At 39.2% G+C, this 230,686-nt stretch carries 220 protein-coding genes and 2 pseudogenes (1 of these 222 running past the window's edge); 130 read left to right on the forward strand and 92 right to left on the reverse strand.

Annotated features, from left to right (window positions below):
- Nucleotides 1-533 precede the first annotated feature (533 nt).
- The 4 genes from ACS125_RS06025 (at nt 534) to ACS125_RS06040 (ending at nt 3,555) form a co-directional block, all read left to right on the forward strand.
- Nucleotides 534-1,466, forward strand: coding sequence for an RluA family pseudouridine synthase (locus ACS125_RS06025; protein WP_004794885.1), 933 nt, complete (start codon nt 534-536; stop codon nt 1,464-1,466).
- Nucleotides 1,463-2,137, forward strand: a complete 675-nt coding sequence (locus ACS125_RS06030; RefSeq protein ID WP_151964043.1) for an HAD-IA family hydrolase — start codon at nt 1,463-1,465, stop codon at nt 2,135-2,137. Before ACS125_RS06025 ends, ACS125_RS06030 begins: the two co-directional genes overlap by 4 nt.
- 70 nt (nt 2,138-2,207) lie before the next feature.
- Nucleotides 2,208-2,900 (forward strand): helix-turn-helix transcriptional regulator, encoded by a 693-nt coding sequence (locus ACS125_RS06035; protein ID WP_443271056.1) that lies wholly within the window; start codon nt 2,208-2,210, stop codon nt 2,898-2,900.
- A gap of 49 nt (nt 2,901-2,949) precedes the next feature.
- Nucleotides 2,950-3,555, forward strand: a complete 606-nt coding sequence (locus ACS125_RS06040) for a glutathione S-transferase family protein (protein ID WP_443271058.1) — start codon at nt 2,950-2,952, stop codon at nt 3,553-3,555.
- Between the two features lie 58 nt (nt 3,556-3,613).
- Here ACS125_RS06040 and ACS125_RS06045 read toward each other — a convergent pair whose 3' ends face one another.
- Nucleotides 3,614-4,291, reverse strand: a complete 678-nt coding sequence (locus ACS125_RS06045; RefSeq protein ID WP_004794875.1) for a DUF1345 domain-containing protein — start codon at nt 4,289-4,291, stop codon at nt 3,614-3,616.
- A gap of 266 nt (nt 4,292-4,557) precedes the next feature.
- Nucleotides 4,558-5,463, reverse strand: coding sequence for a DNA-binding transcriptional regulator HcaR (hcaR, locus tag ACS125_RS06050; RefSeq protein ID WP_004794873.1), 906 nt, complete (start codon nt 5,461-5,463; stop codon nt 4,558-4,560).
- A 657-nt stretch (nt 5,464-6,120) separates the two neighbouring features.
- Here hcaR and ACS125_RS06055 point away from each other — a divergent pair.
- Nucleotides 6,121-7,173 (forward strand): MBL fold metallo-hydrolase, encoded by a 1,053-nt coding sequence (locus tag ACS125_RS06055; RefSeq protein WP_174732474.1) that lies wholly within the window; start codon nt 6,121-6,123, stop codon nt 7,171-7,173.
- Nucleotides 7,174-7,238: 65 nt separating this feature from the next.
- Here ACS125_RS06055 and katG read toward each other — a convergent pair whose 3' ends face one another.
- From katG to ACS125_RS06070, 3 genes are all read right to left on the reverse strand, one after another.
- Nucleotides 7,239-9,395: a catalase/peroxidase HPI gene (gene katG / locus ACS125_RS06060; protein WP_443271061.1), complete on the reverse strand. Its 2,157-nt coding sequence runs from the start codon at nt 9,393-9,395 to the stop codon at nt 7,239-7,241.
- A 521-nt stretch (nt 9,396-9,916) separates the two neighbouring features.
- The gene (ptsP, locus tag ACS125_RS06065) at nt 9,917-12,211 is read right to left on the reverse strand and encodes a phosphoenolpyruvate--protein phosphotransferase (protein WP_004794867.1); all 2,295 of its coding nucleotides are present in this window, start codon (nt 12,209-12,211) and stop codon (nt 9,917-9,919) included.
- An 85-nt stretch (nt 12,212-12,296) separates the two neighbouring features.
- A complete protein-coding gene (locus tag ACS125_RS06070; RefSeq protein ID WP_004794866.1) occupies nt 12,297-12,782 on the reverse strand; it encodes an RNA pyrophosphohydrolase in 486 nt (161 codons plus the stop codon).
- A gap of 182 nt (nt 12,783-12,964) precedes the next feature.
- Between ACS125_RS06070 and ACS125_RS06075 the strand changes: the two genes are divergently transcribed.
- On the forward strand, nt 12,965-13,615 hold the full coding sequence (locus ACS125_RS06075; protein WP_443271063.1) for an HAD family hydrolase: 651 nt from the start codon (nt 12,965-12,967) through the stop codon (nt 13,613-13,615).
- A gap of 4 nt (nt 13,616-13,619) precedes the next feature.
- Here ACS125_RS06075 and ACS125_RS06080 read toward each other — a convergent pair whose 3' ends face one another.
- Nucleotides 13,620-14,480: a LysR family transcriptional regulator gene (locus tag ACS125_RS06080; RefSeq protein WP_005302044.1), complete on the reverse strand. Its 861-nt coding sequence runs from the start codon at nt 14,478-14,480 to the stop codon at nt 13,620-13,622.
- A 115-nt stretch (nt 14,481-14,595) separates the two neighbouring features.
- Nucleotides 14,596-14,850 (reverse strand): DUF2061 domain-containing protein, encoded by a 255-nt coding sequence (locus tag ACS125_RS06085; protein WP_171500743.1) that lies wholly within the window; start codon nt 14,848-14,850, stop codon nt 14,596-14,598.
- Between the two features lie 236 nt (nt 14,851-15,086).
- On the opposite strand from ACS125_RS06085, the gene leuC reads away from it, so the two are divergent.
- The 4 genes from leuC (at nt 15,087) to leuB (ending at nt 18,985) form a co-directional block, all read left to right on the forward strand.
- Nucleotides 15,087-16,505: a 3-isopropylmalate dehydratase large subunit gene (gene leuC, locus ACS125_RS06090; protein ID WP_004794861.1), complete on the forward strand. Its 1,419-nt coding sequence runs from the start codon at nt 15,087-15,089 to the stop codon at nt 16,503-16,505.
- Between the two features lie 18 nt (nt 16,506-16,523).
- Nucleotides 16,524-17,171: a 3-isopropylmalate dehydratase small subunit gene (gene leuD, locus ACS125_RS06095; RefSeq protein WP_151964033.1), complete on the forward strand. Its 648-nt coding sequence runs from the start codon at nt 16,524-16,526 to the stop codon at nt 17,169-17,171.
- A 112-nt stretch (nt 17,172-17,283) separates the two neighbouring features.
- Nucleotides 17,284-17,868, forward strand: coding sequence for a hypothetical protein (locus ACS125_RS06100; protein ID WP_004794858.1), 585 nt, complete (start codon nt 17,284-17,286; stop codon nt 17,866-17,868).
- Nucleotides 17,869-17,905: 37 nt separating this feature from the next.
- Nucleotides 17,906-18,985 carry a 3-isopropylmalate dehydrogenase gene (leuB, locus tag ACS125_RS06105; RefSeq protein WP_004640985.1) on the forward strand — a complete coding sequence of 360 codons (1,080 nt, stop codon included), beginning with the start codon at nt 17,906-17,908 and terminating at the stop codon, nt 18,983-18,985.
- Nucleotides 18,986-19,037: 52 nt separating this feature from the next.
- Here leuB and ACS125_RS06110 read toward each other — a convergent pair whose 3' ends face one another.
- Nucleotides 19,038-19,445, reverse strand: coding sequence for a hypothetical protein (locus ACS125_RS06110; protein WP_443271067.1), 408 nt, complete (start codon nt 19,443-19,445; stop codon nt 19,038-19,040).
- 175 nt (nt 19,446-19,620) lie between these two features.
- Between ACS125_RS06110 and ACS125_RS06115 the strand changes: the two genes are divergently transcribed.
- Nucleotides 19,621-19,992, forward strand: a complete 372-nt coding sequence (locus ACS125_RS06115) for a lysozyme inhibitor LprI family protein (protein ID WP_004794852.1) — start codon at nt 19,621-19,623, stop codon at nt 19,990-19,992.
- Between the two features lie 51 nt (nt 19,993-20,043).
- On the opposite strand, the gene infA is transcribed toward ACS125_RS06115, so the two are convergent.
- Nucleotides 20,044-20,265, reverse strand: a complete 222-nt coding sequence (infA, locus tag ACS125_RS06120; protein WP_001284370.1) for a translation initiation factor IF-1 — start codon at nt 20,263-20,265, stop codon at nt 20,044-20,046.
- A gap of 263 nt (nt 20,266-20,528) precedes the next feature.
- Between infA and ACS125_RS06125 the strand changes: the two genes are divergently transcribed.
- Nucleotides 20,529-21,539, forward strand: a complete 1,011-nt coding sequence (locus tag ACS125_RS06125; protein WP_174728988.1) for an AraC family transcriptional regulator — start codon at nt 20,529-20,531, stop codon at nt 21,537-21,539.
- Between the two features lie 292 nt (nt 21,540-21,831).
- On the opposite strand, the gene truA is transcribed toward ACS125_RS06125, so the two are convergent.
- The 5 genes from truA to asd form a co-directional block, all read right to left on the reverse strand.
- Nucleotides 21,832-22,629: a tRNA pseudouridine(38-40) synthase TruA gene (gene truA, locus ACS125_RS06130; RefSeq protein WP_004794850.1), complete on the reverse strand. Its 798-nt coding sequence runs from the start codon at nt 22,627-22,629 to the stop codon at nt 21,832-21,834.
- 14 nt (nt 22,630-22,643) lie between these two features.
- Complete coding sequence (locus ACS125_RS06135) at nt 22,644-23,615, reverse strand: asparaginase (protein WP_004794846.1); 972 nt, start codon at nt 23,613-23,615, stop codon at nt 22,644-22,646.
- A 55-nt stretch (nt 23,616-23,670) separates the two neighbouring features.
- Nucleotides 23,671-24,963: a hypothetical protein gene (locus tag ACS125_RS06140; protein WP_443271072.1), complete on the reverse strand. Its 1,293-nt coding sequence runs from the start codon at nt 24,961-24,963 to the stop codon at nt 23,671-23,673.
- Nucleotides 24,964-25,022: 59 nt separating this feature from the next.
- Nucleotides 25,023-26,372 (reverse strand): type IV pilus assembly protein FimV, encoded by a 1,350-nt coding sequence (locus ACS125_RS06145; RefSeq protein ID WP_443271074.1) that lies wholly within the window; start codon nt 26,370-26,372, stop codon nt 25,023-25,025.
- Nucleotides 26,373-26,520: 148 nt separating this feature from the next.
- Nucleotides 26,521-27,639 carry an aspartate-semialdehyde dehydrogenase gene (asd, locus tag ACS125_RS06150; RefSeq protein ID WP_004794839.1) on the reverse strand — a complete coding sequence of 373 codons (1,119 nt, stop codon included), beginning with the start codon at nt 27,637-27,639 and terminating at the stop codon, nt 26,521-26,523.
- Nucleotides 27,640-27,825: 186 nt separating this feature from the next.
- Between asd and ACS125_RS06155 the strand changes: the two genes are divergently transcribed.
- Together ACS125_RS06155 and gltP are read left to right on the forward strand one after the other, a co-directional pair.
- Nucleotides 27,826-28,935 carry an endonuclease/exonuclease/phosphatase family protein gene (locus ACS125_RS06155; protein ID WP_443271076.1) on the forward strand — a complete coding sequence of 370 codons (1,110 nt, stop codon included), beginning with the start codon at nt 27,826-27,828 and terminating at the stop codon, nt 28,933-28,935.
- A 698-nt stretch (nt 28,936-29,633) separates the two neighbouring features.
- Nucleotides 29,634-30,920 carry a glutamate/aspartate:proton symporter GltP gene (gene gltP / locus ACS125_RS06160; protein ID WP_004794835.1) on the forward strand — a complete coding sequence of 429 codons (1,287 nt, stop codon included), beginning with the start codon at nt 29,634-29,636 and terminating at the stop codon, nt 30,918-30,920.
- Nucleotides 30,921-30,977: 57 nt separating this feature from the next.
- Here gltP and ACS125_RS06165 read toward each other — a convergent pair whose 3' ends face one another.
- From ACS125_RS06165 to ACS125_RS06180, 4 genes are all read right to left on the reverse strand, one after another.
- On the reverse strand, nt 30,978-32,078 hold the full coding sequence (locus ACS125_RS06165; RefSeq protein ID WP_443271078.1) for a glycosyltransferase family 4 protein: 1,101 nt from the start codon (nt 32,076-32,078) through the stop codon (nt 30,978-30,980).
- Nucleotides 32,079-32,307: 229 nt separating this feature from the next.
- On the reverse strand, nt 32,308-33,243 hold the full coding sequence (locus ACS125_RS06170; protein ID WP_174758233.1) for an LpxL/LpxP family acyltransferase: 936 nt from the start codon (nt 33,241-33,243) through the stop codon (nt 32,308-32,310).
- 116 nt (nt 33,244-33,359) lie between these two features.
- Nucleotides 33,360-33,992: a LysE family translocator gene (locus ACS125_RS06175; RefSeq protein WP_174758232.1), complete on the reverse strand. Its 633-nt coding sequence runs from the start codon at nt 33,990-33,992 to the stop codon at nt 33,360-33,362.
- A gap of 222 nt (nt 33,993-34,214) precedes the next feature.
- On the reverse strand, nt 34,215-36,125 hold the full coding sequence (locus ACS125_RS06180) for an ATP-binding cassette domain-containing protein (RefSeq protein ID WP_174758231.1): 1,911 nt from the start codon (nt 36,123-36,125) through the stop codon (nt 34,215-34,217).
- Between the two features lie 32 nt (nt 36,126-36,157).
- On the opposite strand from ACS125_RS06180, the gene ACS125_RS06185 reads away from it, so the two are divergent.
- Nucleotides 36,158-36,403 (forward strand): SlyX family protein, encoded by a 246-nt coding sequence (locus ACS125_RS06185; RefSeq protein ID WP_004794826.1) that lies wholly within the window; start codon nt 36,158-36,160, stop codon nt 36,401-36,403.
- A gap of 54 nt (nt 36,404-36,457) precedes the next feature.
- Here the strand turns inward: ACS125_RS06185 and ACS125_RS06190 are convergent, their stop codons facing one another.
- Entirely contained in the window at nt 36,458-37,468 is a 1,011-nt protein-coding gene (locus ACS125_RS06190) for a zinc-binding alcohol dehydrogenase family protein (RefSeq protein ID WP_443271081.1), read from the reverse strand.
- Between the two features lie 99 nt (nt 37,469-37,567).
- On the opposite strand from ACS125_RS06190, the gene ACS125_RS06195 reads away from it, so the two are divergent.
- From ACS125_RS06195 to ACS125_RS06240, 10 genes are all read left to right on the forward strand, one after another.
- Nucleotides 37,568-37,945 carry a winged helix-turn-helix transcriptional regulator gene (locus ACS125_RS06195; RefSeq protein WP_005302097.1) on the forward strand — a complete coding sequence of 126 codons (378 nt, stop codon included), beginning with the start codon at nt 37,568-37,570 and terminating at the stop codon, nt 37,943-37,945.
- A 148-nt stretch (nt 37,946-38,093) separates the two neighbouring features.
- Complete coding sequence (locus ACS125_RS06200; protein ID WP_004794821.1) at nt 38,094-38,543, forward strand: hypothetical protein; 450 nt, start codon at nt 38,094-38,096, stop codon at nt 38,541-38,543.
- A gap of 35 nt (nt 38,544-38,578) precedes the next feature.
- Nucleotides 38,579-41,215 (forward strand): type I DNA topoisomerase, encoded by a 2,637-nt coding sequence (gene topA, locus ACS125_RS06205; RefSeq protein ID WP_312820890.1) that lies wholly within the window; start codon nt 38,579-38,581, stop codon nt 41,213-41,215.
- An 88-nt stretch (nt 41,216-41,303) separates the two neighbouring features.
- Nucleotides 41,304-42,062 carry a hypothetical protein gene (locus ACS125_RS06210; RefSeq protein ID WP_443271084.1) on the forward strand — a complete coding sequence of 253 codons (759 nt, stop codon included), beginning with the start codon at nt 41,304-41,306 and terminating at the stop codon, nt 42,060-42,062.
- Between the two features lie 135 nt (nt 42,063-42,197).
- Nucleotides 42,198-42,770 (forward strand): HdeD family acid-resistance protein, encoded by a 573-nt coding sequence (locus ACS125_RS06215; RefSeq protein WP_034596457.1) that lies wholly within the window; start codon nt 42,198-42,200, stop codon nt 42,768-42,770.
- Nucleotides 42,771-42,885: 115 nt separating this feature from the next.
- Nucleotides 42,886-44,865 (forward strand): ATP-dependent helicase, encoded by a 1,980-nt coding sequence (locus ACS125_RS06220; protein WP_443271086.1) that lies wholly within the window; start codon nt 42,886-42,888, stop codon nt 44,863-44,865.
- A 72-nt stretch (nt 44,866-44,937) separates the two neighbouring features.
- Entirely contained in the window at nt 44,938-45,177 is a 240-nt protein-coding gene (locus tag ACS125_RS06225) for an RNA recognition motif domain-containing protein (RefSeq protein ID WP_003654760.1), read from the forward strand.
- A gap of 9 nt (nt 45,178-45,186) precedes the next feature.
- Nucleotides 45,187-45,549, forward strand: coding sequence for an ASCH domain-containing protein (locus tag ACS125_RS06230; RefSeq protein ID WP_443271089.1), 363 nt, complete (start codon nt 45,187-45,189; stop codon nt 45,547-45,549).
- An 81-nt stretch (nt 45,550-45,630) separates the two neighbouring features.
- Nucleotides 45,631-46,134, forward strand: a complete 504-nt coding sequence (locus tag ACS125_RS06235; protein ID WP_004794811.1) for a DUF6586 family protein — start codon at nt 45,631-45,633, stop codon at nt 46,132-46,134.
- Between the two features lie 112 nt (nt 46,135-46,246).
- On the forward strand, nt 46,247-46,525 hold the full coding sequence (locus tag ACS125_RS06240) for a hypothetical protein (protein WP_002114792.1): 279 nt from the start codon (nt 46,247-46,249) through the stop codon (nt 46,523-46,525).
- Nucleotides 46,526-46,561: 36 nt separating this feature from the next.
- Here the strand turns inward: ACS125_RS06240 and ACS125_RS06245 are convergent, their stop codons facing one another.
- The 4 genes from ACS125_RS06245 to ACS125_RS06260 all read right to left on the reverse strand — a co-directional run bounded on the left by ACS125_RS06245 (nt 46,562) and on the right by ACS125_RS06260 (nt 50,442).
- Nucleotides 46,562-48,271, reverse strand: a complete 1,710-nt coding sequence (locus ACS125_RS06245) for a cation:proton antiporter (protein ID WP_443271092.1) — start codon at nt 48,269-48,271, stop codon at nt 46,562-46,564.
- A 150-nt stretch (nt 48,272-48,421) separates the two neighbouring features.
- Nucleotides 48,422-48,577, reverse strand: a complete 156-nt coding sequence (gene rpmG, locus ACS125_RS06250; RefSeq protein ID WP_003654787.1) for a 50S ribosomal protein L33 — start codon at nt 48,575-48,577, stop codon at nt 48,422-48,424.
- Nucleotides 48,578-48,589: 12 nt separating this feature from the next.
- Nucleotides 48,590-48,826, reverse strand: coding sequence for a 50S ribosomal protein L28 (gene rpmB / locus ACS125_RS06255; protein ID WP_000048256.1), 237 nt, complete (start codon nt 48,824-48,826; stop codon nt 48,590-48,592).
- 167 nt (nt 48,827-48,993) lie between these two features.
- Nucleotides 48,994-50,442 (reverse strand): coniferyl aldehyde dehydrogenase, encoded by a 1,449-nt coding sequence (locus ACS125_RS06260; RefSeq protein WP_174740220.1) that lies wholly within the window; start codon nt 50,440-50,442, stop codon nt 48,994-48,996.
- A 112-nt stretch (nt 50,443-50,554) separates the two neighbouring features.
- Here ACS125_RS06260 and ACS125_RS06265 point away from each other — a divergent pair, with 112 nt between their 5' ends.
- The 5 genes from ACS125_RS06265 (at nt 50,555) to ACS125_RS06285 (ending at nt 54,383) form a co-directional block, all read left to right on the forward strand.
- Nucleotides 50,555-51,247: a TetR/AcrR family transcriptional regulator gene (locus ACS125_RS06265; RefSeq protein ID WP_004794805.1), complete on the forward strand. Its 693-nt coding sequence runs from the start codon at nt 50,555-50,557 to the stop codon at nt 51,245-51,247.
- Nucleotides 51,248-51,322: 75 nt separating this feature from the next.
- The gene (purU, locus tag ACS125_RS06270; RefSeq protein ID WP_004794803.1) at nt 51,323-52,186 is read left to right on the forward strand and encodes a formyltetrahydrofolate deformylase; all 864 of its coding nucleotides are present in this window, start codon (nt 51,323-51,325) and stop codon (nt 52,184-52,186) included.
- Between the two features lie 380 nt (nt 52,187-52,566).
- Nucleotides 52,567-53,316: an energy transducer TonB gene (locus tag ACS125_RS06275; protein WP_013199006.1), complete on the forward strand. Its 750-nt coding sequence runs from the start codon at nt 52,567-52,569 to the stop codon at nt 53,314-53,316.
- 42 nt (nt 53,317-53,358) lie between these two features.
- The gene (locus ACS125_RS06280; RefSeq protein WP_004641039.1) at nt 53,359-53,979 is read left to right on the forward strand and encodes a MotA/TolQ/ExbB proton channel family protein; all 621 of its coding nucleotides are present in this window, start codon (nt 53,359-53,361) and stop codon (nt 53,977-53,979) included.
- Nucleotides 53,979-54,383, forward strand: a complete 405-nt coding sequence (locus tag ACS125_RS06285) for an ExbD/TolR family protein (protein WP_003654800.1) — start codon at nt 53,979-53,981, stop codon at nt 54,381-54,383. The genes ACS125_RS06280 and ACS125_RS06285 overlap by 1 nt, the downstream gene beginning before the upstream one ends.
- A gap of 57 nt (nt 54,384-54,440) precedes the next feature.
- On the opposite strand, the gene msrA is transcribed toward ACS125_RS06285, so the two are convergent.
- From msrA to lgt, 7 genes are all read right to left on the reverse strand, one after another.
- Entirely contained in the window at nt 54,441-54,965 is a 525-nt protein-coding gene (msrA, locus tag ACS125_RS06290; RefSeq protein ID WP_004794799.1) for a peptide-methionine (S)-S-oxide reductase MsrA, read from the reverse strand.
- Nucleotides 54,966-55,065: 100 nt separating this feature from the next.
- The gene (locus tag ACS125_RS06295) at nt 55,066-56,121 is read right to left on the reverse strand and encodes an Lnb N-terminal periplasmic domain-containing protein (protein ID WP_004794796.1); all 1,056 of its coding nucleotides are present in this window, start codon (nt 56,119-56,121) and stop codon (nt 55,066-55,068) included.
- Between the two features lie 14 nt (nt 56,122-56,135).
- Nucleotides 56,136-56,645: a dihydrofolate reductase gene (locus tag ACS125_RS06300; protein ID WP_231761974.1), complete on the reverse strand. Its 510-nt coding sequence runs from the start codon at nt 56,643-56,645 to the stop codon at nt 56,136-56,138.
- Between the two features lie 44 nt (nt 56,646-56,689).
- Nucleotides 56,690-57,532: a thymidylate synthase gene (thyA, locus tag ACS125_RS06305; protein ID WP_353155564.1), complete on the reverse strand. Its 843-nt coding sequence runs from the start codon at nt 57,530-57,532 to the stop codon at nt 56,690-56,692.
- A 166-nt stretch (nt 57,533-57,698) separates the two neighbouring features.
- A complete protein-coding gene (locus ACS125_RS06310) occupies nt 57,699-58,064 on the reverse strand; it encodes a hypothetical protein (RefSeq protein ID WP_443271101.1) in 366 nt (121 codons plus the stop codon).
- An 11-nt stretch (nt 58,065-58,075) separates the two neighbouring features.
- Nucleotides 58,076-58,435, reverse strand: a complete 360-nt coding sequence (locus ACS125_RS06315; RefSeq protein WP_443271103.1) for a hypothetical protein — start codon at nt 58,433-58,435, stop codon at nt 58,076-58,078.
- Nucleotides 58,436-58,509: 74 nt separating this feature from the next.
- Nucleotides 58,510-59,328: a prolipoprotein diacylglyceryl transferase gene (gene lgt, locus ACS125_RS06320; protein ID WP_312820880.1), complete on the reverse strand. Its 819-nt coding sequence runs from the start codon at nt 59,326-59,328 to the stop codon at nt 58,510-58,512.
- Between the two features lie 93 nt (nt 59,329-59,421).
- Between lgt and ACS125_RS06325 the strand changes: the two genes are divergently transcribed.
- Nucleotides 59,422-60,201, forward strand: a complete 780-nt coding sequence (locus ACS125_RS06325) for an NRDE family protein (RefSeq protein ID WP_443271105.1) — start codon at nt 59,422-59,424, stop codon at nt 60,199-60,201.
- 47 nt (nt 60,202-60,248) lie between these two features.
- Here the strand turns inward: ACS125_RS06325 and ACS125_RS06330 are convergent, their stop codons facing one another.
- The 5 genes from ACS125_RS06330 to ACS125_RS06350 all read right to left on the reverse strand — a co-directional run bounded on the left by ACS125_RS06330 (nt 60,249) and on the right by ACS125_RS06350 (nt 66,409).
- The gene (locus ACS125_RS06330; RefSeq protein ID WP_443271107.1) at nt 60,249-62,441 is read right to left on the reverse strand and encodes a PhoX family protein; all 2,193 of its coding nucleotides are present in this window, start codon (nt 62,439-62,441) and stop codon (nt 60,249-60,251) included.
- 179 nt (nt 62,442-62,620) lie between these two features.
- Nucleotides 62,621-64,801 (reverse strand): PhoX family protein, encoded by a 2,181-nt coding sequence (locus tag ACS125_RS06335; RefSeq protein WP_443271109.1) that lies wholly within the window; start codon nt 64,799-64,801, stop codon nt 62,621-62,623.
- A 175-nt stretch (nt 64,802-64,976) separates the two neighbouring features.
- A complete protein-coding gene (gene tatC, locus ACS125_RS06340; protein WP_004794778.1) occupies nt 64,977-65,747 on the reverse strand; it encodes a twin-arginine translocase subunit TatC in 771 nt (256 codons plus the stop codon).
- The gene (gene tatB / locus ACS125_RS06345; RefSeq protein WP_004794777.1) at nt 65,744-66,178 is read right to left on the reverse strand and encodes a Sec-independent protein translocase protein TatB; all 435 of its coding nucleotides are present in this window, start codon (nt 66,176-66,178) and stop codon (nt 65,744-65,746) included. The genes tatC and tatB overlap by 4 nt, the downstream gene beginning before the upstream one ends.
- A 12-nt stretch (nt 66,179-66,190) precedes the next feature.
- The gene (locus ACS125_RS06350) at nt 66,191-66,409 is read right to left on the reverse strand and encodes a Sec-independent protein translocase subunit TatA (RefSeq protein WP_004794775.1); all 219 of its coding nucleotides are present in this window, start codon (nt 66,407-66,409) and stop codon (nt 66,191-66,193) included.
- Nucleotides 66,410-66,661: 252 nt separating this feature from the next.
- On the opposite strand from ACS125_RS06350, the gene ACS125_RS06355 reads away from it, so the two are divergent.
- Nucleotides 66,662-67,537 carry an AEC family transporter gene (locus ACS125_RS06355; protein ID WP_443271112.1) on the forward strand — a complete coding sequence of 292 codons (876 nt, stop codon included), beginning with the start codon at nt 66,662-66,664 and terminating at the stop codon, nt 67,535-67,537.
- Nucleotides 67,538-67,731: 194 nt separating this feature from the next.
- Here the strand turns inward: ACS125_RS06355 and rdgB are convergent, their stop codons facing one another.
- From rdgB to ACS125_RS06390, 7 genes are all read right to left on the reverse strand, one after another.
- Nucleotides 67,732-68,355 carry an RdgB/HAM1 family non-canonical purine NTP pyrophosphatase gene (gene rdgB / locus ACS125_RS06360; RefSeq protein WP_443271114.1) on the reverse strand — a complete coding sequence of 208 codons (624 nt, stop codon included), beginning with the start codon at nt 68,353-68,355 and terminating at the stop codon, nt 67,732-67,734.
- Nucleotides 68,356-68,529: 174 nt separating this feature from the next.
- Nucleotides 68,530-69,117, reverse strand: coding sequence for a tetratricopeptide repeat protein (locus tag ACS125_RS06365; RefSeq protein WP_034596446.1), 588 nt, complete (start codon nt 69,115-69,117; stop codon nt 68,530-68,532).
- Nucleotides 69,114-69,707 carry a methionine biosynthesis protein MetW gene (metW, locus tag ACS125_RS06370; RefSeq protein WP_001217230.1) on the reverse strand — a complete coding sequence of 198 codons (594 nt, stop codon included), beginning with the start codon at nt 69,705-69,707 and terminating at the stop codon, nt 69,114-69,116. Before metW ends, ACS125_RS06365 begins: the two co-directional genes overlap by 4 nt.
- Nucleotides 69,707-70,867 (reverse strand): homoserine O-succinyltransferase MetX, encoded by a 1,161-nt coding sequence (metX, locus tag ACS125_RS06375; RefSeq protein ID WP_443271118.1) that lies wholly within the window; start codon nt 70,865-70,867, stop codon nt 69,707-69,709. The genes metW and metX overlap by 1 nt, the downstream gene beginning before the upstream one ends.
- Nucleotides 70,868-70,950: 83 nt before the next feature.
- Nucleotides 70,951-72,648: a 2-isopropylmalate synthase gene (gene leuA, locus ACS125_RS06380; RefSeq protein WP_005302180.1), complete on the reverse strand. Its 1,698-nt coding sequence runs from the start codon at nt 72,646-72,648 to the stop codon at nt 70,951-70,953.
- A 458-nt stretch (nt 72,649-73,106) separates the two neighbouring features.
- A complete protein-coding gene (locus ACS125_RS06385; protein ID WP_312820873.1) occupies nt 73,107-73,790 on the reverse strand; it encodes a Fe2+-dependent dioxygenase in 684 nt (227 codons plus the stop codon).
- Nucleotides 73,791-73,896: 106 nt separating this feature from the next.
- Nucleotides 73,897-76,185 carry a TonB-dependent receptor gene (locus ACS125_RS06390; RefSeq protein ID WP_443271121.1) on the reverse strand — a complete coding sequence of 763 codons (2,289 nt, stop codon included), beginning with the start codon at nt 76,183-76,185 and terminating at the stop codon, nt 73,897-73,899.
- Between the two features lie 414 nt (nt 76,186-76,599).
- Between ACS125_RS06390 and tig the strand changes: the two genes are divergently transcribed.
- The 4 genes from tig (at nt 76,600) to ACS125_RS06410 (ending at nt 81,021) form a co-directional block, all read left to right on the forward strand.
- Nucleotides 76,600-77,934, forward strand: a complete 1,335-nt coding sequence (gene tig, locus ACS125_RS06395; protein WP_004794757.1) for a trigger factor — start codon at nt 76,600-76,602, stop codon at nt 77,932-77,934.
- Nucleotides 77,935-78,127: 193 nt separating this feature from the next.
- Complete coding sequence (gene clpP, locus ACS125_RS06400; RefSeq protein ID WP_003654845.1) at nt 78,128-78,733, forward strand: ATP-dependent Clp endopeptidase proteolytic subunit ClpP; 606 nt, start codon at nt 78,128-78,130, stop codon at nt 78,731-78,733.
- A 105-nt stretch (nt 78,734-78,838) separates the two neighbouring features.
- Nucleotides 78,839-80,152: an ATP-dependent Clp protease ATP-binding subunit ClpX gene (clpX, locus tag ACS125_RS06405; protein WP_005302193.1), complete on the forward strand. Its 1,314-nt coding sequence runs from the start codon at nt 78,839-78,841 to the stop codon at nt 80,150-80,152.
- Nucleotides 80,153-80,304: 152 nt separating this feature from the next.
- Complete coding sequence (locus ACS125_RS06410) at nt 80,305-81,021, forward strand: DUF2846 domain-containing protein (RefSeq protein WP_443271124.1); 717 nt, start codon at nt 80,305-80,307, stop codon at nt 81,019-81,021.
- A gap of 24 nt (nt 81,022-81,045) precedes the next feature.
- Here the strand turns inward: ACS125_RS06410 and ACS125_RS06415 are convergent, their stop codons facing one another.
- From ACS125_RS06415 to ACS125_RS06435, 5 genes are all read right to left on the reverse strand, one after another.
- Complete coding sequence (locus ACS125_RS06415; RefSeq protein ID WP_238612102.1) at nt 81,046-81,600, reverse strand: DUF2059 domain-containing protein; 555 nt, start codon at nt 81,598-81,600, stop codon at nt 81,046-81,048.
- 141 nt (nt 81,601-81,741) lie between these two features.
- Entirely contained in the window at nt 81,742-83,268 is a 1,527-nt protein-coding gene (locus ACS125_RS06420; protein ID WP_004794749.1) for a fumarate hydratase, read from the reverse strand.
- Between the two features lie 228 nt (nt 83,269-83,496).
- Entirely contained in the window at nt 83,497-85,641 is a 2,145-nt protein-coding gene (gene pta, locus ACS125_RS06425) for a phosphate acetyltransferase (RefSeq protein WP_174731046.1), read from the reverse strand.
- Nucleotides 85,642-85,686: 45 nt separating this feature from the next.
- A complete protein-coding gene (locus tag ACS125_RS06430) occupies nt 85,687-86,889 on the reverse strand; it encodes an acetate/propionate family kinase (protein ID WP_004794745.1) in 1,203 nt (400 codons plus the stop codon).
- Nucleotides 86,871-86,990 carry a hypothetical protein gene (locus tag ACS125_RS06435; RefSeq protein ID WP_081399573.1) on the reverse strand — a complete coding sequence of 40 codons (120 nt, stop codon included), beginning with the start codon at nt 86,988-86,990 and terminating at the stop codon, nt 86,871-86,873. The genes ACS125_RS06430 and ACS125_RS06435 overlap by 19 nt, the downstream gene beginning before the upstream one ends.
- Before the next feature lie 659 nt (nt 86,991-87,649).
- Here ACS125_RS06435 and edd point away from each other — a divergent pair.
- The 5 genes from edd (at nt 87,650) to ACS125_RS06460 (ending at nt 94,023) form a co-directional block, all read left to right on the forward strand.
- Nucleotides 87,650-89,503 carry a phosphogluconate dehydratase gene (edd, locus tag ACS125_RS06440; protein ID WP_443271128.1) on the forward strand — a complete coding sequence of 618 codons (1,854 nt, stop codon included), beginning with the start codon at nt 87,650-87,652 and terminating at the stop codon, nt 89,501-89,503.
- 20 nt (nt 89,504-89,523) lie between these two features.
- Nucleotides 89,524-90,153 carry a bifunctional 4-hydroxy-2-oxoglutarate aldolase/2-dehydro-3-deoxy-phosphogluconate aldolase gene (gene eda, locus ACS125_RS06445; RefSeq protein ID WP_238612106.1) on the forward strand — a complete coding sequence of 210 codons (630 nt, stop codon included), beginning with the start codon at nt 89,524-89,526 and terminating at the stop codon, nt 90,151-90,153.
- A 185-nt stretch (nt 90,154-90,338) separates the two neighbouring features.
- Complete coding sequence (locus ACS125_RS06450; RefSeq protein WP_004794740.1) at nt 90,339-91,697, forward strand: GntT/GntP/DsdX family permease; 1,359 nt, start codon at nt 90,339-90,341, stop codon at nt 91,695-91,697.
- Nucleotides 91,698-91,714: 17 nt separating this feature from the next.
- Complete coding sequence (locus ACS125_RS06455; RefSeq protein WP_004794739.1) at nt 91,715-92,227, forward strand: gluconokinase; 513 nt, start codon at nt 91,715-91,717, stop codon at nt 92,225-92,227.
- 167 nt (nt 92,228-92,394) lie between these two features.
- Nucleotides 92,395-94,023 carry an NADP-dependent glyceraldehyde-3-phosphate dehydrogenase gene (locus ACS125_RS06460; protein WP_443271131.1) on the forward strand — a complete coding sequence of 543 codons (1,629 nt, stop codon included), beginning with the start codon at nt 92,395-92,397 and terminating at the stop codon, nt 94,021-94,023.
- 118 nt (nt 94,024-94,141) lie between these two features.
- Here the strand turns inward: ACS125_RS06460 and ACS125_RS06465 are convergent, their stop codons facing one another.
- Complete coding sequence (locus ACS125_RS06465; protein ID WP_443271133.1) at nt 94,142-95,407, reverse strand: glutamate-5-semialdehyde dehydrogenase; 1,266 nt, start codon at nt 95,405-95,407, stop codon at nt 94,142-94,144.
- Nucleotides 95,408-95,706: 299 nt separating this feature from the next.
- On the opposite strand from ACS125_RS06465, the gene ACS125_RS06470 reads away from it, so the two are divergent.
- On the forward strand, nt 95,707-97,020 hold the full coding sequence (locus ACS125_RS06470; RefSeq protein ID WP_443271135.1) for an alpha/beta fold hydrolase: 1,314 nt from the start codon (nt 95,707-95,709) through the stop codon (nt 97,018-97,020).
- 55 nt (nt 97,021-97,075) lie between these two features.
- Here ACS125_RS06470 and ACS125_RS06475 read toward each other — a convergent pair whose 3' ends face one another.
- Both ACS125_RS06475 and nagZ read right to left on the reverse strand, forming a co-directional pair.
- Nucleotides 97,076-97,918, reverse strand: coding sequence for a class I SAM-dependent methyltransferase (locus tag ACS125_RS06475; protein WP_443271137.1), 843 nt, complete (start codon nt 97,916-97,918; stop codon nt 97,076-97,078).
- 80 nt (nt 97,919-97,998) lie between these two features.
- Nucleotides 97,999-99,018, reverse strand: a complete 1,020-nt coding sequence (nagZ, locus tag ACS125_RS06480) for a beta-N-acetylhexosaminidase (RefSeq protein WP_049837907.1) — start codon at nt 99,016-99,018, stop codon at nt 97,999-98,001.
- Nucleotides 99,019-99,210: 192 nt separating this feature from the next.
- Between nagZ and ACS125_RS06485 the strand changes: the two genes are divergently transcribed.
- The 33 genes from ACS125_RS06485 to ACS125_RS06645 all read left to right on the forward strand — a co-directional run bounded on the left by ACS125_RS06485 (nt 99,211) and on the right by ACS125_RS06645 (nt 130,600).
- The gene (locus ACS125_RS06485) at nt 99,211-101,394 is read left to right on the forward strand and encodes a carboxy terminal-processing peptidase (RefSeq protein ID WP_312820856.1); all 2,184 of its coding nucleotides are present in this window, start codon (nt 99,211-99,213) and stop codon (nt 101,392-101,394) included.
- Nucleotides 101,395-101,532: 138 nt separating this feature from the next.
- A complete protein-coding gene (locus ACS125_RS06490; RefSeq protein WP_081038253.1) occupies nt 101,533-102,822 on the forward strand; it encodes a glycosyltransferase family 4 protein in 1,290 nt (429 codons plus the stop codon).
- A gap of 24 nt (nt 102,823-102,846) precedes the next feature.
- Nucleotides 102,847-103,398, forward strand: a complete 552-nt coding sequence (locus ACS125_RS06495; RefSeq protein ID WP_289781517.1) for a phosphatase PAP2 family protein — start codon at nt 102,847-102,849, stop codon at nt 103,396-103,398.
- A 99-nt stretch (nt 103,399-103,497) separates the two neighbouring features.
- A complete protein-coding gene (gene iscX, locus ACS125_RS06500; RefSeq protein WP_003654869.1) occupies nt 103,498-103,698 on the forward strand; it encodes a Fe-S cluster assembly protein IscX in 201 nt (66 codons plus the stop codon).
- Nucleotides 103,699-103,811: 113 nt separating this feature from the next.
- Entirely contained in the window at nt 103,812-104,243 is a 432-nt protein-coding gene (ndk, locus tag ACS125_RS06505; protein ID WP_003654870.1) for a nucleoside-diphosphate kinase, read from the forward strand.
- Between the two features lie 123 nt (nt 104,244-104,366).
- Entirely contained in the window at nt 104,367-105,602 is a 1,236-nt protein-coding gene (gene rlmN / locus ACS125_RS06510) for a 23S rRNA (adenine(2503)-C(2))-methyltransferase RlmN (protein WP_004794719.1), read from the forward strand.
- 15 nt (nt 105,603-105,617) lie between these two features.
- Nucleotides 105,618-106,418: a type IV pilus biogenesis/stability protein PilW gene (gene pilW, locus ACS125_RS06515; RefSeq protein WP_312820853.1), complete on the forward strand. Its 801-nt coding sequence runs from the start codon at nt 105,618-105,620 to the stop codon at nt 106,416-106,418.
- Nucleotides 106,409-107,200, forward strand: coding sequence for a helix-turn-helix domain-containing protein (locus ACS125_RS06520; protein WP_005302244.1), 792 nt, complete (start codon nt 106,409-106,411; stop codon nt 107,198-107,200). Before pilW ends, ACS125_RS06520 begins: the two co-directional genes overlap by 10 nt.
- Before the next feature lie 21 nt (nt 107,201-107,221).
- The gene (ispG, locus tag ACS125_RS06525; protein WP_004698760.1) at nt 107,222-108,337 is read left to right on the forward strand and encodes a flavodoxin-dependent (E)-4-hydroxy-3-methylbut-2-enyl-diphosphate synthase; all 1,116 of its coding nucleotides are present in this window, start codon (nt 107,222-107,224) and stop codon (nt 108,335-108,337) included.
- A complete protein-coding gene (hisS, locus tag ACS125_RS06530) occupies nt 108,334-109,626 on the forward strand; it encodes a histidine--tRNA ligase (protein ID WP_004794714.1) in 1,293 nt (430 codons plus the stop codon). The genes ispG and hisS overlap by 4 nt, the downstream gene beginning before the upstream one ends.
- Nucleotides 109,627-109,653: 27 nt before the next feature.
- Complete coding sequence (locus ACS125_RS06535; RefSeq protein WP_004794712.1) at nt 109,654-110,352, forward strand: YfgM family protein; 699 nt, start codon at nt 109,654-109,656, stop codon at nt 110,350-110,352.
- Entirely contained in the window at nt 110,352-111,497 is a 1,146-nt protein-coding gene (gene bamB, locus ACS125_RS06540) for an outer membrane protein assembly factor BamB (protein WP_443271143.1), read from the forward strand. The genes ACS125_RS06535 and bamB overlap by 1 nt, the downstream gene beginning before the upstream one ends.
- Nucleotides 111,498-111,684: 187 nt before the next feature.
- Nucleotides 111,685-113,094, forward strand: coding sequence for a ribosome biogenesis GTPase Der (der, locus tag ACS125_RS06545; RefSeq protein WP_004794708.1), 1,410 nt, complete (start codon nt 111,685-111,687; stop codon nt 113,092-113,094).
- Between the two features lie 197 nt (nt 113,095-113,291).
- On the forward strand, nt 113,292-113,906 hold the full coding sequence (locus tag ACS125_RS06550; protein WP_443271145.1) for a beta-ketoacyl synthase chain length factor: 615 nt from the start codon (nt 113,292-113,294) through the stop codon (nt 113,904-113,906).
- Nucleotides 113,891-114,694 carry a lysophospholipid acyltransferase family protein gene (locus ACS125_RS06555; RefSeq protein ID WP_104075002.1) on the forward strand — a complete coding sequence of 268 codons (804 nt, stop codon included), beginning with the start codon at nt 113,891-113,893 and terminating at the stop codon, nt 114,692-114,694. The genes ACS125_RS06550 and ACS125_RS06555 overlap by 16 nt, the downstream gene beginning before the upstream one ends.
- Before the next feature lies 1 nt (nt 114,695).
- Complete coding sequence (locus ACS125_RS06560) at nt 114,696-114,956, forward strand: phosphopantetheine-binding protein (RefSeq protein ID WP_000067033.1); 261 nt, start codon at nt 114,696-114,698, stop codon at nt 114,954-114,956.
- 5 nt (nt 114,957-114,961) lie between these two features.
- Nucleotides 114,962-115,216, forward strand: coding sequence for an acyl carrier protein (locus ACS125_RS06565; RefSeq protein WP_080649511.1), 255 nt, complete (start codon nt 114,962-114,964; stop codon nt 115,214-115,216).
- Nucleotides 115,213-115,767 (forward strand): septation protein IspZ, encoded by a 555-nt coding sequence (locus ACS125_RS06570; RefSeq protein ID WP_111855481.1) that lies wholly within the window; start codon nt 115,213-115,215, stop codon nt 115,765-115,767. The genes ACS125_RS06565 and ACS125_RS06570 overlap by 4 nt, the downstream gene beginning before the upstream one ends.
- 9 nt (nt 115,768-115,776) lie before the next feature.
- The gene (locus tag ACS125_RS06575; protein WP_443271149.1) at nt 115,777-117,435 is read left to right on the forward strand and encodes an AMP-binding protein; all 1,659 of its coding nucleotides are present in this window, start codon (nt 115,777-115,779) and stop codon (nt 117,433-117,435) included.
- 2 nt (nt 117,436-117,437) lie between these two features.
- A complete protein-coding gene (locus tag ACS125_RS06580; RefSeq protein WP_443271151.1) occupies nt 117,438-118,178 on the forward strand; it encodes a glycosyltransferase family 2 protein in 741 nt (246 codons plus the stop codon).
- A 2-nt stretch (nt 118,179-118,180) separates the two neighbouring features.
- On the forward strand, nt 118,181-119,107 hold the full coding sequence (locus ACS125_RS06585; protein ID WP_443271153.1) for an LpxL/LpxP family acyltransferase: 927 nt from the start codon (nt 118,181-118,183) through the stop codon (nt 119,105-119,107).
- Between the two features lies 1 nt (nt 119,108).
- Complete coding sequence (locus tag ACS125_RS06590) at nt 119,109-120,644, forward strand: HAL/PAL/TAL family ammonia-lyase (RefSeq protein ID WP_443271155.1); 1,536 nt, start codon at nt 119,109-119,111, stop codon at nt 120,642-120,644.
- Nucleotides 120,645-120,653: 9 nt separating this feature from the next.
- Nucleotides 120,654-121,082 (forward strand): acyl-CoA thioesterase, encoded by a 429-nt coding sequence (locus ACS125_RS06595; protein ID WP_101664115.1) that lies wholly within the window; start codon nt 120,654-120,656, stop codon nt 121,080-121,082.
- Entirely contained in the window at nt 121,082-121,711 is a 630-nt protein-coding gene (locus ACS125_RS06600; protein WP_004794688.1) for a LolA family protein, read from the forward strand. The genes ACS125_RS06595 and ACS125_RS06600 overlap by 1 nt, the downstream gene beginning before the upstream one ends.
- Nucleotides 121,686-124,001, forward strand: a complete 2,316-nt coding sequence (locus ACS125_RS06605; RefSeq protein WP_443271158.1) for an MMPL family transporter — start codon at nt 121,686-121,688, stop codon at nt 123,999-124,001. The genes ACS125_RS06600 and ACS125_RS06605 overlap by 26 nt, the downstream gene beginning before the upstream one ends.
- Nucleotides 124,002-124,030: 29 nt before the next feature.
- A complete protein-coding gene (locus ACS125_RS06610) occupies nt 124,031-125,326 on the forward strand; it encodes an NAD(P)/FAD-dependent oxidoreductase (protein WP_443271160.1) in 1,296 nt (431 codons plus the stop codon).
- A gap of 2 nt (nt 125,327-125,328) precedes the next feature.
- Nucleotides 125,329-125,874: a DUF3261 domain-containing protein gene (locus tag ACS125_RS06615; RefSeq protein ID WP_443271162.1), complete on the forward strand. Its 546-nt coding sequence runs from the start codon at nt 125,329-125,331 to the stop codon at nt 125,872-125,874.
- Nucleotides 125,871-127,073 (forward strand): beta-ketoacyl-[acyl-carrier-protein] synthase family protein, encoded by a 1,203-nt coding sequence (locus tag ACS125_RS06620; RefSeq protein ID WP_443271163.1) that lies wholly within the window; start codon nt 125,871-125,873, stop codon nt 127,071-127,073. The genes ACS125_RS06615 and ACS125_RS06620 overlap by 4 nt, the downstream gene beginning before the upstream one ends.
- Complete coding sequence (locus ACS125_RS06625; protein ID WP_004794678.1) at nt 127,073-127,498, forward strand: ApeP family dehydratase; 426 nt, start codon at nt 127,073-127,075, stop codon at nt 127,496-127,498. The genes ACS125_RS06620 and ACS125_RS06625 overlap by 1 nt, the downstream gene beginning before the upstream one ends.
- 23 nt (nt 127,499-127,521) lie before the next feature.
- Nucleotides 127,522-128,247 carry a 3-ketoacyl-ACP reductase FabG2 gene (locus ACS125_RS06630; RefSeq protein ID WP_000198397.1) on the forward strand — a complete coding sequence of 242 codons (726 nt, stop codon included), beginning with the start codon at nt 127,522-127,524 and terminating at the stop codon, nt 128,245-128,247.
- The gene (locus ACS125_RS06635; RefSeq protein WP_049837894.1) at nt 128,247-129,473 is read left to right on the forward strand and encodes a beta-ketoacyl-ACP synthase; all 1,227 of its coding nucleotides are present in this window, start codon (nt 128,247-128,249) and stop codon (nt 129,471-129,473) included. The genes ACS125_RS06630 and ACS125_RS06635 overlap by 1 nt, the downstream gene beginning before the upstream one ends.
- A gap of 11 nt (nt 129,474-129,484) precedes the next feature.
- Nucleotides 129,485-129,919, forward strand: a complete 435-nt coding sequence (locus ACS125_RS06640) for a hypothetical protein (RefSeq protein ID WP_004794675.1) — start codon at nt 129,485-129,487, stop codon at nt 129,917-129,919.
- 24 nt (nt 129,920-129,943) lie between these two features.
- Nucleotides 129,944-130,600, forward strand: coding sequence for a 4'-phosphopantetheinyl transferase family protein (locus ACS125_RS06645; RefSeq protein ID WP_443271166.1), 657 nt, complete (start codon nt 129,944-129,946; stop codon nt 130,598-130,600).
- Nucleotides 130,601-130,668: 68 nt separating this feature from the next.
- Here the strand turns inward: ACS125_RS06645 and secB are convergent, their stop codons facing one another.
- From secB to rsgA, 4 genes are all read right to left on the reverse strand, one after another.
- Nucleotides 130,669-131,121, reverse strand: a complete 453-nt coding sequence (gene secB / locus ACS125_RS06650) for a protein-export chaperone SecB (protein ID WP_003654925.1) — start codon at nt 131,119-131,121, stop codon at nt 130,669-130,671.
- A gap of 27 nt (nt 131,122-131,148) precedes the next feature.
- On the reverse strand, nt 131,149-131,406 hold the full coding sequence (gene grxC, locus ACS125_RS06655; RefSeq protein WP_002114715.1) for a glutaredoxin 3: 258 nt from the start codon (nt 131,404-131,406) through the stop codon (nt 131,149-131,151).
- Between the two features lie 11 nt (nt 131,407-131,417).
- Complete coding sequence (locus ACS125_RS06660) at nt 131,418-131,834, reverse strand: rhodanese-like domain-containing protein (RefSeq protein ID WP_004794673.1); 417 nt, start codon at nt 131,832-131,834, stop codon at nt 131,418-131,420.
- A 97-nt stretch (nt 131,835-131,931) separates the two neighbouring features.
- A complete protein-coding gene (gene rsgA / locus ACS125_RS06665) occupies nt 131,932-132,993 on the reverse strand; it encodes a small ribosomal subunit biogenesis GTPase RsgA (protein WP_440203043.1) in 1,062 nt (353 codons plus the stop codon).
- Between the two features lie 125 nt (nt 132,994-133,118).
- Here rsgA and orn point away from each other — a divergent pair, with 125 nt between their 5' ends.
- The 3 genes from orn (at nt 133,119) to ACS125_RS06680 (ending at nt 135,512) form a co-directional block, all read left to right on the forward strand.
- Complete coding sequence (gene orn / locus ACS125_RS06670; protein WP_004794671.1) at nt 133,119-133,685, forward strand: oligoribonuclease; 567 nt, start codon at nt 133,119-133,121, stop codon at nt 133,683-133,685.
- A gap of 154 nt (nt 133,686-133,839) precedes the next feature.
- Nucleotides 133,840-134,571: a Bax inhibitor-1/YccA family protein gene (locus tag ACS125_RS06675; protein WP_004794670.1), complete on the forward strand. Its 732-nt coding sequence runs from the start codon at nt 133,840-133,842 to the stop codon at nt 134,569-134,571.
- Between the two features lie 137 nt (nt 134,572-134,708).
- A complete protein-coding gene (locus ACS125_RS06680) occupies nt 134,709-135,512 on the forward strand; it encodes an enoyl-ACP reductase FabI (protein ID WP_216069908.1) in 804 nt (267 codons plus the stop codon).
- A 149-nt stretch (nt 135,513-135,661) separates the two neighbouring features.
- On the opposite strand, the gene ACS125_RS06685 is transcribed toward ACS125_RS06680, so the two are convergent.
- The 8 genes from ACS125_RS06685 to ACS125_RS06720 all read right to left on the reverse strand — a co-directional run bounded on the left by ACS125_RS06685 (nt 135,662) and on the right by ACS125_RS06720 (nt 148,322).
- Nucleotides 135,662-138,412 (reverse strand): TrlF family AAA-like ATPase, encoded by a 2,751-nt coding sequence (locus tag ACS125_RS06685; protein WP_443271172.1) that lies wholly within the window; start codon nt 138,410-138,412, stop codon nt 135,662-135,664.
- A gap of 340 nt (nt 138,413-138,752) precedes the next feature.
- Nucleotides 138,753-140,150: an efflux transporter outer membrane subunit gene (locus ACS125_RS06690; protein ID WP_443273925.1), complete on the reverse strand. Its 1,398-nt coding sequence runs from the start codon at nt 140,148-140,150 to the stop codon at nt 138,753-138,755.
- A gap of 22 nt (nt 140,151-140,172) precedes the next feature.
- Nucleotides 140,173-142,167 carry a MacB family efflux pump subunit gene (locus tag ACS125_RS06695; RefSeq protein ID WP_238517086.1) on the reverse strand — a complete coding sequence of 665 codons (1,995 nt, stop codon included), beginning with the start codon at nt 142,165-142,167 and terminating at the stop codon, nt 140,173-140,175.
- A gap of 2 nt (nt 142,168-142,169) precedes the next feature.
- Nucleotides 142,170-143,510: a MacA family efflux pump subunit gene (locus ACS125_RS06700; RefSeq protein WP_004794665.1), complete on the reverse strand. Its 1,341-nt coding sequence runs from the start codon at nt 143,508-143,510 to the stop codon at nt 142,170-142,172.
- Nucleotides 143,511-143,617: 107 nt separating this feature from the next.
- Entirely contained in the window at nt 143,618-144,607 is a 990-nt protein-coding gene (gene holA / locus ACS125_RS06705) for a DNA polymerase III subunit delta (RefSeq protein WP_004794664.1), read from the reverse strand.
- Between the two features lie 18 nt (nt 144,608-144,625).
- Nucleotides 144,626-145,135 (reverse strand): LPS-assembly lipoprotein LptE, encoded by a 510-nt coding sequence (locus ACS125_RS06710; protein WP_004794663.1) that lies wholly within the window; start codon nt 145,133-145,135, stop codon nt 144,626-144,628.
- A 27-nt stretch (nt 145,136-145,162) separates the two neighbouring features.
- The gene (gene leuS / locus ACS125_RS06715) at nt 145,163-147,787 is read right to left on the reverse strand and encodes a leucine--tRNA ligase (protein ID WP_151963988.1); all 2,625 of its coding nucleotides are present in this window, start codon (nt 147,785-147,787) and stop codon (nt 145,163-145,165) included.
- A gap of 187 nt (nt 147,788-147,974) precedes the next feature.
- Nucleotides 147,975-148,322, reverse strand: coding sequence for a DUF4124 domain-containing protein (locus ACS125_RS06720; RefSeq protein ID WP_443271176.1), 348 nt, complete (start codon nt 148,320-148,322; stop codon nt 147,975-147,977).
- A gap of 504 nt (nt 148,323-148,826) precedes the next feature.
- Between ACS125_RS06720 and ACS125_RS06725 the strand changes: the two genes are divergently transcribed.
- The 4 genes from ACS125_RS06725 (at nt 148,827) to ACS125_RS06740 (ending at nt 154,481) form a co-directional block, all read left to right on the forward strand.
- The gene (locus tag ACS125_RS06725) at nt 148,827-150,551 is read left to right on the forward strand and encodes an acetolactate synthase 3 large subunit (RefSeq protein WP_004794658.1); all 1,725 of its coding nucleotides are present in this window, start codon (nt 148,827-148,829) and stop codon (nt 150,549-150,551) included.
- Entirely contained in the window at nt 150,551-151,042 is a 492-nt protein-coding gene (gene ilvN / locus ACS125_RS06730; RefSeq protein ID WP_001215920.1) for an acetolactate synthase small subunit, read from the forward strand. The genes ACS125_RS06725 and ilvN overlap by 1 nt, the downstream gene beginning before the upstream one ends.
- A gap of 32 nt (nt 151,043-151,074) precedes the next feature.
- Nucleotides 151,075-152,091: a ketol-acid reductoisomerase gene (gene ilvC, locus ACS125_RS06735; protein ID WP_004794656.1), complete on the forward strand. Its 1,017-nt coding sequence runs from the start codon at nt 151,075-151,077 to the stop codon at nt 152,089-152,091.
- 335 nt (nt 152,092-152,426) lie between these two features.
- Nucleotides 152,427-154,481: an EAL domain-containing protein gene (locus ACS125_RS06740; protein WP_443271180.1), complete on the forward strand. Its 2,055-nt coding sequence runs from the start codon at nt 152,427-152,429 to the stop codon at nt 154,479-154,481.
- 602 nt (nt 154,482-155,083) lie between these two features.
- On the opposite strand, the gene ACS125_RS06745 is transcribed toward ACS125_RS06740, so the two are convergent.
- On the reverse strand, nt 155,084-155,656 hold the full coding sequence (locus ACS125_RS06745; protein ID WP_004794653.1) for a TetR/AcrR family transcriptional regulator: 573 nt from the start codon (nt 155,654-155,656) through the stop codon (nt 155,084-155,086).
- A 329-nt stretch (nt 155,657-155,985) separates the two neighbouring features.
- Between ACS125_RS06745 and ACS125_RS06750 the strand changes: the two genes are divergently transcribed.
- The 6 genes from ACS125_RS06750 to acnA all read left to right on the forward strand — a co-directional run bounded on the left by ACS125_RS06750 (nt 155,986) and on the right by acnA (nt 164,312).
- On the forward strand, nt 155,986-156,849 hold the full coding sequence (locus ACS125_RS06750; protein WP_004794651.1) for a hypothetical protein: 864 nt from the start codon (nt 155,986-155,988) through the stop codon (nt 156,847-156,849).
- A 232-nt stretch (nt 156,850-157,081) separates the two neighbouring features.
- A complete protein-coding gene (locus ACS125_RS06755; protein ID WP_004794650.1) occupies nt 157,082-158,674 on the forward strand; it encodes a peptide chain release factor 3 in 1,593 nt (530 codons plus the stop codon).
- Between the two features lie 69 nt (nt 158,675-158,743).
- Nucleotides 158,744-159,586, forward strand: coding sequence for a hypothetical protein (locus tag ACS125_RS06760; RefSeq protein WP_004794647.1), 843 nt, complete (start codon nt 158,744-158,746; stop codon nt 159,584-159,586).
- A 91-nt stretch (nt 159,587-159,677) separates the two neighbouring features.
- Nucleotides 159,678-160,619, forward strand: coding sequence for an RsiV family protein (locus tag ACS125_RS06765; protein ID WP_443273927.1), 942 nt, complete (start codon nt 159,678-159,680; stop codon nt 160,617-160,619).
- Nucleotides 160,619-161,431, forward strand: a complete 813-nt coding sequence (locus ACS125_RS06770; RefSeq protein WP_004794642.1) for a TatD family hydrolase — start codon at nt 160,619-160,621, stop codon at nt 161,429-161,431. The genes ACS125_RS06765 and ACS125_RS06770 overlap by 1 nt, the downstream gene beginning before the upstream one ends.
- 124 nt (nt 161,432-161,555) lie before the next feature.
- Nucleotides 161,556-164,312, forward strand: coding sequence for an aconitate hydratase AcnA (gene acnA, locus ACS125_RS06775; RefSeq protein WP_443271184.1), 2,757 nt, complete (start codon nt 161,556-161,558; stop codon nt 164,310-164,312).
- A gap of 46 nt (nt 164,313-164,358) precedes the next feature.
- Here the strand turns inward: acnA and ACS125_RS06780 are convergent, their stop codons facing one another.
- The gene (locus ACS125_RS06780; protein WP_443271186.1) at nt 164,359-165,114 is read right to left on the reverse strand and encodes a hypothetical protein; all 756 of its coding nucleotides are present in this window, start codon (nt 165,112-165,114) and stop codon (nt 164,359-164,361) included.
- Between the two features lie 111 nt (nt 165,115-165,225).
- Here ACS125_RS06780 and ACS125_RS06785 point away from each other — a divergent pair, with 111 nt between their 5' ends.
- Nucleotides 165,226-165,987 (forward strand): tRNA threonylcarbamoyladenosine dehydratase, encoded by a 762-nt coding sequence (locus ACS125_RS06785; RefSeq protein WP_443271188.1) that lies wholly within the window; start codon nt 165,226-165,228, stop codon nt 165,985-165,987.
- A gap of 61 nt (nt 165,988-166,048) precedes the next feature.
- Here the strand turns inward: ACS125_RS06785 and ACS125_RS06790 are convergent, their stop codons facing one another.
- Nucleotides 166,049-166,171 carry a hypothetical protein gene (locus ACS125_RS06790; protein WP_174728921.1) on the reverse strand — a complete coding sequence of 41 codons (123 nt, stop codon included), beginning with the start codon at nt 166,169-166,171 and terminating at the stop codon, nt 166,049-166,051.
- A gap of 96 nt (nt 166,172-166,267) precedes the next feature.
- On the opposite strand from ACS125_RS06790, the gene ACS125_RS06795 reads away from it, so the two are divergent.
- Nucleotides 166,268-167,167 (forward strand): LysR family transcriptional regulator, encoded by a 900-nt coding sequence (locus ACS125_RS06795; RefSeq protein WP_443273929.1) that lies wholly within the window; start codon nt 166,268-166,270, stop codon nt 167,165-167,167.
- An 8-nt stretch (nt 167,168-167,175) separates the two neighbouring features.
- Here the strand turns inward: ACS125_RS06795 and ACS125_RS06800 are convergent, their stop codons facing one another.
- Nucleotides 167,176-167,688 carry a hypothetical protein gene (locus ACS125_RS06800; RefSeq protein WP_004794631.1) on the reverse strand — a complete coding sequence of 171 codons (513 nt, stop codon included), beginning with the start codon at nt 167,686-167,688 and terminating at the stop codon, nt 167,176-167,178.
- Nucleotides 167,689-168,022: 334 nt separating this feature from the next.
- On the reverse strand, nt 168,023-169,039 hold the full coding sequence (dusA, locus tag ACS125_RS06805; RefSeq protein WP_443271191.1) for a tRNA dihydrouridine(20/20a) synthase DusA: 1,017 nt from the start codon (nt 169,037-169,039) through the stop codon (nt 168,023-168,025).
- Nucleotides 169,040-169,173: 134 nt separating this feature from the next.
- Between dusA and ACS125_RS06810 the strand changes: the two genes are divergently transcribed.
- Nucleotides 169,174-170,322, forward strand: coding sequence for a tyrosine-type recombinase/integrase (locus ACS125_RS06810; protein WP_443271193.1), 1,149 nt, complete (start codon nt 169,174-169,176; stop codon nt 170,320-170,322).
- On the opposite strand, the gene ACS125_RS06815 is transcribed toward ACS125_RS06810, so the two are convergent.
- The 5 genes from ACS125_RS06815 to ACS125_RS06835 all read right to left on the reverse strand — a co-directional run bounded on the left by ACS125_RS06815 (nt 170,306) and on the right by ACS125_RS06835 (nt 175,164).
- Nucleotides 170,306-170,578, reverse strand: coding sequence for a pyocin activator PrtN family protein (locus tag ACS125_RS06815; RefSeq protein ID WP_000538009.1), 273 nt, complete (start codon nt 170,576-170,578; stop codon nt 170,306-170,308). The genes ACS125_RS06810 and ACS125_RS06815 overlap by 17 nt on opposite strands.
- Nucleotides 170,579-170,596: 18 nt before the next feature.
- Complete coding sequence (locus ACS125_RS06820; RefSeq protein ID WP_443271195.1) at nt 170,597-171,577, reverse strand: hypothetical protein; 981 nt, start codon at nt 171,575-171,577, stop codon at nt 170,597-170,599.
- Nucleotide 171,578: 1 nt separating this feature from the next.
- A complete protein-coding gene (locus tag ACS125_RS06825) occupies nt 171,579-172,814 on the reverse strand; it encodes a hypothetical protein (protein ID WP_443273931.1) in 1,236 nt (411 codons plus the stop codon).
- Between the two features lie 640 nt (nt 172,815-173,454).
- Entirely contained in the window at nt 173,455-174,606 is a 1,152-nt protein-coding gene (locus ACS125_RS06830) for a hypothetical protein (protein WP_443271197.1), read from the reverse strand.
- Nucleotides 174,607-174,948: 342 nt separating this feature from the next.
- A complete protein-coding gene (locus ACS125_RS06835; protein WP_000489164.1) occupies nt 174,949-175,164 on the reverse strand; it encodes a hypothetical protein in 216 nt (71 codons plus the stop codon).
- 538 nt (nt 175,165-175,702) lie between these two features.
- On the opposite strand from ACS125_RS06835, the gene ACS125_RS06840 reads away from it, so the two are divergent.
- From ACS125_RS06840 to ACS125_RS06870, 7 genes are all read left to right on the forward strand, one after another.
- Nucleotides 175,703-175,963, forward strand: coding sequence for a hypothetical protein (locus tag ACS125_RS06840; RefSeq protein WP_443271199.1), 261 nt, complete (start codon nt 175,703-175,705; stop codon nt 175,961-175,963).
- Between the two features lie 103 nt (nt 175,964-176,066).
- A complete protein-coding gene (locus ACS125_RS06845; RefSeq protein ID WP_443271201.1) occupies nt 176,067-176,216 on the forward strand; it encodes a hypothetical protein in 150 nt (49 codons plus the stop codon).
- 8 nt (nt 176,217-176,224) lie between these two features.
- The gene (locus ACS125_RS06850; protein ID WP_443271203.1) at nt 176,225-177,289 is read left to right on the forward strand and encodes a molecular chaperone DnaJ; all 1,065 of its coding nucleotides are present in this window, start codon (nt 176,225-176,227) and stop codon (nt 177,287-177,289) included.
- 3 nt (nt 177,290-177,292) lie between these two features.
- Nucleotides 177,293-177,538 (forward strand): hypothetical protein, encoded by a 246-nt coding sequence (locus tag ACS125_RS06855; protein ID WP_443271206.1) that lies wholly within the window; start codon nt 177,293-177,295, stop codon nt 177,536-177,538.
- 101 nt (nt 177,539-177,639) lie between these two features.
- On the forward strand, nt 177,640-178,755 hold the full coding sequence (locus ACS125_RS06860) for a hypothetical protein (RefSeq protein ID WP_443271208.1): 1,116 nt from the start codon (nt 177,640-177,642) through the stop codon (nt 178,753-178,755).
- 83 nt (nt 178,756-178,838) lie between these two features.
- Nucleotides 178,839-179,132: a hypothetical protein gene (locus ACS125_RS06865; protein WP_347758705.1), complete on the forward strand. Its 294-nt coding sequence runs from the start codon at nt 178,839-178,841 to the stop codon at nt 179,130-179,132.
- A 44-nt stretch (nt 179,133-179,176) separates the two neighbouring features.
- Entirely contained in the window at nt 179,177-180,226 is a 1,050-nt protein-coding gene (locus tag ACS125_RS06870) for a DUF932 domain-containing protein (protein ID WP_443271210.1), read from the forward strand.
- A gap of 191 nt (nt 180,227-180,417) precedes the next feature.
- Here the strand turns inward: ACS125_RS06870 and ACS125_RS06875 are convergent, their stop codons facing one another.
- Entirely contained in the window at nt 180,418-181,236 is an 819-nt protein-coding gene (locus tag ACS125_RS06875) for an MAE_28990/MAE_18760 family HEPN-like nuclease (protein ID WP_347758707.1), read from the reverse strand.
- Nucleotides 181,233-182,303: a DUF262 domain-containing protein gene (locus tag ACS125_RS06880; RefSeq protein WP_347758708.1), complete on the reverse strand. Its 1,071-nt coding sequence runs from the start codon at nt 182,301-182,303 to the stop codon at nt 181,233-181,235. The genes ACS125_RS06875 and ACS125_RS06880 overlap by 4 nt, the downstream gene beginning before the upstream one ends.
- A gap of 379 nt (nt 182,304-182,682) precedes the next feature.
- Between ACS125_RS06880 and ACS125_RS06885 the strand changes: the two genes are divergently transcribed.
- From ACS125_RS06885 to ACS125_RS06900, 4 genes are all read left to right on the forward strand, one after another.
- A complete protein-coding gene (locus ACS125_RS06885; protein WP_347758709.1) occupies nt 182,683-183,330 on the forward strand; it encodes a hypothetical protein in 648 nt (215 codons plus the stop codon).
- Between the two features lie 351 nt (nt 183,331-183,681).
- On the forward strand, nt 183,682-184,308 hold the full coding sequence (locus ACS125_RS06890) for a hypothetical protein (RefSeq protein WP_443271213.1): 627 nt from the start codon (nt 183,682-183,684) through the stop codon (nt 184,306-184,308).
- On the forward strand, nt 184,305-184,664 hold the full coding sequence (locus tag ACS125_RS06895) for a hypothetical protein (protein ID WP_192837247.1): 360 nt from the start codon (nt 184,305-184,307) through the stop codon (nt 184,662-184,664). Before ACS125_RS06890 ends, ACS125_RS06895 begins: the two co-directional genes overlap by 4 nt.
- Nucleotides 184,665-184,673: 9 nt before the next feature.
- Nucleotides 184,674-185,060, forward strand: coding sequence for a protein-export chaperone SecB (locus ACS125_RS06900; RefSeq protein ID WP_443271216.1), 387 nt, complete (start codon nt 184,674-184,676; stop codon nt 185,058-185,060).
- Nucleotides 185,061-185,215: 155 nt separating this feature from the next.
- Here ACS125_RS06900 and ACS125_RS06905 read toward each other — a convergent pair whose 3' ends face one another.
- Nucleotides 185,216-186,655, reverse strand: coding sequence for a hypothetical protein (locus ACS125_RS06905; protein WP_443271218.1), 1,440 nt, complete (start codon nt 186,653-186,655; stop codon nt 185,216-185,218).
- Nucleotides 186,656-187,063: 408 nt separating this feature from the next.
- Here ACS125_RS06905 and ACS125_RS06910 point away from each other — a divergent pair, with 408 nt between their 5' ends.
- The 3 genes and pseudogenes from ACS125_RS06910 to ACS125_RS06920 form a co-directional block, all read left to right on the forward strand.
- Nucleotides 187,064-187,285, forward strand: a complete 222-nt coding sequence (locus ACS125_RS06910; RefSeq protein ID WP_347758713.1) for a YodC family protein — start codon at nt 187,064-187,066, stop codon at nt 187,283-187,285.
- 3 nt (nt 187,286-187,288) lie between these two features.
- Nucleotides 187,289-187,555 carry a DUF6953 family protein gene (locus tag ACS125_RS06915; protein ID WP_347758714.1) on the forward strand — a complete coding sequence of 89 codons (267 nt, stop codon included), beginning with the start codon at nt 187,289-187,291 and terminating at the stop codon, nt 187,553-187,555.
- Nucleotides 187,556-187,633: 78 nt separating this feature from the next.
- Nucleotides 187,634-187,714: pseudogene (locus ACS125_RS06920) on the forward strand (Fic family protein); the annotation flags it as partial.
- A gap of 378 nt (nt 187,715-188,092) precedes the next feature.
- On the opposite strand, the gene ACS125_RS06925 reads toward ACS125_RS06920, so the two are convergent.
- The 3 genes from ACS125_RS06925 to ACS125_RS06935 all read right to left on the reverse strand — a co-directional run bounded on the left by ACS125_RS06925 (nt 188,093) and on the right by ACS125_RS06935 (nt 190,703).
- Nucleotides 188,093-189,283, reverse strand: coding sequence for an MFS transporter (locus ACS125_RS06925; protein ID WP_004794602.1), 1,191 nt, complete (start codon nt 189,281-189,283; stop codon nt 188,093-188,095).
- An 18-nt stretch (nt 189,284-189,301) separates the two neighbouring features.
- Nucleotides 189,302-189,709 carry a RidA family protein gene (locus ACS125_RS06930; RefSeq protein ID WP_004794599.1) on the reverse strand — a complete coding sequence of 136 codons (408 nt, stop codon included), beginning with the start codon at nt 189,707-189,709 and terminating at the stop codon, nt 189,302-189,304.
- Between the two features lie 67 nt (nt 189,710-189,776).
- On the reverse strand, nt 189,777-190,703 hold the full coding sequence (locus tag ACS125_RS06935) for a DMT family transporter (RefSeq protein WP_004794596.1): 927 nt from the start codon (nt 190,701-190,703) through the stop codon (nt 189,777-189,779).
- Between the two features lie 239 nt (nt 190,704-190,942).
- Between ACS125_RS06935 and ACS125_RS06940 the strand changes: the two genes are divergently transcribed.
- From ACS125_RS06940 to ACS125_RS06950, 3 genes are read left to right on the forward strand one after another with little or no spacing between them, the layout of a single operon-like run.
- Nucleotides 190,943-192,070 (forward strand): Re/Si-specific NAD(P)(+) transhydrogenase subunit alpha, encoded by a 1,128-nt coding sequence (locus ACS125_RS06940; RefSeq protein ID WP_443271222.1) that lies wholly within the window; start codon nt 190,943-190,945, stop codon nt 192,068-192,070.
- Nucleotides 192,071-192,081: 11 nt separating this feature from the next.
- Entirely contained in the window at nt 192,082-192,396 is a 315-nt protein-coding gene (locus tag ACS125_RS06945; protein ID WP_003654992.1) for a proton-translocating transhydrogenase family protein, read from the forward strand.
- A gap of 12 nt (nt 192,397-192,408) precedes the next feature.
- Nucleotides 192,409-193,863 carry an NAD(P)(+) transhydrogenase (Re/Si-specific) subunit beta gene (locus ACS125_RS06950; protein WP_004794591.1) on the forward strand — a complete coding sequence of 485 codons (1,455 nt, stop codon included), beginning with the start codon at nt 192,409-192,411 and terminating at the stop codon, nt 193,861-193,863.
- A gap of 63 nt (nt 193,864-193,926) precedes the next feature.
- Here the strand turns inward: ACS125_RS06950 and ACS125_RS06955 are convergent, their stop codons facing one another.
- Nucleotides 193,927-194,748 (reverse strand): SDR family NAD(P)-dependent oxidoreductase, encoded by an 822-nt coding sequence (locus tag ACS125_RS06955; RefSeq protein ID WP_443271225.1) that lies wholly within the window; start codon nt 194,746-194,748, stop codon nt 193,927-193,929.
- 263 nt (nt 194,749-195,011) lie between these two features.
- Here ACS125_RS06955 and ACS125_RS06960 point away from each other — a divergent pair, with 263 nt between their 5' ends.
- Nucleotides 195,012-195,389: a hypothetical protein gene (locus ACS125_RS06960; RefSeq protein ID WP_443271227.1), complete on the forward strand. Its 378-nt coding sequence runs from the start codon at nt 195,012-195,014 to the stop codon at nt 195,387-195,389.
- Between the two features lie 85 nt (nt 195,390-195,474).
- Here the strand turns inward: ACS125_RS06960 and rsfS are convergent, their stop codons facing one another.
- From rsfS to ACS125_RS06985, 5 genes are all read right to left on the reverse strand, one after another.
- On the reverse strand, nt 195,475-195,876 hold the full coding sequence (gene rsfS, locus ACS125_RS06965; protein ID WP_004794586.1) for a ribosome silencing factor: 402 nt from the start codon (nt 195,874-195,876) through the stop codon (nt 195,475-195,477).
- A gap of 81 nt (nt 195,877-195,957) precedes the next feature.
- On the reverse strand, nt 195,958-196,752 hold the full coding sequence (locus ACS125_RS06970) for a hydroxypyruvate isomerase family protein (protein ID WP_004794584.1): 795 nt from the start codon (nt 196,750-196,752) through the stop codon (nt 195,958-195,960).
- Between the two features lie 13 nt (nt 196,753-196,765).
- Entirely contained in the window at nt 196,766-197,635 is an 870-nt protein-coding gene (locus tag ACS125_RS06975; protein WP_443271230.1) for an NAD(P)-dependent oxidoreductase, read from the reverse strand.
- Between the two features lie 10 nt (nt 197,636-197,645).
- Nucleotides 197,646-198,434, reverse strand: coding sequence for a crotonase/enoyl-CoA hydratase family protein (locus tag ACS125_RS06980; protein ID WP_005302380.1), 789 nt, complete (start codon nt 198,432-198,434; stop codon nt 197,646-197,648).
- Between the two features lie 95 nt (nt 198,435-198,529).
- The gene (locus ACS125_RS06985; protein ID WP_443271232.1) at nt 198,530-201,337 is read right to left on the reverse strand and encodes a GacS-like sensor histidine kinase; all 2,808 of its coding nucleotides are present in this window, start codon (nt 201,335-201,337) and stop codon (nt 198,530-198,532) included.
- Nucleotides 201,338-201,509: 172 nt separating this feature from the next.
- On the opposite strand from ACS125_RS06985, the gene cysM reads away from it, so the two are divergent.
- The 4 genes from cysM to ACS125_RS07005 are packed head-to-tail and all read left to right on the forward strand — an operon-like array spanning nt 201,510 to nt 207,002.
- Entirely contained in the window at nt 201,510-202,433 is a 924-nt protein-coding gene (gene cysM, locus ACS125_RS06990; protein ID WP_443271234.1) for a cysteine synthase CysM, read from the forward strand.
- A 12-nt stretch (nt 202,434-202,445) separates the two neighbouring features.
- A complete protein-coding gene (locus ACS125_RS06995) occupies nt 202,446-203,264 on the forward strand; it encodes a 3'-5' exonuclease (RefSeq protein ID WP_005302389.1) in 819 nt (272 codons plus the stop codon).
- 9 nt (nt 203,265-203,273) lie between these two features.
- Entirely contained in the window at nt 203,274-204,665 is a 1,392-nt protein-coding gene (gene rlmD / locus ACS125_RS07000; RefSeq protein WP_443271237.1) for a 23S rRNA (uracil(1939)-C(5))-methyltransferase RlmD, read from the forward strand.
- Between the two features lie 30 nt (nt 204,666-204,695).
- The gene (locus tag ACS125_RS07005; protein WP_005302395.1) at nt 204,696-207,002 is read left to right on the forward strand and encodes a RelA/SpoT family protein; all 2,307 of its coding nucleotides are present in this window, start codon (nt 204,696-204,698) and stop codon (nt 207,000-207,002) included.
- Between the two features lie 41 nt (nt 207,003-207,043).
- Here ACS125_RS07005 and ACS125_RS07010 read toward each other — a convergent pair whose 3' ends face one another.
- The 5 genes from ACS125_RS07010 to ACS125_RS07030 form a co-directional block, all read right to left on the reverse strand.
- On the reverse strand, nt 207,044-208,048 hold the full coding sequence (locus ACS125_RS07010) for a CsgG/HfaB family protein (RefSeq protein WP_443271239.1): 1,005 nt from the start codon (nt 208,046-208,048) through the stop codon (nt 207,044-207,046).
- 70 nt (nt 208,049-208,118) lie between these two features.
- Nucleotides 208,119-208,721 carry a penicillin-binding protein activator LpoB gene (gene lpoB, locus ACS125_RS07015; protein WP_443271242.1) on the reverse strand — a complete coding sequence of 201 codons (603 nt, stop codon included), beginning with the start codon at nt 208,719-208,721 and terminating at the stop codon, nt 208,119-208,121.
- 53 nt (nt 208,722-208,774) lie between these two features.
- The gene (locus tag ACS125_RS07020) at nt 208,775-209,185 is read right to left on the reverse strand and encodes a YcfL family protein (RefSeq protein WP_443271244.1); all 411 of its coding nucleotides are present in this window, start codon (nt 209,183-209,185) and stop codon (nt 208,775-208,777) included.
- 19 nt (nt 209,186-209,204) lie between these two features.
- Nucleotides 209,205-210,497: a COG3014 family protein gene (locus tag ACS125_RS07025; RefSeq protein ID WP_443271246.1), complete on the reverse strand. Its 1,293-nt coding sequence runs from the start codon at nt 210,495-210,497 to the stop codon at nt 209,205-209,207.
- Nucleotides 210,498-211,044: 547 nt separating this feature from the next.
- Complete coding sequence (locus ACS125_RS07030; protein ID WP_353155672.1) at nt 211,045-211,818, reverse strand: SDR family oxidoreductase; 774 nt, start codon at nt 211,816-211,818, stop codon at nt 211,045-211,047.
- Between the two features lie 112 nt (nt 211,819-211,930).
- Here ACS125_RS07030 and ACS125_RS07035 point away from each other — a divergent pair.
- From ACS125_RS07035 to yjgA, 9 genes and pseudogenes are all read left to right on the forward strand, one after another.
- Nucleotides 211,931-212,597: pseudogene (locus ACS125_RS07035) on the forward strand (MazG nucleotide pyrophosphohydrolase domain-containing protein).
- Nucleotides 212,566-212,970 carry a ComEA family DNA-binding protein gene (locus ACS125_RS07040; RefSeq protein ID WP_353155676.1) on the forward strand — a complete coding sequence of 135 codons (405 nt, stop codon included), beginning with the start codon at nt 212,566-212,568 and terminating at the stop codon, nt 212,968-212,970. Before ACS125_RS07035 ends, ACS125_RS07040 begins: the two are co-directional and overlap by 32 nt.
- A gap of 125 nt (nt 212,971-213,095) precedes the next feature.
- Nucleotides 213,096-214,559 (forward strand): polynucleotide adenylyltransferase PcnB, encoded by a 1,464-nt coding sequence (pcnB, locus tag ACS125_RS07045; protein WP_443271249.1) that lies wholly within the window; start codon nt 213,096-213,098, stop codon nt 214,557-214,559.
- On the forward strand, nt 214,556-215,038 hold the full coding sequence (gene folK / locus ACS125_RS07050; protein WP_174743120.1) for a 2-amino-4-hydroxy-6-hydroxymethyldihydropteridine diphosphokinase: 483 nt from the start codon (nt 214,556-214,558) through the stop codon (nt 215,036-215,038). The genes pcnB and folK overlap by 4 nt, the downstream gene beginning before the upstream one ends.
- 46 nt (nt 215,039-215,084) lie before the next feature.
- On the forward strand, nt 215,085-215,894 hold the full coding sequence (panB, locus tag ACS125_RS07055) for a 3-methyl-2-oxobutanoate hydroxymethyltransferase (RefSeq protein WP_004794557.1): 810 nt from the start codon (nt 215,085-215,087) through the stop codon (nt 215,892-215,894).
- 3 nt (nt 215,895-215,897) lie between these two features.
- On the forward strand, nt 215,898-216,746 hold the full coding sequence (gene panC, locus ACS125_RS07060; protein ID WP_111855404.1) for a pantoate--beta-alanine ligase: 849 nt from the start codon (nt 215,898-215,900) through the stop codon (nt 216,744-216,746).
- Between the two features lie 24 nt (nt 216,747-216,770).
- Nucleotides 216,771-217,622: an RNase adapter RapZ gene (gene rapZ / locus ACS125_RS07065; RefSeq protein ID WP_004794551.1), complete on the forward strand. Its 852-nt coding sequence runs from the start codon at nt 216,771-216,773 to the stop codon at nt 217,620-217,622.
- Nucleotides 217,619-217,888, forward strand: coding sequence for an HPr family phosphocarrier protein (locus ACS125_RS07070; RefSeq protein ID WP_013198928.1), 270 nt, complete (start codon nt 217,619-217,621; stop codon nt 217,886-217,888). Before rapZ ends, ACS125_RS07070 begins: the two co-directional genes overlap by 4 nt.
- 2 nt (nt 217,889-217,890) lie before the next feature.
- Nucleotides 217,891-218,427 carry a ribosome biogenesis factor YjgA gene (yjgA, locus tag ACS125_RS07075; protein ID WP_004794549.1) on the forward strand — a complete coding sequence of 179 codons (537 nt, stop codon included), beginning with the start codon at nt 217,891-217,893 and terminating at the stop codon, nt 218,425-218,427.
- A 45-nt stretch (nt 218,428-218,472) separates the two neighbouring features.
- Here the strand turns inward: yjgA and ACS125_RS07080 are convergent, their stop codons facing one another.
- Nucleotides 218,473-220,110: an acyl-CoA synthetase gene (locus ACS125_RS07080; protein WP_443271253.1), complete on the reverse strand. Its 1,638-nt coding sequence runs from the start codon at nt 220,108-220,110 to the stop codon at nt 218,473-218,475.
- Between the two features lie 391 nt (nt 220,111-220,501).
- Between ACS125_RS07080 and thrS the strand changes: the two genes are divergently transcribed.
- From thrS to ACS125_RS07100, 4 genes are all read left to right on the forward strand, one after another.
- Entirely contained in the window at nt 220,502-222,424 is a 1,923-nt protein-coding gene (thrS, locus tag ACS125_RS07085; RefSeq protein WP_440203321.1) for a threonine--tRNA ligase, read from the forward strand.
- A 5-nt stretch (nt 222,425-222,429) separates the two neighbouring features.
- On the forward strand, nt 222,430-222,981 hold the full coding sequence (infC, locus tag ACS125_RS07090) for a translation initiation factor IF-3 (RefSeq protein ID WP_081399203.1): 552 nt from the start codon (nt 222,430-222,432) through the stop codon (nt 222,979-222,981).
- Nucleotides 222,982-223,209: 228 nt separating this feature from the next.
- Nucleotides 223,210-223,830, forward strand: a complete 621-nt coding sequence (locus ACS125_RS07095) for a glutathione S-transferase N-terminal domain-containing protein (RefSeq protein WP_005302422.1) — start codon at nt 223,210-223,212, stop codon at nt 223,828-223,830.
- Between the two features lie 57 nt (nt 223,831-223,887).
- The gene (locus ACS125_RS07100; protein WP_004794540.1) at nt 223,888-224,316 is read left to right on the forward strand and encodes a YqaA family protein; all 429 of its coding nucleotides are present in this window, start codon (nt 223,888-223,890) and stop codon (nt 224,314-224,316) included.
- Between the two features lie 44 nt (nt 224,317-224,360).
- Here the strand turns inward: ACS125_RS07100 and nreB are convergent, their stop codons facing one another.
- A complete protein-coding gene (nreB, locus tag ACS125_RS07105; protein ID WP_174738799.1) occupies nt 224,361-225,614 on the reverse strand; it encodes a nickel resistance MFS transporter NreB in 1,254 nt (417 codons plus the stop codon).
- A 236-nt stretch (nt 225,615-225,850) separates the two neighbouring features.
- Here nreB and rpmI point away from each other — a divergent pair, with 236 nt between their 5' ends.
- Together rpmI and rplT are read left to right on the forward strand one after the other, a co-directional pair.
- Nucleotides 225,851-226,045, forward strand: a complete 195-nt coding sequence (rpmI, locus tag ACS125_RS07110; RefSeq protein WP_003655048.1) for a 50S ribosomal protein L35 — start codon at nt 225,851-225,853, stop codon at nt 226,043-226,045.
- An 11-nt stretch (nt 226,046-226,056) separates the two neighbouring features.
- Nucleotides 226,057-226,416 (forward strand): 50S ribosomal protein L20, encoded by a 360-nt coding sequence (gene rplT, locus ACS125_RS07115; protein ID WP_000124858.1) that lies wholly within the window; start codon nt 226,057-226,059, stop codon nt 226,414-226,416.
- 52 nt (nt 226,417-226,468) lie between these two features.
- Here rplT and ACS125_RS07120 read toward each other — a convergent pair whose 3' ends face one another.
- Complete coding sequence (locus tag ACS125_RS07120; protein WP_443271259.1) at nt 226,469-227,461, reverse strand: hypothetical protein; 993 nt, start codon at nt 227,459-227,461, stop codon at nt 226,469-226,471.
- A gap of 159 nt (nt 227,462-227,620) precedes the next feature.
- On the opposite strand from ACS125_RS07120, the gene pheS reads away from it, so the two are divergent.
- Together pheS and pheT are read left to right on the forward strand one after the other, a co-directional pair.
- Entirely contained in the window at nt 227,621-228,601 is a 981-nt protein-coding gene (gene pheS / locus ACS125_RS07125) for a phenylalanine--tRNA ligase subunit alpha (protein ID WP_004794529.1), read from the forward strand.
- A 32-nt stretch (nt 228,602-228,633) separates the two neighbouring features.
- A protein-coding gene (gene pheT / locus ACS125_RS07130; RefSeq protein WP_443271261.1) for a phenylalanine--tRNA ligase subunit beta crosses the window boundary here: on the forward strand, nt 228,634-230,686 show its 5' portion. Its footprint extends 329 nt past the window's final position; the window shows 2,053 of its 2,382 coding nt (coding positions 1-2,053); its start codon is at nt 228,634-228,636; the stop codon falls past the right edge of the window.

Raw genomic sequence — 230,686 nt, forward strand, 5'->3', positions numbered from 1 at the left:
AAATCGGACTTCCTTAGTGCTTCACTGGCGGGTGAGCGGTACATTGGTTAATGACTTTCACTGTCATTGAGCGCGAAGTGACTTCTTTTTGGAAGTTTGATACGGAATGTTCATCGTATCGGTGCTTTCGGCAGTTCCAATGCATCAACGCTTTAGCCTGAAGGCAACATTAAGGAGCGATTTGTCTGATGTGTATCAGTTTACGTTCCATAACCAACTAGAGTTGGTAACATATTTTTTTGAACAAACTGAATTAAACGCAACAGTTTGTCATTTTGCCGATATAATAAGCCTTCGGCGTCGGCATAATTCTTTAGGACCTATCCGAGCTGATGGTGAAAGCATCATTTTGATTGAGGTTTCAATCAGGGAAATTCCCTATTAGATGTTCACTTACGGCGGTATCCGTGCGCTGACTATATCAAACCTTGCAGCATCTGCCTATGGGCTAAGCTTAGATTTCTTGTGAAAAAACTAAGCTAAACGGTCATTTATTAATCAAATTTAGCAAAATTTCAGGTTTAAATATTAGTATGAATTCTACACAGCAATGGCAAAGTGTCACTTGGTTTGAGGTGGATGAACATCAAGCAGGACAGCGAATTGATAATTTCCTGTTCTCGCGTTTAAAAGGTGTACCTAAAAGTCGTATTTATCGTTTGATTCGTGAAAGTCAGGTTCGAGTAAATAAAAAACGTGTTAAAGCTGAGACTAAACTTGAGATTGGCGATCAGATTCGTGTTGCTCCAATTCGTTACGAACAAAAAGATGAAACAGCCGCTCCTGTCAGTGATAGTGTGGCACAAGGCCTATTAAGCCGTGTGGTCTATGAAGATGAAGGTTTGTTAGTTGTCAATAAACCTTCAGGTATTGCTGTCCATGGTGGTAGTGGTATGGCGTATGGTTTGATTGAAGCACTACGTGCAGCGACAGGCAAAAAATATTTAGAACTTATTCATCGTATTGACCGTGATACTTCTGGTCTGGTCATGATTAGTAAAAAACGTAGCACATTAAAACAACTACAAGATATGTTGCGTGAGCACAAAATTCGTAAAACCTATGCCGCGATTGTTAAAGGTCAAGTGAGCTTAGATAAACAGCTGATTGATGCACCTTTATTGAGATATGAGCTGGCAAATGGTGAGCGTCGTGTACGTGTGACTAAAGATGGTAAACCAAGTAAAACCGAATGGGTTGTAGCAGAGCGCTTTAAAAATGCGACTCTGGTTCATGCATCACCTTTATCTGGCCGTACTCATCAGATCCGTGTACATGGTTTAAGCATTGGACACCCATTGATTGGTGATGATAAATATGGACACACGACTGAGTACACTGGCCCTGAAGCACGTCGTCTATGTTTACATGCGATGCGTTTAGATATTCCAGGTTATCCGCCGATTGAAGCACCTTTACCAGAAGACATGACCCAGTTATTAAAGGCTTTGAGAGTGGCAAAATGAGTCTAAAAACCGAATTAGTTATTTTCGACTGGGATGGGACTTTATATAACTCTGTTGGGCAGATTGTTGCTAGTTTGCAACATGCCGCAGAGCAGCATGAATTGCCTTTAACCGATGAAGCAGCAAAAAGCATTATTGGTTTGGGCTTGCCCGAAGTTATGCAAACCCTATTTCCAGAAGCACCTGAGTTACATGATTCAATTTTAAAAGCATATGGCGATCACTATATTGCAAACTCTACAAATGATGCATGGTTCGATGGTATTGCTGAGCTACTACATGACTTAAAAGCGCAAGGTTTAAAACTTGCAGTCGCAACGGGTAAAAATCGTCGTGGCTTAGATCGTGTAATTGCAAAAACACAGAGTACTCATCTTTTTGATGTGACTCGAGCAGCCAATGAAACCAGATCGAAACCAGATCCACTCATGTTGCAAGAAATCTTAACAGTCACTGGAGTGAGTGTTGAGCGTGCGGTAATGATTGGTGATAGTAGCTATGACCTTGAGATGGCTCAGCGGTTAAACATGCCACGAATTGGTGTGGGCTATGGTGTGCATTCGAGCGAAGTTCTACAACAGTTCCAGCCTTTAACGATTGCTAAAGATGTACCTGAGCTGCACAACTTTTTAAGAGAGTATGCAAAGTTATCTACGGTAGATGTTGCATAATTTAGAATAATATAAGAAGGGGGAATTTATTCCCTCTTATTGTATGTCTAATAACAATAAGAAGAGAAAAATGAGTCGTTCTATTCGTCTATTAAATCTTTTACAACAACTTCGTGAAGCCCGTTATCCAATCACTGCACAAGTTCTCGCTGATCGTATGGGAATTAGTGTCCGAAGTGTCTATCGCGATATCGATAGCTTACGTGAGCAGGGTGTGGCAATTGAGGCATCGGCAGGTATAGGTTTTCAGCTTAAAGAAGATATTGTACTGCCACCAATGACACTCAATGAAAATGAAGTCGAAGCTATTTTTTTGGCATTGCATTGGTTGAAGAGTGTGCCAGATCAATCGTTACAATCGGCATCTACATCTGTATTAGCTAAATTGAATTCTGTTTTGCCTGAGCATCGGCAATATTTATTACAGCAAACGACTTTAAGAGCCTTTAATGCGTGGCTGCCTGTAGATGAAAATCGAGTCGAACAGGTGCGTTTAGCCATTCGGCAGCAAGTCAAAATTTTGCTGCATTATCATGATGAGCAGCAACGAAGTAGTGTTCGAACCTTGTGGCCTTTTGCTTTGGGATATTTTAACGACAAAATTGTGTTGGCTGCATGGTGTGAACTTCGGCAGGATTTTAGGCATTTTAGACTTGATCGTATTCAACATCTGAGTTTAAGCCAAGAATTATATCCATCATTTAAGCAAAAACTATTTGAGCAGTGGTGGGCACAAGAGTCGAAGACTACTGACAAAAACTGACAAAGAGGTTTTGTAGACTAGGTTCCAAGATAAACAAGGAGCCATAAAAATGAGCCTTAAACTTTATACTAACAAAGAATCACGTGGTGTTGTGGTCGACTGGCTTTTAGTCGAATTAGGTGTTGAGTGTGAACGTATTGAAGTCGAATACAAGACTGAAATGAAAACACCGGAATATCTAAAAATTAATCCTTTTGGAAAAGTGCCAGTATTGGTAGATGGTGATGTCGTGATTTATGAGCTAGGTGCAATCTGTGCTTATCTTGCTGATAAATTTTTCGTTAAAGGTTTAGCTCCTGCACTAGATGATCCTAAACGTGGTTTGTACTATCGCTGGTTATTTTTGATGGCAGGCCCATGGGAAGCTGCGGGTGTTGATAAAGCTCTCGGAATAGATGTATCTCCTGAGCAAAAAATGTTTGTGGGTTATGGTGATTATAACGATGCCTACCAAGCTTTAGTACAAGGGCTTAGTGAAGCAAATCCGTATGTGTGTGGCGAACAATTTACCGCCGCAGATGTAAGCGTGGGAGCAATGCTGTTATGGCAATTGAAAATGGGAGTGATTGAATCTCATCCTGCTATTACGCGTTATGTTGAAACCATCAAGCAACGTGAAGGCTTAAAACAAAGCACGATGGGCTCATTGTTGTAAACCTCTGCTGTTTAGAGTCACCCATTTGGGTGACTTTTTTATTTCCTAAATGCAAGTTTTAGTTGGTAAGAAAACCAGCAGCAACGTTAATACAGATCGCTAAAATGGTGGTATTAAACCCAAAAGACAACACCGCGTGAAATAAGTTTAAAAGACGCATGTGTTTGGTGGTAATCGAAACATCGGCCGTTTGGGCAGAAGTCCCAATAATATAACTAAAATATAAAAAATCAGGATAAGTGGGCTGTTTTGTTCCCGGAAAATCTAGACCACCATTTTCTTCATTTCTAGATAAAGCCATATAAAAATCATGGGCATAATGTAGAGCAAAAACGGTATGCATAAAAAGCCATGCAGAAACAATAGTGAGTAAAGCTAAAGCCACATGGCCTAACTTTGCAGAATGATCAGAAGGAAGCTGTGAGAGCTGTATTAAAATAGCAACTAGACACATGGTTAAAGCCAATAGAACAATCAGCATAATGACCCATTTGCTTTCGTCTTGTTTTTTAGCTTGCTGCTGCATTTGAGAATGATCAGCACTTTTCATGAGCTGCCAAACATGTAGTAAATATATACTAATCGAAGTATTCCAGCTGACTAATAAAATAGTTGACCATTTCCATGAGGTGAACCATGTGAGAATACTCGCTGTGATAAATCCTATAAATAAAGCAATAAAGAAATGAGGGCGGTTTAGTACACTACGTCCAAGATGTTGAAATACTGAAACCATTTTCCTAATCTCCTTTTACCAAATGGTAAATATATTATTTTTTATTAAATGGTAAAAATAATATCTAGTTTTATGTGGATTTTATTCCAAGATTTTAAATTGTATTTAAGAGATATTTACTTTTACCGAGTAGGTAAAATAGAACCAAAGCGCAGGATAAACTGTTTATAAAAAGTATAAAATAAATAAAAAATATTATTTACTTATACCTTTTATAAAGGTGTCCTTATTAATCATAGGCTTAAAATAAAATATAGCTTTTCTGATTAGGTGTGAGTTAAGTTCTTATCCAGATGAAATACTTTAGTGAGTTGATCAATAAATTTTTGAACCCCTAAAGACTGTGAATTTCTACGGTAATTTACGAATAAATCCAATGTCGGTAACTCGACATCAAGAGGGCGGACTACTGTATTTTTGATGCCTAAAGGTGCAACGTAAGCAGGTAAAATTGTACAACCTAATCCAGAGCCAAGAGAGTTAATATTAAACAACATGCTATCTGCTTTTTGAACAATATTGAGGTCAATATTGTGAGTTTTGGCAAAGTCTAAAATCGTGTTATGTAATGTTTGTGACTGCTCGGCAGCAGGAATAATAAAGTCAACGCCCTGTAAAGCATGGACGGGAATTCGTTCATATTGAGTAAGTGGATGATTTTTAGGAAGTAAAAAAATCAAGGGTTCAGTCAAAACAAATTGGCTTTGGATCTCGTCACTATCTGTATTTTCTCGAGTAAAGGTAATGTCTAACTCACCTTTTTTTAAGGATTTAAGTTGTTCAGTATTGTTTAGATTAGATAGTTCAATGATGAGATCGGGGTGTTGTAATCGCAGATTAGGAAGAACGTAAGGAAAAATTTTCATTTCTGCAATCGGGACAAAACCGATACGGAGCAGCTGCTGTTTAGCCTTAGAAACCTGTCGTGCCAGAGCAACTGCTTTTTCAGCTTGAGCAAGGGTCAGGCGAGCATGTTCTAAAAAGACTTCACCTTCTTCGGTTAATTCAACTTTACGTTTAGTGCGATTTAAAAGTCGTACACCAACATCTTCTTCTAAATCTTTAATCTGTTGGCTAAGGGAGGGTTGTGCGGTAAAAAGTTTAAGGGCGGCTTTACTAAAATTTAATTCTTCAGCAACGGTAATGAAATATCGGAGGTGGCGTAGTTCCATAAGACTAATCCAAAAAATGTCTTACTATGATTTATGTGAAGTATAAAGCATAAAGGGATATAGCGTGAAGGTACTTTAGGTATTTATAAAATAAATGGAATTTTCATTTTCATTAAACATTTAATATATAAATATAAGTTCAAGTAATTCATAAAATATATTAATTAGGATAGTTTAAATACATTATTTTTACTTAATCAAAGAAATATTTAAATGTTTTAAATATTAGTATAGGTGATTCTCATAATATGCAAAAATGAAGAAATATAAAATAATATTATAAAATATAAATTCTTTAAGAATGAATTGACTTTAAGTGTTACTAAATATTTTGTTCTATAAGCTTGCAAAACGTTTGAAGTTGGAAAAGTAGGGCTTACCAAGGTAAAACCAAGTAGCTCACCCCCAATTTCACGTGACTAATTATTGTTATGTTATACAAGCAGTCTTAATAAGAATGGTAATTATCGACGCATAAACCCAACACATCTATGTATTTTTTATGGCAATCTAATTCAACTTATGTTGGCTGTGACCACAATAAAAGGGATATTTATATGATAAATAAATGTAAGTGCCATAGCTTAATTTGTTTTAATTGTTAAGATAGAAACCTGAACACATCCATTCTGCCGATGCTAAAACATAGAAAAGCCCATGAAAGACAAGCCGACATTAACATATCAATTGCCGACTCAGTCCTGTTGGACGCATACATGGATAAAACCTCCTTTTTATCATCCCGAGTCAGGGCATGAATCTGATACACGTTTTTATAACCAACAGCCTAAATCGCCGGCTAGAGGCTCAAAAGAGCTATTACGTTGGTTAGTTACACGTGAGTCTTTTACATGGAAAGTTGATATTCAAAATGAATACGATACGCGTGTAAATACGGCTGTTACATTGCCTCAAAATCGTCCTCAGGCAGATTTAGATGATTGGCAAGTTTGGTTTGTTGGGCATGCAACCGTATTGATTCAGATCGGGCCTTATAACTTTATTACTGATCCAGTATGGTGTGATTATGCAAGCCCTTCACAGGGTCGTGGTCCTCGCCGTGTGTGTCCAGCAGGTTTTGCATTAGAACAATTGCCGACGATTCATGGTGTTCTACTCAGCCATAATCATTATGATCATATGGATTTGGCGACGCTTGAGTGGCTACATAAAAAATTTGCAATGCCGATTTATACTGGACTCGGGAATGGCTTTTATCTACCCAAAGAGTTTCATGTGATTGAGATGGATTGGTGGCAAGAAATTCCCTATCACGAACTAAGAATAATCTATACACCTGCACAGCATGGCTCTGGTCGCGGTCTACGTGACCAAAATAAAGCACTCTGGGGTGGCTTTTCGGTGGTGGCTAAAACAGGTCATTGTTTCTTTGCAGGTGATACGGGTTATGCTGGGCATTTTAAGCAAATTCATGCACGTTATGGTGCACCGCGAGTGGCATTACTTCCCATAGGTGCGTATGAACCTCGTGAATTGATGAGTTATGTTCATATGAATCCACAAGATGCGCTACATGCACACTTTGATTTACAAGCCCATCGTTCTCTCGCGATTCATTATCGGACTTTCCAGTTGACTGATGAGGACCGAGAAGATCCAGAGCATGCTCTAGGTCAAGCCATTAAAGGCTCATCAAAGCTTGCAAATCCTTTTTATTGCATTCGAGAAGGGCATAAATTAACTGTTTAAAACTAGATTCTTGATATTAAAAAAGCCAGTTCAATTTGAACTGGCTTTTTATTATTTTGACAAAATTATGCTAAGTCAAAACGGTCAAGATTCATGACTTTAGTCCATGCCGCTACAAAGTCTTGAACAAATTTTTCTTTACCATCTGCTTGAGCATAAACTTCTACCAGTGCACGCAAGATTGAGTTTGAACCGAATACTAAATCATTACGTGTTGCAGTAAATTTTACTGCGCCTGTTTTACGGTCTTTGCCTTCAAATACTTCGCTTGTTGAATCAACAGGTGCCCATACAGTGGACATGTCGAGTAAGTTCGTAAAGAAGTCTGTGCTGAGTACCCCAACCTGCTGAGTGAATACGCCGTGTTGCGAACCATCCCAGTTAGTGCCTAGTACACGTAAACCACCAATCAATGCTGTTAACTCTGGTGCAGTCAAAGTCAGTTTTTGTGCTTTATCAATTAATAATGCTTCAGTTGCTGCATTGACGCCCTCTTTTTTCCAGTTTCTAAAACCATCGGCAAGGCCGCGGAGTAATTGGAAAGATTCGACATCAGTTTGGCTTTGTAATGCATCAACACGACCAGAGGCAAATGGAACGCTAATGTTGAAACCGGCCGCTTGAGCAGCTTGCTCTACACCAATGTTACCTGCTAGCACAATTAGATCAGCCAATGACAATTGAGTTGAGGCTTTGATTTCTTCAATTTTAGTTAAAGTTTCAACAGCTTTTTGGTTGACTTCCCAATCACGTTGCGGAGATAAAGCAATACGTGCGCCGTTTGCTCCACCACGCTTGTCTCCACCACGGAAAGTTGACGCTGAAGCCCAACCAAGAGAAACCAACTCACCAGCAGATAGTCCTAGTGCAACAATTTTTGCTTTTGCATCAGCAATGCTGGCAGCCGATGGTGCAACGCTAGCAGTAGGTAATGGATCTTGCCAAATTAAATCTTCAGCTGGAACTTCAGGGCCTAAATAACGTGCTTTTGGTCCCATATCGCGGTGAGTTAATTTGAACCATGCGCGGGCAAAAGCATTAGCGAAAGCTTGTGGATCGTTATGAAAGCGACGAGAGATTTTTTCAAACTCAGGATCAAAACGTAAGGTCAAATCTGTAGTCAACATTGTTGGCTTACGTTTAATTGATGGGTCGAATGGATCAGGAATGATCGCTTCAGCATCTGCTGCTACCCATTGAATTGCGCCAGCAGGTGAGCGTTCTTGTACCCACTCGTATTTGAATAGGTTTTCAAAGAAGTAATTGCTCCATTGTGTTGGTGTTTGTGACCAAATGACTTCTAAGCCAGAAGTGATCGCGTCTTTACCAACGCCTGTACCAAAGCTATTTGACCAGCCAAAGCCCATTTGTTCAATTGGTGCACCTTCAGGATCAGCCTGAACATGGTCAGCAGAGCCAGCCCCGTGGGTTTTGCCTAAAGTATGGCCACCTGCAATTAATGCAACAATTTCTTCGTCATCCATTGCCATGTTGCCAAAAGTCGCACGAATAAACGGTGCAGCCGATTTTGGATCACCACTGGCTTGTGGACCTTCAGGGTTTACATAAATTAGACCCATTTCGGTTGCAGCGAGATTGCTGCCTTCCAATGCTTCAGAGTTTCGATGAGCTAACCATTCTTTTTCATCGCCCCAGTTTACATCGTTGTCTGGTTCCCAAACGTCTTCACGACCCGCACCAAAACCAAATGTACGGAAGCCAGAAGACTCAAGCGCGATGTTACCGGCAAGAATAAATAAATCTGCCCACGATATTTTTTGACCGTATTTTTGTTTAACTGGCCATAGCAAACGGCGTGCTTTATCTAAGCTCGCATTGTCAGGCCAGCTGTTTAAAGGAGCAAAACGTTGCTGACCGCGACCAGCACCACCACGACCATCACCCATACGATAGGTGCCGGCAGCATGCCATGCTAGTCGAATAAATAAGCCTGTATAATTTCCCCAATCGGCTGGCCACCAATCTTGAGAATCGGTTAATACATTTTTGATATCAGCTTTGAGGGTGTAGTAGTCGAGTTTTTTAAATTCTTGACGATAATTAAAATCTTTACCGAGTGGATTAGAACGTTCTGAATGTTGGTTGAGTAGGTCGACGCGTAGTTGTTTTGGCCACCAGTGTAAACTAGGCGTGCCACCACCGACCGTTACCTCTGGTTTTGATTTATGGCCTGAAAAAGGACATTTTGATTCGTCTGACATGGTTATATTCTCTCTGGGTAATAATTATTGAGCTCTTAGTAAAAATGTTAGGGCTCATTTTCCTGGACTTCTGGTTTAAAAACTCATGTTTACTAAATAAAGAAATGAGAGAACACATGGTGAGAGAAACCGTTTAAAAATTCTTTTCACTAAGATGTTGGCTCATTATTTTTTATTTAATAATGCATCAGATTCCTTTAGTTGTTATTCCTCCAATTTACTGTATGGAGGTTAAAAAACAAAAGGAAAAATAAGATGAAACCTGTAAATAACGATGCATAGAATTACCTCTTCAATTGCTGAACAACTTAAGATCTTTTAATAACGCTCTTTAAATATAGTAGAAGTAGAGGACTTATTTTTCAAATGGATTAAATTGTCAATATTAATTTAAAAAACCGATTGAAATTTGGTTTAAAAAGCAGGGTATGAGTGAGAGTGAAAAGAAATTTTTATATTTAGTTTTATTAAGTTATTTGAAAGAATAAAGGAGAGCATTGCTCTCCTTTATTCTTTATATATTAAACATTTACGATTCGATTCGATTTCACCATATCAGCTAAACCGTGAGTTTTAAAATAGTACTCAAGCCAACTTTTCACAATGAGCGGATTATTCATTTTCATAACATCATCAAGTAATTTTTGTGCATCTGTCATAGGTACATGACAAATTGCTTTTCGTACACGCAAAATGTTACTCGAACTCATTGAAAGGGTATTAAAGCCCATCGCCATAAGTAAAATTGCCGATAATGGATCACCTGCCATTTCACCACAAATACTGATTGGTTTTTTGTGGTCATGGCATTCTTTAACCAGGCGAGATAAAGCACGTAGAATAGATGGGTGGAAATGCGAGTAAACGTTTGCCACATGTGGATTATTACGATCAACCGCGAGTAAATATTGGGTTAAGTCGTTTGAACCGACCGAGAAGAAATCGACGAGTTCGGCAAACTCATCAATTTGTAGCAATACGCTTGGCACCTCAACCATAATTCCAATTTTAGGTTTGGTAATTTTAACTTGCTCTTCTTCTTGCACCGCAATCCAGTCACGCTCAAGTAAATAAAGCACTTCTTCGACTTCACTTACTGTGGTCACCATTGGCAATAAAATATGCAAATTATTTAGACCAATACTAGCTTTGAGCATGGCGCGAATTTGAGACGAGAAAATCTCAGGATGGTCAAGCGTGAAACGAATACCACGCCAGCCTAATGCCGAGTTTTCTTCTTCGATACTGAAATACGGTAAGTCTTTATCGGCACCAATATCGAGAGTTCGCATCACCACAGGTTTATTGGCGAAGTGGCTTAATTGTTGACGATAAATTGCACGTTGTTCTTCTTCACCAGGGAAACGTTCCCGTAACATGAATGGAATTTCGCTTCGGTAGAGGCCCACACCTTGCGCGCCACGTTGTACTCCGCGGACGACATCAATCATGAGACCCGTATTCACATAAAGCTGAACAGATACACCATCTGGCGTAATCGCTTCTTTGGTCTCGTATTGTTTGAGATCTTTTGCGATCTGTTCATCTTCTTTTTGAATTTCTTTATAACGTTGGCGTAAACGACGTGGCGGGTTAACAAAAACACGGCCCTGATAGGCATCCACAATCATTTCTGCATCATCAAGTGTATTAACAGGCAGTTCGGTTACACCAACTACGGTTGGAATACCTAATGCACGAGCTACAATCACCATATGTGAGTTGGCTGCACCTTCTGATGTCACAATTGCTGCAATATTGTCTACAGGCAGCTCTACGAGTGCCGCAGTACTAATTTCTTCACCAATTAAAATACTGTCTGGGCTAAGTTCACGGTGGCTAGAATCTTCTTCTTGCAACGAGGCTAAAATACGTCGGCCTAAATCTTTAAGATCAGAAACTCGCTCACGTAGATAATCGTCTTCCATTTGTGCAAATAGGGCAGTATGTTTTTCAATCACACGGCGTACTGCACCTTGTGCCCAATGCCCGTCACGAATAAGTTCTTTAATTTCGGCTGGCAATGCATTTTCATCGAGCATTCTTAAGAAAACACTAAATAAAGCGCGTTCTTCTGCCATTAATGAATCATGCATTTTTTCATCTAAAGAACGAATCTCTGAACGAACTGATGAAATGGCTTGATCTAGAAGTCGAAGTTCATGACTAATATCTTCTGCTTCACGGTCAGGTACTGAGGCTAAATCGGCAGGTGGATATAAAATAATAGCGCGGCCTAAAGCAACACCGCCTGCACCTGAAGCACCTTGAAAGGTTTTATAGGCAGGGCCATTACTTGGTTTACGAAATACGTCAATATTTCCAACTGCGTGAGCATGAGCAATAACGCCAGAAAGCTGAGCACACAGCGTGACTAAAAAGGACTCGGCTGCTTCGCTAAAATCTTGAGGAAGTTTGTTTTGTACAACCAAAACGCCCATAACCTTACGGCGATACATGACAGGTACGCCGAGGAATGAGTTATAAATTTCTTCGCCTGTTTCCGGCAAATACAAGAAACGCTCATGTTTTGGTGCGTTGTCAAGGTTAACAATTTCTTCACGTTGTCCGACCAGACCGACCAAACCTTCACCGAGTTGCAGTGAAACATGGCCCACAGATTCTGGGTTTAAGCCTTTAGAGGCCATCAAAACATAGCGCTGGTTGCGTTCATCGAGTAAATAAATAGAGCAAACATCCACTTTCATGGCTTCAGCAACCTGATTGACCATGATGTCTAACGATTCATGCAAACTGACGGACGCATTAACCTCTTGGACAATGCGCCGTAAAGTGTCGAGTTGCATGTTTGACATGGATGTATACTCCAGTATTTTTTTAGACTATGAATGTATTTATAACAGCACTTTTAATAAAAATCATTTGCTAGATAAATGATTTTTAGGGTAATTGTTGCATCGGCAACTGTGTACACAACTCCACCATGGCTTTGCGATAAACATCACGCTTGAAGTTCACCACTTGTCCAAGAGGATACCAATAGCTAACCCACTGCCATTCATCGAATTCGGGTGGGTCGGAGAGGTTTAACTGAATATTTTTTGCATGCGCAGTTAATTTCAGTAAAAACCATTTTTGTTTCTGTCCGATACATACGGGGTCAGAGTCTGACCGAATGTACCGATGTGGCAAACGATAACGCAGCCATCCTTTGGTTTGCGCAATAATCTGGACATGTTCGGGCAATAAGCCGATTTCTTCTCTCAGTTCTCGAAAAAGTGCCTGTTCAGGAGTTTCTCCAAACTGAATGCCTCCTTGTGGAAATTGCCAAGCATTGTGACCAATGCGCTTTGCCCATAAAACCTGTCCATCATCGTTTGCCAAAATGATCCCGACATTCGGTCGGAAACCTTCTGAATCGATCATTTGGCTACCTAAATATTGTCTATATCGTTGACTTTAATCGCGGGGACAAACACTTTTTTATGTCCAGCTCGAAAAGATCAAAGTAAAATGTTTAAATTGCTACGATCTTAACGAATTTCTATCGACTAGCGGAGATAGATTTACATTTTTTTTCTTAAATTTCAGTTTAAACGAGAATTTTCATGAAACTGGCGTTGTTTGATTTAGACCATACCTTGTTAAATACCGATTCAGACCATTCTTGGGGTGAATTTTTAGTCAATGAAGGTTTTGTTGATCCGGTTCATCATCGTCAGATGAATGATAAATTTTATGAAGATTACAAAGCAGGACAACTTGACCCATATGCTTATAACGAATTTGTCTTTGGATTTTTAACAAAGCACGACAATAATTATTTAACCGAACTTCATCAGTTGTTCATGCAAAAAGTGATTCGCCCACAAATGCGTCCTAAAGGTTTTGATGCAATCAAAAAACATCAGGACTTAGGACATACGATTGTGGGTATTACTGCAACAAGTGATTTTATTACTGCGCCGATTTTCCGTGAATTTGGAATTACAGAAATTTTGGCAACCAATGCTGAAGTTGCTGAGGGTAAATATACAGGTAAAGTTGCTGGTTTGGCATGTTACCAAAAGGGCAAACTTGCACGTCTAGATGCTTGGTTGGAAGGTCGTAGCGTGTCTGAGTCTTGGGCTTATTCAGATTCAATCAACGATCGTTTTTTACTTGAATATGCAACGCATGCGATTGCAGTAAATCCTGATGATCGCCTTGAAAAATTGGCTCAAGAAAATAATTGGGATATTCAGGACTGGTCGATTTAATTGACTACTCCTGCATCATTTTAATCAGTTCCTGCATAGCTCTAGATTGAGTACGTGCAGGATGCCACACCATGCCTAATTGGCGATTCATTTCTACATCTAAATCAAGTTGTTGCATATCTTGATTCAGCAAAGTTTTTGGTAGTACTGACCAACCTAAACCAATCGACACCAACATGCGAATAGACTCAAGAGGGTTATTACTCATGGTGATTTTGGGTTTAAGCCCTTGTTTCTCAAATTCGGCTAAAGTGATTTGGGCAGTGTAAGTTTGTGCAGCGGGTAATAAGCTTGGATATTCAATTAAATCTTGTAAGGTGAGATTCTTCTTTTGTGCTAATGGATGAAAAGGGGCAGCAACAAAAACTAAAGGATCATTCCAGATTGTAATGTAGTTAAGACGCTCATCACCTGAAGGAGGAAGTGTTAAAAATGCTAACTCTAAATCACCAGCAAGTACTTGTTCATGAGCTTGCTCTGAATCAACAAAATGCACATCTAAGGTGACTTGAGGAAATTGCTGAACAAAGTGTTTAAGTGGAGAGGGTAAATGATGCAAGCCAATATGGTGACTCGTACCGACTTTTAAGCGGCCTTGCACCTGCGTTTGTTCATGGCTAAGCGTGTGGTGGATATCACCCAGCTCATTTAACCAGTTTTTAACTTTTGGTAATAATGAATGTGCAGCATGAGTTGCCTGTACACCTCGGCCTGCGGACTCAAATAGTTTTACACCAAAATATTCTTCTAAACTGTGAATTCGTTTGGTAACAGCAGGTTGAGTAATAAATAATTGATCTGCTGCCACAGAGATAGACCCTGTTTCCATAACTTTTACAAAAGCTTCAAAGGCTGCAAGATTCATAATACAACTCAACTTGGAATAGAAAAATCGAGGGGCTAAAGTTGCCGAGCCAAAATCGTATCATGCTTGCAGCAAAACGAGTGAGAAAGTTGTGAATTACCGCACTAATCTTAGCCTAAGCCGTTGTTTCTTTTTCGACTAAGGCTGATACGCGGCGATCTTTAGCTGCCCAAACTTTTTCATGAAAGAAAAAAGCAAATGCTTGTACAGTTGGTTCAAGCATACTTAAGGTTAAAGCCATCCAGATATTACCTGTTACAAAGTATGCAACTATCATTGCTACACTAATATGCATAATGTAATAGCTGAAGGTCTTCTTTAAGGTACGTTGATTATTTATAACGAATTTTTGGATATTAGCCATGATCATTCTCTTTAGCCACTTTGATATTTTTAGTATAGAGATGAGAGTATAAGATTAAAAATTGATTATGCAAATGATAATCATTAACAAAAACGATTTATTAAATTTGCGATACCTTAAAGGAATTATAATTTATTCCAAAAAGTTTTCTAATTTATAAAAATGATAAATTAGATTTATGTGAAACTCTGGCTATAATCGAAGAAAGATTAGAATTACCCAGTCCAATGGAGCAAGACGACATGGCAGGCAAAACTTTATATGACAAATTGTGGGATGACCACGTTGTTTCACAGCGTGATGATGGCTCATGTTTACTTTATATTGACCGTCATTTATTGCATGAAGTGACTAGTCCACAAGCATTTGAAGGTTTGCAACTTGCAGGTCGTCAACCATGGCGTTTAAGTGCAAACGTTGCTACACCGGATCATAATGTTCCAACTTCTAAAAAAGAACGTGACCAAGGTATCGCAGGTATTGAAGATGATACGTCTCGTATTCAAGTTCAAACCTTAGATGACAACTGTAAAGCTTTTAATATTGTTGAATTCAGCATTAATGATATTCGTCAAGGTATTGTGCATGTGGTTGGACCTGAACAAGGCTTAACTTTGCCGGGCATGACAGTCGTATGTGGTGATTCACATACAGCTACTCACGGTGCTTTCGGTTGCTTGGCGCATGGTATTGGAACATCTGAAGTTGAACATGTGTTAGCAACACAATGTTTGATCCAGAAAAAATCTAAAAACATGTTAGTGCGTGTAGATGGCGTATTAGGCAAAGGCGTAACACCAAAAGATGTTGTGTTGGCAATCATTGCTAAAATTGGTACTGCTGGTGGTACAGGCTATGCAATTGAGTTTGGTGGTCAAGTTTTCCGTGATATGTCGATCGAAGGACGTATGACGGTATGTAACATGGCGATTGAAGCTGGTGCTCGTGTTGGTATGGTTGCAGTTGATGACAAAACTGTTGAATACGTGAAAGGCCGTAGCTACGCACCAAAAGGCGAGCAATGGGAACAAGCAGTTGCTTACTGGGACACTTTGCATTCAGACGAAGATGCTGTCTTTGATGCTGTAGTTGAGTTAAATGGCGCAGAGATCGAGCCACAAGTATCTTGGGGAACTTCACCTGAGATGGTGATTCCGGTCACTGAAGCTGTACCAACTTTAGAACAAGCGAAAGATGATGTTCAACGTAATGACTGGACACGTGCTTATCAATATATGGGTTTAAATGCAGGACAAGCATTAGCTGATATTCAACTTGATCGTGTCTTTATCGGTTCTTGTACGAATTCTCGTATTGAAGATATTCGTGCTGCAGCTGAGGTGGTTAAGGGCCGTAAAGTAGCCTCTAGCATTAAGCAAGCTATGATTGTTCCTGGTTCAGGTTTAGTTAAACAACAGGCAGAAAAAGAAGGCTTGGATAAAATCTTCTTGGAAGCTGGTTTTGAATGGCGTGAACCGGGTTGTTCAATGTGTTTAGCAATGAATGCTGATAAGTTACAACCGGGTGAACACTGTGCATCGACGTCTAACCGTAACTTTGAAGGTCGTCAAGGTAATGGTGGTCGCACTCACTTGGTGAGCCCGGCAATGGCGGCAGCGGCTGCAATCGCAGGTCACTTTGTTGATGTTCGTTCATTTTAATTCGGTCTGGAGCAAACCATGAAAGCTTATACAGTTGAACAAGGTATCGTTGCACCATTAGATCGTGCCAATGTTGATACAGATTTAATTATTCCAAAACAGTTTTTGAAATCAATCAAACGTACTGGTTTTGGCGATAACTTATTTGATGAACTTCGTTATTTAGATGAAGGTTATCCGGGACAAGACAATTCAGTACGTCCAAAAAATCCGGATTTCGTTTTGAACCAACCACGTTATCAAGGCGCAAATGTTTTAATTGCTCGTACTAACTTTGGTTGTGGTTCAAGCCGTGAGCATGCACCTTGGGCATTAAATGAATACGGTTTCCGTACTGTTATTGCGCCAAGCTTTGCTGATATTTTCTTTAATAACTGTTTTAAAAATGGCATGTTACCTGTCATTTTGTCAGAAGAAATTGTTGATCAGTTATTTAAAGAATGTGCAGCAAATGAAGGATATCAATTAACAATTGATTTAGCTGCTCAGGAAGTACGTACGCCAACAGGTGAAGCTTTTAAATTTGAAGTTGACCCATTTCGTAAGCATTGCTTGTTAAATGGCTTGGATGATATTGGTTTAACTCTTCAAAATTCCGACGCAATTCGCGCTTATGAAGAAAAAACTAAACAAGTTCGTCCTTGGGTATTCCAAGAGTTAAATTAACCTTTTGGTGCATTTTAAACATAGCCATGGCGTAGCGTTCAAACTCTTGCTAACATGCTAAAGCATAAAAACACCTTAAAATTATGCACTAGATGAGGATTGGGCTTGAACAATGAAGAGGAACGTTACTCATAGCTTTTTGTTGAGCCTGTGCGCAATAACACTCAGTGCTTGTCAGAGCACGTACAATGTAGTGGATACTGTCCGTATTAAGCAGGCTGAACAAGAAAATTTGGGGCAGAATGCAGCAATATATTGTTCGGGTGCGAAGAGTTGTGAATTTGAACGACTAAATGATATTACTGTAGTGGATGCGCAAACACGACGAATTAGTAATCAGGCAATTCATCAAGGAATTGTAAGATTGCACGGTTCAGTGCTTGGTCAAACCAACAGTTTATATTTATCTGTACCCGCTAAACAATATGAAGTGGTGATCCGTTTCTATCCGATTTCTCCAGATCGGGCCGAAACAATCCATGTTATTCACCAGTTTAATGCCAACCATCGCTATACATTTAAAATGTACCGAGACAAAACCAACCGTTCGGGTAGTTTGCTGAATGTTTCTGTACCAGATCCTTTATGTGTTGACTTGGAACAAGATGAGCGTGTTATTCGCCGTTTCTGTCGACCATTTAATGTGACAACAGGGCTAGGTGAATTTGTCGAACAGAAAAAACTAACCCCGCGGTAGTTATAACGCTGCTCGTCTTTGAAAATGGAAAAAGTTCATGTCTAAACAGATTTTAATTTTAGCTGGTGATGGTATTGGTCCTGAAATTGTTGGGGCGGCAGAAAAAGTATTAAATACAGTAAATGAAAAATTTAATTTATCGTTAACTTGGGAACATGGTTTACTAGGCGGTGCAGCAATTGATGCACATGGTGAACCGTATCCAGCTGTAACGAGTGAACAAGCAAAAAAAGCTGATGCAATCTTATTAGGTGCGGTAGGCGGACCAAAATGGGATGCAATCGAGCGTTCTATTCGTCCTGAACGTGGCCTTTTAAAAATTCGTAGTGAACTCAACTTGTTTGCTAACTTGCGTCCAGCCATTCTTTATCCGCAACTAGCAGATGCTTCTAGTTTAAAACCTGAAATTGTTGCTGGCTTAGATATTCTGATTGTTCGTGAGCTTACTGGCGGTATCTATTTTGGTCAGCCACGTGGTATTCGTGAACTCGAAAACGGCGAAAAACAAGGCTATAACACAGACGTTTATTCTGAAAGTGAAATTAAGCGCATTGCAAAAGTTGCTTTTGAGCTTGCAGGTTTACGTGGTGGTAAAGTTTGTTCGGTCGATAAAGCCAACGTTTTAGAAGTTACAGAACTTTGGAAGCAAACAGTTACTGATTTGCAGCAAGCAAGTTATTCAAACATTCAGCTTTCACATATGTATGTCGACAATGCTGCAATGCAACTTGTACGTGCGCCTAAACAGTTTGACGTGATCGTAACGGGTAACTTATTTGGCGATATCTTATCTGACGAAGCGGCAATGCTTACAGGTTCAATCGGTATGTTGCCATCTGCATCGTTAGATGAAAATGGCAAAGGTATGTATGAACCTTGTCATGGTTCGGCGCCTGACATCGCAGGTCAAAATGTGGCAAACCCATTAGCAACGATTCTTTCTGTTGCAATGATGCTTCGTTATACCTTCCGTGAAGAAGCTGCTGCAAAAGCAATTGAAGATGCGGTAGGACAAGTACTTGATCAAGGCTTGCGTACAGCAGATATTATGTCTGAAGGCATGACAAAAGTTGGTACAGCTGAAATGGGTGAGGCAGTTGTCGCTGCTCTTGCTTAAAAGCTTCTTATAAAAAACGCAGCTCAACGCTGCGTTTTTTTGTGCCTATGTTTTAGCAGGCTTTACCTTCATATTGAATAGACTCGGCAATATCATTCTTCAGCTGAAAAATAACTTTGCAGTTGAAATTTAAATCGTAAGAATTGCCACCCAGATTACCTGATTGTATAGCGACAGAATTACCTCTCATGTCGACATTAGTCACCATCGGGATTGGAATGTTTAATGGACGTAAAATCGTATAGATGAGTTGATTGGATGTTTTCTGTGGAGTATTTGCGACTTGAAAACCAAGACTTCTTAGATTTATATCTTGCTGAATGGTGTTCGATGATTTGCCTAGAAAGCCCTTTAAATATTCTTGTAAATCTATAGATTGGCGTGGATGGCTAGTACAACCGCTTACATTCATTATGATTAAACAAAGTAGGCCAATTTGGCATCGGGTAGCTGTATTCATTTTTATCTCAATAAAAAATTATATTTATTATTAAAGAACAATAGGTTGGATTTGAATACTTGTAAAGTAAAAAAGGAAGATTATGATAAATAGAAGGTGAATTTGTCTTGCGATTTATCATTACATACAAATCGTTATTAATAAGAATTTCATAGAAAACTTAAGGAAGAAAAGTATGAGAAAAATAGTTTTTGCTTTTTTATGCAGCTTTGGAATGACTGCGGTCTATGCAGATAACTGCGATAGTGCCCGAAATACTTACGATGATATTTACTGTACAAATAAAATTTATGCGAGTGCTGATGCAGATCTGAATAAGAACTATCAAGCATTGCGCGTAAAATTAAATACGGCCCAGAAAAATATTCTTAAAAAATCTCAGCTCGCGTGGATACGTCAACGTGATGCAGATTGTACAGATTCAAATAGGAATAGCGTAGACGTGCAATGTCGTTTGCAGACAACGCAAGAAAGAAACCATTGGCTGCAAGAAAGACTGCGTGAATGCCAAACGGTAGGATGTAAAACCAGTCGCTTAAGTGAATAAACAACGCAATAAAAAAGCCACATCATAAAGTGGCTTTTTTGCATTCACTAATTAGCGAGCACGGTACGTAATACGACCTTTAGTGAGGTCATATGGAGTCATTTCGACTTTTACACTGTCGCCAGTAAGAATACGAATATAGTGTTTACGCATTTTACCAGAAATGTGTGCAATAACTTCGTGACCGTTTTCAAGACGTACACGGAACATCGTATTAGGAAGCGTTTCGGTGACAACGCCTTCGAACTCAATGAGTTCCTCTTTATTGGCCATAGCCTACCTGATGATCAAATTGGAAAGGCGCAAATTATAGTCAATTTATTTAAAAAAAACAAGATAGACATCCTTTTGCTAAAGCATCTGGTTAAAGTATGACTAATAAAAAAAGATGTAATTTTTTTCACAAAAGAAGAGTAATTCTGTTGTCAGTTTGGTCAATCAACGCTAATCTAAAATCATAGTTATTAGGGACTGTTAATTGCGTAAAGGTCAACAGCCCTAAATATCAATGAAGTATCTACATGGAAGGGCACTGCGTGGGTCAGCTAACAGATGCATCAGTTGTATTACGCTTTGGCTATCAAGCGATTCGTCGTGCGGGTTTGCCAACAGAAGAAATATTAACCAAAGCGGGAGTTGCTTTAAATCAGGTTGATACAAATGCACGTACACCGTTAAGTGCACAGTACGCCTTTTGGACTGCCGCTCAGGACGTCAGTAAAGATCCAGACATCGGTCTGCATTTAGGCGAACATTTGCCTTTGTACCGTGGTCAGGTCATTGAACATCTATTTATTAGTAGTGAAACTTTTGGTGAAGGTCTAAAACGGGCCTTGGCTTATCAGCGACTTATTAGTGATGCTTTTGATGCAAAACTAGTCGTTGAGGAAGGGCGTTGTTATTTAACCAATGGTGAGCAAATTGGTGCTGATAATCTTGTCAATCGTCACTTCTCTGAATGTGCAATTTCGGGCATCCTTAGATTTTTTAAGTTTATTACCGAAGGGCAATTTCATCCTATCTTCATCGATTTTAATTTTAGCGAAGGTGCCTCGGAGGATGAATATTTCCGAGTGTATGGCTGCCCAGTCAGTTTAGGTCAGAAAGAGACACGTTTATATTTTGATCCAGCTATTCTAGATTTTCAGCTTTGGCAAGCAGAGCCTGAGTTATTGCAGTTGCATGAGCAGCTCGCAATTGAAAAATTACAGGAATTGGCTCGTTATGATTTAGTGGGTGAAGTTCGTCGCGCAATTGGTTCAACGTTGGAAAGTGGAGAAACAACCTTAGAAACGGTTGCAGCTCAGTTGAATATTACTCCACGTCGCTTACGTACTCAGCTAAGCGAAGCCAATACTAGTTTTCAGCAAATCTTGTCAGATTATCGTTGTCGATTAGCTAAAAAACTTTTAGCAAATACCAGCGAGAGTGTTGAGCGTATTGTGTATTTAACTGGTTTCTCTGAACCGAGTACGTTCTACCGCGCATTTAAGCGTTGGACAAATGAGACACCAGTTGAATATCGGAAACGTAAACAGCATCGTTAATTTATTCTATGTCATGACGGAGTCGTGCCATTGAGGCTTTCATAGCTGGATTGGTCTTCAGCTAGAGTTACTTTTCTTTCGGGATGAAGAGCGTAAGCTCTGCAAGAGCAAAAGCTTGTGACACGGTAAAGAGTAATAATTCTTACCATGTCACAAGATTAAAAATTTATCGAACTACGCACTTCGTTTGTCTTGCACTGCGGTTAAAGTACACTTTAACCTTGTTCAGGTTGCGCATGACTTTGTCGAGTATCTTATTTAGTGCTTAATTTGGATGCTGAGATTCACTGTCTTACTCTGGTAAGTTGAGCCAATGTGGTCCAAGCGGTGGCTGTGGCAGATCAAACTGCTCAGGATAATTACACTGAATAAAATAAAGACCGTCGGGTGGGGCTGTTACACCTGCCGCCTTACGATCCTGTGCAGCAAACATTGTATCGATATGATCAATTTCATACATACCTTGACCAATTTCGAGTAAGCATCCAACAATGTTGCGAACCATATGGTGTAAAAAACCATCTGCTTCAATATCTAAAACCAAATAGCGTCCATGTTCAAACAAACGGCAATGTTTTACATGTCGAACAGGCTGATTTGATTGGCACGCTGCTGCACGGAAGCTTTCAAAGTTATGAGTGCCTTCAAATTTACTTGCCGCTTCAATCATCTTTTTCACATCTAACTTTTGGTAAACGTGAGTAACCTGTTTATGCAGGAGTGCAGGGCGATGAGGTGTGTTATATATAATGTAGCGGTAACGTCGAGCAGTTGCTTTAAAACGGGCATGAAAACTTTCATCCATCAGCTTAATCCACTGAATGGAAATATCTTTAGGCAGCTGGCTGTTTGCCCCTCTTAACCACCCCGTCTCTGGACGAATGGCATGAGTGTCGAAGTGTGCCACCATATTTGTCGCATGTACTCCTGCATCGGTACGACCAGCACCATGGAGTGCTATAGGTTCATTTGCGACTTTGCTAAGCACACGTTCAATAGTTTCTTGTACGCTGGCAACGCCTGGCTGTTGTGTTTGCCAACCTCGATATTGAACTCCGCTAAATTCAATACCGACTGCATAACGTTGCATGGCTTTACCTCTATTTAATGCAAATTTTCGTTCCAATGGCTGAACCATTGTTCTGGGGTTGGGTATTTTAAATAGATTTGAAGTGCTTTTGCATAGAGATCTGCGTGACTATGTGCATCACTAATGACAATTTTTGCTGTTTTGGCCCAAGCACTAATCGCATAACGTTGATCAATACCACCAAACGTCACCTGAGTTGTAAGAATTGGAACACAACCATGAGCATACAGTTCATCTAAGGTTGCTAGTAACTCTTGATTAACTGCTATGTTTCCCGTACCAAAACCTTGTAATACTAAAAATTGAGGTGGGGCTGGTAGTAAGTTTTTTAACTGCTGCACTAAGTGCTGTGTTGCAATCGGTTGCATCATCCAGTTTAAAATTTGGAATGAAGCCGCTTTTTCAATTTGAGCATCTTGTACGATCAATTCATTTTGCTGAGGTGTAAACTCAACTTCACTACTTAAACCTGAAAATGCATCGAGTTCAGTCGTATGCGTTTTTAATGCAGTTTGTGCATGGAATACTTGATGATGGAATGCAAGATACGCACCTACAGGTAGGGCAATCACTTGTTCTAATGCAAGATATAAGTTCTCAATTGCATCAGTAAATTCACGAGTATTATCACCTTGAACATTGAGTAACGGGTATTGGCTACCAGTAATCACAATATGACAGCTTTGGCCTAAAAAGCGAGCTAGGGTTGCAGCAGCATAACTAAGAGTATCTGTACCATGAATAACGACGAAGTGTTGATAACCTTCGAGTTGGAGCTGTTGTATACGTTGAATAAGACGTAGCCAATCAGGCGCTGTACAAGCGCTGCTATCTACAATATTTGGGGCAGCAAAACAGTCAACTGTTAAGTGGGGTGGTATAACTTTTTCAAGTTGAGGCAAGAATTGGTCATATGGCATAGGCGCTAAAGGTTCACCTACACAGCCAAAAGTACCACCCATATAAAATAAGGCAATTTTTTTCATCTTTTTCAGGCACAAAAGCAGTCATCTTTGACTGCTTATGGTAAAACGATCGGCTTTAAGAAGCTATGCGATTTAGTAGATTTTTCGCGCGTTGTTGTTGCTCTGTGTTGAATTTTTGCTCATTACTTGCCAACAAGGCGTGTGCTGCTGGGTAAGCACCTAACTTGATGTACTGTTCTGCAAGTTGTAAGTCGAGCTCATTTTCATCTAACTGTTTTAATTCTGGAAATGCGTCTAGAAGTGGATCCTCTATTTGAGTTTGAGTCGCCTCTTCATTGACTACATCTATATGGTTTTGATTTTCAATCTCTGGTGTTGTAACTAACGCTGGCTCATCTAACGAAAACTCAAGAGGCGCGATTGAAGTTGCTTCTAATGGCGCTTGTTCTACGAGTGTAAGTTCATCTAGTGATGGAGCTTGTTCAACACATTTTGTCTCTGAACTTGAAGGATTTAAGTCAAGGTTAAAATCTAAAGCATTGACGCTATTCTCTTGATCTGCTTTTACCTCTAGTGCTTGAGTTTTTTCCTCAGTTTCATGCAGAGGTGCCAAGTCAAAAGAAAATTCTAAATCAGTTAGCTCATTTGTTTCTTGAGATGACGATACTTCCGGTACTTGCTGAGATGTTGATACTTCTGGTTCATGTTCTGGTTGGCTGGTATTTTCTGTAGCAGCAGTTTTTTCGAATGAAAAGTTAAATTCTAAAGGTGCAACTTCAACAGCAGGTTCTTGTTTTAAATGTGTATAGTCTTTCTGCAAATCATCAAAAGAAGCTTCAGAAGAACTTGTTGTTAACTGGTCAAACTGAGCTGTAGTGTCTGGTGTATTTTTTGGTTCTTGGTATGTTTGAGCTTGAGGAAAATCGATAGCATCAGGTTGTCTTGATGACTCATATTCTTTTTGTCTAGTTTCTGCTTGAGTCGCTATTTCATTCAGTGCCAAACTACGAATATGGCTAATTAGTTGTGTTATAGCAAACTCATCTTTTTGTGCAATATGAACTTCAAGTAACAATAAATAAAGCGCATGCTGAGTATTGTCTTTTTTTAACGCCTGGTTGACTTGAGCTTCAGCAGCTGAATATTGCTTTTCTTGAATGAGCTGCTGAATTGTTTGACGTACAGCTTCTGGAACAGGAGTACTTTGTGGAATAGGTGGAAGAGTGTCTTCTACTACATTTACTTTGCTTTTTTCACGCGAGCTTTTACTCGATTTAGAGCTCACTTTTTTATTGGTTTTTTTGTTTACCGTTTTAGGGGAAGTGGCCTCTTGTTTCTGGCTATTCTCGCGCTTTTTTAAAATAACAGCGACCACGAGTAATATGATGAACGGAATCACATATAACATTACTTTCCCCTTAAAAAATAAATATCTGCAATATAAAGCGAGCTAACTCTGGTTTTAACTTAATGTTTTTGCTTGTGAGTTTGTTGCTGTACTTTTAACTGCTGTTGTAACTCTGCCAAACGTGCATTTAAAAGTTGAATACGTTGGTCTTTTAAACGTAAAGTTTGATTTAGTTTGGTTACATTTCTTTGTAATGTAACGGTTTTTTCTCTTTTTGTCATAACTTTTACTGCTAACTCAGTATTGTTTTGACTTTGTTGTGTGCTCTTTTTAGCACTTCCATGTGTAGAATTTTGACTGTTTTCAGCCACGATGCTCATTTCTGCTTGTTGCAATCGGTATTTAGCTTGGCCAGAAGATGATTTTGCAGTATGCGTTATTTCCGTTTTTGATTTATTTTGCTGAGTTTTAGTGACAGGCGTGTGGGTAAGTTTTAGAGAAATTCCCTGACGTAAACGGTTTACATCACCTTGAATAAAAGCATGCTGGTTTTGTTGTTGGATATCACGCATGACTTTTGCAACAGGCTGTTTGGTTTTCGCTGCAATACGATTAGCAATGCTCCATAAAGACTCATTCTGTTGTACTACATATTTACCTGAAGTTACTGGTGCTTTAGGTGGGCTTAAGGTTTGTTTCTTCGCAGTATCTTGACTGAGCTTTTTTGATGGAATCGATTTCTTTTGTCCTGCTAAACTTTTAACTATTGCTTTTGGCGAAGTATGGGTATTTGACTTAGTGATAGTAGGTTGGGTTTGTGCCTGATCGTGCGCAGTGCTTGTGACAACTTGTTGAGCTGTCTGAGCCGAAGAGTTTTCACTAATTGGCGCAGATGAATTTGTATTTACCGTAGGGGCAGTGCCAGAGCTGATATTAAGATTTTGTTCACTATTAGAGTTTGTCGTCGTTGGGATGGAAGTTGATGAAGCATATTGGGTGCTTTCTGGCAGATTTAAAGCAATATCCTTCTCATTAACAACAAATTGAGGAGATAAAGTACTTTCGTTATTTTCAGACTTTCTTATCAGAGAAGGTTTAATTACAGTTTTAATATGCTGTAAACGCGTTGCAGAACCTTCACTGATTTTTACAACAATATTGAGCTCAGGATCATTAACAGGTCGGGATGAGGTAATCACAATAACCCCAGAACCTTGACCATTTTGGCGTGTATAAAAATTAAGATTTCCCGGAGGCTGATGAGTTACACCCAAAGCGCTTAAATCTTCAGGAGTCGCTAAACTCACTTGTAAGGTAGAGTTGGGGTCAGCTTGTTGGAAATTCATTTCTGCATATAACAAATCCCCGGGCGCAGACTGAATTTGTATAGGGTCTAATGTAATCGCATAAAGAGAAGGCGAAGACATAATGGTGAAAATGGCAATTTTTAATTTGTTATAAACAGTCATCTCAATCCATGACCTAATAAGTCGTAAAGTCGTTCAAAATTATACAATAATGAAATGTAAATAAATTGTAAAATTTTTACAAACCAGTTACGAAAAAGCCGATCTAATGTGATCGGCTTTTCGTTTTGACTGAATAATTCAGACCAAATTATGAGCTCTTGTATTCTACTAAGATACGTAACATGCGACGTAAAGGTTCAGCAGCACCCCAAAGTAACTGATCACCTACTGTGAATGCGCCTAAATATTCTTTACCCATATTAAGTTTGCGCAAACGGCCAACAGGTACAGTTAGTGTACCAGTTACAGCAACAGGTGTAAGGTCAGTCATAGACGCTTCACGAGTGTTTGGTACAACTTTCGCCCATTGGTTTGAAGTACGAATCATGTCTTCAATTTCATCAAGCGGTACATCTTTTTTCAACTTGATTGTCAATGCTTGAGAGTGACAACGCATTGCGCCAATACGCACACAGTGGCCATCGATCGGAACAATTTGTGAATTACCCAAGATCTTGTTGGTTTCAACCTGACCTTTCCACTCTTCTTTTGACTGACCGCTTTCGAGCTGTTTATCAATGTAAGGAATCAACGATCCAGCTAGTGGCACGCCAAAGTTAGCAGATGGGAAACCTTCACCACGTTGTAACTCAGCAACTTGACGATCAATATCCAAAATTGCAGATTTAGGATCATCTAACAATGTTTTGGTATTGTTATATAAGTAGCCCATACCAGTAATGAGCTCACGCATGTTTTGTGCGCCAGCGCCTGATGCTGCTTGATAAGTCATAGCAGTCATCCACTCCACCAAATTGTTTTGGAAAAGTGAACCTACACCCATCAACATAAGCGATACTGTACAGTTACCACCTACGAAAGTTTTGGTGCCGTTAACCAAGCCGTCTTTAATAACGTTAAGGTTTACTGGGTCAAGAACGATGATTGCATCATCTGACATACGTAAAGTAGAGGCTGCATCAATCCAGTAGCCATCCCAACCAGTCGCTTTTAACTGTGGGAAAACTTCAGACGTATAGTCACCACCTTGACAGGTAATAATGACATCCATTTGCTTCAGACTATTAATGTCTGTAGCTTCCATAAGTGCTGGGGCAGTCTTACCACCAAATGAAGGAGCTTCACCACCTGCATTACTGGTAGAGAAATAAAATGGCTCAATATGAGCAAAATCATTCTCTTCAACCATACGTTGCATAAGGACGGAACCGACCATCCCGCGCCAACCGACCAGACCTACTTTCATGTCATTTTGCCTCGGTGCGTTAAAATTAATAGGGGGAGTTGAGTGTATCAAAAGTGTCCACAACTGCAAGCGTTACAGAAACAAAACACCATGTTTATTGAGTAGAATATCTTGTTTATGTTACATACAAAATTGATAAAGATGACAAAATATTAAAAACCAAATCATCTTAAAAGAGAAAATTCAATGATTTATATCGAAGTTTTAGCTGGTCTGGTGATTTGGTTAAGTTTCTGGTCACTTATTCCTCGTGATGAGTGGTGGTTTCGTGGCGCCGATTTTCCTCGTTTGCAGATTCTATTTGTTGGTCTATTAGCCTTTGTTGGTATGCTGTTTTGGCCGACTGAATGGACTCTATGGCGTGAAATAGTGCTTGCTGTGCTTATGGCGGCCATCGCCTACCAACTAAAAATGGTTTTGCCTTATACCTTGCTCTGGAAAAAGCAGGTTAAACAGGTCAAATCATCCCAGTTAGATCAGCAAAAGCAAATTTCCTTAATTGTATCGAATGTTCTAACCCCAAATGATAAATATCATTTATTGCTTGAACAGATCAGAACATTAAAACCAGATTTGTTACTTACATTGGAAAGTGATAAGACTTGGGAAAATGCTTTAAAAGAAATTGAAGAAGATTATCCTTATCGTGTTCCCGTGCCTTTAGATAATTTATACGGCATGCATTTATATAGTCGATTACCTCTATCAAATACTGAGGTTAAATTTATTTTAAGTGATGAAATTCCTTCTATTCATACTACAGTGACTTTACGATCTGGTATGCCAGTTCAACTCTATTGTTTGCATCCGAAGCCACCGAGTCCAACTGAGGCGAAAGATTCGACTTTACGTGATGCGGAGCTCTTAATTGTTGGAGACCAGATTAAAGACTTAGATGAAAGCTGTATTGTGATGGGCGATTTAAACGATGTAGCATGGTCACGTACTACACGGTTGTTCCAGCGGATTAGTGGGTTACTTGACCCTCGAGTTGGGCGACATTTCATTAATACGTTTCATGCAGATTACCCATTGCTGCGTTGGTCTTTAGATCATATTTTTCATAGTACCGATTTTGGTTTAGTCAAAATGCAGCGTTTACCACATATTGGATCTGATCATTTTCCTGTATATGTGGTTTTGCAGACTGGTCGAATATTTGAATATATTCAAGAGGAATTAGAACAAACTCAAACTGATGAAGAAGAGGCTCAAAGCGCCATACAAGAAGGGATTGCCAAGGCTGAAAAAGAAGAAAAAATGGTGACTGATAAAATTGCACAGCCTTATAAATAAAAAGAATATAAAAATTGATGTAAGCAATATCGTACAAAGATTTGAGTCTAGGGCGAATAGGCAGGGGATGATAAAAACCTTATTCTACATTCATCGGCACATGGAAACGGGAATGGACGATCCCACGTAAGGATACACAAAGCTGATATGGAATAGCATCACGGATTAGATGTTGGAACGGAAACGATAAAAATAACGATTAACCTGAAAGCACAACCTCATTTACCCGAGTTTTGCAGGACGCAGAACTCGGGTTAATATTTTATACATACCTTATTTAATTTATCGTAAAAAAAGAAATATTTTTAAGCTAGTTTTAATTTTAAAACCTATCTAATTATAGCTAAGCGCCCATACGTTCTCATCTATATTTGAGCAATTTTTAGTGAAAAGAGATACAAATTTTTTTTTCATTAAGTTTTTGTTTTTATAGGTTATTGAGGAGCAAATATGAGCGTTAATCCATTTAGATATAAATTGGACTTGTTTAATTAACAAATCTCAATAGAATGTGCCGATCGTTGACATGTTGGATCGTCAACAGGCATTGTTGTTTATCTCGTCAGATCGGCGAGTTGTGATTTGTTTGTGCATTTAAATTTCTGTTTGGAAATTACTGTACATATTGAGGTTTCACTCTTAGTTAGTGGTCTTCTCCCTCTCATATTTGATACTTTGCGGTGCATAAGGATTGTCTTATGAAGAATTTTAAATTTAGCCTTGCTTGGCAAATTTTAATTGCTTTAATCCTAGGGATAGTTGTCGGGGCTGTTTTACATAATCAGCCTGAAATCAAAGACAGTATTGTAACTAATGTTCTTACGCCACTTGGTAAGATCTTCATTAGCCTGATTAAAATGATTGTTATTCCAATCGTTTTCTCTACCTTAATTTTAGGTATTGCAGGTGTTGGCAGTACGAAAAGTTTAGGTCGACTTGGTTTTAAAACCATTCTCTATTTTGAAATTATTACCACTATTGCTATTTTGGTGGGTTTAGTTGCAGCGAATATCTTCCATCCAGGTTCAGGCATTGATATGTCTCAACTGGTTCAAACTGATATCTCTCAATATAAGCATACAACTGAAGAAGTTCAGTCACAGTCTCATGGCATCATGCAGACAATATTATCGCTTATCCCAACGAACATTATTAGTTCGATGGCGCATGGCGAAATGTTACCTGTGATTTTCTTTGCTGTGTTATTTGGTATTGGTTTGTCTTCATTACCAGCAACAACTAAAGATCCATTATTAAACGTATTTCATGCTGTATCGGAAACAATGTTCCGTGTAACACACATCATCATGAAATATGCGCCAGTGGGTGTATTTGGTTTGATTGCAGTAACTGTCGCAAACTTCGGTTTCGCTTCGCTTATTCCTTTAGGCAAGTTAGTTGTGTTGGTATATGGCGCGATCTTATTCTTTGCTTTGGTGGTACTTGGTTTAACTGCAAAAATGTTCAGCATCAACATCTTTACTTTGTTTAAGATTTTGAAAGACGAATTAATTTTGGCATATTCAACTGCAAGCTCTGAAACAGTTTTACCGCGTATTATGCAAAAGATGGAAGCTTATGGCGCGCCTAAAGCAATTTCTAGTTTTGTAATCCCAACTGGTTATTCATTTAACCTTGATGGTTCTACGCTTTACCAGAGTATCGCGGCAATCTTTATTGCGCAGCTTTACGGTATTGAAATGTCAATTAGCCAACAGGTCATTTTAGTTGTAACTTTAATGATTACTTCTAAAGGTATTGCGGGTGTTCCTGGCGTATCGTTTGTTGTGCTATTAGCAACATTAGGTAGTGTTGGTATACCTGTAGAAGGCTTGGCATTTATTGCTGGTGTTGACCGTATCATGGATATGGCACGTACCGCGTTGAACGTTGTAGGTAATGCACTTGCAGTACTTGTGATTAGTAAATGGGAAAAACAATACGACTATGAAAAAGCAGCAGCTTATGAAGCATCGCTTAAATAAAGCTGAATTTTTATTGTTGTAATAAAAACCCGCGTTGATCGCGGGTTTTTTATGGAATTATTTCAGTACAGATTCATATAGAGCCAGTGTCTGATCACACATGTCTTTCAAGCTAAACATGGTAACAGGGGCAACGATTTGAGGCTGTTCAATATGCTGTCTAACTGTTTCCAGTAAAGCCTTTTCATTTCCTACTTCAACAAGTCCTTGTGTATATACATTCGATAAAATCTCGGCTACGCCTCCACGGTTCCAGCCAATGACTGGCGTACCGACTGAAAGCGCTTCTAATGCTGTTCTACCAAATGTTTCTGCTTGATTGGATAGAGAGAGTACAATATCGCTAAAAGCGAGCCATTCGCGAATATCTGAGCGATGTCCTACGAAGGTAATTTTATCTGCGAGACCTTTGCTTTGAATGCTGTTTTGCAACTCACTTAAATAAGCTTGTTTTTTTGCATCTGCACCACCCACAACCACAGCATGTAGCTGAGGATATTGTTCACCTAGTTTTTGCATCAATTCAATTAAGCTTTCATGACCTTTTAAACGTGTAATACGGCCAGGTAAGCAAAGTAAAAACTTATTTTCGAGTTCAGGAAAGTCATTAAAAACTTGATTAAACCATTGTGCTGATGGCTGATAATTATGTGGAAACGCGGTTGGGTCAATTCCTCGATAAATCCGAACAATATCTTGGGGAGGGCAGTTTTGATAATGGTCAGTGATGTATTTAACCACGCTGTCAGAAACCGCTATAACTTTTTCAGCTTGCGTCATAATCGCACTATAACGATTGACTGAATAAAAGCCATGCACTGTGCTAATGAGATGAGGGCGTTTATTCGCAGGTATTTTTCTTAAAGCAAAATGAGTCAGCCAAGCAGGTACACGTGAACGTACATGAACAATATCGGGTTGATGTTGTTCAATCAGCTGACGTAATGGGCGGATTTGCCACAAGCTTGACAGTGACTTTTTATGAATTGGCAGTGTTAAATGAGTAGAACCTTCAGCTTCGAGCTGTGAGACCAAACGCCCGCCGTTAGATACAACTAAAGACTGATGGCCTTGGGCAATAAGTGCACGTGCAATTTCGAGTGTGCCGCGTTCTACGCCACCGCTATTGAGTTCTGGGAGAAGTTGCATCACTTTCATTGTTTTTTGCCTTTAGGTTGTAGCAAAGCAGGGTCTTGCAGTTCATTTATTTAATATTTGGAGTTTACTCCTTACTTTTGTTTTGGCAAAAGTAACAAAACCATTTGTTGGACTAACGACACATCCATGATGTCGTAGCCCAACGGGCGACATCCTTGTCGCCTTTGCACGATAGTACATACTAGTGTTTATTTAGATGTTTATAACTACAGTGCAGTCATTAGATTATTTAATAGATCTCTTCATATCCCTCAGGACGTGTCTTAAATCGACGGTGGAACCACATATATTGAGTCGGTGCGATGCGAAGTTGATTTTCAATAATTTTATTGATGCGTGTTGCATCATCAACTTCATCTTCACTTGGCATATTGTCAACCGCAGGTTCAATCAGAACATGATATTTCGGGTTCTTAATATCCCCATGGCGATAAAAATATAAAGGCACGGCGACTGCTTTTGAGATTTTTAATAAGCGGCGGTGTGCAGTTACTGTGGCAGCAGGTACGCCGAAAAACGGTGCCATAACACCTTGTTTAAGTCCAAAGTCTTGGTCGGGGCTATACCAAATTGCATCACCATCTTTAAGGTGACGAATTAAACCACGCATATCATCATGGTCGATTTGTGCTTTATAAATCGTGCCACGGCAACGATAAATGAGCATATCGAGCAATGGGTTATTTTGAGGTCGATAGACAACATCTGGTTCAAAATATTGAGCACACACATAACCACCTGCATCAAGAAGCGTGCTGTGAGTCCCCAGTAATAAAACACCTTTTCCCTGAGCTTGGGCATTGGTAATGTGTTCTAAACCTTCAATCGTGACTCGGTTTTTAAACCAGCGTGGGCTGTACCATGCATTTAAGGTTTCAAATACCCCAAGCATCATATCGACGAAAACTTGTTGAGCTTGTTGTTGAACCTTATCGGCAGACCATTCAGGAAAGCAGACTTCTAAATTACGAATAGTGGTTTTACGGCGTGATTTTAGATATTTCCAAGCTAGATGGGCTACACCATGCGCCAGACGCCATTGTATGGCCCAAGGTAAAATAGCCAAAAGCATTAAAAAGACAATAGCAATCCAAACACCCCAATATTTAGGCAATAAAAAGGACCATTGAAATTCACCGGGCGTATAAGGCTGCTTTTGGCTCATAACGATATAAAGAGTTCAAAAAGTTAAAACAGGCAAAAGTGTATCACGAACTGAATTTATCGTCGTAATACACTGTTCAATTGAGTGTTAAGAAGAGAGGAAATAAGAAGCTTAAGTTATCGGCGATTTTCTAAAAGAATTTTAACAGCGAGTCCTGCCAGTACAGTTCCCATCAGCCAACGTTGTACATTTGCCCAAAGAGGTTTTTGTTGTAGAAAAAGAGCAATGCTACCCGCAGAAAGTACAATAAGCGCATTTACTGAAACGCTGACAAAAATTTGAATCGTACCGAGTTGAATTGATTGCCACAAAATACTGCCTTGTTGGGGGTGAATAAACTGTGGCAGTAAAGATAAATACATAATCGCAATTTTAGGATTAAGCAGATTGGTCGCGAAACCCATTAAAAAGAGTTTAGCAGGGGAATCTACTGATAAATCTTTTACATTAAAAATCGGAGCGGCATTTGGACGTAGGGCTTTCCATGCAAGCCAGAGTAAATAAATTGCACCAGCAATACGAATAGTGTCGTAAGCGTAAGGAACGGCTACAATTAATGCTGTAATCCCGAAAGAAGCGCAAAGCATATAAAAGATAAAGCCTACCGCTACACCACCTAAAGAAATAAATCCAGCGGTTTTCCCTTGGCAAATTGAACGGGAAATAAGGTAAATCATATTCGGACCAGGAGTGAGGACCATCGCTAAACAAATTAGTCCAAATGCCAAAATTTGAGAAAGCTCCAGCATGCTAAAACACTCCAATATTATTATGCTGTTAGATATAACATAATTCTTATATTCAAACCCAAGACTATTTAAAAATACTAAAAATAGCGAAGATATAATCCATTATAGGAATGTGATTTATAAGCTTTAAGTTTTTAAAAGCTTATATTCACAATATAAAAAAGAGCCTGCTTAATTTAAGAAGGCTCTTTTTTAAAGTTCTTTTTAGGAAAGTAAAACGAATTAGTTTCCTTTGCTCATTTGTTCAAGCACGTCCCAACGTTCCAATTTTTCAAGTAATAACTCGTCAATTTCTGCAAGACGCTGGCTTGCTTTTGTTGCTGCATCAGCATCTTTAACAAACCATGAACCATCTGCAAGTTTCTCAGAAAGTTCCGCTTGTTCCTTTTCTAAGTTTTCAATTTCAGCGGGTAATTGTTCAAGTTCACGCTGATCTTTATAACTTAGTTTGACCTTTTTAACGGTACTTTGGGCAGCAGCTTTTTCCGCTTCAGCTTTTGCCTGAGCTTTTTTAACATCAGATTTCTGATCGACTACTTTGTCATCTGGACGTTGCTGCAAATAGTCTTGGTAGCCACCGATGTATTCTGCAATATTGCCTTTACCATCAAATACCCACGTAGATGTTACGACGTTATCCATAAATGCACGGTCATGGCTAATGAGTAGCAATGTGCCTTTGTAATCAGACAGCATTTCTTCTAGAAGCTCAAGAGTCACCATATCCAAGTCATTGGTTGGCTCATCCATTACAATCAGATTCGATGGTTTGAGTAGCAATTTAGCGAGTAAGATTCGATTTCGTTCACCACCAGAAAGTGCTTTTACCGGAGTACGAGCACGTTCAGGTGAAAATAAGAAGTCTTGAAGGTAGCTGTAAATATGGCGACGGTTGCCATTCACATCAACAAAGTCAGAGCCTTCTGAAACGTTTGCCATGACTGTTTTTTCAAGGTCTAAGGCATTACGTAATTGGTCAAAATAGGCAACTTCTAACTGCGTACCTGTTTTAACTGAACCGCCATGTTCGATTTCACCTAAAATGGCTTTAATCAACGTCGTTTTACCAACGCCGTTATCACCTACCAAACCAATACGATCGCCACGCATAACAAGGGTAGAGAAATCTTTGATCAGTAAATTATCGTCGTAAGCAACGCTTAAATGTTCAATATCAAATACTAATTTACCTGAACGATTTGCGTCTTGAGTTGCCATACTCACTTTGCCTTGTTGTGAGCGGCGTGCTTTTGATTCTTCACGTAAAGCTTTTAAGGCACGCACACGACCTTCATTACGCGTACGACGTGCTTTAATCCCTTGGCGAATCCAAGCTTCTTCTTCAGCTAACTTTTTATCAAATAAAGCATTCTGTTTTTCTTCTGCTTCCATTTGCTGAGCTTTTAGCTCTAAATAGCGAGAATAATTGCCTTCATAACCTCGCAGAATACCGCGGTCGAGTTCCACAATTCGAGTTGCAATACTATCTACAAAAGAACGGTCATGCGAAATAAATAGAAGCGTTAAATTATTTTGATCCAGTAAAAACTTTTCTAACCATTCAATACTTTCAACATCTAAATGGTTCGTTGGTTCGTCTAGAAGTAATACATCTGGTTGTGTCAAAAGAGCTCGAGCCAATAAAACACGGCGTTTACGTCCACCTGACAGGTCCGCTAAGTCTGCATTTGGATCAAGCCCCATTTTACTTAAAAGAGCATTTACCTTATTTTCTAATGCCCAACCATCTAGTTGGTCTAGCTTATGCTGAAGGTTACCCATGCGATCACAGGCTTCCATATCTCCTAACATACAAGCGTCGGTCGCTTCATGATAAGCTCTGAGTACTTCAGAAGCTTCACCTGCACCATCTGCCACAATGTCCGCTACTTTGCCAGAGTCCATTGGAACGTCTTGGGCTAACATTGAAACAGTTAGACCATTTTGAATGGAAACTTCACCAGAATCTGGTAATAGGCTTCCCTCGATCAGTTTAAGTAAAGTAGACTTACCTTCACCATTACGCCCAATTAAACAGACTCGTTCGCCACGTTCTAGATTAAAGTTCGCGCCATCGAGTAGGGCAGGTCCGCCAAAAGCAAGTTGGACATCCCTTAGGGTAATATAGGCCATAATGTTTTCCAGAATCTCAAATGAGGATTTAAATGACTAAACCACCATATCATGATGATCAAGCGTCATTGTCCGCACCCATTGAAGATTTGCAAGTGCGAATTACATTTTTGGATGATTTAGTTGAAGAATTAAATCAACAACTCGCTATTCAGACTCTAGAAATAGCTGATTTAAAAAAACAAATGCAATTTCTCTATCAACGTGTGGAATCATCGGATTTATCAGAAGGCATTGCCGCTTTTGATCCATTAACTAATAAACCTCCTCACTATTAATAAAATGGCAAGTTCAATACTTGCCATTTTATTAGGGAATATCTTCAATTTTATTTAAAAACCATGTAATACGATTTTCCCTTTTGTTGTGCCGCTTTCAATTTGCTGATGAACTCGTTTTAAATTTTCAGCATTAATTGGACTTATAACCTCGGTTACGGTCGTTTTGATTTTTCCTTCGTCAACTAGTTTGCTGACCTCATTTAATAGTTCACTTTGTTTTTGCATATCTTCAGTCTGGAACATTGAACGTGTAAACATAAACTCCCAATGCACCGATACTGACTTCGATTTAAAAGGTTTAATATCTAACTGGGCCGGATCATCAATTAAGCCAAAATGGCCTTGTGGCGCAATCAACTCTACGATATCTGAGAGATGCTGATCTGTTTGAGTGGTTGAGAATACATATAAAGGTGCATCTAAACCTAAGTGCTTGATTTGGGCTGCTAAAGACTCTCGATGATCTAATACATAGTCAGCACCAAGTTGCTTAACCCATTCTTTAGTTTCTGCTCGTGAAGCTGTCGCAATAATTGTTAGGTTAGTCAACTGCTTGAGTAGCTGAATTGTGATTGAACCTACTCCACCAGCTCCGCCAATGACTAATATTGATGTATTTTCTGGGGTAACTTTAGGTACTTGTAATCGATCAAATAGCATTTCCCATGCCGTGATAGCAGTTAAAGGAAGAGCAGCTGCTTCAGTTTCTTCTAAAGTTTTTGGTTTATGACCCACAATACGTTCATCAACCAACTGCAATTCACTATTACTACCTTGGCGATTGAGTGCGCCTGCATACCAGACTGCATCTCCGACTTTAAATTGGGAGACTTGATCTCCAATCGCTTCAACGACACCTACTGCATCCCAACCTAGAGTTTTCCACTGATTATTTTCTGGGCTTACATTGTTGCGAATTTTTGTATCTACCGGATTAACTGAAACTGCTTGGACACGAACAAGTAAATCACGACCTTCTGCAACGGGAGTGTCGAGTTCAATATCAACGAGTGCTTCTGATGAAGTAATGGGACCTGCTTTTTGATATGCCACAGCTTTCATAATAATAATTCCTCTTGTTGAGAGTTTGATCATAACGTAAGCTTAAATTTAGTGACTACAGACAAATAACGCTCATAGTGTCAAAAAGGATACTGTAAAATGGCAAAACTACGACATTCAAGTTTTGATTGCTCCCCGGGTTGTTCAGTGGAGGCGGCCATTAGTTTGATTGACGGAAAGTGGAAATGCGTCATTCTTTGGCATTTATTTAATGAGGGTACCTTACGGTTTAATGAAATTCGAAAGCGTGTTCCGAGCATTACCCAAAGAATGCTGACAAATCAGTTACGTGAGTTAGAGCAAGACGGAATTATTCATCGGGAAGTTTACCCTCAGGTTCCACCTAAAGTGGAATATTGCCTGACCGAATTAGGACAAAGTCTTGAGCAAATTTTATTTGCTTTAAAACTGTGGGGTGATGCTCATCTTGACCGATTTGGAAAGTTGACACTTGTTAATGATGGTCAGAACTCTTAAATATATTTGAGTTACAACGTGGCAATTTGCACCGTGAAATACCGATATTTTGGGCCTTGCGATCTTATCGGGTATTATTTTTCTGATGTAACTTGCGTTTTCTGGTCAGCTTATGCAACTCTAATAAAAGAGATTAATAGGTTTTGCTATGGACAATATGGGAATTTGGGTTACCGTTATCATTGTTCTTTTCGTACTAGGCTCCATTTTTGGTTTAAGAGTGAGCCCACGTGAAAAGGCACTTGGTATTATGCGTGATAAAGCCCGAAAAATAGGGTTACATCCACGTGTAATTGTTGCACCTGAATGGACACATGTCCCAATGGCTACTGAAAAGCGTGCCAGCATGGTTGCTTATTATAGTGTATTGATTCCTGATGCCCGTTTATCCTTAATGCGTGCTCGTGTTATAGACGGCAAGTTAAAAGTGGTTCAGGGCGATGAGAAATTTAATGATTCTCCCATTGCATTAAAAGGGATTTATGCTATTGATATGCAGGCAAACTGTGTAGGGCTTTATTGGGATGAGGAATCAGACCTGAGAGCAACACAATTAGATGAGATGAAGGCTTATCTGTTGACCTTGGCTAAAGCCTGATTTTTAAATTTATTGGTATAGGAATAACATTTTATATGGCGAATACCTCGCGCTCTGCATCTCAAAGCACAGCATCTACTGCACCTGCTGCACCTAAACGTGCCTTAGTGATTGTGGAGTCGCCTGCCAAAGCGAAAACCATCAATAAATATTTGGGTTCGCAATTCATTGTAAAGTCTTCTGTAGGTCACGTACGTGACTTGCCAACAGGTGGCAGTAAATCAACAGAGAAAAAGCCGGCTGCCCGGACTAAACTCACCGAAGCCGAAAAAGAACAAAAAGCGAGTCAGGCTTTAGTTAATCGTATGGGCGTTGATCCTGAGCATGGTTGGGAAGCACATTACGAAGTTCTGCCTGGTAAAGAAAATGTTGTAGCTGAACTCAAAAAACTCGCTAAAGATGCCGATGCAATCTATCTCGCAACGGATTTGGATAGAGAAGGGGAAGCTATCGCTTGGCACCTAAGAGAAGTGATTGGTGGTGATGACAGCCGTTATCACCGTGTGGTATTTAACGAAATTACTAAAAATGCCATTCAAGAAGCATTTAAACAGCCAACACGTCTAGATTTAAACCGTGTAAATGCTCAGCAAGCACGCCGTTTCTTAGACCGTGTCGTGGGCTTTATGGTTTCGCCATTACTTTGGGAAAAAATTGCCCGTGGTTTATCTGCTGGACGTGTGCAGTCAGTAGCAGTGAAACTGGTTGTAGAACGTGAGCGAGAAATTCGTGCTTTTATTCCAGAAGAATATTGGCAAGTTTTTGCAGATACCCAAGCGAAAAAAGATGACATTCGTCTTGAGGCATTTAGACAGGCTGGTAAAACCCTTAAACTGAAAAATAAAGCTGAAACTGATGCTTTATTAGATGTTTTAAAAGGTGCTGAATATAAAGTTGCACAGCGTGAAGATAAACCAACTAAGGTCAATCCAAGTGCACCTTACATTACTTCAACTCTGCAACAGGCTGCGAGTACACGGTTAGGCTTTTCTGTGAAGAAAACCATGATGTTAGCTCAGCGTTTATATGAAGCTGGTTTTATTACCTATATGCGTACTGACTCAACTTTCTTGAGTGATGATGCAGTAAGCATGGTACGTGCGCATATTGAAAGCCAATATGGTGAAAAATATTTACCGGCAAAGCCAAACCGCTATGGGAACAAAGCCGGTGCTCAAGAAGCCCATGAAGCGATTCGTCCGTCAAATGTTGCACTTACAGGTGATCAGCTTGCGGGTGTAGAGCGTGATGCTCAACGTCTATATGATTTGATCTGGCGTCAGTTTGTTGCGTGTCAAATGACACCAGCAGAATATTTGTCTTCTACTTTGATTGTTGAAGCAGCGAATGTTGAGCTAAAGGCAAAAGGCCGTACGCTTGTATTTGAAGGCTTTACTAAAGTACGTGGTGCGAATAAGTCAGATGACGATATTATTTTACCTGCTATTAAAGTAGGCGAAATTTTAAAGTTAGAAAAGTTAGATCCAAGTCAGCACTTTACTAAACCACCTGCACGTTTTACTGAAGCATCTTTAGTTAAAGAGCTTGAAAAACGTAGTATTGGTCGCCCTTCGACTTATGCAGCGATTATTTCTACTATTCAGGAACGTGGTTACGTTAAGTTAGAAAACCGTCGTCTTTTCGCCGAAAAAATGGGTGAGATTGTGACGGATCGTCTGGATGAAAGTTTTAATAACTTGATGAACTATGCGTTTACGGCAGACCTTGAAGGACAGCTCGATAAAGTTGCAACAGGCGAGCGTAACTGGAAAGAGTTACTCGATACTTTCTACGGTGACTTTAAGAAACGTCTGACCAATGCTCAAGGCGAGCATGGAATGCGCCGTAACCAACCAGTTGAAGTCCCAGCTGTACATTGCCCTGAATGCTCACGTCCAATGCAAATTCGTACGGGTACAACAGGTGTATTCTTAGGATGTTCCGGCTATAACTTGCCGCCTAAAGAGCGTTGTAAGGGTACATTGAACTTAACACCTGTTGAGTCTTTAGCTGCGTTATCTGATGATGATGGTGCTGAAACTGCTGACTTGATGTCAAAGCATCGCTGTGCAAAATGTGGCACTGCCATGGACAGCTATGTGATTGATGGTGGCCGTAAACTGCACGTATGTGGTAATAACCCTGATTGCGATGGTTTTGAGCTTGAAGAAGGTGAGTTCAAGATTAAGGGTTATGATGGGCCAACGATCCCATGTGATAAATGTGATGGTGAAATGCAGCTGAAGACGGGTCGTTTTGGTCCGTATTTCGCTTGTACCAGTTGTGACAATACCCGTAAAGTCTTGAAGAGTGGTCAACCTGCACCTCCACGTGTAGAACCTATCAAGATGGAACATTTACGTTCAACGAAACATGATGACTTCTTTGTGTTGCGTGATGGTGCGGCGGGCTTATTCTTGGCAGCGAGTAAATTCCCGAAAATTCGTGAAACACGTGCGCCAAAAGTTGCAGAGTTACGTAGTGTGGCAGCTCAGCTTGATCCAAAATATCAATTTATTTTACAAGCGCCAGATGTAGACCCTGAAGGTAATCCAACAATTGTGAAATTCAGTCGTAAGAATCAATCACAATATGTCGGTTCAGAAACCCCAGAAGGTAAACAAACTAAATGGAGCCTAGTTTACCAAGATGGTAAATGGGTTGAGGGCTAATCAAGTCCAACATAAAAAATGCTAGCTCAGCTAGCATTTTTTATGTCTAAAACAATAAAAGAAAATTTTAATTTTATGGGGAATAAGAATGTGGAAAAACATTCGGGTCTTATGTTTATTAATTATTTTATTGATTGTTGCTGTTCAAGCATGGCGAGATCAAAATCAAGATTGGAATCGACCAGTTGTAGTCGTTTTACATCCTATTAATGCAGATGGTTTAGAGATAACACAGAGCTATATTCATCAGTTGAAAAATGAAGATTTTTGGGCAATTAACAGCTATTTAAGTGAGTGGTCACAGCATTATCGTGGGCAATCAGGAAACTTTACAATTCGATTAGGGCAACAGTTGCAGCAACGACCACCCGAGGTTCCTCAAAATGCCAATATTTTGCATGTTATGTGGTGGAGCTTAAAATTTCGTTTCTATGCATGGCGACAAAAACAACCCGAAGACATTGGCGCATCACTTAAACTTTATTTAAATTATTATGATCCCAACTATCAAAAAGTTTTGATCCATTCGACTGCTTTAGAAAAAGGTCGTATTGGTAGTGTGAATTTATTTGCGACCAAGACACAAGCTTTACAAAATCAGGTCGTGATTGTTCATGAGCTATTACATGGCTTTGGGGCACAAGACAAATATGATTTAAAAACAGGACAACCTATTTATCCTTTAGGTTATGCCCAACCTGAAAAAGTACCTCTATATCCACAAACCGATGCCGAAATCATGGGTGGTCAAACGCCTTTGTCTGAGCAGAGCAGTAAAATGCCGAATGGCTTACATGAAACAGTAATAGGTTTAATTACAGCTCAAGAAATTGGCTGGATGAAATAAAACTGTGGATAAATACTGCTTTATCCACATCAATTGTTAAGAAACGATGCAGATTTTATACAGACAAAAAATGTGAAGTGCATCACTATTATTAGGTAGATGAAATTCTAATACCTGATAATAAGAGTAGCCATGATGAAAACTGTAGGTAATGATTTAGTACGTAATCAGTTACATGCTGACCGTAAATGGTATTTGATATTGGGCTTTGTGCTTATTGGTTTTGGCCTGATTTTATTTAGTTCATTACCATTTGCGACTTTTTCTGTTGTTTTTTTATTTGGAATACTCATGATGGTCGGCGGTGTTTTGCATCTCGTCGCGGCTATGAGTGTTTTTAAAGGCGCAAGCCGATGGTTGTGGGCACTGTTTGGTGTGCTTTATTTAATGGCTGGTTATTATGCGTTTTCTACTCCAGTCACTACAGCAGTGGTTCTGACAAGCCTATTATCTATAGCGCTGATCATTGCTGGTGCTATACGTACCATAAATGCAATTTTACTTAAGCCAATTACTGGATGGGGCTGGACCCTTTTTTCAGGGTTATTGACGCTCGCTACAGGTATTTTAATTTTAGTTTCTAAAGATTCACCTTTTTGGGTATTAGGAATGTTCCTTGCTATTGATATTTTATTTCAGGGAATTAACTTTCTAGGTTTGGCTTCAGCCATTAAACATCTTCCTTCTAGTTCAAAAACAGTATCTTAAAAAATAATATTCAACCAAAGAGCACTTTAAGTGCTCTTTTTGTTTTTAGGATAGGCAGACCCATCTGTTGCCTCGGTCTGTTAAACTATGTCTTGGTGTTTTAGCGATATGTGTTATGAGTCTTGCAAAATTAATTAATGAACTAAATGCTCAGCAAAAAAAAGCAGCTACTACGTCTGCACAAAACTGTTTAGTTTTGGCGGGCGCTGGTTGTGGCAAGACTAAAACCATTGTTGCTCGTGCAGCTTATTTAATTGATCAAGGCTTACCAGCGAACCAAATCCAGATTTTAACGTTCACGCGCCGTGCTGCGAGTGAAATTGTTGCGAGAGTAGAACAACATGTGGGAGCACAGGCAAAGGGTCTGAGAGCTTCAACTTTTCATACGTTTTGTATGTATTTGCTACGCCGTAACCCGCAAGCTTTTGGGTTAAATCAATTTAGTATTATTGATCGTGATGATCAGTTGCTTATGTTTCGCTTATTAAGAGGCAAAGATAAAGATAACGTCTTGCCCAAAGCCGCAGAGCTGTGCGATTTATATTCCTATGCAAGAAATACTCAAACCAAACTTTCTGAAGCACTCCTTAAGCAACTTCCAGAAGCCTATGAGCATAAGGCACAAATTGCTGAGTTGATGAAAACTTATGAGCAACGTAAGAAAGAGCGTAATTTTTTAGATTACGACGATATCTTGTCGATTGTGGCGGTGCATTTACAAAACTCAGAAGCGCTCACCAATTGGGTGGCAGGCTTCTGTCAGGCATTGCTAGTTGATGAAATGCAAGATACCAATCCTTTGCAATGGGCTTTATTGCAGCCCTTGATTGGTAAAGTGAAGCTGTTTTGTGTTGGCGATGATGCCCAGTCGATTTATGGTTTTCGCGGTGCAGACTTTGAAAATATCCATTCTTTTAAAGAGCGGATACCCGATGCAGTTATTCATACACTGGATTTAAATTACCGTTCGACTCAAGAGATTTTGGATTTATCAAACTGGTTGTTGGCACACAGTCCAATTGATTATCAAAAACAGCTGCAAGCTCATCGTGGTCAAGGGCAAAAACCACAGCTACATTTGTTTGGTAATGAGTTTGAAGAAGCAAACTGGATTGCACAAGATTTAATAACGCGCCATCAACAAGGTGCGGGCTGGTATGACCATATGGTCTTGGTACGTTCTGGTTATAGCGCTCGTTATATAGAAGGGGCTTTTATTGCCGCTGAAATTCCTTATCGTTTTATTGGTGGGGTAAAACTTCTTGAATCTGCACACGTGAAAGACGTGCTTAGCTTGCTACGCATTGTGAGCAATCCTCACGATGATTTGGCGTGGATGCGTTTTTTAACCTTATGGGATGGTATTGGTGATGTTGGTGCAAGTAAGCTAGCGCAAGAGTTGATGGGAATTGTTGACGTTGAAGAGCGCTGCAATCGTCTAGAACGTCATGGGAAAGTCCCTTTACAAGCGATTTTAATTTTAAAACAGCTAGATGTATTACAGCAGCATGTTGAAGCAAGTATTGGCTTGGCACTCGATGCTTTAGGTGAACAACTAGAGCAAAATTATAAAACTAAAGATTGGTCTCGCCGATTAAAAGACTTTGATTTAGTCAAACAACTTGCACGTAAACATGCGTCTTTAGGTGAATTCCTTGAAGAATATGTTCTTGAACCTATTTCAGTTTCTGAAATTGAGAAAGCAGCTGATCAGGATTTAGTGACGTTAATTACGATTCATTCAGCTAAAGGTGCCGAACAGAAAGTTTGCTATGTACCTCATGTATCGCCAAATCAATATCCTTATGCAAGGGCACAGGGCGATTTTGATGATGTCGAGGAAGAGCGCCGCGTATTGTATGTTGCATTAACACGTGCAGAGAATGAATTAATTTTGACCAAGCAAAATCTCAATACATGGTCGCAAGACACGTATGACGAGCAAGGTCGTAAAATCGAAAGTTATTTCCTAAATGATCTTCCTGCACATTTAGTTCAGGCAAAGATTCATAGGCAAGTACCTCAGCCATTTGCTAAAAAACAATGGAACCGTTCACCTACAGTAAATTTAGGTTTTGGTATCGATCTGGATTAAACTACTGTATAAGACACTGTGATTACTTAAATATATTGGCTACTCCCTTTAATTGCCAATTAAGGTTAGAAAATGAAGATATTAGTTCGTAATTTAGATCGTGCTGTGAGTGAAACTGAAATTTTAGAGTTATTCAAAGCATTTGGTAAAGTTGAAACGTGTGTTCTTGTTACTGATAAAGACACTGGCAAATCAAAAGGTTTTGGTTTTGTTGAAATGCCTAACCCACGTGAAGCAATTAAGGCAATTAAAGGCTTAAACCTGCTTAAAGTTAAAGGTAATGGAATTCGCGTTAAAGCAGCTGAAGAGTAAGTCTTTAGTGTGAAAAGACAGTTTTTAGCTCTTTCGATTGTAACGCCAAATGGCACTCGTATCGCTGAAGGTATCAAAACACTTGAAGTACGTTCATGGGTACCTACAAAACTGCCAATCAAAGATCTATTAATTGTCGAGAACCAAAAATTTTTGGTTAAAGATACAGATGAAGAAGAGGGAGTTGCTGTCGCTTTAGTTGATGTCGACTCTATTCATGCTTGGCGAAACGATGAAATTGAGTCAGCATGTGCAACTGCTTGGGACGAAGGGTATTTTGCTTGGGTTTTAAGTAATGTTCGTCCTATAAAGCAGCCACTAAAAGTTTTAGCGAAACGTAAAATTTATCAAGTTGAGCTGGATTTACCATAAATAACGTTGATTTTATTAATGGAGTCGTTAAGCTAAAGGATAGCTGTTGCAATAGCGATTTTAGAACAGGAAAGTTTAGTTATGTCACGTGTTGCTCGTTATCATGCCGATCGTACCAATCAGAAGCTCTATTTTGCGCGCTTAGCGTGTCAACAGGCAGAACAGACCGATCATGTGCAGCAGATACAAGCCTACCGTGAAGCAGCTGTATTTCATTTACATGGCGCAATGTTAGCTTTCTTACAAGAACTCGTACGTTATTACCGTTTAAATGAATTGCAACCCACTTTAAAATCTATTGAAGAACATATGGCGGCGAAAGGACAAGTTTCTCCAGAAGTGTCCGTTTTGCAACAATTGGCGAAAGATGGTTTTGTTGCAGAGCTCAAACGAGCTTACCGTATGTGTCAATATGCACCAGAACCTAAAGAGCCGACCCCAGAAGAAGAAACCTCTTCTAATCTCATTATCAAAGTGACTCAAGGTCCTCAATCTTGGTTGCCAGATGTTAAGATTTTGCGTGAATGGCATCGTGAGTTAAGCCATTTAATTGATGGTTTTCGTAATGAAATGGTCGAGTTCTAAAATTAAACTGCCTAGATGCTTGAAATTTAGACTAGGTGTGCCTATATAAATAAGACAAGAGAAGCAAAGTGCAAGGGTGCTTTGCCACCATGTTGAAACATGGAGGAAGTATATGTCTATACAGCAATTGAAAGAGTTATTTGGAAATCAAGAAGCCGTTTTGGAATTGGTCCAACTCGAAGGTGGTGAACTCGCCTTGCGTAATGCAGGTTCTGAGAATGAACCCTTGGTTAAAATTCAATTTAGCGATGAAGTCAAAGCAATCTTGGGTGAGCAAACTCCAGTTGTTGCTCAGCATATGATTCAGGCTGCACTATTTGGACTGCTCGAAAAGCAGGTAAATGAATGGCAGGCTGAGGTACTAGACGAACAGCCTAAATTCTTGAGTTAAAAAAAGCGTACTTTTAAGTACGCTTTTTATATAGGGTTAATGAATAGTTGACTGATGGGCAAGCTCGATCTGATTTAATATATGATGGCTCATATTCTTTGCCATTTCCTCTTTAGCATAGAACACTTCACCAATATTCTCGTCTCGAATAATAGCCGCTTCTTCTTTACTCTCTGCGCAAATTAATACCTGAATCTGAGGATTTAATTGCTTGGCAATGCTTACAATACGGTGGATATCTAAAATATCCATAGGGGAGATCACCAAGAGTCGTGCATGCATGATATGTGCTTGAATTAAAACACTCGGTTCGGTAGCAACACCACTTACAGCAGCAATATTTGCCTGACGCAGTTTTTCTACGATTTCACGATTCTCTTCTGCAATAACGACCTTAATATTCTCATTAATTAGATTTTCAGTGATGCGTCGTCCCACACCGCCATATCCAACAATCACGACCTGATCACGTAAGTAAGCTTGATCCACTTCATCGGGTAACATGGCTAGTGGGTCACCACTGCGTTCAAGAAGTCGGGCTAGATGAGAGCGCTCACGAATCCAGCGTTGTACTGGCTCAATGGCAGAGAATATAAAAGAGTTCAGCGTTATCGAAAATAAAGCGCCTGCTAGAATCAGGTTTTGGGCTTCTAATGTTAATAAGCCTAAAGATACACCTAATGTTGCCAAGATAAACGAGAATTCGCCAATTTGGGCCAAACTCGCACCAACTGTAAGGGCTGTATTAATTGGATAGCGAAAGAATAAAACTAAAGCCATTGCGGCAAGAGTTTTACCTATCATGATAATTGCAATCACTGCCAGAATTTGGAGTGGACGTTCAACAAGAATATGGGGATCAAACAGCATTCCCACAGAAACAAAAAACAGAATTGAGAAAATTTCACGTAGTGGAAGTGTTTCTTCTTCTGCGCGGTGGCTAAAGTCTGATTCTTTAACAACCATTCCTGCAAAGAAAGCCCCTAATGCCATTGAAACCCCAAAAATGGCATAAGAACCATAAGCAATCGAAACAGCAGCAGCAACAACAGTAAGGGTGAATAGCTCTCTTGACCCTAAACGAGCAACGAATTGCATAATAATAGGCACAACGCGCTTGCCTACAATCAGCATAAAGGCAATAAAGCCAATCACCTTTAATAAGGTTATCCCAAGAGTTAACCAGATATTACTGTCTGCACCTGCTGGTGCTTTTCCACCGAGTAAAACAGCTGTAGCTGGAAGAAGTACTAAAACCAGTACCATCACTAAATCTTCGACTAACAGCCAACCTACAGCAATTTTGCCGTTAACTGAGTCTAGAAGACCTCGGTCTCCTAATGCTTTTAATAATACAACTGTACTTGCACACGATAGACTTAAGCCAAAAACGAGTGCAGACCCGAAATTCCATCCCCATAGCATTGAAACGCCAATACCAAGTAAGGTTGCAACAGCGATTTGTAAAATTGCGCCAGGCAAGGCAATACGACGAACTAGCAGCAAGTCATTTAATGAAAAGTGCATCCCTACACCGAACATTAGGAACATGACCCCGAGTTCTGCAAGTTGGTTGGCAAGATGAATGTCTGCAACGATACCTGGGGTATTTGGACTAATAATAATTCCGGCAATTAAATAACCGATAAGAGGAGGGAGTCGTAATCGGGCTGCAAAATAGCCAAAAATGAGGGCAACGCCGAAACCAACAGCAAGTAAAATAATTAAATCTACGTCATGCGGCACTAAAAACTCCTTTTACGTGAGTTAGGCTAAAGACAAGCATAAAAAATGCCAAGGCGAAATATGTGGAAAGTTTATCAAAAAAAAGCTAGCTATAAAAAAAATGCAAAAAAAACGACTTCATTGTGAAGTCGTTTTTTTTCGAGGCTAAAATTATTTGATTTTAGCTTCTTTGAAAATCACGTGTTGACGGATTTTTGGATCAAATTTTTTGATTTCCATTTTTTCCGGCATAGTACGTTTGTTTTTAGTCGTGGTATAGAAATAACCTGTACCAGCTGTAGAAACGAGACGAATCTTATCACGCATTGTTCAGACTCCTTAGATCTTTTGACCTTGAGCACGAAGGTCTGCAACAACCTTTTCGATACCCAATTTGTCAATAATACGCATACCTTTAGTGGTTAAACGAAGACGTACAAAACGTTTTTCGCTTTCTAACCAGAAACGGTGGTGGTGCAGGTTCGGCTCGAACCGGCGCTTGGTTTTGTTGTTGGCGTGTGAGACGTTGTTACCAACGACTGGACGCTTGCCGGTAACTTGGCAAACCTTAGACATGGTGTAACTCCATTGATTCAGCCAACAGCAAATCTGTGGCCAGTCATACTAAATGTAAACGGATGAATTCATTCAAGGGGCGTTTTATACCAAAAATACGATTAAAAGACAAGCGGAATTGGTAAAAACGAGGCATGATTTAGTATAACAGATCATGCCTTGATCAGTTAGCGCAACAAGGTTTTCGAAATGAAACGATGAATGGGCTTATTGAACGGTGGAAGAATGTATTTCAGGCTATAAAGTTTTGGATTGGACATTACCGAACGTTCATGAGAAAGGCTAAAAAAGCCCTCTGGTCCGTGATATTTACCCATACCTGATGCACCAATTCCGCCAAACGGTAAATCATCTTGAGCCACATGGGTAATCACCATGTTGATTCCGAAATGTCCTGAGTGGGTATGCTGTGCAATATAGTCAGCACGCGCCTGATCATAGTCAAAATAATACATCGCTAAAGGACGTGGTCGACTATTAATGAATTCGATAACTTCTTCTATTTGGTCATATTCTAAAATTGGTAGGATCGGACCAAAAATTTCATTTTGCATAATATCCATGGCAGTCGTTACACCTGTAACTAAAGTCGGCGCAATTTTGCGGATATCATCTAAAATTTCATTTTGAGGATTAATTTCAACAATACGAGCACCTTGATCGCGGGCATTTTCAAGATAGCCCTGAATGCGGTTGTATTGCTTGTCATTAATAATAGACGTGTAATCTTGATTGTTACGGAAATGTGGATACATGCCAGCCACAATCAATTTAAAGTTTTCGATGAACTCGGCAGTTTTTCCACGTGGCAAGAAAATATGGTCAGGTGCAACACACGTTTGACCCGCATTCCATAATTTACCTACAGCAATGCGTTGAGCCACATCTTTCATATCCATAGATGCATGTACAAGAGCAGGAGATTTTCCGCCTAACTCAAGAATAACAGGAACCAGATTTTGAGCTGCGGCTGCCATGACTGTTTTACCAACAGAGGTTGAGCCTGTGAAAATCATTTTGTCAAAAGGCAAATGACTAAAAGCATCTGAAATAACGCCGCCACCATTTACTACAGCAACTAATTCCTGTGGGAAAGCTTCTGCTAATGCACTTTCAAGAACTCGCCCAAAATTTGGAGAGGCACTCGAAATCTTGATCATGGCATGGTTGCCTGCTGCCAGTGCGCAAATTAATGGCCCAACTGAAAGAAGCAATGGGTAATTCCATGGTGTAATAATACCAATTACACCCATAGGTTGATATTGTACCCAACCTTTTGCTGGCTGATGTAATACACTGATATGGCGTTTTGAAGGTTTCATCCACGCTGTCAGATGTTTACTGTAATATTTGATTTGTTCCAAACTGGTGAGTAACTCACCAATTTTTGTTTCCATAATTGCACGATTGCCATAATCGAGGTTAATTGCGTCAGCAATCTGATCTTGATATTTTACCAAGACTCTTTTAAGACGAGCTAAACGATCAATACGCTCTTTAGCAGTGGGTACCGGATGACGTAAATAAGCAAGCTTTTGTTGTTCAAGCAAATCATGTAAATGCTTAACATCATAAGGTAGCTGAGTCTCTGGATTTGTTTTTGTTTGACTGTTCATCGGTACTTACCAAATACATTGATATGTTTATTTTTTAGAGTAAATACTCTAAATAGTCAAGACAGTTTATGTGTTCAAGTCTTAACCATGTGAATTATTAAAGGTTATTAAAATGTCTCAACCTAAAGCTCTGAAGACAAAAGACCGGATTTTACAAATCAGTTTGCAGCTTTTTAACGAGCGAGGTGAACGGTCAGTTACAACCAATCATATTGCTGCGGAGTTAGGTATTAGTCCTGGAAACTTGTATTACCACTTTCGGAATAAGCATGAAATCATTAAGGAATTAATGTATCAATATCAGGCCGAGACTTTAGAATTGCTTTCTTTACCTGAAGATAGACCATTAACGACCAATGATAAAATCAACTATTTTCAGGTGCTCAGTGGTCAATTATGGAGTTACCGTTTTATTCATCGTGATGTGTATCATTTAGTTGAAAGTAACGAAGACTTTAAAAAGATTTATCCGCGTTTTGCAGGGCAGGTGATGCAGCAGGGGCAAAAGATTTATCAAGCTTTTGTAGATGCAGGTCTTATGAAAATGACAGCTTCGGAAATTGAAGCCCTCATTATTAACCTCTGGATTGTATTAACAAACTGGACAAACTTTTTGTATATGTCTGGTCATATTAGTGACAATAACCATTTAGAAGAAAAATGGGTTTGGCAAGCATTACGCCAAATGGTTTTCCTTGAAGGTCCTTATCTTATGGGTGAAAGCCGAGCAACTTATGAGCAGTTGCTTGAATCTCTTGGCCCTTCAGATCTATTTGCTAGCTTATCGTCCTTAAAAGACGAATAGTTGTGCTTGTTTATTTAGGGCGCTAGAATACTCGGCCTATTAAAAAATTTATCTCAATTAAGTGATATTAACCAAATGAATATGACCACTGCCAATACAGCCCGTTTACTGATTACTTGTGAAGACAAGCCAGGGATCGTACAAGCGGTATCGAGCTTTTTGTATCACCAAGGTGCAAACATTACCGCGCTTGATCAGTATGCGACGGAAGCTCAGGGCGGACGTTATTTCATGCGTGTTGAATTTGAACTTGATCATTTACAGTCGCGTAAAGATGCATTAATTCAAACTTTTGCTGCGAACGTTGCTGAACGTTACGGCATGCAATGGCGTCTTGCTTTCGTTAACGATGTTAAAAAAGTTGGTATTTTAGTTTCTAAAGTTGACCATGCCTTGCTTGAGTTGTTATGGCGTCATGCACGTGGTTCGTTACCTTGTGAAATTACTCATGTCATTTCTAATCATGAAGATTTACGTGAGTCTGTTGAAAACTTCGGTATTCCATTTACTGTAATTAAAGTCACTAAAGACAATAAAGCTGAAGCTTATGCGCAAATTGATGAAATGATGCAAGGCAATGATTTATTAGTTCTTGCACGTTATATGCAGATTTTAAGCGAAGATTTTGTTGCAAAATGGGAAATGAAAATCATCAATATTCACCATTCTTTCTTGCCAGCTTTTGTGGGTGCCAATCCATATAAGCAAGCTTATGAAAAAGGTGTGAAGTTGATTGGTGCGACAGCTCACTATGTAACTGCTGACCTTGACCAAGGTCCAATTATTGAGCAAGACGTTGAGCGCGTGAGTCATGACTATAATGTTGAGCAATTACGTGAGCTAGGTGAAGATGTAGAGCGTAATGTATTGGCTCGTGCAGTGAAATGGCATTTAGAAGATCGTATTATTGTTGATGGTAATAAGACCGTTGTTTTTTAAGTAACGGTTATTCTAAAAAAGCACGCTTCTTGCGTGTTTTTTTATATTTAAAATAAAATTGAAATAATATAACATATCAATAATAAGTGGGATTATCATAAAAATAGATCTGATCATGGTGTAAATAGCTCAACTATTTAAGTTTGGCTAAACAAATTGTGAACATGGCATATCTATTGATGTAACTATGAGAAAACTAAAGTAAACATACTGAACAGGCATGAAGCTATGACAGAGAGTAAATGTTTTTCTCAAAAAATAGTTGCAAATGAAAACACTTCTCATTTATTATTGTGGCACTTTATTGTTCTATCCGATGTTTGAAATCGTTTCTATAAATAGAAATCTGAAATCATCATCCATTAGGTAATTAGATTCTTATGAGTCAATCTTCCGCAGCCTTAAACGCTCCCAATCCGATGAAAAAGAAAGTCATCACAGCACTAATTGCAGTTGCAATTGGTCATATCGGGGTCTTATGGGCAGTTAGCCATATTAAGCCTGCTGAATTAAAGCCAATCGATAAGAAACCTTTACAGGTACGTTTCGTAAAAATTCAAGAGCAACCTAAACCACTACCTCCTAAGCCAAAGGAACCGCCTAAAAAGCCAGAACCTAAGAAAGAGGTAAAAGAAGTTAAAGTTGTTGAAAAGCCTGTGACACCACCGAAAAAAGTGGAAAAAATTCAACAGGTGAAAAAGGCTGAAACACCAAAAGAAACAGTAAAGACAGAACCTAAAGTTGAAACCAAAGTGGTAACAACGACTGTTTCTGAAAAAGTCGTTGAAAAACCAAAGCCAGTAGTACAAGAAGCACCTAAAGCTCAACCCGCTCCAGATCCATCACCAAAACGAGTTTCAATTGGTGGTTCGGGTGTACAGTGGAGTCGTTCACCACGTTTAACAGTTTCTTCAAAAGATTTACAAGGCGAAGCACGCTCTGTCATGGTACTGATTGAAGCCGATGAAAAAGGCAAGATTATTAATGTACGAGTGACGAGAAGTAGTGGTATTCCAAGTCTAGATGACAAAGTTGTCCGTGCTGTTCGCGGTGCGAAATTTAAACCTTATATGGAAAATGGTGTTGCTTATCCAATTAAAGCAGAGCAACCCTTTGATTTAACCCCTTAAATGAATTTGAGTCCCAACGGCTAACCTTAATCAGGAGTTCATATGAACTTTTCAATCTATTGGCAACATGCAGATGCAGTGAGTAAAACCCTGTATTTCATCTTATTGGCAATGTCGATTGCTACTTGGACAGTTTTCATCTTACGTTTGATGGGGACTCGCCAATTAAAGCAACAAGCTTATGCTCAACTTTCTCAGGCTATCACTTCGCTAAAAGCAAAGTTACAACCTTTAAGTTTTGAGCAGCGTAAAGCGGTTGCGGAGCAAGCTCTACTTCGTCAAATTTCTGCTGAAAAAGTCAATGCTGAAAAAGGTATTTCTGTTTTAGGAACAATTGCTTCAATTGCACCATTCGTTGGTTTGTTTGGTACGGTATGGGGTATTTTCCATGCACTTGTTGCAGTAGGTAAAAGTGGACAAGCAGGTTTGGCTCAAGTGGCTACACCAGTAGGTGAGGCGCTTATTATGACGGGCCTTGGTCTTGCAGTTGCGATTCCTGCGGTATTGGCATATAACATTTGTGTACGCGCTAACCGTGGTCTTGCTCATGATTTACAAGATCAAGCGCACAGCTTATTAATTGATACGATGTTGCAGCAAGACTCAACTGTAAAGTCTGATGTTAAAACTGCACAGCAAAGTTATGTTGGAGGTCAAGCTTAATGGCTTTTCAATTGGGTGAAGACCACGATAGTGGCATAAATGAGATGAACCTCATTCCGCTAATCGACATTATGTTGGTGTTAATGATCATCTTTTTGGTCACAGCAACAGTTGCCAACCCATCGATTCCATTAACGCTTCCTAAAACAACTGCTGAAATTATTGATCCACCACCAAAAGCAATTACGATTAGTATTAATGCAAATGGTGAAGTGGCTTGGGATACTCAAGTAATTAGCCTTGATGAGCTTCAAAAACGTTTTCAAGAAGCAGGTCAAGGTGATGTTAAACCGACAGTTCAGCTTCGTGCAGATAAAGAGTCGAAGTACGATACTGTTGCTCAGGTAATGTCTCGCGCCAGTGAAGCCGGACTGAGCGATATTGCCTTTGTAAGTGAAAACTAAAATTTAGTTTACTTAATAAAAAAGCAACCAATTTGGTTGCTTTTTTATTGTTCTGATTTATTGATCTTTCATCAGATGCTGGAATTTACTATATAGCTTAAGCAGCTTAGGTGGAATCGCAAAGTTGCAATAACCTTGTGAAGGATTCTTTGCATAGTAGTTCTGATGATATTCTTCTGCCGGATAGAAGGTCGGGACAGGAGACAGCTCAGTCACAATATCAAGATCATCATTTTTTAGAGTCTGAATCGTGTGTTCCGCTGCCTGCTTTTGCTCTTCATTATAATAGTAAATAACAGAGCGGTATTGTGTGCCGATATCATTACCTTGGCGATTTAAAGTCGTTGGATCATGAGTCGCAAAGAACACGTCAAGTAACTGGGAGTAAGTTACTTGTTCTTCATCAAAGTCGACTAAGATCACCTCAGCGTGCTGGGTATCTCCTTGACATACTTGCTCGTAGGTAGGGTTAGTCGTGTGCCCACCTGCGTAACCACTAGTTACTTTTTCTACACCGCGTATTTGTAAAAATACAGCTTCGACGCACCAAAAACAGCCGCCGCCAAATAATGCCTGTTGCATTGTTTTTCCCTCTATTTCCTGCCTATTACAATAGGGTTTATGTATTTAAAATACAAAGTAAAGCATGTATAAAAAAGTAAAGAAAAGTGCATTACTTATTTCATTTAGCTTTAGGTAAACCTTGTCGAACGATTTGAGAGAAGTGTTCACTACTCTGATCTGAAAGCTGTTCAAAATTTTCAGTACGTGGATTGATATGTGCAATTTGATACCACTGTTTTAAACTGACATTTTGATTAAGAGCTTTAAGATCATATAAATAATTAGGTAAGTAACCTGAAGCGATTAGACGATAATCTTTAGGAAGTTGGTATGGGTTAATCGCTTGAACCATATCAAAAATTAGAGTTGTACAGTTACTCGTGAGCGTATTGTACCACTCTGGTTTTGTACGCAACTCATCTGATTTTTTTAGATATTCTAAAAATAAAGCTTTTTGCTCAGATCGTGGCATATTGATAGGAAAATTATAAACTTGCTCTTTGCGGATGTTGCTACGCGTATAGACAATATCTTTCTCATCAGAAGCAATTAAGCTCAGTTCATATTTTCTAAAAAAACCACCGATTGCCGAAAACTCTTCAGTTTTTTCTTTGCGAATCTCGATTGAGAAGACTAAAGGTTGTTGATGTGCAAATTCGAAGCTGACCAGTGTATGGGCAATTTGTGGTCCCATCCAGTAAGAGGCAATGATGTTTATTCCATTTAACTGGTTGAGGTCAAAAGTTCGGGTTTCCCAGCGAACATCATAGGTTCCATCAGGATGCCAATTAAAGTTACGGACATTATGCAAAGTGACTACATCGCCGTGCTTTTCATAGCTCAGCATATTGGCAACTTCAGGGTTCCAGTCACGATCTTGGCGTGCAGTAATTGAAAAATACCAAACGAGAGAGCAGGCAAATGCTAAAAGGTAAATCAGGATATCTGTACGGCGGCTAACAAGATGGCCTTCAACATATAAGCCAGCCATACTCAGCGCAAAAGCAATCCAGATGCCAATGAGTATGCGGCTGCCTAGCCAGCCAAAAGGCTGTTGAACCCAGAGTGCTACGCATACCCAAATACTAGAGAACACAATAAACAGCGTGAATAGACTATGTAACACCCCAAAAAGTAGAGCAATAATAAATTCACGTGTTCCGATATTGTGCATAGGCATCCATTGAATTATTTTTTATAAGTCGCAAACTCGAATGAAGTCCCTGATTTTTCATCAACTTGCTGTTCACTTGCAGTTTTATGAAATTCACTCGGTATTGTTGGATAATGTGCATCACCTTGCACATCTAAGTCAACATGAGTAAGTTCAAGACGGTCTGCAATTGACAGAGTTTGCTTGAATATCTCACCGCCGCCAATGATGAATAACGCTTGTTTTTCAGTATTTTTTACATCTTCTAAAGCTGCATTTAAAGCATCTTCAATTGAATAGGCAATTTTAACACCGTCAAATTGCCAGTTAATATCACGGGTAATGACCCAGTTCACACGGTTTGGTAGCGCACGGCCCATAGACTCAAGGGTTTTACGACCCATTACGACCACACCACCTTGTGTGATTTCTTTAAAATGTTTTAAGTCGGCAGAAATATGCCATGGCAACGCATTGCCTTTACCAATACAGTGGTTTTTGTCCATTGCCACAACGTGAACAACTTCTACATTTTGCCATGCCATAATCTTATTCTCTAAACCGTAACCTAATGAAATTTGAGTCGTCGTTATACTGCAACTGGTGCTTTAATTGCAGGATGCGACTCATAACCTACAATTTCAATATCTTCAAATTTGAAATCAAATAAGTCTTTTATTTCTGGATTTAGTTTCAATTGGCAGAGTGGTAAAGGCTCACGTGTCAATTGAAGTTGTGCTTGCTCAAAATGGTTGGCATACAGATGTGTATCACCACCAGTCCATACAAAATCACCGACTCCTAAACCGCACACTTGAGCAATCATATGGGTGAGTAGAGCATAGCTCGCAATGTTAAAAGGCACACCTAAGAACACGTCTGCGCTACGTTGATAAAGTTGGCATGACAATTTGTTATCTTGTACAAAAAATTGAAAAAGCGTGTGGCAAGGTGGTAAGGCTACTTGTCCCGCTTCATTTGGGTTCCAACCAGAGATAATTAAACGGCGTGAATTTGGGTTGGTTTTAATTTCATTAATTAACCATTTAATCTGGTCAAAACCATCTTGGTTATAAGTACCATCCGCCTTTTTTGTTGCACCGAAATTACGCCATTGATGACCATAAACAGGCCCAAGCTCATGTTCTGGGCGGCCAAAACGAGCAGTTTGTTCTGCCGTTGCCCATTCGTCCCAAATTGAAACTTTATTGTCTTTTAGATATTGGACGTTGGTGTCGCCTTTTAAAAACCAAAGTAACTCAATCACGATAGAACGGAAGTGAACTTTTTTTGTGGTGAGTAAAGGAAAACCTTTAGAGAGATCAAAACGCATTTGATGACCAAATACAGAACGGGTTCCTGTGCCTGTACGGTCGCCTTTGTCACCGCCATTATCAAGGATATGTTGTAGTAGGTCTAAATATGCACGCATAACACTCTCGAGTTCGGATTAATTCCATAAAATAAAAGGGGGGAGATAGCTCAATGATAAATAATTACGCAATAGAGCTGCTTCATCATGAACCATTGAAGATGATACCTGTTGTAGCTCAAGATGAAAATCTAAAAATAGTTCTATGACATTTCAATGAACGTAATTATTCAAATCGCTTGGCACGATTTTGATAAATTGAAACCAGAAAAAAACCAACCAGTACAAAGCCTAAAGCTTGTATCATTACGATCCAATTGTGCTGAGGTGGTAGCATCCACATCACAATAGCAATAATAATGAGAGGATAAATTCTAAGCAGAAACTGAAAGTTAGATTTATATGAGCTGCGATCTGGAATTTTTGTTTGTAAATATTGCCCGAAATGAAGCCCACAACCTAACACAAGGCTAAGAACAGTATAAGTCGGCGATAATGGCTGGACTTGATTGGCTGCATAAATTGCAATACAAACAACAATAATGAAAATGAGTTTGATATGGCGCGGAGCGTTGTACCAATAAGCCAACATGAAAACCAAACCTATTTTTTAAAAAGCGATTGAGGTGAAAAAATAAAAGCAGCAAGTGCCATAAAAGCAATTCCTTGCACACCCCAGACCAGCAAGTTCGGCATTGTTTTAACAAAGATAAGTGCGAATAACAGTGCGATAGGGATCCAAGTCAGCAGGCGGTAAAGCAAGCCAGTCGGATTTTTTTGAGCAAAATGTAATTTAAAATAGCGGCATATTAAAAAGATAACGCCAGTTCCAGTAAACATTAAAATTGTTTCTAAGGGCAAAGGCTGGTACTGATATAGCGCAATACAAATGGCCAAAGTAATAATTAAAATAACTAATTTTTTAAATGTCGGGACTTGTGTATCAAACCAGAATTCCAGCATGGCATATCTTCATTTTTGGGAGAGTAAAAACTGTAGCATAAAAAAGAGGAGCCGAAACTCCTCTGATTTAGATGTTAACTGTTCTTTTGAGGGCCCCAGTCATAAATTTTCTTTTGGTAGGCATACCACATCATCCAAAGACCAATAAGCAACATTGGAACTGTGAGAATTTGTCCCTTGGTCATCCAGCCAAACAGAATAAAGCCTTGGTCGGCATCAGGTTGACGGAAGAATTCCATAACAAAGCGGGCAACACCATATCCCATTAAGAATAGAGCTGAAACGGCCATGCGCGGACGCGGTTTTGAACTAAACCACCACAAGATAATAAATAAGAGTAAACCTTCACAAATAGCTTGATAGATTTGTGATGGATGGCGAACTAGGTGTAATGGATCTGTTGGGAAGATCATACCGAATGGATAATTGGGGTCGGTTACCGCACGACCATATAACTCTCCACCGATAAAGTTACCAAAGCGTCCGAACATTAAGCCAGTCGGTACACAAGGGGCAATAAAGTCGAGCGTTTGAAACCATGTTTTTTGGTATTTTTTACACCAAAATAGCATAGCAACCATAACACCGAGAAAGCCGCCGTGGAAACTCATACCACCTGTCCAGACTTGAAATAGCCAAATCGGATTTTCAAGGAATTTATCAAATTCATAGAAAAAGACATAGCCGACACGACCGCCCAGAACAACACCTAGGGCACCATAAAACACTAGGTCGGAAACCATTTCTGATGTCCAGCCATCACGTTGTTTGGCACGGTAGGAAGCAAGCCCCCAAGCACATAAAAATGCCAATAAATACATGAGTCCATACCAATGAACTTGAAGAGGTCCTAGATGTATTGCGACCGGATCGATATTAGGATAGGTCAGCATTGCTGCTCCTTGATCTTACGTTTTGACAGATTGTAGCGGAATGATGTGAAAAATGTTGTACATTCAATGTGTAAAGATAGGGAATAAGAAAAGATGTGTATTGTCGCTTTAGCATGGCATGTTCTGGATGATATGCCCTTGTGTCTTATGTCAAATCGGGATGAGTTTTATCATCGGCCAACAGCTTTGCTGCATCAGTGGGAACATACTCCGATTGTTGCGGGGCAAGATTTACAGTCGGGTGGCACGTGGATGGGCATTACGCCTCAAGGTCGATGGGCTGTTTTGACTAACTTCCGTGATGGGCGGGATCAAAAGTCTTATGAGACTTCTCGGGGGCATTTGGTTCAGGCTTTTTTAGAATCTGATTTAATGCCGATTCGATTTGCTCAACAATTAGAACAGCAGCAACAGAATTTTGCTGGCTTTAACTTGTTTATGGGAAATGCTGATCAAGCGGTGTATATGAGTAACCGTGGTGAAGCTCCGCAAGTCTTGGCTAACGGTGTTTACGTGGTTTCAAATGGTTTGATGTCTGAACATTGGGAAAAAACTAAACATTTACGAACACGTTTTACGCAAGAGTTTTTGCCTATGCTTCAGCATCAGACAGAAGAGTTAACTTTGCAACATGCGGCGTGGGATATTCTGGAAGATGAGCGTAAAGTTACAACTGCTTTATTACCCAATACTGGCATTCAAGCAGAGATGGAAGAGTTGTTGTCATCTACCTTTATTCAAAGTCCTGTGTATGGCACACGTTGTTCAAACTTTCTAAGAATGACCAATAATGAATGGCTTTGGTTGGAAAAGACCCAACAAGGCGAGCATAGTGGACAAATCGTTCAGCAGCAGATTCTTTTAAATCGATAGCAATAAAAATGCCGATCAATTGACCGGCATTTTTAATCATCTAAGAATTAACCCGCGATCACACCGCCATCTTTACGGGTAATCACCACAGTTGCTGAGCGTGGGCGTGCAGTTTTATTGTTTGGATCTTTTTGAGTTGCAGGCCAGTTACTATCTGGTGTTGCGTAACTTGCGGAATCTTCGCCAGGGTGTTGAACATTAATAAAAATAGCTTTGTGATCAGGTGTCATGGCAATGCCTGTAATTTCACATTGCTTTGGTCCAACCAAGAAACGGCGTAGTGTTGAGTCTGTAACTTTAGCACCGACTAGCGTTTGTTGGCCATTTGATGTAGTGGCAGTAGTACCATCACCAATTTGGCCCGGTAGTGCTGCGAGCATCATACAGTTAGTGACATCGGTGTAAGCACCATCATCTGTCTGAATCCAAAGTACGCCACGTGGGTCAAACCACATCCCGTCTGGAGAGGACAAATCATTATTGTCGGTTAGGCTAGACAAGTTGATGTTTGAAGCCATCGATGCTTCTGCACCAAACAGATAAATATCCCATTTGAAGGTTTCGGCAGTGGTTTTGTCATCAGTTTCTTTAAAACGGATGATATGACCGTTAACGTTACCTTTTTGAGTGGTTTTTCCATCTTTAAGGTCAGTATAGTTACGCGGGTTCGCAGCATCGGTCGCGTAATCTTTACCACGGTTCGAGTTATTAGTTAGGGTCACATAGACTTCACCGTTTACTGGGTTAACCGTACACCATTCGGGGCGGTCCATTTTTGTAGCGCCGACTGCATCACCTGCCAAACGTGCAAATGTGACAACGTCTGCTTGAGATTTAAATGGGTAAGTCGAATTACTTTCATTTAAGCCATTTTTGCCATATGCAAGCTCAATCCATTGACCTGTACCATCGTTATTAAATTTGGCAACATACAATTTGCCCGCGTTCATATATTTGTCGCCAGCACCATAGCCGCCGTTTACATCTTTGACATCCCACACTGCACTTGAGACAAATTTATAGATGTATTCACCTTTAGAGTCATCACCCATATAAAATGCTAATGGCTGACCTGCAACTGCACGGCAAGCACTATCTTCATGTGCAAAACGGCCTAAAGATGTTCTTTTAACAGGATTCAGGCGGTTATCAAAAGGATCAATCTCGACCATCCAGCCGAATGTATTTGGACCGTTACGATAATCTTGGGTAGCTTGTGCAGTTTTTACATCGGCATTCCAGCGGTCATATAAGTCTTGTGATTCAACTTGACCAATTGCTGTTTCCCAACCGTAGCGTGAACCAGATCCTGCTTTTAAGCCATAGCGTTTCAGTGCAATAATTTCTTCTGGAGTACGTAACGCATCATCAGTCGTACTACGAGCAAAGTAACCAATAAAGTTTTCTTCGGTAGTTAAATATGTGCCCCAAGGCGTATAACCGTTACCGCAGTTATTATGAGTGCCCCGTGTTTGACGACCAGCAGGTGAGAAACGAGTTGCAAGTAAACTAGACCCAGCAGCAACACCTGCAAAATTCATCTCTGTTGAAGCTGTAATGCGTCGGTTAAAAATTGATTTTTTATCAATTATTACTTTTTGAGTTGCTGCATCTTTTTTGATGTGAACAATAGAAACGCCATGTGCATTAGTTTCACGAATGACTTCATCTTCAGGGCGGCGTCCATTAACTTTTGTTGGGCCTTTGGGGTGAAGGAATGTCTGGTTAATATATTCGTGATTCATGACTAACAAACCTTCAGCCGAAACACTTTCATCAAAGTTATTTTTTGACGTATTTAAACCAAAGAAATGCATACCGTCATGGCAGTCGCCTGAACGGAACTGGAAGCTTGGACCAGATGGAATATTATTGTCATCCCAGTCGCCAAAAGCAGGATTGATTGAATCACCTAAAGCGTAAATGACATTTGCTTCATAGCCTTCGGGTACAGTCACGATATCGTTGTGGTTTTTTGCAACTGCTGTAAAAGTTAATTTTTCTGGTTTTTTATTTGGATCTACAGGTGGGATTCCACCGTTGTTAGAACCTGAGTCATCATTACTATCATTACAGCCTGTTAAAGTAGAGGCTAAAGTTAAAGCTACAGCACCGCTTGCTGCTTTAGTAATTAAACTACGGCGACTTACATGTTGTTCTAAAATGTCGCGGAAGTGGATATTGTCAGAAGTATTATTGTCCAGTTCTTGATCTTCATGATATGGCGTCAGCTCTGTCATGGGAAATTCCTAAGTAAGTAAAGAAAGAAATAAAGAGATTGTTCTAAAAATCTTCATTAGCTTAGTTGGGCAATGTGACGAGGCTTTGACGTTTTGATGATAGGTTTATGAAATAATTGATCGTTTAGTCAAAAAAGAAACCTGCACAAGGCAGGTTTCTTCTATTTTGGTGAAAGAGATTACTTTTTCACAACAGATGGAGCAATTGGGTCGGCAGTGATATAGCCAACCGCCGCTGCAAATTTATTGCTGTAGTTTGTATTAATGGCTGTATCAATTTGCGAAAGTAAATCTGCACTGATACCAGTACGAACACCATTAGTTTCTTTATAGAAACGGTTCCATTCATCACCTGGATGTTGGAAGTTACTCATGATGTAAGTCCAGCCGTTTACTTCATCGACTGCGTGTAGACCAGTTGATTCTGCACCTGCTGGTGTAGACAAGATACGGATGAGCTGTTTAGTGTCGACATTGTAAGCCCATAAGAAGTTATTTAAATGGTTACCAGAGTCTTCACCGATAAATAACGTACGTAGCTTTTCAGAGAACTTCAAGTTGTCAGGGCTAGCAATTTGTTCTGGGTCAGCAGTGTTACCTAAGCTGTCAAAGCTAATGTCTTTACCTTTAATGAGAAGACTAGATTGGCTAGGTACCCATTCACTATTGATTGCGGCATTTGAGCTGTCTTTTTGGCCGCCTGTCAGTTTATGCTCCAAAATACCACCAGCCGTTATTTTCGGGAATTTAACGTTGTGCTCAGCAAGGTAACCGCTACCACCTTCAACCATTGAATCAACAATGTTAGCTAAAGCTGAATATGCGCGTTTATCTGCAATATTTACAGTTGTACCTTCGTTCTTGGTCAATGCCATTGAAGCACCAACGTAAGCTGCATAGCGGTGTGTCTCAAGGAAAGCCGCTGCAAGTTTAGTTTTGTCGCTGTTATCTTTAAGCTTGAGATAAACACCAGTTTTGCTCAAATAAGTAAATTTAAAACCTTGAGCTTCTAATTCTGCTTTTTGAGTAGCTTGTTGTAGTTTTATACGATCTTTCGCAGCTTTCGCTAAAGCTTGTTGTTCAGGCGTACCTTTATCTCCAGCATCAATGGCTTCGACTTCTGCTGTCGTTGCATCGCTTGGATATTTGGCAATTTGTAGAACCGATTCGAAAATATCAGTTCCTTTGATACCGCTCTTGATGAGGTTTTCAATCTCTACACTTGTTGCATGACCAAGCTTGATCCATGAGATTTGACCAGTCGTTGTATCTGTAAGTACTGTTGTATATTTTGCAACGTAAAGTGTGCCGGCAGATAGGTCTTTCTCTTTATCTGCAACGAACATGAAGAGACCACCATTGGTATAGTCATCACCCATCAAAACTGTACGGTTGTCTGGGAAAACTTGTACAAGCTCATGTGAAATACGGCCTAAACAGTAGTGCTTTGTCACACGACCCGTACCATCTGCATTTACGGTAATTTCTGGTAAATGACCGTAGTTATATGGGTTAGCCGCATTTTCATCACCATACACATTTTTACTAAATGCTTTAAGTGTTGAAAGTGATTGACCTAACTTTTGGTTGAAAGCATCTGGCTCATATTCTTCACTCGATAAATGAGTTCCCCAGGGTGACAAGCTTGCACCACAAGTAATCCATAAACCATGCGCACTTGAAGTGTCTACATTGTGATATTTAATTAAAGTCAAATGACCAGTTTTCGGGTCTTGATCTAAAGTAAGCACTGCAATCGGAGATGATAATTTACCGTAAGTATCACCACCATTTTGGTCTTTTGATAAATATTCAAACTGAACCACATGGAACACTGGGTTACCAGTTACACCTAATGCTTTCTTGTCTGCATCTGTGAAATCTTTGCCAGTCGCTTGTTTAAAGCTAATCAGAGAACTACCATCTGGACAGTCAGAGAAGAATTGACGTTCTTTACCTGCAACTGATTTATCAATAATGGGCTGATTATTAATATCAACATAACCGCCCGCAATAATCTTTCCGCCTTTACCATCAGGAACTTCTGTACCTGTTAAAAAGAATGGTTTGTAAGCAAGTTGATATTCAGTTTTGCTGCCATCTTCCCATGAAATAGCAAGCTTTGATGCACATGCAGTTGTTGCCATCTCTGCTACAGTAGAAGGCGCAGGCATTGACGTGAACGTTGCATTTTTAAAGTTAATTAGTTTTGATGGAATGGTAACGTCTGAATCATCATTACTATCGTTACATCCTGCTAACGTTGCTGCCGTAGCCATCGCACCTAATGGAAGAAAAGGGATCCCCGTAAACCATTTTAAAATGTCGCGACGTGTTGGGTGGTTAGAAGCAGTTGTCATAATAAATCCGTAACTTTTGTGAGTATATTTGTTGAGTTGATTCTATGGACTGGAAATGACACTTTTCTTACATTTTTAAGTCACTTTGAAGACAGTTTATTGCTTTGTAAATTAAAAAGTGGTCTATAAAAAAAAGCCTGAACTTAGAGGTTCAGACTTTTTCTTAAATATTATTTCATTCAGCGGATTGAGCTTTTCTTTTCTCAAGAATTTTACCGAACAATAATCCAAGTTCGAAAAGCAACCACATCGGGATTGCCAACATCACCATAGAAATTGCATCAGGTGGTGTAATAAACATTGCAACGAAAAAGCATCCTACAATAATAAAACGTCTTTTTTCAGCAAGACTTTTTGTATTTACCACACCTATTAAAATGAGTAGGAGCGTCGCAATTGGAATTTCAAAAGTGACACCAAAAACTAAAAACAGCTTTAAGCAAAAGCTTAGATAGCTATTAATATCCGTCATAGGTGCAACAGTTTCAGGCGATACACTAATAAAGAAATGTAAAATTGCAGGAAGTGTAATGTAGTATGCAAAGGCAACTCCGGCATAGAACAAAACAATACTACCGATGAGTAAAGGCAGCGCTAAATGACGTTCTTTTTGATATAACGCAGGGCGAACAAAAGTCCAGATTTCATAAAGAATAAATGGCATTGCCAGCACAAGCGCAACAAATAAATTGAGCTTAAAAGGCGCCATAAAGGTTGCAGTTACATCTGTTGCAATCATTGACGATGATGCAGGAAGTTGCAGTCTTAAAGGTTCAGATAATAATTGGTAAGTGTTGTTTCGAAAGGGTAATAAGCAAAAGAATAAAAATAATGTTACCCCGACAATCCTAAATAAATGACGTCTTAAAACGACCAAATGGTTCATGATGGGCATTTGGTCTAAATTTTCTTGCGTATTTACAGTCGTTGAAGGCAGTTGGTTCATACGGCAATCTTCAATTTAACGGGAGGTGTTTCTAAAGTGTCGCTTTGAGGTGCCAAAGGTGTAAATCTGGCAAGAAAGGGCACTTCATAATGACCCGATACAGGGGAGTACATCGTAGACTGAGATATAGTTTCAGCTACCTCAGTTTTTTCTGAATTGTCTGAGGTAGTCTGTTTTTGTATTTCTTCAAGTTGTTGTTGTACTTTGCGTTCTAGTGCTTCAATGCGGTTGAGTTCTTCTTGCATTTCTTTTCGAAATTCAGAAAGACGCAACTCTTGATCAATCTCATTTTGCAAATTGGTAATATAACGTTTTAGGCGAACATACCAGCGACCAGCAAAGCGTGCGGCTTCTGGTAATTTATCTGGGCCTAAAACTAAAATTGCAATAATTGCAAAACAGAGTAGCTCTGTCATTCCTACATCAAGCATGGTGGAAAACCTTTAGCTTTTCACTGATGTGCTGTCGGGGGTTTTGACTTGGGCATCAATTGTACGTGGAGTATTAAGAGCAGCAGTTTCGTCTTCTTCACGAACTGATTTTTTAAAGTCTTTTACTGCACCGCCTACGTCTTTACCGATATTTTTTAATTTAGATGTACCGAATAATAAAATAACGACAATTGCAAAAATAACGACGTGCCAAATAGATAAACCGGCCATGATCTTATACCTCTTTTCAGTTTGCTTTATATCAACAGGTTGCCATGACAGGAATGTGACACTTATATGTCACTTTTAAGACAGTGAATGGGGGTAAAGCCTAAGAAGATAATTTTCATAGAGAAGTTATTTAATTATTTAATTTATAGGCAGGCCGATATCGGGCGCTTAAATTACTTGAAATGGAAAGTACATTTCACTTTGAAAAGGTGTAGCATAACAAACTGATTTTGATGGGGGAGAGGAGAAAACGTGGCGTTGTTATTGCCAATATTGGCGTTTATCACTGGACTTTTACTTGCTCAGACTTCTCTTTCAGAAACGATAAAACCTGTTCTTTCAGCTTGGCTTGCCCGCTTACTGATTCCAGTTGTGATTATTTACAACATGGTATTTTATCAGCCGGGTAGTTTGAGTTTGATGCTCTTTAGCTTCGGTTCAGCATTTCTTATTTTCTTTGCTTATTTGGCTTTATTTAAAGACAGATTATTAGCGCTTTGCGTAAGTTATACCAACATGGGCTGGCTCGGTTTTCCTTTTGCCATGGCTTTATTTGGTCCTGATGCTACGGCTCCAATTGTTGCGCTATATATTGGTATGTCTCTTTTTGGAAATGCATGGGCTGTTACGGCAGTTACTACAGCACCACAAAGTAAGCTCATCATATTAAAAAAGGTTTTAACTTCTCCTCCGTGTATTTCAATCTTTTGTGCACTTGTGCTCAGGTTGTTAGGTGCTCAGCATATCGAGCATCCTGCCATACATTGGGTATATGAGGTTGCCAAGTTCGCAATGACATTTGCTGGAATGTGTGTATTAGGAATGTGGTTACGTCGTACTCGAGTGCATTTAAAAGACTTAATCTACAGCACCAAAGCTCAAGCATTTAAGGTGGTGTGTGGACTTATTCTTTGTGGCTTAATTTATAGATTTCTACCGATTCCAAATATAAGTCAGCAAATTGGAGTCATGTTTTTAATGTTCTGTTTGCCACCAGCAGCCAATATTGTAGCGCTAGAAACACATTATCAAGGAACAGGAAGATCTGCGGCTTATATCGCTTCTGGGACGATTGTGAGTTGTGTGTGTATTGCGATTTATGCAGTGTTTTTGCACATGTTCGTCTAATTAATTATTTAATTCTAACCCTACGCTTGCTTGTGTGAAGGCGGCATGGATGCCGCTAGTTAGACTGTGGCACAAGGACGTGCCATCAGTCTAACAAAAGATTTTTGCTTACTTTTCATCTTTGAAAAGTAAGGTTTGCCTATACAAAGCTGAATACTCTCTAACGTGGTATTCAAAGGCTATATGGAAAAAAATTATACTAAACTTTCTCTAAATAACTGCATCGCTTGTCCACGATGACTAATCTTATTCTTGTCTTCTTTAGAAAGTTCAGCGCTAGAAACTTGTAGCTCAGGTAACCAGAACAGTGGGTCATAACCAAAGCCATTTTCGCCACGTGCAGCTTCTAAAATTTCGCCGTGCCAGATGCCTTGGAAAATTTGTGGTAAAGGGTCTTCGGCATGCGTCACTAAAGCAAGTACACATACAAACATACCTTCAATCACTTCACCATTTTTACGGTAGGGTAAAAGGTCATTTAATAATTTTGCATTATTCGCTGCATCGTCACCATGTTCTCCAGCATAGCGTGCTGAATAAATACCAGGTGCGCCGCCTAAGACTGGTACACAAATACCAGAGTCGTCAGCCATAGCAGGTTTACCTGAAATTTTAGAAGCATGACGCGCTTTAATAATAGCATTTTCAATAAAGCTTAAGCCGTCTTCGACTGCATCGGGAATATTAAGGCGACCTTGAGGAATAATTTCTACAGGTAACTTAAGCTGTTCAAAAAGTTTTTCAAACTCAGCGACTTTACCTTTGTTATTGCTGGCAAGAACTAAACTGCCCTGATCAAACCAATGTGGGGTAGACATAATAAAACCAAACTTTATAGCTAATATCGAACGTGAGTTATGTTACGTGTTTTTTAAGAGGGGATATAGAGGGAAATAAATAGAATATAAAATGGGACAACCTAAACTAAAGCCACCTTATAGAGTATACAAGGTGGCTTTAGTCGAGTAAGGTTTTTTACGGATGAACCGTTATTATTGTGCTTGAATCCATTTGTCTGCACGGTCACGCGCTGTACGGATTTGTTCTTGAGTTAAGTTCGCCGCTAGAGCAGTTTTCTTACCTTCAGATAGGCTAATCACTTTATTATCGAGCATGCCATCACGAGTTGAAAGTTCATACCACTGGTAAGCACCCATGTAGTTTTTCTTTTGCTCTTCCATCATCGCTAGGTTGTAGCTTGCACGGTTATCGCCATTGCTTGCTGCTTTTTCAAAGTATTTACGAGCCATAGACTCATCTTTTTTAACACCAATACCGTCGGCATACATACGGCCCACGTTGAGTTGTGCTGGTGATAAACCTTGGTCGGCTGCTGCTTTAAACCATGCGAAAGCTTGTTTCTCGTCTTTTGCTACATCTTTACCATATTGGTAGTGTGTACCAAGGTAAAACTGCGCGCCTGCTTGACCAGCTTTTGCAGCTTTTTGAAGGTCATTAACCCCCATTGTTGAAAAGCGTGCAGCCTGACTCGCAACCGATTGTGGCTGGGCGATATAATCTGCATGAGCCTGCATACTTAGCAGTCCTGCAAATAGTGTGCTAAATAATGTCTTTTTCATAGTGCACTCACTCGATAAATAGCGACTTCACCAAACAAATTAGGAACATGTTTGCTTAACAGGCTTCCCTGCTGATTTCCATTGACGGCGAGTCGATTAATAATTTGTATCTGATTTTCCGCACAGAGTGCTTCGAAATCTTTAAATGTACATAAATGAATATTGGGGGTGTTATACCACATATATGGTAGAGCATCCGATACAGGCATCATTCCTTTTAATGCAAGAAAAGAGCGAGTCTTCCAATGCGCAAAGTTTGGAAAAGTAATAATTGCCTGTTTACCCACACGCACCATGTCTCTTAATAAAACATCTGGTGCATCTACGGCTTGCAAAGCCTGTGCCATAACCACATAGTCAAAAGACTGGTCGGCAAAACGGCTCAAACCGAGATTCAAATCTTGTTGAATAATATTTAACCCGCGACTGACGGCAATTGCAATCTTTTCTTGATCAATTTCTAAACCATAAGCACGAATTTGATGCTTTTGGCTCATATGAGCGAGTAATTCACCATCACCACACCCTAAATCGAGTACACTTGAGCCGGGTTTAATCCACTTTTCTGCCAGTTGTTGATCAATACGCATTAACTTGCCTCCAGTGATGTCGATTTTAAGTGTTCTTCACCGCCTAAGAAAGCGCGCATGGTTTTGACATACAGTGGAATCGGGAATAAGAACGAGTCATGGCCTTGCTCAGCATCAATATCGAGATAACTTACTGGCTTATGATTGGTAATAAGTGCATCTACAATTTCTTGAGAGCGACTAGGGGCAAAACGCCAGTCTGTTGTAAAAGAGACAATCAGGAACTGACATTTGGTTTTACCCATCGCTTCTGTTAACGAATGATTGTATTCACGTGATGGGTCAAAATAATCCAAAGCTTTGGTCATGATGAGATAAGTATTGGCATCAAAGTTACGGCTAAACTGTTCGCCCTGATAACGGAGATAGCTTTCGACTTGAAACTCAACATCAAAACCATACATAAATTTGCCAGATTTTAAATCACGGCCAAATTTTTGTTTCATAGCTTCTTCTGAAAGATAGGTGATATGACCGACCATGCGAGCCAAAATCAGGCCACGTTTCGGGTAGCTATCATTTTCTAAATAACGACCATGATGGAAGTCTGGATCAGATAAGATCGACTGACGCGCAACCTCATTAAATGCAATATTTTGTGCTGAAAGCTTTGGCGCACTGGCAATGATGACACATTTTTGTAAGCGGTCAGGATAGTCAACCGACCATTGTAGTGCCTGCATGCCCCCTAAAGAGCCACCAATAACGGCATACCATGTATGTACCCCTAGACGATCAGAAAGCATGGCCTGAGTTTTTACCCAGTCACGTACCGTTACTAATGGGAAATCTGGTCCATAAGGGCGATTATCATTTTCAGGATTTGGTGACGTTGGGCCAGTTGAGCCATTACACCCACCAATATTATTTAGCGAAACTACAAAAAACTTATTTGTGTCGATTGCTTTACCCGGGCCAATACAACTATCCCACCAGCCAGCTTTTTTATCATCTTCATGGTGATAGCCCGCTGCATGATGATGTCCAGATAAGGCATGACAGATTAAAATAGCATTTGATTTATCTGCATTTAAAGTGCCGTAAGTTTCGACCATTAATTCAAAACGTGGCAAAACACGGTCACATTCAAGATGTAATGGTTCTTCAAATTGGAACTTTTGCGGAGTGACTAACCCCACTGAATCAGCTGGAAAAGACACGGGAACATTTCGCCTTTTAAATCTTTCAGGAATAAAAAGAAAGGATACCAAGCTAGGTATCCTTTCCAAAGTCTTTTTTTTAATTAAACAGCGGCGGCAACAACCTGATCTGTACTTAAAACGCCTTGATCAATCAAACGGTTAGTACATGCAATAATTGCTTCAATTGATGAGGTGACTGTATTGTCATGAACACCAGCACCAAATGAACCTCTGCCTGTACCTTTGACTTGAAGTTCAATTAAGGTTAACGCTTTGGCATTTGCACCTGAACTAATACTGCGTTCTTCATAGTTCAATACGTCAATTGGTAACTGAAGTGCATTTAAGAATGCAGAAATCGGTCCGTTACCTTCACCACGAAGTTGTTGTGTTTCACCTTCGACATCAACATCAAGTTCGATGATTTGAGTGCCATTAATGTCAGATAATCTGTAGTTTTTGACTGTGTAATGATGGTTTTTCACATCAACATACGTGTCTTTAAATAAGGTCCAGATTTCTTTTGCGTTAATTTCTGTACCATTATCATCAGCATATTGTTGAACAACCTGACTGAATTCGATTTGTAAACGACGAGGCAACACAACGTTGTAGTTCGCTTCTAATAAGTAAGCGATACCGCCTTTACCAGACTGGCTGTTTACACGAATAACTGCATCGTAGTCGCGGCCCAAATCTTTCGGGTCGATTGGCAAGTAAGGCATGTCCCAGATTTCTTCATTTTTCTGGTACTCGAAGCCTTTTTTGATTGCATCCTGATGTGAACCAGAGAATGCAGTAAATACCAAGTCGCCTGCATATGGGTGACGAGGGTGTACAGGTAAACCAGTACATTCTTCAACCGTTGCAATCACTTCATTAATGTTAGAGAAATCTAACTCTGGCGCTACACCTTGGGTATACATGTTCAATGCAATCGCTGCAACGTCAACGTTACCTGTACGTTCACCGTTACCGAACACACATCCTTCAACACGGTCAGCACCTGCCATAATTGCAAGTTCTGATGCAGCAATACCACAGCCGCGGTCATTGTGGCAGTGAACAGAAATGATCACGCCATCACGACGTGCCAAATTACGATGCATCCATTCAATTTGGTCTGCATAAACATTTGGCGTAGAAACTTCTACAGTCGCAGGTAAGTTTAAAATCACTTTATGATCTGGACGTGCATCCCAGATTTCTGTGACGGCATCACAGACATCTTTAGCGACTTCTAATTCGGTTGCAGAGAAACATTCTGGACTGTACTGGAAAATCCAGTCAGTTTGAGGATACTGTGCAGCATACTCTTTAACTTTTTGAGCAGCATTAATTGCTAATTGTTTTGCACCATTAACGTCTACATTCAACACCTTTTGACGGAAGGTTGGAGAGTTAGAGTTATAAATATGCACAATTGCGCGTTTAGCACCTGCCAAAGATTCAAAAGTACGTTCAATTAAATGGTCACGTGCTTGAACCAAAACTTCAATGTATACGTCATCAGGAATATGATTTTCTTCGATCAACATACGAGTAAAATCGAAGTCAATTTGTGATGCAGAAGGGAAACCGATTTCAATATGTTTAAAACCGATTTTCACAAGCATTTTGAACATTTTGAATTTTTGTTCCATATTCATCGGTTCAAAAATTGCTTGGTTACCGTCACGTAAATCGGTACTCATCCAGATTGGCGCTTTTGTAATTTCTTTATTCGGCCATTGGCGATCTGGTAAATCCACACGTTGGTACATACGGCGGTATTTTTTGCTAGGGTCAGCCAACATCATGAGAAAACTCCTTGTCTCGTAGCGCGGTTGCTCTGGATATATTTAAAAGGCAACGTCTCTACTTAATATATGGTATCTAATTCAGAAAAATTAAAGGTAATTTTGAAGTGCTGCTTTAAAAAGCAGACAAAATTTTTATACGCGCGCGTGGCGCAGCATCAGGAGTTGCAGATGATGTCTTGCTTGAGTAGGCTGGGCAAACAAGTAATTCGTTTTCATCTCTAGACCGTAGAATAATAAGTTTGATGGTTTGCGGGTAATCTTGATATTTAGATATATCACATCTAAACAATGATTACACCTTGTGCAAAATTCTTATCATAATTTTAGTTAAGTTGTTTAGAAAATAATTTTCTAATTTTGCGCTGTTTTATTTTTTATGGAAAATTATTTTCATATTTTTGCCATTTTAAGGTAAAAAATATTATTAAGTCTTAAAAATGCAAAAATAAATAGTGTTACAGTTCTGACCACATACGAATTAAATTATGATAAATGTTGGTGAGCTTCATGACCTCTGGGTAGTTATCGCCGTGTGATTTACGTAATTCTCGAATGCTCTCATCAAGATTAAATAAAAGATGGCGTTTACTATCGTCGCGTACCAAACTTTGTACCCAGAAAAAAGAAGCAAAACGAGTACCTGAAGTAATGCTACTGACTTCATGCAGGCTAGTAGACGGGTAGAGCACCACATCACCTGCCGGTAATTTGACTTCGTGATAACCATAAGTGTCTTCAATAACGAGGTCACCACCTTCATATTCTTCTGGTTCACTTAAAAATAGCGTACAAGATAAATCGGTGCGGAGCTGCTCAGAAGTGCCACGGATAAGACGAATTGAATTGTCCACGTGAAAACCGAAGCTTTCATGTTCATCATAACGATTAAAAAGCGGTGGAATAATTTTGTGGGGTAGGGCCGCAGCCTGAAACACTGTATTTTGCCAAATTGCTTTGATGACAATATCACTCAAATGATGAGTAAGCGGGTCTTGTTCCGAGAGTTGCTGATTTCTTTTAACAGAAGCAGATAAGGTGCCAGCAGTCACTTTTCCACCTACCCAATTGGCTTCTTCCATGAGTTTACGAAACTCGGCAACTTGCTCTTTGTTTAAAACATTGGGGATATGATGAATCACAGCAAACACCTTTTAAATAGATACTTCATTTGTAAAAATAGCCTCGTGACGAGGCTATTTTATATGAACTTTAATTAATTCCATAAATAAATTATGGAATTTAAACTTAGTACTTAAAGTTAATCGCTAAGACAGCATTACGGCCCATACCTTCAAACGCATAGTGAGCAGGGTGAGCACTTGTGAAATAACGTTTGTCAGAGATATTGTTAACATTAAGTTGTAAGTTTACGTTCTTGTTAACGTCGTATTTAGCCATAGCATTGTAAAGGGTATAGGTTGGTAAATACTTGTCTTCAAGCATAGTTGTGCCCGTATTTGTATTCGTAAATACTTTGTCACGGTACTCCGCACCTGCACCAACAGTTAATTTAGGCAAGATTCTATAAGTAGACCACAATGTTGCGCTATTTTTAGCTACGAAAGGAAGAGGCTTACCTTCTTGAGCAACTGCGTTATAAGCTGCTTTGGTAAGTTCACTGTCTAAGTAACTATAACCAGCTGAAACTTCCCATTTATCAGTTACCTTGCCGTTGAAACCAACTTCAAAGCCGTCAACTTTGCTTTCGCCCGCATTAGTTGAAGTGTTGGCGTCTATAGCGATACGAGTATTTTGCTTCTCTGTGCGGAAGATTGCAGCAGTTAAGTTTGCACGGTTATTAAATAGGTCCCATTTTGTGCCTATTTCGAAAGTACGTGCTTTTTCTGGGTCTAAATCATTTGCTTGTTGCGAAGATGTAGAGAGTGCATCTGCGCCGTCACCTTGGTCTACGCCAACTGGGTTAGCAGAAGTTGCAAAGCTTGCATAGATACTGCCATTTTCAGTTGGTTTATAGACTAGACCAGCTTGATAAGAGAAATAATCACTGTCATTTTCAAATTTCTGACCAGCAGCGATATTTACATCTGTTGTGTAGTTGCCACTCGTACTTGTTTTATCGATATCTTTAACAGTTTTATAAATATTTTTATTATATTTACGTTCAGTTTCGAATTTATCCCAACGTACGCCCAAATTTAAAAGCCATTGAGGGGTAAATTCAATGCTATCTAAAGCATATAAAGAAACAGTACGACTGCGTGTTGTATATTGATTGGTAATGCTACCTAAAGTATCGGTAAATGCTCCATTCATTGGATTATTTACTGATGTACACCAGCCATTCGAAAGGGCACTGCTCACAGGGCAACTTGTGTTATGTACAGTTGAGGTTGTACCAGAGTTATCTGTAAAAGTGTAAACACCTTGGCTTGATTCTTGATAGCTCCACTCGGCACCTGTATTAAAAGAGTGCTTAAGTGAGCCAGTATTAAATTTCCCTTTTAACGCAAGCTGATCACTATATGCATCAGTATCTACAATACGACTTAAAGCACGTCGAGAAATTGTACCGTTTTTCGTTACATTACCTTTTGAGTCATCTGCATTTGTATAGATGTAATCTGATTTAGATTTTGTATATGACATCGTATTTGACAAAGTTAAATCATCAGCAAGATCTTGCTCTAATTTAAATGTACCAATGTGGTTTTCACGTTTATCAAAATCACGCTCTTTCCAGCCATAATATGTGCCTTGTTTTACGTCAATTGGCTTTCCACCAACAGGAAGAAATGGAATACCTGCATCTGGTTCATCATTACTACGTAAATAGTAGTAGCTCAGTGTTCCACGAGTTGCAGTATCTAGGCCAAATGCAAGACTTGATGCAATACCGGCACGAGCATATTCAGCACCATTATTTGCACCAGCTTTTTCGTTTTCATGGCCCATAACCACAACACGACCAGCAACTCCGTTACCAAAATCTTTGTTAGCATCGAGTTGGATATGACGATAGTTGTCAGTACCACCTTGAACGCTACCTTGGTAAACGTCACCTTCATGAGCAACTTTAGGGATTAAATTAATACTTCCGCCTACACCACCGCCACCGCCAAGAGCAGAAGAAGAGCCTTTAATGACTTCAACTTGTTCAATGGCAAACATATCGCGATTTTGAGAAGTAGAATTACGAACACCATCAACATAAACAGATGATTGAGCACTATAACCACGGATGTAGGGCATATCTGTAAACGGGGTACCGCCTTCACCTGCACCTAACGTAATACCAGGTTCATAGCGTAAAGCTTCGAGTAGAGTATTAGAGTTTGTATCTTTAATTAATTTTTGAGAAAGAATAGAAACGGATTTTGGAGTATCTAAAAGGGGAGCAACTAATTTTGAATTTGCCGACTCATCTACTTTTAAAGATTCTTCGTGAGTTGCTTGAGTGTGAATGGTTGGTAATTGTGAAATTGCTTCTTGTGCCATGACTGTTGTTGCAATCATAGAAAGAGATGATGCGATTGCAGATGAAACAATTTTTTTACGTGTTCTAATCAATGACATGACTTTCAGGACTTAAATATAAAACGTTATGCGAATAATAATAATTCTTATTTATATGTACAGTTTGTGTTAATTGGATTTGCCAATTGAATTATGAAGACAAAGTGAATGATTAAATAGTAAAGTGTACTTTTATTTAGCTAATCTACTGATTCTTAGTAATTGTTTGTAAAAACGATTAAATTTAGATTTTGATTGTAATTTTAGATTTATGAAGAATAACTAAAAAATTAGTTTTACTTAAGGTCTTTTGAAAAATATTTAAAGAATCATAAAATTACTGTGAAATTTACGAGAATAATGACGCTAACTTAAATGAAGTGATCGGTTAATTTTGTATATCTTGAAAGTTGTCATATAATACAGCACTTTTAAAAAAACTGTTCCTACTCACTAATTTTTATCGAGGAAGCCATGCAAGTAACGACTGAAGCGGTTTCGGGCGTTGCCCGTCGTTTAAATGTGTCTGTACCGACGAGCCGTATTAACGAGCAATTTGAAGCTCGTTTGAAACGCACTGCCAAAACTGTGAAGATCAACGGCTTCCGTCCAGGTAAAGTACCTGAAAACGTTGTTCGCCGCGAATATGGTGCAGGCATTTATCAAGAAGTTGTAAATGACATCATTCGTGATAGCGTTTTTGAAGCAATTCAACAAGAAAAAATCAATGCGGTAGGTATGCCGAACATTGATAAAGTTGAACATAAAGAAGATGCTTTAGTTTTTGAAGCGACTGTAGAAGTTTATCCAGAAGTTGCAGTACAAGCATTCGACGGTTTAGAAGTTGAACGTAAAACAGCTGAAATTAAAGATGCTGACGTTGATGCTATGATCGAAAACTTGCAAAAACAACGTCAAACTTGGGCTGTTACCAAGGGTATGGCGAAAAAAGACATGCAAGTGACTTTTGATTTTGAAGGCACTATCGACGGTGAAAAGTTTGAAGGCGGTTCTGCTGAAGACTTTAAACTCGTATTAGGTTCAGGTCGTATGATTCCTGGGTTTGAAGACGGCATCGTTGGTATGAAAGCTGGTGAAGAGAAAGTAATTGATGTTACTTTCCCAGAAGACTACCAAGCTGAAAACTTGGCTGGTAAAGCAGCTCAGTTCAAAATCACTGTGAAGCAAGTTGAAAAATCAAAACTTCCAGAAATTGATGCTGAATTCTTGAAAATCTTCGGTGTAACTGAAGAGGAAGGCGTTGAGAAATTAAAAGCTGACGTTCGCAAGAATATGGAACGTGAAGTTCGCAATGGTTTACGTAACCAAGTTAAACAAGCTGCTTTTGATGCACTTGTTGCTGCGAACGAAGTTGAAGTTCCAACTGCAATGGTTGCTCAAGAAATTGACCGTCAACGTCAACAAATGGTTCAACAGTTCACTCAACAGTTCGGTGGTGCAGGCGCGCAATCTTTTGACAAGAGCATGCTTCCTGACGAATTGTTCAAAGAACAAGCAGAGCGTTCTGTTAAGCTTGGCGTATTGGTAAGCAAAGTTTTAGCTGACGCTAAACTTGAAGTTGACCAAGCTCGCGTTGATGCTTACATCGACGACATGGCTTCTTCTTACGAAGATCCAACTGAAGTGATTGAATACTTCAAAAATGATGCTCAACAACGTGCTCAAATCGAAGCAGTTGTATTAGAAGATCAAGTTGTTGATCACATCTTAGCTGGTGCTAAAGTGACTGACAAAGCTGTATCTTATGATGACTTATTGAAAGAACAACAAGCTCGCCGTATGGGCTAATCTTTTAAGAAGTCAGAAAAAGGCGCTTTAGGCGCCTTTTTTGTTTTTCTTTATGTGGTCAATTTGAGTGCGACATTAAGTACTTAGGTATAAATAATATAATATTTCAGTGCGAACCTTTTGCAATTTGAGAAATTATCCCGCATATTGTTGCCATAGGTTAAGTCACAAAAAATTTAGGAATAAATAACGTATGTATGTTCCAACAATTGAAAATGCTTTAGTTCCTGTTGTGGTTGAACAATCTTCTCGCGGCGAACGTTCTTTTGATATTTATTCACGACTTTTACGTGAGCGCGTCATTTTTTTAACAGGTGAAGTTGAAGACAACATGGCAAATCTAATTGTTGCCCAAATGTTGTTTTTAGAAGCTGAAAATCCTGATAAAGATATCCACCTTTATATCAACTCTCCAGGTGGATCTGTGACAGCGGGCATGGCTATTTATGACACGATGCAGTTTATTAAACCTGATGTCGTAACATATTGTATGGGCCAAGCTGCTTCAATGGGTGCATTCTTATTAAATGCTGGTGCTAAAGGCAAACGCTATTGCCTAGAAAATGCCCGTGTCATGATTCACCAACCATTAGGTGGTTTCCGCGGTCAAGCATCGGATATTGAAATTCATGCGCGTGAAATTCTATTTATTAAAGAACGTTTAAACCGCTTAATGGCAGAGCATAGTGGTCAAGACTACGAAACTGTTGCTCGTGATACTGACCGTGATAACTTTATGACAGCACAGTCTGCTAAAGAATATGGTTTGGTTGATCAGGTGTTAAGTAAGCGTCCATAAGGACCTTCTTATATAAATAACTTGAGATGTTGAAAAAGATCTCCATTTAGTTATTTATGCAGTGCATCTTGCCCTAATATTTAAGATTCTATTTGTGGAGTGAATATGTCCGAACATCCTCAAGGACAAAAACATTGTTCATTTTGCGGTAAAACGCAGTCTGAAGTCGGGAAACTGATTGCAGGTGAGGACGCATATATTTGTAATGAGTGTGTGGATGTCTGCTTAGACCTTGTACAAACCAGCCAACAGGTTGAAGCAGGGGACTGGGCGAGTAAGGCATTGCCAAAACCACATGAAATACGTGCTGCGCTTGATCAATATGTAATTGGTCAAGATCTTGCCAAAAAGACATTATCTGTTGCGGTTTATAACCATTATAAACGCCTAAAAGTTGGTCATAATGGACATGTGTCTAAAGAAGTAGAAATTGCTAAAAGTAACATTCTATTAATTGGACCTACAGGTTCGGGTAAAACTTTACTTGCGCAAACATTGGCTCGCCTATTAGACGTTCCATTTGCAATGGCAGATGCAACGACATTAACCGAAGCTGGTTATGTCGGCGAAGATGTTGAAAATATTGTACAAAAGCTTTTGCAAAAAGCAGACTACGATGTAGAAAAAGCTCAGAAGGGCATTATCTATATTGACGAGATTGACAAGATTACTCGTAAATCTGAAAACCCGTCAATTACGCGTGATGTTTCTGGTGAAGGTGTACAACAAGCATTATTAAAAATGATTGAAGGTACAGTGGCTTCTATTCCTCCGCAAGGTGGACGTAAGCATCCGCAGCAAGAGTTTATCCAAATTGACACTTCGAATATCTTGTTTATTTGTGGTGGTGCATTTTCCGGTTTGGAAAAAATTGTACAGCAGCGTCAAGAGAAAGGCGGTATTGGTTTTACAGCTGATGTTAAAAACAAAGATGAAACCAAAAAACTTGCTGAATTGTTCCGTCAGGTTGAGCCAACCGACTTAGTGAAATTTGGTTTAATTCCAGAATTCATTGGTCGTTTACCAGTGATTGCGACACTTGAAGAGTTGGATGAAGAAGCATTAATGCAAATTTTGACTGAGCCAAAAAATGCATTAACTCGCCAGTATCAATATCTTTTCACTATGGAAAATGTTGATCTGATCTTTGAAGATTCTGCATTGCGTGCTATTGCGAAGAAAGCACTTGAACGCAATACGGGTGCGCGTGGTTTACGTTCTATTATGGAGAACGTGCTGCTTGAAACTATGTACGATTTACCAAGTCGTACTGACGTTGGGACAGTCATTATTAATGAAGCAGTCATTAATGGTGAAGCAGAACCTGTTTATAAAGCAGAGCGTCAGCCTAAAGAAGCTGCAACGCATGAAAGTGTTGCTAAGGCAGATTTAAAGGTTATTGATTCGAAGTCTGCATAGATTTCATTCATCTAAAAAGCATGAATCGCGCGAGTGATTCATGCTTTTTTTGTTTTCAATTTATGTGCGCGGTGTTAATCTTAAAAATACAAAATACGCATAGTTTTGCGTTGTAAAAAATAAATCAAAAACAAAACGCTTTGAGGGATGCCATGCGTTATTTAATCGTATCTTTGTGCTGTGCCGGACTATTTGTGGGCTGTCAAAGTTCATCTCATTTGGAAAAAAATACGGGTGAATTGACTGCAACCCTACCTAAAGTTGATGTTGAAAAAGAACCTAGTTTGTTTGATCAATATCATGTGGGTGGTTTTGCTGTAGGTGGTTGGGTTAACCAAAAGTTGGGTCAGACTTTTGCTCCAGTCAAACCACAAAATCAGCAAGCTGCTGTAGTTTATCTTTATCGACCAGACACGAAATGGAATCGTCAGGAAATTGCGGCGATAAATCTTTTTGTGAATGGCAAGCGTATTCCGAGTCTATTACATAATCATTATTACTGGATTGAATTACCAGCAGGCACTTATCGTCTTTCTGCAAGCCGCCCTTTACTTGGTATTCATTTTCAAGAACCGAAATATATTGATATCACTGTTGAGGCGGGAACGTCTTATTATTTGAAATATGATGAAGAGAACAAAATGGACCGTGGTGAACACACTGGCCCATTTATGTTAATGCAAGATAATATTGGACGTAGAGAGATAGCATTTACCGAGCTTAAATCTTCTAGCTACAACTTTGTGGCTGAAGACGCTTCAGGAAAGATTCGACATAAACCACAAGAATTAAAACCTGCCAAATATGATGAAAAATCAGATGTACATCTGATTAAGCCATTTAAATTATGGAATCCTTTAACTTGGTAATGGACTGCAAAAGATAAAGAAAAATTAAGACTTTTCTTTATCTTTCATGAGTGGGGCAATAATTTTAAGCATCTCTTCTTGCATATGATCTCGTGCTTTAGGGTCATTAAATGTTTGCTGTCCCAACTCCATCATATATTCTGAAATTTGCCCCATAATCTGTACATTCTTACGCGTAATTGATTGGCCTTCTGGGGTTTTTAAAAATTTCAGATTAGCCTGAATTTCCTCTTCAGTATAAGTCCTAAGGTAAATATCCTGTAAGGCTTGAGTAGTTTTAGGATTGCTAATGAGCTGATTGCTCGAATCTTTCAAAAGTAAACCTAACTTTTTCGCGGCCTCTTTTTCTTTTGGGCCTAAAGTTTTAATACCCGTGATATTACTAACGATCTGTTCTGCCTGTTGATCATAGTAAGGTGTTAATTCATTAATTGATTCTTTAAGTAGGTAATCAATTTGGCTCATTTGCATGAGCTCTTTGACTGAACTTAACTTAGCAGGAGACGCAAATAAGCTTGTTGTAATACAGCTTAAGCAGAGGCTGATTGAAAGGTTTTTAAGAATAGGGCGAATAGTCATGAAATGACCTATATTCAATATATGGCGAGAGAGTGCATTTATTAATAGCACAGATTGAAGAAGTAATTGTTACAATTCTTTTCAGATTTTAAAATAAAAAAAGAATGCAAAAAAAAGCACCGAATTCGGTGCTTTTCTTGATTAGCCTGCCGCAGCGTCGACTACTGGGATTTTTCCAATTTTCGCTTGCCAGATTTTTGGAGCTACTGCGTGAATTGAAGTACCGTTTACATCAACTGCAACAGAAACAGGCATATCTTCAACGACGAATTTGTAGATAGCTTCCATACCTAAGTCTGCAAACGCAACAACTTCAGCTTCGCGAACAGCTTTAGATACGAGGTAAGCCGCACCACCAACTGCCATTAAGTAAGTTGCTTTGTTGTCTTTGATTGCTTCAATTGCTGTAGGACCACGTTCAGCTTTACCGATCATGCCGAACATGCCAGTGTGCTCAAGTACTTTACGTGTGAATTTGTCCATACGGGTTGCAGTTGTTGGACCTGCTGAACCCACCACTTCATCACGAACTGGATCGACTGGACCTACGTAGTAAATGAACTTACCTTTAAGATCAACTGGTAATTCTTCACCATTGTCGATCATTTCAACCATACGTTTGTGTGCAGCATCACGACCTGTGTACATTGTTCCGCTAAGAAGTAATGTATCACCCGGTTTCCAAGAATCCATTTCTTCTTGAGTAATGGTATCAAGGTTTACGCGTTTAGACTGTGAAGCATCCCAAGTTACTGAAGGGTAGTCTTCAAGTTTTGGTGCTTGAATATGAGCTACACCTGTACCATCAAGCTGGAAGTGAGCATGACGAGTAGCAGCACAGTTAGGAATCATACCAACTGGTTTACCAGCAGCGTGACATGGGTAATCTTTAATTTTAATATCAAGAACAGTCGTTAAACCGCCTAAGCCTTGAGCACCAATACCAAGTGCGTTTACTTTTTCAAAGATTTCGATACGAAGTTCTTCGATTTTGTTCTCTGGTCCACGGCGAAGTAATTCGTCCATGTTGATTTCTTCCATGAGTGCTTCTTTAGCAAGCATCATGGCTTTTTCAGCAGTACCACCAATACCAATACCGAGCATACCTGGAGGACACCAGCCTGCACCCATAGTTGGAACAGTTTTAAGTACCCAGTCAACAATCGAGTCAGATGGGTTAAGCATTGCAAGTTTAGATTTGTTTTCTGAACCGCCACCTTTAGCAGCAACAGTAATATCTACTTTATTACCCGGAACGAGTTTATAGTGAATTACAGCAGGGGTATTATCTTTTGTATTTTTACGACCAAATGCAGGATCAGCAAGTACAGATGCACGAAGAACATTGCTGTTTTCAAGGTAACCTTGGCGAACACCTTCGTTTACCGCATCGTCTAAGCTCATTGTTAAATCAAATTTAACATCTAAGCCCACTTCAAGGAAAACGTTAACAATACCAGTGTCTTGGCAAATTGGACGATGACCTTCCGCACACATGCGAGAGTTAATTAGAATCTGTGCAATTGCATCCTTTGCGGCTTTGTTTTCTTCGCGATCATAAGCACGGCTCATCGCTTGGATAAAGTCTTGCGGGTGATAGTACGAAATAAACTGTAGGGCGTCCTTGATCGATGTAATCAAGTCATCTTGTTTGATAATCGTTGTCATACCAGAAAATCTCTTGAGCGGGCTGTTAGCTAGCGGGCTAAATTATATGACAAAAAGACAGTGTTGTGGGAGATTGGTTGATCTTTTGACCGAAAGTCGCATAAGAAGATATTGAAGTGATTTAGATGCCAGAAATCGGAAAATTATTTATTTTTGAATGACTAAAATAAAAAAAGCCATTTGAGCGGATATCAAATGGCGAGAGGTAGTAAAGGTGAATTATATTAATTATTTGGCAGTGGCTTGTTGTTCTGCCTGAATTGCTGTTAAGGCAATGGTAAAGACGATATCATCTACCAATGCTCCACGAGACAAGTCATTAACAGGCTTGTTTAGGCCTTGCAGCATTGGTCCAACGCTCACAACATTTGCAGCACGCTGTACTGCTTTGTAAGTGGTATTACCCGTATTTAAATCTGGGAAAATAAATACATTTGCACGGCCAGCAACGCGTGAGTCTGGTGCCTTTTGACGTCCCACACTTTCAACTGAAGCTGCATCGTATTGAAGTGGACCATCAATCAGTAAATCAGGACGACGCTGCTGAGCAATTTGAGTTGCTTGCTGTACTTTTTCAACATCTGCACCTGTTCCAGAAGTACCGGTTGAGTAGCTGATCATGGCAATACGCGGATCAATTCCAAATGCTTTCGCTGAGTCAGCAGACTGAATCGCAATTTCAGCCAATTGTTCTGCTGTAGGGTCTGGGTTAATCGCACAGTCACCATAGACATAGACTTCATCTGGCAAAAGCATAAAGAATATAGATGAAACCAGTGAATATTCAGGTGCTGTCTTGATGAGCTGGAATGCTGGGCGGACTGTATTTGCTGTGGTATGTACCGCACCTGAAACTAAACCATCCACATGGTCTAGGGCCAGCATCATAGTGCCAAGCACTACAGTGTCTTGTAATTGATCTTTAGCTTGTAATTCGTTGAGTTTACCTTTACGTAGCTCAACCATTGGTGCAACGTATTGGTTGCGAATACTATCAGGATCGACAATTGCCAATTCGGCAGGTAATTCAATCCCGCGTGCTTTTGCAACATCGTGCACAGCATCTGGTTTAGCTAACAAAATACAGTCAGCAATACCTCGTGCCTGACAAATTGCTGCAGCTTGAATAGTGCGAGGTTCATCACCTTCAGGTAGTACAATTCGTTTTTTCGCGGCAATCGATTTTTGTACCAGTTCGTGACGGAAAGCCGATGGCGACAGGCGAGGGGTGGCAGCATTGTTGCTGTGCTGTTTAAGCCATTCAACATCAATATGACTTGAAACAAAACGAGTCACTTGCTCAGCACGTTCGGTATCATCAGTTGGAATTTCATTGCCAAAATTAGACAGGCGCTGTGCAGTTTCCAATGTATTTAAACGGGTATGTAAAATTGGCAACCCTTGTTTAATTGCACTTTGGCAAAACTCTAAAAGCTCTGGTGCTGGCGCTTCTCTTTCAGTAAGAACTAGACCAGCCAGAGGAATACCATTACTGGTTGCCAAACTACTTGCAAGTAAAACATCTGTACGTTCAGATGCGCTAATGATTAATTCGCCTGCAATAAACTTATTCAGTTCATATTCAATGCTTGAAGCAATTAGACTCGAATGCAAAATACGACGTGTTTTGGCTTCCCCTTGATGTACCCATTGCCCATCAATGACATTTGCAATATCGAGAGTCCTTGGTACGCTCAGTGTATTACTAAAAGGAACAAGTCCAATAATTGGTAAGTCACTAGAGCCGAAATAACGATTATATTTTTGCAGTTCGCTCGTAAATTTTGTGATTTCTTCAGTCGGTCGTAATGATGGATCAAATGCAACAGGAATTTGTGCTGTTTCTTCAGTTAATCCACGGGTACGCATAAAGAGTACACCAGCAGTACGATTTGACGCTGCACCGCCAAATTGACGTAAATGAGCATCTACTTTTTCTGCTGTTTTTTTCGGATTTTGAATATCTGCTGTACTGACCAAGACAACTTCTGCATCAAGTGCTTGTGCAAGACTTGCATTGAGTTCACTGGCAAAGTGGTCTTGTCCGTTAGGTAATAAGCCTTCCACAATAATGACATCATGGTCTGCTGCAACGCTACGGTGGAGGCTAACCGCTTCTTCAAGTAATTCATCTACTTCTCCAGCGGCAATAAGCTGGGTTAATTTTTCATGCGAAATAGATTGAACAGTTTTACTTTGAAATAAATGACCAAATAATGAAGTGGTTCGGTCAAGAGGTTCTTGGTCTTCTTGAGAAAATGGTTTTAAAAAGCCTGCTTTAATCCCGTTACAATCAAGTGCGTAAATCATGCCTAGGCAGGCAGAGGTTAAACCAACCCCTTCGCCTGTAGGAATCAATAAAATTGTATTCATATAAACCTATAAATAAACGAATATCGAGTTTTCGCTAAGCTTTAATTAAGCCAGGCTTGCTACAGATGCTGTATTTTCTGCCGCTTCTACAACTTGACGAGTTTCTTTGGCAATACGGCCTTCTTCATCTGTAGGAATGACCCAAATTTGAGGACCAGTTCCATTATCGATTCGGCCTTCAGTACCTCGTTTTAGGTTATTATTTTGGTCTTTATTTAGCTGTAAACCAAAATGAGGTAAATAAGCTAAGGTTTTTTCACGAATATAAGCTGAGTTCTCACCAATACCACCTGTGAAAATTAAACCGTCTAAAGTTGGTAAACCACAGCTTAATGCAGCAAGTGATTTTGCTAGGCGATAGCTAAAGACTTCAATTGCAAGACAAGCATCTTCGTTGCCATTTTCAGCCGCTTCAATCACTGTACGCATGTCATTAGACAGTTGAGATAAGCCTAGTAAGCCACTTTCGTTATTTAAAACTTTATCAATTTTTGCTAAGTCCCAACCGAGGTTTTTCGCAAGGAAGCTATGTAAGCTTGGATCAACGTCACCACTACGCGTTCCCATCACTACACCTTCAAGTGGAGTGAGGCCCATAGATGTGTCAACACTTTGTCCATTCCATACTGCGCAAGTTGAACTGCCATTTCCTAGATGCGCTGTTAACCATCCACCTTTTTTCAGATTGCCGGCAAGCTCACTTGCTTTATCAGACACATAGGCGTGGCTTGTCCCATGGAAACCATAACGGCGGACGTTGTGGTCAGTATATAAAAATTTAGGAATTGCATAACGATATGCATGCGGTGGCATGGTTTGATGGAATGCAGTGTCGAATACGGCAACTTGAGGTAATTCAGGGAATAGGCGTACGGTTGCATCAATACCAATTAAATGTGCTGGGTTATGAAGTGGAGCTAAAGGCGTCGCAGCACGAATACGTTCAATAATTTCAGGAGTGAGTAATTCTGCTTTGGTAAGGCTTCCACCATGTACAACACGGTGACCGATCGCTTGCGGTTTGTAGTTGGCAAGACGTGCAAGTAAAGTTTCTAAAGCTTTGGCGTGGTCAGCATAAGGAATTGAAAGTTCAAGTGGTTCGCCACCTACTGTAACTCCCTTAATACGAGCGTCAGCTGCCCCCAAGTTTTCTGCTAAACCGTAAATACGGTCTTCACGACGCTCTGAAACCAGTGCGTATTTAATAGATGAAGAGCCGCAATTGATAACTAATACTGATGTAGCCACGTTGAAATACCCAAGTCCTGATTTAAAGTAGTTTTCCTAACTTCCTGTTCAAGATGTATTATTTTCCGATACAGATTGAACGGGTTGTCATGTTTTATCATGTGTTGTTTTTCTGTCCAAGATAGACTTTAGCCCATTAGACTTAAGCACTATCGACCATCAAATTATTTCTAACTAATATCTATCCAGTATAAAGCTTAACCACTGTATTCCTTGTTTTTTTATATGCCTAGAAAAGAGTTTTTTGTATATATTTATGAAAAAATAAAACTGAACGAAAAACGTATTTTAAATCTTAAAGATTGATTCTTTATTGAATAGGTATCTCATGTCTTTAAATTAAATTTTAAGCATATATTACAAATAATATACGTAAGTTAAATTAAGTTTTAATAGCGTTCGAGAAAATTAAAAAGAACCAAATATAGTTTTATTAATACTAAAAATTAGAATGAAAAGAACATCATTTATATATTGTTAATTATATTTCATTACATTGATATTGCGATAATTTTACCGTATTTTTTAAGGTTTATTTTAGGTTTAAATATACCTCATTATTAATAAGAATTTTGTCTAAAATATAAACTTACTATGCCTTTAAAGCTTGTGCTGAGGCCATTACAGCAGCATTGACTGGGGTTGCATGTCGCTTTTTGCCTGAATAATATTGTTCATCCTTTTTCAAATGATTATAAGAAATATATCATTTGGTCTATTTTTATATTCCGGCTTATCCGGTTGTACAGGAGCGTCCAGCATGGACTTGCCGAACCCTATATTGGCAAAAGTTACCGAGCGTGTAATCGCACGTAGTCAAAAAACTCGTTCTGCATATTTACAACGTATTGAACATGCACAAGGCAAATTTCCTGCTCGTGGAGCACTTTCATGTGCCAATCTGGCTCATGGTTTCGCCAGCATGGAAGATAATGAAAAGTTAATTATTAAAGTAGGTCGTGAGCCAAATATTGGCATCGTATCTTCATATAACGAAATGCTTTCGGCCCATGCACCTTATAAAACATTTCCAGATTTAATTAAAACAGCCGCTCGTGAGAATGGTGGCGTAGCACAGTTTGCAGGTGGTGTTCCTGCGATGTGTGACGGTATTACCCAAGGTAATGCTGGCATGGAACTATCTTTGTTCTCTCGCGAAACCATTGCGATGAGCACAGCGATTGCATTGTCTCATAACATGTTTGACGCAGCTTTATGTCTGGGTGTTTGCGACAAGATTGTGCCAGGCTTACTGATTGGTGCTTTGCAGTTTGGTTATTTGCCTACTATTTTTGTGCCAGCTGGCCCAATGACCAGTGGGTTATCTAACGATGAGAAAGCTAAAATTCGTCAGCAATTTGCAACGGGTCAGGTTGGCCGAGATGCTTTGCTAGAAGCTGAGTCAGCCGCTTATCACGGACAAGGGACTTGTACTTTTTACGGTACAGCCAACAGTAACCAGATGCTAATGGAAGTCATGGGCTTGCATTTGCCAAGTGCGGCTTTTGTTCATCCTCACACACCATTACGTGATGCGCTCACTGCCGAAGCGGCTAAACGTGTACTTGACTTAACTGCTGAGCGTGGCAACTACACACCAATCGGTCATGTTGTCGATGAAAAAGCCATTATAAACGGCATTGTGGCTTTACTGGCTACAGGCGGTTCAACCAATCATACTTTGCACCTTATTGCGATTGCTCGTGCCGCAGGCATCTTAATTGACTGGGATGACTTTGATGAGTTGTCTGCTGTCGTTCCATTGCTCGCAAAAATCTATCCAAATGGTAAAGCCGATGTAAACCATTTCCAAGCTGCGGGTGGGGTTGCTTTCCTCATTCGTAACTTACTTGAGGCTGGTTTATTGCATAACGATGTAACCACAGTGGCTGGTAAAGGCTTACAGCATTACACCAAAGAACCAAAACTGATTGATGGCAAGCTCACTTGGGTTGATGGTGTGGTTCAAAGCCTTGATGACAAAGTACTCCGTAGCATTGATGCGCCGTTTCAACCAGATGGTGGCTTGCGTTTAATGCAGGGTCGTCTTGGCCGTGGCGTCATCAAGATTTCTGCTGTTGCGCCAGAACATCGTAAAGTTAAAGCACCAGCAATTGTGTTTGATTCTCAAGAAGCGGTTCAAGCTGCGTTTGATCGTGGCGAATTGCACCGAGACTTTATTGCGGTTGTTCGTTTCCAAGGTGCTCGTGCTAACGGTATGCCTGAATTGCATCGTTTAACGCCTGTGTTGGGTGTTTTACAAGATCAAGGTTTCCACGTTGCTTTAGTGACTGATGGCCGTATGTCTGGTGCTTCAGGCAAAGTTCCTGCGGTGATTCATTTATCTCCAGAAGCCTTACTAAATGGGCCGATTGCTAAAGTGCAAACAGGCGATATGTTGATTATTGATGCTGAGGCAGGCGTACTCGATGTTGAAATAGATGAACAGACTTGGCAGTCGCGTCCTGTTGCACAGCCAGAACATCAGGCAGAAAACGAAGTTGGCTTTGGCCGTGAATTATTTGGTGTTTTTCGTGCTGCTGCTGCGCCAGCTGAACATGGAGCATCTGTATTTGGTGCATTAGTTGGTGAAAATTCACCAGAGCAGATTTGAGTCAAAGGAACTGAAAAATAATGATTAAAATTGAAGATATCGTCAAATTAGGTCCAGTCATTCCAGTATTGGCATTTGATTCTGCCGAGCAAGGTGAAGATGTATCACGTGCTTTACATGCTGGCGGTGTAAAAGTCCTTGAAATTACGTTGCGTACTGCTGCGGGTCTTGCTGCTATTGAGCGTGCAAGCCAGTTGGCAGATGACATTGTGGTCGGTGTAGGTACGATTACCAAACCAGAACATTGTGCTCAAGCTAAAAAAGCAGGTGCTCAATTTGGTGTATCTCCCGGTTTGACTAAAGATCTGCATTTGGCTGCACAAGATGCCGGCTTGCCTTTATTGCCTGGTGTGATGACACCAAGTGACCTGATTCAGGCGATTGAGTTAGGTTATGAGATTGTGAAGTTCTTCCCAGCTCAACAGGCAGGTGGAGTTGAGATGCTAAAAGCATTTTATGGTCCATTTCCAAACTTACGTTTTTGCCCGACTGGCGGAATTACGGCAGAGTCAGCGCCAGATTTCTTAAAGCAACCAAACGTAGTGTGTGTAGGTGGTTCATGGTTAACGCCTAAAGCTACTGTAGCTGCACAAGATTGGGCTGAAATTACTCGCTTGGCACAAATTGCGAGTCAGTTGAGAGCACCGTAGATGTAGTCGATATTTATAAAAAATGAAGTGCATTTTATGTGCTTTAAAGGCTGTATTGATGTGACCAGTTTGTGCTGGTCACACCTAAATATAAAAATTTAATGTCTTAACAGTAGGAATTACTGTGGTTGAAGACCTTTGTTTAGGCAGTGTGCCTAAATAATTATTCCAAGGAGAAGTGTCCCATGGAGACGGTTCAGGGTGGCATGTTACTGATCTACACTGTAATCGCGATTATTGCTTTAGTGGTCATGATCGCGAAGTTTAGAATTTATCCATTTCTGGTTCTCATTATTGTTTCACTTGGTTTAGCTTTAGCTGTTGGCATGCCAATGGGCGATATTGTTAAGTCATATGAAGCTGGTACTGGTAAAACCCTAGGCCACCTTGCGATTGTAATCGCATTAGGAACAATGCTCGGCAAAATGATGGCCGAGTCTGGTGGCGCAGAGCGAATAGCAATTACTTTAATTAAGTGGTTTGGTGAGAAAAATATTCACTGGGCCATGATGTTTATTGCCCTTATTGTTGGGCTTCCCGTATTTTTCGAAGTAGGTTTCGTTCTACTCATTCCAATTGCGTTCAACATTGCGAAGCGAACAGGCAAATCCTTACTGGTTGTGGGCTTGCCAATGGTTGCAGGTTTGTCGGTTGTGCATGGCTTAATTCCACCACATCCAGCAGCGTTGTTAGCAGTACAGGCTTATCATGCTGATATTGGTAAAACAATTGCTTATAGTCTGATAGTGGGTGTGCCAACAGCTATTGTTGCTGGACCATTGTATGCACTTTGGATCAATAAATACGTCAAATTGCCTGAAAATAACCCGTTAGCGAAGCAGTTTATTGAAGCAGATACGAATAGAACTCGCGAGCTACCAAGCTTTGGGATTACCTTATTTACGATCATGCTGCCAGTTGTATTGATGTTAATCGGCAGTTGGGCAGATCTTTTCTTTGCACCACAAACTTTTGCAAACGACTTACTACGTTTTATTGGTACTTCTGATATCGCATTGCTCATCGCAGTATTGGTCAGCTTTATTACTTTCGGTACGATGCAGGGCTTTAACCGTGAACAAATTGAAAAATTCTGTGGCGGATGTTTAGCTTCTATTGCTGGGATTATGTTGATTGTAGGTGCTGGCGGTGGTTTTGGTGGCATTTTGCGTGACACCGGTATTTCTAATGAGATTGTTTCTACAGCTTTAAAGGCAAATTTATCGCCGTTATTGTTGGGCTGGTTTGTTGCAGCATTAATTCGTTTGGCAACAGGATCGGCAACGGTTGCCATGGCTACAGCTTGTAGCATTGTGGCTCCAATTGCAGCAACAGCGGGAGTTGCGGTTAGACCAGAACTTTTGGTACTTGCCACAGGTTCAGGTTCATTAGTTTTCTCACATGTAAATGACGCAGGATTCTGGTTAATCAAAGAATATTTTGGTATGACAGTAGGACAGACACTCAAGACTTGGTCAGTATTAGAAACGATCATTTCGGTGTTGGGTTTATCTTTCACGCTACTGCTTAGCACTATTTTATAATTAAAGGTGAGTAATCCATGATTGTGATTGCAATGGGTGTCTGTGGAACAGGTAAAACCCTAATTGGTGAATTGTTATCAGAGCGTTTGGCTTGTGAGTTTCTTGATGGCGATACGCTTCATTCAGCTGCAAATAAAAGTAAGATGAGTCAGGGCATTCCCTTAACAGATGAAGACCGCTTGCCATGGTTGCAAGCAATTCGTCAGGTCATTGAAACCAAACAGAGAGATGGTGAAACGGCTGTATTTACATGCTCATCTTTAAAGCGCATGTATCGCGATATTTTAAGAGGGCAGGACCAGAATATTAAGTTTGTCTACTTAAAAGGTTCTTATGAATTATTACAGCAACGACTTGCAGAAAGATCAGGTCATTTTTTTGACCCAGCGTTGCTACAAACACAGCTAGACACATTAGAGGAACCTGATGTGAATGAAGCAATTGCTATTGATATTGCTCTCACACCAGAACAGATCATTGAACAAGTCATCCAGAAGCTAGGGGTGACTGATAGTGTGTGTCGGGGGTAAATTCAACTAGAAAGGTTATCAACGCTTTAAGATATTCACCTTGTGGTTAACGGTTCAAGCAAGGTGAGTACGGATAATAATAGTGATATTGACCCGAATAAATCCTAATTAGAATGGAAAGTTCGGGAATATATAAAAGACATACGAATAATAAGGTATTAAGAAGAATGAATCAGTTAAATAATCTACAACATAAATTCCCAGTAGTGGACAGTATTCCTGAAAGTGTGCGTTTACCCTCCCAAATTCATCAGCGTGTCTCACTGGTAGATGGTGAATTGAAGTTATGGGCTGGTGCAACCAAGAAAACATTATCTCCAATCTGGATTCAGCAGCCTGACGGTAGCCTACAGCAAGTTGAACTTGGTAGTTATCCAGTCATGGGTGAAAAAGAAAGCGATGAAGCACTAGAGGCAGCGGTACGGGCTTACAATAATGGTCGTGGCGAATGGCCAATGATGAAGGTGAGTGAGCGCATTGCCTGCATGCAAAAATTTATTCAGCGCATGGTGGAACAGCGAGATCTGATTATTAAGTTGATCATGTGGGAAATTGGCAAAAGCTTGGCGGATTCAGAAAAAGAGTTTGACCGTACAATTACCTACATGCGTCAAACGATTGATGCTCTGAAAGATTTAGATAATGCCAATTCCCGTTTTGTAATTGCCGAAGGTACGATTGGTCAAATCCGTCGTACTCCACTAGGTGTCGTGTTGTGTATGGGACCATATAACTACCCGCTGAACGAAACCTTTGCGACTCTGATCCCAGCCATGCTGATGGGTAATACCATTATTTTTAAACCACCTCAATTTGGGACCTTGTTGTTTGAACCGTTACTAGAAGCGTTCCGTGATTCATTTCCAAAAGGTGTGATCAATACCATTTATGCACCAGGCTCTCTTGTGGTACCCCATCTACTGGCATCTGGGCAAATTAATGTATTGGCACTGATTGGTTCTAGTAAAGTAGCTGATCACTTGAAGAAGCAACATCCTAAATCTCACCGTCTGCGTGCGATTTTGGGGCTAGATGCGAAGAATGCAGCCATTATTCTGCCGGATGCCGACCTAGATCTAACAGTGAAAGAGTGCCTGCTGGGTGCATTGTCGTTTAATGGTCAGCGTTGTACAGCACTCAAAATGTTGATGGTACATCGCTCAATAGCCGATGAGTTTGTTAACCGTTTAACGGCTGAACTGGCCAAACTTAAAGTGGGGATGCCTTGGGAAAAAGGTGTGTTTATTACTCCCTTACCAGGTATGCATCGTACGACCTACATGACTGAAGTCATTGAGGATGCCATGGCTAAAGGGGCAAAAGTGGTTAATCTGGAAGGCGGTGAATTCTGCAAAACGATGTTCTATCCAGCTGTAGTTTATCCAGTGACTGAGGGGATGAGGCTGTATCGCGAAGAACAGTTTGGTCCAGTGATACCAGTCTCTGTTTATGATGACATTGAAACTGTGCTGGACTATGTCACTACTTCTGATCATGGTCAGCAGGTGAGTATTTTTGGTAGTGACCCTGAGCAAATTGGCCACTTGGTTGATCCGCTGGTTCATCAGGTCTGTCGTGTGAACATCAACTGTCAATGTCAGCGCGGCCCTGATGTGTTCCCATTTGGTGGACGTAAAGATTCTGCGGAAGGTACATTGTCTGTGCATGATGCGCTTCGTGCATTCTCGATCCGTTCTATGATTGCTGCTAAACAGACAGATGACAGCAAAGGCATGTTGGCCTCTATGGTGTCTGAACACTACTCTAAATTTGTGAATACCGACTTTATTTTCTAATAAATATACGATTAAGAAAAACCAGCCTTCGGGTTGGTTTTTTATAGTGACTCATAACTTGAGTAATAAAAAACGCCTGAAATTGATCAGGCGTTTTTATTTGAACTAATAATTTTAATTATTGGCGAATTTGTCCGTCACCTAACACAATCCATTTTTGTGAAGTTAAGCCTTCTAAACCAACTGGGCCGCGGGCATGGATTTTATCAGTGGAGATACCAATTTCAGCGCCTAAACCATATTCGAAACCATCAGCAAAACGAGTTGATGCATTGATTACAACTGAGCTTGAATCTACACGAGCCAAGAACTGACGAGCTAAAGTGTAGTTTTCAGTCACAATTGCATCGGTATGATGTGAACCATATTTGTTGATATGGTCAATTGCTTCATCAATGCCACTCACTACTTTAACTGCAAGAATTGGCCCTAAATATTCGGTGTACCAATCTTCTTCTGTCGCTGGTTTTACAGAAGCACCCAAAATGCGACGTGTTTCTGGACAACCACGGAGCTCAACTTTTTTCTCAGCATAGAGTTCAGCAATGTGCGGTAAGAAAACATCTGCAATTTTTTCATCAACGAGCAGAGTTTCCATCGCATTACAAACGCCATAACGATGTGTTTTTGCATTTAATGTAATTGGTAAAGCTTTTTGCAAGTCGGCTTGTGCTTCAACAAATACATGGCAGTTACCATCAAGATGCTTAATGACAGGAATGCGCGCTTCGTTAGTTACACGCTCAATTAAGCTTTTGCCACCACGTGGAACAATTACATCTACATATTCAGCCATGGTAATAAGATGACCAACAGCTGCACGGTCAGAAGTGTTAATCACTTGAACTGAATCTTCAGGTAGGCCAGCAACTTTTAAGCCATGCTTAATCGCTTCAGCGATCGCTTTATTTGACTCGAGTGCTTCTGAACCACCACGTAAAATAATGGCGTTGCCCGATTTAATGGCTAAAGATGCAGCTTCAAGGGTTACGTTTGGACGTGATTCGTAAATCATCCCAACAACACCTAAAGGCACACGCATTTTACCAATTTGAATGCCTGTGGGGCGATATGCAAGATCAGTAATTTCCCCAATTGGATCGACAAGTGCAATCACATCTTTTAGACCTTGCAACATTCCTTTAAAGCGTGTGGGCGTAAGTTCAAGACGATCAAGCAATGCGCTGTCGAGCTGATTGCTACGACCTTTATCCATGTCGATTTGATTCGCTGCCAAGATTTCTGCCTGATTATTTTCTAAAGCAGTATAAATAGCAGAGAGTGCATGATTTTTTAGTGAGGTAGAAGCACTTGTTAGGACACGAGATGCCTGACGTGCTTGTTGCCCGACTTTTTGCATATATTGTTCAATTGAGTCTTGCATAGCATTTTTTAATCATTTACCAATGAGTAAGATAGTAGCAGTCAAATGCGGAACAATGAATGGCTTTTTTTGAAAAATGTGACTGCCATAAAAAAACATTTAAATATTTTGCAAACTATTAGCGACTTAAACAAGATGAGCGGTCATTTGAGCGATTGCGTATATTTCACACAATTGTTTAGAATGTTATTGTGCAATACAAACTAATACAAATTTAAAAGTTTTGTGCATAAAAGATTACGTGTTCAAGAAGGAACTCTTGCAGCATAAAAAAATTACAGCAAGGAGGAAGCAGGGATATGAATTCCATTATTCAAATGGATTCGGAGATCAACCAAGCTTATGCCGGTTTTGGCTTTTTCGATATCTACCATAGAGATAGTTTTAAACAACCTGCTCGTACAACATGGATTGACGGCTGGAAAATTGAATATATGGCAATTGCCGATCCAAAATCGATTCACAATACGCCAATTGTGATTGTGGGCGGTGCTTTCCAGAATTTTAATTCTTATAAATATTGTGTTGAACAATTGTTTGAAAGCGGTCCGGTCATATTAATCGATTTGCCTTCTATGGGTGCAAATCAGCAAATTACTAATCGGGATACTGGCGTATCTGCAGGTACTTTAGAGTTACCTGATTTGTCTAAAATGTTGGGACGCTGGTTAGATATTGTGGGTCTACAAAAAGTTTCTGTGATGGGAATGTCTTTAGGGTCAGTGATTGCTTCTTGTTTTGCCTATCATCGTCCTGAATTAATGGATCGCATGATTTTAATGGGGGTTATGCAAAAGACCCGAAAAAGTTGGCGAATGATTTTGGAAGAGTCGCTCAAGCTCATGCAAGAAAACCGCATGGAAGAGTTTGGGCAAGCTGTAATTTTATATTTAGTTAATCATGCAAAATTAGATAAAACCCGCATGTCACCAACAGCCAAGAAATTATTTTTTAGACAAATGGCTGAGTTTACGGGTACTGAGCGAGAACGTTATGAAATTAACTGTAATCGTCTTTTGCGGTTAACGGATGTACCTATTCCAGAGTGCAAAACGTTGGTTGCAGCAGGGCAGTACGATAGTTTTACTCTGCCTCATGAAAATGCGAACTTTGCGTTGCAATGCCCAGACATGGAATTTGCATTGATCGCAAACGCAGATCATGTACCGCAGCTCCAGCGTCGTAAAGAAACCATGAGTTTGTTCACATCATTCTTAAAAGGTGAATCTATCCAAAATTTGGATGGCATTATTCCTATGACACGTGAACAAATGCAAAACATGGAACGCCGTGGTGAAGAGCGAGTTCGAGTTTTGCAACCAAATACTCAACTTACTCACCGAGAGTTTGATGTACAGGTGTCCGTAACGATTGTTGATGTCACTTTCTTCGGTATGTATTTAAAAATGGATGATGTTTCGCAGCTTGATTTTGTGAATGACCATCCACGTGATTTAGCGCTGCATTTAGAAGATGAAGAAGGTAGCTTTGCAATTGAGTGCTTAATTTTTGAAAGTACAGAGCAAGGTATTCGCGCTTTATTTAAACATGGTAGTTTCGAACTTGCTGATCGTTTAAGCCGTTTTATTGCTCGTCAAAAACAAGCAGCTTAATAATATAGTTATAGATGGAAGCTCGTTTATTTCGAGCTTCCATTTTTTATATTGGTTATTTTATTTGTGCGTGAATAGTCCAGACCAAGTCACCTAAATGTTGCTCATGACTGTCTTGAGAAGCTTGTCCAAAGAAAATTTGTGGTTGTTCCACGCGAACTTGACTGAACTCGGTATCTTTAAAAAAGTCTTCAACTTCTTTGGGACTTTTGAAGTGAAAACTAAACGAGCTTCGAGACATTAATTTCAATAATTTACTGCTATTCCAGATGATGCTGGCAAGTTTGTTTTTAACTGGTTCAGGGTAGAGGTCAGTTAAATAATGAAAATTTTTAAAAGAAGCGCCATAGTGAGCAATCGATTGAATCAGCTGTTTTAATAAATTTTTATCAAAATAATTAATTAAACCTTCACTAATTACAACCAATGGGCGGTTCGGGTCAAATACTTCAAATGCTTGTGCAAAAGCTTCGGTAAATAAATCAACTGATAAGACTTCAGGTGCATTTTTTTCAATTTGCTGTAACGCATTTTGTTTGGTTTGTGCCATATCGGGTAAATCAAGCTCCCGATAGGTAATCGAAGGGTAATGCTGTCTAAACCACCAGCCACGTGGAGACAGGCCACATGCTATTTCTAGAACTTGTAAATCAGGACTTTCTTGAATGAGTTGTTCTAAGTGATGATCAAGCATGGTGTGACGTTGTTTGAGCGTTGTGCGCATGCTACCGCCCACATATTTCTCAGCCCAAGATTCTATCGGATGAACCAAATACGCCAGTGATTTGCCTTTGGCTGTAGCAAATGCTTCATGAGAGATCCCCATTTGATACCAGATATAACCCGTATAGTGGGCTGTAAAAGAGATGTGGCGGTGTTTTGAAAGTTGTTGTGTCATTCGTCCTGAGCTCGATTTATTGTTTTTGTGTGGTTTGACTGATGATCGAGACCATCAGTCAAATATACGTTTAACTCAATTTAGATCGAATTTTTAAACTCTTCAATGGCTGTTTTGACAGCTTGCCACTCGTCGCCAAGCGATAAGGTTTCACCAATCTGAATTTGTGGAATTTGACCACGCATGCGTTCAAGGCGTTCTTGATTTGGTAGCTCTAGGTTTGCAATACCTTCAAGTGCTGTACATGCCGCACTACGGTCATTACACACGAGTCCCATATCACAACCAGCAGTTAAAGCAGCTTGAATACGTGCATCTGCGCCACCTGCTACACATGCAGCTTGCATGCTTAAGTCATCAGAGAAAAGTACACCATCAAACTTCAAACGGTTGCGTAGAACTTCTTGAATCCAGAAAGGTGAAAAACCGGCTGGATTTGGATCGATCTGATCATAAATCACATGTGCAGGCATGAGCGCATCAAGCTGAGGCATAAGCTTAATGAAGCTTTGCATGTCATGGTTGTAAATTTCGTCATAGCTACGGCTATCGATTGCAGCTGCGACATGAGAGTCGGCTTTCACTGAGCCGTGACCCGGGAAATGTTTGCCCGTGTTTGCCATTCCAGCTTTTTTCATGCCTTGCATAAACGCGCCAGCAAGTGGTGCGATATCCTCAATATTTTTAGAGAAGCCACGATCACCGATCACATCACTAATTGCATTAAGGTCTAAAACGGGTGCAAAACTAAAATCGATACCGACAGCAAGGACTTCGGTTGCCATTAACCAACCGCACTGTTCAGCTAGTTCAAGTGCTTTTTGAGGTTGAGTAATATAGAGTTCACCGAAACGACCCATGGCTGGTAATAAGGTAAAGCCTGATCTTAGGCGCTGAACTCGACCACCTTCTTGGTCGACAGCAATTAAAATATCTGGACGAATTTGACGCATATGGTCCGTTAATGCACGCACTTGTTGTGGAGATTCAATATTTCGTGCAAATAAAATCATGCCACCGACTTGCGGAGCGCGTAATAGTTCAATATCTTCTTGAGTAAGTTCTGTGCCGGCGATGTCCAGCATCAATGCGCCAATCATATTGGTTCCATTTGAATTTTGATTGAAAAACAATAAGCGAATTTTGCAATGTTTTGCTACATTTTGTCAGTACAGAATATGATAAAACTACACGGTATAAACAATTTAGTTGGTTAAGATTTTGAATCTGCTTAGTTCATATCGAAAACAGAGCGTGTAAGATAGGAACACCCAAGGAAGTATTAAAAATTTATGAAACTTCAAACTATAGCTTGTGCAGTAGCGATCGCGACTGGCGGTTTATTCTTCACTCATACGATGAATGAAGCGAGAGCAGCAACCAATACTGCTGTGGTTTCTCAATCGATCCAGCCAACGCAAGAACAGGCTTTGGTGGCTCGCCAACTGGCAACTTTAGTTGATCGCCAACATTATTTGAATATGCGTCTGGATGCGACGACATCAAATCGTATTCTCGATATGTATTTAGATAGTCTTGATCCGGATCACTCACTATTTTTAGACGCTGAAGTTCAAAATTATAAAAAACTATATGGTCCAAATTTTGGTGCTTCTTTAAAAGCGGGGAATTTGACTGGACCATTTGCAATTCATCAGCAATATCGTGAACGCTTAAAACAATTTTATGAGTTCATGTTAGCCGAGCTGAAACAGCAGCAAAATTTAAAACAGCCAAATAGTTATATTGAAGTTGATCGTGAAAAAGCGCCGTATTTTAAAACATCGGCTGAGCAACAAAATCACTGGCGTAAAATGTTGGTTTCGCAGTTAATCAACTTAACGATTAGCCGTGAAGAAGAGCAGGCGAAACAAAAAGCGCTTAAAGAAAATCCATCACTTGCTGATGGTCAAGATTTAACTGGTCCAGAAGATTTAACACCAGCTCAGACCTTAACTAAACGTTATACGCGTCAGCTTGAAAGAATTAGTCGTGTGAAAAGCGATGATGTGTTGGATAAAACATTGAACGCCATGTTGGCGACTTATGATCCACACAGTAACTATTACCCGCCAATCGATGCGATAGAATTGAATCGCCAAACCACCTTGCAGCTTGAAGGTATTGGTGTATCGATTCGTCCAGAGCGTGGCAATGAAGATTACACCAAGATTGAAACCATTGTAGAAGGTGGTCCTGCAAGTAAGTCTGGTCAAGTGAAATCAGGAGATCGAATCGTTGGTGTCGCCCAAGAAGGCGAGAAAATGATTGATGTGGTTGGTTGGACAAGTTCTGAAATTGTTGGACTCATTCGTGGTAAGCGCGGAACTAAAGTTACGTTAAAACTTCTTGGTGCTGGCGCATCAATGAGTCAAGCACGTAATGTGACCTTAGTGCGTGATGTGATTCAAGAAGAAGATGCTGGTGTTCGTTCACGTACAGTTGAAGTTAACCGCGATGGTAAAAAGCATCTGTTAGGCGTGATTGAAATTCCATCATTCTATTTTGACTATCGTTCACGTCGTGCGGGTCAACAATACCGTTCAGTTTCTGAAGATACGGCCAATGCTTTTGAAGCGTTAAAAGCGAAGAAAGTAGAAGGTATTATTATCGACTTGCGTAATGATCCAGGTGGTTCATTAGAAGAAGTTGCACGTATGCTGGGTCAAGTGATTAAGTCAGGTCCAGTGGTTCAAATTCGTGATGGCAATGGCAACGTAAGTGTTTTTGAAGACAACGACGGTGGTCAACAAATTTACACTGGCCCCCTTGCTGTAATGGTGAACTTGGCATCTGCATCTGCAAGTGAAATTTACTCTGCTGCAATTCAAGACTATGAGCGCGGTATTATTATCGGTAGTACAACGACTGGTAAGGGTACAGCTCAGGTGCAACTTGATACTCTGGCATACGGTCAAGCGACTTTAACTCAGCGTAAGTTCTACCGTATTACAGGTGGTAGTACACAAAATAAAGGTGTAGTGCCAGACATTAAACTCGTCGATATCTATAATGAAGAGTTTGGTGAACGTAAATCGAAGAATGCGTTGAAGTGGGACACAATTCCTACTGCACCATTTAAGCGCGAAGGCTCTGTTCAACCTTATGTGGCAAAGTTGTCTCAATTCTCTGAACAACGTGTTGCTAATGATGCCCAGTTTAAATATCTAAATAAACGTACCGCGATTGCCAAAGTTACGAGTGATCAGAAACAAGTGGTACTTGATATTGATAAACGCCGTGCAGAATTACTTGGTTTAGAGAAACAAACTTTAGATGCAGAAAATGAACGCCGTGCTGCAACTGGTCAAAAGCCTTTTGCAAACTGGGAAAGCTATCAAGCTTCATTAGATGCTCTAGCTGAATCTCGCGCTAAAATGAAAGCATCTCAACGCCCTGCATTGCCAGAAGAAGAAACTTTTGTGACTGAAGCTGCAAATGTACTCATGGACTATGCAAAATTGCAAAACCGCTAAGTATTACTAGGTCTTAAGAGAAAAGCATGCTGTTATCAGTGTGCTTTTTTTATTTTTCATGTCAGTAAACTGTCACGCATTTATCATCAAAATGTCAAAAAAACTGCTTAATCTTTAAGCATGAAAATAAATACATTGATGGATGGCGCTATGCAAAGCTCATACGCGACAGCACTATTAAAACAACAGCAACTTCCTGAAAGCTTCCAATTCTTTTTTAAACAAAAGCAGCAGCTATCTAATACGCATTCATTGCATGATTTGGTGCGCCCACGTTTAAAAATTGCGATTGTGACGGAAACTTGGCCACCTGAAATTAATGGTGTGGCACTTTCATTATTACAACTATGCCAAGGTTTACAGAAACAGGGGCATAAGATTTTACTGATTCGTCCAGAGCAAAAGGCAAAATGCCATGACTTTACGCCAGAGCAAGAATGTCTGGTGATGTCGCAGGCGATTCCCAAATATCCGACTTTGCAGTTTGGTTGGCCACAATATTTAAAAGTATCGAAAGCTTTTGAAAAGTTTGTGCCCGATGTGGTCCATATTGTGACTGAAGGACCATTAGGTTTAACCGCCATGCAGGCTGCTAAGGCAAAAGCTATTCCTGTTTCGAGTGGCTTTCATTCACCATTTCAAGATTTTAGTCGATTCTTCGATTTGGCTTTTTTGGTTAAACCGATTCAAAAATACCTATGCTGGTTTCACAACAATACTCAAGTGACTTGTGTGCCAAGTAAAGATACACAAGAAGCATTACGCGGTTTTGGTATTACTTGCCCGCTGGTTGTTGTTGGACGCGGCGTAGACACAACGAGATTTTCACCAAAGCATCGCTCTGAAAATTTGCGAAAACAATGGGATGCCGATGAGAATACTCGCGTTATGCTTTATGTAGGGCGTTTGTCTCCCGAAAAAGAAGTGCAAGTGCTCATTGATAGTTATGCGAGCCTACAAAGCATTCAGCCACATAAAACGAAATTGGTTATTGTGGGAGATGGCCCAGATTTTGCTCGTTTAAAGTCACTACCTGAAGCGAAGGGTGTTATCTTTACCGGAAGTCTGAGAGGTCAAGATTTGGCTGCTGCATATGCGAGTGCAGACGTATTCGTATTTGCGAGTCAAGTTGAAACGTTTGGTAACGTAGTTTTAGAGGCAATGGCAAGCGGTTTGCCAGTTATCGCGTATGATTATGCATGTGCACATCAATACTTAACCCATGGTGTGAATGGCTGGTTAAGCCCACTTGGACAAAAAAGCCACTTTATACAACAAATTTATCAGCTTCCTTCAGTACAACAACTTAGAGAAATGGGCGTGCAAGCCTGTCATAAAGTACAGCAAAGCGGTTGGCAACTTCCGGTTCAGCAATTGGAGCAGGCATTTTATCAGGTAGTGAAGGAGCCCTCGGTGGACTTCACCTAAGTATCCTAAAATAGGAGAATGACCATGAAATTTAAGAATGCAAAAATAAAAATACTCGATTTAGATTTAAGAGGCTGTTTATATCTTAACAATTTCTCTCACTCACAGCGTGTTGCCCTTTTCTTCAAAATCATCAGTCGTGTGGGTGACGGCCCATTTTGGTATCTAATGCTGGCAATCGTGTGGGGGATGCAAGGCATCACCTATAGCCTGCAAATCATCTACTTGTTATTAGGTGGTTCTATTGGAACCGCGATCTATAAATTTTTAAAACACAAGACAACACGACCCCGTCCTTATCAAGTGCATCAAGTGATTGTGCTCGGTGAAAGACCACTTGATCATTTTAGTTTTCCATCGGGTCATACACTTCATGCAGTGATGGTGACAATTGTGTTGGGTTATATCCAGCCAGCTTTACTTGCGGCGATGTTTCCTTTCATGGTGCTTGTAGCATTGTCTCGTATGGTACTTGGTCTTCATTACCCAAGTGATGTGATTGTCGGTGCACTCATTGGTGCAGCAGTCGCGAGTATGATTATTTTTATGGCTCCGCTCTTGAACATCGCTTTATAGGCATCGGTAATTTTTATCAGCTTAAGCTATCGATTAGGTTTGTGGATTTGCTAAAGTACACAGTTCGTGATTTAGCAGATTAAACAGATAGGAGCCGCTATGGGCTTACGTTGGACAGATACGATTGATATTGCCATTGAATTGTCAGAAGCACATCCAGAAGTTGATCCGCAATGGATTCGTTTTACCGATTTACATGCATGGGTGTGCGCATTGCCAGACTTCAATGATGACCCAAATAAATCGACAGAAGGATTGCTAGAAGGGATTCAAATGGCCTGGATAGACGAAGTTCGCTAAAAACAGTAGAAAAAATCGCAACTTTTACACATTCAAAGCTGATTATTGCCTATGACATCGGTATAATGCGGCAAATTTTTTAATGTTTAAATTTTAAAATAAAGGAGCCACTCATGGCTATTGAACGTACTTTGTCTATCGTAAAACCTGATGCAGTTTCTAAAAACCACATCGGTGATATTTTTGCTCGTTTTGAAAAAGCGGGTTTAAAAATTGTTGCGACTAAAATGAAACACCTTTCTCAAGCTGATGCTGAAGGTTTCTATGCTGAGCATAAAGAACGTGGTTTCTTTGGTGACTTAGTTGCATTCATGACTTCTGGTCCAGTTGTAGTATCTGTTCTTGAAGGCGAAAATGCAGTTCTTGCACACCGTGAAATCTTAGGCGCTACAAACCCTAAAGAAGCTGCTCCTGGCACTATCCGTGCTGACTTTGCTGTAAGCATCGACGAAAACGCTGCTCACGGTTCTGACTCAGTTGCTTCTGCAGAGCGTGAAATTGCTTACTTCTTTGCTGACAACGAGATCTGCCCACGCACTCGTTAATCGAAAGCATTCAAACCAGATAAGTGGTATACTACTTATCTGGTTTTTTTATTCTCTCAAGAGAATATTGTTTGATTCTTGAACAATATCTTCAGTTTTTTGACATGGTTTAGGTAAATACACATGAGTTCTGCAGAGGTCGTTTCATCTGAAAATCTTGATGGACAGCAGCAATCTTCGTCCACGCTGGTCATTCCTGCTGCCGAAAATAAAGTGAATTTACTCGGCATGTCTCGTACTGAATTAGAAAAATTCTTTGAAGATATTGGTGAGAAAAAGTTTCGTGCCGGTCAGGTGATGAAATGGATACATCAATACTTCATTACTGATTTTGCTGAAATGACCAATATTTCAGGGAAATTGCGTGCGAAGCTTGAACAGATTTGTGAAATCAAAGCTCCTGAAGTAGTTCACCGTCATTATTCAAAAGATGGTACACGTAAGTGGGTTTTTCGTGTGGGCGATGGTGCAGGTTCTTTAGTTGAAACTGTATTAATTCCTGCCGAAGATAAAACAGGCTTGCGTAAGACTTTGTGTATTTCGTCACAAGTCGGTTGTGCATTAGATTGCTCATTTTGTTCAACAGGAAAACAAGGTTTCCAACGTGATTTAACGCCAGATGAAATCATTGGACAACTTTGGATGGCAAACTATTCCTATATGGAAGAAGTGCCGGTTGCCGAGCGCGAGCGTTCAGTGACCAATGTCGTGATGATGGGTATGGGTGAACCATTGCTCAACTATGATGCCGTATTAAGCTCAATGCAGATTATGCTTGATGACTTTGCTTATGGCATGTCTAAGCGTCGTGTGACTTTATCAACATCAGGTGTTGTACCTAAAATTGATCAACTTGCAAAAGACATTGATGTTGCTTTAGCAATTTCTTTACATGCACCAAATGATGAATTACGTAATGAACTAGTGCCAATTAATAAAAAATATCCATTGGCTCAGTTGATTGCAGCATGTCAGCGTTATATTGCCAAAGATGGTAATGAAAGTACGCGTAAACATGTGACTATTGAATATGTGATGTTAGAGGGTGTAAATGATCAGCCTGAACATGCACAGCAAATGATTAAATTATTAAAAAACTTACCAAGTAAAATTAATTTAATTCCATTTAACCCGTTCCCACATGCACCATATGGCCGCTCAAGCCGAAATCGAATTATCTCGTTCCAAAAAACTTTGTCTGATGCTGGATTTGTGTGTACGATTCGTCAAACACGTGGTGATGATATTGATGCTGCATGTGGACAGTTAGTCGGTCAAGTGGCCGATAGAACTCGTCGTGCTGAACAGTGGCAGAAGAAAGTCACACAGCGTCAAGAGATTTTGCGTACACAGGGATAAAATTGAGGGCAGGCTTTGAGTACTCCAAAGTTAAAAACGGTATTATGGATGGGGGTTGCAGTTGCATTTCTGGTAAGTGGTTGCCAGACAACGCATATGCAAAAGAAAGACCCAGAAAAAGCGGTAAAAGTGCGTACACAACTTGCTGCTGAACATATCCGTTCTGGTGACTTGGATTCGGCAAAGCGAGTTCTTGATCAAGCTTTAAGTGTAGATAACCGCGATGCAATGGCAAATATGATGATGGGCATTTTGCTACAGCAAGAAGGTAGCAAGCCGAACTTAGAAAAAGCAGAACATTACTTTAAACGAGCAATTTCATCTGAACCAGATAATGCTCAAGCACATAATAACTATGGTACTTATTTATACCAAATGGAACGCTATAATGATGCGATCGAGCAATTTCGTATTGCTGGTACAACATTAGGTTATGACCAACGCTATCAGGCGTTAGAAAATCTAGGGCGTATTTATTTAAAATTGGGTGATGTTGCGAATGCTGAAAAAACATTCAAACAAGCACTCCTTGCTAACCGCGACTCTTATATTTCAATGTTAGAGTTAGCGGAAATTTTTTATTTGCAGCAGCAGATTCCGGCTGCTACACAAATGTATGAACAATACGTTCATACAGTGGGGCAGAAAAATCAGGGTGCAAGAGCACTTTGGATTGGTGTAAGAGTGGCTCGAGCCAATGCGGATAAAATGGGAATGCAAGTCTTAGTAAACCAGTTACGTGCTTTGTTCCCGGAAAGTCCAGAATATCAACGTTATTTGCAATTACAGTATAGTACTGAGGCCGTATGGAAATAAATCCTAATTCACAGCAGCCAACTGGCTCAAGCTTACCGACTTCTGCTTTAGGAAATATTCAACGTCCTGGTGAGTATTTACGTCAAATTCGAGTTGCTCAGAATAAAGAGTTAGGGCAAGTTTCTTCAGATTTAAACATGCCGGTTAAGACTCTAACTGCTTTAGAGCAAGATGATTACAAGTCATTGCCAGAAGCGACTTTTATCAAGGGTTATTACCGTTCATATGCAAAATATTTAAATACAGATGCGACGGCAATTATTCAGCGCTTTGATGAAATTTATGCAAATGATACCGGGCTTTTACCGAACCATGCCTTAAATAATTCACCGATTAAAATCATGGGTAAACTCCCTGGTTCTAATAGTGACCGTAATAAGAAATGGTTGAAGCGTGCACTTCTTGCAATCGTGGTTATTGCTGTTGTGTCATTGATTGTCATGGGTATTCAAAAATGGACTTCTAAGAAAGAAGATGCTGATTTACCTAAAGTAAATCAATCTAGTGTTGAAGTTTTACCTATGAAAGGAAATGCCACCTCAACAGTGGGTGATCAATTGGTGCTAAACTTTAACCGTCCAACGTCTGTTCATATTGTTGATGCAACAGGTAAAGTTTTGGCGACAGGCCGTCAGTCATCAACTTTAAACTTAAATGGCGAGTCTCCATTTCAGATTCGTCTTGATGATGCAACTGCCGTGTCATTAAGTTTAAACCAAGAACAGATTTCATTGTCTCCATATACGGTAAACGGTAAAGCTGAATTCCGTTTATCCCGCTAATACCATGAGTTGAGCGATACAATGATAGAGAACCCAATTAAACGTCGACCAACACGCAAAATTCGTGTTGGGTCGGTGTATGTCGGTGGCGATGCACCTATTAGTGTGCAAAGTATGACAAATACCGAAACTTGCGATGTGGATGCAACCGTTGCTCAGATTGAGCGTTGCGTTGATGCAGGTGCTGATATTATGCGTGTTTCGGTCCCATCTATGGAGGCTGCTGAGGCATTTGGCGCAATTCGTAAGCGCGTTTCAGTACCATTAGTTGCCGATATTCATTTTGACCATAGAATTGCCTTAGCAGTTGCAGATTATGGTGCAGACTGTTTGCGTATTAATCCAGGTAATATCGGGTCAGACCAGAAAGTTCGCGAGGTCGTTGCTGCGGCACGTCATCACGGTATTTCAATGCGTATTGGTGTGAATGCGGGTTCTCTAGAAAAAGATTTACAGAAAAAATATGGCGAGCCTACTGGGCAAGCACTTCTTGAATCAGCTTTACGTCACATTGATATTTTAGACCGCCTCGATTTCCATGAGTTTAAAGTTAGTGTAAAAGCCTCAAATGTGTTTTTAACCATGGATGCTTACCGCTTGCTTTCTCAGCAAATTGATAATCCATTACACCTTGGTGTTACCGAAGCGGGTATTTACCGTACGGGTACTGTGAAATCAGCGATTGCCCTTGGCGGATTATTGATGGAAGGTATTGGCGATACAATGCGTATTTCGCTTGCTGCCGAACCAGAAGATGAAATCAAGATTGGTTTTGATATCTTAAAATCGCTTGGTCTGCGCTCTAACGGGATTAACTTTATTGCTTGTCCGAGTTGTTCGCGCCAAGAATTTAACGTTATTCAAGTGATGCAAGCTTTGGAAGAACGTTTAGAAGATATTCGTACTCCAATGGATGTGTCAGTGATTGGTTGTAAGGTAAATGGCCCGGGTGAAGCAAAAGAAGCTGATATCGGGGTTGTTGGGGCTGCGCCTCGCTCACTGGTTTATCGTAATGGTGAGAAAAGCCATTTAATCGATACCGATCAATTGGTTGATGAAATCGAAACAATGGTTCGTCAACGTGTCCAAGAGCTTGAAGAAGCTAAATCTAAAGAAATTATTCGTAGTTCATCATGAGTTCAATTGTCGCAATCAAAGGTTTTAATGACGTCTTGCCAACGCAAACAGTAGCGTGGAGACGTCTTGAGCAACATTTAGCATCTTTAATGGATGCTTATGGGTATCAGCAAATTCGTTTACCAATCGTTGAGCAAACGGGCTTGTTTAAACGTGCTATTGGTGATGCCACTGATATTGTTGAAAAAGAAATGTACACCTTTTTCGACAAAGGTAACCCACCAGAGTCATTAACCTTACGTCCGGAAGGTACAGCTGGCTGTGTTCGTGCGTTGGTTGAACATAATTTGTTGCGCGGCGCTACGCCACGCGTGTGGTATATGGGACCTATGTTCCGTTATGAAAAACCACAAAAAGGGCGTTACCGTCAGTTCCATCAGTTTGGTGTGGAAACTTTTGGTGTTGCGACTCCTGACATTGATGCTGAATTGATTATGTTGACAGCTCGCTTATGGAAACGTATGGGCGTTGCTGATAAGGTTCAGCTTGAGTTGAATACTTTAGGCGAAACTGATGAGCGTACAGAGTATCGCAATGCATTAGTTGCTTTTTTAAATGAGCATAAAGATGCGTTGGATGAAGATTCGCAGCGTCGCTTAACAACAAATCCATTACGCATTTTAGATTCTAAAATTGAATCTACTCAGAAAATTCTGGAAAATGCGCCGAAATTGCATGATTTCTTAAAAGAAGATAGTTTGGATCATTTTAAGCAGTTACAAGATTATTTGACTGCTGCTGGTATCCAGTTTGTAATTAACCAGAAGTTGGTGCGTGGTCTAGACTATTACAACAAGACTGTTTTTGAATGGACGACTACAGCACTTGGTTCGCAAGGCACAGTATGTGCTGGTGGGCGCTACGACGGTTTAGTTGGCCAATTAAAAGGTAAGCCAGATCAATCTGTACCAGCTGTTGGTTTTGCAATGGGTATGGAGCGTTTATTGCTTCTGCTTGAGCAAGTTGAACAAGCTGAAGTTATTCGTGATTGTGAAGTTTTCTTGGTTGCAGAACCTGCTTATCAAACGAATGCTTTGATTTTAGCGGAACAATTACGTGACCAGTTAGAAGCTGCAAATAGCAGTATTCGCATCAAAACAGGTTCACAAGGCAGCATGAAAAGCCAGATGAAAAAAGCTGATCAGGCTGGAGCAATCTTTGCTTTGATTTTAGGGGAACGAGAGTGGGAAGCACAGCAGCTTGCTATTAAAGAGTTAGCAACAGCTGAACAGTCACAAGTCGCAATTGCTGACCTCGTACCATTTTTAATCCAAAAATTTACAAAATAAACTGAACATCTGGAAAAGGACAATCACATGAGCTTAAGTGATGAAGAACAATTCGACAGCTTAAAGTCGTTCGCCAAAAAATATGGTTCTGCCATGATTAGCGGAATTCTCATTGCGTTGATTGCCTTTTTTGGGTGGACATACTGGCAAAAAAAGAATCTGGCAACTAGTCAGGTAGAAACTGCAAAAGTACAGCAGTTAATGGATGAGGCAAATGCGAGTGCCGATAATCCGAATGCTTTAAGTTCAGTAACTGCATCAGCAGATAAAATTGTAAAAGATGATATCGACTCTGTTCAGGCCATACAGACTCAATTTGTATTAGCAAAATTAGCCTATGAAAAACAGGATTATGCTGCTGCTGAAAAAGCCTTAAAGAAAGTTGAAAACTCAAAAGTTAAAGATGAAGGTTTGATTCAGGTTGTAAAATTGCGTTTAGCAGATGCACAATTGGCGCAAAACAAATATGATGAAGCATTAAAAACTTTGTCTGGTAACGTCGATCCTGCGTTTAAAGCAACGGTAGAAGAGTTACGTGGTGATATCTTTGTTGCTAAGAAAGATGTTGATTCTGCTAAAAAAGCGTATCAGGCAGCTTGGAATTCGTTACTAGAACGTAAACAAGAGCGACAAATTTTACAAATTAAACTCGAAAGTGTTGGCGTTTTAGTTGAAGATCCACAGATTGAGCGCCCAATTTTGGAAACACAGGTGGAAGAGTCTTAATGAATCAGAAATTCAAACTGCCTTTGGCAATTGCAATCGCATCGGCTGTACTGGTGGGATGTTCTAGTAATAAAGTAAAAGAAGTTAAACCTAATCCTCTACCGAAATTGACCGAGTCGAAAAAGACCTTAACGCCAGTGTTTTCGCGTAGTGTTTCTTCTACTGATAAAGCTGATCCATTACGTTTGCAACTTGATGCAAACGATGGTGTGGTTTTCACTCTTGATCCAAAAGGTGAAGTCGCTGCATATCGTGGTAAACAACGCATTTGGGAAAAGAAAGTCAGCAAATTAGGCTTGAGTTCTGGTGTTGAAGCTGCTGAAGGAATTGTTGTTGTTGGTAACAGTAAAGGTCAACTCTTTGCACTAGATCAGGCAACAGGCGAACAGAAGTGGACTGCACAGTTATCTGGCGCATTGTTAAGCCCGTCATTGGTTCAATCTGGACGTGTTATTACCATTGCGAATGATGGTACTGTATTTGCGCATGATGCTACTTCAGGCCAACAAGTTTGGGCTTATAAGTTACCGAATATCCAATTTAGTTTGCGTGGTCAGGCATCACCAGTGAGCCTTGATCCTCGTACTGTATTAATTGCTTCTGCGAATGCATATGTTTATGCAATTGATACCATTAGTGGTATTCCGCGTTTCCAACGTCGTGTTGCAGTAAGTGAAGGTCGTTCTGATATTCAACGTTTAATTGATATCGATGGTGATCCTACTGTAGCTGGACAGTTTATGGTAACGACCAGTTTCCAAGGTCAAGTGACTGTAACCGATCTTGCTTCTCAACGTGTCGTTTGGAGTGAAGATTCGAGCAGTACTAAACGTCCAGAAGTTTATGACAATAAAGTATTTGTCTCTTCAACAGATGGTAAGTTAACAGCTTACGATTTAGCATCTGGTGAAAAAATCTGGGAAAATGATAGTTTGTTAAACCGTCATTTAAGTAATCCAGTTGTGCTAGGACAAGATCTTGTTGTAGGTGATTTAGATGGCGTATTACATCTTGTTGAACCAACAACAGGTAAGTTAATTGGTCGTTCAAAAACAAGTGGTGAAGTTAATACATTACGTGTTATCGAAAACCAACTTTATGTTTCGACCCGAAAAGGCGATTTAAGTATTTGGCAGAATCGTTAATTTTGTTCGCTTGTGCTAAAATAAGCGCTTAACAAATTATGCTGTTAAAAATATCGGGGTGTTTGAATTAAATCAGTTCAAAGCCCCGTCTTTTATTATGGTCATCTCTGACCTTAAAATATATCTCCTGTACTGTTTTTAATGCTCATGCCATGAGATATGGCTGGTCTTGAATTAAGGTTATTGTATGAAACCCGTTATTGCGCTCATTGGTCGTCCGAATGTCGGAAAATCAACGTTATTTAACCAGATTACCAAGAGTCGTGATGCACTTGTAGCCGACTTCGCGGGCCTGACTCGTGACCGTAAATATGGTGATGCGACTTATCAGAATAAGTCTTTTATTGTCGTTGATACTGGCGGTATTGGTGAAAATGAGGGCGGTATTGATAACTACATGGCCGAGCAGTCAAAAACGGCAATTAATGAAGCAGACATCATTATTTTTGTGGTTGATGCTCGTGCTGGTTTATTGGCTTCAGATGAGCAAATTGCCCGTGAACTACGTACTTTGGGCAAGAAAATTTATCTTGTTGCAAACAAAGTAGATGGCGTTCATGCAGAAGCGGCTTTGGTTGAATTCTACAAGCTTGGTATGGGTGAACCTTTACAAGTTGCTGCCAGCCATGGTCGTGGTGTGCAGCAAATGCTTGAAGATGTTCTTGAGAATGTTCCTGAAGACGAAAGTGAAGAAGAACATGACAAAGCAACAGGTTTACGTTTAGCCATTATTGGCCGTCCAAACGTTGGTAAATCTACCTTGGTCAATCGATTACTTGGCGAAGATCGTGTAGTAGCATTTGACCAACCTGGTACAACCCGCGATTCGATTTATATTCCTTTTGAACGTGATGGTCGTCAATACACATTAATTGACACAGCTGGTGTGCGTCGTAAGGGTAAAGTAGAAGAAATGATTGAGAAATTCTCAATTGTGAAAACGCTACAAGCCATTAAAGATGCACATGTGGTTGTTGTGGTTCTCGATGCTCGTGAAGGAGTTGTTGAGCAAGATTTGCATTTAATTGGTTACGCACTTGAAGCTGGGCGTGCCATGATGATCGCTATTAATAAATGGGATAACATGACCGAATATGATCGCAAACAATGTAAATTGGATGTTGATCGTCGTTTTGACTTTATTCCATGGGCGAAAGTACACCTTATTTCTGCATTGCATGGTACGGGTGTAGGGGATATGTATCCAACTATTCACCGTGCTTATGATTCATCGCATTTAAAAGTTTCACCTGCGAAATTAACCCAAATTTTGAATGATGCTACAGATGCACATCAACCGCCAATGGTGAGTGGAAAACGTATTAAAATGCGTTACGCGCATATGGGTGGACAGAACCCACCAACGATTGTGATCCATGGTAATAAGGTTGATAAGACTCCTGCGGATTATCGTCGTTACTTAGAAAACGTGTTCCGTAAAGTATATAAACTTGAAGGTACACCAGTTCGTATTGACTTTAAAACTTCTGAAAACCCGTTTGAAGGTCGTAAGAGTCAAATTGATGAACGTACTGCTGCGCGTCGTCGTCGCTACATTCAGAAATTTAAAAAAGCAGAGAAAAAATTTAATCGTTAAGCTTTTTGACATTCAAAAACCCAAAGTTTTCTTTGGGTTTTTTATTGCAAATAAATGAGCACGTGCCAAGAGTTATGAAAAAGTGTGAGTAATAAACGTAATTTTTTGTAAATTTTATAACGAATGCTATAATCAGCATCTTTATAAAATAATTTATATTTCTACAGAATAACGTGGCTTAGGGTTCATTTTTTAGCATGGTAACATTACATCTTGCTCAGCTTATATTTACACATGCTCAGCCCTCGTACGCAGCTCTCGACTGCATCCCTGCGATGCAGCGCAGACGCTTATCGCCCTTAGCTAAACTTGCTTTAAATAGCGCGATCGGTGCATTAGATGGTAATAAAGCTGATTATATTGTTTGGGTGTCAAAGTATGGTGATGAGGCCAAAACTTTAAATATCTTAAAAGATGTTTTAAATGAACAAACTCCATCGCCTACACAATTTTCAACGTCTGTTCATAATGCAATTTCCGGGCTTTATTCTATTTTATGTCAGGTTGATACTCCCTCTACAAGCTTAAGCTGTTCATGGACTGAAAGTTTGATTGAGGCATATGCACTTTTAAAGTCAATGACTGATATCAAGCGGGTTCTAGTCGTTGCTTATGATGAGCCATTACCTAATATTTATGCTGAGGCAGTCGATTTTTCTGCCTATGCGATGGCTGCTGTCGTTACTCTAGAGCAACCTAATTTACAAATTACTGCGTGGATGCATACAGATGAAGCAGATGCTCCTGCTTTTGCTCATTTTTGGCAGGATGCTGACCAGTTAACATCTGCATTTGGGTGGAACAAATGCTAAATCTTAAAAACCTCAAGCAAAAAAGTAATTATTGCTGGCGTGTGGCTGCTACTGGTTTTAGTTTTGCCAGTTTTGGGCTGGGTGGTATGGCCATTGCCTCAGTGATTGCACCAGTACTAAATGCGACAACCTCTGATTCTGAAGAGCGTCAGCAGCGTGCACAAAATGTGATTAAACATAGTTTTAAAGGCTTTACCGAAATGATGGTCAAACTTGGCATCATGACTTATTCGGTAGAAGGCTTGGAAAAGCTACAAAATAGTCGTCAAGAGTTGGTGATTGCCAATCATCCGACTTTGATTGATGTTGTAGTACTAATTGGTATGATGCAGCAGGCTAATTGTGTTGTGAAGCAGTCTCTTTGGTCGAACCCATTTACCAAAGGACCTGTACAAAGCGCAGGCTATATTTTAAATGCAGGTTCTCAGCAGTTTGTTGAAGACTGTGTAAAGCGTCTAAAAGAAAACAATGCGGCTTCTCTTTTAATTTTTCCGGAAGGAACGCGCACTGAAAAAGGGATGACCCTCAACGAATTTCAGCGAGGCGCAGCCAATATTGCCATTCGCGCAAATGTACCAATTCGTCCAGTAATTATTACCTGCACACCATCTACATTAACCAAGAATGAAAAATGGTATCACGTACCATCTCAACCATTTCATATCGAGGTTAAGGTTTTAGATGCGGTACAGGTATCAGATTTGTTAGATGATTTAACAGTAGGACCTAAACAAGTTCGTCAGTTAAGTCGTAGTTTTTATAAAATTTTTGATGAAGAGTTATCTTGAAATGAGCAATCTTGCTGATGAACTAAAGCAAATGATTATTGATGTTTTGGCACTAGAAGATATCACTATTGCGGATATTGATACAGAAGCTCCATTATTTGGAGAAGGCTTAGGATTAGACTCGATTGATGCACTTGAGTTGGGACTGGCTTTAAAAAAGCGTTACAACATTCATTTAAATGCAGAGTCGGATGAAACCAAACAGCATTTTAAATCAATCCAGAGTTTGGTTGCTTTAGTTGAAGCACAACAGAAGTCATAAGGAGCGTGATGATGTTATCTCAAGAGCAAGTATTAACTAAACTCCGTGAATGGATGGAAGATTTGTTTGAAATTGAACCGGAGTCTGTTCAACTCGATTCGAATCTTTATTCAGACCTTGATGTCGACAGTATTGACGCGGTTGATTTAGTTGTAAAAATTAAAGAGTTAACGGGCAAACAAGTAAAGCCTGAAGACTTTAAAAATGTGAGAACCGTACTTGATGTTGTGACGGTTATTCAGAACATGACTGCTGAATGAAGTTTATTCTTAAAGGGATAGTTGCAGCACTTTTTGTGCTGTATCCCTTTATTGTGGGTTGGAGTTTGACACACGGTCAATTCATTTGGGTAAGCCTATTACTCATCGGGTTGGGTGTCGTCAGACTTTTTGGTAAAGGTAACTCTTTATTATGGCCTTTAACCGGTTTTGCTATTGTTTGTGGCAGTCTGAGCTTATTGTCACATAATCATGCGTGGTTAAAGTTATATCCAGTTGGTATGAGTTTAGGCGCATTAATTATTTTTTCGCTGACACTCATCAAGCCGCCGTCTATGATTGAGCGCTTTGCCCGACTCGTTGAACCCGATTTACCTGATTCTGGGGTGCAGTGGACCAGACAGGTGACTAAAGTTTGGTGTGTTTTCTTTTTTTGTAATGCACTGATTGCTTTAAGCACTGTGCTTTTTACCTCAACTCAGGTTTGGGTCATTTATAATGGCTTTATTTCTTATGTGCTGATGGGCATTTTGTTCCTTGGTGAATTTATTTTGCGTAAGCGACATCAGCGTTTACATTCTTCAAATCATTAATTAAAAACTATGTATTGCCATTTTCAGAAATTCATCGATTCAGCTCAGCCATTTTGTATAGACGGTGCTCTGCACTCGACCAGTTTTAATTACTTTTGGCAGGATGTGGCCTTACAAGCTGCTGCAATTGCTCAAATGGAAAATCTAACTTGGGCTTTATGGGAAGCGGATAGCTATGAGTTTCTGGTTTTATTCTTTGCTGGTTTGCTAGCGAAAAAACAAGTACTTTTACCACCAAATCGAGTACGTGAACTAGAACAAGATTTTGCAGCACAGCAGATTTATTTTTTAAAACGTCCAGAAATTGGACAGGTTGTTCCTTTATCTTTAACCTTAGACGATGCTTTTTTAGAGCATGCTCAACTCTATTTTTATACATCAGGTTCAACTGGTGAACCTAAAAAAATCCCAAGAACACTCAAACAATTATTCAACGAAGTCCAAGGGTTAAGTCACAGCTTTACTTTTGATGAACATGCAATTGCGATTGCAACGGTTAGTCATCAACATATTTATGGATTACTGTTTAAATTACTGCTACCACTTGCTACTGGTCGAAGTTTTTATGTACCTCAAATGGCATTCCCAGAAGATGTGGTACAAGCTCAAAAACAGTTAGAAACGTTGGGATTAAGCAATTATTTGATCTCAAGTCCTGCATTATTAAAACGTTGGACAACTGATGTCGTTTTGCAACACTGTCAAATGGTCTTTAGTTCTGGTGGCAAGCTAGAAAGTGGTGTTCGCCCTTTCTTAAATCGTCCGATTATTGAAGTTTTGGGAAGTTCGGAAACTGGCGGTATTGCCCATCGTGCTAAAGATGAAGATGCTTGGACTGCATTTAGTAATGTGGCTATTCTGATTGAAGAGCAACAGCTTATGGTCAAGAGTAATCACGCCTTTGAGAATGATTGGATTACCACAGGTGATAGCGCCGCATGGACAGATGCAACATGTCAGACCTTTAAGTTGATGGGACGTACAGATCGAATTGTAAAACTTGAAGAAAAGCGCTTGAGTCTAGACGCGATTGAACAAAGTATTCAGGCTCTAGGTGTCGTAAAACACAGTCATGTATTGGTACTTGAACATGAGCAACGTCAAATATTGGGTTGTATTGTTGTTCTGACAGAACAAGCTCGTGAGCAGTTACAACAGCAAGGTAAGTCCGCTTTTGTCAGCCATTTAAAACAACAATTAAAAGACAGCTTGGAAACAATCGCGATTCCTCGTCAATGGCGTTTCCTCAGCCAGTTACCACAAAATACTCAGTCCAAGCTCAATAAAAACTATTTGAAAACTCTATTTAAGCCTATGTTACAACCCGTGGTGCTGTCACAGTCTCAAAATTCAGATGACTATATTTGGGAGTTAGAATTTCCACCTGAATTAGCGTGTTTTAAAGGGCATTTTCCAACGCAACCGATTTATCCTGGAGTTGGGCAGATCGGTTTTTTACAACATTTTGCTAAATCAATTTGGTCTGATTTGAGCTGGTGTCAGGGATATGAACAGTTAAAATTTCAAAACCTGATTCGTCCGTATGCTGTGGTACAACTCAAGCTTGCTCGAAAAGAGCATAAAGTGAGTTTTGAACTACGTGATTCAGAACAGATTCTAGCTTCAGGGCGATTATTATTTGCTTTGCAAACGGAAGTAGAGGGTTAAAAATGCAGACCAATTACGGCTTTGTTGTTCCGGTTTATAACCATCCACATTATTTAGCAGATTTAATTTCTTATCTGGACAGATTTCATCTACCGATTGTGTTGGTCAATGATGGAAGTGATGATGCTTGTAGCCAAATTTTAAAAGCATTGGCAGAGCAATATTCTCAAATTCATCTTATTGAGCATGATGTGAATAAGGGTAAGGGACAAGCCGTAATAACTGGTTTACGTGTAGCCTATGAGCTTGGTTTAAGCCATGCGTTACAACTCGATTCAGATGGTCAACACTGCTGGGATGATATTCCAAAATTTATTGAGCAGTCTCGACAAAATCCAGATGCAATGGTAATTGGTCAGCCATATTTTGATGCCTCTATTCCTAAAAAGCGCTTATATGGCCGTTACATCACCCATTTTTGGGTGTGGTTAAATAGTTTGTCTTTTGAAATTAAAGACAGCATGTGCGGGTTTCGCGTGTATCCGCTCGCGAGCACGATAAAAGTTTTAAATAGTGCTAAATTCCAGCCACGTATGGGTTTTGATAGTGAAATTTTAGTACGTTTAAAATGGGAAAATACTCCTTTTATTAATGTACCAACACCTGTGGTTTATCCAGAGCAGGGTATTTCTCATTTTCATGCTTGGCGAGATAACTTAGGACTAAGCAAAGCGCATGCAACTTTGTTTATGGGCATGCTGATTCGCTTACCGAAGCTATTAAAACAAAAGCTGCAAGGTTAATTATGACAGATTCAGCGTCACCAAAATGGAACGACATTAAAGAGCGAGGAGGTATGTTGCCCCTTATGCTGATGTTGTGGTTTTATCGTTTTGGTGGACGTTGGTTATGCAAGTTGGTGATGTACTTCGTTATTATGTGGTACTGGTTATTTGCAGCCACAGCAAGACAGGCTTCCTTAATTTATTTACAAAAACTGCATCATTTTGCAGGATCACAGACTCCCTTTAGCCACCAACCAAATTGGACAAACAGCTACGCGCATTTCATGCAATTTGGTGAATGTATTTTAGATAAGATTGAGGGCTGGCTAGGTAATATTCCTGAGCAGGAACTGCAAGTTTTTGGACATGAAAACTTCTCTCAATATTATCAAAAAGGTGCTCTGATTATTGTCTCTCACTTTGGCAATATTGAATTGCTTCGAGCCATTAAGTCAGAGCATCCGCAGAAAATTAATGTGCTGGTTTACCAAAAGCACGCGACAAAATTTAATGAGTTTTTGAAAAAAATAAATGATAAGGCGGATGTCTGTCTTTTATCAGTTGATGAACTTGGTATTGAAACTGCAATGTTGCTGCAAGACAAAATGCAGCAAGGCGAGTGGGTCATTGTGGCGGCAGATCGAGTGCCTGTGCAGTCAGATCGTGTACAGCATGTTGATTTTTTAGGGGAGTCAGCAGCTTTCCCTCAAGGTGCATGGATTTTAGCAAATTTACTCAAAGTACCTGTTATTGCGGTGTTTTGCTATCGGGTGCAACAGCAGTTTCAAGTGCATATCCATTCAATTGCTGAGCAGATAAATTTACCTCGTGCTAACCGTATTGAAAGTATGCAAACCATCACTAAAACGTACGTTGCCGTATTAGAACAGCATTGTCTGCGTGCCCCTTATCAATGGTTTAATTTTTATAATTTTTGGACGAAATAACATGCGTGTGTTAACCGTAGGTGAACAGCCACTGAGTATTGAAGATGTCGTTTCTGTAGCCAGAGGCGAATGTCAGGTTGCTTTACCTGAAACGTCTGAGTGGCGTGAACTGATTCAAAAAGGCGCTGATTTTCTTGATCAGCTCCTTGAAGAAGAAGGGGTTATCTACGGGGTGACTACGGGTTATGGTGACTCATGTTTGGTTGAAGTGCCGTTGCATCAGGTTAATGAACTACCGCTGCATCTTTCTCGTTTTCATGGTTGTGGTTTAGGTGAAAATTTAGATGTCATTACTGCACGTGCAGTAGTTGTGACTCGATTATGCTCATTAGCTCGCGGTTATTCAGGTGTATCGATAGCACTACTTGAGCGTTTGGTGTGGCTACTCAACGAAAATGTGATTCCAGTCATTCCATCTGAAGGTTCAGTCGGGGCAAGTGGTGACTTAACGCCGTTGTCTTACATTGCGGGAACTTTAGTCGGCGAGCGTGATGTCTATGTCGATGGACAAATTGTTCCAGTTGCTCACGTGTATGCTGAAAAGAATATGCAGCCTTTAACGCTTAGACCTAAAGAAGGTTTAGCGCTCATGAACGGCACAGCGGTGATGACGGCGATTGCTTGTTTAAATTATAAAAAAGCAGAGCAAATTGCACTTGCAAGTACTTTAATTACTGCTCTAAATGTATTGGCTTTAGAAGGTAATCCTAGTCATTTTGATGAAGTCTTGTTTGCACAAAAACCGCATCCGGGGCAGCAGCAAATAGCCAAGCAATTACGTGATTGGCTGAACAGTGAAGTACAAACGGCACATCAAAGTCCGCGTTTGCAAGACCGTTATTCATTACGCTGTGCGCCGCATATTATTGGGGTGTTTGAAGACTCAAAAGTATGGTTACGTCAGTTTATTGAAAATGAGCTGAATTCAAGTAACGACAATCCATTGATTGATCCAGTAGGGATGCGTGTATTGCATGGCGGTCATTTTTACGGTGGACACATTGCACAGGCAATGGATAGCTTAAAAATTATGATTGCCAATATTGCTGACTTGATGGATAGACAGATTGCACAGCTAGTCGATCATAAAATGAATCATGGCTTACCACGTAATTTAACGGGTGCAACAGCAGAGCGTTTGCCGCTGAATCATGGTTTTAAAGCGGTGCAAATCGGAGTATCGGCGTGGACGGCTGAAGCCTTGAAAAACACTTTGGCAGCTTCAATTTTTTCACGTTCAACCGAATGTCATAACCAAGATAAAGTTAGCATGGGAACCATTGCTGCACGTGATGCGAGCCGCGTAATTACCTTAACACAGCAAGTCATTGCAGCTCTTTGCTGCGCGAGTGTGCAGGCGATTCACTTGAAAGGCCTCACCACACAGTTAAGTCCAACATTGCAGGCATTTATGCAATGGACCTTACAAAGCTTTGCATTTGTCGAAGAAGACCGACCATTACAAACCGAATTACAACAGATTGTTGATCGTTTAGACCAACTTGAATTGTTTAATCAACCAGAATTTATGGGATAAGGTGAGCCAATGCATGCAGATGTAATCATTGAAATTCCATTTCATGATGTCGATACCATGAATGTGGTTTGGCATGGACACTATTTAAAATATTTTGAGATTGCGCGCTGCAAATTGCTCGATCAATTTCATTACAACTATATGCAGATGAAAGAATCAGGCTATGCATGGCCTGTGATTGAAAGCCATGTTCGCTATGCATACGGTATCGAGTTTGAACAAAAGATTCGGGTTCGGGCCATTTTAAAAGAATGGGAAAACCGTTTGAAAATTGATTATTTGATTTTTGATGCTGAGTCAGGAAAACGTTTAACCAAAGGTTATACCACACAGGTAGCGGTGAATATTGAAGCTCGTGAAATGTGTTTTCAATCGCCACAGGTTTTGTTTGATCGCTTGAATGCATGGTCTGAGTTTCAACCGAAGAGGAATGTGTGATGTCTCAATTCATCAAAACTTTAGGTTTAGGTGCTGCTGTTTGGATGAGCAGTTTAAGTGCGGTCTATGCAGCGCCAACACAGATCACTCAAATTTTTCAGCAACTGTCACAGTCTCCTACGGTTCGTGCTGATTTTGAACAGCAAAAAAAATTGCCATCGTTGAATAAAACTTTTGTATCGAACGGCTCTTTGTTGTTCTCAAAATCTTATGGTGTAGCGTGGCAAATCAAGCGACCTGTGCAAGCAGATTTGATTGTTACCCCAACCAAATTGGTACAGAAAACTCAGCGTACATTTAGCCAAATACAAGTTGATCAATCACCATATAGTTCGGTCGCGACTTTATTCTTACAGCTCATGTCTGGTAATGAACAGGCCTTAGCAAAGAATTTTAATGTAGTAAGTGCGAATTATAGTCCAGCGGGTTGGAGCATGAGCTTAACTCCGAAAAGTAGCTTGTTTAAAAAGTTATTTGTGCGTGTTGATGCTCAAGGTCAACAGTACGTTAACCAAATCGTGATTACCGAGAAAGCGAATAATTTAACGACCATTCGCTTTAGTCACCAGACTTCTCAACCGACGACTCTAACGGCTGCTGAGCATGCGATTTTCCAACTGGCAAAATAAGTTCACCGCGCTTTGGTTAATTGCCCTACTATTGGTTGCTGTGGGGCTTGGCGTGACGTGGCTGAATAAAGATATTCATATTCAAACTAATATTTTTGCGTTATTGCCTAAAGTTCAGCAGGACCCAGAACTTGCACGTACTCAGCAGTACATGAATGAGCAACTCAACAATAAAGTATTTGTGGTGGTCGATGCCAAAGATGAAGCTGCGATACAACAAGCGACTCATTTCTTAACAGCGCAGGCCAAGCAAAGCCAGTTGTGGCAACCGCTGAAGCCACAACTTGATTTTGATCAATTTGCAAAACAGTTGTATCAACATCGCGCAGGCTTGTTGAGTGCTCAAGATCAAGCCTTATTGCAAAAAAAGGATTATGCTGCGCTGACTGAACAAAGTCTGATGCAAATGATGAGTCCAGGCATGCCTGTCACTGCTGAGTCACTTAAGCAAGACCCGCTATTATTGTTCCCTCGTTATGCCATGCAGTTGGTAACCCCGTCGCAACAAGATATTGAAATGGAGCAGGGGTTTGCCACGATTCATCATGAGCAAGGTATCTCTCGGCTTTTCGTATTACAGTTGACGCAAAGCCCATACAATATTGATTACCAAGAACAGACCTCTACTTGGATTGAGCAAACTAAGCAGAAGTTAGCTTCAATGGGATTAAAATCTCATTGGACTGGAACTATTTTATTTTCAAATTTTGGAACACAATCGGCTAAACAGGAAATCTCAACCATTGGTGTTGGCTCGACATTGGGCTTAATTTTTCTGGTTTGGTTCGGCTTTCGCTCACTGCGACCTTTGGCGACCGAGTTTATTGCAGTTTCGACTGGAAGCTTTGTGGCGTTTGCGGTCACACATTGGGTGTTTGGTGAAATTCACCTGATGACATTAGTGTTTGGTGCAAGTTTGATTGGTGTCTGTGTCGACTTTTCATTTTATTTTATGGCGATGCAATCGCAGCATAGAAAGCTTGATGGTTTTCAAATTTTAAAACCACTATTACCAAGTTTGTTTATGGGCTTAATGACCACATTGGTTGCTTACATCTTTTTGAGTTTTACTCCGTTTCCTGGGTTCAAGCAGATTGCAGTCTTTTCAATTGTAGGATTAACTGCGGCGTGGATTAGTAGTGTACTGCTATTACCAAGATTACCTGCACTCAATGCCCAGCCTGCAATAAAAGCACTGTCGTGGATTGGACAAGCACGGTTATGGTTTCAGCAACGAACTACAGTCCGTTATAGCTTGATTGCAGTCATTTTAGCAGTAGGTACGGCGAGTCTTTTCTATCTTAAAAGTAACGATGATATTCGTAACTTACAAGGTATGGACGCGAGCTTAAAACAACAAGACCAAGCGGTTCGTGAGCAATTTGGCCAGCAACAAAGTAGTGATTATTTTGTGGTGCGTGCAGCATCGGCAAATGAAATGCAGCAACAAGAGCAGCGACTGATTGGACATTTGCAACAGTTACAGTCACAAGGGAAAATCAGTGCATTTCAAGCTTTGGGACAATGGATTCCACCATTGGCAGAGCAGCAAAATAATCTACAACTATTAAGAAATATTCCAAAAGCGACTTTGCAGCAATATGCACAAAGCATGGGGCTAAATGTTAATGACGTTTTACAGTGGCAACAGCAACTGACAGCACAACCGTTATTAGATTTTGCGGTATTTAAAGATCATCCTTTAGCTTTTTTACAATCTCAAGCCAATGAACGATTAGTGATAGTGACAGGGGCAAAACAGCCTGAAGTGTTAAAGCAGCTTCAGAATGAGCATATACATTTCCAACAACCGATTACCGAAATGTCGCAAATGTTTGCTGAACATCGAGTACAGGCTCAACATCTTCTGATTTATGCCTTAATTGGTCTGGCAGTTGGTTTGGCGCTTATTTATGGATTAAGTTCGATTGTGCCTTTGGTCCTGCCAGTCAGCTTGGCATTACTGAGCACTTTTGCTATTCAGGCATGGTTAGGCGTTGAAATAAATTTGTTTAGTATTATGGCCACTTTTCTGATTATTGGGATTGGTGTCGACTATGCAATTTTCTACCGACATGGACATGATCACCCGCAAGTAGTTGGAATGGCATTATTTTTATGTATGATGTCGACCTTACTTGGCTTTGGATTACTTTCATTTAGCCATACTTATGCAATCCATTGTTTTGGTTTAACGGTTTTATTCGGGGTTATTTTCTCGTTTATCTATGCGACTTTGTTAACCCCTGCAGATGAAAAACATATTGTAAATTTACAAGACCATTCATAATTTGAATAAATTAAAAAGGAAGTTGTGCTATGAGCACTATAGAAAAAATTGATGTCGTGATTATTGGGGCTGGGCCATCAGGTAGTTCTGCTGCTGCACTTCTTCGAAAAAAGGGCTATACCGTTACGGTCATTGAAAAACAGCATTTTCCTCGTTTTTCGATTGGTGAATCATTGCTACCGCAGTCTATGGGATTTTTAGAAGAGGCTGGTTTATTAGAAACAGTCCGTGAGCATGTTGAACAATATGCTTTTCAATTTAAAAATGGGGCAGCTTTTCTACGTGGCAAACAGCGTAGTTTTTATGACTTTACAGAAAAATTTACGGATGGTCCAGGAACAACTTGGCAAGTTCGCCGTGCAGATTTTGACAATTTGCTAGCAAGACAGGCTCAAGTTTATGGCGCAGACATACGCTTTGGACATGAGGTTTTAGATGTTGATGTTGTATCTGAACAGCCTGTACTTACCGTGTTAGATAAAGAACAACGGCGTTATCAGATTCAAACTAAATTCTTGTTAGATGCGAGTGGTTTTGGGCGGATTTTGCCAAAGTTATTAGATTTAGAGAGCCCATCAAATTTTCCGGTACGACGAGCACTGTTTACCCATATTGAAGATGGAATTACAGATGATCCTGAATTTGACCGTAATAAAATTTTAATTACTGTCCATGAAAAAGATCATCGTGCATGGTATTGGCTGATTCCATTTGCAGATGGACGTGCTTCTTTCGGTATCGTTGCAGAACAAGATTTTTTTGACAAATACACGGTCGAAAATGCTGAAGATAACGAACCTGAGGCAATGTTTAAGCGTATTTTGGCTGATGAACCAAGCTTGTCACATGTCTTGCGCCATGCAAAGTTTGATACACCAGTGCGTACTTTGGTGGGCTACTCAGCGAATGTAAAACACTTGGCAGACCGCAACTATGCGCTATTAGGTAATGCGGGTGAATTTCTTGATCCGGTCTTTTCATCAGGTGTGACGATTGCTCTTAAATCTTCAAGTTTGGCGGTTCCTTTGGTTGAACGAGTTTTACAAGGTGAGCAAGTCGACTGGTTAGAAGAATATGAAAAACCATTACGCCGCGGCATTCAGGTATTTCGTGCCTATGTTGAGTCATGGTACGAAGGCGAGTTCCAAGATGTGGTGTTCTCGCAAAATCAAAATGAAGGTATTCGCCGTATGATTTCTTCATTATTGGCTGGTTATGCGTGGGATGAAAAAAATCCGATTCATAAAAATGCCAAACGTAGACTCAGCACCTTGGCAGAATATTGTCGTGAAGGCTTGGCGCAAGAACAGGTACTTGAGGGATAACCATGCAACGCAAATGGGCAACGATATTACTCAGTAGCTTTATATTTTTAAATGGTTGTCAGGTCATGCCACATGCCAAAGGATTGCAAAGTCCACTATGGCAAGCTCAGACTTATCAACGGCAAGATCAGGTTGAAGTTCAGTGGAAGCAGCAAAGTTTTAGCTTCTTGTTATATCAACAGCAAAAGGGTGCTGTACTGGATATGGTCGCTTTGAGCTTGACAGGGCAGCAATTATTTCAGTTACAGTTTGATGGGCATCGGGTTCATGTTGAACAGCGTATTGATCAAATGCGTTTATTGCCTTTTGAGTTTGTAGTGCGTGACCTTTTGTTTGCGACATACCCTCAGTTTTCGCATTTAGGGCAGCAAGCTGTAGAGATGAAACAACAAGCAGACAAGCAGGTTGTTTATATTGAAAAGCAATCTGTATTGCAGCTTAAACAGGGACAAGGAAGCATTGAATTGATTAATGAACAAGTCCCTTATACCATGACGCTGAGTTCGATTGAGAACACCTTGCAGACAGAAGAAAGTTCTACGCCATGAAACATTTACCTTCAGCAAATGCAGCTCCAATGGTAGTAGGCATACAATTTAGTGTTGGTTTATCTGCATTAGGCTGCGAATTTAATCAAATTAAACAGGCATTACAACAGCCGCAGCAAACCTTGAGTTTGCGAGATGATTTAATCGCTGATCGTGATGTTTGGGTGGGACAATATACATATCCATTATGTTCGAGCGTACCTGATGCTTTACAGTCTGTAGATTCACGTAATCTACGTTTTGCATTAACCGCATTATCCGAAATTGAAACAGAGTTAAAAGCTTATACGGCATCCTTTGAAAATAAACGTTTGGCCATTGTGGTGGGCACATCTACTTCTGGTATTGCAGATAATGAATTGTTACTTAAGCAATATTTTCAAGGGAAAACCGATCTATCGATATCTCATTATCCTCAAGAAATGAGTTGTTTAGCGAAAGCATTGCAGCAGTACTTAGGATGGGAAGGGCCAGCCTATACGATTTCAACAGCTTGTTCTTCAAGTGCTAAAGCATTAGCTGCAGGGCAGAGATTACTTCACGCAGATTTAGCTGATGTTGTGCTAGTCGGTGGCGTCGATACCTTGTGTAAGTTGACTCTAAATGGATTTAATAGTCTAGAGAGTTTATCTGAACATATTTGCCAACCCTGCGGTCTAAACCGTGATGGTATTAATATTGGTGAAGCCGCTGCGTTTTTTGTACTAAGTAAAGAACAAGCCCCTGTCATGTTAATGGGAGCGGGTGAATCTATGGATGCATGGCACATTTCGGCCCCGCACCCTGAAGGTAAAGGTGCTGCTTTAGCTATGCAACGTGCATTAGATATGGCACATATTTCCGCTCAAGAGGTGGGTTATATCAACTTGCATGGAACAGCAACTCCACAAAATGACGCAATGGAAATTAAGGCTGTAAGGCAAGTTTTTGGTGATTACCAAGTTGCTTTGAGTAGTACCAAACATAAAACTGGACATTGCCTCGGTGCAGCGGGTGCCATCGAAGCTTTTATTTGTGAGCAAGTTTTAAAAGATCAAAGTTGGTTGCCTTTACATCAAAGTGGTGAGGTTGATCCAGATTTGGCCGATCAAAACTATGTGCAAGAATCCGAGTTAACACAGCCCATTCGCTATGTCATGAGTAATTCTTTCGCTTTTGGGGGAAGTAATATTAGTCTTGTTTTTGGAGTGAAACCCTAATGAAACTGGATGCAATTCAATATATTCCTCATGAGCAACCGATGGTATTTATTGACCATTTAATCGAGGTTGCAGAAGGGCGGGCGCAAGCAGAACTCACGATTACGCCAGAGCTGATGTTTTGTGAAGCAGAAGGTTTGCCGACATGGGCAAGCATTGAAATTATGGCACAAACGATTAGTGCTTATTCAGGCTGGCAAGGTCAGCAGTCAAAACAAGCACCAAAAGTCGGTTTTTTATTGGGAACACGTAAGTTAAATTTACCGATCCCTTATTTCGCCTTGGGTTCTCGATTGATCATTCAAATAGAACAACAATATTTTCATGAAGGACTTGGGCAATTTTCCTGTGAAATTCAATATGCTGAGCACTGCATTCAGGCAACGTTAAGTGTATTTGAGCCAACAGAATCACCATTTGAATAACCACAAAGAATTAGGAATACATTGTGACAAGACGAATTTTAGTAACAGGTTCAAGTCGAGGAATTGGGAAAGCGATTGCATTACAACTAGCAAAGGCTGGTTTTGATGTGACCGTACATGCACGTTCGCGTCAGGCAGAGGCTGAGCAAGTCGTACAAGAGATTCAAGCGTTAGGACAAAATAGCCATTATCTAATGTTTGATGTAAATGAACGCCAGACGGTTCAACAAATTTTAGAGCAAGATGTAGAGCAGCATGGCGGATTCTATGGTGTTGTATTGAATGCAGGTCTTACTCATGATGGTGCTTTTCCTGCACTTACCGATCAAGATTGGGATGAAGTGATTTCGACTTCCCTAGACGGTTTTTATAATGTTTTAAAACCACTCATCATGCCAATGATTCACTTACGTAAAGGTGGTCGTATCGTCACCTTATCTTCGGTTTCTGGGATTATGGGTAACCGTGGTCAGGTTAACTATAGTGCTGCAAAAGCAGGATTGATTGGTGCGACCAAGGCTTTGGCACTCGAATTAGCGAAGCGAAAAATTACTGTGAACTGTGTTGCACCAGGTTTGATCGAAACTGAAATGGTCACCGATGAAGTCAAAGAACATGCGCTTAAAATGATTCCGTTGCAACGCATGGGACAGGTCGATGAGGTGGCGAGCGTGGTGAAATTCTTGTGTTCAGATGAAGCCTCTTATGTAACTCGACAGGTTATTTCTGTAAATGGGGGACTCATCTGATGAAACGTGTGGTCGTGACGGGAATGGCCGGAATTACCTCTTTAGGTGAAACTTCCGATGAGATCTTTGCTCGATTTGACGCTGCCAAAAGTGGTATACGCTATATGCCAGAGTGGGAGCAATATGTTGATCTTCGGACTAAGCTTGCTGGCCCTGTTGAAACATTCCATGTTCCAAAACATTTTAACCGTAAAGTTACCCGTGGGATGGGGCGTGTAGCGCTCATGTCTGTGGTTTGTGCCGAAACTGCTTTACAAAATGCTGGTTTGCTTGGGCATGAAATTTTGTCTAGTGGTGAAGCAGGTGTTGCTTTTGGTTCTTCTGCGGGTAGTGTAGAGGCCGTAGGTGAGTTTGCTAGCATGTTGCTTCATCAGAGCATGAGTAAGATCAATGCAACAACCTATATTCGTATGATGGCCCACACCAGTGCGGTGAACATGACCGTATATTTTGGTCTAAAAGGCTTAACTTTACCGACCTCAAGTGCATGTACTTCTGGCTCTATGGCCATTGGGCAAGCCTATGAAGCAATTAAATATGGCAAACAACAGGTCATGATTGCGGGTGGTGCTGAGGAACTCAGTGCAGCAGGTGCAGCGGTTTTTGATGTATTGTTTGCGACTAGTGGCATGAATGACCAACCCGAAAAAACACCGCGTCCATTTGATGCCAAGCGAGATGGATTGGTGATTGGTGAAGGGGCAGGCTGTTTAATTTTAGAAGAATACGAACATGCCAAAGCTCGAGGTGCTCATATCTATGCAGAGGTGATTGGCTACGGTAGCAATACTGATGGTCAACATGTAACTAAACCAGACGCCGAGATGATGGGGCGCTGTATGCAATTGGCTCTTAAAGATGCATCTGTAGACGCTAAAGACATCGCTTATGTGAATGCGCACGGCACCTCAACAGATCAGGGAGATGTAGCTGAAAGCCAGGCGACAGCAACAGTTTTAGGACGTAAACCAATCAGCTCTTTAAAAAGCTACTTTGGACATACGCTGGGGGCGTGCGGAGCTATTGAAGCTTGGCTGAGCATTGAAATGATGAATCGTGGCCGTTTCATTCCAACTTTAAACCTAGATGAAATTGATCCACTGTGCGGTGATCTAGATTATATCGTTCAGCAACCGAGAACTTTGGATGCTGACATTATTATGAGCAATAACTTTGCTTTTGGCGGAATTAATACTTCGCTTATTTTTAAACGTGTTAAACAATAAGGAACACAACAATGTTAAATAAAAAACTTTTATTTGTAGCAATGCTAAGTGCGGGTTTTACTGCCACTGTTCAGGCTGGAGATGAAGTACATCAATTAAATTTTAAAGAAGCTGTAGACCGTGCAGTTGCAGATGGGACTTTAGATGGTTCAGTAAAGTTTTATTTAAAGGGTACAAAGTCTGGCGGTAAAATCATTCAAAAAGATGCGGTGACTAATAAAAAAACCAATGGTTTTGGTAAGTCAGCAGCAACGTCTTGTGACTGGGTTTTACGTTCAGCACTGATCCAAATGCAAAATAATGCTAAAGCACAAGGTGCAAATGCAGTTACCAATATTGTGAGCTATTTTAAAGCCAATGAAACTACAAGTACGACAACTTACGATTGCTATAAAGGTGCCATGATGGCGGGTGTTACCTTAAAAGGCGATGTGGTTAAGTTCTAATTCATTTTAAATAAGGTCGGGATAATGTCTAAACGTAATATTGAAGTCTACACACAGACATTGTCCCAGCTTCTTTTAAAATCTAAACAAGATTTTCCAGACTTTCGTACATTTAATCATTATAAAAAACAGCAAATACATAATATTAGAAACGAGCTGATAGCACAGAAATTACAAATTACAATAACGGATTTGGAGTTTGCAAAGCATGAGTATGGCAAGCCCTATTTATTGAATCACGATTTAAATTTTAATCACTCTCATAGCCAACAATATTATGCTTTAGCGATGAGTCAGCATGTTAAAGATATCGGTATAGACGTTGAAGAGTTAGACCGTAAAGTACGTTTGGAAGCTCTAGCGCAGCATGCATTTCATCCCGATGAATATGCAACATGGCAAAGTCTAGAACAAGATAGAGAATATTGGTTTAAAGTATGGACAACTAAAGAGGCTGTTCTAAAAGCTTCGGGTTTTGGTATCCGTTTAGATTTAAATACTTTAAATACTCAAGCACATCCTACAGACCGTGGCGGAATATGTTCTCATCCACTGATCGGGACATTTGCTTATCAAAACTTCGTTGTGGGTAATATGATTTTAACAGTGGCATGGCGTTCAGAATTATCTTGCCGTGGTTTTCAGTTTCCTACAATTCAGCTTCATTCACTTGATACTTAATAAGCGAATAGCAGACATAAAAAAACCGCGAATTACGCGGTTTTTTTAGTTTAGAGTAAGCTATAAAATTAAGCTTGACCTTCAACAGCTTGAGCACGTTGCATATTCGCTTCGAACTCTGCATCAAAGTTGATTGGTGTAAGAAGTAACTGTGGGAAGCTACCTTTAGTCACTAAATCATTTACCGCTTCACGTAAGAACGGGAACAAAATATTTGGGCAATAAGCGCCTAAAATATACGGTAAGCGATCTTCTTCAATGTTATCAATCAAGAAAATACCTGATTGAGTGATATCTACAATGAACGCTGTTTCGTTGTCGTTATCAGCTTGTACCACAACTTTTAAAGAAACTTCAAAATGAGTTGGATCAATTTTTTCTGCAGCAGAAGAAAGATTGATATTGAGTTCAGGTTGCCATTGTTTAGTAAAAACCTGCGCCCCAGGAACCTCAAAAGAAATATCTTTTGTATAAATACGCTCTAAAGCTAATTGTGGTTGAACTTGTTGTTCTTCGCTCATTGTTTTTTCCTTAATATGGATGCGATGTTAAGCCAATAATTCGTCAAGTTTACCTTCACGCTCTAAGGCATAAAGTTGGTCAAAACCACCAATAAACTGATCGTTAATAAAAATTTGTGGGACAGTACGATGATTGGTGCGTTGCATTAATTCAACACGTACTTCCGGTGCTTCAACAGAAAGATTTACTTCTTTGTAAGCAACACCTTTACGCTCAAGTAACTGTTTAGCACGAACGCAATACGGGCATACAGAAGTTGAGTACACAATGACATTTGCAGCCATAATAATTCTCCTTAAGCTTTTGGTTTGCTTTTAACAAGAGGTAAGCCCTGTGCTTTCCAGTTGCTAATACCACCATCAAGACGATAGCTGTCATGGTGAGCAACTTTTTGCAAAGCACTACCAGCAACTTGTCCTAGATTACAAATAAATACCAATGGACGGTCACTTGCTTTTAATTCATCAGCATGACTTGCAATTTGACTGAAAGGAATATTGCGGCTACCACTAATATGACCTTCACGGAAGTCTTTACTATCGCGCAAGTCGATGAGTATGGCATTTTTCGCTTTCACTAAAATACCAAGCGACTGTGGTGAAATTTTACGACCGTTACGTTGACCTTCAAAAATGAAGAACAACACGACCAAGACTCCGAGCGTACCAAACAAAATGGGGTGATTCCCCATAAACTCTAACCAGCGTTCCACAAGTCACCTAAAAAAATTAAAAACAAAATTGACCTAGAGTATAGCGTATATAGATGGTGATCAAAATCACCACTTCAAGGGCAAAGCGGACAGAAAATTAGTTTTTTTGCTGTGCTTCTTGAATCTCATCATTTAAACGCAAAAAGCTATCTAGGCGCCGTGGTAAAATTTCACCAGATTCTACAGCGTGTTTTAACCCACAGTTCTTTTCATGAGTATGGGTACAATTACGGAATTGGCAAGAACCCAAATGTGCTTCAATTTCTGGAAAGCCCATACGAATTTTTTCTAAATCAAGATGCCAAAGCCCAAATTCACGAATTCCTGGTGAGTCAATTAACGCGCCATTTTTACCGAAATTCATTAAACGTGTAGAAGTTGTTGTGTGCTGACCAAGTGCAGAGTTTTCAGAAATAATATTTGTTTTTTGCTCTGCTTCTGGAATAAGCACATTAATTAAAGAACTTTTTCCTACACCCGATTGACCAACGAAAGCGACTGTTTCGCCATCTAAACGTTCAGATAAAGCAGAGATATCCCCCTTTTTAGACTGACAAATCATCACTTCATAACCCAAAGTTTTATATTCTTCTAATAGGGTGAGAATTGGGTCATTTTCGGTTAACAAATCAGACTTATTGAGGACTAAAAGAGCAGGAATATTTGCATCTGCACAAGCAACTAAATATCGATCGATTAGCGTTGGGGCAGGTTCAGGAAGTGGTGAAAATACAATCACAATCAAACTGATATTTGCTGCCACAGGTTTAACTTTGTGATAACGGTCTGGACGGGTAAGTAAAGAGGTACGAGGGTGAATGGCTGTAATAATACCTAAACCCGTATTTGGGTCAGCTTGCCATTTAACTCGGTCACCAGTCACAAGTAATTCTAAGTTTGTACGAGTATGACAGCGCCATACGCTTTTAAGCTCGATAGGTTTCCAGAAAGGTTCTGGCTCTCCTTCGGCAAGTTGAGGTTTTTCTGGGTGATGCTCAGGTACAGAGAGTGCTTGTACTTCAAGTTGGCGGCCATAATGTTGTACAACGAGCCCGTCCAGATCTTGTGAAGTATCAGCCTCTTCTTGGCGAGTTTTGTGCTGTTTTTCAATACGACGTTGCTGTTGTTCAGTTAAACGACGCTTACGAATTAAAGCCATTCATATCCCAAAAAAACCACTGTTTGAAGATGGCAAAAATAGCATGAAGCGGCTATAGAATTACAGCGCAGATGCAAGAAATTTGCTACTATTGATGTTTTTACGGCATTTTAGAACGTACATACATGAGCAGTACTTTAAATACACGATTAATTTGGATTGATCTGGAAATGACCGGATTAGATACCGATAATGACCAAATTATTGAAATCGCAACAATTATTACAGATGATCATTTAAATGTACTTGCCGAAGGTCCGGTTTTAGCCGTTCACCAGCCCGACCGTATTTTAAATGCAATGGATGAGTGGAATACTCGCCAACATGGGCAGTCTGGGTTGGTAGAGCGAGTGCGTCGTAGTAAATTGACAGCTCGTGATGCTGAGTTACAGACTTTAGAATTCCTAAAAAAATGGGTCAATCCAAAAGTTTCACCGATGTGTGGTAACTCAATCTGTCAGGATCGCCGTTTCTTACATCGTCTTATGCCTGAACTAGAGCAGTATTTCCACTATCGTAATCTTGATGTGTCTACCGTAAAAGAACTCTCAAAACGCTGGCGCCCTGAAATCATGAGCGGTTTGAAAAAGAATGCATCGCATTTGGCAATGGATGATATTCGTGACTCGATTTCTGAGTTGAAATATTATCGTGAATACTTCTTTATTATGAACACTGACGGTAAAGATTAATGAATTTGCCCGAGTGATGTGAAAGGGAGGCTATTGCCTCCTTTTTTATTATTTAAAGGGGATTGTTACAATAATGCCGATCGCCTGATTTGGCTTTCATATTCATTTTGCTTAAAATGATGTTTTAAATTTTTATTATAAAAAGAGAGCATTTATGCAAAGTAATAACCCGATACTGACCCGTGTTGAAACGGTCAGTGACTATAGTCAACCGATGACTGTGCAAGGTGCGATTCAAAAATCTGTAATGTTGACAGTCATTGCTGCTGCGGTGGGTGTCGCTTTATTTTTCTATGCAGCCTTTACTGCAAATGTTGGTATTGCTTACGCGGCTTCAATTGTTGGTGCAATTGGTGGCTTGGTTTTAGCTTTAATTACAACGTTTAAACCAACGACCGCGCCAACATTGGCAATTCCGTATGCCTTATTTGAAGGGGCTTTTTTAGGTGGTATTTCTTTTACTTTCCAGTTGAAATACCCAGGTGTTCCTCTTCAGGCTTTATTAGCGACTTTCGTTACGACTTTGGTGATGTTTGGTCTATATAAATTCCAAATTATTCGCGCAACTGAAAAGTTCAAGTCAGTTGTAATTTCTGCATCTTTGGCGATCTTTATTGTATTTATCGTGCAGATGGTCATGCGTTTAGCATTTGGTTCAAGTGTTCCTTATATTTTTGAAAGTAACTGGTTAGGCATTGGCTTTGCTGCATTTGTTGCAGTGATTGCTTCACTTAACCTGATTTTAGATTTTGATTTAATTGAAACTAATGCAGCATATCGTGCACCAAAATTCATGGAATGGTTGTGTGGTATCGCATTACTTGCAACTTTAGTGTGGATGTATATTTCTTTCTTACGCTTACTTGGCTTATTGTCTGACGACTAAGATTGAATTCATCGAGAAGTCGCTCCTTATCAGGAGCGATTTTTTTTCGTGCGATTTTTGAAAAAAGATGCATTATGCAATTTCGAAAACCGCTGAATATTGGCATTATGCTTGAAATTGTTTTGAGTGAGATCGGCATGACACAAGGACTTTTAGCAGGTAAGCGCTTTTTGATTGCAGGCGTTGCTAGTAAATTATCAATTGCTTTTGGTATTGCACAAGCATTACACCGTGAAGGTGCAGAGCTTGCGTTTACTTATCCAAACGAAAAATTAAAAAAACGTGTGGATGAATTTGCTGAGCAATTCGGTTCTAAGCTTGTGTTTCCATGTGATGTTGCTGTTGATGCTGAAATTGATAATGCATTTGCAGAACTTGCAAAACATTGGGACGGTATAGACGGTGTTGTGCACTCAATCGGCTTTGCACCTGCACACACGCTTGATGGTGACTTCACTGACGTGACTGACCGTGATGGTTTTAAAGTTGCTCATGACATCAGTGCATACAGCTTTATTGCAATGGCTCGTGCTGCAAAACCTTTATTACAAGCTCGCCAAGGTTGTTTATTGACTTTGACTTATCAAGGTTCTGAGCGTGTTATGCCTAACTATAACGTAATGGGTATGGCAAAAGCTTCTTTAGAAGCTGGTGTTCGCTACTTAGCATCAAGCTTGGGTGTTGACGGTATTCGTGTAAACGCGATTTCTGCGGGTCCAATCCGTACTTTAGCTGCTTCTGGTATTAAGTCTTTCCGTAAAATGTTAGATGCTAATGAAAAAGTTGCGCCGTTAAAACGTAATGTAACTATTGAAGAAGTAGGTAATGCAGCGCTGTTCCTATGCTCACCTTGGGCTTCAGGTATTACTGGTGAGATTCTATATGTAGATGCTGGTTTTAATACTGTAGGTATGAGCCAATCTATGATGGATGATGAATAATTAGCTTGATCTAATTTATATAATAAAGCCGCTTTAATAGCGGCTTTATTTTTTAGACAGAATGTTGATATTTCCAATAGTTAACAATTTGAAAATTTATGCAGCTTTGCTGTACCAGTTTCGTTTAACTTGTGGATACTTTTCTTGAGTTAAATATTAAACATTCTTTTATATCGTTGTTGGAGTGCAATTTCACCACCTTCCATGATTTCACATACATTCTTTCTAACATTTAATTCTTGCAATGCTCCAGATGCGACAGGATTTATTTGGCCTCGATCTTCTAGCGCAATCACATACTCTGAATCACCATTTACTACTATATTGGGATTGTGAGTGACGACAATTATCTGTCTATTTATTTTATTTTTATGTAATTTAGAAACTATCAAACTAGTAATCAAACCATTATCAAGGTCATCTTCAGGCTGATCCAAAACTAAAGGCTCTGTTCCATAAGATAATAAAAATGACAGTATAGCCGAGGCCTTTTGCCCAGCTGAACCTTGTGAAACATCCTTAAATCTATTTCCATCATTAAATTTGATCGATAATTTATCTTCGGGAAACCAAGTATTTATTTGATCAAAGTTTTGCGGTGGCATGTTAGTCATGAACTCGGAAAATCTTTTTCCTATCTTTGAACCTTGGATCTCACCACAACTGAAGTTAAATACCTGAGTTTTGAATATATGAATTTTAGATAGCCGAGACTCTAAATTATTAGAATCGCTAGAGCTTGTAGTAGTTGTTAATTCTTTATTCAGATTGTAAAGGAAACCACATTCGCGCTCTAAATCAAAAATATCGGCAGAAAAAGCATTATCAGAACGCCCAATAATACGTCTGAAAGACTCCTCCATGTGATCTATATCTGAAAAGGGGGCCAATTCAACTTTAATAGATGAATTCCCTGCTAAGTTTTGCTGCAAAAATTCTAGACGATTTATGGTCAATTCCTTTCTACATTCTATTATTTCTTTGTATGCAAGATTGATTGATTCATTCACTGTAGTTATCTGGTTATCTACCAACTCCATTGCTTTTAATGATTCATTAAGAGTGTTACGTTCACCAATAAGTCTTGCATAATCAGCAGGATTATTTATCCCTTCATTGCGTAGCCCTTCAATCAAATCATTGTAGTTTTGGTTAACTCCAATATGAGATTTATTGAAATCAGAATTCCTATACCAATCTTTAAATTGATTTAATTCATTTTCAAGCGACACCAATGCTTGCTTAATACTTTCTTTAAAATACAATGTGGACGCATTTAGGTTTTTTAACTTGGCAAGAACTTCTAATTCGCTTGCAGATTGCAGATCAAATACGCTTTCATCTAGCACAGGTATTGAAGTAGTGCTAGCTATCGACTCAATTTGCTGCTTTAGATTATCGATACCAACTTCATAATTATAAATAATCGTTCTCTTCCCACTATATGCTCGATAGCTAGTGAGAATATCTGTGTGACCAGATTTCTCTATTGCTTTTATCTTTTGTTCAACATCGGAAAGCTGACCTAATAAAACATTTTTATTTGCCAGCTTGGATAAAAGCTCTCTTTTATGGCTGCATAATGTTTGAAAATAGGATTGTTTCTCACTCCATTTCATTTTCCATTGCTGAAAACCAACAGTTGATGATTCATCGATCAGGTGCAGAAGAGTATTAGGATTTTTAGCTAAATCGAAGATCTGCTTCTGGCTAAATATCTTTATTGGGAATCGAGAGTGAGCTTCTCCATCTTCAGGAATCCATTCTTGACCATCGTAACGAGAGATTAAGATGTTATTATTTTCTTTAGTCCAAGTCAGCGCATAATGAGTTTCATCTCTCGTATAAACACAACTGATTTTTGAATTCTCGAGCATTACGCCTTCAGAATCTCTAGATGCGGATATTTTGGTAAAACTCTCGAAAGATCGGCGGATTTCATTATCTTGATTTAATACATTTAAGTCTCTCGCTCTATCCATACCTAGTCGTATAAATTCAAGTACTGATGATTTTCCACTACCACGTCCCCCAATAATTGAATTCAACCAAGGATTAAATTGCACTGTCAAAGGCGCCGAACGACCAGCATATTTAGTATTTTCGATAGTTACAGAGCGCAAGAGTGTGTTGGAGGAATTATTTGGATTAGTTGTCTCTTTATCTGAACGAATTATGGAAGTTGAGCCATCTACTAAAGCCAGTTTTAGTCCTTCTAGCGAGGGGGTGGACATTTTTACCCATGTATAAGCTCTCCCTATATCATTAGGGTGATGCGCATCTGAACCAATTATTGAAGGCAAATCGATTTTTAGAGTTGTATATCTTGATAATGGAGCATCAGCTCGCTCTTGATCAGGATAAATTATTTCAACAGCATTTGCTTGCTCGCAGACTTGTCTAATCGTGTGAGAGGAATGTTGCTGACAAAGGCCCGCTTTCATATCAATATGAGCTGGTATGGCAACCCCACCTGCTAATATAATCTCCCTTATTATATTTTCAGCACTTTCTTCCGCTACTGAATCACTATCTCCTTTTGTTCCTCGAAATCTTGATGCTCCGATAACAGCATTAATATCGGCTGAAGTGACGGAAGGATCAAAAATACCTAAAATGTGAATGTTTGAGTTAGCTGTAATCTCAACACCAGGAAAAATGAAAATCGAATGGCCATGGGCTCTTAAATTTTCTGCTGCATGTTTAAGAGCATCAATCCATTCACCCGAATTATGGTCTGTAACTGCTAAACATTCTATTCCCTTGTTAACATAGTCCAACAGCCAATCTTTCGGAGTCTTTGATGTCCTTAAAGACCTATCGGATTTTCCATAATCAAAAGAAGCTGGTGTATGTGTATGAAAATCGAACTTCCACCATCTAGCCCCAACAAAGCCCATTATTTATATCCTTATATTCGATCTAATCTAGTTAATAACCAAAATTAAAATATTGTATAACCAGTTGGATTATCTATTTTATTTGGATTTATTTTAATCAGCATATAAAACAACAATATTTGCGTCAACACAAAAACTATACAAAATACTATTTTCTGAATTTTTTAATGTAATACTGAATTTAGGTATTAGCTATATTATTTTTTGCATACTTAAGTTTACTTTAGTGGTGAATAACTATCTTAAAAATTCTTTTATTATCAATTTGTTAAAATAAAAAGTTATCAGCCCATAGAAAATGAGCTGTTAACTCTAATTGAATAAAAAAATAGCGCTAGGGCTATTGTTTCGGCAGTTCTTTTACAGGTGAACCACCTAAAGCTTGCATGAGGGTGACATAAGCATTGTATTGGCTTTGCTTGGTTTCAACGAGGCTTAAACGTGCAGTACGTGTGGTTTGCTGAGCATCGAGAAGTGTTTTTAATGCGACAGCACCATAACGGTAACGGACTTCAGTTAAACGTTCAGTTTTTTCTGCAAGTTCAACATTACGTTCCTGTAACGCTACTTGTTTGTCGAGTTCGGTACGACTCGATAAAGCATTTTCTACATCAGCAAAAGCCTGATAAAGCGTTTGACGATATTGAATAATCGCTTTTTCATAATCTAGATTGCTAATCGCGATATCTTTCTTCATATCGTTATATTGCAAAAATGGTAAGCTCAAACTCGCCCCAAGTGTCAGAGCAGGGTTACGTAATAACTCCGTTAACGATGTGCTGCTTGAGCCCAAACTACTGGTTAAGCTAATCGATGGATAGTAACTCGCCTTAGTAGCATCTTTAGTGGCTAATGCTTTTCTTAAGCGGAGTTCACTTGCTTGCAAATCAGGGCGGCGCGATAAAATATCGGCAGGTAAACCAGCACCAATTGCAGGTAGAGCAGTGCGAGGTAAACGCTTTGGCTCTTGAATGTTTAATTGTTGCAATGGCTCATGTAATAGCACTGCAATAGCCGTGCGTGTTTCAACCAATTGTTGCTCAATTTGACTTAAGCTTGCTTTCTGGCTTTGTACCGATTGTTCTGCTTGAGTCAGATCTACACCTGAAACAGCGCCAGCTTTATATTGAATTTGTACCAAGTCATAAAGCTTTTGAGAGGTTGCGAGACTTTGCTGGGCAGTTGTGTAGCGCTCATTTAAATAACCGAGTTGCCAATAGAGTTTGGCAGTGGTTGCAATTAAACTTTGCCCAGTGGCTTGTAAGTCTTGTTCGGTCGCTAAGGCTTCCCATTTACTTGCCTCAGTTTGGCGTGCAAGCTTGCCAAACAAGTCAAGCTCATAGCTTACACCCGCACTCATTGATAGGCCTTTAGAGCTGTCATCTCCCGAATTTAAATCGAAAGAATGTCCTGTAGAAACGTTTGAGCTGGTACGTAAGCCTTGTTGGTTTGCAGTTAGATCAGCTTGTAAACGAGCTTGCTTTAAGGCAATACCTGCAACTGCTAAATCACTGTTACGTTCTAATACATTGCTTACAAGCTGATTAAGCTGTGCATCATTGAAAAGCGTCCACCAACGATCAGAGTATTGATCGGCAGACATGTTTTTTGCTTTTGCTGTGTCATATTGAAAACTACCCGGAACTTGTACTGCAGGCGTTTCATAAGGTGTTTTTACTACAGCTGCACATCCTACAAGAGAACCTGTGAGAAGAAGTGCTGTGCTGAGTTTAGTCATAGAGAAAGACATGCAATTTTCCTTATTCTCGAGATAGTGCGGCAACAGGGTCAAGCTTCGCGGCATTCTTGGCAGGCAAGAAACCGAATACGACACCAATCAGTGTTGAACAGACAAATGCTGCAATAATAGAAGTGCTTGAATAAGCCACGCTAAAGTTACCGCCAGCAAATTTATTAATAAGTTGTCCAAGGCCAAGCGATAGTAAGACGCCAAGCACACCACCAATTAAACACACCAAAATTGCTTCAATTAGGAATTGCTGCAAAATATCACTTTGACGAGCACCTACAGCCATACGTACGCCAATTTCCTGAGTTCGTTCAGTCACCGAAACCAACATAATGTTCATCACCCCGATACCACCAACCACCAGTGAAATTACGGCAATTGCTGAAACCAGAAGCGTCATTGTGCTGGTTGTTTTCTCAATGGTTTGACGGATACTGTCACTGTTCATGGTGAAAATATCTTGTGCACCATGGCGCTGAGTTAATAGGTTTACAATCGCATTTTCTGCGGCAGCAGTTGAATATTTGTCATTAATACGAACCACGATGTTACGTACATTAGACTGACCCAACATACGGCTCATTACGGTTGTATAGGGCATATAGACATTTAAAGTATCATCTGAGCCCATGCCGCTTGTCTGCGGTTCTACAATCCCAATAATACGTGCTGGTACACTACCGAGCAGTACGACTTGGCCAATTGGATTGCTACCATCTCCAAAGAATTGTTTTTGCGTATTAGTATCAATGACAACATCTTGTGAACGATCGCGCACACTACGTTGGTCAAAAGTTTGTCCATCTTTAAAGACCAAACCTTTAACATCAAAATAATCGTTACTCACACCATTAATGGTCGCGTTTGCTTCATTCTGCTGGTAACGCATGGTTTTGGATGTACTGACGATTGGGCTGACTGCGCTGACATAAGGTTGAGTCATTAAAGCATCAGCATCGGCAGGAACCAAAGTTTTAAAGTTTGCAGTTTTGGAGTTGTCACCAAAACCACGGCCCTGAAAAACCGTAATCGTGTTTGTTCCCAGACTGCTAATATTGCTTAAAATTTGTTGTTGAGAACCTTTACCTAGCGCGACCACTGTAACAACAGATGCAATACCAATAATAATCCCAAGCATGGTTAAAAAAGTACGCATGCGGTGAGCATTCATCGACAGTAAAGCCATTTGAAAAGCTTCTGATAAACGATCTAAAGTAGAACGCCATGCAGAAATACTTTTGCCTTTCTTCTGTTTGCCTTGCAGAGCTGGAGCGGCATCTGGATCAGAATTGCCTGGTTCGGCTGCTTGATCAGGAACATTAGGACGGTCACTAATAATTTCTCCGTCACTAATCTCGATAATACGCGTCGCATTTTTTGCAACTTGCATATCATGAGTGACTAAAATAATAGTATGACCTGCGGCATTGAGTTCACGCAAAATACGCATCACCTCAACACCACTATGAGAATCGAGTGCCCCTGTTGGTTCATCTGCCAGAATGACGTCACCGCCATTCATGAGTGCACGGGCAATAGAAACACGTTGCTGCTGACCACCAGAAAGTTGGCTTGGCCTATTGAGTGTTTTAGTACCTAAGCCTAATTCGGTCAGTAAAGCTGTGGCGCGTTGTTTACGTTCAGAAGGGGTAACCCCTGCATAAACAGCAGGAACTTCAACGTTACCCTCAGCAGATAAGTCACCGAGTAAATGGTAGCGCTGGAAAATAAAACCAAAATATTCACGGCGTAGTCGAGCGAGTTGATCAGGTTCAAGTTTACCTGTTTCTTGCCCATTAACTTTATAACTACCGCTCGTAGGTCGGTCCAAACAACCCAAAATATTCATGAGGGTCGATTTACCAGAACCAGACTGGCCGACAATGGCAACCAGTTCGCCTTCGTAAATGGTAAGGTCAATGCCTTTTAAAATTTGTATCGTGCTTTCGCCAGCAGGGAATTCCCGGACTAGATTGCTGACTTCAAGCAAAGCTTGTTTTGTCATGCTTACATTCCCATTGGGCCACTACGGCGACGGTTATTACTACTATTAGCGGATGCAGCAGAAGTATCTGCGCTATCGGCAATGACAACTTGATCACCTTGTTTTAAGCCCGCAAGAACTTGTGCATTTACACGGTTGTTAATGCCAACCAAAATTTGAGTTGGTTTAGTTGTGCCATCAGCTTGTAATACACGTACAACACTTAAGGTTAATTTACCTTGTTCAATTAACTGTTTTTGCTCAGCAGTCAGGTTAAGACGTTCCAGACGAGCTCCATTTCCTTGAGATTTTTTAGCAGCTTCAGGTGTCGAGCTTGCTTTATCAGATGATTGGCCTGATTTTCTTTGACCTGAAAATTGTTTAGAGCTCAGTGCTGATGATGGAACGAGTAGGGCATTTTTAGCTGAGTTTAATACGATATAAACTTGTGCAGTCATATCAATACGTAATTTTCCATCGGTATTTGGCACATCGAATAAGGCATTATAGTAAACAGCTGAACTCGTTGTTGAGCTTGTCGTACTTGTTGATTCGCTAGAAATAGAATCTGGAGCAGGTTCAATCTGGCGTAAAGTCGCGTAACGTTTAGTGTCTTCACCTAAGGTAGTGAAATAAACTTGTTGTCCTTTCTCAACTTTCATAATGTCAGCTTCACTGACTTGGGCCTTAATCGTCATGTTTTGTAGTTTTGCAATTTTGACAATTGTTGGCGCACTTTGATTGGCGTTTACTGTCTGACCTTCTTCAGTCACAATCGCAACAACTGTACCATCTGTTGGAGCAACAATACGTGTATAACCAATATTGGTTTGCGCCGTAGATTTTGTGACTTTTGCAGATTCGATTTGTGCATCTAACGCTTTGATTTGTGCTTGAGCTGTTTTATAGCTTGCCTCAGCCGATTCTAAATCCGCACGTGGTGTTGCATCTTGTGCATACATTTGTTGCTGACGGCGGTATTCAAGTTGTTTTTCATTCAAAGAAGCAACTTGCTGAAGACGCTGTGCTTCTAAATTCTTAATATTTGCATCAGAGGTTTTTAAACTATTTTCTTGGGTCGTTGAATCAATCTGTGCAATAAGTTGACCTTGCTTAACCTGATCGCCAAGTTGCACATACATCTTTTTAACCTGACCAGATACCTGTGCACCGACACTAATCAGTTTGGTTGCATCAAGTGTACCCGTTGCAAGTACATTATTTTCAATATCCCCGCGTGTTACCTCGGCAGTAATATATTGTGGCTGCTGCTGTTTTGGTTTGAAAAACTTCCAAGCTAAAAGAGCAATAATGACTATACAGACGATGATAATAACAAGTTTGATTGGCTTTATTTTTGGCATGGCGAGAGGTCGAAAAGTTTAAAATTTAATTTAGTATAAAAGCGAAATGAGGATAAAACGTGAATTTTTATGATATTTCAGGAATGAAGAAAAATGATTCAGGCGAATTACTGTATAAATAATGTTTTTCCACATAACTCAGCAATCGCTTGCTGCATTAAATGTTCTGCATTTTCGTTCGACATTCCTTTAATTGCCGCATCGATTTGCAATAGAAGGGTAGACCAGCCTAAAAACTGTTGTGGATTTAGTCTTCTTAATGCTTGTTGATATAAGCTAACTTTTGTTTTCCATATACCGAGCTGTAAGGCATTGTGGGGTTGTTCAAACAATTGCATCAACAAGCGCATTTCTTTACTTAAAGTCCATAAAATCAGACTGTCGGGTTCGCCTGCTGCAATTAAATATTGAAAAATCTTAATAGATTGGCCTAGGTTGCCTTCTAATAATGCATCACTTAAATCATAGGTGGTATAGCGTGATTGATCTTGTAGACACGCATATAATTGTTCAATTTGAATGAGTTGTTGGTCTGGAAATGTATCTCTTACACGCATTAAGCTATTTTTAGCTGCAAGCAAATTGTGCTCATGGTGTTGCATTAACCACTGCCAAGCATCATTGTCGAGCTGAATTTCAAGTTTCTCTGCTTCAGCAGATAAAATTCTTTGGCGATCTTGTGGGTAATTTGCCGTGAGGGCAACTACAACCCCATTTGCTTCAACAACTTGGAAAAAAGCAGATTTTAAGCTGCTACTATCTTGTTTGGGTAAAACAATTAATAGCAGGTTATGTTCATTATGTTGTATATAGCTTTTGAGTTGTTTTAAGCCATTCGCATCAGGTTTTATATTGCCGTGTACTTCAATAGCAAGCTGCTGAGAAAATAAAGATAAGCTATTAAGTGCGTTAAAGACATTTTTCCAGTCGCTTACGCTACTAATATCATAGCGCTGTCTTTCAACTTCTTGTTGTTGCCAGCTTTTTCGAAAGGCATCTAATAAATTTTGTTCTAATAAAGGCTCTTGCCCATGCAAAATCCACGCACCCCGAGCTTCCGGAGTACGTTTTAAGGCTTGTAAATAATCAATTTTCATTGCTGGTAAAAATACAGATTAAGGCTGAGCTTTTGGTAAACGATTTGCTGAAATCTGACGAGTAATCTGCTGCGCAATATCATCAATTACAATACGTTGTAAGTAACTTTCTTGCTGATTTTCAGTGTTGACTGTTGCCAAGTCATATTGATAACTACGAGATGCAGTTAATGAGCGTGGCTCAGTAATTTTATTACCTTGACGGTCTTCAATCTGGAAGGTTACCGTCAAACGTAATAATACTTCAGTTAGTTTTCCATTTAAAAGCTGACGACGTGGTGTGTACTCTAAAACACGAAGTACGTAGGCATCATTATCATTGCTGAGTTGAACACCATTGGCAGCTAAATATACTTTTAACTGCGTTTCCAAATCATCAGTTTTAGCCGGTAACTCAAGGCTTAACTTTTTATAAACAAGCGGAGTCGCAGTCGGGTTGGTTCCTTTTAAATGAAATCCACACCCGACTAAGCCTGCACTAAGGCCTAAGGTTAAAACAACAGCGGCTAAACGTTTGGCTAAGTGCATACTTGATCCTCTCATTAATAACTTTAATTAAACCACGAGGTTAACTAATTTATTTGGAACCACAATTTCTTTTTTTGTTGGTCCGGTTAAGAATTGTTGAACTTCTGGTAGGGCTTTAGCTTGAGCTAATAGATCTTCCTTAGAAATATCAACAGAAACTTCAAGTTTACCGCGAAGTTTACCATTAACCTGTACAACAATCGTTTGCGTATTACGCGTTAACGCAGAAGCATCAACTTCAGGGAATGTTGCTGCTGTAACATCTGTACCAAATTGAGCCAATAAAGTTTGGCTTAAATGCGGTGCAAACGGTTCGAGTAAAGTTAACAGTGTTGTGATTGCTTCACGTTCTACAGCAATGTCATTGTCATCTTTTGCTTCAAACTTGTTGCTTGCGTTTAACAATTCCATTAAAGCAGCAATCGCAGTATTGAATGCATGACGACGTTCAATATCATCACTTACTTTTTGAATAGTTTCGTGTGTTTTACGACGTAAGTCTTGAGCGTCTTTAGATAAATTAGCTGTATCGATTGTAGAAGCTGAGTTGCCTTTTTCAAGGAAGCCAGCTACAAGGCGCCATACACGTTTCAAGAAACGGTTTGCACCTTCAACACCTGCATCAGACCATTCTAAAGATTGATCTGGTGGAGCAGCAAACATCATGAATACACGAGCTGTATCTGCGCCGTATTGATCAATAATCGCTTGTGGGTCAATACCGTTATTTTTCGACTTAGACATTTTTTCTTGTCCGCCGATCACAACTTCTTGGCCGTCGCCTGAATATTTTGCAGAAAGAATACGACCTTTCTCATCGCGTTCTAATTCAATATCAGCTGGGTTGAACCAAGTTTTCTTGCCATTTTCTGCTTCACGATAGAACGTATCTGCAAGTACCATGCCTTGAGTTAACAAGTTGGTAAATGGCTCATTACCTTGTACAACGCCTTCATCACGCATTAATTTGTGGAAGAAACGTGCATAAAGTAAGTGAAGAATTGCGTGTTCAACACCACCAATGTATTGGTTTACAGGAAGCCAGTTTTGAGCTGCTTCAGGTTTAACCATACCACCAGTAAAGTCTGGAGAAGCATAGCGTGCATAGTACCAAGATGACTCTACGAAGGTATCTAAAGTATCTGTTTCACGACGAGCATCGCCACCACAACAAGGACATTTAGTTTCGTAGAATTCAGGCATTTTGTTAAGCGGATTACCTGAACCATCTGGAACAACGTCTGTTGGTAATACAACTGGAAGCTGGTCTTCTGGAACTGTGACTTGACCACAAGTATCACAGTTAATCATTGGAATTGGACAACCCCAGTAACGTTGACGAGAAACACCCCAGTCACGTAAACGGAATTGAACTTTAGAGTTTGCTAAACCTTGTGGTTCTAATTTTGCAAGGAATGCGTCAAACGCAGCTTGGAATGCTAAACCGTCGAACTCACCAGAGTTAACAAGTTTACCTTCTTTAGAACCGTACCACTCTTGCCATTCAGTTGCAGAGTAATCTGCATCTTCAGCACCTTTTGCATCAATCACTTGCTTAATTGATAAATTGAACTTGTTAGCAAATTCAAAATCACGTTCGTCATGCGCTGGTACAGCCATTACTGCGCCAGAACCGTAAGACATTAATACGTAGTTTGCGATCCAGACAGGAAGCTCTTCACCAGTTACAGGATGTTTTACAAACAAACCTGTTGCCATGCCTTTTTTCTCGGCTGTTGCCAAGTCTGCTTCTGCAACTGAACCCATGCGGCACTCTTCAATAAATGCAGCCAATTCAGGGTTGTTTTCAGCAGCTTTCAGCGCAAGAGGGTGTTCTGCTGCAACAGCAACATATGTCACACCCATTAGCGTGTCGGCACGTGTTGTATAAACAGTTAAACCATCAGCATAGATTTCAGTATTGGCTGAAGGGAAAGTAATTTCCATGCCTGTAGAGCGACCAATCCAGTTACGTTGCATGGTCAAGACTTGTTGCGGCCAACCATCTTGTAAAGTGTCAAGATCGTCTAATAATTCTTGTGCATAGTCCGTAATACGGAAGTAGTACATTGGAATATCGCGTTTTTCGACCAATGCACCTGAGCGCCAGCCACGACCATTTTCAACTTGCTCGTTTGCTAAAACTGTTTGGTCAACCGGATCCCAGTTTACTGTTGAAAGCTTGCGGTAGATGAGGCCTTTTTTATAAAGCTGAACAAATAACCATTGTTCCCAGTGATAATACTCTGGTGTACAAGTTGCGAATTCACGATCCCAGTCTACAGACAGGCCTAATTTTTTTAATTGATCACGCATGTAAGCGATGTTTTCAAATGTCCATTTTGCCGGAGCAACTTTATGGGCAATTGCTGCGTTTTCAGCAGGTAAACCGAATGCATCCCAACCCATAGGTTGTAATACAGTTTCACCTTTCAAACGGTAAAAACGGCTAATTACATCGCCAATTGTATAGTTACGCACATGCCCCATATGCAGCTTGCCGCTTGGGTAAGGAAACATTGACAGGATGTAGCGATGTTTACCTTCGACAGTGTCGGCAACTTTAAAGACTTTACGATTTTCCCAATCTTGTTGAACTGATGGTTCAATCGTGTTTGCTTGATATTCGGGGTCAATGTGAGAAATAGTCATAGACGTAAGCTATACAACGAAAATTGAAATGAAAGATTGCTGCACAGCATAGCGCAAAATAACAGGAAATGTCAGTTTTTAGATCAGGATTTTATCTTTTAATATGAGCAATAAACATTTCTCAATCTATTCTTCTTTATTTTAAATAATAGAAGAGTGATGAAAATATTCACCACTCTCATTTTACTTATCGCGCTGTTGTAGCGGATGGGGTAGATGCTATAGGTGGAACAGCTACTGCGGGTGCATTTTTTTCCTGTGCGACGTTAGTTGCCTCTTGCACTACTTTATCTGTTTTATCTTGAGATTGTTGTTCTGGGGAAGGTGTCGAATTTTTTACGGATGATTGGCTGCCGTAAGTTGAAACTTTGTTCAAATGTTTTGCACTCTTAGGTGGTAAAGTCGTGGTGTAATGGGTGGAGCCATTTTTATCCATCCATTTGTAATATTGCTGTGCCTGACTTTGGCTTGAGTAAACTAAAATCGCTGTTGCAACAGCTGTATATAAGCTTGTTTTTAAATAAAATAAATTCATATCAAATATTCCCCAAAGAAAGCTGGCTATATTTAAATAAAGTTCATAAATAAGCAATTTACAATGCATGGTTTTATATAAAAAGAATAATTATTTTTAATAAATAGAGGGTAGAACTACCAAATTTAAGATTTAAATTTAGATTAAAAAAGAAGCAGCTAAAACTTTTTATGGAAAAACCTTTTCTTTAATCTTGACTTTAGTGAATTAAACAACAAAAATGCTTCCTTTAGTTTTATATGCGATTATTTGATCACCCTTCGAATAACCGTCATGTTTTGTAATAGACATTCTCTCTAGCCGAGAGATTGATTTTACTTAAAGTATGTATATCCAGACATGCTTTATTAATGTTAAAAAAGCTTATACGGCTGAAAAACAGAAATTTTTCTATTGCAACGAAAACTAGACAATATGTGTGCTATAACAGTGCAGACAATTCAATGAATGAAACACTATTTGTGCCTTCCATAAATAGTGATAAAGATTTTAGGGTGAATCACGTTGGAACTTTTATCTGGTGGTGAAATGCTCGTTCGTGCTCTTGCGGACGAAGGCGTTGAACATGTTTTTGGTTATCCAGGCGGCGCTGTATTACATATTTATGATGCGCTATTTCAACAAGACAAAATTAATCATTACCTCGTACGTCATGAACAAGCTGCTGGTCATATGGCAGATGCTTACTCACGTGCTACAGGTAAGACAGGCGTAGTACTGGTCACTTCTGGACCTGGTGCAACTAATACTGTGACTCCAATTGCAACAGCTTATATGGACTCAATCCCAATGGTGATTTTGTCTGGCCAGGTTGCATCACATCTTATTGGTGAAGACGCTTTCCAAGAAACTGACATGGTGGGTATTTCACGTCCGATCGTGAAACACAGCTTCCAAGTTCGTCACGCAAGCGAAATTCCTGCAATTATCAAAAAAGCATTTTATATCGCATCAAGTGGTCGTCCTGGCCCTGTGGTAGTCGATATTCCTAAAGATGCGACAAATCCTGCAGAAAAATTTGCGTACGAATATCCTGAAAAAGTGAAGATGCGTTCTTATCAACCTCCTTCACGTGGTCATTCTGGTCAAATTCGTAAAGCGATTGATGAGCTTTTAAGTGCAAAACGCCCTGTAATTTATACAGGTGGTGGTGTTGTTCAAGGTAATGCATCAGCATTATTGACTGAGTTGGCTCATTTGTTGGGCTATCCAGTGACAAATACACTTATGGGTCTTGGTGGTTTCCCTGGTAATGATCCACAGTTCGTGGGCATGTTGGGAATGCACGGTACTTATGAAGCAAATATGGCGATGCATAATGCTGACGTCATTCTTGCAATTGGTGCGCGCTTTGATGACCGAGTAACCAATAACCCTGCAAAATTCTGTGTGAATGCAAAAGTTATTCATGTTGATATTGATCCGGCGAGCATTTCAAAAACGATCATGGCGCACATTCCGATTGTAGGGGCGGTTGAGCCTGTACTTCAGGAAATGTTGACGCAATTGAAACAATTGAATGTGTCTAAGCCTAACCCAGAAGCAATTGCTGCATGGTGGGATCAAATTAATGAATGGCGTAAAGTTCATGGCTTGAAGTATGAAACACCTGCTGATGGCACGATGAAGCCACAGCAAGTTGTTGAAGCTTTATATAAAGCGACTAATGGCGATGCCATTATTACTTCGGATGTGGGTCAACACCAAATGTTTGGCGCGTTGTATTACAAGTACAAACGTCCACGTCAATGGATTAACTCAGGCGGATTAGGCACCATGGGCGTAGGTTTACCTTATGCAATGGCAGCTAAGTTAGCTTTCCCAGATCAACAGGTAGTTTGTATTACCGGTGAAGCTTCAATTCAGATGTGTATTCAAGAGCTTTCAACTTGTAAGCAATACGGTATGAATGTGAAGATCTTGTGCTTGAATAACCGTGCTTTAGGTATGGTTAAACAATGGCAAGATATGAACTATGAAGGTCGTCATTCAAGCTCATACGTTGAATCATTACCTGATTTTGGCAAATTGATGGAAGCTTATGGTCATGTGGGTATTCAGATTGATCATGCTGATGAACTAGAGTCAAAGCTTGCTGAAGCAATGGCGATTAATGATAAATGTGTATTCATTAATGTCATGGTTGATCGTACAGAACATGTTTATCCAATGCTGATCGCAGGTCAGTCAATGAAGGATATGTGGTTAGGGAAAGGAGAGCGTACATAATGAGACATATTATTTCTGTACTCGTTGAAAACGAAGCTGGTGCGCTTTCTCGTTTGGTAGGTTTATTCAGTCAACGTAACTATAACATTGAGACGTTGAATGTAGCCCCGACCGAAGACCCAACTTTATCGCGTTTGACGTTAACCACTTATGGTGATGATCATAAGATTGAACAGATTACAAAGCAGCTCAACAAGCTTGTTGAAGTTGTAAAAGTAGTAGATTTATCAGAAGGTTCACACATTGAGCGTGAACTGATGTTGATTAAAGTAAAAGCGTTGGGTGCTTCACGTGCTGAAATTAAGCGAACAGCGGATATTTTCCGTGCGCAAATTGTCGACGTGACACCAACTACCTATACCATTCAAATAGCAGGGACAACTGAAAAATTAGATGGTTTTATCGATGCGCTTGCAGAAAACACTATTCTAGAAGTCGTTCGTTCAGGTGTATCTGGTATCGCCCGTGGCGAAAAAGTATTAGCCATTTAATTTTTTAAAAAGTATTTTAGCGGAGAACACAAATGCAAATTTTTTACGATAAAGACTGTGACTTATCAATCATCCAAGGCAAGAAAGTAGCGATTGTTGGTTACGGTTCTCAAGGTCATGCTCATGCACTTAACCTTAAAGACTCTGGCGTAGACGTAACTGTAGGTTTACGTGCTGGTTCAGCTTCTTGGAAGAAAGCTGAAAACGCTGGTCTTAAAGTTGCAGAAGTGCCTGCTGCTGTTAAGCAAGCTGACCTCGTAATGATTTTGACTCCAGATGAATTCCAATCACAACTTTACCGTGACGTGATTGAGCCGAACATCAAAGAAGGTGCAACTCTTGCATTTGCTCATGGTTTCTCAATTCTTTATAACCAAGTTGTTCCACGTAAAGATTTAGATGTAATCATGGTGGCTCCTAAAGCACCTGGTCACACAGTTCGTTCTGAATACCAACGTGGTTCAGGTGTTCCTGACCTAATCGCAATTCACCAAGATGCTTCTGGTAATGCACGTAACGTTGCTCTTTCTTATGCTTCAGGCGTAGGTGGCGGCCGTACTGGTATTATCGAAACTTCATTCCGTGAAGAAACTGAAACTGACTTATTCGGTGAGCAAGCAGTTCTTTGTGGTGGTGCAGTTGAACTCGTGAAAATGGGCTTCGAAACTTTAGTTGAAGCTGGTTATGCTCCAGAAATGGCTTACTTCGAATGTTTACACGAACTTAAATTGATTGTTGACTTGATGTTTGAAGGCGGTATCGCTGACATGAACTACTCAGTATCTAACAATGCTGAGTATGGTGAATATGTAACTGGTACTGAAGTAATTAACGAACAGTCTCGTGAAGCTATGCGTAATGCGTTGAAACGTATTCAATCTGGTGAATACGCGAAGATGTTCATTCAAGAGGGTGCATTAAACTACCCATCTATGACTGCTCGTCGTCGTCAAAATGCTGCACATGGTATTGAAGTAACTGGTAATAAGTTACGTGCGATGATGCCTTGGATTCAAGCGAACAAAATCGTAGACAAAGAAAAGAACTAATTTTCTTTTTCTAAAGCTTCAAAAGAACCCTGCTACTAAGCAGGGTTCTTTTTTATACTGTTTTTATTTGAATGTGAAAAAGTGCGATTAGGTCAACTTGACCAGATTAAAGAAATTCTATATTTTTCATATAATTGGCTGCTTAATTTTTAGTTACTCTATTGATTTATAAAGTAAAAAATACTTGACCAAAATATAGATAATGTTATTGTTTATAACTGACTAAAAACGTCAAATTTACTAAAATTTTTTTAACATGTTTAATTTTTAATTGTATTTTGGGCAATGAGTTGAACAAAATAAAAAAAAGTATTGAATAATCATGGAAGTCCACTATGGGTCATGTTGATTACGATAGCACATTGATCGTCGGCTCTTTTTTTGCAGCTGGCTTCATTTGCTATCTTGTGATTTCCATGGAGCAATTAATATTCAAGCAAGTCTATAAAAAATTTGAGTCCTTAATTCTATTTATCAATGGCTTATTGCTCGCATCAGCAATTAGTATTGTTCATATTATTGGTATACAAGCTTATCATCTGTCTGAAACAGTTAACTCAAATATTCCTTTGATTACTGTTTCATTTGCCATTAGTGCTTTGCTATCGTGCATTGCCTTGTGGTTGACTTCGCGTTTTACGCTCCCTTTATTCCGGCTCATTTTAAGTTCTATTATTATGGGAATTGGAATTTCAGCTTCATATTACATAAGTATGTTGGGCTGGAGTATTAATATCTATAAAAAAGATTACACCTCTTTCTTGCTATTATTTTCTATATTAATTGCGATGAGTGGCTCAGGGCTGGCATTTTTATTAGCTTATAAATTAAAAGATAATGAACGTTACCGCCTAACTTTAAAAATCGTATTTTCGGTTATGATGACCTTAAGTATTATGGGAATGCACTATACGGCGCTCATTGCGACGAATATCACTGATAAATTTATTAGCCAATATCAGGCAGAACATGACTTATTATTATTTACGATTATTTTGGTCACGTGTCTGGTACTCGTAGCAAGTTTTATTGTCGCGATGTTAGAGCAACGGCTCACCCAACAAAATTTAGAGTTACGTAAGGCGAATAAAGAATTAGCTAACTTATCTATACTGGATAATTTAACCAAACTACCTAATCGTCTTTATTTGGTTGATTATGCAGAGGTATTGCTCTCAGATCATCGATATAAAGATCAGAAAATTGCTTTTTTATATATCGATTTAGACCGTTTTAAATCGGTGAATGATGCGTTTGGGCATCATGTGGGTGATCAATTACTTATTCAGATGGCAAACCGTTTACATTGGCAACTCAATGAAAAATGTAAATTGCTTAGAATCGGTGGCGATGAATTTTTGCTTATTGCAGAAAATACAAATGCAGATGAAGCTGTGATTTTGGCTGAGAAGGTTTTACAGCTGATTCAGGAAAGCTATCAAATCTCTGGCAAAGAAATTAATATTTCTGCAAGTTTGGGCGTGGCACTCTTTCCCGAGCATGGACAAAATGTTCAGGACTTACTCATGAATGCGGATGCCGCCATGCTCATGTCTAAAGAACAAGGTCGGAATACATATACAATCTTTAGTTACTCAACCCATCAGCAAGAAACAAGAAGTCAGTCAAAACTGATCAATGATCTTTATAAAGCCGTAGAAGAAAAACAGTTCATTTTATATTACCAACCAAAATTTAATACGAATCTTGAAGTCTGTGGAGTTGAAGCCTTAATCCGCTGGAATCACCCAGCCTTAGGAATACTTACTCCACATATGTTCATTGAAGGTGCGGAAAAAACGGGTTTAATCATTCCAATGGGGTATTGGGCACTGGAGCAAGCTTGCCTACAAATTCAAGCGTGGGAACGCAGTAATACACCGTTTTATCCAGTTGCAGTGAACCTGTCAGCATTACAGTTTGAAAATAAAAAGTTATTTAGTACGCTCGAAGCATTGTTAAAAAAATATCAAATTCAACCTCATCACTTAATTGTTGAAATTACAGAATCTACGGCAATGCGTCATATCGACTTGAGTATCCGAGCCTGTGAGCGGTTACGTGATATGGGAATTCGTGTTGCTATTGATGATTTTGGAACAGGGCATTCGAGCTTCTTATATTTAAAAGATTTACCTGTAGATGAATTGAAAATTGACCGTGGCTTTATTGTTGATTTAAAACCAGGTTCAAAAGAAGAAGTTATCCTGGAAAGTATTATTCATTTAGCTAAAAAGCTAGGTTTAACGGTAACGGCAGAAGGGGTGGAAACTCAGCAGCAGGTTGAGATTTTGACCCGTTTAGGATGTCAGCAATTTCAGGGTTATCTATTGGGAATGCCTGTTCAAGTTGATCAACTCATTGAGTCTCAAGGTGCTAATTTCGTTTAACCTTTTATATATTAACTTCCTTTAATTTATTTTGTTAATTTTCAAACTTTCATGCTAAGCAGTGACTGATCAAGCTAGGTTTATTCTTTTAAAATAATAGGCTTAAAGAAGATACGTGCGTATTCAGTTACAAATAAAAGATAATATATAGTTTAAGAGAGTTTCTTCTTCTATACTCATTTAGATGAGATTGTATGTTTAATACATTTTGAAATTGAAAAGCTTTAACCCAAAGCCTAGCAAGTTGTAGTGTGCTGTTGGAAGTGTTTGTTAAAGGATTTATATAATAATTTATTAGTATATTTAAATAAAATATATCATTATTGAGAATTACTTTAATGAATAAGTAACTGGAGCTAGAAAAATATTATAAAATTTTCTTATTGATTTTATTAAGTTTATAAAATAATTAGACTAAAAATAGAGAGTGCTAATTAAAATTAAAGTGAAATACTTTTTTAAAGAATAAGATCATTAAATTTATAGGATTGTAGAAAATGAGTGAATTGGGTTTAACTTGGTGGAGTGGGAGTTTATTCTCCACCAAAATTAAGATTGTTGTTTATTTTTATTAAAGTATAAAGAGTTAATTAATTTATATATTAAATGGTTGCACACTCTCGAACCTTCTCGAAATTAATGATTTTATTTATATAAGACCATGTTTTTTCTGAGTTGATTTTTGATTTATTTATAGTGCCATCAATAATGATACCATCGATAATATTAAGAAAGAGTCCTGTAAGGATTTGTTTATTCTCAACTTCTAGTTCTGAAAAGGTTGAAAAAACTAATTTGTAAATCCAGTCTCGATATTTATTAATTTGATATTTAATAGATGGATACAATTGCATGACTTCAATCGTGGCTTTCTTAAATAAGCAACCATTAAAATCCTCTGTATTGATCCAGTCGATATACCAGTTGAAAATACTTTTAAGTTTAATTAATGGATCATCAATATCATTAACTTTATTAAATAAAGAAGTTTGGACTTCTAAATTTCTCCGATGAAGACATTCTTCAATTAAGGCTTCTTTCGAGGAAAAATATTTATAAAAAGTCATTTTTGCCACGTTTGCTTCAGCAATAATACGATCAACCCCAATAGAGGTATAGCTTTTTTGGTTAAAGAGGATAGTGGCTGTTGTTATAATTGTTTCTCTTTTTGACATCGGTTTTCTCGTCATAAAATATTTTTGATTAACTTTGCTATTGTAAAGTATGAAAGCTTAAATAAATCTTATTTAATGATATTTAAAAAATTATATTTATTCAATAGGTTGATTTGTTATTGAAAACAATAAAAATTACTTCTAATTGGCAGTAATTTACTTTTTTTAAATATTATTAATTAATTCGTTGATTTGTTGAGTTAATAAACATAATATAAAATTGTTAAGTTTTGGTTTGTGGAATTTATTTTAGCAATTGAATGCAAAATTGGAATAAAAATAAGGCCCTATAACTTAACTATAAGAAAAACTTTTTACTGAGAATGATTATGTCAAAAAAATTTGAAGACTTTAATAATCCAAGACAAAAAGCATTGCAAGGGATGAGAAATAGCATTCCTGCAAAACAGTGGGAAGAGAATTTACAATTTCTTAAAGAGTTAAGAAGTAAAATTGCAAAATTACCAGTTTCTAGACATCCTGCAATTGAAGTATTAAATAATGGATATCTCGATAAGAAGAGTTTGACCCATATTCATTTAGAATATCGGCATGCAATTGTACAAATTTTTACAGATGCTTTATTAAAGGCTCAGTTTCTGACAAAACAACTGGAACCTAAACTCCATTCTGGAGCTAAAATGTTTCCAAGAGTATTATTAAGTTTAAATATACTTGATGAGTTTGGTTTTCGTCCTGGTTTGGATAAAGATAATTATTATTTGGGGAATCCTGAATATGCTCATTATCCATTATATGAAGATTTACTTAATGATTATGGTTTAACAGAGCTTGATCGTCGTAACTTTAAGCCATCAAAAATTTCAGATCAGGTTAGATCATTTTTAGAATCTTCTTATGATAGTTATATCAATGTAGTGGCGTTACTAGCTGTTGCAGAGGAAGAGGTTATTCTCTTTAGTCCTCCATTACGTCAAGCGACTAAATTTGTGAATATCGATGTTGAAGGTGGTGGCTATTACCATGTACATGGTGTGTCTACTGATGAAACGTCTGAAGCCGCTGATGATGACCATCAAGATGATCTTTGGTTCACGTTAGCACAAGCAATTACCAAAGATGATTATGAAGGCTTAACGAAGTTATGTATTGAATATTGTGCGTTATGGAATGAGTTCTGGGATGCACAAATTGCCGATGTTCAGTTTATTGAAGAAAAGAAACTGGCATAAAATATTCTGCTAAGCCCGAAGAAAGCCCATCTACGATTGTATGGGCTTTTTTAATTATAAAATTTCTAAGATGCTAAGTTATATTCTCAAAAAATATCTAAAAAGCTTATGAGTAGCTCGTGGCTTATCAACAATCATTAAACACTTCTATAAATCTGCTACAATTACGCCAATTTTTATTTTGATCGATTTTAGGTCTTTGGCACTGCAATCTCCGCAGTAGGTGTATTTCATGAGTTTTAAAGATGAGTTAGCGGCACAGGTTGCTCAACGCCGCACATTTGCCATCATTTCCCACCCCGATGCCGGTAAAACCACCATGACAGAAAAATTACTGTTATGGGGTAAAGCAATTCAGGTTGCAGGGATGGTAAAAAGCCGTAAATCTGACCGCGCAGCTACATCTGACTGGATGGAAATGGAAAAAGAGCGTGGTATTTCGATTACCACGTCTGTTATGCAGTTCCCTTATAAAGGTCATACGATTAACTTACTCGATACACCGGGGCATGAAGACTTCTCGGAAGATACTTATCGTACCCTAACTGCAGTTGACTCTGCGTTAATGGTAATTGATGGTGCAAAAGGTGTCGAAGAACGTACCATCAAATTGATGGAAGTTTGTCGTATGCGCGACACTCCTATTATTTCATTTGTAAACAAGATGGACCGTGAGATTCGTGAGCCGCTTGAGTTACTTGATGAAATTGAAAATGTCCTCAATATCCGTTGTGTACCAATTACATGGCCATTAGGGATGGGACGTGATTTTGCTGGTGTATACAACATTATTGAAAATAAATTGTATGTCTACAAAGCGGGCTTTGGCTCAACCATTACAGATATTGAAGTCCGTGATGGATATGATCATGCGGATATTCGCGAAAAAGTAGGTGAGTTGGCTTGGGCATCTTTTGAAGAGTCGCTTGAACTTGTGCAAATGGCGAATGAGCCATTAGACCGCGAATTATTTTTACAAGGTAAACAAACTCCGGTTCTATTTGGTACGGCATTAGGTAACTTTGGTGTTGACCATGTATTAGATGCTTTTATGGGCTGGGCACCTGAACCTAAAGCGCATCCTACACAAGAGCGTGTGGTTGAGGCGAAAGAGGAAGGTTTCTCTGGTTTTGTATTTAAAATTCAAGCCAACATGGATCCGAAACACCGTGACCGTATTGCCTTCATGCGTATTTGCTCTGGTAAATATGAAAAAGGCTTAAAGATGAACCACGTGCGTCTTGGTAAAGATGTCCGTATTAGTGATGCTTTGACATTCCTTGCTGGTGAGCGTGAACATTTAGAAGAAGCATGGCCAGGCGATATTATTGGTTTACATAACCATGGCACAATTCAAATTGGTGATACTTTTACCAGTGGTGAAAATTTGCATTTCACAGGTATTCCTCACTTTGCGCCAGAGATGTTCCGTCGTGTGCGTTTAAAAGATCCATTGAAGTCAAAACAATTGCAAAAAGGTTTGAAAGAGTTGTCGGAAGAAGGGGCGACTCAGGTATTTATGCCACAAATCAGCAATGACCTGATTGTGGGTGCGGTAGGTGTGCTTCAGTTCGATGTGGTTGCTTATCGTTTGAAAGAAGAATATAAGGTTGACTGTGTTTATGAGCCTGTAAGTGTTAACACAGTTCGTTGGATTCACTGTGATGACGAAAAAACTCTGAATGAGTTTAAGAAGAAAGCACATGATCAACTTTCTATCGATGGCGGCGGACACTTAACCTATCTTGCGCCAAGCCGAGTGAACTTGCAGATTATGCAAGAGCGTTGGCCTGATATTCAGTTCCGTAACACACGTGAACACTGATCATTTTAATGTGACAAACAGCTTCGAATAGAAGCTGTTTTGTTTTGAAAAATAAGAAAGGATGATGAAATGAATTTGAATAGAAAGACAGTTATTGCGCTTGTAGTTGCAGTACTCATATTAATTTTGGCAATTTGTCTTTTTGTCTGGAAAAGAACTCAGCCTTCATCATCTTCTCAAACAAAACTAGCATCTACCCAAACTCAACATATAGAAAAGGCTGAAGTACTGCCATTTCTTAACTTACAACAAGTAAAAGCGGATTATGCTTTGCCATTTTGTGAGAAGAAAAACTGTATTGATGTCGATATTCAAACGATAAAGACCCAAGATGCATGGCTAAATGAATGGATTGCCAAAAGCCAGGCTAAAGTGATCCAAGACCAAATTGATTTGAAAAAAGACTTAACCTTGCAGCAAGCCATTAATGCCTATGTTAAAAAGTCTGATGAATGGCAAGATAAATATTCAAAGAATCGGGCTTACGAATTACATCTTCATACGCGTATTGCATCACAGCGTAACCAATATGTTTTATTGCAATTAGGGCTTGATACCAAGCAAGAAGAGCTCACGATTAAAGACCGTTATTACTTTTTTGTGGCTGACCGAAAACTGCATAAGAGCTTAGCTTTATTAGATGTTTTACAAAAAGATCAACAAACAGCTGTACATCAAATGGTGCAGGTGGCCTATCAAGACTGGCTAAAAAAGCAGACTGCTGACATCAAGAAAGAAGCACCCAAAACTTTATATTGGGGGCAGGCAGATTGGTTCTTTGATGGTGAAGGTGTTGGCTTACATTATCAGGCAAACCAGATCACTAAAGAAGCTCCACAGCTCGATATTTATTTATCTAAAGAACAAACCAAAAAAATATTACAACCCGAGGTTTATGAACAAATGTTTTAAGATGGTAGCAGAATTTGCAACCTCTATTTATATGCGCTAATTTCTTAGAAAAGGCACTGTGCAATCTCCTTAGAATAAAAGGCAAAATATGATGTTATCTTCTAAAGCTTCACTGCGATTAACTTTGCTTGCTTCTGCTATATTTTTGGTAGCATGCCAACCTAAAGCTGATCCTAAGGACTCTCAAGAACAGCAGAAACCAGCAGTCGAGGAACAAAAGCCAGTAGAGCTGACTTTGAAGGGTGAAACAGTTCCTATTAAGGTTGCTTTACCTGATTGTGATGGTAAAACTTGTCCCGAATTCACAGTTGAACGTTTGCAGAGTAATTTTCCATTTATTGACAAAATTCTAGATCAGCAAATCTTAAAGACTCTAGGTCAAATTTTAGAGATTGCTGAACCAGATGCTAAAGTGAAGCAATCAGATCAAAAAACAGAAGCTTCAGCAGTTGCGAGTGCAGAGCAAAAAAATAGTTTTGATGCGCAGGTTCAACGTTACGCCAATTCATTTATTGGTTTGGACAATGAATTAAAAGCTTTAAGTAGTAATCATCAAATTAATCTTTTGGTGAAACCTAAAATCTTGCAGGCTCAAGGTAAAGTTGTAACTGTGGTACTGAATAGTAGTAGCTATTTAGGTGGTGCGCACGGTTCTGCTGCACAGCATTATTATAATTTTGATTTAAAAGAACAAAAGCAGATCAAGCTTGAAGATTTGTTACGCCCACAGCAAAAAACTGCATTAGAAAAGTTAGCCCATGAAGCCTTTAAGACTTGGGTTACAGACTCTAAACTGGCTGATAATGTGGGTGAATATGAGCAAGCTTGGCCGTTTAAACTATCTGATAACTTCTTATTGGGTGAGCAAGGTTTAATTCTTCAATATGGTGAATATGAAATTGGACCATATGTGGTGGGATTACCTCGATTAGTCATTCCATATGACCAATTACAGGAAGTGTTGAAACAAGAGTATTTGCCACAACCTAAAGCTAAACCAGCTTCGGCACCAGTTGCAAAAAGTGCTGGCTAATGCAATTGTTTGATACTCATACCCATTTTGATGTTGCTGATTTTGATGAAGATCGGCAACAGTTAGCGCTTAATGCCAAAAAAGTGGGCGTAGATGCATTAGTCTTAATTGGGTTTCTGCAGTCACGCTTTGATGAATTGGTGCAAACTCATCATCAGCTAAAGAGTTGGGAAAATGTACCAACTTCATATTTAGCACCAGGTTTACATCCGTTTTATATTGAACAGCACAGGCCAGAGCATCTTTCTCATCTGGAACACATTTTGCAGCAACAGGACTGTGTGGCAGTAGGCGAAATTGGCTTAGATACTTTCTTAAAAGAACATAAGCAGCCCGATATATATGATAAGCAAAAACAATATTTTGCTCACCAGTTAGAGCTGGCAACCCAATACCAAAAACCAGTGTTACTTCACATTCGAAAAGCGCATGGTGATGTGCTCGCTATACTAAAAGCTCAAAAATTTAAATTGGGCGGAATTGCTCATGCATTTAGTGGTGGGATAGAAGAGGCAAAAGGCCTTATTAAGCTTGGTTTTAAAATTGGTGTGACGGGGCAGATCACCAACCCAAACGCAAAAAAACTTCATACGGTTGTGCAGGCTATAGGTGCAGAGCATTTGGTGATTGAAACAGATTGTCCAGATATGACACCGCTTTGCTGCCAAACCTCAACCGAACAACGTACTCGTAATACCCCTGTTAATTTGCCTTATGTATTACAAAGTTTAGCTGAAAATTTAAATATGCCAGAGTCAGATTTGGCTGAGGTGCTGTGGAAAAACTCTCTTACTGCATTGAAATTATCGTAATAAAAATCAAAGATTAAAAATATTAACTAAAACAAAACACAGCGATTAAAAAAGAAGCTTAAAGTAAGAAAACAACATGTAAAAACGTGAAAAATAACATTGCCAGACATGGGAGGATAACCCAATGGCTAAGTATAGCAATATCAATAGTTTTAATGCTTTACAGACGCTAACAGTAGGTTCCAGCAATTATCAGATTTTTAGCTTAGCCCAAGCAGAGAAAACGCTAGGGGATATTGCCAAACTGCCGAAATCTTTAAAGGTATTATTGGAAAACTTATTACGATTTGAAGATCAGCACAGCGTTAAAACTGAACATATCCATGCTTTAGCAGAATGGCTAAAAACCCGTAGCTCAGATCAGGAAATTCAATATCGTCCTGCGCGGGTTTTAATGCAAGATTTTACGGGTGTGCCAGCAGTGGTTGATTTAGCTGCAATGCGAGCAGCGATGGCACAAGCGGGCGGCGACCCTGAAAAAATTAACCCGTTATCTCCTGTTGATTTGGTGATCGATCACTCGGTGATGGTGGACTATTTTGCTGATGACCAAGCTTTCGAAGAAAACGTACAAATCGAGATGCAACGTAATGGTGAGCGATATCAATTTTTACGTTGGGGGCAATCTGCATTTAATAATTTTAGTGTAGTGCCACCAGGCACGGGTATTTGCCATCAGGTCAATTTAGAGTATTTGGCTCAAGCGGTGTGGCTAGGTGAAGATAACGGTCAGACTTTTGCTTTTCCAGATACTTTAGTGGGTACAGACTCACATACCACCATGATTAATGGTTTAGGTGTATTGGGTTGGGGTGTAGGAGGAATTGAGGCCGAAGCAGCTATGCTGGGCCAACCGATTTCTATGCTGATTCCTGAAGTCGTTGGTTTTAAGCTCACAGGCAAACTACCAGAAGGAATTACTGCAACTGACTTGGTGTTGACTATTACTCAAATGCTTCGTCAAAAAGGTGTTGTGGGTAAATTTGTAGAGTTCTATGGAGACGGCTTAGCTGATTTACCACTTGCTGACCGTGCAACTATTGCCAACATGGCACCAGAGTATGGTGCGACTTGTGGTTTCTTCCCAATTGATGAAGTGACATTAGGATATTTAAAATTAACTGGTCGTCAAAGTGATCGTATTGAACTGGTTGAAGCGTATAGCAAAGCACAAGGCTTATGGCGAAATGCAGGTGATGAACCTGTTTTTACAGATACTTTAAGTCTTGATATGAGTACGGTTCAGGCAAGTCTGGCAGGTCCAAAACGTCCACAAGACCGAGTGCTTTTATCAGAGGTGCCGAAAACATTTAATGCGCTGATGGAGTTAACTTTAAAACCAGCCAAAGAAGCTAAAGAGCGTTTAGAAAATGAAGGCGGTGGCGGTACTGCGGTCGAGGCAAAAAAAGCAAATATTCAACATGAAAGCCCTTCTTGCGTGATTGAAGGACAAACTTATCCATTAAATCATGGTGATGTTGTTATTTCAGCCATCACATCTTGTACCAATACTTCTAACCCAAGTGTAATGCTGGCAGCAGGTCTGCTTGCTAAAAAAGCGATTGAAAAAGGTTTGCAGCGTAAACCGTGGGTGAAAAGCTCTCTTGCACCAGGCTCTAAAGTCGTGACTGACTATTTGCTAGCTGCTGGGCTTACGCCGTATTTAGATAAGTTGGGCTATAACTTGGTGGGATATGGTTGTACAACCTGTATTGGTAACTCAGGTCCCTTACCTGAACCAGTTGAAGACGCAATTCAATGTCATGATTTGAATGTTGCATCAGTACTTTCTGGTAACCGTAACTTTGAAGGACGCGTACACCCCTTGGTTAAAACGAACTGGCTTGCTTCGCCACCTTTGGTAGTTGCTTACGGTTTAGTTGGTAATATTCGTACCGATTTGACTACGCAACCTATTGGGCAAGGTAAAGATGGGCAACCTGTTTATTTAAAAGATATCTGGCCAAGTCAGGCAGAAATTGATGCCGTTTTACAGAAAGTAAATACAGACATGTTCCATAAAGAATATGCTGCGGTATTTGATGGTGATGAAAGCTGGCAATCAATTCAGATTCCAAAAAGTAAAACTTATGAATGGGCTGATGATTCGACCTATATTCGTCATCCGCCGTTCTTTGAAGGGATTGGTGAGCCACCAAAACCAATTAAAAATATTGAACAAGCAAATATCTTGGCAGTGCTTGGTGACTCGGTAACAACTGACCACATTTCACCGGCAGGCAATATCAAAAAAGATAGTCCGGCAGGTCGATATTTACAAGAGCAAGGTGTTGAGCCAAAAGACTTTAACTCCTACGGTTCTCGACGCGGTAATCATGAAGTCATGATGCGCGGGACCTTTGCCAATATTCGTATTAAAAACGAGATGCTTGGTGGAGAAGAGGGTGGTAGTACCATTCATGTGCCAAGTGGTGAAAAGCTCGCTATTTATGATGCTGCAATGCGTTATCAACAAGAACATACACCGCTTGTGATTATTGCTGGTAAAGAATACGGAACAGGTTCTTCACGTGACTGGGCGGCCAAAGGAACGAACTTGTTAGGTGTCAAAGCTGTCATTGCCGAAAGTTTTGAGCGTATTCATCGTTCAAACTTGGTGGGTATGGGTGTGTTGCCACTACAGTTTGTTGATGGGCAAACTCGACAGTCACTCAACTTAACTGGTCATGAGGTGATATCAATTCGAGGTTTGTCTGATGGTGTTCAGCCTCATCAAATTCTTGAGGTTGATGTAAAAGGGCCAAATGGAGTCGCTAGCCACTTTAATGTGTTATGTCGAATTGATACGTTAAATGAGGTTGAGTACTTTAAGGCAGGTGGTATTTTGCATTATGTACTGCGGAATTTGATTGCTGGTTAGTTGAAAAAGAAACCCTGTTAAATACAGGGTTTCTTTTTATGAAAATCTAACTAAATTTAAATAATTTCTTCCAGCTAAAGGATGACGTCAGTGCCCAAACATCGAATGGATTAAAATATAGTGAATCTACATCAAAGAAATCGCTAGATGCTTTTAGGGAAAGCTTTAGTGGTTCTGAACCTTCATCAGCCGAAAAAGTTTGATTTTCTAATAACTCTGGATTTTCTATAAGAAGATATAACAAGAAATGATTCAAAATATAGGATGCTTGATCTACTTTTAGGTTTATACATCCATCTGGTTTGCCAAATTGCTGCATTCCACAAGAGTAGAGTAAATTATCATCAGAAATAATAGGGATAAAGGCTTTAAATAGATCTAATATATTTTCAGCGTTATAGCTAATCCAATCGCTTTGAAGGTGTGTAAGACCCGAAGTCTCCACTTTAATTGCTAAGCCACCTGCTTTCATTAGGGCCTGACCTAATAACAGAGCTTGTTGTGCTAACTCTATTGATCCACCCTCACAAACAACATAAATCACCCTATTATGTTGTTCAATTTTTTCTAATTCACTTTCAGAAAAGCGGCCCATACTCAATGACCTAAAAATCTGACTCACATTTGGATCATTTTCATATTCTTCAATTTCAGCATGATACTCGCTGGTTAAAGACTGAATAATTGAGCCTGCATAAATATATCCTGTATCATTAGTGAGTAGAGTATGTAATAGAGCTTGATGATTTTCCCAAACACCGGGAATACATAAGATAATTTTTTGATTAAGTTCTTGATTCATTATTAATAAGTTCTAAGGCGCTTTTGCTATTCATAATATCGTAAAAGATATCCTATACCTAATTGATTAAGGTAAAATAGCCACCGTGTTTTATATCCCCAAAGAGTAGCAATGACCGATCTCCAACAAGATGAATATGACCGTCGTTTTGCAGGTGTCGCCAAAGTTTATGGTGATTCATCGTTCCAGCACTATGAAAAAAGTCATGTGATGGTGATTGGTATTGGTGGTGTGGGGAGTTGGGCTGTAGAGGCTTTAGCGCGTACAGGTATTGGTGAAATTACGTTAGTAGATATGGACGTGGTTGCGGCATCAAATGTGAACCGTCAGTTACCTGCAATGACATCAACTCTAGGTTGTGAAAAAGTTGAGATCATGGCGGAACGTTGTCGCCAAATTAACCCACGTATTAAAGTAAATATTATTGATGACTTCTTAACACCTGAGAATGTCACAGCGCTGTTAACCCCTGTACCCGATATTATTTTGGACTGCATTGATGACGTTAAAGCAAAGTTGGCTTTAATGCTCCATTGCCGTTTTAATAAAATTCCGTTGATTGTGTCGGGTGGAGCTGGTGGCAAGCTCGATCCGCTTAAAATCCGTGTGGCTGATTTATCAAAGACGGAACAAGACCCAATGTTAGCGAAGCTACGTAGTCAACTTCGTGTTCGAGGTATCTGTAAAAAACCAAAAGAGAAATTTGGCATTACTTGTGTTTATTCAATCGATAATCCATTTTCAAGTGCAGATGTTTGTCCATCGGCTGGTCTGCGTTGTGGTGGCTATGGTTCAGCGGTAGTGGTGACTTCAAGTTTTGCGATGATTGCTGTGGCTGAAGTTTTGAAGAAACTCGATTTGAAGAAAGCCTGATTTAAATATAAAAAAAGCATGCTCTTATGTTGGAGGGCATGCTTTTTTTGAGAAAAACGATTTAATCATATAACTCTATAGTGTCGTGTTTGGGCTGTGTTGGAAGCTGCTGATCATAAAATTTAAAGCACCATAAAATTAGAACAATAACGGTGAAGATGGCTAAACCTTTTAAATACTTCATGAATAATTCAATCAAGTGAATGGTCTTTATAAAATTCTAGCGAAGGCAATCTATCTAATCTAATATAGAAAATAGACCTCATGATCTAATTTTGAGATAGAAATGCTCACGTTAAAACAATTCCAATATTTTATAAAAATTGTTGAAGAAGGAAGCTTTACCGCGGCTTCTGAAAAGCTATTCATAGCTCAGTCTGCTTTAAGTCGGCAAATTAAATTGCTAGAAGAAGAAATTGACTTTAAATTATTTGATCGTACTGATAAGAAAGTGAAACTGACGACAGCGGGAGAGGTCTTCTATAAAAAAATAAAAGATAATATGCATTATTTAAATGAGATCATTGGAGTTTCTAAGAATATTGCAGAAGGAAAAAGTCGCCAGATTAAAATTGCTCACTCGAGCAGTATTGTTATGGATGCTAAAAAGGTTCAAATATTAAAAGAAATTAGCTTAGCCAAACATATAAATTTTGAGATAAACACCTTGTCATCTGAGCACCAGATTTTAGCTTTACTAAATGGGAAAATTGATATTGGTTTGATTAGACCACCAGTTCGGCAAACATTAGATGACGTCAATATTATTAAATTATATGAAGAACCTTTAATGGCGGCTGTACATATTGATCATGCTAAATTTGCAAATAAAGAGAAGTTGGAAGTCAAAGATTTAAAAGAAGAATACTTTGTTTCTACACCACATTCTAAAAGAGGTGGATTAAGCTATTTAGTTTCAAATCTATGTTTAGCCGCAGGATTTACCCCACAAAAAGCTCCAATCCAGTCACGTAAGATTTCACAGTTACACCTTGTGGCTGCAAATTTAGGTGTAAGTATTGTGCCTAAAGAATTTCAGCAAATTTTGCCTAACCAAGTAAAGTTATTACCTTTGGCAGATCATTTGTCACTTTCAGAAGTTTTGCTGGTCTATAGAAAAGATCATGATGAATTGATTCAGCATTGTGCTGAACTCATTTATCAAACCTTTCAATCTTAGAAAAATGATTAAGTGGCTAATCTATAGTAAGTGTAAGTAACGCTATCATCTTTATAGACATCATAACTATTTTGTTTGAAATCAGAGACCCATTCACTTCCTGTATATCCAGCAATATGTCCATAAACATGGTTACGGGTTCTGTGAATGATATAGATGTCACCTTCTTGTGGTTCATCAAAGGCTGGATTAATTTCTTTATAGCCAATCTTTTTTAAGGTATCTCCCCAATCTGAAGCTGCAATAGGGTGATTTTCGACATTGGCACCAGCAGATTCTAGTGCAAGGCGGATACTACGTGCGCAACGAGCTTTACTGCGTCTAGAGGTAACACTTTCTAATTTTTCTACAAATTTATCAATATCTATAGCGGGAGTATTGGAAGTTTCTGTTTGATGATTATTGGGTTTCATGGTGAAAGGATAAGGAAGGCTTGGGGTGCTGTGGGATACAACAATGGCTGCCTGATTTGAATCCTGATACATGTAATTATCAGCTACTTGTCCGTCATAAATAATCATCGTGAAATCTCTACCGTGCTACTCATATCCATATTAAAAAAATCACCACCTACCTGTGGCGTTCAGAGATACTAATCGGCGTACCTTAAAAGTTTTGTTTATGTTATGTAATAACGTATCTTTTTTCCAGAGGTGTCTGCTTTGGAGTAAAAAGATGCTCATCAAAAGAGTGATTAAAAATAGTGAAATTTAAATTATTGATATCATTATAAATAATTAATTAACCAGAGCTTGAATTTGAATATTTTGCTTCAACATTTGCGAATATACTCAAAATCTAAGTCTCTGATTTAAAATGCCACATTTTCTTACAATTTAAGAAGCGATCACAGACTTAAGCTTGCTGCTCTTTTAAATATTCCTCGGTACGAATTAGAGCTGCTTGCATGTTACTAATAGCCTGTTCTACATCACCTAAAGTTTTTGCATTTCCGCCACTTAGCGCCTGACGCCACTTGCGAGCACCTGGCAAGTTTTGGAATAGACCTAAAATATGACGGGTAATGATTGAAAGCGGAGCACCCTCAGCCATACGTTGTTCAATATAAGGCAGCATTTGTTCCATAATATCGAATCGATCTGGTGCCTCTAAATTCCAAAGCTGACCCATTTCCGCGAGTAAGTACGGATTGTGGTAGGCTTCACGGCCAATCATGACACCATCAACATGCTGTAAATGTGCTTGAGTTTCAGCAAACGTTTTAATTCCGCCGTTAATTTCAATGGTGAGATGTGGACGCTCTTGTTTTAAACGATAAACATCTTCATAGCGTAAAGGTGGAACTTCACGGTTTTCTTTCGGAGATAGACCTTTCAAAATAGCGATACGAGCATGCACAACGAAGTAAGTACAACCTGTTGCCGCAACAGTATCTACGAAATGAAGCATCTCTTCGTAAGATTGCATGTCATCGATACCAATACGGTGTTTGACTGTTACAGGAATCTTTACTGCCTTTTGCATGGTATGAATGCATTCAGCAACCAAGTCTGGCTCTGCCATTAAGCAAGCACCGATTTTATTGTTCTGTACACGATCACTTGGGCAGCCTACATTGAGGTTGACTTCATCGTAACCCCAGTCTTCAGCCATTTTTGTGCAGGTCGCAAGCTCTTGCGGATTTGAGCCACCAAGTTGCAATACGATAGGGTGTTCTTGTGCGCTGTAGTCCAAATGACGTTTTGCATCGCCAAAAAGAATCGCACCTGTAGTTACCATTTCTGTGTAGAGCACAACATTTGGGTTAAACAAGCGTGCAAAGAATCGATAATCCTTTGTAGTCCAGTCCATCATTGGAGCCACACTGATTCTTGGAGATTTAATTGTTTCAATGGTTTTGTTAATAGTCATTAAAAATCATACCTTTAATCAGTGTTTTGCAACATGTTTGAATCTGTGTGAACTCATGTTTAGCTGTGTTAATCGGTTTGCATTTACACCAAAATTTACACCATAATGAAAAAAATGGTTCATGGTGTAAATTTATGGGGTCAATTACTGCCAGAAAAGGTACAGATGGTAACGTTAGTTACCGAGCTGCTATCCGGATCAACAAAAAGGGCTATCCAGCTTATTCTGAAAGCAAAACATTTCATTCAAAAAAAGTGGCAGAAAACTGGCTTAAAAAAAGAGAAGTCGAGATTCAAGAAAATCCAGATATTTTACTTGGCAAAGAACAACTGATTGACCTAACTTTGTCAGATGCCATAGATAAATACTTGGATGAAGTTGGGAGCGAATACGGAAGGACGAAACGCTATGCTCTACTCTTAATTAAGAAGTTGCCAATCGCGCGTAATATTATCACAAAAATACATTCAACACATTTGGCTGAGCATGTTGCTCTAAGACGGAGAGGTGTACCTAATCTTGGCTTAGAACCTATTGCAACAAGTACACAGCAGCATGAGCTGTTACATATTAGAGGCGTGCTATCTCATGCATCTGTTATGTGGGGTGCAGAGATTGATTTAAGTAACTTTGACAGAGCTACAGCACAGCTTAGAAAAACTCGCCAAATCTCTTCTAGTAAAGTTAGAGATAGGCTTCCCACAAATGAAGATTTAGTTACTTTAACGAAATTTTTTGCTGAACGTTGGAAATTAAATAAATATGGCACTAAGTATCCAATGCATTTAATTATTTGGTTTGCAATTTTTTCATGCAGACGTGAAGCAGAGTTAACACGCTTATGGCTGAAAGATTATGATTCTTACCATTCTGCATGGAAAGTTTATGATTTGAAAAACCCAAATGGATCAAAAGGCAATCATAAGTCTTTTGAAGTGTTGGAGCCATGTAAAAGAATAATTGAACTTTTGTTAGATAATGAAGTTCGAAGCCGTATGCTCCAATTAGGGTATGATAAGCAGCTTTTATTGCCATTGAATCCGAAAACCATAGGAAAAGAGTTTCGTGATGCTTGTAAAATGTTGGGAATAGAAGATTTGCGTTTTCATGATTTAAGACATGAAGGATGTACGAGACTTGCGGAACAGAGTTTTACAATACCTGAAATTCAGAAAGTGAGTCTGCATGATTCTTGGAGCAGCTTACAGCGTTATGTTTCTGTGAAATCAAGGAGAAATATAATTCAATTGGAAGAGGTGCTACGCCTCATTGATGAAACGTAGCAAAGTCTTTAGCAGCTTCAGAATACTTTTTGTCTAAAATACCAGCCAAGTCTTGAACGTGTACTAGAAATGGTGCGCGTTTGCTTGGATCTATTTTAAAGACTGAGAAAGGAAATTCTTGATTATTTGCCTTTCTCAGCGCTTCCGCCTTACTTAAATGAGGGTAATATTCTTGTACTACCGTCATAAGTTCAACAGTCATAGTGCGATATTTCATGAATAGGTAATCAGCGGTTTTTAACTGAAATACTCCCATTGTGAAATCGCTCCTGAACTAACTAGCTTTAAATTTAGAATACAAAACATCAAAACTGGACTGTATATCCCAGATTCGAAGGATTGTATCGGTGCCAACTAGATACGTTTTAAGCAACTTAATAAGGTCTTTGTACTTTGGATCGCGTTTAAAAAAACGATTTGTTTGCATAAAACCGTTTAATGGCATAGGCACAGGGTATGCTTTGCAATTAAACAGGCCTTCCAGATTACCTTGTAAGGCCATAAAAATATTTTCATCAGACAAACCAACGGGATCATCTATGAACTGACGTTCCAGCAAAAACACCAGTCTGAGTGCTAATTGTCCTTGAGGTGTAAGTTCCCATTTGGAAAATACAGCGATAACATCATTATTACCGCTTTCATTAAGGAGAACAGCGATCATATCTTTCTTCTGTTGATCTAAATATTGCTGTTTGGAATACATTGTTGTATTCGCTGAAAGCGTAAATAGTATTGGCAGATATATCTCATGTGTCTCGTAGCCAGAGTAGTCTTTGGTTATAGCCTTCATGTTTGAATCAAATAGATCTTCAGTACGAGCTTGTTCTGCATTCCAAGCTGTTAACTGCTCATTAAAATGTCTCGTGTTGAGTGCATTTTGATAACACATGATTTGATTGGAAAAAGACTGATCGCTACAGTAAATTCCATTATTGACCATAGGTCCTATATGTTTAATAAACTGAATAAACAGCTCATTTTCTGGTTTTAGACGAACGGGTAGCATCCCGTTAGTGACAGGAGAGCCTGTCACTAACGGATATGTACGCCTAATCAATTCAACAGGTTTACTGAGAGACAATGCTCCATTACTATTTTGAGACTTTTGTTTCGCAAACATGCTCGTGGTTTTTGATTCCCCAAGAGCTTTTGCCGACCTTTCAGAACCAATCAAATCATAAGCACAAGTAGATTGCATGCTGCATGACAAATGTGTAGCTGCATGTAAAGCATCTGATGCATATTTAGTCATGTTATTGTCCTCCTTCTTGAGCATCATCTGGTTGATTAGTGTCTAGAAGGTTAAGTTGTTCGAACTTACGTGGGCGTCCAAGTTTAGTATCAGGTACTTTAGGTATTTGACTTGTTCGGAAGCTCCGAATTTGTTCCCCATTGGTAAATGAGAAGTACTGATCATTTTTGCATATGTAGTCAAACGTAGCCTTGAGATTCTTAAGCATTTCATGATCGGTATATTCCAAAATGCCCAAGGCACGATAGCGGTACTCATCTTTCTTCATATTGCAGATAAAAGCAGTCCCAAGATTGTTTGTAGCAATCTTCCATTTCTCAGCAATATATTGCCCCCACGTGATGTCCTCACGATGGTCATTGGCATTGAAGAAGTAATAAAGATGTCCATGAAATCCCTTGGTCGGGGTGTGTTCAATACGCAGGATATACCCGAGCGCATGCTTAAGCTGATTATGCTTAGATGCATCATAGAACCGAATAAAAGACTCTTGCATAAACTGACTATCATGTTCAGCCTGAGTAAAATTAGGTGAGATAGCAAGCTGTTGAAGCTTAGCTGGATCGCGTATTAATCCTAGGTCTACTCGAACAACAAGGATTCGAGAATGGATCTTGAGTAGCGTATCAACAAGCTGAACACAACGTTCTTTAGAACGGCGTCGATTACTAGCACGATTTGAAAGCTGTTTACGAATTGAGGTACTCTGTATTCTTGCTGCAAACAACTTCTGAAATTTAATCAAAGCCCTAACATAAGCCTGAGCTTGTTCAGATGTGTAACACTGATTGATGAGAGCAAACTCATAAAGGGCATATTGTTCTTCCTTTGTTAGTTCTGAGAATGTGTCCTCAAAAGCTTGTAACTCAATGCCCATTTTATAATTGCCAGAGCGAGCAGACACAAAGATTGTTGTAAGCTGGCATTTAAGCGAAAGAGGAACATCCTTCGCATATTCAACACATAGTTGCTCTTTACCCTTAAAACTCTTAATAGGTGTAAGTATAGCGATAGGGCGTTGCTTCTGAAAAAACTTGATCAACTCAATACGACTGATCATTTTCTCAACTTCGTGGTTTATACTCGTCTTGAAAGTTTTAGTATTACCATTCTCTGTTGTACATTCAAAAGTTGAAAAATCTTCTTTGAGCTGTTCTAGGAATGCATCTCTATCTGCACCTGAGAACTGTGCGATAGGTGGAAGAGAAGGTTTAGCTGTAGCGTTAAAAGATTTCATAATATACCTCAATACAAATAATTAATTACGTATCAGGCGTCATGAGGTAAAAGCTCTCCCTATGGACATCGTTTAGACATGTCCATTAGGGGGAGGCGTAGAGTGGGTATTGGCTAATCTATCTGGAGTGTATTCAAATCAATCTAATCCATAAGCAGTATGCCTTAGCAAATACTGCTTATGGCAATAAATATCTATCAGAATAATTACATATATCTAATATTACTTATTACAATTGTATTTAAACCGAAAAGCCGATTGCACTTTATTCCGAGAATGCTCTACCAAAAAATGACGGTAATACGAGGAATTTTTAAAAGTTGCAATGTCCTGCGTTACGCAGCATTTAAATGGCTTCGTTGAGCGATTCTTGAGTTAACCCACATCCGTAAATTGCTAAGCTTCCAATTGAATATACTTCTCAACTTGATGTGTTGTGGGAATGTGCAATTGCAGCTTTTTGATTTAAGTTGACATTGACCTTGTAGAGGTTGTTTAGATAGTCCATCAATGCTCAGTAGTTCAATACATTCGATGTGTTGATGGCTTAGATTTAAGTTCATTATATTGGTTCCTTATGGGGTACATAGGAAATGTAAGCTACTTCAGGCATTTTTTTTATTTCTCTGCGGTGGACTTTTTATTTATATGGAAGTGTGTTGCTTTTAGAATTGCTTGAACGGGGAGTTTTTTTCTCAATTAAACTTTTAAGGCTCTGATATAAATCTGGCTCGTCATTTTTGAGCCATAATTCAGAATTAGATAGTATGTTTAATTCTTCTTCAATTTCTGGGCTAATCATTGCATTTTTTCTTTTTTTATCATGTATTTCTAAATATAGATTATATAAAGAGAGATACTTTTCCAAATTTAAATTCGCTTTTCTTTTTTTCTCTCTATATTGTTCTCTTGCTCTTTCAAGGGTCTCTTTTGGGTATCCTGCAAAAGAAGAATAGATTATAGGTTTACGTTTTTTTCCTAGAGCTGCTGGACCTCTAAGCCTAGATAAAAACATAATAACTTCATCAAATTTCCTTCCATATACTAACTTTTCATATTCATATCTATAGATTAAGTACTCTAAAATGTATGGTGTAATTCTTTGGTTTAAATCAGTGATTAGAAAATCCATATTAGGGTATTTACTATTCAATACTTTTCCTTTAACTAAGCATTGGACTAAGCATAAATAAATACGTTTTAAATTTTTGTGATCTTTATGCTTGTTTTTTGACTGTTTAGATCGATGAACTTGCTCTAAAACTTCCTCAGGAAGAGTGTGTAAATAGAATGAAGAATCATGATGTTTTGAATAGAGAAGAAACGCTTTTTTAAAGTATTTTTCTGCGTCTTTATTTTGCTTTTCAGGCTCTTCTATTTTTAATATTACATTTTTAAATTTTCGGATTTGAGTAGCTATTTCTCCATAATGGCGGGGACATCGATCTTCTTCTGGAATAAAGATATCTTCAGTAGTACCTTTTAGTAGAGATGACCTCCAAGCCTTTTCACGGAGAGCCTTTTGTTCTGGTGATTCTGTTAATAAGCCTTGATCAAGCTGTTCATAAAACCACTTTCGGTCACTCTCAGTTATTTCTTCACTGACAGGTTCTGTTTGTTCGGGTAAATAGGCTTTGTAGTGCTCTGCATAGCTTGATGGCAAACCATAAGGAAATTTATGTCTTCTAATAATATGTTCTTCAAGTTGGTCAATTAAACCAGTAAGTCTTTTGAGGTTATCAGTAGGGGAGGTATCTTTTTTAGCCTTAGCATTTTTAGCAATAGTTGCCATATACTCAAGTTCACTTATTAGTTGTAAAAAAGTGTGAATATTATACTTCTTAGCTACTTAAAATTTAACAATGATTTAGCTGAATTTGAGAGGGAGTTATGGATATTGGGGAAGGGGGCTATCTAAACTACACGCCATTTATGTACCGACTTGTGATGATTCTGTCCCGACTTGTGATATTTTGATCGAAAAGTGACCTAAATTGGGTTTTAGCTTTGAGTTGTAATTGTTGGATTAAAACTGTAATACGGTGAAGCATTTCGCTGGATTATAAATCTATTACAGACTGAATCAAGTGTTAGAAAATCACTCATTTTTGCTTGGTTAGTAATAGGTTGGAGATCAATAGCGTTTCATTAATTGCAATGCAAGATTGTAGGCTACAGTTGTAGAAATTGATTCTGCTACAAAAAACTCTTGGGGTGGGGTGAAGTCTAAAGCCTGTTTTCGATAACGCGTCTGCTTTCCTGTCTGTTTGTCTTTAAAAATAAACTCATCCTGTGCATGAGAATATTCTTGTCCATACAGGGGACCACCAAGACACTTTAACCGAAACACTGAACCATCCTTAAATTTACCTAATGGTTAGTTTAAAGAACTAATCTAATGAAAAACAATAATAATCACTTTACGACTTAGTCGATAGATCATTGACACCTTAAATATTGCACATTATCCTTGGCTTGCTGGCCTACATTGCCAGTTGGCTTTGACAGGCCAAATAGTAAAGTGCATTGAAAACTTGTTTTTCGATGTAGGTATACCCGTCCCTCTTTTTGTTGCGGTAGGACGGAAGGGGGACGCCTTGTGCGTGCTGGTTCTTTACTATCAGTCTGTCAACCCACTTTCGTTCTGCCACCATAATTCTAAATTAATGCTTTGGCAGAACTCCCCCAATAAAGGAGTTGGCTATGCATATTCTTTTTACACTTCCCGATTAGTTTCTAATAAGGTTTGATGAATTTCTGTTTCTCAAGCTTTAGTTTTTTTCGTCTAAAAATTTAACTTTAAAAAATGTCATGTGGGCTACACCGTGGCAGGGCTTTGTATTGCCTAAAAAGGCCTGATCTCCATGACAATGTCACTGGATATAACGATGAAAAATAAAATTTTGATGGGTGTGGTGGGTATCAGTTTCCTGATCATAGATGGTTGTTCTTCAGATTTTGAAAAGGGCGTCAAACATGGCTGTTACAACATGGGGGGCAGCCGCAGCTATTGTTCCTGTGTCTATGACAAGGTCGAAGAACACTATGGACGTAAAGTCATGCGTCAGATTGAACGTATGAGCTACCTCCCTGCGGATCTGGACCGTGTCATGTACCAGTCCGGTGAGCAATGCGTGGACAAGTTCTAATAACAGATATTTAAAGCCTTAAGTAAATCATAAAGCACTCATCTCCCGTTGCCTGTTCGGGCAACGGGAAGGGGGTATGCAACTCAATTTAGGAGTTTTGATCATGAAACATCCATTTTTTACTTTCTATTTCACGATTGTCATTGGCTACTGGCTGTATTGCATTTGGGAATATCCAGAGCATTACTCAGGTGCTTATTTACTGGGTCGTGCTCTGGTCTGGCCCGTTATCTTTATACGTTGGTTCTTTTAGGGGGGACTATGAGCATACAAGAACGAATCCAGCAAAGTCAGTGGGTGCCCTTGTTGCGCGGTAGTGACAATATTTATTTTGTGCCAGTCATTCCCAATAAAAAGCTACAAGGTGCCATGAGCTACCTTCCCCATGGTGTAAACCCTAATGAAGTCTTGATGCTGATTGATGACACGGTATTTGGCAGTGCAAAGGTCGGGATGTGCTTAACTGTAAAGGGACTCTTCTATAAAGCTAGCTTTGAAGATGAGCAGGCTTATCTGTTTGAACACATCCAGAAGGTAGAGGCTGATATTGGAATACTCACTAGTTCTATTCTGATTAACGGTCATGATGAACTGAGCTTTAGCCAACTCGATAAAGGTATAGTTCGTGCTTTGGTGGCATTCCTAAATGAATGTTGTCAGGGCAAACAAGTAACCAAGCAAACGAATGTAAATATTGATCCTGAGATGCAGATCATGATTGATCTGTTTGCCTACTTCATTGCCTTCAGTGCGGGTCAATGGAATGTCCGATCGAAAGAAGCTGTATCCGATCATTTTACTAAATTGAATGATAAGGCAGTACATCAGTATGTCGAGAAACTATTGTATGAACAGACGCGCTTTGATTATGAAGACTTATTGCATCGTCTGGCTGACCTGAAAGATCAGCTTGCCTATAACTTCCGTAGGGAGATGATTGAGCAACTGGTCTATGCAATGGCACTCGGTCAAGTTGAGCAGAATCAAGCGGATTTGTTCATGACTCATTTGTGCCGTGTAACGAATGTCTCTAGGGCAGTTTTTCCAGACCTCATCAAAATTGTCTATCAATGCATGGCAGGGGAAATGAACCAGAAAAAAGTTTCTGATTTGACTAAGGAACAATTACAGGCTTGTAAACTTCTAGAAATTCAGCCCGAAGTTCTTACCGAGCAAACTCTTCAAGTTGCTTACCGAAAAAAGATGGCTGACTTCCACCCCGATAAATACCTGAGCTTACCCGAATCAGTACAGCAACTTATTGAGCAACAGGCACAGCAAATTAATCAGGCCAGAGCTGTATTAAAAGCCTATTTGGGAGTGTAGCTAATGAAGTTCAATACCCAACGGCTCAAACGGCGCTGGAAATGGTATGTCTCTTATATCGTGATTTTTATCCTGTCCTTTGCTTTGTTCTATGCCTACGACCATGCTCAAGATCAATCAACAGAACAGATGTTGGAAGACATTAAAAGTCATTCAGTCACTGTTGATGATAGCGCCGTAACTAGTATCCACACTGAAGAAGTCCCTGCTTTTAATCAAGCTGATCTCAATCAGAAAAATCATAAATAAAGAAAATTCAAATACACATTACCCCTGTGAAGAAGGTACTGATCCTGATGGAAATCTTTCGATCGGCCTTACCTACCACGTATAAATTTAGAGGACTTACCATGATGAAAAAACAATTACTTTGCTGCTGTATTGCCAGTGTTTTATTTTTAGGTGGCTGTTCAAAAAAAGAGGAACCGCAAACGGTGCAAGATGAATATAGTGATGTCTCTGGTTCAGTTGAGACAGAAACTGAAACTGGAGTACTTTCACCAGTGATTCTTTCTAAAACGGCTGTTCAACCTTTACCTTTGATTGATGGCGATATTCTGGGTAACTTCCCAGAGGATGATTACCGATATGCGAGCCCAGCTAGATTTCAACTTAATCTTGTTGAAAGACAGAGTGATCAAGATATTCGTTCATTTGACCAAATCGCTGCGATATTAAAACAGAACCTGAAAATACGTGACGATCAGATTTTAGTGATGGGACGTGAAAGCGGGCCGATGGAAGGGATGGATCAGGTACTGTTTGATTTAACCAGTGACCAGCTCTACCAGTTTGCCAATAATCTGGCGATCAACTATGTCCGCATGTTAAAAACACCGATCATTAAACCGAAAGGTGAGTTTGAAACCACGGAACAATACCAGTTGCGTGTAGAGCAGACAAAAGCAGAGTTAGAATCTTATCAGGTTGATTATGATATTAACCTGTTGCAAAATGCCTTAAATAAAGCCATGCGTCGGCTATATATCAATAATGGATTTGCAAATCCTGATTATCAATACGATGCCGATAAAGGGATTCTGACTTTAAAACTTGAAGAGAGTGCATCATCCCGAAGATTGGAAACCTTACTCACTCTACCTATGGCAGCAGCAGATACACAGGAATTGGTTAAAGGTTCAGGTTGGGCGAGAGCTTATATCATGGACTTTAAACAAAACCACTTAAAAGTGTCAGGGGTATTGTTCTTTAAGTTCCGTTCCCAGATTAACCAACAACAACGGGTAGGTGGTGAATCGCTCATCTATACCCAAGTGTATAAGCCATTTAAGTTTGAACAAAAATCAAGTGATACATGGGTAGAGCCAAATGTCGATTTTGCAACGCTACCGTTTAAGGATGTATTGAACTCACCAGCGAATCAGTTTGAATTTGGTTTAAAGCACTATCTTTCATCAGAGACTTATACCAAACAGTGGGAAGCAGAACGTCAACAGGCTGAATAGTGCTATTTAAAACTCACCTATAACAGAGGACTTGCCCATCAGGCAGGTCCTTTTTTTATGCTTTTATTTAAAAGAGGAAGATCATGCATCAGTGCCCTTACTGTCATTCATTACATATCACATTACTGCGTCAGACCGAGCCCAGTTCAGGTGTATTTGCAAAGCTTTCATCTTTCTCACCAATGTCTCTGGCAGCCGCCTGTATGCAGTTATCCAAACGTAGTCCCGTTCATCCTTTGGTGGGCGGTTTTGTGGGGTTAGTCGTAGGTGGCATGTTCCTGCTCTATGTCCAGCACCAAGACAACATGGTGACGCTGTTTTACCAGTGTGAGCAATGTTTGGAACATTTTGAAATCCAGCAATCAGGATTCGCGTAATTCTCAACTTTTACGGCATTCAAATTATTTAAAGGAAATTAATCATGGCACATCAAATAGAAACGATGGCATTCGTTGGTCAAACCCCTTGGCATGGTCTGGGCAATCAGCTTCCTCAAAATCAACCAATAGAAATCTGGGCACAGCAAGCGGGTATGGACTGGCGAATTGAATCATCTAACGTCAGTTATATGGCAAAGAATGAACGAGGGCAAAATATCCTGATGCCTTATGAAGAACAACGAGTGCTTTATCGTTCAGATACGCATGCACCGTTATCGGTGGTGAGTCAGCGTTATCAGGAGGTACAACCAATGGAGATATTAAACTTCTATAAAGACCTTACTGAACAATCTGGTTTTGAGCTCGAGACTGCGGGAGTGCTTAAAGGTGGACGTAAGTTCTGGGCATTGGCAAGAACAGGTCAAGCGGCAGCGTTGAAAGGCAAAGATGTCAGTAATGGCTATATTTTGTTAGCAACTGCTTGTGATGGCACATTGGCAACCACGGCGCAATTTACCTCGATTCGCGTAGTGTGTAATAACACCTTGGCGATTGCCTTACGTGGACAGAATAGTAGTGCAGGTGTAGTTAAAGTTCCGCACAGTACCAAGTTTGATGCAGAAAAGATTAAACAGCAATTGGGTATTTCGGTTCGTGCGTGGGACGAACATATGTATGAAATGAAGCAACTGAGCCAGCGCAAAGTCACTCAACAGGAGGCAGCAGCTTACTTCGATGCGGTGTTTAATAACACGAACCTGAGCATTGCTGAACAAGATGAAAGTATCATTCAGTTCTACCGTAATGTAGCTATGCCTAAACAAATCAACTCATCCAAAGCCGACAATAAAACAGAACCAAATGGGCGTGCTATGTCTAAGGTCATGACCATGTTTAACGGACATGGACGTGGGGCCGAGTTAACTTCAGCTAAAGATACTGCTTATGGGTTGCTTTGTAGTATTACCGAGTTTGTCGATCATGAGAGACGTGCGATTTCAACGGATCACCGGATGGATTCAGCATGGTTTGGGGTAGGAGCCAACCTTAAACAACGTGGCTTGGAACAGGTATTGAGGCTGGTGTCTTAAAAATATAGCTCATTATTCAGTTTAATTTAAGCTTAATTGTTTAGCCTAAGCTGATTCTTTACGCTGCGTCTGAAAATTTATTCAAGTCGATCATTAGCCACATTTCTCCCAATGTGGCTTTTTTATGTCCTAAAAATACAGGAGATTGAATAGGATGTACTGTTTCAAATTACTCTTACCATATAAGTTTTTTACTTACTATGTTCTGCTGCACAACTAGCGGTACCGAAAAACTCTATCACGACATGTATTAGAGCTAACTCTAAGCATCTTATTTTATTTTTAGTTAATATCAAACTTTCAACTGAATGACCATTACCTAAATCACTACCATGAGCTATTCCATGTCTTCGTCTATTTATTTCATCTAAGAATTCTTCCCACAAAGTTCTACTTTTACCTTTTCTATTGGATGTTGGTTTCATGTTGAAAAAAGTATCTTCATAAGCATAAGGAAAGTTAAAGCTATATGTATCTAACATCTCGGTAAATCTAGTTATTCTTTCTTCAATAGAACTATTCTCTTCTTGAAAAATATTTTCATATTCTGATGACTCCAGTATTTCGAATATTTTTTTGATACCAATATTGTCAAAAATAGTCTCAATAATTTGTGGTTTTGGGTTTTCATTTCTATTAAACAAAAAAGGTTCGTAAGTTATAACAATATCCACTTCGTTAAACTTTTGAATTAGTAACTCTGTAACTCTGTTCTGTGTATTAGAATGCGATTTTGGATCAATGAAAATACTACAGTAATTTCTTTGGATAGCACTAGAAAGGTCACAAAACTTTTTGTTGATTTTAATATCTTCTATAAAGTTTTTGATTAGATCTTTATAAAAGCCTTCAAAACGAGCAACCATTAGTACTGAAACTGATCTGCATATTGCGTCATGAAGAACTTGATTAGATTTTTCATGATCCTTTGCACTTTGTAATAAAATTGAGATTTCATTCCATCTACTATCAAGATCACTCAAAAGAAAATTAATGAAAGTTTGATTCATAGAAGGGCCTCAATAGCTTTATCTATTCGAAGATTGACTTTTAAAACATCATTTGTACTGCCTTCGATAGCCCTAAAATATTCGGTGTCATGAGAAAGTTCTCTAAAATCATTAATATTTAAGATATGATTTTTTTTCATCTTTGATAGTGGAACAATCAAAGAATCATATACTGCTACATTAAAATGAGACATCTTTGATATATTATTATTTTCACTTTTAAATTTTGCAAAAGGTAGGTCAATATTAGATTTTTCTAAAATTGCAAATGAGTTAATAAAATTATCTTTCATTAAATCTAATTCTTTACTATCAAGTTTATTGAATTCTGTCATTTTTGTAGTGAGAAAGTTCTTAAAAGAGCCTTTGTAGCTTTTGTATCCGTCTTTATAGGACAAAGCGAAGTATCTAAGTACAAGCTCTTCATCTTCCATTTTTTCAATTTTTTTTGGACTTAAAGATGTGGCATTAATAAAAGATTTATTTTTTACGAGCTCTTTTATTAACTCTTTGAATGCGCCTCTACATGTAGCATTTCTAAGCTCTTGGGGTTCTAGTTTGACTGAACCAGAATTTAGCCTCTCAAATATATCGTATTTAACTTGGCTGTCGAGTGTTGAATCTATACGTAGGCAACGAATAGTTCTTTCTTCAAGTCTTCTGATTAAAAAAGGTGGAAGTTCATTGTATTTTAAACCATTTAAGTCATCTAATACTTCTAAACCAGTCAGAGTGGATTCATTAGTAAGAAAATTATAAATAGCTGTTAATCTTTGCTGACCATCAATTACAGAATAACGTGCAATCTCTTCTTCTACTTCGTCGTCTACATCAACATCTTGAGATATATATATTAAAGGGACAGGAATATTTAAGATAAGACTTTCTATAAGTCTAGAAGAGTATTCTTCAGTCCATCTATGTTTTCTTTGATAGTCAGGATTTAATTTTATAATTCCTTTTGTTATTTTTTTAACTATAGTTTCTAAGTCATACTCAATATTTTGGGTTTTTACTGTTCGTTCTTTAGCTTTATTTTGTATGGCTATTAATTTATCTTTGAGCATGCTTATTACCTTCGAAGTAGATACAATGTATGGGGTGTTAAAATCATCAATTCATTGAAAAAATTAACTATATTGTCAGTAAGTTCATACGTAATTAAACTCTTTAACGTCATAGTAACACGTTGATGAATAGCTATTAATTCATATACAGAACTAAATTTTATTGCGATTATATAATCTTGAAAGTATATCTTGCTAAGTGTATTGGAGTAATTTTGCATTCTGGGGTGGAGAGCCACGTTAGCTCAACATGAACTAATGCGAAAAATCAATAGGTTAGGTAAATTGTTTGAGTTTAAGCAATATTGACTTATTAGGTCATGAGCAGAATGAAAGAATTTTAACTACTATAATTTTATATAAAACAAAGGAATAAATAATGAAAAATGAAACAAAACTAAAAAAACTTGCTCATGAAATGTTTGATCCAGAATTGGCAAATGAAGTTATTGCCTTAATGGATGAATCGAACTCTAAGCTAGTTGCACCAACACCACTTGGACCTGATCAGATGATAGAGGTCAGCGGCTTCGATCTGATATGGCTCGTAGATGAAATATTTTATGATGATGTAGCCTGTGGTCAATATACTGCATATTGCAATATGAAAGTTTTACCAGGTGAAAACCAGTTCAAATTTGTTCAGTATGACAAAGAACCTTATTTTAGTTTCAAAACCTCGAATGGACATGTGATCACTCCAACAACAATGGACTTTGATGGAGGCTCAATCCCTTATTTTTTCAGAATGTTTAAAACTTTTTCTCCAACATTTTATATTCCTGCATATCTGATTCATGACTGGTTGTTTGTAAGACATCGTGAAAATAGCCCACCCGATCATGATTTTACATTCAAAGAAACGGCAGTCATTTTGGCTGAAGCGATCAAGACCTTGATGGAAATTGGGTACTATGATGAAAACGGGAGGTTGGTTCAATTAGAAAAAAATGAAGACACCTTGTTTTTAATTTATTTAGCTGTACGGACGCCGATCGCAAAAGCTTTGTGGAATAAAAGTAAGTAAAAGACTCATAGAGCAATTAATTTGATGAGCCTCAACTTGAGGCTTTTTTATTTTCTAATTTCCAATTTTTCCTATATCTCTATTCAATCTATTTATTTTGCATTTTATTAAAGAAGAACGGCTTATAGTGGTCTTATCAAGTGGATCACTATAATCTAATTTTAAATATCATATACTTAGATATCCTATTGAAATTTTAACAGTGTTAATAATTTAACTTTGTTAAGTTGTTAAAGGGCTAGCAGTTCGTTTTTGTAGCATGTACAATGCAGATATCTGCATTGTACATGGCAGAATGATTTTTTTTATTTATCTGAAATGGAATTAAAGGCTTGTTTTTGGATGAGTATAATGATTACTGGTTTCCATACTTGTCATTTGCAAGGCTCTTTTCAACAGATATATGACAATGTTCCTTATTGTTCTGATAAGCATAGGGAACAGTGGTTAGGCCAAGGATATTATTTTTGGACTGATTCCTGCCTTTTTGCAGAAGCATGGGGTAGAAATTCAAGTAAATATCCTAATGGTTATGTGATCACAAAGTTTGAGCTTGAAATTCCTGTTGATGAAATTCTGGATTTGGTTGGTAATGTGGCAGATCAGTTAAATCTTGAACAACAAATTCGTGAGTATCTTGCACGTATGAGTCAAGAGTTATCTAACGAAACAGCTAAATCTATTCCTGTTTCTAAAATGCTTGATCATTTACGAGCTAAGGCTAAAGAAAAACAGGAACAAGGCGAATCATTTTTTGCATATTCTGCAATCAAGGCAGCAGATATTCCTAATCGCAGTATTTCATATCCTTTTCAGAATGGTCGTTCTGAAAAGCTATTTTTGCCTACTAGACAACAGTTGTTTTGTGCAGAAGGTTATGAAGATAGGATTAAGGCTAAGGATTTTCACAAGATATATCGTCTTGTAAAGTCATCTTACCAAAGACAACAAATCCCCCTAGTGAGGAAAATAAAATGAAAAAATATGAAGCTTTAAATGCTGTGACTCAATGGATTAGAGAATCTTCATCCGAAGATTTTATGAAAAACTTTAATACGCTGGATGGTCAATACTCAGGTATCACTATAGGAGAGTATCTTGATCATTATGGAATTTTAGATGATGAATATGAGTTTCAGAATATTATGACAACATCTAATTTTATTTTTGGGTTAGAAACTGTGTCTATTAATATTCAATTCGAAGAAAGTATTAGAATTACTGAGTTTGAGAATATTAAGGTAGAATTTCTCTCTTCTACTCAATATTCTGGTTCTTATAGTCCTAAAAATGATAGTCCTTATCTTATAGATAACTTATCAGAAGCTGCTTAGGAAATTAAAATGGATATTACAATTCAGTTAGCCTCGTCAAAGGTAGAAGAACTTAACCTATTGAAAGCTTCTGATCATGTAGATGACAATGGTTTTTCTCTAGAAGTAGGGGTAGAAATGCCTTCTGTGGATCAGCAAAGGCATTTTTTTGTTGCTCTTAAATCAGAGATTCAATTAAAGGAAGGGTATGTATTAACTCTTACTTATAAGTCAATGTTTGTAATTAACAAAGATATTGATGAGGAGTTCAGAGATTCTCATTTTCCTAGAATTAATGCGCCTGCAATTGCATTTCCTTATTTTAGAGCATTTATTTCGACTTTCTTATTAAATGCTGGGTTTGAACCTATTATTTTACCTTCTATTAATTTCACCAAGCTTAATGCACATGAATAAAAGCTGCTACTATTCATAAATAGTTTCCACTAATATATTTAGGTTGAAAATCTAGTAATAATCACTAAGTAACAGTGTGCTAGTTTAAATTTGATCTAAAGATTAATACTTTTTAAGTCCATTCATCATTTTAAATTTGAGTGGGTACAGTTTTCTTATATATCTATAATCTCATTTGCTGGCGATATTGGCGTTAGAGTAGTTATCCTTTTATAAATACCAAGGTGGTGTTTGTTATCTGCTTTAACTTTGTAAGTATAATTCTTCTTAAATTTACTATTATTGATAATGGTTAAATTTGGATTGGTAAATGTATGTCTTACAAAAACATTTTTCTTTATATTCTCTTTGAATACATTGTCAAGTTCAATAATTAGTTCTTGCTGGATCATAATTTCACAACTTCCTATGAAAGTATTCATTGATAACAGCGAGTCTCTAATTAAAGTAAATGTACAAGAAAATTTATTATTGATCTGAACAGCTTTTATTGCTTTAGCAGTTTCAAAAACATCACGGTACTCTTCAGCTGTAAACGTGATATCACTCCTAAATGGTAAGTCTAGATGAAGAATATTACAAATCAGCCTGCAATAATAGGTATATGATAGTAAAGGTAATAGTCTGGAAAAAGATGTTTTTCCAATTGTAGCATTTGAAGAAAATATTTCTAAACCATCCACATATATGATTGCCTTGAATTTCTTACAATTTGATAGTGCCTTATAAAACTTAAAGATTTGATCAAAGTAATGCAATTTAGATAGGTTTTTATTATTCCATAACTGGAAGTTTAGGTCCAAATTAAAACCATTTTTTACTGACTGCCCAGAGTATGGGATTTTATTTATTTTAAAATTTAGAAGATTATTATATTTCATGGAAGAGAATGAAAAGGTTTCTCTTCCGATTATCAGGTCATTTTCAAAACTTATAAGGATTTCCCCCTCTTCATTCTGTATCTCAACAATAGCAGTTCTTTTATTATTAGGTTCAATAATCAGAATGCCATCCTTTAAATTTTGAGGAAATATTGAGTCTAGTCCTAATGAGTTGGTTGTTACCTTGGCAATATCACAAGATAGAGTTTGGCCATGATCAATTAATTCCAGAAATTTTTTATTATATTCAGATGAATCGATAGGAATAAAATTAACGATAACAGGATCATCGATATCTTCTTTAACATTGATCTCAAAGTGATTGGAACCATTGATAAAAGAATATTCCACCTCCAAACGTTGATCTAATTTATGAATATATGATTTTACAGCTTTAGCCACTTCTGAAATGGATGTCTGCATTCGATTCGGTAAGCTCAGTCCCATACCTTGTAATAAGGTATGATGAACTTTGTAGTCTGCCTCACTCTGTGTGTAAAGTCTTGAATTTGAATTTATTTTTATCCTATGTTCTGCTTCCTTTTTCCAATGGTGCAATAAAGGGGCTGGATAAGCATGTGGTTCCCTATCTATTTTTATAGAACAATGAGCACATAGCCAAATTGCATTCTTAATATCTTTTCTTTCCTCTGGTGTCATCTCTTCGTTATAACGAGGACCTCCAATAGATGCAGCACAAATATGTGCAGCCACGCCTGTATCTATTACTTTTGTTGGATCTGAGGATTGAGGTTCAACGGTTAGAATATAACATTCAGGATTTGAACAGCAGTTTGATACTCTGCGACGTAGTGCATCAATAGTCTTTTGAGTGAAATTATCTCTCGACCTTTTTGACATATATATATTTATAAATGCAAGTAATTAATTTAATTTTGATGAGTTAGCATGAAAAGTCAATAGCATCACATGCTTATGTTAACTACTATCGCTTCAAAGTCTAATTAACCGACTATATAAATGATATCTATATTTTCTGTAATGAAAATATGTGTTATTTAAAAATACTTCATGATTTGAAATTTTTAGAAGAAAATAGGCTTGAATTAAAAATTTATAACCTCACAAAGTATAAGAAGTTATTATTTTTCAAGGTGTGAGATGAGTGTAGAGCGTAAACCTAAATATGCTATTGGTGATATTGTAAAGTTAAATGCTGGCGGACCTGACATGACAATCAGGTCTCAAGGTCGATATAGACCTAGGGATAGTGAAACCTATCAGTTCAATGGTATTTACGAATGCCAATGGTTCGCTGGTAAAAAGCTTGAATCTGGTGACTTTAGAGAAGAAAGTTTAGATCTTGTAAAAAGCAAGAGTTAAGAAATGGAATTGAAAGATGTAATTGAGTGGATGCTTGCTAATCTTGAAAAAGATGGATGTCTCTATCAAGATGATGTGGTTGATTATTTGGTAAAGAATAATCAAATGGATTTTTTAAAAGAAAACTCTGAGGGAAATTTAGTTTTAAAATTAAGTTTAAATAGTGGATTTAAGAAAAAGACCGAAGAAAATGTTGTTTGGGTTAAGCCTGATCGTTATTGGCGATATAGGGTTCCAGAAGATGAATCTGGTCGAGAGGCTAGAGGATAAATAGAAGCTGCCGAAAGGTGGCTTTTTAATGAGTAAAATTACATTGTTCTGATCAAAAAACTGATAGGGGTATAATAGGCGATAGAAGCGGGGTTGATTGAACATACCATTCCAGACAAACCAAAAAGTCTGAAGCAAAGATATAGATTAAGTTTATAAAGCTAGTTGGCTCAAACCCAAATGAGCCACTGGGTTGGGTGAAAAATAATCAAGTGAGGTTAAAATGATAGGTACTCATCATTGGGCAAAATGTGGATTTTATTTGCGCCAATTTTACGCCTAACAAATAAACTTTTTTGATAACATTTTGATTTAAATTATAAATAAAATTTAATTTGTCCAATCCATCATGGGTGCGACAGAAATACGAGGTTGTAACGATTGAAGTGATTGCATAACCAATAGCCCAAAAGTCGCTAAATTAATGAAAGGGCAGCATTATACGAGGTTTATGCTTGAATCGACAGGGGCATTTAACCGAGTAATTTATAACCACCCTTATGTTGAATATAGGAAGATGATTTATAACAAGTTACCTTATTGGGAAACCATTTTCTTTTTTTGTAAGACTGTATCGAACATGCTAAATAAAATACAAAGTACGACTAACCCAATACCGGCAAGGCAAGTCATGGTCCATCCACCACGGTTCCATGCAAAAATTCCTAATGCCGAACCACCAGCACCACCAATAAAATAAGTCGTCATATAGATGGCATTAATACGAGATTTTGCATCTGGTCGTAAACGGAAAATAATACTCTGGTTACTGGTGTGTACGAGCGCGAGTGCTAACTGAATTAAAGCAAAGCCAATAACATAAGTAGAAAGTAGAGTTTGTCCGAAGTAGAAACAAACCCAACTTACTAAGAACAGCCCGCAGCCCATCCATGTCAGTAAGCCAGTATGTCCTTGATCTGCATATTTACCAATGTAGCGTGTTGATAAAGCACCGAAGATGCCCACTAAAGGCACTAGTCCAATAAAAAGATCAGGTAAATGATGTGCTGAGGTAAGGAGTAATGCGATGGTGGAATACAAGATACTTACCGCTGCAAAGGCGAAAGCACCTGTAAGTGCTCTTAATAATAATCGCTTTTCCTGCTGTAAAAGTTGAGCCATGGAAACAAAGATTTGCCCATAGTTCATTTTCATACGTAAGACATAAGGCAAGCGGCTTTTTAAGGTAAATGCTAGCAGTAGCATTAATACGCCACTTACCACATAAACCACTTTCCAGTGGAAAAGATTCGAAAATAAGCCTGCCAGACTGGTAGAGAGTAAAATCCCGACTAATAAACCACTCATTAAAAAACCAATGATTTCGCCAGTTTTTTCGGGTTTTACAGTCATTGTGGCAAGTGGAATAAGCACTTGAGCTGCAACCGAAAACAAACCTGCTAAAATTGTACCGATCCATAGCATGGGTAAGTTAACAGCAAAAGCAGAAGTAAATAGGCCAATTGCGCAAAGCACCATCAAAAACGGAATAGCTTTAGCTTTATTAACAATATCACCCATCGGAACAATAAATAGTAAACCGAGAGCATAAGACACCTGAGCAAATGTCACTGTTAAAGCAGCTTGTGCTTGAGTTACAGCAAACTCTTGTTGAATCGAGTGAATTAGAGGCTGACAATAGTAATTCACACCTGCACATAAGCCACATGCTGCTGCCATCAACCAAAGCAAAGGTTTATTCTGACTGATATCTTCAGGGGTAGACATGATGTTCTCTCGATTTTATTAAGTGTATGCCGTTGCTTCGACTTCAATAAGCATGTGTTCTAGCGCAAGGCGTGGTACAGGAATGAGTGTACAGGCTGGAAAAGGATGATTTTTCCATAAATTCTGCATAATTTTAATCAAAATTTGATGCTTTTCGACCGAATGGTCAACAACTAAAACTCTTAACACCGCAATATTACTAAGCTCCGCATTGGCAGCTTTTAAAGCATGTTGAATGTTATTAATGGCTTGGATAACTTGTTCTTCAAAATTTGGGCTTAATTCACCTTTTGAATTTTCGCCACCTTGACCTGCAATATGAATAATCTTTTTAAAATTTTCTACTACAGCCACATGGCTATAAGCATTTGGGGTAGGGTCATATAAAGTTGATGGATTTATGATTTTAAAAGTTTCTTTACTCATGGAACTCAACCGTTCATTAAAATTTAGATGAGTATCCAACCTCAACTTAAGTTGAGGTCAAGAGAATTTAATGTTTTAGCCTTTTCTTTCTGAGTGTAATCATCATCACACCAATAATATTGAGAAGGCAACCGACCCATTGCCACATATTTAAGTGTTCATTTAAAAAGGCAACAGCAAGCAAAATTGTTAAAACCGGTCCAATCGAAGCAATCATTGCAGATTGAGAGGCACCTAATCGTTCAATACTTTGCATGAGCATAACGGTAGGTAAGACGGTGACTAAGAAGCCAAGGCCGATTCCATACCAAATCACACTAGAGGGGAGTTGTAATAGAAGTTGAATCGGGTGAGGTGTGCTGAGTGCATAGTGCGTTAATGTACCGATACAAGCCACAGTTAATGCTAACCCTGTGAAATTCCAAGAACCAAATTTCTTAATTAATGGTGGGGTTAGTAATAAATAGCCTGCAAAAGCCACCGCACTTGCAAATACTAAACTTGTACCTAACCAGAAGTTGCCCTGAATTGGTGCGTTGTTATGCTCTTGAAGCATGACCAGTACGGTTCCACCATAACTAAGAAAAATGGCAAATAAACTTTTTGCATCTAATTTTTGTTTGTAGAGTAAGCTTGAGACGATGACTGTAAGCGTGGGATATAAAAATAGAATAATTCGTTCTAGAGAGGCACTAATAAACATGAGACCCATAAAATCGAGCCAACTGGCAAAGTAGTAGCCTAATAGACCGGCAAAAATTAAAATTAGCCAATCCTTCTTTTTTATGCCCTGATTATGATGCCTGTTAAACCAACAAATAAGTAGAAAGAACGGTAAAGCGCTTAGCATGCGTAAAGCCATCAGGACTGTAGCATCTACTAATGGAGAAAGGGCATAAGTCTGTTTAATAAAGATTGCTTTTGTACTAAATAGAAAAGCAGAGCAAAGAGCAAAAAAAGACCCGATTTGAAACGAAGAAAACGAAATTTTCATATACAAGACTGTATAAGAGAGACTATTGTCTGCAAAAAAAAGAAAAATCTTCCTATATTACACCTCAAATCAAATATCGTGAATCATCAGTTCAAAATATGGGTATTTATTAAATAAATATTGGGTGGTATTTTAAAAAAGTTCAATTAGAATCCAAATTCTGTACAAAGAATACACATGGGGGAAACATTGCAGCTTGCAATGTTTTTGACAATGAGAAATTAGCTTGAGGAACGCTCATGCAGATCGGAATCCCAACCGAAACTGTCGTCGGTGAAAATCGTGTAGCTGCTACGCCAGAGACAGTAAAGAAGTTGATTAGCGCTGGTCATAGCGTTGTGATTGAACGTGGTGCTGGTGTAAAGGCCGCGTACATTGACAGTGCTTATGAACAGGTCGGTGCAACCATTACGGATGATGCCTATACGGGTAGTCAAATTATTTTGAAAGTTCGCGCGCCACAAGGCGGGGAAATTCAAAAACTTGCAGCAAATACTGCTGTTGTAGCAATGTTTGATCCTTATCGTAATACCGAGCTAGATCAGTTTGCGAATCAGCAAGTTTCTGCTTTTGCTCTAGAATTGCTTCCTCGTACGCTTTCTCGTGCGCAGAATATGGACGTTTTGTCTTCTCAGGCAAACCTTTCTGGTTATAAATCAGTTTTGCTTGCTGCTGCTGAATATCAGCGCATGTTCCCAATGCTTATGACTGCTGCTGGTACTGTAAAACCTGCTCGTGTTGTGATTATGGGTGTGGGCGTTGCAGGTCTTCAGGCAATTGCAACTGCAAAACGTTTAGGCGCAATTGTTGAAGCGACCGATTTACGTCCTACAGCAAAAGATCAGGTTGAATCTTTGGGTGGTAAGTGGTTAGACGTACCAATGTCTGAAGAAGAGCAACAACGTGCAGTAGATGCCGCTAAAAATGGTTATGGATGGATGCCGGGTGAGCAGTACATCAAAGACCAAGCAGCGATTGTTGATAAGGCTGTTTCTAATGCTGACATCGTGATTACTACTGCGCTCTTGCCAGGTCGTGATGCACCACGTCTGATTAAGGCTGAAACTGTTGCCAAGATGAAACCGGGTTCTGTCATTTTAGATATGGCTGTTGAAACTGGTGGTAACGTTGAAGGCTCTAAAGTGGGCGAGACTGTTTTTACAGAAAATGGCGTGAAAATTTTGGGTATTCCAAATATTCCTGCAACTGTAGCGACAGAAGCTTCAGCGCTATATGCACGTAACGTTTTTAATTTCGTAGAGACTTTATTCGACAAAGAGAAAAACTTTGCGATTAATCAAGAAGACGAAATCCAAAAAGCCCTATTGGTCACTCATGGCGGTCAAGTACTGCTTAAGCGTGGTTAAGGAGATTTCTCATGGTTGAAACTATTACAATTTTCGTCCTTGCCATCTTCGTAGGTTATTACGTAGTTTGGGGTGTTACACCAGCTTTACATACGCCGCTTATGGCTGTAACCAATGCGTTGTCATCTATTATTGTAGTGGGTGCGATGTTGCAAACTGTGGGTCTACCTATTTTGGGTGTAGATGCTAACGTTGCATTTCAAAGTGTAAATGTGGTGAGCGTACTTGGTGCGATTGCAGTATTTTTGGCAAGCATTAATATTTTCGGTGGCTTTGCAGTAACTGCACGCATGCTGGAAATGTTCAAGCCTAAGCAAAAGAAATAAGAGGGCTTTGACATGGAATTTATTCAAGCAAATGCAAACTGGTTGTACCTTGTTGGCGCAATCCTCTTTATCTTGACGCTTCGTGGCTTGTCTGGCCCTAAAACAGCAATTCAAGGTAACCGTTACGGTATGATCGCGATGGCGATTGCAGTTGTAACGACTTTCTTTGTTGCGAATAATCCAGTGATCTGGATGATTGTTGGTGCAATGGTGCTCGGCGCAATCGTAGGTATTGCACGTGCTCGTACTGTACCAATGACGCAAATGCCGGAAACGGTTGCACTTATGCACTCTTTAGTTGGTTTGGCTGCTGTTTTAATTGCAATTGCTGCGATTTTACATAACAACCAATTAACTGAATTGTTTGCTCAAAATGAAGCGGCTTTAACGGCAGCTGGTGTGCAACATGTGCACATGAGCAAAGTTCACTTATTTGAATTGTTTGTTGGTTGTTTCGTTGGTGCGATTACCTTTACTGCATCTGTGTTTGCGTACGGTAAATTGGCTGCGAAAAAATGGGCTAAAACAATTTCTGGTGCATGGGTTAAACCTGTTCAAGCGCTTATCTTTATTGCGATGTTGGCTTGTGGTTTTTACTTCTTCACGACTGGCAACATGACTGCTTTCTGGGCAATGACAGCTCTTGCGCTTGCATTTGGCTGGGTGTGGATTGCACCAGTCGGTGGTGGTGATATGCCTGTAGTAGTATCGCTTCTTAACTCATTCTCTGGTTGGGCTGCGGCTGGTATTGGTTTTACACTTGAAAACAACATGTTGATCGTTGCGGGTTCTCTCGTGGGTTCATCTGGTGCGATTCTGTCGTACATCATGTGTAAAGCAATGAACCGTTCGATCATCAATGTATTGTTTGGTGGTGCAATGGGTGGTGCAGCGGTTGCTACTGCTGCCAAAGGTGAGCAAGTTCAACGTAACCATCGTTCTGGTTCTGCTGATGATGCTGGCTTCTTGATGTCAAATGCTGACAGCGTTGTGATTGTGCCAGGTTATGGTATGGCGCAAGGTCGTGCACAAAATGCTGTAAAAGAATTGTGTGAAATTCTAAAAGAGCAAGGTGTTCGCGTTCGTTTCGCAATCCATCCTGTTGCTGGTCGTATGCCTGGTCACATGAACGTATTGCTTGCAGAAGCAGACGTGGCGTACGAAGACATCTTAGAAATGGATGAGATTAACTCAGACTTCCCTGCAACAGACGTAGTACTTGTAATTGGTGCAAATGATGTTGTAAACCCTGCTGCGAAAGATGATCCAAGCTCGCCGATTTATGGCATGCCGATTCTTGAAGCTCATAAAGCGCGTACAATTATGGTGATTAAGCGTTCTATGGCAACAGGTTATGCTGGTCTAGACAACGATTTGTTCTATAACGAAAAAACAATGATGATCTTTGGTGATGCTAAGAAAGTTGTTGAAGATATGACAAAAGCAATCAATGGTGGTGGTCACTAATCTGACCTCAATCAGGATTGTAAAAGCCACCCTCGGGTGGCTTTTTTTATTTGACTTATTTGTTTAAAGAAATTTTTCTACAAGGTTTAGAGATTGTTGATATAGGTCACGTGCCAGTTGCTGATTTTTGGCATGTGATGATTTCCAGTCTGGCATATGTGCACTGACATATTCTCCATTACGGTTTTGCCATGCACCTCCAGTTGCCATTTCTGTAATGAGATTTGCTGGAACTGAAGTTGGCACTAATCCTAATTTCATCGCTGCATAAACTGGTTTTGGTAAATCACGATAAATATCGGAAGCAACACCGCCGGGGTGTAATGCATTATTAGTAATTGAACTTCCAGCTAGTTGTTCTGCTAATGCATTGCTGAATAATAAATTTGCAAGCTTTGATTGCCCATAATAGAACAGGGGGTTGTAAAAACCTTCTGCACGAAACTTGTTGGGTTTAATTGAGCCCACCCAGTGAGCGATAGATGCAAGATGGATAATACGTGCTTTCGGAGATTGTTTTAAAACTGGAAGTAATTTTTGAGTTAGTAAAAAATGACCTAAATAGTTAACCCCAAATTGTTGCTCAAAGCCTTCATTGGTTAATTGTTTGCTTTTGGCGAATAAGCCTGCATTATTAATGAGTACGTCAAGGCTGCCATATTTGTCTGCAATTTCATCTGCTGCTTTTCGGGTTAACTCAAGGTTGTTTAAATCGAGGGAAACTAAATCGACTTGCCCTTGATTAAGTGAAAGTAGTTTGTTTTGCGCATCTTGGGCTTTTTGTGGATTTCGGCAGGCTAGAATGACATGTTGCCCTTGTTTAACGAGTTGTTCTGCTGTAGCAAAGCCAATGCCCGTATTGGCGCCTGTAATTAATATCTTCACTTTCTGTACTCCGGTTATGCTATTTATTGGTGAGGACTTTCAGAAAATATATAGTGCTGCAAATCTGACAATTTGTCATGTCAAATTTAAAAATGGGTGATGACTGGCAGCTTTGGACTTTCACTTAATCTCTATAGTCAAAAATGGAGGTATTTATTTTTAGTTAATGTGATGGAGAGGCTATATTGGCAATTTTTTACTTTAACTGGATGCTAAGAATGATAATATTTGATTGATATATAGTAATTATTTAAGGAGTTCAAGTGGTTAAAAGAGTAATCTTTTTCATAATCTCATTTATCAGTTTTTCCTTTTCATCGGTAACTTTGGCAGAGCCTCTTGAGGAGGCGAGTGAAAAATATGCAAATTGTTTGATGGGGCAAGTTGGGCCTCAAATAAAAATGAACAAAGATGAAAATGATATTGTTGAAGATGCTTTCTATAAATGTAGACAAGAGGAAAAGGAATGGATGGGGGTAACTGATATAAAAAAATTGGCAGGTGATGATTATAAAAATATAAGTACGGAGCAACTCAAACTAATTTCTGAGCTACAAAGTGATATTGTAAAGAAAATGAAAATAAATATGACTGAGGAAATGCTTAAAGTTATTCGAGAAAAAAGAAAAGCTAGTACATAATAAACTGTAGGTGGTAATGAAAAATATCACCTTTAACAACTAAAAAAAGCGGCTCAAAAGAGCCGCTTTTTTTAAAAGCAAAATTTTAAGCAACCGACTCTGGAGCGGTACGCCATAAGCTTTCTAAATCATAGAATTTACGAGCTGTTGGTAGCATCACATGTACTACAACAAAGCCGAGATCAATTAAGATCCATTCTGCATCTCGTTCACCTTCAACGCCAATCGGGCGGAAACCGGCTTTTCGAGCTTCTTCTGCAACATTGTCTGCAAGTGCTTTCACATGACGAGTAGAAGTACCGCTCGCAATTACAATAGCATCAGCGACATTGCTAATTGAGCTAACATCTAACTGGAGAATATCTTTTGCTTTTACATCAACTAAAGCGTCGTGGACGACTTTGAGACAAGTTTGTACGTCTTTATTTGAGGTATTCATTGCGAAATCGTGAGAATTAGACACGCTGGGCGATGGTTCTAAATTCATATAGGGTATATTTTCCTGACAATTACTCACTATCTAATATAGTGGTTTTCGCGCTAAATTTCAAACTAAACTCGTAACAGTTTATATATTTACATCATCAGAAAAATACTTTTTCTTCCATGTAAATGACTGATTTGAAGTATTTTCAGGCTTATATTCGGCTGCAATATAGTTTTGATAAGAACTTTGTTTTAACCAAGAAAAAATTTGTTCATAAGGAATTTCAGCTGTATCTGGCTCATGTCGGCCTGGACAGTCTGCAAATTGAATATGACCAATTGAGTTAATATTCTCTTGTAAACCCTCAAGTACGTCTTCGCCCATCATTGCCATGTGATAGCAATCATATTGCATTTTTAGAGTAGGGTCGTTGACCGCTTCTAGCATTTCTTGTGCCTGCGCAATATTTTGTACTAAAAAGCGGGGCATATCTGTACCGTTAATCATTTCAAAAACGGGTTCTATATCGTGTTCACTGAGTAAGTTACACGCAAGTTTTAAATTAGCTGCTAATGTTTTTAAACAAGGCAGTAAGTCAGCATCGAGCGGTTGTTTACCAGCTAAAATATTAACACGAGGAACCTTTAAAGCTGTGGCATAGCTAATGGCTAACTCTAATGCTTCATGGAAAGCTATTTCTTGACCAGGAATGCCTGCTAAACCATTTCCGCCTTGCATAAGGTCACCAGCAGGCACATTGATTAGACAAAGGCTAAGGTTGTAGCGTTCGAGTTGAGTTTGAATATCTGCAATAGTTAATTCATAAGGGAATTGAATTTCTACATATTCAAAGCCCTGTGCATGGGCCAGAGCGAAGCGTTCAATTAAAGGAACTTCGGTAAAAATCATGGATAAATTGACTGCAAGACGACCCATACTCAAACTCCGTTTATTTTTGCTCTACTAATTGAATCATAGTAGCTAAATCTTTCTCAGCAAAGCCATTTTTTTGGTGAGTTTGTAGCTGTAATAGAGCTTTTTGTGCAACTGGGATGTCTAAATTAACATTGTTAGCCAATGTTACTGCGTTATTGAGATCCTTAGATAATGTTTGAACTTTCCACTGAATTGGCTCAAAGGTATGAGTTGCCATACGTGGAGTTAGAATTTGAAAGGGTTTAGAGTCCGCAAATCCGCCTGCTAAAGCTGGAGCGAGTAAAGTTGTATCTACACCAGCTCGGTCAGCAAGCGCGACAGCTTCAGCAATAAGGGCGCTGTTGGCTGCAACAATCAATTGATTACAAATTTTGGTAGCTTGGCCAGTTCCTGTATCGCCCATTCGAGTTACACGTTGAGATAGAACATTATAAACAGGCGTTAGTTCCGTAATCGTTTGAGCATTACCGCCTGCAAAAATGACAAGTGTGCCTTGTTCTGCTCCAGCTGTTCCACCTGATACAGGTGAATCAATCCAAATAACGTCATGCGTGGCAGCTGCTTGAGCAAGCGTTTTTGTTGCAGCAACAGATAAGCTTGAGAAGTCCACAATAACTTGCTTAGCTTTTAAGTTAGGTTGAATTTTTTCAAATACTGCCTCTACGGCTTTATCATCTGCCAGACAGATTAAAATAATAGGATAGTCACCAATATTTGAAAGTTCTAAAGGTTGGGCGCCGATATCAATCAGTTCTTCACATGCAGAGAAGGTTCGATTCCAAACCGCAACTTGAAAGCCGGCTTGAATAAGGCGGGTTGCCATCCGACTTCCCATAAGCCCCATACCTAAAAACGCAATAGGGGTATTACGATCAAAATTCATAATCTAAGCTCTATTTATATTGGCGTGGTAAAAAATTAACTTCCGGATGTTTGTCTTTTTTACGAGCAAGTTTGCTATTTTTACCAAGTAATAATTTAAGTTGCCAGATTTTTTCTAGACGTAATGATTTTTCTGGTTGATGCTCCATTGCATCTAGTACGCGTTTTGCTGCTGTGAGGGCATCAGGTGAGCGTTGTAACATTTCAGCTGCAATCTCATTCGCTCTCTCTAGAGGGGAGTCACTTAAATGAGTCACAAGACCGATTTCTTTTGCATAATTTCCATCAAAAACACGGGCAGTTAAGGTAAGTTCTTTTGCTAAGTCAACGCTAATTAAGCCTTTTAACGAGCGAGTAAGTCCCATATCAGGAACTAAACCCCAACGGCTTTCCATAATCGACATTTTTGTTTCTGGATGAGAAATTCGAATGTCGGAAGCCAAGGCAAGTTGCATACCTGCGCCGAAACAATATCCTTCTAATGCAGCAATAACGGGTACAGGTAAATTTTGCCAAGTCAGAAATGCTTTTTGAAAAAGGCTTTGTCCGGGTTTTACAAGTTCCCAAATGGCAAAAGCAGAGTTTTTCGGATTGTTTAGGTCGGATAAATCAATTCCAGCACTAAACACATTCCCTTCGCCTGTCAAAATAACACAGCGAATATCTCTATCTTTTTTAATTGCTTTTGCAGTTGAAACTAACTCTTTTAATAAGGCAAAACTCATTGCATTGCGTTTGTCTGGACGGTTTAAATATACCGTTGCAATGCCATTATTTTTTTCAATACGTAAGAGTGCCATGAGATTCCCGCTTCTTTTTTTATAGATGAACGGAGCATAACATGGCTGTAATTTGGAAACATGACAGCTCAGTCATGCCTTTTTTGATAGAGATGTTAGTCAGGTATAACCAAGATTTGATGGGCTGCACTTTCTACCTCTTTAACGACAAGACCTAGTTCATCAAAGCGCTGCATCACTTCTTCAATGAAGCCTTCATCTGCTATACGGCGTTCTTTACGCAACGTTGAAATAAATTGCTCAAAGTCACCAGTGACTTGTTGTAGTTTTGGTGCACCTACATAGCGAGTAGCACCATAAAGGCGATGTAAAACATGCTCAAGTTGAGGGAAGTCTTCAAGCTCAATGAGCTGCTGCATTTCATCTAGCTCAGTTGGAAAACTATCAACTAACATTTTAAGTAAATCTTGCGCTAAGTCTTCTTTATTTGCTGCTAACTGTAAGCTTTGTTGCCAGTTTAAAATTTGTGGATCTAAAGCTTCTGCAACGACATGATGGTCTTTATCTAAGGCTTTTGCTGTAAAGTTGTTTTTAGTCCATTGCGTTAAGATCTGAATGATTTGTTCCATTTGAATTGGCTTGGTGACATAGTCATTCATGCCTACTTTGAGGAGTTTTTGTTTTTCATCAGCAAGCGCATGCGCAGTTAGTGCAATAATTGGTAGTTGCATTTCTCCGTCTAAAGTCGATTCTAAAGAACGAATAGCGCGAGTTGTATCAATACCTGACATGACAGGCATTTGAATATCCATAAACACCAAATCAAATGGTTTAAGTTTCTGATCAATTCGCTCTTGGATCAGGTTAAGTGCTTCTTGACCACTAAGTGCTTTAGTTGTTTTAACGTTTAGCTCACCAAGTAAGGCTTCTAAAACAATTAAGTTGGGCAAATGGTCATCTACTGCCAGAATGTGTAAACCCTGACCATTAAAGTCTTGTTGTTCCTCTTCAAAAATAGGTTGATCATTTAATAATTGAATGAGTCCGCTTCGACTTAATGGTTGATAGAGAGGGCGAGCACGGTATTCACTGAGCATGTTTGGCTCAAGTGTCATTTGATAGCCATAGACGGCTAAATTGCCTTGATAACGACTGCGTATTTCTTTTAATAACGCTTCAGTATCGCCGCTATGGTCAACAATGAGCCATGTATTATCTTTCTGATCAAGATGTTTTAAGCGGCTAAACAAGTCCAGAATCGATTGTGTTTCGATGTGTGGAACATGGTAGTTTTCAAGGTAGTAACGTAAAACACTTGCTGTAGCAGGGTGAGCAAGATAAGACACCACTTGTAAATGCTCAAAGTGTGGGTGTTCGATTTCGTAATCTTCATCTACCACAAATTGTGCGGTAAACCAGAAGGTCGAGCCTTTTTCTGTTGGAGCGCGTTCTTGGTTATCTTCAAAACCAATTTGACCATGCATGAGATGAACAAGTTGTTTAGAAATAGCTAAACCCAAACCTGTACCGCCAAATTGACGTGTAACCGATGCATCACCTTGCGAAAATGATTCAAATAGTTTTTTACGGTCTGTGCCACTTAAACCAATACCACTATCTTGAACACTGAAATGAAGCAGACATTGCCCAATATCATCATGTTCCATACGAACGCGAACAATAATTTCACCATCTGGAGTGAATTTGATTGCATTAGAAATTAAGTTGGTCAAGATTTGCTTGAAGCGTAAAGCATCACCAATCACTTCTTGTGGAATGTTGTCTGCATAGTAAAAAGCCATGGCGATATGTTTTTGAGCGGCCAAAGGCGACAGCATATCCATGACATCAAAAATGGCTTCTTCTAAATCAAAAGGTGCTGTTTCAAGTTCTAATTTACCCGCATCAATTTTCGAGAAATCTAATACATCGTTAATTAATGCCAATAAATGGGCAGATGACTTACGAATGGTTTGTAAATAAAGATTTTGTTCGTTATTTAAATTTTGTTGACGAAGCAATAAATGAATAAAGCCATCAATACTGTTTAGAGGTGTTCGAAGCTCATGACTAATATTGGCAAGGAAAACTGACTTTGCTTGGTTTGATGAAATCGCTTGGTCTCGTGCTTGACGATAAGTAATGTTTTGGACTTCTAAGGTATCTAAGGTTCTGCGTAAGTCTTCTTCTGTTTGTTCGGTGTGTTCTTTTAATTCTAAAAAGCTAAAGTGTAATCGCTTAACAACATTTGCAATATCACGTTGTAGTAAGCGCAGCTCTCCAGTACTGTTAATGACTAGGTGCTGGTCTAGAGTATCAGCATTTAGACGTTGCAACTGCATGCGAATTTCATACATCGGCGCAATCCAGCGACGAGAGTAAAAATTCAAGCACAGTAAAAGTAATAGTAAGGTCATTAATCCAGTAATGACGAGAGCGATCATAATGCCATAACGTGCCAACTCTAAAGGTTGGTTATCCATTTCAATCATTAACCAAACTGGGGCTTTTCCAGCTTTATTACTAATCTGCATTCCATAAATATTATTATGGTTATAAGAGATGGGACCAAAAAAAATATTATTACTAGGAAAGCTAGGCCAATAACGATTATCACGATAACCAATACTTAAATAAGTCTGTCCATTGTTATCAATTAATACCGCGCGTTTAAGATTTTTTTCGCTAAACATGCTTTGCATAATGTGCTGGGCATGATCGTATTCATCGGGTTGTAGTTCAACCAGTGTATATAGATCTTTCGAAATCTGATTGTAGCGAGCTAGAATCGCTGAGGCGTGATGTAGCTGTTGTTGTTTTACCGAATGTGACGTTTCAGTTAAAACCAGAAAAGCACCGACCCCTGTTAAAATCATAATCGGCACAAAAATTAGAGCAATCAATTGCCCATATGCATGATTCAGACGTAAGCGTTTCGATAAGGTTTTATTGAAATTAGACATGGCTACATCAGATTTATCTCTCTGTACGGCATCTTATCACGCTTTATTTTAAAACAGACGGCATTTTATAAATGACCGAGCTTTAATCGCTTTCATGAAAAAGCATATTGAAATGGGTGCAGTACCGAGCATTTTTTCATACAATAGGCGCACCTCGATATAGGTGTTGATCATGAGTAATACACAACCTGACTTTTTAGCCGACGAATTTTTGTTAGATCACTATGTAGGTAATACACCTCTAGTTCGTTTGCAGCGTTTAGCTTCTCATACGCAAGCGACGGTTTTAGCAAAATTAGAAGGTAATAATCCGGCAGGTTCTGTAAAAGACCGTCCTGCATATAACATGATTATGCAAGCAGAAAAACGTGGTCAAATTAAGCCGGGTGACACCTTGATTGAAGCAACCAGTGGGAACACAGGTATTGCTTTGGCAATGGTTGCAGCAATGCGTGGTTATAAAATGAAATTAATCATGCCGGGGAATTCAAGTCAGGAACGTAAGGATGCTATGCGTGCTTATGGTGCAGAATTGATTGAAGCGCCGAATATGGAAGCTGCACGAGATATGGCTTTGCAAATGCAAGCTGAAGGTCTAGGTTTGGTCCTCAATCAATTTGGCAATCCAAATAATGTCGAAGCTCATTACTTAACAACTGGCCCTGAAATTTGGAAGCAAACAGGTGGAAAGATTACTCATTTTGTGAGTTCAATGGGTACAACTGGTACCATCATGGGTGTTTCTAAATATTTAAAAGAACAAAATCCAGATATTCAAATTATTGGTTTACAGCCTTCTGAAGGTTCAAATATTGCTGGTATTCGCCGTTGGCCACAAGAATATTTACCTACGATTTTCGATCCGAAACGTGTTGATCAAATTATGGATATTCCGCAAATTGAAGCGGAAAAAACGGCTCGCCGTTTAGCACGTCAGGAAGGAATTAGTGCAGGTACATCTTCTGGTGGGGCGGTGTGGGCTTCAGTGAAAATTGCAGAAGAAAATCCAGATGCTGTTATTGTTTGCATTATCTGTGACCGTGGCGACCGCTACTTGTCTACAGGATTGTTTTCAGTACAGGACGATAACTCATAATTGAGAGAAATAATGCGTTTCCCAACCTTAGTTTTTGATATTGAAACTTTAACTGATTTAAAAGCGGGAGCGCATTTATATCATCTTGATTTACCAGAGGCTGATGTAGAGCAAGCATTGACTAAACTCCGTCGTCAAGAATCAGGCATGGATTTTCAGCGCTTACCTTTGCATGAAATTGTTTGTATTTCTGGTCTATGGATTGATGAGTCTGGCTTTAGATTATTCTCTTTTAGTCGTGAACAATATTCTGAAGCTGAGATTTTGCAAAAGTTCTTGTCAATTTTTGATAAGCGTCATCCGACTTTAGTGAGTTGGAACGGCTCACAATTTGATTTACCTGTCATTCTGTTTCGCGCTATGTATCATGGGCTTTCTGCACCAGGTCTATTTGATCAAGGTGAGATTGATAGCCAGAAGCGTTTTAATAATTACCAAAACCGTTATCACCATCGCCACATTGATTTAATGGACGTGATGGCAATGTTTAATGGGCGTAATTTTCAAAAGCTTGATGATATTGCCTGCATTTTAGGTTTGCCAGGTAAACGCGGTGAATCGGGTTATCATGTGCCTGAATATGTTCGTAATCAACAGTGGTTAAAATTGACTAGCTATTGTGAAGGGGATGTACTCAATACATGGTTTATTTATTTGCGTTGGCTCGTACTAAAAGGCCAGTTGAGCGTAGATGAACATAACCACTGGATTAGCTCGAGTATTGAATATTTACAGACTATGCCGCAGCAGTCTGACTTTCTTGAAGTATGGGAACGTACTTCGAAACATACTGAATTTACTTCTCACTATTTTAATCCTTCAGATTTTTAGGTTCATCCTTTGAAACAACAAGCCAAATCTCGCAAGCCTCAACAACCTGAATATATTTTTCAAATTGAAACACTTTCTCATGAGGGGCGGGGAATTGCGCATTATGGTTCTCATCCTGATCATCCAGCAGATAAGCATGGCAAGAAAGTTTTTATTCGCTATGCATTGCCCGGAGAAACTGTAAAGGCTCAGATTACCCATCAAGCAAAGCGTCTTGAAGAGGCTGAGATGGTACAGTTGTTAGGAGAACCTTCAACTCATCGTATAGATGCAATTTGTCCTCATTATGGTATTTGCGGTGGCTGTAGCATGCAGCATATCCATCCTGATGAACAAATTCGTTTAAAGCAAAGTGTGCTGCAATCGCATTTACAACATTTTGCAGGAATTCAGCCTGAACAGTGGCTTGAGCCAATTCGATCTTTACAAACAGATTATCGTCGACGTGCTCGAATAGGGATGCGCTATCTGCCAAAGCCAGATCGCTTAATTATGGGGTTTCGTGAACATCATAGTAATCGACTAACTTCTATCCACACTTGTAGTGTTTTGGATAAAAAACTATCAGATAGCTTGCCTGAGCTGCGTACTTTACTCCAAAGTCTAAAAGGCAAAGCGCATATAGGTCATGTAGAATTAGCAAAAGGTGATCATGAAATTTCTTTGTTGGTTCGTCATGTGGAAAAATTAAACAATTCTGATGTCAACCAATTAAAGCAATTTGCGTTAGACAAAGGGTGGCAGTTGTATTTGCAGCCTAAAGGACCTGAAAGTATTCATCGTATTGATGATGAAAAAGGTGCTTTACGTTTACACTATGCCTTAGAGCGGTTTGATGTAAATTTTGCTTTTTCGCCATTGGATTTTACTCAGGTCAATGCCACAGTAAATGAACAAATGGTTCAATTGGCATGTGAATTGCTTCAATTGCAACCAGGTGAAAAGGTACTTGATCTATTTTGCGGTTTAGGCAATTTCTCACTCCCGTTAGCACGATGTGTTGGTGAGAGTGGTCAGGTTGTTGGTGTGGAAGGGAGTGAAGAAATGGTGCAACGGGCAACAGCTAATGCAAAATGCAATAGTTTGGTGCAAGCAACCTTCTTTTCACAAGATTTAACAAAAGATTTTTCGCATCATTCTTGGGCAAATCAAGGATTTGATGCATTATTGATTGATCCTCCTCGTGCTGGTGCATATGAAATTATGCAGTATGTATCAAATTTTGGAGCAAAAAGAATCGTTTATGTATCATGTAATCCAGCTACACTGGCAAGGGATGCGGGTGTTTTGGTCCAATATGGTTACCAGTTAAAAAAAGCAGCTGTGATGGACATGTTTACGCACACAGAACATGTTGAATCCATTGCACTATTTGAAAAAATTCAAGAGATAAACGATTAAAAACATGAGTTACATATTGAGGAGAATGGTATGGTCACAGTACGTGAACAGTTACCTGAACAACTAACTGAGTTGTCCGAGGAAACGACTGTAGAGCATGCCGCCGAAACGCAAATCGGTTTAGCCTCATGGTTGGATCGGGTGCGTGAAATATTAGATGGGGCGAAGCTTGAACAGCTTGAGCAGGTTGCTCATTTAACCCTGCAAAAAGAGTTGGACTCAACGGTTAATCATCGTTCAAATACTTTCGCTACAGGCGTTGGAATGGCTGACATTCTGGCGCATCTCCATGTAGATGAAGATACTCTATCGGCAGCAATGCTTTATCGTAGTGTGCGTGAAGACATTACTGATATAGAAGAAGTAAAACAGAAATTTGGGGAGCAGGTCTATAACCTTGTCAAAGGTACTTTGGCAATGGGTAAGCTCTCGGAACTCATTGAGAAAAATAAACGGTTAGAAGATCATTTTAATAATAATCAACGAGAACATTTAAGTGGCATTTATAAAATGCTGATTTCGGTTACCGAAGATGTTCGTGTTGTTTTAATTAAACTTGCTGAACGTACCTATTCTTTACGAGAACTAGCAAATTCATCTCGTGAACGTCAAGAACGCGTAGCACGTGAAATTCTTACTATTTATTCGCCATTGGCGCATCGACTCGGTATTGCTCAGCTTAAGTGGGAGCTTGAAGATCTCGCTTTTCGCTATTTAGCGCCAGATCGTTATAAAGAAATTGCGTCATTACTCAATGAAAAACGATTAGAACGCGAACACTATATTCAGTTCGTGATTGATCGTTTAAAAAATGAGTTAGCGTCTTACGGAATCGAGTCAGAAATCACAGGTCGAGCGAAGCACATTTATTCGATTTATCGAAAAATGAAAAGCAAGAACCTGAGTTTTGATCAGCTTTATGATATTCGTGCTTTACGTGTATTAGTCAATAGTGTTCCTGAGTGTTACCACTCTTTGGGTATTGTTCATCAAATCTGGCGTCACATTCCGCATCAGTTTGATGACTATATTACCAACCCGAAAGCAAATGGTTATCGCTCTTTGCATACTGCTGTAATTGCCGAGAATAAATCGCTTGAAGTACAAATTCGTACTCATGAGATGCATGACGAAGCAGAATTAGGCGTATGTTCGCACTTTAACTATAAAGAAGGTTCAAAGAATACTGACCATTCCTTTAATCATCGTTTGCATTCATTGCGTGCTGTTTTAGAACACTATCAAGAGCGCAATGAAACGACGGTACATCAAAACGAAGATGAAACAGAAGGCTTTGAACAGTTACAAGACTTTGAAGGCTTTGAGAAGATTTACGTTTTTAGTCGTGATGGTGATATTAAGGAATTGCCACGTGGCTCAACAGTTTTAGATTTTGCTTACCATGTGCATACTGAAGTAGGCAACAAGTGTTATGCAGCGCGAGTTAACCAACGTTATGTGCCACTTACCTATACTTTAAAGACTGGTGAACAGGTTGAGATTTTAACTAAAAAAGATCGTGATCCAAACCGAGATTGGTTGGTCAATTCTTTAGGTTATATTAAAACCTCTCGTGCTCGTGACAAGCTGCGTCATTGGTTTAGACAGCAAGATCGTAGTAAAAATCTTGAAGTTGGCCGTGAACTTCTTAATAAAGAGTTAGCTCGTCTAGCGATTCACCCAAAAAGTATCGACCTAAATGATTACTCATCACATTTTAACGTGAAAACGGGTGATGACATTTTGGTGAGTTTAGTAAGCGGTGATATTAGCTTACATGCCTTGATTAATCAGGTGAACCGTCAAATGCATCTAGATCAGGATGAACCTGAACTAGTGCTTAAACCAGCATTAAATCCACGAGCTAGCCATACATTGTCGGCTCATGGAATCTTAATTGACGGTTTAGACAATGTAGAGCTGCACATCGCACAGTGCTGTCAGCCTGTACATGGTGAGTCAATCGCTGGATATATTACTTTGAACCGTGGTGTTAGCATCCACAAAGTCATTTGTTCAGACTACCAGCGTATGATTAAGCAAGAACCAGAGCGTGCTGTTGAAGCCGATTGGGAAATGCAGCCAACACGTGGTCAAAGCGTTCAAATTGTGGTGGAAGCGTATGATCGTCGTGGTCTGCTTAAAGACTTAACGCAAGTGATTTTCTCTGACCAAATTAATATTCGTCAGGTCAATACAATTTCTGAGGCAGATGGTATTGCCAATATGAAGTTGCTCATTGAGGTGAAAGGTTTAGCACAGCTTTCTCGCTTATTGGCTCGCTTAGAGCAACAGCCTGGAATTATTAGTGCGCGACGCATGATTCAAGGTGTTTAAATAAATTGAGTAAAAAGGCTGTCAAATGACAGCCTTTTTATTTACCAACGAATTGGTTTTTCGCTAGAACCTGAAGGAAGATCTGCATCTGATAATGGTGAAGAATTTACCTGATTATCAAAACTATCTTCATTTTGAGGGTAATGATTCGATTTCAAAGATAAACCGCGCAATACATCATTAACGACTTGATCGGCGAAAATTTCTGTACTAGAAGGTGGGGTATCTTGTGTAACTAAATTACCAACATTTGCTTGTGGTGGTTGCTTAATAGAACCAGCTGCTGCAATTTTGCCTGTATTTACTTCAATCACACGCCAGTTTAATTTAATCGCATCACGTTCGGCTGGAACTGCGCCGTAAAAAGATTGACCTTGAACCGTGCGGGCTTCATTAATTCTACCAACAAGAATATAGTCTGCACCCACTTTTTGGGCAATTCTTGCCATTTCGGATGGTGCACCATCCCAAGCGAGGAATGCATTTTCGCTTGCCATCTCTTCAATATAATCTCGACTTACTAAACTTAGTTGTCGTGAATTTGCCATTTGCGTACCAATGAGATCCGCTACTTCCTGCACAAACTCATATGGGTCTTCACCCGATGCTAAGTTAAATTTTGACTCAACTACTTGAAAAGGAAAAACTGCGATTCTTCGTAAATGTTGATCAGCTACATTTGATTGATATTTACTAATATAAGCTCGAACGCGGGCTTTATAATTTTTACCTGAACCAGAAACACTAAGCACTTGAAAACGGTTAATTGCACCTGAAGACTCTGTTTGTACACTGAACACAGGTGAGCTTTTGCCTTGATATGACCAGTGGTGATCTGTCATAACCATATTAACTTCTTCAGCCATCCCCATTTGTGAACTTACTTTTGTTCCATTCACAGATTGAGCTGCTGTCAATAAAGCTTCTGCAATAGCTTGTTGCTGGGTTGGTCCACTACCTGAAGCTTCTTTCATCACTTCTTGTAGCGTGGCAAAACTTGAGGTGGCAGTAAGACTTAATAGTACTGCGCAAAATATTTTTCTCATAAAGGCTCTTTTTATTTATAGAGCATAGCAATTAATAATTGCCATGCTATAAAGGATTATTTAGAAAAGCTTATAAGCCGAATGTAGATTTTTTTGCAGATTTGCGAATTTCTTTTTCACTGGTCCATTCAACGATTCCAGTTTTTAAATTCAGTAGTTTTAAAGTGAATTTATAGTAAACATCACTCTTGCCGCCCGAGTTTTTAACGATGCTAGATAAATTACCATTCAGCATATACTCAGCACCAATCTGTGAGCCAGATTTAACGGCAGTACGTTTATCTACCATTCCGCTACGTTGTTGATACGCCATCTGGTCGGCTACTGCACCCACAGAAGTCATGTCTACAAAGCGGAATTTTCCTGAATTGATTAGACGGTTTTGAATCGTATCGGTAATAGACTCTGTATCGATATGTTCTTGAGATTTGTTTTTAATTTTGTCAACAAATAAAACAGGACGACGATTTTTGGTCATATCAATAATTGGTGGGAAGGCAAGCATGTCATCCACCATTTTTGTCGCAATTTGCTGTAAGTCCGTAGAACCAAAATCTTTTGTTAAAGTTTCAACAGATTGCGCATCACCATAGCTAACAGTTTGTGAAGTACAACCAGAAAAAAGTGCAGCGCTACTCATTGCTGTAATCATGAATAGTGATTTAATTTTCATTAAAATGTCCTGTATCTATCTTTAAATAATGTTGTGAATTTAGGTTTAAAAACTTAATCTTTTTTCATGTAAATCAATACATCGACTGCACTAGGGTTAGGTGCAACTGACTGAACAGTTTTAACTTCACGACCTTGTAAGCTAATAGGTTTCCAAATTGCGCCTTCTGGATTAATTTCAGTTCCTTCCGCATCAAACCATACAACTTTGTATTGGAAGTCTTGGGCATAGAACCAACCATTTTTCAATGCAAGTGAAGCGCGTTTGATGTCACCTAAAGTCGTCATGTTGATTCGACTAACACCAATACGGGTAGCTAAAATAGGGTTACTGGTCTGTGTGCGAACAGTACTCTGACCTGTGGTAATGTCAGTTTTTGTTTGCATAGCATTTGGAGCTGTACAACCTGTAAAAAACGCAGATGCAATTGAGAGTAGGCTCAAATAAATTACGGCCTTTTTCATTTTGAATATCCTTTAATCATTAATGAGTAATAGCAAAACTATCGGTTAAAATTTCTTGATTTGCTTCTATGCCATGAATAAACACAGTTTGATTTGGCTTCACATCAATATCGAGTTCTTGAGTCATATAGCCATTTTTTAGTTGGATAGTATGAGTGCCTGTTGGCAAAGTGAGACGGGCAACTTGAGCATTACTTGGTAGAGTATTCCACGCACGAATATCGGCTTTTTCAGAAGCTGTGTTGTAAATATTTCCAGCAATTTGACCAATAGCCCCCAAATGATTCCCAAGTTCTTTTTGGACCATATATTTTGCTGTTGTGCGCGCAATTTGTGATGTCATATTGGCAGCTACATTTTCTTTTAATGTTTTTACAGCTAAGGCACCTATATCAGTTAAGGTTGAAGTGTTTGTCACAGACCTACCATTTACAAGCACTTGAAGACTAGTAGGGCTTCTGTAGGTAGAAGGGTTATAGCTAGCAAATGAAATATTAATTAAGCCATTTGGAGTAGGTAAAGCAAAAGTATTCGGTATTTTTTGAGGTACTAGACCTTGCTCTAAAAAAATTACAACGGGATATTGTTGAGATTTTTTACTCGAAGACATATCTAAACGTTTAACATCATTTTTAATGAAATCGTTAGGCTGCAATTCATAAGCTTTTTTGAAGTCAACGAGGGCATCGTTTTCTTCTCCTAATGCCTCCCAAAGAGTGGCTGCCATGTAAAATGCATAAGCATTTTGATATGTGTTTTTAACCTTCCCTGCAATTGTATCTAGACCGGCAAAAGCTTCGTCGAAGTTCTTCTGATTGTTATCGGAGCCAGCTTTTTCTTTAGCTTTTTCCGCTTCCTTTGTGTGAGCAACTTCAATTTCACGCTGAATACGTTGGGCGATACGCATTTCTACACCAGCGCTTTCTGAGTTATTGAGAGCCATAAAATTTATGGCTTGATAGATATGGGCTAAAACTTGTTCATATTCTGGGATTTTGTAAGGAATAATGCTGTCATTACTTACAAGTGAGAGAGCTTTAAATCCGATTTCTGATGCACTGATTTTTGCTTTATTATTTCTTTGCTCTAACAGTACAAACGCAGCTTCAAAGGATTTCTTACTTTCTTCATATTGATGATTAGCTTGTTGTAAACGACCTTTTTCAAGTAGGTAGAGTGCAGCATCGCTTCCCTTAACTTTTTTATCTAAAAATTTATGAGTTTCTTCTGGAATTGGTTGGGTGATGTTTGCACGGAAGCTCTGAGCAGTTTGATTGTAGTCATCAAAAAAGCCAGCATGAGCAGTAGGCAAAACACTGCCAAATAAAATAGCCAGAAGAGTTTTTTTGTGTCGTTGTGAGTGCTTAATTATTGAAAAGTTTGTCACAAAAAATGCTCATAAGTTTACAAAAATAAACGAACTATAATTTTATAAAGTGAGTATTTCAATAATTTTATTTATTATTGGTTTTATTTATTCTATTAGAAAATAAACGCCAAGGCTTATCTAATATAGCGTTGAAGGTTTCTGAGGTTTTATATTTTAAGTGTTTGTTTGTCTGATAAATAATCTAATTAATTTTTTATAATAATTGGGAAATTAGTTTTTAAGTATTATTTATCGTTTTTAATCAGTGTTAATTGGATTTTAAAATTTAAATAATTGATATGTTTATTTTTTCTTAATATTTATCTTTGGTATTTAAATATTTTTTAATTAATGGGCGGAAGTTTTTATTTTATTGGAGTTTTGGGTTTAGAATAACTTAAAATTGATACTTGTTTATTGTTGTATTATAAATATATATTAAATTATTTGAGTAAAAAGGCTGTCAAATGTCAGCCTTTTTTATATTGGATTATTTTCTCGATAAATAAATGTTAGTGAGCCGATTTAAAAACTGAGGGCTTAAAGTTGAGAGTTGATAAAGCAGTTTGGTTTTTATCCCAACTGGAGTGTGAGTAGGCGTCCAGAAATGAGCCTTTTTCTCTACAAGCGTAAGCACCTGCTGAGCAATATCATTTGGAGTTAAATCTATCCCCATATTTTGAATAGTGCCTGCATCCATATTGTTAACCATTGCAGTTTGCACAAACAGCGGCATCACATCTAAAACGCGAATACCATATTTTTTCCATTCCACATCTAAACCTTCAGTAATTCCGCGAACAGCAAATTTACTGGCTGAGTAAGAAATAAGGTCAGCTTGTCCATAAATTGCAGAAGCTGATGATAGATTGATAACACGTGCAAAAGACGCTTGCTTTAAATAAGGTAGGGCAGCGTGACAGCCATTGATGACACCGTTTACGTTAATATTTATTGTTCTTTGGTGGGCTTTAATATCAGTTGTTTCAAATGCGCCAGAATATAAAATACCGGCATTATTTACTAAGATGTTGAGTTCGCCAGACCATTCAGTAAATTCTTTTAATATACGTTGCCATTGGTCGTAATCACTTACATCTAGATAGCCGGCACGGGCATTTGGCCCTAAGTCGTTTGCCAATTCTTGAGCAAGCGATTCATTAATATCATAAATGCCTACTTTATATCCTTGTTTGTAGAATACGCGTGCAATTTCAGCCCCAATACCTTGAGCGGCACCACTAATCAGAATACTGTATCTCATCTTTTTTCTCTTTGTCAGTACAATAGTGCGACTGATTTAATCGCTTTGATTTTGATCATAACAAATTAAAATCTTAGTTTTACTGACCGACTTTTTAAACTTGAGGGTTACCATGGATAAATTGCTTAAAATCATGCAAGAGTTACGAGAAAAATGTCCGTGGGATCAACAACAAACCCCAATGTCACTGACTAAATATGCGATTGAAGAAGCATATGAAGTTGAGGCTGCTGTTCGTCAGGGTAATATCGATGAAATCAGAAATGAGCTAGGCGATTTGTTATTACAAGTTGTGTTTCAATCACAAATGTTTAGTGAGCAAGGTGCTTTTAACTTTCAAGATGTTGTTGAGGCAATAAGTGAAAAGTTAATTCGCCGCATTGCAGGCACAAGAAATTCAAGAAAATGTCGCAAAAGTTGGGTTCGACTTTGAAACCGTAGAAGATGCTTATGGAAAACTAGAAGAAGAGCTAGACGAGTTTAAGCAAGCACTAAAAAATCAAAATATTGATGAAATTCAAGATGAATTTGGAGATTGCCTGTTTTCATTAGTCAATGTAGGACGTAAACTTGCGATTTCAAGTGAAACATCACTTTTATCAACAATACATAAATTTAGAAGCCGTTTTGCTTTTATTGAAGATCAAGCCCAAAAACAGCAAAGAACATTAGAAGACATGACCTTGTCTGAAATGGATGAATTGTGGAATCAGGCAAAGCGGCAGTTAAGATTAGGGGGAAAAACACATGCAGCTCAGCATGAATCTTTGGAAGAGTAAGTCTTATATTTTTATTATTTTATTTTGGAGCCTGATTTCTTCAACCTTTGTTCAGGCTCAATCTTTTGATCAAAATTTTAAGGAGTGGAAGGCTAAACAGCAGATATATGATCAGAAGTTAAGCATGCAACACGTCTCTCATTCTAGTATTCAAAAAAGCTCAGCCATGACTGACTCTTCGGGACAAGTTCACTTGAATCAAGCCAATATTGATGAGCTTCAAAAACTAAAAGGTATTGGTGAGAAAAAGGCTCAAGCGATTGTAGAATACCGTCAAAAGAATGGTGGCTTTAAAAATATTGATGAATTTAAAAGCGTAAAGGGCATTGGTCCAGCCATTTTTGAAAAGAATAAAGCACGTTTGACTTTATAAATCATCTGTTTGTCAATTGTCATTTCATGCGCAAACTACAGAGAATCAAATTGCCCTTTGTGTGCGTTAGAGCTATGATTAGCGACAACTTGTTATTTACGTCCTGACGTAGGAGACAGCGTCTTTTGCAAACCTTGCGAGCGTCAAAATGTGGTTTGTCCACAGCCCAACTTCCTTCTTCGATTTTAGATGTGATCGATAGCCTGACTAAAGCTGGCTATGAAGCTTATATTGTTGGGGGTGGTGTCCGTGATTTAATGCTAGGGTTTAATCCTAAAGATTTCGATGCAGTGACCAATGCGACACCTTCTCAAATTAAAGAAGTTTTTGGCAGACGTTGCCGAATCATTGGTCGTCGATTTGAATTAGCACATGTATATTCAGGGCGTGAGCTTATTGAAGTTGCTACATTCCGTGCCCCTCCTAAAAAAGCAGTCACTAGTGCCTCAGGCATGATTTTACGTGACAATAATTGGGGTACTATCGAACAAGACTTTGCTCGACGTGATTTTTCAATCAATACGCTATATTACCAACCGCGTAAGAGTATTGTGTTCGATTTCTGCAAAGCAATTGACGATGTAAAAAATAAAACTCTACGTTTATTGGGCGATCCGGCACAGCGCTTCGAAGAAGACCCAGTGCGTATGCTGCGAACTCTACGTTTTGCAGCTAAGTTAAATTTCAAAATTGATTCAAATATTCTCGATATCTTTGATGCTGAAATGACGCAATTACTGCGTGATGTCTCTCCGCATCGTTTATACGATGAATCTCAGAAGCTATTCACAATGGGACATTTGGCACGTGTTTTGCCAATGTTGATTGAGTTTGGTGTCTGGAAGCAACTCTTTGCAGATATTCAGCCTAACCTCACTCCATTTATTTTAAGAGCAGCAAAGAATACAGATCAACGTATTCAGGTTGGGAAAACAATTAACCCAGCATTTTTCTATGCAGTGTTATTGTGGCAACCATTTTTAGAGCGTTGTGAGTTTTATTTATCTAAAGGTATTGTACCGGCTGAAGCCCGTGCGCAGGCTGGTTTAGATGTCTTAAAACGCCAAGCAACACGCACAGTTATTCCTCGCTTTGCAGAAACTTTTATTCGTGAAGTTTGGGAAATGCAGACCCGTTTGCTTAATCCAAAACCACAGCAAATAGAAGCATTGGCTGGACATGCTCGTTTCCGTGCAGGTTTTGACTTCTTATTACTCCGTGAAAAGTCAGGTGATGACACAACACAAGGAATGGGGAGCTGGTGGGAAGCCTACCAAGAAATGTCAAATGACGAAAAAGAAGCTGCGATTAGCCAATATAATCGTCAGAAAGCTAGAAACCGTCGTAAAGCTGCTGCTGAGCCTATTGAAAATAATAAAGTTGACACGGAAATTGAACCTTTGGTTGATATTCCGGAACCACGTACTCGCCGTGGGAAAAAAGAACGTACTAGACAAGATCAGGCAGTTGGCCGATTTGTTGAAAAAGCGACTACTTCTGAAGCAGGCGTGATGGGTGATCATCCAATTTTAAAACGTAAGCGGGTACAACGTGATTTAAGCCAAGTCGTTTTTGGGCCAACGCAATGACAATAACCACTTATATTGGTTTAGGAAGTAATTTAGGCGATTCACGTCAAATTTTATCTGAAGCCATTGCTAAGCTTAAGACGTTAGGAATAGTTAAAGTCTCTAGACTTTATCAAAGTCCGCCTATGGGGCCTCAAGATCAGCCAAATTATTTAAATGCAGTTGCAGAATTAAATACCGATCTTGCGCCTTTAGATTTGTTGGATCATTTACAACGGTTTGAGCAAGAAGCTGGCCGTGTGCGACTCCGTCGTTGGGGGGAGCGAACCTTGGATCTGGATTTGCTTATTTATGGCAATGAAAAAATTCACAATGAGCGCTTAACTGTACCGCACATAGGCATTCTACAACGAGATTTCGTTGTGATTCCTTTATTAGATTTAGATGCTGATTTACAGATTAATGATCAGCCACTTAAAAATTTAGAACTGATACAGCAGCCAACGCTGACTGTACTTGCGGATGAGTCTTGGGCTTAAGCTCTCGATTCATTATGTTCTGCAAACTCCTGTAGAGGATATCATCATGATTAGTCTAAGTGACTTAAGAAAATTTAAAGCCGAAGGACGTAAGTTCTCTTGTCTAACTTGTTACGATGCAAGCATGGCAAAAGCAATGGAACTTGCTGAAATTGATACAATCTTAATTGGTGATTCTCTTGGAATGGCAATTCAAGGGCGAGATTCAACTTTGCCAGTCACTGTTGAAGATATGGCTTATCATACGGCAGCGGTGCGCCGTGGTAATCAGCATGCCTTGATTATGACAGACTTGCCATTTATGAGTTATGCAACCTTGAATGATGCTTTGCAAAATGCAAGAACAGTCATGCAAGCTGGCGCTCAAATGGTGAAAATCGAAGGCGGTGCATGGTTAAGTGAAATCGTGCAGGTTTTAACCCGTAATGGTGTACCTGTTTGTGTGCATTTAGGCTTAACACCTCAATCTGTACATGTATTCGGTGGCTATAAATTACAAGCTAGAACACGTGAGGCAGCAGATCAGCTTATTGCTGATTGTACAGCAGTGGTTGAGGCGGGTGCAGCGGTATTATTACTTGAATGTGTTCCTGCTCAGTTGGGTCAAGAAATTGCTGAATTATTCCCAAATACGCCTGTAATTGGTATTGGCGCAGGTAATGCAACCGATGGTCAAGTATTGGTTGTACAAGATATGTTGGGCCTAACTTTTGGTCGAGTTGCGCGCTTTGTACGTAACTTTATGAAAGAGCAATCAGGTGAAACTGCTATTTTAGATGCTTTCAAAGCTTTTCATGCTGCTGTGCAGGATCAGTCATTCCCTGCCAAAGAACATACTTTTCACGTTGAGCTGTAATTCATGAAAACAGAAACCACAATACAAGGTCTTGCAGCTTCTTTAAATCCTGCTAGAGCTGCACGTAAAATTATTGGTTTTGTCCCAACCATGGGAAATCTACATGAAGGGCATCTCACACTTGTTCGTGAAGCGAAAAAGCTATGTGATGTTGTGGTTGTAAGTATCTTCGTAAATCCGACTCAATTTGGTCCAGGCGAAGATTTTGACAGCTATCCTCGTACTTTAGAGCAGGATAGTCGCCTACTTGCCGATGTTGGCTGTGACATTATTTTTGCGCCATCAGTTGAGCAAATGTACGGTACACAACCGCGTTTAACGAACATCAGTGTCAGCCAGATTACAGATGCTTTATGTGGTAGTTCACGTCCAGGACACTTTGATGGTGTAGCTTTGGTTGTAACTAAGCTCTTTAATATTGTGCAACCGAATTACGCTTTCTTTGGACAAAAAGATTACCAACAGTTAGCCGTTATTCGTCAGTTTGTACAAGATTTAAATATTCCTTTAGAAGTGATTGGTGTGCCAATTGTTCGTGCAGCAGATGGTTTAGCGCTTAGCTCAAGAAATGGTTATTTAAGCGCTGAGCACCGTCAGATTGCTCCGGTTATTTATCAAAGTTTGAAGCAGGCTGAGCAACAGTTACATCAAGGCAAAGATTTGCAACAAGTTGTAGAAGATATCAAAACTCAGTTGACAGATAATGGTTTTGTTGTTGATTATGTCGAAGCTCGTCAGACAAATCTGTTACCTGCTACTCAATTTGATCGTGATATTGTGTTGTTTGTCGCGGCAAAACTAGGTGCAACTCGTTTGATTGACAATTTAGAAGTTGCCTTTACACCCCAATAAAAGAGATCAAAGGACAGCCATGCCATGAAGCGTATACTTATCGTGACAGGACAGTCTGGTTCAGGAAAATCTTCGGCCCTTCAAGTATTAGAAGATTTGGGCTATTACTGTATTGATAATTTGCCTTTGGCATTGCTGCCTGAAATTGTGGCAAAGCTAGATCATGAAAATAATCTGGAGCAATTGGCTTTAGGTGTGGATGTCAGAAGTACTCGGGCAGATATGCAAGAGTTCGATCATGTGTTTGAGCAATTACAAAGACATGGAACTGTTGATGTTATTTATCTGACGACACAAGATCAGGATTTGATTGCGCGTTTTAGTGCATCTCGTCGCCCGCATCCATTAGCTAATCGTTTTAAAAGTCTGTTGCAATGTATTCATGAAGAAAAGCAGTTACTGCTTCCAATTCAGTTCCGCGCTACGGTTCATATTGATACAACGGATAAAAGCGTTCATGATTTAAAGCATATTTTACTGTCTAAATTGGGGCAGTCAGATAAGCTTATTGTCATATTGCAGTCATTTGGATATAAACATGGCATTCCTTTAGATGCCGATTATGTTTTTGATGTACGGCATTTACCAAATCCGCATTGGGATTTAGAATTAAGACGTTTTTCTGGTTTGGATGAGCCAGTAAGACTATTTTTAGAAGCAAGTCCGCAAGCAAACGAAATGTTTGATGATATTCTTCACTTCTTAAAAAAATGGCTTCCCGCATTTGCTGAAGGACATCGTCACTATATGACGATTTCTATTGGTTGCACTGGGGGGCAACATCGTTCGGTTTATATCGTAGATAGACTAAAACAAGCACTTGAGGCAGAATGGTCTGTTCAGGTCTTACACAGAGAAATGAAGCACTGGTCATGATAGACACAACTGTTGATGTAATTAATAAACTCGGTTTACATGCTCGTGCATCAGGAAAACTGATAGAGGTCACTACAAAGTTTCGTTCGTCAATCCAGATTGGAAAAGGCGATCATTTGGTAGATGCAAAAAATATTATGTCTTTGCTGATGTTAGGTGCAGGTAAAGGAACCACTTTGCGATTGGTCATTGATGGTACCGACGAAGAGCAGGCATTAAATGAAGTACTGGCGTTATTCGCAGCAAAATTTTATGAGGCAGATTAATCGTGGCACGTGGTTCCCAACGTTATACTGAAGAAGATTTCGGTTCTTTAGAAGGACGTGCAAGTAAAACCGAACAGAAAAAAGCAGTGCAACGCATGGCTGCTTTAGGTGAGCAACTCGCACAACTTTCTATTAAACAAATTCAGAAACTTCCAGTTGATGAGCGTTTAATTGATGCTTTAATGGAAGTGCAGAACATTAGTTCTTTTGAAGCACGTCGTCGCCAATTTCAACGTATTGGTAAGTTATTGCGCAATGAAGATGAGACGATTATTTTGTCTTATTTAACCCCGCAGCAAGGTGCGAAAAGACAAGCTCAATTAATGCGTTGGGTCGACCGTATGATTGAGCAGGGTGATCCTGCAATTAATGAATTTAGTAAAATTTATAATGCATCGGAACGTCACACCTTGCGTCAGCATGTGTTGAGAATAAACCGCGATAAAACTCAACAGGCGAGTGAAGCAGATATTGAGGCATCAAAAGTTAAATTTGTTAACTATGTGCAGCAAATCGCATTATTGTCTGATCAAGGCTAAATGCGCTTAAATAAAAAAGCGACGCTCAAGGCGTCGCTTTTTTATTTATATATTCTCAGCACGTTCTTTTGCCCATTCTCGCAAAATAAACTTCTGTAATTTGCCGGTCGATGTTTTTGGAATTTCTGTAATAACCACATCTTTAGGAACTTTAAAGCGAGCTAACTCTTTTTGGCAATGTTCGATAATTTCTTCAGGTGTCGCTGTGGCACCCATTTTTAATTCAATAAATGCGCAGGGTACTTCTTGCCAACGAGCATCGGGTTTAGCGACGACGGCAGCAGTTAAAACAGCTGGGTGTCTATACAACACATCTTCTACTTCTAAAGATGAAATATTTTCTCCACCTGAAATAATAATGTCTTTCGAACGGTCAGTAATTTTTGCATAGCCATCTGGATGGCAAACGGCTAAGTCTCCCGTGTGGAACCATCCGCCAGCAAAAGCTTCTTGAGTTGCTTGAGGGTTCTTTAAATAGCCTTTCATGACAATATTGCCACGAAACATAATTTCCCCCATGGTTTGTCCATCATTCGGGACAGGCTGCATTGTTTCGGGGGCTAACACACGCATACTGTCTTGTAATGGGTAGGGTACACCTTGACGGGAATGAAGCTGAGCTTGTTCAGCAATTGAAAGTTCATTCCATCCTGATTGTGAAGCACACAAGGCAGAAGGACCATATGTTTCTGTTAAGCCATAAACATGGTTGACGTTAATTCCCATGTTTCGCATACCTTCAATAATAGCAACTGGAGGAGCTGCACCAGCAACCATCACTTCAACATGGTGATCAAAGTTGGTTTGTTTTTCTTTAGGTAAGTTAATAATCATTGAAAGAACAATCGGTGCACCACAGAAATAATCAACCTTATGTTCTGCAATGAGTTGCATGACTAATTCTGGGTCGACTTTGCGCAAACAAATATTCGTTCCACCGCTGGCTGCGATACTCCATGCAAAACACCAACCATTACAATGGAAAAGCGGTAATGTCCATAAATACACAGCACGAGGTTTCATGCCACAGGCTAAGATATTGCTTGCAGCATTCAGATAAGCCCCACGATGATGATAAACCACGCCTTTAGGATTACCTGTAGTTCCAGATGTATAATTTAAGCTAATTGCATCCCATTCATCTTCTGGTAAATGCCATACAAAGTTAATATCGCCTTGGGCTATCCATTCTTCATATTCAAAAGAACCGATAAACTGATTTTCACCTTCATATTCATCATCAGCTACATCAATTACAATAATATGCTGGTCAGGAATAAGAGAGAGGGCTTCTCTTGCCAAATTAACAAATTCAGGGTCAACCAACAGTACTTTGCTTTCAGCATGTTCAAGCATGAAAGCGATTGTTTTTGCATCTAAGCGAGTATTGAGTGTATTGAGTACGGCACCCGCCATTGGAACTGCGAAATGTGCTTCAACCATGGCTGGAATATTTGGCAATAAGACAGACACCGTATCATTTTTTTCAATTCCCAGTTGTTTGAGCTGAGAAGCAAACTGGCAACAACGTTGGTAAGTTTCTTTCCATGAAATTTGGCGCTTACCATGAATAATCGATGCTTGATTGGGATAAATATAAGCTGCACGCTCTAAGTAGCGTAGAGGGGACAATGCAACAAAGTTTGCGGGTGTGCGTGGTAACTCATCATAAGCACTAACCATGGTGACAACTCCGTGTTCTATTTTTAATTCATTCTTTGAAAATATGACTTAATACTCATCAAAGCATCTATGCTTTAGTCTTAAACAGAAATACCCTTCAGTCAGAAAATGAGCAAAAATGCTATTTTCTTCATCTTAAACCACTTGCGCTGAGTGTGTTTAAAAAATCTTCCCAATACATTTTAAGTCATTTATTGCTGTTTACCTGATAAGCAAAATGTATTTATGATTTTGTGGGCTCAAAGGTTTTCACTTTGCTTGAACAAGTGTAAAATCTTTCAGGTTTTTTAATTTTGATTTACACCGTTTTTATATTTTGAGGTTCGCCTCGATCATAATCTCGCGGTGAAATGCTCCTTCGTATAGGGCATCACTCCTTAAGGATTTTTTTATGCCAATTATCACATTGCCAAATGGCGATCAAAAAAGTTTTGATCACGCTGTATCTGTTATGGAAGTTGCCCAAAGTATCGGGCCTGGTCTAGCAAAAAATACTGTTGCCGGACGTGTAAATGATCGCTTAGTTGATGCATGTGACTTAATTACCGAAGATTCGACCTTACAAATTATCACTCCAAAAGATGAAGAAGGTCTTGAAATTATTCGCCATTCTTGTGCACACCTTGTAGGGCATGCTGTCAAACAGCTATTTCCTGAAGCCAAGATGGTGATTGGTCCAGTCATTGAAGAAGGTTTTTACTACGACATCTGGATGCCTCGTCCGTTTACATTAGACGATATGGCCGCGATTGAAGAGCGCATGAAAAAGCTCATCGATCAAGATTACGATGTCGTTAAAAAAATGACACCGCGTGATGAAGTAATTGCTGAATTTACTGCACGTGGCGAAGAATACAAATTACGCTTGATTGCAGACATGCCTGAAGAAACACAAATGGGCTTGTACTACCATCAAGATTATTTGGATATGTGTCGTGGTCCACACGTACCAAACACCAAATTCTTAAAATCATTCAAGCTGACAAAAATCTCTGGCGCTTACTGGCGCGGTGATGCGAAGAATGAACAGCTTCAACGTATTTATGGTACAGCATGGGCTGATAAGAAACAGCTTGCTGCGTACATTAAGCGTATTGAAGAAGCTGAAAAGCGTGACCACCGTAAAATTGGTAAAGCCTTAGACTTGTTCCATATGCAAGAAGAAGCACCAGGTATGGTGTTCTGGCATCCAAATGGTTGGATGATTTATCAAGTTCTTGAACAATACATGCGTAAAGTTCAGCAAGACAATGGTTACCTCGAGATTAAAACTCCACAAATCGTAGACTTTACGCTTTGGGAAAAATCTGGTCATGCAGCGAACTACGCTGACAACATGTTTACGACTCATTCTGAAAGTCGTAATTATGCGGTTAAGCCAATGAACTGCCCATGTCATGTGCAAGTTTTCAACCAAGGTTTGAAGTCTTACCGTGATTTACCAATTCGTTTAGCCGAGTTCGGTTCTTGCCATCGTAACGAACCATCTGGTTCTTTACACGGTATTATGCGTGTACGCGGTTTTACACAAGATGATGCTCATATCTTCTGTACTAAAGAACAAATTGGTCAAGAAGTTGCAGACTTTATTAAACTCACTTTAGATGTTTATAAAGATTTTGGCTTTGAAGAAGTGCAAATGAAACTGTCTACACGTCCAGAAAAACGTGTGGGTGACGATGCGCTTTGGGATATGGCTGAGAAATCTTTAGCAGATGCTTTAGATGCAGCGGGTCTTGAGTGGGAATTACAGCCGGGTGAAGGTGCGTTCTACGGTCCGAAAATTGAATTCTCATTGAAAGACTGTCTCGGACGTGTATGGCAATGTGGTACTATTCAATGTGACTTCAACTTACCAGAGCGTTTAGATGCGTCTTACGTAACTGAAGACAATGATCGTGATCAGCCTGTTATGTTGCATCGTGCAATTCTTGGCAGTTTTGAACGTTTTATTGGTATACTAATTGAACACTATGCTGGTTTCATGCCACCTTGGTTGTCGCCGTTACAAGCATGTGTTATGAATATTACTGACTCTCAAGCTGAAGCTTGTGAGAAAGTCGTAGCAAAACTCAAAGAAAATGGTCTTCGTGCTATTTCTGACTTGAGAAACGAAAAAATCGGATTTAAGATTCGTGAGCGTACTTTAGAGCGTATTCCTTACCTGTTAGTTCTTGGTGATCGAGAAGTTGAAGAAGGTACAGTGAATGTACGTACGCGCTCAGGAAAAAATTTAGGTACTATGTCAGTAGATGCATTCATTGACTTAGTGAAGTCTGCCGTCGCCGAACGCGGCCGGTATATTGTGGAGTAAGAAAGATTAAACAGCCTGACCGTAACCAACAACAAGGTGCAAAAAGCAACCGTCCAGCAATTAACGATGAGATCCGTGCAAAAGAAGTACGCCTCGTCGGTGCTGAAGGTGAGCAAAAAGGAATTGTTTCATTAAGTGAAGCACTGCGTGCTGCTGAAGAGGTTGAACTTGATCTTGTTGAGATCGTTGCAAACGCCGAGCCGCCTGTTTGTAAAATTATGGATTACAACAAGCACTTGTTTGACCTTAAGCAGAAGCAAAAAGATGCGAAGAAAAAACAGCATCAAGTGCAAGTGAAGGAAATCAAACTGCGCCCTGCAACTGATGTTGGTGATTATCAAGTTAAGCTTCGTGCTATTTTGAAATTCCTTGAAGAAGGAAACAAAGTGAAGATCACTTTACGTTTCCGTGGTCGTGAAATGGCTCATCAACAACTTGGCTTAGCTCAATTGCAAAAAATTGAAGCAGACGTGGCTGAGTATGGGGTTGTGGAACAAGCACCAAAAATGGAAGGCCGTCAAATGGGTATGTTACTTGGACCGAAAAAGAAAAAGTAAGACTCAAAAAAAGCACTGCAAAAGCAGTGCTTTTTTTTACTCTAATATTAATAAAAAATATCACTTAACTTTTCTTTGTTCAGTTTTATTTAAGACAATTGCTATATTTTTTTAAGAAATTCAATTCACGAATTTTATGTATTTTTTAGTGTTGGAAATCTCATCACTCCTCTTAAAACATGATATAACGCAAGACGCAGTCATGATAACGATGAATAGGAAAATAGAATGATTGATCTATATTATTGGGGTACTCCCAATGGACATAAAATCACAATTGCCTTAGAAGAAATGGGACTGGATTACACCCTTTATCCAATTAATATTTTAGAAAATGATCAATTTCAACCAGATTTCCTGAGAATTTCTCCAAATAATAAAATTCCTGCGATTGTTGATCAAAATGGACCTCGTGGTGAGCCGATATCAATATTTGAATCGGGTGCTATCTTGCAATATCTAGGTCGAAAAACCGGATTATTTTATCCAGATGATGAACAAGAGCGAGTTGAGGTTGAGCAGTGGCTCATGTGGCAAATGGGCGGGTTAGGGCCTATGCTTGGGCAAAATCATCATTTTAATCGTTTTGCCCCAGAAAAAATCCCCTATGCCATAGACCGCTATGTAAATGAAACTAAACGTTTATATGGTGTACTTAATAAACAATTAATTGGTCAAAAGTTTGTTGCTGGTGAGTACTCGATTGCTGATATGGCAATTTTACCTTGGATATTGCGTTATGAATGGCAAGGTATTCAACTTGAAGATTACCCATATGTACAAGAATATATTGTCCGCTTAACAGCACGCCCAGCAGTTCAGAAAGCATTATCGATTAAAGTGGCTTAATTTCTTGCCTAGATTTAATAAATGCTTAAAGCAAAAAGTCATTTGGTATAATTGCTTATGCTGAGTTACTTTTTGCTTTTTATCAGTGCTTTTGGCGCTGCCACATTATTACCTCTACAGTCTGAAGCGGTATTGGTCACCTTATTATTAAAGGGACAATATTCAGCTTTGCTTTTAATCAGTACTGCTACTTTGGGTAATGTCTTAGGTTCTTGTGTCAATTGGTGGTTAGGCCTAAAGATAGAGCAGTTTAAACATCGAAAGTGGTTTCCAGTTTCTGAAAAACGTTTAGAACAAGCCCAGCGCTTTTATCATAAGTATGGTTTTTACTCCTTACTTTTGAGTTGGGCACCTATCATTGGCGATCCAATTACTTTGGTTGCTGGACTCTTCAAAGAAAATTTTTGGCGTTTCCTTGGTATTGTTATTATTGCCAAAGCAGGACGCTATTTGTTTATTTACTGGGTGGTGATGGGTTTTATTTAAAATAAAAAAGCATCCGAAGATGCTTTGATTTATAACTATTTAAATTAATCTTCTGAGCTTCTGGTGATATCAACTTTAAATAGATCGTTCGTTTTGATCCAACAGAAAGTCACAACAACCAGCGTCATGCAGCCTCCAAAAATTGTAGCGGTAATCGTGCCTAAATATTTAGCCGCTAAACCTGATTCAAAGGCTCCTAATTCATTACTTGAAGATACAAACATACCATTTACGGCAGCAACGCGGCCTCGCATATTTTCTGGTGGGAAAATTTGCAAAATGGTTTGTCTTACAACAACAGAAATACTGTCACATGCGCCTGTCATAGCAAGAGCAAAAAGAGATAACCACATATTATTTGAGAAGGCGAATAGAATAGTAAATATTCCGAAACCTGCTACAGCAAGTAACATGTTACGCCATGCATGCTGAGTTGGCGGAAAGCGAGTCAAAGCAATCATAGTGATAAGTGCGCCTATAGATGGAGCTGCTCGTAAATATCCAAGCCCTTCAGGACCGACTTTTAATATATCTTCTGCGAAAATTGGTAATAACGCGATAACGCCACCAAATAAAACAGAAGCTAAATCAAGAGAAATCGCCCAAAGAACAATTTTGGTTTTCCAGATAAAACGGAAACCTTCTCCTAAGCTTTCTAGAATATTGTCAGTTTCAATTTTAGGGAAATTACGTTTATGCAATAAGTTAATTAAAATAAAGCAAATGCCAAGTAAAACAGCAACGCTAAATAGGCTGGTTTCTCTACCTAAATAAGCAAGCATGAAACCACCCAGCATTGGTCCAATAATTACACCACTTTGCCAACCAATGGTTGTCCATGTCGCACCATTTGCATAAAGTTCGCGTGGAATTAAAAATGGTTTTAAAGATGTTGCAGAAGGATTGTAGAAACCGCGGATTGTTCCTAAACCGAAAATAACAGCATAAATGCCCCAAGAAAGGAAGCTAACACTGATATGCTCTAAACCATGTAAGTGGAAAAGTAACCATAAAACCAAGGGAAGGGGAACCGCAAAAAATAAACAGATTTTCATAATAATCTGTTTATTAAACCTATCTGCAAAATAGCCTCCCCAAAGAGAAAGGGCAATAAAAGGAATGGCTTCTGCAAGTCCGATTAAACCTAAAGTCAGTGGGTCTTTAGTGATTTGATATAATGAATAGGCAACAATAATTTCTTGAATCAAAATTGCGAGCGTTAAGCAAAACTGATTGATCGTAACGATAGAAAAGTCTCGATACCGTAATGCAGCGAAAGCATCATTTTGTATATTCATATTCTTTTGAATTTAGGAGATTGCACTTATTATAGGCGATGATTTTATGGATTTTCTCGTAATTTGATAATTGATTATAGAAAATATCGTTTATATAAAATAGACAATTTACTATCAAAAAATGAGCATTTTACTTTTGTTTTAAGTTGGGATGCTTTAGAATATCGGCTCCCTTACCTGCAGGTCGTTTTTGCAATGGTGCAAACGTTCCGAACAGGTGTTCAAAAGAGGTTGTTATGCCTAAGATGAAAACTCGCCGCGGTGCTGCTAAACGCTTCAAGGCGACTGCACACGGTTTCAAGCGCAAACAAGCATTTAAGCGCCACATTTTGACCAAAAAATCTGCTAAACGTATCCGTCAATTACGCGGCTGTGTAATGGTTCATGTTTCTGACGTGAACTCAGTTCGTCGTATGTGCCCATACATCTAAGGAGATTATAAATGGCTCGTGTAAAACGTGGTGTAGTGGCTCATCGTCGTCACAAAAAAATTCTTGCTCGCGCTAAAGGTTACTATGGTGCTCGTTCACGCGTTTACCGCGTAGCGTTCCAAGCGGTAATCAAAGCTGGTCAATATGCTTATCGTGACCGCCGTCAAAAGAAACGTCAATTCCGTGCTCTATGGATTGCGCGTATCAATGCTGGTGCTCGTCAAAACGGTTTGTCTTACAGCCGTATGATCGATGGCTTGAAAAAAGCTCAAGTGATCATCGACCGTCGCGTATTAGCTGACATCGCTATGCATGATGCAGTAGCATTTGCTGCTTTAGCTGAAAAAGCTAAAGGCGCATTAGCTGCATAAGCTTAGAGATTTAAAAAAAGACCGCTTTTAGCGGTCTTTTTTTATTATTTAGTTAAAGCCCAAAATAATAAGCCAGAGCACAAATAATAATCGTTAGAATAATCAGCTTAATAACGCCTGAACCAGTACCTTTATGGTGATGAGATTTCAAATGTTGTGGATTTTCATTTGATTGCTCGAACGGAGAGGCTTTAACTACAGGTGCGATCTGAGCTGTTTGGAAGTGATTTGCAGACTTAACAATAAGTTTGGCAAATAAATCATCAGTTTTTTGCGTAAAATTTCTTAAATTAATGAGTTGTTCTTGGTCTAGTTCTTCTCCTAATGGATCATTTGCAAGGCGTTTCTTTTGTTCTAAATAATTAGCCAATGCTTGAGTGCGAGATAAAAGCTGATGAGCATAATCTGCAGGATAATTCTCTGGAATTAAAGCAAGTCTTGGTTCTTGGCTCGTAATGTTTGTACCATCAAAATGAGCTTTTTGAAATTCTGGCTCTTCAAACCCTGCTGCATATTTACTACGAAATAATTCACTCTCCATAAAGTCAGCTATTTCTTGCCATGGCGGATTTTTTAAATCAGCTTCAATTTTTTTTGATAATTTTTCATTGAGTTCAAAACGCCAGAAAGTTTCTAGACGAAGCTCACAGGTTTGTGAAGCAGGCGCTTCAAACTCATTATCATTGTTATACCATTCAGCAAGTTCATGGCCAAAAATCCATGCAAATTTCTTATCATTTTGATGGCTAACGATAAAATGAGTATAAGGCAGAAGCTCAACGTTGCTGTTTGGATTTTGCTCTTCATTTAGAAGACTTGATAAATGTAAACTGAGCTGAGTGGTACCTTGTTTTTTTAGCGCTTCTAGCCAAACTTGAAAGTGTTGAGCGAGTAAATGCTGAGAAGCTAAGTCACGAAACTGAAAACTATGGTGGTCAAAAATATGATGTTGTCGCCATTGGGTAAAGCTTAAATTCTGACGGAGGTATTCATTACCATACGTCACAAGCGTAAGTTGTTGTTTCCAAATTTGATTGAGCGCCATAATAGTTGATCTCATTGACGATGCTATTATCTTATACGTTTTATCTTTTTGTTGCCTAATACATTTTTCATGATGGATAAACTTCATCAATCTGATGAAAAACTGTTAGAATGCAGTGTTTTATTATATTTTTTTTAATTTGTTGCTTTGAGAGTTAATATGTCACTGGAAGCCCTGACCACAGAAGCGCTTGCTGCCATTGCAGCAGCTCAAGACCTTGTTGCACTTGATCAGGTGCGTGTGCAATTTACAGGGAAAAAAAGCCAGCTTGCAGAACAATCGAAAGCATTAGGGAAAATGGACCCTGAAGAACGCAAAGTACAAGGTGCTGCGATTCATGCTGTTCGAGAAACAATTAATACTGCTTTAACAGAACGTCAAGCGGCATTACAACAGGCAGCACTTGAGCAAAAACTAGCAAGTGAAACGATTGATATTACTTTGCCAGGCCGCGGTCAACGCGTTGGTACAGTTCACCCTGTTACTCAAGTACAAGAAAGAATTTGTCAGTTCTTCACTAAAGCTGGTTTTACAGTTGCGACTGGTCCAGAAGTTGAAGATGACTATCACAATTTTGAAGCATTAAATATTCCTGGTCACCATCCAGCGCGTGCTATGCACGATACTTTCTATTTTGATGCCACTCATTTACTGCGTACGCACACGTCTGGTGTACAGATTCGTACGATGGAAACAAGTGAGCCACCAATTCGTATCGTATGTCCAGGCCGTGTTTATCGTTGTGACTCTGATCAGACGCATTCGCCAATGTTCCATCAGATCGAAGGTCTATACGTTGCTGAGAACACCAGTTTTGCTGAATTAAAAGGTTTATTAATTAACCTGCTGAATGAATTTTTTGAAAAAGATTTAAAGGTACGTTTCCGTCCATCATATTTCCCGTTTACTGAACCAAGTGCAGAAGTAGATATTATGGATGAACGTGGCCGTTGGTTAGAGGTTTTAGGCTGTGGCATGGTACATCCAAATGTATTAAGTGCTGCGGGTATTGATCCTGATAAATACAAAGGCTTTGCTTTTGGTTTAGGGGTAGAGCGCTTTGCTATGTTGCGTTATGGCATTAATGACTTGCGTATGTTCTATCAAAATGATGTGCGTTTCTTACGCCAATTTGCCTAACAGTTTTTCAGGATTAAAAAAGGTTTATAAAGATGAAGATTAGCGAAAATTGGCTACGTACATGGGTTAATCCGGCAATTGATAGTGATACATTGTCTGATCAGTTGACGATGCTTGGTCTTGAAGTGGATGAATTGGCACCTGTAGCTAAACCATTTACAGGTGTTGTAATAGGTGAAGTGCTCACTGTTGAGCAGCACCCTGATGCAGACCGTCTACGTGTTACAACAGTGAATATTGGTTCAGGTGAGCCTTTACAAATTGTATGTGGCGCACCGAACGTTCGCGCTGGAATGAAAGCTCCAGTTGCAACTATTGGTGCAGTTTTACCTGGTGATTTTAAAATCAAAAAAGGTAAACTTCGTGGAGTTGAGTCACAAGGCATGCTTTGTGGTGCTTCGGAGATTGATCTTGAAGATAAAATCGATGGTTTACTCGAATTGCCAGCTGATGCTCCAGTAGGATTAAATATCCGCGAATACCTTAAACTTGACGATAATGTCATTGATATCAGCATTACACCAAACCGTGGTGACTGTTTTAGTATTCGTGGTATTGCCCGTGAAATTGCAGTGATTAATAAGCTGCAAATGAATGAGCCCGTCATTAACTCGGTTGATGCCACTATTGCTGATGAGAAAAAAGTAGTTATCAGTACTGAGGGTGCTCCGCGTTATCTAGGGCGTGTAGTTAAAAACGTTAATGTAAAAGCTGCGACTCCTGAGTGGATGGAACAGGCTTTATCACGTTCAGGAATTCGTACACATAGTATTTTGGTTGATGTGACCAACTATGTCTTAATGGAATTGGGTCAACCAATGCACGCATTCGATTTGTCTAAAATCGAAGGGACTGTACATGTTCGTCAAGCAACACAACAAGAAAAATTACAACTTCTGAATGATCAAGAAGTTGAGTTGCAAGAAGATATAATGGTGATTGCTGATGATCAAAAAGCTCTAGCAATTGCTGGAATTATGGGGGGGTTATCGTCAAGTGTAACTGATGATACGACTGATATTTTCTTAGAAAGTGCTTTCTTTGCACCACTTGCGATCGCTGGGCGTGCTCGTCGTTTTGGTTTACATACCGACTCTTCGCAGCGTTATGAACGCGGTGTAGATTTCGAATTGCCTTTAATTGCCATGAATCGTGCTTCACAGCTTATTCAACAGTTAGCAGGCGGCGAGTTTGGTCCAATTACTGTAGCTGAAAAAACTGATCTACTGCCTAAGCGTGAAGCAATTGAATTGAAACAAGCTCAGGTAGACCAATTATTGGGATATCAAGTTGCGGGTGAGTTCATTGCAGATGCTTTAACTCGACTAGGCTGTAAGGTAACAGTTAAGGCTGAAGGTGAATGGAGTGTAGTACCACCATCACATCGCTATGACATGGCTATTTATCAAGACTTAATTGAAGAAGTAGCGCGTATTGATGGCTATGACAATATCCAAATTAGCTTACCAAGCATGGATGTTAAATTTGCTAAATATCAAGATCGTTTTGAACTCGCTGAGCTGCGTCAAACGATCGTGACTTTAGGTTATCAAGAAGCAATTAGCTTTAGCTTTGCTGATGCAAAACTTGAAAAGCAATTAAACCCACAAGTAAATCCATTAATGCTAGCAAATCCAATTTCAAGTGATTTGGCTGCGATGCGTAGTACTTTACTTTCAAGTTTAATTCCTTGCATACAATATAATCTTAACCGTCAGCAAAGCCGTGTTCGTTTCTTTGAATTAGGGCTACGTTTTGATTATCAAAATGCTAAAAGTATTGAAGATCTAAAACAGATTCCAACTTTAGCTTTGGTTGCAGTAGGTTCACAGCAACCTGAATCTTGGCATGTTAAGCCTCAAGCAATGGATTTCTTCGACTTCAAAGGAGAGATTGAAGAGATTCTAGCTGCTGGTCGTGTCAAAGTTGAATATTTGCGTTCAGAGCGTGTATGGTTGCATCCAGGACAGTCTGCTGAAATTCTAGTTGATGGACAATCAATTGGTTACTTAGGCCGTCTGCATCCATCTTTAGAAAATGAGCTAGATTTGAGCACGACTTGGGTTGCTGAACTCGATCAAACAG

This window comes from Acinetobacter sp. PFS20 (assembly GCF_052261015.1).
In the GTDB taxonomy this organism is placed as follows: domain Bacteria; phylum Pseudomonadota; class Gammaproteobacteria; order Pseudomonadales; family Moraxellaceae; genus Acinetobacter.

Coding starts and splice junctions, on each gene's coding strand:
- ACS125_RS06025 (WP_004794885.1), top strand. CDS start 534: ATGAATTCTACACAGCAATGGCAAAGTGTCACTTGGTTTGAGGTGGAT.
- ACS125_RS06030 (WP_151964043.1), top strand. CDS start 1,463: ATGAGTCTAAAAACCGAATTAGTTATTTTCGACTGGGATGGGACTTTA.
- ACS125_RS06035 (WP_443271056.1), top strand. CDS start 2,208: ATGAGTCGTTCTATTCGTCTATTAAATCTTTTACAACAACTTCGTGAA.
- ACS125_RS06040 (WP_443271058.1), top strand. CDS start 2,950: ATGAGCCTTAAACTTTATACTAACAAAGAATCACGTGGTGTTGTGGTC.
- ACS125_RS06045 (WP_004794875.1), bottom strand. CDS start 4,291: ATGGTTTCAGTATTTCAACATCTTGGACGTAGTGTACTAAACCGCCCT.
- hcaR (WP_004794873.1), bottom strand. CDS start 5,463: ATGGAACTACGCCACCTCCGATATTTCATTACCGTTGCTGAAGAATTA.
- ACS125_RS06055 (WP_174732474.1), top strand. CDS start 6,121: ATGAAAGACAAGCCGACATTAACATATCAATTGCCGACTCAGTCCTGT.
- katG (WP_443271061.1), bottom strand. CDS start 9,395: ATGTCAGACGAATCAAAATGTCCTTTTTCAGGCCATAAATCAAAACCA.
- ptsP (WP_004794867.1), bottom strand. CDS start 12,211: ATGTCAAACATGCAACTCGACACTTTACGGCGCATTGTCCAAGAGGTT.
- ACS125_RS06070 (WP_004794866.1), bottom strand. CDS start 12,782: ATGATCGATTCAGAAGGTTTCCGACCGAATGTCGGGATCATTTTGGCA.
- ACS125_RS06075 (WP_443271063.1), top strand. CDS start 12,965: ATGAAACTGGCGTTGTTTGATTTAGACCATACCTTGTTAAATACCGAT.
- ACS125_RS06080 (WP_005302044.1), bottom strand. CDS start 14,480: ATGAATCTTGCAGCCTTTGAAGCTTTTGTAAAAGTTATGGAAACAGGG.
- ACS125_RS06085 (WP_171500743.1), bottom strand. CDS start 14,850: ATGATCATGGCTAATATCCAAAAATTCGTTATAAATAATCAACGTACC.
- leuC (WP_004794861.1), top strand. CDS start 15,087: ATGGCAGGCAAAACTTTATATGACAAATTGTGGGATGACCACGTTGTT.
- leuD (WP_151964033.1), top strand. CDS start 16,524: ATGAAAGCTTATACAGTTGAACAAGGTATCGTTGCACCATTAGATCGT.
- ACS125_RS06100 (WP_004794858.1), top strand. CDS start 17,284: ATGAAGAGGAACGTTACTCATAGCTTTTTGTTGAGCCTGTGCGCAATA.
- leuB (WP_004640985.1), top strand. CDS start 17,906: ATGTCTAAACAGATTTTAATTTTAGCTGGTGATGGTATTGGTCCTGAA.
- ACS125_RS06110 (WP_443271067.1), bottom strand. CDS start 19,445: ATGAATACAGCTACCCGATGCCAAATTGGCCTACTTTGTTTAATCATA.
- ACS125_RS06115 (WP_004794852.1), top strand. CDS start 19,621: ATGAGAAAAATAGTTTTTGCTTTTTTATGCAGCTTTGGAATGACTGCG.
- infA (WP_001284370.1), bottom strand. CDS start 20,265: ATGGCCAATAAAGAGGAACTCATTGAGTTCGAAGGCGTTGTCACCGAA.
- truA (WP_004794850.1), bottom strand. CDS start 22,629: ATGCAACGTTATGCAGTCGGTATTGAATTTAGCGGAGTTCAATATCGA.
- ACS125_RS06135 (WP_004794846.1), bottom strand. CDS start 23,615: ATGAAAAAAATTGCCTTATTTTATATGGGTGGTACTTTTGGCTGTGTA.
- ACS125_RS06140 (WP_443271072.1), bottom strand. CDS start 24,963: ATGTTATATGTGATTCCGTTCATCATATTACTCGTGGTCGCTGTTATT.
- ACS125_RS06145 (WP_443271074.1), bottom strand. CDS start 26,372: ATGACTGTTTATAACAAATTAAAAATTGCCATTTTCACCATTATGTCT.
- asd (WP_004794839.1), bottom strand. CDS start 27,639: ATGAAAGTAGGTCTGGTCGGTTGGCGCGGGATGGTCGGTTCCGTCCTT.
- ACS125_RS06155 (WP_443271076.1), top strand. CDS start 27,826: ATGATTTATATCGAAGTTTTAGCTGGTCTGGTGATTTGGTTAAGTTTC.
- gltP (WP_004794835.1), top strand. CDS start 29,634: ATGAAGAATTTTAAATTTAGCCTTGCTTGGCAAATTTTAATTGCTTTA.
- ACS125_RS06165 (WP_443271078.1), bottom strand. CDS start 32,078: ATGAAAGTGATGCAACTTCTCCCAGAACTCAATAGCGGTGGCGTAGAA.
- ACS125_RS06170 (WP_174758233.1), bottom strand. CDS start 33,243: ATGAGCCAAAAGCAGCCTTATACGCCCGGTGAATTTCAATGGTCCTTT.
- ACS125_RS06175 (WP_174758232.1), bottom strand. CDS start 33,992: ATGCTGGAGCTTTCTCAAATTTTGGCATTTGGACTAATTTGTTTAGCG.
- ACS125_RS06180 (WP_174758231.1), bottom strand. CDS start 36,125: ATGGCCTATATTACCCTAAGGGATGTCCAACTTGCTTTTGGCGGACCT.
- ACS125_RS06185 (WP_004794826.1), top strand. CDS start 36,158: ATGACTAAACCACCATATCATGATGATCAAGCGTCATTGTCCGCACCC.
- ACS125_RS06190 (WP_443271081.1), bottom strand. CDS start 37,468: ATGAAAGCTGTGGCATATCAAAAAGCAGGTCCCATTACTTCATCAGAA.
- ACS125_RS06195 (WP_005302097.1), top strand. CDS start 37,568: ATGGCAAAACTACGACATTCAAGTTTTGATTGCTCCCCGGGTTGTTCA.
- ACS125_RS06200 (WP_004794821.1), top strand. CDS start 38,094: ATGGACAATATGGGAATTTGGGTTACCGTTATCATTGTTCTTTTCGTA.
- topA (WP_312820890.1), top strand. CDS start 38,579: ATGGCGAATACCTCGCGCTCTGCATCTCAAAGCACAGCATCTACTGCA.
- ACS125_RS06210 (WP_443271084.1), top strand. CDS start 41,304: ATGTGGAAAAACATTCGGGTCTTATGTTTATTAATTATTTTATTGATT.
- ACS125_RS06215 (WP_034596457.1), top strand. CDS start 42,198: ATGAAAACTGTAGGTAATGATTTAGTACGTAATCAGTTACATGCTGAC.
- ACS125_RS06220 (WP_443271086.1), top strand. CDS start 42,886: ATGAGTCTTGCAAAATTAATTAATGAACTAAATGCTCAGCAAAAAAAA.
- ACS125_RS06225 (WP_003654760.1), top strand. CDS start 44,938: ATGAAGATATTAGTTCGTAATTTAGATCGTGCTGTGAGTGAAACTGAA.
- ACS125_RS06235 (WP_004794811.1), top strand. CDS start 45,631: ATGTCACGTGTTGCTCGTTATCATGCCGATCGTACCAATCAGAAGCTC.
- ACS125_RS06240 (WP_002114792.1), top strand. CDS start 46,247: ATGTCTATACAGCAATTGAAAGAGTTATTTGGAAATCAAGAAGCCGTT.
- rpmG (WP_003654787.1), bottom strand. CDS start 48,577: ATGCGTGATAAGATTCGTCTCGTTTCTACAGCTGGTACAGGTTATTTC.
- rpmB (WP_000048256.1), bottom strand. CDS start 48,826: ATGTCTAAGGTTTGCCAAGTTACCGGCAAGCGTCCAGTCGTTGGTAAC.
- ACS125_RS06260 (WP_174740220.1), bottom strand. CDS start 50,442: ATGAACAGTCAAACAAAAACAAATCCAGAGACTCAGCTACCTTATGAT.
- ACS125_RS06265 (WP_004794805.1), top strand. CDS start 50,555: ATGTCTCAACCTAAAGCTCTGAAGACAAAAGACCGGATTTTACAAATC.
- purU (WP_004794803.1), top strand. CDS start 51,323: ATGAATATGACCACTGCCAATACAGCCCGTTTACTGATTACTTGTGAA.
- ACS125_RS06275 (WP_013199006.1), top strand. CDS start 52,567: ATGAGTCAATCTTCCGCAGCCTTAAACGCTCCCAATCCGATGAAAAAG.
- ACS125_RS06280 (WP_004641039.1), top strand. CDS start 53,359: ATGAACTTTTCAATCTATTGGCAACATGCAGATGCAGTGAGTAAAACC.
- ACS125_RS06285 (WP_003654800.1), top strand. CDS start 53,979: ATGGCTTTTCAATTGGGTGAAGACCACGATAGTGGCATAAATGAGATG.
- msrA (WP_004794799.1), bottom strand. CDS start 54,965: ATGCAACAGGCATTATTTGGCGGCGGCTGTTTTTGGTGCGTCGAAGCT.
- ACS125_RS06295 (WP_004794796.1), bottom strand. CDS start 56,121: ATGCACAATATCGGAACACGTGAATTTATTATTGCTCTACTTTTTGGG.
- ACS125_RS06300 (WP_231761974.1), bottom strand. CDS start 56,645: ATGGCATGGCAAAATGTAGAAGTTGTTCACGTTGTGGCAATGGACAAA.
- thyA (WP_353155564.1), bottom strand. CDS start 57,532: ATGCGTGCATATTTAGACCTACTACAACATATCCTTGATAATGGCGGT.
- ACS125_RS06310 (WP_443271101.1), bottom strand. CDS start 58,064: ATGTTGGCTTATTGGTACAACGCTCCGCGCCATATCAAACTCATTTTC.
- ACS125_RS06315 (WP_443271103.1), bottom strand. CDS start 58,435: ATGCTGGAATTCTGGTTTGATACACAAGTCCCGACATTTAAAAAATTA.
- lgt (WP_312820880.1), bottom strand. CDS start 59,328: ATGCTGACCTATCCTAATATCGATCCGGTCGCAATACATCTAGGACCT.
- ACS125_RS06325 (WP_443271105.1), top strand. CDS start 59,422: ATGTGTATTGTCGCTTTAGCATGGCATGTTCTGGATGATATGCCCTTG.
- ACS125_RS06330 (WP_443271107.1), bottom strand. CDS start 62,441: ATGACAGAGCTGACGCCATATCATGAAGATCAAGAACTGGACAATAAT.
- ACS125_RS06335 (WP_443271109.1), bottom strand. CDS start 64,801: ATGACAACTGCTTCTAACCACCCAACACGTCGCGACATTTTAAAATGG.
- tatC (WP_004794778.1), bottom strand. CDS start 65,747: ATGAACCAACTGCCTTCAACGACTGTAAATACGCAAGAAAATTTAGAC.
- tatB (WP_004794777.1), bottom strand. CDS start 66,178: ATGCTTGATGTAGGAATGACAGAGCTACTCTGTTTTGCAATTATTGCA.
- ACS125_RS06350 (WP_004794775.1), bottom strand. CDS start 66,409: ATGGCCGGTTTATCTATTTGGCACGTCGTTATTTTTGCAATTGTCGTT.
- rdgB (WP_443271114.1), bottom strand. CDS start 68,355: ATGTCTACCCCACATTGGTTTGATCAGGGCAGTTTAGTTCTTGCCAGC.
- ACS125_RS06365 (WP_034596446.1), bottom strand. CDS start 69,117: ATGAAAAAGACATTATTTAGCACACTATTTGCAGGACTGCTAAGTATG.
- metW (WP_001217230.1), bottom strand. CDS start 69,707: ATGCGTATTGATCAACAACTGGCAGAAAAGTGGATTAAACCCGGCTCA.
- leuA (WP_005302180.1), bottom strand. CDS start 72,648: ATGATGTTGGCTGACCCTAGCAAAAAATACCGCCGTATGTACCAACGT.
- ACS125_RS06390 (WP_443271121.1), bottom strand. CDS start 76,185: ATGTCATTGATTAGAACACGTAAAAAAATTGTTTCATCTGCAATCGCA.
- tig (WP_004794757.1), top strand. CDS start 76,600: ATGCAAGTAACGACTGAAGCGGTTTCGGGCGTTGCCCGTCGTTTAAAT.
- clpP (WP_003654845.1), top strand. CDS start 78,128: ATGTATGTTCCAACAATTGAAAATGCTTTAGTTCCTGTTGTGGTTGAA.
- clpX (WP_005302193.1), top strand. CDS start 78,839: ATGTCCGAACATCCTCAAGGACAAAAACATTGTTCATTTTGCGGTAAA.
- ACS125_RS06410 (WP_443271124.1), top strand. CDS start 80,305: ATGCGTTATTTAATCGTATCTTTGTGCTGTGCCGGACTATTTGTGGGC.
- ACS125_RS06415 (WP_238612102.1), bottom strand. CDS start 81,600: ATGACTATTCGCCCTATTCTTAAAAACCTTTCAATCAGCCTCTGCTTA.
- ACS125_RS06420 (WP_004794749.1), bottom strand. CDS start 83,268: ATGACAACGATTATCAAACAAGATGACTTGATTACATCGATCAAGGAC.
- pta (WP_174731046.1), bottom strand. CDS start 85,641: ATGAATACAATTTTATTGATTCCTACAGGCGAAGGGGTTGGTTTAACC.
- ACS125_RS06435 (WP_081399573.1), bottom strand. CDS start 86,990: ATGATAAAACATGACAACCCGTTCAATCTGTATCGGAAAATAATACAT.
- edd (WP_443271128.1), top strand. CDS start 87,650: ATGGACTTGCCGAACCCTATATTGGCAAAAGTTACCGAGCGTGTAATC.
- eda (WP_238612106.1), top strand. CDS start 89,524: ATGATTAAAATTGAAGATATCGTCAAATTAGGTCCAGTCATTCCAGTA.
- ACS125_RS06450 (WP_004794740.1), top strand. CDS start 90,339: ATGGAGACGGTTCAGGGTGGCATGTTACTGATCTACACTGTAATCGCG.
- ACS125_RS06455 (WP_004794739.1), top strand. CDS start 91,715: ATGATTGTGATTGCAATGGGTGTCTGTGGAACAGGTAAAACCCTAATT.
- ACS125_RS06460 (WP_443271131.1), top strand. CDS start 92,395: ATGAATCAGTTAAATAATCTACAACATAAATTCCCAGTAGTGGACAGT.
- ACS125_RS06465 (WP_443271133.1), bottom strand. CDS start 95,407: ATGCAAGACTCAATTGAACAATATATGCAAAAAGTCGGGCAACAAGCA.
- ACS125_RS06470 (WP_443271135.1), top strand. CDS start 95,707: ATGAATTCCATTATTCAAATGGATTCGGAGATCAACCAAGCTTATGCC.
- ACS125_RS06475 (WP_443271137.1), bottom strand. CDS start 97,918: ATGACACAACAACTTTCAAAACACCGCCACATCTCTTTTACAGCCCAC.
- nagZ (WP_049837907.1), bottom strand. CDS start 99,018: ATGATTGGCGCATTGATGCTGGACATCGCCGGCACAGAACTTACTCAA.
- ACS125_RS06485 (WP_312820856.1), top strand. CDS start 99,211: ATGAAACTTCAAACTATAGCTTGTGCAGTAGCGATCGCGACTGGCGGT.
- ACS125_RS06490 (WP_081038253.1), top strand. CDS start 101,533: ATGGATGGCGCTATGCAAAGCTCATACGCGACAGCACTATTAAAACAA.
- ACS125_RS06495 (WP_289781517.1), top strand. CDS start 102,847: ATGAAATTTAAGAATGCAAAAATAAAAATACTCGATTTAGATTTAAGA.
- iscX (WP_003654869.1), top strand. CDS start 103,498: ATGGGCTTACGTTGGACAGATACGATTGATATTGCCATTGAATTGTCA.
- ndk (WP_003654870.1), top strand. CDS start 103,812: ATGGCTATTGAACGTACTTTGTCTATCGTAAAACCTGATGCAGTTTCT.
- rlmN (WP_004794719.1), top strand. CDS start 104,367: ATGAGTTCTGCAGAGGTCGTTTCATCTGAAAATCTTGATGGACAGCAG.
- ACS125_RS06520 (WP_005302244.1), top strand. CDS start 106,409: ATGGAAATAAATCCTAATTCACAGCAGCCAACTGGCTCAAGCTTACCG.
- ispG (WP_004698760.1), top strand. CDS start 107,222: ATGATAGAGAACCCAATTAAACGTCGACCAACACGCAAAATTCGTGTT.
- hisS (WP_004794714.1), top strand. CDS start 108,334: ATGAGTTCAATTGTCGCAATCAAAGGTTTTAATGACGTCTTGCCAACG.
- ACS125_RS06535 (WP_004794712.1), top strand. CDS start 109,654: ATGAGCTTAAGTGATGAAGAACAATTCGACAGCTTAAAGTCGTTCGCC.
- bamB (WP_443271143.1), top strand. CDS start 110,352: ATGAATCAGAAATTCAAACTGCCTTTGGCAATTGCAATCGCATCGGCT.
- der (WP_004794708.1), top strand. CDS start 111,685: ATGAAACCCGTTATTGCGCTCATTGGTCGTCCGAATGTCGGAAAATCA.
- ACS125_RS06550 (WP_443271145.1), top strand. CDS start 113,292: ATGGTAACATTACATCTTGCTCAGCTTATATTTACACATGCTCAGCCC.
- ACS125_RS06560 (WP_000067033.1), top strand. CDS start 114,696: ATGAGCAATCTTGCTGATGAACTAAAGCAAATGATTATTGATGTTTTG.
- ACS125_RS06570 (WP_111855481.1), top strand. CDS start 115,213: ATGAAGTTTATTCTTAAAGGGATAGTTGCAGCACTTTTTGTGCTGTAT.
- ACS125_RS06575 (WP_443271149.1), top strand. CDS start 115,777: ATGTATTGCCATTTTCAGAAATTCATCGATTCAGCTCAGCCATTTTGT.
- ACS125_RS06580 (WP_443271151.1), top strand. CDS start 117,438: ATGCAGACCAATTACGGCTTTGTTGTTCCGGTTTATAACCATCCACAT.
- ACS125_RS06585 (WP_443271153.1), top strand. CDS start 118,181: ATGACAGATTCAGCGTCACCAAAATGGAACGACATTAAAGAGCGAGGA.
- ACS125_RS06590 (WP_443271155.1), top strand. CDS start 119,109: ATGCGTGTGTTAACCGTAGGTGAACAGCCACTGAGTATTGAAGATGTC.
- ACS125_RS06595 (WP_101664115.1), top strand. CDS start 120,654: ATGCATGCAGATGTAATCATTGAAATTCCATTTCATGATGTCGATACC.
- ACS125_RS06600 (WP_004794688.1), top strand. CDS start 121,082: ATGTCTCAATTCATCAAAACTTTAGGTTTAGGTGCTGCTGTTTGGATG.
- ACS125_RS06605 (WP_443271158.1), top strand. CDS start 121,686: ATGCGATTTTCCAACTGGCAAAATAAGTTCACCGCGCTTTGGTTAATT.
- ACS125_RS06610 (WP_443271160.1), top strand. CDS start 124,031: ATGAGCACTATAGAAAAAATTGATGTCGTGATTATTGGGGCTGGGCCA.
- ACS125_RS06615 (WP_443271162.1), top strand. CDS start 125,329: ATGCAACGCAAATGGGCAACGATATTACTCAGTAGCTTTATATTTTTA.
- ACS125_RS06620 (WP_443271163.1), top strand. CDS start 125,871: ATGAAACATTTACCTTCAGCAAATGCAGCTCCAATGGTAGTAGGCATA.
- ACS125_RS06625 (WP_004794678.1), top strand. CDS start 127,073: ATGAAACTGGATGCAATTCAATATATTCCTCATGAGCAACCGATGGTA.
- ACS125_RS06635 (WP_049837894.1), top strand. CDS start 128,247: ATGAAACGTGTGGTCGTGACGGGAATGGCCGGAATTACCTCTTTAGGT.
- ACS125_RS06640 (WP_004794675.1), top strand. CDS start 129,485: ATGTTAAATAAAAAACTTTTATTTGTAGCAATGCTAAGTGCGGGTTTT.
- ACS125_RS06645 (WP_443271166.1), top strand. CDS start 129,944: ATGTCTAAACGTAATATTGAAGTCTACACACAGACATTGTCCCAGCTT.
- secB (WP_003654925.1), bottom strand. CDS start 131,121: ATGAGCGAAGAACAACAAGTTCAACCACAATTAGCTTTAGAGCGTATT.
- grxC (WP_002114715.1), bottom strand. CDS start 131,406: ATGGCTGCAAATGTCATTGTGTACTCAACTTCTGTATGCCCGTATTGC.
- rsgA (WP_440203043.1), bottom strand. CDS start 132,993: ATGGCTTTAATTCGTAAGCGTCGTTTAACTGAACAACAGCAACGTCGT.
- orn (WP_004794671.1), top strand. CDS start 133,119: ATGAGCAGTACTTTAAATACACGATTAATTTGGATTGATCTGGAAATG.
- ACS125_RS06675 (WP_004794670.1), top strand. CDS start 133,840: ATGCAAAGTAATAACCCGATACTGACCCGTGTTGAAACGGTCAGTGAC.
- ACS125_RS06680 (WP_216069908.1), top strand. CDS start 134,709: ATGACACAAGGACTTTTAGCAGGTAAGCGCTTTTTGATTGCAGGCGTT.
- ACS125_RS06685 (WP_443271172.1), bottom strand. CDS start 138,412: ATGGGCTTTGTTGGGGCTAGATGGTGGAAGTTCGATTTTCATACACAT.
- ACS125_RS06690 (WP_443273925.1), bottom strand. CDS start 140,150: ATGACTAAACTCAGCACAGCACTTCTTCTCACAGGTTCTCTTGTAGGA.
- ACS125_RS06695 (WP_238517086.1), bottom strand. CDS start 142,167: ATGACAAAACAAGCTTTGCTTGAAGTCAGCAATCTAGTCCGGGAATTC.
- ACS125_RS06700 (WP_004794665.1), bottom strand. CDS start 143,510: ATGCCAAAAATAAAGCCAATCAAACTTGTTATTATCATCGTCTGTATA.
- holA (WP_004794664.1), bottom strand. CDS start 144,607: ATGAAAATTGATTATTTACAAGCCTTAAAACGTACTCCGGAAGCTCGG.
- ACS125_RS06710 (WP_004794663.1), bottom strand. CDS start 145,135: ATGCACTTAGCCAAACGTTTAGCCGCTGTTGTTTTAACCTTAGGCCTT.
- leuS (WP_151963988.1), bottom strand. CDS start 147,787: ATGACTATTTCTCACATTGACCCCGAATATCAAGCAAACACGATTGAA.
- ACS125_RS06720 (WP_443271176.1), bottom strand. CDS start 148,322: ATGAATTTATTTTATTTAAAAACAAGCTTATATACAGCTGTTGCAACA.
- ilvN (WP_001215920.1), top strand. CDS start 150,551: ATGAGACATATTATTTCTGTACTCGTTGAAAACGAAGCTGGTGCGCTT.
- ilvC (WP_004794656.1), top strand. CDS start 151,075: ATGCAAATTTTTTACGATAAAGACTGTGACTTATCAATCATCCAAGGC.
- ACS125_RS06740 (WP_443271180.1), top strand. CDS start 152,427: ATGGGTCATGTTGATTACGATAGCACATTGATCGTCGGCTCTTTTTTT.
- ACS125_RS06745 (WP_004794653.1), bottom strand. CDS start 155,656: ATGTCAAAAAGAGAAACAATTATAACAACAGCCACTATCCTCTTTAAC.
- ACS125_RS06750 (WP_004794651.1), top strand. CDS start 155,986: ATGTCAAAAAAATTTGAAGACTTTAATAATCCAAGACAAAAAGCATTG.
- ACS125_RS06755 (WP_004794650.1), top strand. CDS start 157,082: ATGAGTTTTAAAGATGAGTTAGCGGCACAGGTTGCTCAACGCCGCACA.
- ACS125_RS06760 (WP_004794647.1), top strand. CDS start 158,744: ATGAATTTGAATAGAAAGACAGTTATTGCGCTTGTAGTTGCAGTACTC.
- ACS125_RS06765 (WP_443273927.1), top strand. CDS start 159,678: ATGTTATCTTCTAAAGCTTCACTGCGATTAACTTTGCTTGCTTCTGCT.
- ACS125_RS06770 (WP_004794642.1), top strand. CDS start 160,619: ATGCAATTGTTTGATACTCATACCCATTTTGATGTTGCTGATTTTGAT.
- acnA (WP_443271184.1), top strand. CDS start 161,556: ATGGCTAAGTATAGCAATATCAATAGTTTTAATGCTTTACAGACGCTA.
- ACS125_RS06780 (WP_443271186.1), bottom strand. CDS start 165,114: ATGAATCAAGAACTTAATCAAAAAATTATCTTATGTATTCCCGGTGTT.
- ACS125_RS06785 (WP_443271188.1), top strand. CDS start 165,226: ATGACCGATCTCCAACAAGATGAATATGACCGTCGTTTTGCAGGTGTC.
- ACS125_RS06790 (WP_174728921.1), bottom strand. CDS start 166,171: ATGAAGTATTTAAAAGGTTTAGCCATCTTCACCGTTATTGTTCTAATT.
- ACS125_RS06800 (WP_004794631.1), bottom strand. CDS start 167,688: ATGATTATTTATGACGGACAAGTAGCTGATAATTACATGTATCAGGAT.
- dusA (WP_443271191.1), bottom strand. CDS start 169,039: ATGACTATTAACAAAACCATTGAAACAATTAAATCTCCAAGAATCAGT.
- ACS125_RS06810 (WP_443271193.1), top strand. CDS start 169,174: ATGGGGTCAATTACTGCCAGAAAAGGTACAGATGGTAACGTTAGTTAC.
- ACS125_RS06815 (WP_000538009.1), bottom strand. CDS start 170,578: ATGGGAGTATTTCAGTTAAAAACCGCTGATTACCTATTCATGAAATAT.
- ACS125_RS06820 (WP_443271195.1), bottom strand. CDS start 171,577: ATGACTAAATATGCATCAGATGCTTTACATGCAGCTACACATTTGTCA.
- ACS125_RS06825 (WP_443273931.1), bottom strand. CDS start 172,814: ATGAAATCTTTTAACGCTACAGCTAAACCTTCTCTTCCACCTATCGCA.
- ACS125_RS06830 (WP_443271197.1), bottom strand. CDS start 174,606: ATGGCAACTATTGCTAAAAATGCTAAGGCTAAAAAAGATACCTCCCCT.
- ACS125_RS06840 (WP_443271199.1), top strand. CDS start 175,703: ATGAAAAATAAAATTTTGATGGGTGTGGTGGGTATCAGTTTCCTGATC.
- ACS125_RS06845 (WP_443271201.1), top strand. CDS start 176,067: ATGAAACATCCATTTTTTACTTTCTATTTCACGATTGTCATTGGCTAC.
- ACS125_RS06850 (WP_443271203.1), top strand. CDS start 176,225: ATGAGCATACAAGAACGAATCCAGCAAAGTCAGTGGGTGCCCTTGTTG.
- ACS125_RS06855 (WP_443271206.1), top strand. CDS start 177,293: ATGAAGTTCAATACCCAACGGCTCAAACGGCGCTGGAAATGGTATGTC.
- ACS125_RS06860 (WP_443271208.1), top strand. CDS start 177,640: ATGATGAAAAAACAATTACTTTGCTGCTGTATTGCCAGTGTTTTATTT.
- ACS125_RS06865 (WP_347758705.1), top strand. CDS start 178,839: ATGCATCAGTGCCCTTACTGTCATTCATTACATATCACATTACTGCGT.
- ACS125_RS06870 (WP_443271210.1), top strand. CDS start 179,177: ATGGCACATCAAATAGAAACGATGGCATTCGTTGGTCAAACCCCTTGG.
- ACS125_RS06875 (WP_347758707.1), bottom strand. CDS start 181,236: ATGAATCAAACTTTCATTAATTTTCTTTTGAGTGATCTTGATAGTAGA.
- ACS125_RS06880 (WP_347758708.1), bottom strand. CDS start 182,303: ATGCTCAAAGATAAATTAATAGCCATACAAAATAAAGCTAAAGAACGA.
- ACS125_RS06885 (WP_347758709.1), top strand. CDS start 182,683: ATGAAAAATGAAACAAAACTAAAAAAACTTGCTCATGAAATGTTTGAT.
- ACS125_RS06890 (WP_443271213.1), top strand. CDS start 183,682: ATGATTACTGGTTTCCATACTTGTCATTTGCAAGGCTCTTTTCAACAG.
- ACS125_RS06895 (WP_192837247.1), top strand. CDS start 184,305: ATGAAAAAATATGAAGCTTTAAATGCTGTGACTCAATGGATTAGAGAA.
- ACS125_RS06900 (WP_443271216.1), top strand. CDS start 184,674: ATGGATATTACAATTCAGTTAGCCTCGTCAAAGGTAGAAGAACTTAAC.
- ACS125_RS06910 (WP_347758713.1), top strand. CDS start 187,064: ATGAGTGTAGAGCGTAAACCTAAATATGCTATTGGTGATATTGTAAAG.
- ACS125_RS06915 (WP_347758714.1), top strand. CDS start 187,289: ATGGAATTGAAAGATGTAATTGAGTGGATGCTTGCTAATCTTGAAAAA.
- ACS125_RS06925 (WP_004794602.1), bottom strand. CDS start 189,283: ATGTCTACCCCTGAAGATATCAGTCAGAATAAACCTTTGCTTTGGTTG.
- ACS125_RS06930 (WP_004794599.1), bottom strand. CDS start 189,709: ATGAGTAAAGAAACTTTTAAAATCATAAATCCATCAACTTTATATGAC.
- ACS125_RS06935 (WP_004794596.1), bottom strand. CDS start 190,703: ATGAAAATTTCGTTTTCTTCGTTTCAAATCGGGTCTTTTTTTGCTCTT.
- ACS125_RS06940 (WP_443271222.1), top strand. CDS start 190,943: ATGCAGATCGGAATCCCAACCGAAACTGTCGTCGGTGAAAATCGTGTA.
- ACS125_RS06945 (WP_003654992.1), top strand. CDS start 192,082: ATGGTTGAAACTATTACAATTTTCGTCCTTGCCATCTTCGTAGGTTAT.
- ACS125_RS06950 (WP_004794591.1), top strand. CDS start 192,409: ATGGAATTTATTCAAGCAAATGCAAACTGGTTGTACCTTGTTGGCGCA.
- rsfS (WP_004794586.1), bottom strand. CDS start 195,876: ATGAATTTAGAACCATCGCCCAGCGTGTCTAATTCTCACGATTTCGCA.
- ACS125_RS06970 (WP_004794584.1), bottom strand. CDS start 196,752: ATGGGTCGTCTTGCAGTCAATTTATCCATGATTTTTACCGAAGTTCCT.
- ACS125_RS06975 (WP_443271230.1), bottom strand. CDS start 197,635: ATGAATTTTGATCGTAATACCCCTATTGCGTTTTTAGGTATGGGGCTT.
- ACS125_RS06980 (WP_005302380.1), bottom strand. CDS start 198,434: ATGGCACTCTTACGTATTGAAAAAAATAATGGCATTGCAACGGTATAT.
- ACS125_RS06985 (WP_443271232.1), bottom strand. CDS start 201,337: ATGTCTAATTTCAATAAAACCTTATCGAAACGCTTACGTCTGAATCAT.
- cysM (WP_443271234.1), top strand. CDS start 201,510: ATGAGTAATACACAACCTGACTTTTTAGCCGACGAATTTTTGTTAGAT.
- ACS125_RS06995 (WP_005302389.1), top strand. CDS start 202,446: ATGCGTTTCCCAACCTTAGTTTTTGATATTGAAACTTTAACTGATTTA.
- ACS125_RS07005 (WP_005302395.1), top strand. CDS start 204,696: ATGGTCACAGTACGTGAACAGTTACCTGAACAACTAACTGAGTTGTCC.
- ACS125_RS07010 (WP_443271239.1), bottom strand. CDS start 208,048: ATGAGAAAAATATTTTGCGCAGTACTATTAAGTCTTACTGCCACCTCA.
- lpoB (WP_443271242.1), bottom strand. CDS start 208,721: ATGAAAATTAAATCACTATTCATGATTACAGCAATGAGTAGCGCTGCA.
- ACS125_RS07020 (WP_443271244.1), bottom strand. CDS start 209,185: ATGAAAAAGGCCGTAATTTATTTGAGCCTACTCTCAATTGCATCTGCG.
- ACS125_RS07030 (WP_353155672.1), bottom strand. CDS start 211,818: ATGAGATACAGTATTCTGATTAGTGGTGCCGCTCAAGGTATTGGGGCT.
- ACS125_RS07040 (WP_353155676.1), top strand. CDS start 212,566: ATGCAGCTCAGCATGAATCTTTGGAAGAGTAAGTCTTATATTTTTATT.
- folK (WP_174743120.1), top strand. CDS start 214,556: ATGACAATAACCACTTATATTGGTTTAGGAAGTAATTTAGGCGATTCA.
- panB (WP_004794557.1), top strand. CDS start 215,085: ATGATTAGTCTAAGTGACTTAAGAAAATTTAAAGCCGAAGGACGTAAG.
- panC (WP_111855404.1), top strand. CDS start 215,898: ATGAAAACAGAAACCACAATACAAGGTCTTGCAGCTTCTTTAAATCCT.
- rapZ (WP_004794551.1), top strand. CDS start 216,771: ATGAAGCGTATACTTATCGTGACAGGACAGTCTGGTTCAGGAAAATCT.
- ACS125_RS07070 (WP_013198928.1), top strand. CDS start 217,619: ATGATAGACACAACTGTTGATGTAATTAATAAACTCGGTTTACATGCT.
- ACS125_RS07080 (WP_443271253.1), bottom strand. CDS start 220,110: ATGGTTAGTGCTTATGATGAGTTACCACGCACACCCGCAAACTTTGTT.
- thrS (WP_440203321.1), top strand. CDS start 220,502: ATGCCAATTATCACATTGCCAAATGGCGATCAAAAAAGTTTTGATCAC.
- ACS125_RS07095 (WP_005302422.1), top strand. CDS start 223,210: ATGATTGATCTATATTATTGGGGTACTCCCAATGGACATAAAATCACA.
- ACS125_RS07100 (WP_004794540.1), top strand. CDS start 223,888: ATGCTGAGTTACTTTTTGCTTTTTATCAGTGCTTTTGGCGCTGCCACA.
- nreB (WP_174738799.1), bottom strand. CDS start 225,614: ATGAATATACAAAATGATGCTTTCGCTGCATTACGGTATCGAGACTTT.
- rpmI (WP_003655048.1), top strand. CDS start 225,851: ATGCCTAAGATGAAAACTCGCCGCGGTGCTGCTAAACGCTTCAAGGCG.
- rplT (WP_000124858.1), top strand. CDS start 226,057: ATGGCTCGTGTAAAACGTGGTGTAGTGGCTCATCGTCGTCACAAAAAA.
- ACS125_RS07120 (WP_443271259.1), bottom strand. CDS start 227,461: ATGGCGCTCAATCAAATTTGGAAACAACAACTTACGCTTGTGACGTAT.
- pheS (WP_004794529.1), top strand. CDS start 227,621: ATGTCACTGGAAGCCCTGACCACAGAAGCGCTTGCTGCCATTGCAGCA.